This window comes from Nocardia sp. CWNU-33 (assembly GCF_046764895.1).
Taxonomy (GTDB): domain Bacteria; phylum Actinomycetota; class Actinomycetes; order Mycobacteriales; family Mycobacteriaceae; genus Nocardia.
This window is the reverse complement of the sequence record NZ_JBKOQN010000007.1, coordinates 57,705-288,390: the sequence shown is the minus strand read 5'-3', so window position 1 is coordinate 288,390 and position 230,686 is coordinate 57,705. Positions and strand designations below refer to the sequence as shown.

184 protein-coding genes and 6 pseudogenes (1 of these 190 running past the window's edge) are annotated in these 230,686 nt (G+C 65.7%); 100 read left to right on the top strand and 90 right to left on the bottom strand.

From position 1 onward, the window contains the following. The 5 genes and pseudogenes from ACLMAL_RS12430 to ACLMAL_RS12410 form a co-directional block, all read left to right on the top strand. Positions 1-280, top strand: partial view of an MFS transporter gene (locus ACLMAL_RS12430; protein ID WP_411999200.1) — the final stretch only. 914 nt of this gene lie to the left of the window's left edge; 280 of the gene's 1,194 nt are visible here — the last part of the coding sequence; its start codon lies beyond the left edge, outside the window; the stop codon is at positions 278-280. Between the two features lie 41 nt (positions 281-321). Continuing rightward, positions 322-1,113, top strand: a complete 792-nt coding sequence (locus ACLMAL_RS12425; protein ID WP_411999199.1) for a hypothetical protein — start codon at positions 322-324, stop codon at positions 1,111-1,113. A 312-nt stretch (positions 1,114-1,425) separates the two neighbouring features. Continuing rightward, positions 1,426-4,269, top strand: coding sequence for an ATP-binding protein (locus ACLMAL_RS12420; RefSeq protein WP_411999198.1), 2,844 nt, complete (start codon positions 1,426-1,428; stop codon positions 4,267-4,269). Between the two features lie 44 nt (positions 4,270-4,313). Next, positions 4,314-4,651 (top strand): annotated as a pseudogene (locus ACLMAL_RS12415) (transposase); the annotation flags it as partial. A 170-nt stretch (positions 4,652-4,821) separates the two neighbouring features. After that, on the top strand, positions 4,822-4,983 hold the full coding sequence (locus ACLMAL_RS12410) for a hypothetical protein (protein WP_411999197.1): 162 nt from the start codon (positions 4,822-4,824) through the stop codon (positions 4,981-4,983). 44 nt (positions 4,984-5,027) lie between these two features. On the opposite strand, the gene ACLMAL_RS12405 is transcribed toward ACLMAL_RS12410, so the two are convergent. Beyond that, a complete protein-coding gene (locus tag ACLMAL_RS12405) occupies positions 5,028-6,863 on the bottom strand; it encodes an acyl-CoA dehydrogenase family protein (RefSeq protein ID WP_411999196.1) in 1,836 nt (611 codons plus the stop codon). A 505-nt stretch (positions 6,864-7,368) separates the two neighbouring features. Here ACLMAL_RS12405 and ACLMAL_RS12400 point away from each other — a divergent pair. Further along, positions 7,369-8,367: a 1-aminocyclopropane-1-carboxylate deaminase/D-cysteine desulfhydrase gene (locus ACLMAL_RS12400; protein WP_411999195.1), complete on the top strand. Its 999-nt coding sequence runs from the start codon at positions 7,369-7,371 to the stop codon at positions 8,365-8,367. A gap of 3 nt (positions 8,368-8,370) precedes the next feature. Here ACLMAL_RS12400 and ACLMAL_RS12395 read toward each other — a convergent pair whose 3' ends face one another. Beyond that, positions 8,371-8,973 carry a QsdR family transcriptional regulator gene (locus ACLMAL_RS12395; RefSeq protein ID WP_411999194.1) on the bottom strand — a complete coding sequence of 201 codons (603 nt, stop codon included), beginning with the start codon at positions 8,971-8,973 and terminating at the stop codon, positions 8,371-8,373. 163 nt (positions 8,974-9,136) lie between these two features. Between ACLMAL_RS12395 and ACLMAL_RS12390 the strand changes: the two genes are divergently transcribed. From ACLMAL_RS12390 to ACLMAL_RS12360, 7 genes are all read left to right on the top strand, one after another. Further along, on the top strand, positions 9,137-10,933 hold the full coding sequence (locus tag ACLMAL_RS12390) for an acyl-CoA dehydrogenase (protein ID WP_411999193.1): 1,797 nt from the start codon (positions 9,137-9,139) through the stop codon (positions 10,931-10,933). A 460-nt stretch (positions 10,934-11,393) separates the two neighbouring features. Beyond that, positions 11,394-12,179, top strand: coding sequence for a GntR family transcriptional regulator (locus tag ACLMAL_RS12385; protein ID WP_411999192.1), 786 nt, complete (start codon positions 11,394-11,396; stop codon positions 12,177-12,179). Next, positions 12,179-12,406 carry a ferredoxin family protein gene (locus ACLMAL_RS12380; RefSeq protein WP_411999191.1) on the top strand — a complete coding sequence of 76 codons (228 nt, stop codon included), beginning with the start codon at positions 12,179-12,181 and terminating at the stop codon, positions 12,404-12,406. The genes ACLMAL_RS12385 and ACLMAL_RS12380 overlap by 1 nt, the downstream gene beginning before the upstream one ends. Positions 12,407-12,432: 26 nt before the next feature. Then, positions 12,433-13,860, top strand: a complete 1,428-nt coding sequence (locus tag ACLMAL_RS12375; RefSeq protein ID WP_411999190.1) for an ABC transporter substrate-binding protein — start codon at positions 12,433-12,435, stop codon at positions 13,858-13,860. Between the two features lie 64 nt (positions 13,861-13,924). Continuing rightward, positions 13,925-14,767, top strand: a complete 843-nt coding sequence (locus ACLMAL_RS12370; RefSeq protein ID WP_411999189.1) for an ABC transporter permease — start codon at positions 13,925-13,927, stop codon at positions 14,765-14,767. A gap of 41 nt (positions 14,768-14,808) precedes the next feature. Beyond that, entirely contained in the window at positions 14,809-15,522 is a 714-nt protein-coding gene (locus ACLMAL_RS12365) for an ABC transporter ATP-binding protein (protein ID WP_411999248.1), read from the top strand. A 32-nt stretch (positions 15,523-15,554) separates the two neighbouring features. Next, on the top strand, positions 15,555-18,227 hold the full coding sequence (locus ACLMAL_RS12360) for a fumarate reductase/succinate dehydrogenase flavoprotein subunit (protein ID WP_411999247.1): 2,673 nt from the start codon (positions 15,555-15,557) through the stop codon (positions 18,225-18,227). A gap of 484 nt (positions 18,228-18,711) precedes the next feature. Here ACLMAL_RS12360 and ACLMAL_RS12355 read toward each other — a convergent pair whose 3' ends face one another. Continuing rightward, the gene (locus ACLMAL_RS12355) at positions 18,712-19,212 is read right to left on the bottom strand and encodes a helix-turn-helix domain-containing protein (protein ID WP_328399812.1); all 501 of its coding nucleotides are present in this window, start codon (positions 19,210-19,212) and stop codon (positions 18,712-18,714) included. Between the two features lie 96 nt (positions 19,213-19,308). Between ACLMAL_RS12355 and ACLMAL_RS12350 the strand changes: the two genes are divergently transcribed. Next, positions 19,309-19,782, top strand: a complete 474-nt coding sequence (locus ACLMAL_RS12350; RefSeq protein WP_328399810.1) for a tautomerase family protein — start codon at positions 19,309-19,311, stop codon at positions 19,780-19,782. Between the two features lie 10 nt (positions 19,783-19,792). On the opposite strand, the gene ACLMAL_RS12345 is transcribed toward ACLMAL_RS12350, so the two are convergent. After that, positions 19,793-20,434, bottom strand: a complete 642-nt coding sequence (locus tag ACLMAL_RS12345; RefSeq protein WP_328399808.1) for a TetR/AcrR family transcriptional regulator — start codon at positions 20,432-20,434, stop codon at positions 19,793-19,795. A gap of 92 nt (positions 20,435-20,526) precedes the next feature. Between ACLMAL_RS12345 and ACLMAL_RS12340 the strand changes: the two genes are divergently transcribed. Further along, entirely contained in the window at positions 20,527-21,882 is a 1,356-nt protein-coding gene (locus tag ACLMAL_RS12340; protein ID WP_411999188.1) for a cytochrome P450, read from the top strand. A gap of 6 nt (positions 21,883-21,888) precedes the next feature. Here ACLMAL_RS12340 and ACLMAL_RS12335 read toward each other — a convergent pair whose 3' ends face one another. Continuing rightward, entirely contained in the window at positions 21,889-22,257 is a 369-nt protein-coding gene (locus ACLMAL_RS12335) for a hypothetical protein (protein ID WP_411999187.1), read from the bottom strand. A 237-nt stretch (positions 22,258-22,494) separates the two neighbouring features. Between ACLMAL_RS12335 and ACLMAL_RS12330 the strand changes: the two genes are divergently transcribed. Beyond that, complete coding sequence (locus ACLMAL_RS12330) at positions 22,495-23,301, top strand: LLM class flavin-dependent oxidoreductase (RefSeq protein ID WP_411999186.1); 807 nt, start codon at positions 22,495-22,497, stop codon at positions 23,299-23,301. Positions 23,302-23,312: 11 nt separating this feature from the next. Here ACLMAL_RS12330 and ACLMAL_RS12325 read toward each other — a convergent pair whose 3' ends face one another. Next, on the bottom strand, positions 23,313-23,891 hold the full coding sequence (locus ACLMAL_RS12325) for an NAD-dependent epimerase/dehydratase family protein (protein WP_411999185.1): 579 nt from the start codon (positions 23,889-23,891) through the stop codon (positions 23,313-23,315). 122 nt (positions 23,892-24,013) lie between these two features. On the opposite strand from ACLMAL_RS12325, the gene ACLMAL_RS12320 reads away from it, so the two are divergent. Beyond that, positions 24,014-24,508 carry a phosphoribosyltransferase gene (locus ACLMAL_RS12320; RefSeq protein ID WP_328399798.1) on the top strand — a complete coding sequence of 165 codons (495 nt, stop codon included), beginning with the start codon at positions 24,014-24,016 and terminating at the stop codon, positions 24,506-24,508. Between the two features lie 16 nt (positions 24,509-24,524). On the opposite strand, the gene ACLMAL_RS12315 is transcribed toward ACLMAL_RS12320, so the two are convergent. Continuing rightward, entirely contained in the window at positions 24,525-25,028 is a 504-nt protein-coding gene (locus ACLMAL_RS12315) for a MarR family winged helix-turn-helix transcriptional regulator (RefSeq protein WP_411999184.1), read from the bottom strand. Positions 25,029-25,519: 491 nt separating this feature from the next. Here ACLMAL_RS12315 and ACLMAL_RS12310 point away from each other — a divergent pair. From ACLMAL_RS12310 to ACLMAL_RS12295, 4 genes and pseudogenes are all read left to right on the top strand, one after another. Further along, a pseudogene (locus tag ACLMAL_RS12310) lies at positions 25,520-26,116 on the top strand (hypothetical protein); the annotation flags it as partial. 359 nt (positions 26,117-26,475) lie between these two features. Continuing rightward, positions 26,476-27,045 (top strand): hypothetical protein, encoded by a 570-nt coding sequence (locus ACLMAL_RS12305; RefSeq protein ID WP_411999183.1) that lies wholly within the window; start codon positions 26,476-26,478, stop codon positions 27,043-27,045. A 410-nt stretch (positions 27,046-27,455) separates the two neighbouring features. Next, entirely contained in the window at positions 27,456-28,118 is a 663-nt protein-coding gene (locus ACLMAL_RS12300; protein WP_411999182.1) for an RDD family protein, read from the top strand. A gap of 1,332 nt (positions 28,119-29,450) precedes the next feature. After that, positions 29,451-30,941, top strand: coding sequence for a serine/threonine-protein kinase (locus tag ACLMAL_RS12295; protein ID WP_411999181.1), 1,491 nt, complete (start codon positions 29,451-29,453; stop codon positions 30,939-30,941). A gap of 38 nt (positions 30,942-30,979) precedes the next feature. On the opposite strand, the gene ACLMAL_RS12290 is transcribed toward ACLMAL_RS12295, so the two are convergent. Further along, positions 30,980-32,101, bottom strand: a complete 1,122-nt coding sequence (locus ACLMAL_RS12290; RefSeq protein ID WP_411999180.1) for a BTAD domain-containing putative transcriptional regulator — start codon at positions 32,099-32,101, stop codon at positions 30,980-30,982. Between the two features lie 283 nt (positions 32,102-32,384). On the opposite strand from ACLMAL_RS12290, the gene ACLMAL_RS12285 reads away from it, so the two are divergent. The 3 genes and pseudogenes from ACLMAL_RS12285 to ACLMAL_RS12275 all read left to right on the top strand — a co-directional run. Next, positions 32,385-33,881, top strand: coding sequence for a hypothetical protein (locus tag ACLMAL_RS12285; RefSeq protein ID WP_411999179.1), 1,497 nt, complete (start codon positions 32,385-32,387; stop codon positions 33,879-33,881). A 592-nt stretch (positions 33,882-34,473) separates the two neighbouring features. Then, positions 34,474-35,625, top strand: a complete 1,152-nt coding sequence (locus tag ACLMAL_RS12280) for a hypothetical protein (protein ID WP_411999178.1) — start codon at positions 34,474-34,476, stop codon at positions 35,623-35,625. Further along, positions 35,595-35,723: pseudogene (locus ACLMAL_RS12275) on the top strand (IS3 family transposase); the annotation flags it as partial. The gene ACLMAL_RS12280 and the pseudogene ACLMAL_RS12275, both read left to right, overlap by 31 nt. A 300-nt stretch (positions 35,724-36,023) precedes the next feature. Here the strand turns inward: ACLMAL_RS12275 and ACLMAL_RS12270 are convergent. From ACLMAL_RS12270 to ACLMAL_RS12255, 4 genes are all read right to left on the bottom strand, one after another. Continuing rightward, positions 36,024-36,758 carry a hypothetical protein gene (locus ACLMAL_RS12270; protein ID WP_411999177.1) on the bottom strand — a complete coding sequence of 245 codons (735 nt, stop codon included), beginning with the start codon at positions 36,756-36,758 and terminating at the stop codon, positions 36,024-36,026. Continuing rightward, positions 36,755-40,582 (bottom strand): hypothetical protein, encoded by a 3,828-nt coding sequence (locus ACLMAL_RS12265; RefSeq protein WP_411999176.1) that lies wholly within the window; start codon positions 40,580-40,582, stop codon positions 36,755-36,757. The genes ACLMAL_RS12270 and ACLMAL_RS12265 overlap by 4 nt, the downstream gene beginning before the upstream one ends. 501 nt (positions 40,583-41,083) lie before the next feature. Beyond that, the gene (locus ACLMAL_RS12260; protein WP_411999175.1) at positions 41,084-54,328 is read right to left on the bottom strand and encodes an amino acid adenylation domain-containing protein; all 13,245 of its coding nucleotides are present in this window, start codon (positions 54,326-54,328) and stop codon (positions 41,084-41,086) included. Between the two features lie 1,018 nt (positions 54,329-55,346). After that, on the bottom strand, positions 55,347-55,766 hold the full coding sequence (locus ACLMAL_RS12255; RefSeq protein WP_411999174.1) for a hypothetical protein: 420 nt from the start codon (positions 55,764-55,766) through the stop codon (positions 55,347-55,349). A 597-nt stretch (positions 55,767-56,363) separates the two neighbouring features. Here ACLMAL_RS12255 and ACLMAL_RS12250 point away from each other — a divergent pair. From ACLMAL_RS12250 to ACLMAL_RS12210, 9 genes are all read left to right on the top strand, one after another. Continuing rightward, entirely contained in the window at positions 56,364-57,278 is a 915-nt protein-coding gene (locus ACLMAL_RS12250) for a polysaccharide deacetylase family protein (protein WP_411999173.1), read from the top strand. Between the two features lie 15 nt (positions 57,279-57,293). Next, a complete protein-coding gene (locus ACLMAL_RS12245) occupies positions 57,294-58,214 on the top strand; it encodes an NAD-dependent epimerase/dehydratase family protein (protein ID WP_411999172.1) in 921 nt (306 codons plus the stop codon). 63 nt (positions 58,215-58,277) lie between these two features. After that, the gene (locus tag ACLMAL_RS12240; protein WP_411999171.1) at positions 58,278-59,075 is read left to right on the top strand and encodes an SDR family NAD(P)-dependent oxidoreductase; all 798 of its coding nucleotides are present in this window, start codon (positions 58,278-58,280) and stop codon (positions 59,073-59,075) included. 32 nt (positions 59,076-59,107) lie between these two features. Beyond that, positions 59,108-60,544, top strand: coding sequence for an APC family permease (locus ACLMAL_RS12235; protein WP_411999170.1), 1,437 nt, complete (start codon positions 59,108-59,110; stop codon positions 60,542-60,544). Positions 60,545-60,635: 91 nt separating this feature from the next. Further along, positions 60,636-61,490, top strand: coding sequence for a hydroxypyruvate isomerase family protein (locus ACLMAL_RS12230; protein WP_411999169.1), 855 nt, complete (start codon positions 60,636-60,638; stop codon positions 61,488-61,490). Then, complete coding sequence (locus ACLMAL_RS12225) at positions 61,487-62,368, top strand: 2-hydroxy-3-oxopropionate reductase (protein ID WP_411999168.1); 882 nt, start codon at positions 61,487-61,489, stop codon at positions 62,366-62,368. The genes ACLMAL_RS12230 and ACLMAL_RS12225 overlap by 4 nt, the downstream gene beginning before the upstream one ends. A 35-nt stretch (positions 62,369-62,403) precedes the next feature. Continuing rightward, positions 62,404-64,197, top strand: a complete 1,794-nt coding sequence (gene gcl / locus ACLMAL_RS12220) for a glyoxylate carboligase (RefSeq protein WP_411999167.1) — start codon at positions 62,404-62,406, stop codon at positions 64,195-64,197. A gap of 140 nt (positions 64,198-64,337) precedes the next feature. Further along, complete coding sequence (locus ACLMAL_RS12215; protein WP_411999166.1) at positions 64,338-65,120, top strand: creatininase; 783 nt, start codon at positions 64,338-64,340, stop codon at positions 65,118-65,120. 10 nt (positions 65,121-65,130) lie between these two features. Further along, positions 65,131-66,330 (top strand): glycerate kinase, encoded by a 1,200-nt coding sequence (locus tag ACLMAL_RS12210; protein ID WP_411999165.1) that lies wholly within the window; start codon positions 65,131-65,133, stop codon positions 66,328-66,330. Between the two features lie 444 nt (positions 66,331-66,774). On the opposite strand, the gene ACLMAL_RS12205 is transcribed toward ACLMAL_RS12210, so the two are convergent. Then, positions 66,775-68,280 (bottom strand): PucR family transcriptional regulator, encoded by a 1,506-nt coding sequence (locus ACLMAL_RS12205; protein ID WP_411999164.1) that lies wholly within the window; start codon positions 68,278-68,280, stop codon positions 66,775-66,777. 1,095 nt (positions 68,281-69,375) lie between these two features. Between ACLMAL_RS12205 and ACLMAL_RS12200 the strand changes: the two genes are divergently transcribed. Next, positions 69,376-69,570, top strand: a complete 195-nt coding sequence (locus ACLMAL_RS12200; RefSeq protein ID WP_411999163.1) for a hypothetical protein — start codon at positions 69,376-69,378, stop codon at positions 69,568-69,570. 410 nt (positions 69,571-69,980) lie between these two features. Here ACLMAL_RS12200 and ACLMAL_RS12195 read toward each other — a convergent pair whose 3' ends face one another. Continuing rightward, the gene (locus ACLMAL_RS12195; protein ID WP_411999162.1) at positions 69,981-70,961 is read right to left on the bottom strand and encodes an AraC family transcriptional regulator ligand-binding domain-containing protein; all 981 of its coding nucleotides are present in this window, start codon (positions 70,959-70,961) and stop codon (positions 69,981-69,983) included. A 94-nt stretch (positions 70,962-71,055) separates the two neighbouring features. Between ACLMAL_RS12195 and ACLMAL_RS12190 the strand changes: the two genes are divergently transcribed. Continuing rightward, positions 71,056-71,265 carry a hypothetical protein gene (locus tag ACLMAL_RS12190; RefSeq protein WP_411999161.1) on the top strand — a complete coding sequence of 70 codons (210 nt, stop codon included), beginning with the start codon at positions 71,056-71,058 and terminating at the stop codon, positions 71,263-71,265. Between the two features lie 46 nt (positions 71,266-71,311). On the opposite strand, the gene ACLMAL_RS12185 is transcribed toward ACLMAL_RS12190, so the two are convergent. Then, positions 71,312-71,755: a DoxX family membrane protein gene (locus ACLMAL_RS12185; protein ID WP_411999246.1), complete on the bottom strand. Its 444-nt coding sequence runs from the start codon at positions 71,753-71,755 to the stop codon at positions 71,312-71,314. 101 nt (positions 71,756-71,856) lie between these two features. Between ACLMAL_RS12185 and ACLMAL_RS12180 the strand changes: the two genes are divergently transcribed. Further along, complete coding sequence (locus ACLMAL_RS12180; RefSeq protein WP_411999160.1) at positions 71,857-72,417, top strand: TetR/AcrR family transcriptional regulator; 561 nt, start codon at positions 71,857-71,859, stop codon at positions 72,415-72,417. 252 nt (positions 72,418-72,669) lie between these two features. On the opposite strand, the gene ACLMAL_RS12175 is transcribed toward ACLMAL_RS12180, so the two are convergent. From ACLMAL_RS12175 to ACLMAL_RS12155, 5 genes are all read right to left on the bottom strand, one after another. Further along, on the bottom strand, positions 72,670-73,806 hold the full coding sequence (locus tag ACLMAL_RS12175; protein WP_411999159.1) for a 2Fe-2S iron-sulfur cluster-binding protein: 1,137 nt from the start codon (positions 73,804-73,806) through the stop codon (positions 72,670-72,672). A gap of 11 nt (positions 73,807-73,817) precedes the next feature. After that, on the bottom strand, positions 73,818-75,305 hold the full coding sequence (locus ACLMAL_RS12170) for a phytoene desaturase family protein (RefSeq protein WP_411999158.1): 1,488 nt from the start codon (positions 75,303-75,305) through the stop codon (positions 73,818-73,820). Beyond that, the gene (locus ACLMAL_RS12165) at positions 75,302-75,721 is read right to left on the bottom strand and encodes a nuclear transport factor 2 family protein (protein ID WP_411999245.1); all 420 of its coding nucleotides are present in this window, start codon (positions 75,719-75,721) and stop codon (positions 75,302-75,304) included. The genes ACLMAL_RS12170 and ACLMAL_RS12165 overlap by 4 nt, the downstream gene beginning before the upstream one ends. Positions 75,722-76,170: 449 nt before the next feature. Then, positions 76,171-77,775 carry an AMP-binding protein gene (locus ACLMAL_RS12160; protein ID WP_411999157.1) on the bottom strand — a complete coding sequence of 535 codons (1,605 nt, stop codon included), beginning with the start codon at positions 77,773-77,775 and terminating at the stop codon, positions 76,171-76,173. A gap of 346 nt (positions 77,776-78,121) precedes the next feature. Next, the gene (locus ACLMAL_RS12155) at positions 78,122-78,691 is read right to left on the bottom strand and encodes a TetR/AcrR family transcriptional regulator (protein WP_411999156.1); all 570 of its coding nucleotides are present in this window, start codon (positions 78,689-78,691) and stop codon (positions 78,122-78,124) included. Positions 78,692-79,011: 320 nt separating this feature from the next. Here ACLMAL_RS12155 and ACLMAL_RS12150 point away from each other — a divergent pair, with 320 nt between their 5' ends. Next, positions 79,012-79,575: a PadR family transcriptional regulator gene (locus tag ACLMAL_RS12150; protein WP_411999155.1), complete on the top strand. Its 564-nt coding sequence runs from the start codon at positions 79,012-79,014 to the stop codon at positions 79,573-79,575. A 270-nt stretch (positions 79,576-79,845) separates the two neighbouring features. On the opposite strand, the gene ACLMAL_RS12145 is transcribed toward ACLMAL_RS12150, so the two are convergent. Together ACLMAL_RS12145 and ACLMAL_RS12140 are read right to left on the bottom strand one after the other, a co-directional pair. Next, positions 79,846-80,253 carry a GMC oxidoreductase gene (locus tag ACLMAL_RS12145; protein ID WP_411999154.1) on the bottom strand — a complete coding sequence of 136 codons (408 nt, stop codon included), beginning with the start codon at positions 80,251-80,253 and terminating at the stop codon, positions 79,846-79,848. After that, positions 80,214-80,330 (bottom strand): annotated as a pseudogene (locus ACLMAL_RS12140) (hypothetical protein); the annotation flags it as partial. The pseudogene ACLMAL_RS12140 and the gene ACLMAL_RS12145, both read right to left, overlap by 40 nt. 167 nt (positions 80,331-80,497) lie before the next feature. On the opposite strand from ACLMAL_RS12140, the gene ACLMAL_RS12135 reads away from it, so the two are divergent. Continuing rightward, complete coding sequence (locus tag ACLMAL_RS12135) at positions 80,498-81,070, top strand: NADPH-dependent FMN reductase (RefSeq protein WP_411999153.1); 573 nt, start codon at positions 80,498-80,500, stop codon at positions 81,068-81,070. Between the two features lie 178 nt (positions 81,071-81,248). Here ACLMAL_RS12135 and ACLMAL_RS12130 read toward each other — a convergent pair whose 3' ends face one another. Next, a complete protein-coding gene (locus tag ACLMAL_RS12130) occupies positions 81,249-81,527 on the bottom strand; it encodes a hypothetical protein (protein ID WP_406239483.1) in 279 nt (92 codons plus the stop codon). Positions 81,528-81,949: 422 nt separating this feature from the next. Between ACLMAL_RS12130 and ACLMAL_RS12125 the strand changes: the two genes are divergently transcribed. After that, a complete protein-coding gene (locus ACLMAL_RS12125) occupies positions 81,950-82,801 on the top strand; it encodes an SAM-dependent methyltransferase (RefSeq protein ID WP_411999152.1) in 852 nt (283 codons plus the stop codon). Positions 82,802-82,803: 2 nt separating this feature from the next. Here the strand turns inward: ACLMAL_RS12125 and ACLMAL_RS12120 are convergent, their stop codons facing one another. Beyond that, positions 82,804-83,022 (bottom strand): helix-turn-helix domain-containing protein, encoded by a 219-nt coding sequence (locus ACLMAL_RS12120; RefSeq protein ID WP_411999151.1) that lies wholly within the window; start codon positions 83,020-83,022, stop codon positions 82,804-82,806. Positions 83,023-83,048: 26 nt separating this feature from the next. Between ACLMAL_RS12120 and ACLMAL_RS12115 the strand changes: the two genes are divergently transcribed. The 4 genes from ACLMAL_RS12115 to ACLMAL_RS12100 all read left to right on the top strand — a co-directional run bounded on the left by ACLMAL_RS12115 (position 83,049) and on the right by ACLMAL_RS12100 (position 85,221). After that, complete coding sequence (locus ACLMAL_RS12115; RefSeq protein WP_411999150.1) at positions 83,049-83,189, top strand: hypothetical protein; 141 nt, start codon at positions 83,049-83,051, stop codon at positions 83,187-83,189. Positions 83,190-83,343: 154 nt separating this feature from the next. Then, positions 83,344-83,778: a MarR family winged helix-turn-helix transcriptional regulator gene (locus ACLMAL_RS12110; RefSeq protein WP_411999149.1), complete on the top strand. Its 435-nt coding sequence runs from the start codon at positions 83,344-83,346 to the stop codon at positions 83,776-83,778. Positions 83,779-83,809: 31 nt separating this feature from the next. Further along, positions 83,810-84,232 (top strand): organic hydroperoxide resistance protein, encoded by a 423-nt coding sequence (locus tag ACLMAL_RS12105; protein ID WP_411999148.1) that lies wholly within the window; start codon positions 83,810-83,812, stop codon positions 84,230-84,232. A gap of 2 nt (positions 84,233-84,234) precedes the next feature. Next, positions 84,235-85,221, top strand: a complete 987-nt coding sequence (locus tag ACLMAL_RS12100; RefSeq protein ID WP_411999147.1) for a zinc-binding dehydrogenase — start codon at positions 84,235-84,237, stop codon at positions 85,219-85,221. A 3-nt stretch (positions 85,222-85,224) separates the two neighbouring features. On the opposite strand, the gene ACLMAL_RS12095 is transcribed toward ACLMAL_RS12100, so the two are convergent. Both ACLMAL_RS12095 and ACLMAL_RS12090 read right to left on the bottom strand, forming a co-directional pair. Beyond that, complete coding sequence (locus ACLMAL_RS12095) at positions 85,225-86,241, bottom strand: NADP-dependent oxidoreductase (RefSeq protein ID WP_411999146.1); 1,017 nt, start codon at positions 86,239-86,241, stop codon at positions 85,225-85,227. 239 nt (positions 86,242-86,480) lie between these two features. Next, positions 86,481-87,239 carry a DeoR/GlpR family DNA-binding transcription regulator gene (locus tag ACLMAL_RS12090; RefSeq protein WP_411999145.1) on the bottom strand — a complete coding sequence of 253 codons (759 nt, stop codon included), beginning with the start codon at positions 87,237-87,239 and terminating at the stop codon, positions 86,481-86,483. A 74-nt stretch (positions 87,240-87,313) separates the two neighbouring features. Between ACLMAL_RS12090 and ACLMAL_RS12085 the strand changes: the two genes are divergently transcribed. After that, positions 87,314-88,519 (top strand): MFS transporter, encoded by a 1,206-nt coding sequence (locus ACLMAL_RS12085; RefSeq protein WP_411999144.1) that lies wholly within the window; start codon positions 87,314-87,316, stop codon positions 88,517-88,519. On the opposite strand, the gene ACLMAL_RS12080 is transcribed toward ACLMAL_RS12085, so the two are convergent. Together ACLMAL_RS12080 and ACLMAL_RS12075 are read right to left on the bottom strand one after the other, a co-directional pair. Continuing rightward, positions 88,480-89,535, bottom strand: coding sequence for a phosphotransferase family protein (locus ACLMAL_RS12080; protein WP_411999143.1), 1,056 nt, complete (start codon positions 89,533-89,535; stop codon positions 88,480-88,482). The two genes, ACLMAL_RS12085 and ACLMAL_RS12080, sit on opposite strands and share 40 nt — an antisense overlap. Continuing rightward, positions 89,532-90,764, bottom strand: coding sequence for an acyl-CoA dehydrogenase family protein (locus ACLMAL_RS12075; protein ID WP_411999142.1), 1,233 nt, complete (start codon positions 90,762-90,764; stop codon positions 89,532-89,534). The genes ACLMAL_RS12080 and ACLMAL_RS12075 overlap by 4 nt, the downstream gene beginning before the upstream one ends. 123 nt (positions 90,765-90,887) lie before the next feature. On the opposite strand from ACLMAL_RS12075, the gene ACLMAL_RS12070 reads away from it, so the two are divergent. Both ACLMAL_RS12070 and ACLMAL_RS12065 read left to right on the top strand, forming a co-directional pair. Continuing rightward, a complete protein-coding gene (locus ACLMAL_RS12070; RefSeq protein ID WP_411999141.1) occupies positions 90,888-92,933 on the top strand; it encodes a M3 family metallopeptidase in 2,046 nt (681 codons plus the stop codon). A 395-nt stretch (positions 92,934-93,328) separates the two neighbouring features. After that, positions 93,329-94,138: a hypothetical protein gene (locus ACLMAL_RS12065; RefSeq protein WP_411999140.1), complete on the top strand. Its 810-nt coding sequence runs from the start codon at positions 93,329-93,331 to the stop codon at positions 94,136-94,138. A gap of 123 nt (positions 94,139-94,261) precedes the next feature. On the opposite strand, the gene ACLMAL_RS12060 is transcribed toward ACLMAL_RS12065, so the two are convergent. Together ACLMAL_RS12060 and ACLMAL_RS12055 are read right to left on the bottom strand one after the other, a co-directional pair. Then, entirely contained in the window at positions 94,262-94,645 is a 384-nt protein-coding gene (locus ACLMAL_RS12060) for a hypothetical protein (protein ID WP_411999139.1), read from the bottom strand. 227 nt (positions 94,646-94,872) lie between these two features. Next, positions 94,873-95,430, bottom strand: coding sequence for a TetR/AcrR family transcriptional regulator (locus ACLMAL_RS12055; protein ID WP_411999138.1), 558 nt, complete (start codon positions 95,428-95,430; stop codon positions 94,873-94,875). 125 nt (positions 95,431-95,555) lie between these two features. Here ACLMAL_RS12055 and ACLMAL_RS12050 point away from each other — a divergent pair, with 125 nt between their 5' ends. From ACLMAL_RS12050 to ACLMAL_RS12025, 6 genes are all read left to right on the top strand, one after another. Further along, positions 95,556-96,911: a carotenoid oxygenase family protein gene (locus ACLMAL_RS12050; RefSeq protein WP_411999137.1), complete on the top strand. Its 1,356-nt coding sequence runs from the start codon at positions 95,556-95,558 to the stop codon at positions 96,909-96,911. Positions 96,912-97,048: 137 nt separating this feature from the next. Further along, positions 97,049-97,639 carry a hypothetical protein gene (locus tag ACLMAL_RS12045; RefSeq protein WP_411999136.1) on the top strand — a complete coding sequence of 197 codons (591 nt, stop codon included), beginning with the start codon at positions 97,049-97,051 and terminating at the stop codon, positions 97,637-97,639. A gap of 361 nt (positions 97,640-98,000) precedes the next feature. After that, entirely contained in the window at positions 98,001-98,657 is a 657-nt protein-coding gene (locus ACLMAL_RS12040) for a sigma-70 family RNA polymerase sigma factor (RefSeq protein ID WP_411999135.1), read from the top strand. Then, positions 98,658-99,293 carry an ABC transporter ATP-binding protein gene (locus ACLMAL_RS12035; RefSeq protein ID WP_411999134.1) on the top strand — a complete coding sequence of 212 codons (636 nt, stop codon included), beginning with the start codon at positions 98,658-98,660 and terminating at the stop codon, positions 99,291-99,293. Further along, a complete protein-coding gene (locus tag ACLMAL_RS12030; protein ID WP_411999133.1) occupies positions 99,290-100,132 on the top strand; it encodes a metal ABC transporter permease in 843 nt (280 codons plus the stop codon). The genes ACLMAL_RS12035 and ACLMAL_RS12030 overlap by 4 nt, the downstream gene beginning before the upstream one ends. Then, entirely contained in the window at positions 100,111-100,908 is a 798-nt protein-coding gene (locus ACLMAL_RS12025; protein ID WP_411999132.1) for an ABC transporter substrate-binding protein, read from the top strand. The genes ACLMAL_RS12030 and ACLMAL_RS12025 overlap by 22 nt, the downstream gene beginning before the upstream one ends. 73 nt (positions 100,909-100,981) lie before the next feature. On the opposite strand, the gene ACLMAL_RS12020 is transcribed toward ACLMAL_RS12025, so the two are convergent. Continuing rightward, a complete protein-coding gene (locus ACLMAL_RS12020; RefSeq protein ID WP_411999131.1) occupies positions 100,982-102,619 on the bottom strand; it encodes a class I adenylate-forming enzyme family protein in 1,638 nt (545 codons plus the stop codon). Beyond that, a complete protein-coding gene (locus ACLMAL_RS12015) occupies positions 102,616-104,358 on the bottom strand; it encodes a CoA transferase (RefSeq protein ID WP_411999130.1) in 1,743 nt (580 codons plus the stop codon). Before ACLMAL_RS12015 ends, ACLMAL_RS12020 begins: the two co-directional genes overlap by 4 nt. 184 nt (positions 104,359-104,542) lie before the next feature. Here ACLMAL_RS12015 and ACLMAL_RS12010 point away from each other — a divergent pair, with 184 nt between their 5' ends. Then, the gene (locus ACLMAL_RS12010; protein WP_411999129.1) at positions 104,543-105,745 is read left to right on the top strand and encodes an acyl-CoA dehydrogenase family protein; all 1,203 of its coding nucleotides are present in this window, start codon (positions 104,543-104,545) and stop codon (positions 105,743-105,745) included. Positions 105,746-105,754: 9 nt separating this feature from the next. Here the strand turns inward: ACLMAL_RS12010 and ACLMAL_RS12005 are convergent, their stop codons facing one another. From ACLMAL_RS12005 to ACLMAL_RS11985, 5 genes are all read right to left on the bottom strand, one after another. Further along, positions 105,755-106,846 carry a hypothetical protein gene (locus tag ACLMAL_RS12005; RefSeq protein WP_411999128.1) on the bottom strand — a complete coding sequence of 364 codons (1,092 nt, stop codon included), beginning with the start codon at positions 106,844-106,846 and terminating at the stop codon, positions 105,755-105,757. Further along, entirely contained in the window at positions 106,843-108,126 is a 1,284-nt protein-coding gene (locus ACLMAL_RS12000; RefSeq protein ID WP_411999127.1) for an MFS transporter, read from the bottom strand. The genes ACLMAL_RS12005 and ACLMAL_RS12000 overlap by 4 nt, the downstream gene beginning before the upstream one ends. 115 nt (positions 108,127-108,241) lie before the next feature. After that, positions 108,242-109,231 (bottom strand): TauD/TfdA family dioxygenase, encoded by a 990-nt coding sequence (locus ACLMAL_RS11995; protein WP_411999126.1) that lies wholly within the window; start codon positions 109,229-109,231, stop codon positions 108,242-108,244. A gap of 78 nt (positions 109,232-109,309) precedes the next feature. Further along, positions 109,310-110,425, bottom strand: coding sequence for a hypothetical protein (locus ACLMAL_RS11990; protein ID WP_411999125.1), 1,116 nt, complete (start codon positions 110,423-110,425; stop codon positions 109,310-109,312). A gap of 224 nt (positions 110,426-110,649) precedes the next feature. Beyond that, positions 110,650-111,462, bottom strand: coding sequence for an alpha/beta fold hydrolase (locus tag ACLMAL_RS11985; protein ID WP_411999124.1), 813 nt, complete (start codon positions 111,460-111,462; stop codon positions 110,650-110,652). Positions 111,463-111,519: 57 nt separating this feature from the next. On the opposite strand from ACLMAL_RS11985, the gene ACLMAL_RS11980 reads away from it, so the two are divergent. Beyond that, a complete protein-coding gene (locus ACLMAL_RS11980) occupies positions 111,520-111,990 on the top strand; it encodes a MarR family winged helix-turn-helix transcriptional regulator (RefSeq protein ID WP_411999123.1) in 471 nt (156 codons plus the stop codon). A gap of 3 nt (positions 111,991-111,993) precedes the next feature. Here the strand turns inward: ACLMAL_RS11980 and ACLMAL_RS11975 are convergent, their stop codons facing one another. The 3 genes from ACLMAL_RS11975 to ACLMAL_RS11965 form a co-directional block, all read right to left on the bottom strand. Beyond that, positions 111,994-112,920 carry an NADP-dependent oxidoreductase gene (locus ACLMAL_RS11975; protein WP_411999122.1) on the bottom strand — a complete coding sequence of 309 codons (927 nt, stop codon included), beginning with the start codon at positions 112,918-112,920 and terminating at the stop codon, positions 111,994-111,996. Between the two features lie 109 nt (positions 112,921-113,029). Then, positions 113,030-113,332 (bottom strand): SAM-dependent methyltransferase, encoded by a 303-nt coding sequence (locus tag ACLMAL_RS11970; RefSeq protein WP_411999121.1) that lies wholly within the window; start codon positions 113,330-113,332, stop codon positions 113,030-113,032. Positions 113,333-113,345: 13 nt separating this feature from the next. After that, positions 113,346-114,644, bottom strand: a complete 1,299-nt coding sequence (locus tag ACLMAL_RS11965; protein ID WP_411999120.1) for an NmrA family NAD(P)-binding protein — start codon at positions 114,642-114,644, stop codon at positions 113,346-113,348. 50 nt (positions 114,645-114,694) lie between these two features. On the opposite strand from ACLMAL_RS11965, the gene ACLMAL_RS11960 reads away from it, so the two are divergent. After that, complete coding sequence (locus ACLMAL_RS11960; protein WP_411999119.1) at positions 114,695-115,375, top strand: TetR/AcrR family transcriptional regulator; 681 nt, start codon at positions 114,695-114,697, stop codon at positions 115,373-115,375. Between the two features lie 38 nt (positions 115,376-115,413). On the opposite strand, the pseudogene ACLMAL_RS11955 reads toward ACLMAL_RS11960, so the two are convergent. The 5 genes and pseudogenes from ACLMAL_RS11955 to ACLMAL_RS11935 all read right to left on the bottom strand — a co-directional run. Continuing rightward, positions 115,414-115,626, bottom strand: a pseudogene (locus ACLMAL_RS11955) (YdcF family protein); the annotation flags it as partial. Positions 115,627-115,653: 27 nt separating this feature from the next. Beyond that, a complete protein-coding gene (locus tag ACLMAL_RS11950) occupies positions 115,654-117,279 on the bottom strand; it encodes a hypothetical protein (protein WP_411999118.1) in 1,626 nt (541 codons plus the stop codon). 3 nt (positions 117,280-117,282) lie between these two features. Beyond that, positions 117,283-122,391: a LysM peptidoglycan-binding domain-containing protein gene (locus tag ACLMAL_RS11945; protein ID WP_411999117.1), complete on the bottom strand. Its 5,109-nt coding sequence runs from the start codon at positions 122,389-122,391 to the stop codon at positions 117,283-117,285. A gap of 16 nt (positions 122,392-122,407) precedes the next feature. Beyond that, positions 122,408-125,224 carry a hypothetical protein gene (locus ACLMAL_RS11940; RefSeq protein WP_411999116.1) on the bottom strand — a complete coding sequence of 939 codons (2,817 nt, stop codon included), beginning with the start codon at positions 125,222-125,224 and terminating at the stop codon, positions 122,408-122,410. Further along, on the bottom strand, positions 125,221-127,965 hold the full coding sequence (locus ACLMAL_RS11935; protein WP_411999115.1) for a DUF6603 domain-containing protein: 2,745 nt from the start codon (positions 127,963-127,965) through the stop codon (positions 125,221-125,223). The genes ACLMAL_RS11940 and ACLMAL_RS11935 overlap by 4 nt, the downstream gene beginning before the upstream one ends. Positions 127,966-128,339: 374 nt before the next feature. Here ACLMAL_RS11935 and ACLMAL_RS11930 point away from each other — a divergent pair, with 374 nt between their 5' ends. Continuing rightward, on the top strand, positions 128,340-129,752 hold the full coding sequence (locus ACLMAL_RS11930) for an MDR family MFS transporter (protein ID WP_411999114.1): 1,413 nt from the start codon (positions 128,340-128,342) through the stop codon (positions 129,750-129,752). Positions 129,753-129,764: 12 nt separating this feature from the next. On the opposite strand, the gene ACLMAL_RS11925 is transcribed toward ACLMAL_RS11930, so the two are convergent. The 4 genes from ACLMAL_RS11925 to ACLMAL_RS11910 all read right to left on the bottom strand — a co-directional run bounded on the left by ACLMAL_RS11925 (position 129,765) and on the right by ACLMAL_RS11910 (position 132,899). Further along, on the bottom strand, positions 129,765-130,187 hold the full coding sequence (locus tag ACLMAL_RS11925) for a hypothetical protein (RefSeq protein WP_411999113.1): 423 nt from the start codon (positions 130,185-130,187) through the stop codon (positions 129,765-129,767). Between the two features lie 26 nt (positions 130,188-130,213). Beyond that, entirely contained in the window at positions 130,214-130,927 is a 714-nt protein-coding gene (locus tag ACLMAL_RS11920; RefSeq protein WP_411999112.1) for an endonuclease/exonuclease/phosphatase family protein, read from the bottom strand. Between the two features lie 108 nt (positions 130,928-131,035). Beyond that, positions 131,036-131,422, bottom strand: coding sequence for an FAD-dependent oxidoreductase (locus ACLMAL_RS11915; protein WP_411999111.1), 387 nt, complete (start codon positions 131,420-131,422; stop codon positions 131,036-131,038). Positions 131,423-131,459: 37 nt separating this feature from the next. Continuing rightward, entirely contained in the window at positions 131,460-132,899 is a 1,440-nt protein-coding gene (locus ACLMAL_RS11910) for an amino acid permease (RefSeq protein WP_411999110.1), read from the bottom strand. A 167-nt stretch (positions 132,900-133,066) separates the two neighbouring features. Here ACLMAL_RS11910 and ACLMAL_RS11905 point away from each other — a divergent pair, with 167 nt between their 5' ends. Then, positions 133,067-133,837 (top strand): siderophore-interacting protein, encoded by a 771-nt coding sequence (locus ACLMAL_RS11905; RefSeq protein WP_411999109.1) that lies wholly within the window; start codon positions 133,067-133,069, stop codon positions 133,835-133,837. A gap of 167 nt (positions 133,838-134,004) precedes the next feature. On the opposite strand, the gene ACLMAL_RS11900 is transcribed toward ACLMAL_RS11905, so the two are convergent. The 3 genes from ACLMAL_RS11900 to ACLMAL_RS11890 are packed head-to-tail and all read right to left on the bottom strand — an operon-like array spanning position 134,005 to position 136,743. Beyond that, the gene (locus ACLMAL_RS11900; protein WP_328399658.1) at positions 134,005-135,057 is read right to left on the bottom strand and encodes an ABC transporter substrate-binding protein; all 1,053 of its coding nucleotides are present in this window, start codon (positions 135,055-135,057) and stop codon (positions 134,005-134,007) included. Positions 135,058-135,059: 2 nt separating this feature from the next. Further along, positions 135,060-135,947 (bottom strand): ABC transporter permease, encoded by an 888-nt coding sequence (locus tag ACLMAL_RS11895; RefSeq protein ID WP_328399656.1) that lies wholly within the window; start codon positions 135,945-135,947, stop codon positions 135,060-135,062. Continuing rightward, positions 135,937-136,743: an ABC transporter ATP-binding protein gene (locus ACLMAL_RS11890; protein ID WP_328399654.1), complete on the bottom strand. Its 807-nt coding sequence runs from the start codon at positions 136,741-136,743 to the stop codon at positions 135,937-135,939. The genes ACLMAL_RS11895 and ACLMAL_RS11890 overlap by 11 nt, the downstream gene beginning before the upstream one ends. Before the next feature lie 148 nt (positions 136,744-136,891). Here ACLMAL_RS11890 and ACLMAL_RS11885 point away from each other — a divergent pair, with 148 nt between their 5' ends. The 5 genes from ACLMAL_RS11885 to ACLMAL_RS11865 all read left to right on the top strand — a co-directional run bounded on the left by ACLMAL_RS11885 (position 136,892) and on the right by ACLMAL_RS11865 (position 142,688). Beyond that, the gene (locus ACLMAL_RS11885) at positions 136,892-138,580 is read left to right on the top strand and encodes an ATP-binding protein (RefSeq protein ID WP_411999108.1); all 1,689 of its coding nucleotides are present in this window, start codon (positions 136,892-136,894) and stop codon (positions 138,578-138,580) included. Beyond that, on the top strand, positions 138,562-139,233 hold the full coding sequence (locus ACLMAL_RS11880) for a response regulator (RefSeq protein ID WP_411999107.1): 672 nt from the start codon (positions 138,562-138,564) through the stop codon (positions 139,231-139,233). Before ACLMAL_RS11885 ends, ACLMAL_RS11880 begins: the two co-directional genes overlap by 19 nt. Before the next feature lie 442 nt (positions 139,234-139,675). Continuing rightward, a complete protein-coding gene (locus ACLMAL_RS11875) occupies positions 139,676-140,617 on the top strand; it encodes a tellurite resistance/C4-dicarboxylate transporter family protein (protein WP_411999106.1) in 942 nt (313 codons plus the stop codon). A 170-nt stretch (positions 140,618-140,787) separates the two neighbouring features. Continuing rightward, on the top strand, positions 140,788-141,849 hold the full coding sequence (locus tag ACLMAL_RS11870) for a Gfo/Idh/MocA family oxidoreductase (RefSeq protein ID WP_411999105.1): 1,062 nt from the start codon (positions 140,788-140,790) through the stop codon (positions 141,847-141,849). 44 nt (positions 141,850-141,893) lie between these two features. Further along, positions 141,894-142,688 (top strand): M50 family metallopeptidase, encoded by a 795-nt coding sequence (locus ACLMAL_RS11865; RefSeq protein WP_411999104.1) that lies wholly within the window; start codon positions 141,894-141,896, stop codon positions 142,686-142,688. Here ACLMAL_RS11865 and ACLMAL_RS11860 read toward each other — a convergent pair. Further along, positions 142,685-143,206: a gluconokinase gene (locus tag ACLMAL_RS11860; protein ID WP_411999103.1), complete on the bottom strand. Its 522-nt coding sequence runs from the start codon at positions 143,204-143,206 to the stop codon at positions 142,685-142,687. The genes ACLMAL_RS11865 and ACLMAL_RS11860 overlap by 4 nt on opposite strands. A 738-nt stretch (positions 143,207-143,944) precedes the next feature. Further along, the gene (locus tag ACLMAL_RS11855; protein WP_411999102.1) at positions 143,945-145,999 is read right to left on the bottom strand and encodes a CocE/NonD family hydrolase; all 2,055 of its coding nucleotides are present in this window, start codon (positions 145,997-145,999) and stop codon (positions 143,945-143,947) included. A 218-nt stretch (positions 146,000-146,217) separates the two neighbouring features. Between ACLMAL_RS11855 and ACLMAL_RS11850 the strand changes: the two genes are divergently transcribed. From ACLMAL_RS11850 to ACLMAL_RS11840, 3 genes are all read left to right on the top strand, one after another. After that, positions 146,218-147,102, top strand: coding sequence for a bile acid:sodium symporter family protein (locus ACLMAL_RS11850; protein WP_411999101.1), 885 nt, complete (start codon positions 146,218-146,220; stop codon positions 147,100-147,102). Between the two features lie 73 nt (positions 147,103-147,175). Next, a complete protein-coding gene (locus ACLMAL_RS11845) occupies positions 147,176-149,041 on the top strand; it encodes a protein kinase domain-containing protein (RefSeq protein WP_411999100.1) in 1,866 nt (621 codons plus the stop codon). A gap of 240 nt (positions 149,042-149,281) precedes the next feature. Continuing rightward, entirely contained in the window at positions 149,282-150,289 is a 1,008-nt protein-coding gene (locus ACLMAL_RS11840; protein WP_411999099.1) for a PQQ-dependent sugar dehydrogenase, read from the top strand. 130 nt (positions 150,290-150,419) lie between these two features. Here ACLMAL_RS11840 and ACLMAL_RS11835 read toward each other — a convergent pair whose 3' ends face one another. Then, a complete protein-coding gene (locus tag ACLMAL_RS11835; RefSeq protein ID WP_411999098.1) occupies positions 150,420-152,237 on the bottom strand; it encodes an ABC transporter ATP-binding protein in 1,818 nt (605 codons plus the stop codon). Between the two features lie 84 nt (positions 152,238-152,321). Here ACLMAL_RS11835 and ACLMAL_RS11830 point away from each other — a divergent pair, with 84 nt between their 5' ends. Both ACLMAL_RS11830 and ACLMAL_RS11825 read left to right on the top strand, forming a co-directional pair. Then, positions 152,322-152,780 (top strand): MarR family winged helix-turn-helix transcriptional regulator, encoded by a 459-nt coding sequence (locus tag ACLMAL_RS11830; RefSeq protein ID WP_411999097.1) that lies wholly within the window; start codon positions 152,322-152,324, stop codon positions 152,778-152,780. A 42-nt stretch (positions 152,781-152,822) separates the two neighbouring features. Next, complete coding sequence (locus ACLMAL_RS11825; RefSeq protein ID WP_411999096.1) at positions 152,823-153,725, top strand: dienelactone hydrolase family protein; 903 nt, start codon at positions 152,823-152,825, stop codon at positions 153,723-153,725. Positions 153,726-154,490: 765 nt separating this feature from the next. Here ACLMAL_RS11825 and ACLMAL_RS11820 read toward each other — a convergent pair. The 4 genes from ACLMAL_RS11820 to hutH all read right to left on the bottom strand — a co-directional run bounded on the left by ACLMAL_RS11820 (position 154,491) and on the right by hutH (position 160,543). Next, positions 154,491-155,795, bottom strand: coding sequence for a formimidoylglutamate deiminase (locus ACLMAL_RS11820; RefSeq protein ID WP_411999095.1), 1,305 nt, complete (start codon positions 155,793-155,795; stop codon positions 154,491-154,493). Positions 155,796-155,883: 88 nt separating this feature from the next. Continuing rightward, a complete protein-coding gene (locus ACLMAL_RS11815; RefSeq protein ID WP_411999094.1) occupies positions 155,884-157,083 on the bottom strand; it encodes an allantoate amidohydrolase in 1,200 nt (399 codons plus the stop codon). Between the two features lie 67 nt (positions 157,084-157,150). Continuing rightward, a complete protein-coding gene (hutU, locus tag ACLMAL_RS11810; protein ID WP_411999244.1) occupies positions 157,151-158,803 on the bottom strand; it encodes a urocanate hydratase in 1,653 nt (550 codons plus the stop codon). A 192-nt stretch (positions 158,804-158,995) separates the two neighbouring features. Further along, positions 158,996-160,543 carry a histidine ammonia-lyase gene (hutH, locus tag ACLMAL_RS11805; protein ID WP_411999093.1) on the bottom strand — a complete coding sequence of 516 codons (1,548 nt, stop codon included), beginning with the start codon at positions 160,541-160,543 and terminating at the stop codon, positions 158,996-158,998. An 87-nt stretch (positions 160,544-160,630) separates the two neighbouring features. On the opposite strand from hutH, the gene ACLMAL_RS11800 reads away from it, so the two are divergent. After that, positions 160,631-161,413: an IclR family transcriptional regulator gene (locus tag ACLMAL_RS11800; RefSeq protein WP_411999092.1), complete on the top strand. Its 783-nt coding sequence runs from the start codon at positions 160,631-160,633 to the stop codon at positions 161,411-161,413. A gap of 204 nt (positions 161,414-161,617) precedes the next feature. Here the strand turns inward: ACLMAL_RS11800 and ACLMAL_RS11795 are convergent, their stop codons facing one another. Continuing rightward, positions 161,618-161,824 carry a glutaredoxin family protein gene (locus ACLMAL_RS11795; RefSeq protein WP_411999091.1) on the bottom strand — a complete coding sequence of 69 codons (207 nt, stop codon included), beginning with the start codon at positions 161,822-161,824 and terminating at the stop codon, positions 161,618-161,620. A 97-nt stretch (positions 161,825-161,921) separates the two neighbouring features. Then, positions 161,922-162,554 carry an NAD(P)-dependent oxidoreductase gene (locus ACLMAL_RS11790; protein ID WP_411999090.1) on the bottom strand — a complete coding sequence of 211 codons (633 nt, stop codon included), beginning with the start codon at positions 162,552-162,554 and terminating at the stop codon, positions 161,922-161,924. A gap of 631 nt (positions 162,555-163,185) precedes the next feature. On the opposite strand from ACLMAL_RS11790, the pseudogene ACLMAL_RS11785 reads away from it, so the two are divergent. Continuing rightward, positions 163,186-163,614, top strand: a pseudogene (locus ACLMAL_RS11785) (glutamate-cysteine ligase family protein); the annotation flags it as partial. On the opposite strand, the gene ACLMAL_RS11780 reads toward ACLMAL_RS11785, so the two are convergent. From ACLMAL_RS11780 to ACLMAL_RS11770, 3 genes are read right to left on the bottom strand one after another with little or no spacing between them, the layout of a single operon-like run. Continuing rightward, on the bottom strand, positions 163,615-163,875 hold the full coding sequence (locus tag ACLMAL_RS11780) for a glutaredoxin family protein (protein ID WP_411999089.1): 261 nt from the start codon (positions 163,873-163,875) through the stop codon (positions 163,615-163,617). It abuts the pseudogene before it with no gap. Between the two features lie 47 nt (positions 163,876-163,922). Next, positions 163,923-164,333, bottom strand: coding sequence for a hypothetical protein (locus ACLMAL_RS11775; RefSeq protein WP_411999088.1), 411 nt, complete (start codon positions 164,331-164,333; stop codon positions 163,923-163,925). Positions 164,334-164,393: 60 nt separating this feature from the next. Further along, the gene (locus tag ACLMAL_RS11770) at positions 164,394-165,536 is read right to left on the bottom strand and encodes an FAD-dependent monooxygenase (RefSeq protein ID WP_411999087.1); all 1,143 of its coding nucleotides are present in this window, start codon (positions 165,534-165,536) and stop codon (positions 164,394-164,396) included. 117 nt (positions 165,537-165,653) lie between these two features. Here ACLMAL_RS11770 and ACLMAL_RS11765 point away from each other — a divergent pair, with 117 nt between their 5' ends. Further along, positions 165,654-166,583: a TetR/AcrR family transcriptional regulator C-terminal domain-containing protein gene (locus ACLMAL_RS11765; protein WP_411999086.1), complete on the top strand. Its 930-nt coding sequence runs from the start codon at positions 165,654-165,656 to the stop codon at positions 166,581-166,583. 398 nt (positions 166,584-166,981) lie between these two features. Further along, the gene (locus ACLMAL_RS11760) at positions 166,982-168,082 is read left to right on the top strand and encodes a glutamate--cysteine ligase (RefSeq protein ID WP_411999085.1); all 1,101 of its coding nucleotides are present in this window, start codon (positions 166,982-166,984) and stop codon (positions 168,080-168,082) included. Positions 168,083-168,100: 18 nt separating this feature from the next. Here the strand turns inward: ACLMAL_RS11760 and ACLMAL_RS11755 are convergent, their stop codons facing one another. From ACLMAL_RS11755 to ACLMAL_RS11745, 3 genes are all read right to left on the bottom strand, one after another. Then, entirely contained in the window at positions 168,101-168,772 is a 672-nt protein-coding gene (locus tag ACLMAL_RS11755) for a S1 family peptidase (protein ID WP_411999084.1), read from the bottom strand. A 29-nt stretch (positions 168,773-168,801) separates the two neighbouring features. After that, complete coding sequence (locus ACLMAL_RS11750; protein WP_411999243.1) at positions 168,802-169,635, bottom strand: RNA polymerase sigma factor SigF; 834 nt, start codon at positions 169,633-169,635, stop codon at positions 168,802-168,804. Between the two features lie 232 nt (positions 169,636-169,867). Next, entirely contained in the window at positions 169,868-171,535 is a 1,668-nt protein-coding gene (locus ACLMAL_RS11745; RefSeq protein ID WP_411999083.1) for a PucR family transcriptional regulator, read from the bottom strand. A gap of 161 nt (positions 171,536-171,696) precedes the next feature. Between ACLMAL_RS11745 and pruA the strand changes: the two genes are divergently transcribed. The 3 genes from pruA (at position 171,697) to ACLMAL_RS11730 (ending at position 175,926) form a co-directional block, all read left to right on the top strand. Continuing rightward, positions 171,697-173,349, top strand: coding sequence for an L-glutamate gamma-semialdehyde dehydrogenase (gene pruA, locus ACLMAL_RS11740; RefSeq protein ID WP_411999082.1), 1,653 nt, complete (start codon positions 171,697-171,699; stop codon positions 173,347-173,349). Further along, complete coding sequence (locus tag ACLMAL_RS11735) at positions 173,349-174,323, top strand: proline dehydrogenase family protein (protein WP_411999081.1); 975 nt, start codon at positions 173,349-173,351, stop codon at positions 174,321-174,323. Before pruA ends, ACLMAL_RS11735 begins: the two co-directional genes overlap by 1 nt. A 169-nt stretch (positions 174,324-174,492) precedes the next feature. Beyond that, complete coding sequence (locus ACLMAL_RS11730; RefSeq protein WP_411999242.1) at positions 174,493-175,926, top strand: amino acid permease; 1,434 nt, start codon at positions 174,493-174,495, stop codon at positions 175,924-175,926. A gap of 96 nt (positions 175,927-176,022) precedes the next feature. Here ACLMAL_RS11730 and ACLMAL_RS11725 read toward each other — a convergent pair whose 3' ends face one another. Further along, positions 176,023-176,922: an EamA family transporter gene (locus ACLMAL_RS11725; protein ID WP_411999080.1), complete on the bottom strand. Its 900-nt coding sequence runs from the start codon at positions 176,920-176,922 to the stop codon at positions 176,023-176,025. 338 nt (positions 176,923-177,260) lie between these two features. On the opposite strand from ACLMAL_RS11725, the gene ACLMAL_RS11720 reads away from it, so the two are divergent. Further along, entirely contained in the window at positions 177,261-177,776 is a 516-nt protein-coding gene (locus ACLMAL_RS11720; RefSeq protein WP_411999079.1) for an Lrp/AsnC family transcriptional regulator, read from the top strand. Here the strand turns inward: ACLMAL_RS11720 and ald are convergent. Beyond that, positions 177,773-178,879, bottom strand: a complete 1,107-nt coding sequence (gene ald, locus ACLMAL_RS11715; protein WP_411999078.1) for an alanine dehydrogenase — start codon at positions 178,877-178,879, stop codon at positions 177,773-177,775. The two genes, ACLMAL_RS11720 and ald, sit on opposite strands and share 4 nt — an antisense overlap. A 173-nt stretch (positions 178,880-179,052) precedes the next feature. After that, positions 179,053-179,595, bottom strand: coding sequence for a PadR family transcriptional regulator (locus tag ACLMAL_RS11710; RefSeq protein WP_411999077.1), 543 nt, complete (start codon positions 179,593-179,595; stop codon positions 179,053-179,055). 98 nt (positions 179,596-179,693) lie between these two features. On the opposite strand from ACLMAL_RS11710, the gene ACLMAL_RS11705 reads away from it, so the two are divergent. Both ACLMAL_RS11705 and ACLMAL_RS11700 read left to right on the top strand, forming a co-directional pair. Beyond that, positions 179,694-180,254 (top strand): hypothetical protein, encoded by a 561-nt coding sequence (locus ACLMAL_RS11705; protein ID WP_411999076.1) that lies wholly within the window; start codon positions 179,694-179,696, stop codon positions 180,252-180,254. Positions 180,255-180,280: 26 nt separating this feature from the next. Further along, on the top strand, positions 180,281-181,591 hold the full coding sequence (locus ACLMAL_RS11700) for a carotenoid oxygenase family protein (RefSeq protein WP_411999075.1): 1,311 nt from the start codon (positions 180,281-180,283) through the stop codon (positions 181,589-181,591). A gap of 134 nt (positions 181,592-181,725) precedes the next feature. On the opposite strand, the gene ACLMAL_RS11695 is transcribed toward ACLMAL_RS11700, so the two are convergent. Beyond that, positions 181,726-183,231: a bifunctional phosphatase PAP2/diacylglycerol kinase family protein gene (locus ACLMAL_RS11695; protein ID WP_411999074.1), complete on the bottom strand. Its 1,506-nt coding sequence runs from the start codon at positions 183,229-183,231 to the stop codon at positions 181,726-181,728. Positions 183,232-183,734: 503 nt separating this feature from the next. On the opposite strand from ACLMAL_RS11695, the gene ctaD reads away from it, so the two are divergent. Then, positions 183,735-185,486 carry a cytochrome c oxidase subunit I gene (gene ctaD, locus ACLMAL_RS11690; RefSeq protein ID WP_411999073.1) on the top strand — a complete coding sequence of 584 codons (1,752 nt, stop codon included), beginning with the start codon at positions 183,735-183,737 and terminating at the stop codon, positions 185,484-185,486. Between the two features lie 24 nt (positions 185,487-185,510). Here the strand turns inward: ctaD and ACLMAL_RS11685 are convergent, their stop codons facing one another. From ACLMAL_RS11685 to ACLMAL_RS11670, 4 genes are all read right to left on the bottom strand, one after another. Continuing rightward, on the bottom strand, positions 185,511-185,957 hold the full coding sequence (locus tag ACLMAL_RS11685) for a hypothetical protein (RefSeq protein ID WP_411999072.1): 447 nt from the start codon (positions 185,955-185,957) through the stop codon (positions 185,511-185,513). A 382-nt stretch (positions 185,958-186,339) separates the two neighbouring features. Continuing rightward, complete coding sequence (locus tag ACLMAL_RS11680) at positions 186,340-187,314, bottom strand: NAD(P)H-dependent flavin oxidoreductase (RefSeq protein WP_411999071.1); 975 nt, start codon at positions 187,312-187,314, stop codon at positions 186,340-186,342. Positions 187,315-187,489: 175 nt separating this feature from the next. Beyond that, positions 187,490-189,043, bottom strand: coding sequence for a phytoene desaturase family protein (locus ACLMAL_RS11675; protein WP_411999070.1), 1,554 nt, complete (start codon positions 189,041-189,043; stop codon positions 187,490-187,492). Positions 189,044-189,353: 310 nt separating this feature from the next. Then, positions 189,354-190,103, bottom strand: a complete 750-nt coding sequence (locus ACLMAL_RS11670) for a ferritin-like domain-containing protein (protein WP_411999069.1) — start codon at positions 190,101-190,103, stop codon at positions 189,354-189,356. A gap of 122 nt (positions 190,104-190,225) precedes the next feature. On the opposite strand from ACLMAL_RS11670, the gene ACLMAL_RS11665 reads away from it, so the two are divergent. The 4 genes from ACLMAL_RS11665 to ACLMAL_RS11650 all read left to right on the top strand — a co-directional run bounded on the left by ACLMAL_RS11665 (position 190,226) and on the right by ACLMAL_RS11650 (position 195,656). Beyond that, positions 190,226-190,459: a hypothetical protein gene (locus tag ACLMAL_RS11665; protein ID WP_411999068.1), complete on the top strand. Its 234-nt coding sequence runs from the start codon at positions 190,226-190,228 to the stop codon at positions 190,457-190,459. Then, entirely contained in the window at positions 190,456-192,039 is a 1,584-nt protein-coding gene (locus tag ACLMAL_RS11660; protein WP_411999067.1) for an amino acid permease, read from the top strand. Before ACLMAL_RS11665 ends, ACLMAL_RS11660 begins: the two co-directional genes overlap by 4 nt. Positions 192,040-192,483: 444 nt before the next feature. Next, the gene (locus ACLMAL_RS11655) at positions 192,484-194,325 is read left to right on the top strand and encodes an alkyl/aryl-sulfatase (RefSeq protein WP_411999241.1); all 1,842 of its coding nucleotides are present in this window, start codon (positions 192,484-192,486) and stop codon (positions 194,323-194,325) included. A gap of 203 nt (positions 194,326-194,528) precedes the next feature. Continuing rightward, entirely contained in the window at positions 194,529-195,656 is a 1,128-nt protein-coding gene (locus ACLMAL_RS11650; protein ID WP_411999240.1) for a BTAD domain-containing putative transcriptional regulator, read from the top strand. 60 nt (positions 195,657-195,716) lie between these two features. Here the strand turns inward: ACLMAL_RS11650 and ACLMAL_RS11645 are convergent, their stop codons facing one another. Further along, complete coding sequence (locus tag ACLMAL_RS11645; protein ID WP_411999066.1) at positions 195,717-196,412, bottom strand: TetR/AcrR family transcriptional regulator; 696 nt, start codon at positions 196,410-196,412, stop codon at positions 195,717-195,719. Between the two features lie 95 nt (positions 196,413-196,507). On the opposite strand from ACLMAL_RS11645, the gene ACLMAL_RS11640 reads away from it, so the two are divergent. The 3 genes from ACLMAL_RS11640 to ACLMAL_RS11630 all read left to right on the top strand — a co-directional run bounded on the left by ACLMAL_RS11640 (position 196,508) and on the right by ACLMAL_RS11630 (position 199,097). Beyond that, complete coding sequence (locus ACLMAL_RS11640) at positions 196,508-197,224, top strand: DUF4386 domain-containing protein (protein ID WP_411999065.1); 717 nt, start codon at positions 196,508-196,510, stop codon at positions 197,222-197,224. A 66-nt stretch (positions 197,225-197,290) separates the two neighbouring features. Continuing rightward, positions 197,291-197,506, top strand: coding sequence for a hypothetical protein (locus tag ACLMAL_RS11635; RefSeq protein WP_411999064.1), 216 nt, complete (start codon positions 197,291-197,293; stop codon positions 197,504-197,506). Between the two features lie 160 nt (positions 197,507-197,666). Then, positions 197,667-199,097, top strand: a complete 1,431-nt coding sequence (locus tag ACLMAL_RS11630) for an amidase (RefSeq protein ID WP_411999063.1) — start codon at positions 197,667-197,669, stop codon at positions 199,095-199,097. A 51-nt stretch (positions 199,098-199,148) separates the two neighbouring features. On the opposite strand, the gene ACLMAL_RS11625 is transcribed toward ACLMAL_RS11630, so the two are convergent. The 5 genes from ACLMAL_RS11625 to ACLMAL_RS11605 form a co-directional block, all read right to left on the bottom strand. After that, on the bottom strand, positions 199,149-200,012 hold the full coding sequence (locus ACLMAL_RS11625; protein ID WP_328399561.1) for an LLM class F420-dependent oxidoreductase: 864 nt from the start codon (positions 200,010-200,012) through the stop codon (positions 199,149-199,151). 158 nt (positions 200,013-200,170) lie between these two features. After that, a complete protein-coding gene (locus ACLMAL_RS11620; protein WP_406229348.1) occupies positions 200,171-200,776 on the bottom strand; it encodes a GTP-binding protein in 606 nt (201 codons plus the stop codon). Continuing rightward, complete coding sequence (locus ACLMAL_RS11615) at positions 200,751-201,101, bottom strand: DUF742 domain-containing protein (RefSeq protein WP_328399557.1); 351 nt, start codon at positions 201,099-201,101, stop codon at positions 200,751-200,753. Before ACLMAL_RS11615 ends, ACLMAL_RS11620 begins: the two co-directional genes overlap by 26 nt. A gap of 34 nt (positions 201,102-201,135) precedes the next feature. Further along, complete coding sequence (locus ACLMAL_RS11610; protein ID WP_328399555.1) at positions 201,136-201,570, bottom strand: roadblock/LC7 domain-containing protein; 435 nt, start codon at positions 201,568-201,570, stop codon at positions 201,136-201,138. Further along, positions 201,570-203,027, bottom strand: a complete 1,458-nt coding sequence (locus tag ACLMAL_RS11605) for an ATP-binding protein (RefSeq protein ID WP_328399552.1) — start codon at positions 203,025-203,027, stop codon at positions 201,570-201,572. Before ACLMAL_RS11605 ends, ACLMAL_RS11610 begins: the two co-directional genes overlap by 1 nt. 447 nt (positions 203,028-203,474) lie before the next feature. Between ACLMAL_RS11605 and ACLMAL_RS11600 the strand changes: the two genes are divergently transcribed. After that, on the top strand, positions 203,475-203,906 hold the full coding sequence (locus ACLMAL_RS11600) for an SRPBCC family protein (protein ID WP_328399550.1): 432 nt from the start codon (positions 203,475-203,477) through the stop codon (positions 203,904-203,906). A gap of 81 nt (positions 203,907-203,987) precedes the next feature. Here ACLMAL_RS11600 and ACLMAL_RS11595 read toward each other — a convergent pair whose 3' ends face one another. Beyond that, positions 203,988-205,523, bottom strand: a complete 1,536-nt coding sequence (locus ACLMAL_RS11595; RefSeq protein WP_411999062.1) for a DHA2 family efflux MFS transporter permease subunit — start codon at positions 205,521-205,523, stop codon at positions 203,988-203,990. Between the two features lie 103 nt (positions 205,524-205,626). Between ACLMAL_RS11595 and ACLMAL_RS11590 the strand changes: the two genes are divergently transcribed. Beyond that, positions 205,627-206,109, top strand: coding sequence for a MarR family winged helix-turn-helix transcriptional regulator (locus ACLMAL_RS11590; protein WP_411999061.1), 483 nt, complete (start codon positions 205,627-205,629; stop codon positions 206,107-206,109). A gap of 37 nt (positions 206,110-206,146) precedes the next feature. Further along, entirely contained in the window at positions 206,147-207,469 is a 1,323-nt protein-coding gene (locus tag ACLMAL_RS11585; protein WP_411999060.1) for an FAD-dependent oxidoreductase, read from the top strand. A 17-nt stretch (positions 207,470-207,486) separates the two neighbouring features. Here ACLMAL_RS11585 and ACLMAL_RS11580 read toward each other — a convergent pair whose 3' ends face one another. Together ACLMAL_RS11580 and ACLMAL_RS11575 are read right to left on the bottom strand one after the other, a co-directional pair. Further along, positions 207,487-208,839, bottom strand: coding sequence for an alpha/beta fold hydrolase (locus tag ACLMAL_RS11580; protein WP_411999059.1), 1,353 nt, complete (start codon positions 208,837-208,839; stop codon positions 207,487-207,489). A 16-nt stretch (positions 208,840-208,855) separates the two neighbouring features. Then, on the bottom strand, positions 208,856-210,679 hold the full coding sequence (locus tag ACLMAL_RS11575) for a S8 family serine peptidase (RefSeq protein ID WP_411999058.1): 1,824 nt from the start codon (positions 210,677-210,679) through the stop codon (positions 208,856-208,858). A 353-nt stretch (positions 210,680-211,032) separates the two neighbouring features. Between ACLMAL_RS11575 and ACLMAL_RS11570 the strand changes: the two genes are divergently transcribed. The 3 genes from ACLMAL_RS11570 (at position 211,033) to ACLMAL_RS11560 (ending at position 213,982) form a co-directional block, all read left to right on the top strand. Then, entirely contained in the window at positions 211,033-211,257 is a 225-nt protein-coding gene (locus ACLMAL_RS11570) for a hypothetical protein (RefSeq protein ID WP_411999057.1), read from the top strand. Between the two features lie 21 nt (positions 211,258-211,278). After that, on the top strand, positions 211,279-212,406 hold the full coding sequence (locus tag ACLMAL_RS11565; protein WP_411999056.1) for a hypothetical protein: 1,128 nt from the start codon (positions 211,279-211,281) through the stop codon (positions 212,404-212,406). Between the two features lie 349 nt (positions 212,407-212,755). After that, entirely contained in the window at positions 212,756-213,982 is a 1,227-nt protein-coding gene (locus ACLMAL_RS11560; RefSeq protein ID WP_411999055.1) for a cytochrome P450, read from the top strand. Positions 213,983-214,085: 103 nt separating this feature from the next. Here ACLMAL_RS11560 and ACLMAL_RS11555 read toward each other — a convergent pair whose 3' ends face one another. Together ACLMAL_RS11555 and ACLMAL_RS11550 are read right to left on the bottom strand one after the other, a co-directional pair. Next, on the bottom strand, positions 214,086-214,292 hold the full coding sequence (locus tag ACLMAL_RS11555) for a DUF397 domain-containing protein (RefSeq protein ID WP_411999054.1): 207 nt from the start codon (positions 214,290-214,292) through the stop codon (positions 214,086-214,088). Further along, positions 214,282-215,286 (bottom strand): helix-turn-helix domain-containing protein, encoded by a 1,005-nt coding sequence (locus ACLMAL_RS11550; protein ID WP_411999053.1) that lies wholly within the window; start codon positions 215,284-215,286, stop codon positions 214,282-214,284. The genes ACLMAL_RS11555 and ACLMAL_RS11550 overlap by 11 nt, the downstream gene beginning before the upstream one ends. A 111-nt stretch (positions 215,287-215,397) precedes the next feature. Between ACLMAL_RS11550 and ACLMAL_RS11545 the strand changes: the two genes are divergently transcribed. From ACLMAL_RS11545 to ACLMAL_RS11525, 5 genes are all read left to right on the top strand, one after another. Next, complete coding sequence (locus ACLMAL_RS11545; protein WP_406229333.1) at positions 215,398-215,847, top strand: hypothetical protein; 450 nt, start codon at positions 215,398-215,400, stop codon at positions 215,845-215,847. Then, positions 215,844-216,098 carry a hypothetical protein gene (locus tag ACLMAL_RS11540; RefSeq protein WP_411999052.1) on the top strand — a complete coding sequence of 85 codons (255 nt, stop codon included), beginning with the start codon at positions 215,844-215,846 and terminating at the stop codon, positions 216,096-216,098. The genes ACLMAL_RS11545 and ACLMAL_RS11540 overlap by 4 nt, the downstream gene beginning before the upstream one ends. Beyond that, positions 216,095-216,304 carry a hypothetical protein gene (locus tag ACLMAL_RS11535; protein WP_411999051.1) on the top strand — a complete coding sequence of 70 codons (210 nt, stop codon included), beginning with the start codon at positions 216,095-216,097 and terminating at the stop codon, positions 216,302-216,304. Before ACLMAL_RS11540 ends, ACLMAL_RS11535 begins: the two co-directional genes overlap by 4 nt. 517 nt (positions 216,305-216,821) lie before the next feature. Continuing rightward, positions 216,822-217,442, top strand: a complete 621-nt coding sequence (locus ACLMAL_RS11530) for a hypothetical protein (protein WP_411999050.1) — start codon at positions 216,822-216,824, stop codon at positions 217,440-217,442. 2 nt (positions 217,443-217,444) lie between these two features. Then, positions 217,445-217,936 carry an NUDIX hydrolase gene (locus ACLMAL_RS11525; protein ID WP_411999049.1) on the top strand — a complete coding sequence of 164 codons (492 nt, stop codon included), beginning with the start codon at positions 217,445-217,447 and terminating at the stop codon, positions 217,934-217,936. 374 nt (positions 217,937-218,310) lie between these two features. On the opposite strand, the gene ACLMAL_RS11520 is transcribed toward ACLMAL_RS11525, so the two are convergent. Continuing rightward, entirely contained in the window at positions 218,311-219,117 is an 807-nt protein-coding gene (locus tag ACLMAL_RS11520) for an SAM-dependent methyltransferase (protein ID WP_328399507.1), read from the bottom strand. Between the two features lie 139 nt (positions 219,118-219,256). On the opposite strand from ACLMAL_RS11520, the gene ACLMAL_RS11515 reads away from it, so the two are divergent. Continuing rightward, complete coding sequence (locus ACLMAL_RS11515) at positions 219,257-221,416, top strand: putative bifunctional diguanylate cyclase/phosphodiesterase (RefSeq protein ID WP_411999048.1); 2,160 nt, start codon at positions 219,257-219,259, stop codon at positions 221,414-221,416. Between the two features lie 12 nt (positions 221,417-221,428). Here the strand turns inward: ACLMAL_RS11515 and ACLMAL_RS11510 are convergent, their stop codons facing one another. Beyond that, entirely contained in the window at positions 221,429-221,608 is a 180-nt protein-coding gene (locus ACLMAL_RS11510) for a hypothetical protein (protein ID WP_411999047.1), read from the bottom strand. 413 nt (positions 221,609-222,021) lie between these two features. Here ACLMAL_RS11510 and ACLMAL_RS11505 point away from each other — a divergent pair, with 413 nt between their 5' ends. From ACLMAL_RS11505 to ACLMAL_RS11495, 3 genes are all read left to right on the top strand, one after another. Continuing rightward, positions 222,022-222,243 (top strand): hypothetical protein, encoded by a 222-nt coding sequence (locus tag ACLMAL_RS11505; protein ID WP_328399501.1) that lies wholly within the window; start codon positions 222,022-222,024, stop codon positions 222,241-222,243. Then, a complete protein-coding gene (locus ACLMAL_RS11500) occupies positions 222,243-223,538 on the top strand; it encodes a hypothetical protein (protein WP_328399499.1) in 1,296 nt (431 codons plus the stop codon). The genes ACLMAL_RS11505 and ACLMAL_RS11500 overlap by 1 nt, the downstream gene beginning before the upstream one ends. A gap of 166 nt (positions 223,539-223,704) precedes the next feature. Beyond that, positions 223,705-224,820: a class I SAM-dependent methyltransferase gene (locus tag ACLMAL_RS11495; protein WP_411999046.1), complete on the top strand. Its 1,116-nt coding sequence runs from the start codon at positions 223,705-223,707 to the stop codon at positions 224,818-224,820. A 52-nt stretch (positions 224,821-224,872) separates the two neighbouring features. Here ACLMAL_RS11495 and ACLMAL_RS11490 read toward each other — a convergent pair whose 3' ends face one another. After that, a complete protein-coding gene (locus tag ACLMAL_RS11490) occupies positions 224,873-228,349 on the bottom strand; it encodes a protein kinase domain-containing protein (protein WP_411999045.1) in 3,477 nt (1,158 codons plus the stop codon). 73 nt (positions 228,350-228,422) lie between these two features. Then, positions 228,423-228,938, bottom strand: a complete 516-nt coding sequence (locus tag ACLMAL_RS11485; RefSeq protein WP_411999044.1) for a YbaB/EbfC family nucleoid-associated protein — start codon at positions 228,936-228,938, stop codon at positions 228,423-228,425. Between the last annotated feature and the right edge of the window lie 1,748 nt (positions 228,939-230,686).

Here is a 230,686-nt window from a genome sequence, read left to right as displayed (position 1 = left end):
CACTCCGATCACCGGCGTCGCCCTTCTGCTCGCCTGGGGCGCGGCCTTCGGCGGCATTCCGGTCGGTGTGCAGACCTGGATCCTGCGCGCCGCACCGGATTCCACCGAAGCCGCCACCGCATTGAACACCGCCATGTTCAACCTGGCCATCGCGCTTGGCGCATTGTTCGGCGGCCTCATCGCCGACAACGTGGCGCTCACCGCGGTGCTGTGGTTCGGCGCAGCCCTCAGCACCCTTGCGGCCCTGGCAGTGTGGCGCACCCCCGCCACCCGCCCCTGATCTCCAGCAGAACGAAACACCAGATCGGACAGGACCGAACTATGAACACCCAGACACACGCTGCACATCACACCGGTCACGGCGATCACGCGGCGCATGCCGCGGGTGCGCCCGGCGGACTGCAGATCACCCAGGTCGGCTACACCCTCGATCTCGAGAACACCGTGGTCCGACCGGGCGACATCGACTTCCGTTTCCGGATCCTCGGCCCGGATGGGCGGGCCGTCACCGACTACACCGCTCTGCACGACCGTGAGCTGCACCTGATCGTCGTGCGACGGGAGCTGACCGGATTCCAGCACGTGCACCCGGTGCGTGCGGCCGACGGCACCTGGTCGGTACGCCTGAATCTGCAGCAGGCCGGCACCTACCGCGTGTTCACCGATATCGCTCCCCGCGCGCTCGGCCGGGCCATCACCCTCGGCGCCGATCTAGCCGTCGCAGGTGACTACGCCCCACAACCGATTCCGGCCTCGACACGCACATTCGACGTGGACGGCTACGAGGTGGCATTGGACGGTGACCTGGTCCCCGGCGAAGGCCGCGACCTCACGCTGACCGTGCGCCGGGACGGCGACCCGGTCACCGATCTGCAGCCCTACCTCGCCGCCTACGGGCACCTGGTGGTGCTGCGTGCAGGCGACCTGGCCTACGTCCACGTCCACCCCAATGGCGAACCCGGAGACGGTGTGACCGCCCCCGGCCCCGGTATCACCTTCCACACCGCGGTACCCGGCCCCGGTACCTACCGGCTCTTCCTGGATTTCAAGCACGGTGGCACCGTCCGCACCGCAGCCTTCACCCTGCCGACCGCCATTCACCACCACGACTGAACGCGATCACCGAAACGGGCGGACACCTTCGAGGTGCCCGCCCGTTTCTTTCCGGGACGACTCTCACATCGGTATGAGCGGACGTTCGAGGTGACGGCGGCAGCGGGCTTCGTCCCGTCTCGGTGACAGGAGCAACCTCACATCGGTGACAACTGCCGCGTGCGACACTGACCGAATGCCGTGATCGGCGGCCACAGCTGGTGACAACTAATACCTGCCGTCACACGTGCGTTCTTTACCTCGACGGCGAAACCGCCGCACATCCGTGGCTGCGAAGTTGCCACGGTTGCGCGGCCCGTGCATGATCGCGGAGTGGTGAGCGTTCCCGTCTACGGTGCCTTTGTCGGGCGGGCCGCCGAAGTATCAGCGTTGCAGAGCGCCTATGCGGACACCTGCATCCACACCGTGCTGATCGCCGGTGAGGCGGGGCTCGGAAAATCACGCCTGGTCAGCGAGTTCACCACTCGGCTCGGCGCGGATGCGGTCGTGCTGGTCGGCCGTTGCCCCGAGTTCTCCAGAGATGGGGTGCCGTACGCGCCGTTCCTCTCGGTGCTGCGTGGCCTCGTGCGCGAGCTCGGCGCGACCCGGTTGGCCGAGCTGTTGCCGGTGGCCAAGCCCGCGCTGTCACGCTGGCTGCCCGAACTGGCCGCACAGGCCGGATCCGCCGACGCCGAGCCGGATCGGATCCGGCTGTTCGGCGAGATCATGACAGTGCTCGAACAACTGGCGCTGACCAGGCCGGTGGTCGTGGTACTGGAAGATCTGCACTGGTCCGACGATTCGAGTCGGGAGCTGTTGTCGTTCCTGCTGGCCAATCTCGCGCAGCGTGACCTCCTGCTGGTCGGCACCTATCGGCCCGCCGATTCCGAACCGATGCGCAGGCTCGTCGGCGGGCTGCGCCGCAATCCTGGTGTCCGCCTGCTCGATCCGGCACCGCTGACCAGACACGAGGTGGGCAGACAGCTCGCCGCACTGCTCGGCCGCGAGCCGGAGCCCGGGGCCGTGACGCGAATCTTCGAGCGCAGCAAGGGCATTCCGATGTTCGTCGAGGCGCTCAGCCGCTCGAGCGGCGACACCCCCGCCGAGCTGTCCGATCTGCTGCTCGACTATCGGGCGAGTCTGCACCCGGATGCCGAGACGCTGTTGCGATTGGCTGCCGTAGCAGGTTCACCCGTCCTGCATGCGTTACTGGAATCGGCGACCGAACTCGACGAGGCGGCCCTCGAGCGCGCTGTACGCGAGTTGATCGACAGGCAACTGCTGCTGGCCACCGAGACCGGATACGAATTCCGTCACGTTCTGATTCGCGACGCCGTCTACGATCATCTGCTGCCGATCGAGCGAAAGCGGCTGCACACGCGACTGGCCCGGGCACTGCACGCTCGTCGCGATGCGCAGGACGAAGACTGTCCGATCGGGCAACTGGCCCACCACGCCTCCGCGGCAGGCGATCTGCCGAGGGCGATCGAAGCGTCGTGGGGCGCCGCAGCCACCGCGGCGAGCATGGGCGCGCACAGCGACCGGCTGCGCCACCTGGATCGGGTGCTCGAATTCTGGGATCGGGTGCCGGACGCGGCGGTCCTGGTCGCTGCCGATCGACTCACCGTGTTGGAACAGGTGGTCGAGGCCTGTTACGTCGGCGGCATCATCGACCGCGGCATCGAAGCCGCCGACGAGGCACTCGGCATTGTCGACCCCGATCATTCTCCGTTGCGCGCCGCCCAGCTCTACTACCACCGGGCCGGTTTGAAGAATCAGAGCAGCAGGGGCTGTGACGACGATCTGACCGAGGCCCTTGCCCTGTTACCCGCACACCCGCCAACGGTCCTGCGCGGCGAACTGCTCGCGGAGCTCGCCGCAACGCGCGTCTTCGGCGGCGACGCGAGCGGAGCCGAACGCGACGCGCGGGCAGCCATCGAGGTGGCCGAACAGCTCGGCGCGCAGGCGCTGGCTGCCCGCGGCTACGCCTACCTCGGACTGGCCACCGCCGCTCGATCCGACACGGCCGTCGCCCATTTCGAAAAGGCCCATGCCGCCGCCACCGCCGCGGCCGACCCCCAGACGCTGCTCACCGTGGTGTTATGGGAGGCGGCGACACTGGTCGCGGCGGGCGAGCACACCGCGGCGATCGAGGCGATCCAGCAAGGCATCCGTGCCGCGCACGCAACGTTCCGCTTCGTGGAGGCCGGGCCTATTCTGCTGGTCAAGTGGACTCAGGCGCTCACCGCGCTCGGCCGGTGGAGCGAGGCTCTCGATCTCATCGATGAATCACTCACCGAGCAACTGCCCCCGCTGAGCAAGGCCGCACTGCTCCTGTGTCACGCCGGAATCACACTGGCACAGGGCAATTCGGCTGCGGCCGCGAACTGCGCGGACACTGCGGCGAGCCTGCTGAGCGATGGACCATGGGCGCGCCAGTACCAGCTCCAATTGCGCACCATCCAGGCCGATATCGCACTCGCCACCGGTCAACCGCGCCGCGCGGCCGACATCGTTACCGACACGCTCCACGCCGACGACATCACTGCGCACCACCACCACGTGTGGCCATTGCTCGCACTCACGGCCCGAATCGACGACATCGCCATCGATGTCGATTCCTTTGCCGCCGCGCTCCCGATCACGACAGCGGTCGACGCCGCCCATCGCGCTGTCGTCACCGCCGTCATCAGCGAAAGCGGACCCGCCTGGGACGCGGCAGTCTCCTCCTGGCGGGCGCTTCGCCAGCCGTACGAACTCGCGCGCAGCCTGCTCGGATCCGCCGGAGCCGAGCTCGCCGCAGGCAATCGCGCCACCGCCCACACCGCATTGCGGGAGGCCGCGGACCTCGCGGTACAGCTCGAAGCACCGACACTGGCCGACGCCGCGCGCCAGTTGGCCGACCGCGCCGGGCTCGCCGTCGAGAGCCCGAGCCGAACGATCACGGCAGCTGCCGCCCGACCGAGCACCTTCGGCCTCACACCTCGCGAACTCGACGTCCTACGCCTCGTCGCCAAGGGACTGAGCAACAGACAGATCGCCGCAGAACTCTTCATCAGCGGTAACACGGCAGGCGTACACGTCTCCCGCATCCTGACCAAACTGAGCGCCGCCACCCGTACCGAAGCCGCAGCGACAGCCCTTCAGCACCGCCTCTTCCCCACCGACGAACACTGATCAACGCAAGCCAAGCGCAACATCCGCCTCGAGGACCCCCGGGCGAACGCGAGAACGGGCGGACACTCGCGGAACGTGCTGGTGAGGGCGGCCCGGACGAGATGCAACGGCTGCTGTGTGCCGCAGACTGGGACATCGATGGCGTCCGTGACGACGTGTGTGATTACGTTGTCGAACATCTCGGTGACCCCGATGCCGTGCCGGCCGGTGACAAGACCCGGGTTCATGAAGAAGGGCACCAAATCCGCTGGGGTGCAACGCCAGTACTACGGCACGGCCCGGCGTGCGGAGAACTGCCAGATCGGGTGTTTCTGGCGTACGCCTCGAAGCACGGGCATGCGCTGATCGACCGGAGCTCTACATTCCCGAGTCGTGGACATCCACATCGAGGAAGCGTTTCAGCAAGCCAAAGGCGAGGCCGGGCTCGATCATTACCAGGTCCGCAAATGGCACGCCTAGCACGCCCACATCACCCTGTCGATGCTCGCCCGGCCTGGCTCGAAGCAACGAAACTGTTGCCGTAAAAGGTGACTCGCCGATAGTGAGGACGGCATGATCGCTCTCACGCTACCGGAGATCCGCCGCCTGCTCATCGCGTTCGTCCTCACCCGACTCGAGCCCGCCGACCACACCTGGGCCTGGTCACGCTGGCGACGACGCCAACACCAAGCCCGGCTATCGCACTACCGACGCCGCGGCCACCCACTTACCTGAGTGCAGTTGCAGTATCAGCGCCGATTGCCGTACAAGCGCCGGATTTACCAGCGGTCCTGCCAACCGAGCCTCGACATCCAGCTGGACATGTAGTCGTGGTCGATGGGCGCAGGCAACTCGGGAACGTCGAAGGCGGCGGCAATCGTGCCCAAATGCGGTGCCAGCGCGGTATAGCGGGCAGTCAGCTCGTTGCGCATCTGCGCCGCACGCTCGACGGTGAGACCACCGTGGGTGAAGAACCATGCAGCGTCGGCATTGATTCGTTCGAGTGCGTAGACCGCGACCAGGTCTTCGGCGAGAGCGCAGGCATCAGGGTCGTCGAGGTCTGCGGCGGCCGCGGCGAGGGCATCGGCGGCGAGACGTTCGGCGATCACTGTGTAGACATCGACCGCGGCCGAGTCGGTGCCGATCGCTGTGCTGCCGAGCGCGGCGCCCGCTGTAGCAGCGGTGACAACGGTGTCCTGGCGACTGTGCAGCATCGTGTGCCACCACGGCAGGTGGTCCGGGAGGCCTGGGAGTTGTGCCTGCGACAGATCCATATGCGCGGGCGCCTGCCCGTCCGCGACCAGTTGCGGTAGCCGTCCGACGGCGACCCGCAATGAATCGTTGATGCCTTCGGCGATGCACACTCCGGTGATGCAGCCCAACCAGTCACCGAACATGTTATCGCTCAACACGCTTTGGGCTCCGCACAGGCGGCTGACGTCGGTGAGAGTCTGGTGGGCGGTGTCGGAGGCAATCGGTTTTGTCACCATCGCCAACACCGCTGCCAGTGGGTCGAGCGCGGCTCCGGCTAGCTGAGCGCGGGTGTAGTTGACCAGCGCCGACATCGCCACCAAGCGGGCGGCGGCGGAGACGAGTTTGCGTTGAGCTTCGTCACGGTCGGCGAGCTGGGTCCCGTCGATGACCCGCTGACAGGCGTATCGCACCGTGAGGGTCCAACCGGCTCGGGCGGCGGCAACCGCTGCACCGCTGTAGGAGATCCGGCCGGTCATCAGCGCGGCGGAGGAACGTTTGAAGCGGGCACTGCGCCGATCCAGATCACACACGAAATCCCCGGACTCGTCGAAATACGCCCAGGTCCCGCCCAACAGCGCATCCGCAGGCACACGCATATCCCGAAAGTAGAAGGCGGCGTGGTCCATCGGCGCGGACAGGCGGCCGGTCGGCAATGCGGCCACCTCGACGCCCTCGGCGAGCCCGTCCGGGCCGCGCAGCCGGGTCAGGATCGGGAAGACCCCCTCGTCGGCACCGTCGACGTACAGCCTGGCCAACACCACCACGATTTTCGGCACCGCCGGGTCCTGGCAATTCGGCATCCACTTCGCGCTGGCCGGGTCGGGGGTGTGCAGGGTCAGGTATCCGCCGTCACGGTGCCACACCGCCTGCGTGCCCAGATCCAGCACATTGGTGCCGCAACCCAGTTCGGTGGCGGCAAACACGCCGATCGCGTCGCCGGTGTCCAGGTCGCGCAGGCAATCCTGCTGGTATCGGCTACCGTTTCCCAATTTCAGGATCGACTCGATACCCAGACCAGAGTGACTCAAGTACTGAACCGCACGTGGGTACCGGACCATCGACCAGTCGTACAAGGCAGCCTGCACCGACGGGTCCTTTGCAATCGCAACCCAAGAGCCGCCCAGTGCTTCGCCGATTCGTTGCAGCTGCTGATAGCCGTAGTGCGCTTCCTGCGCCTCGGACCCACCGAGATTCGGAGGTTCGTCCATGGCGAAGAGCGTGTCCCGGACCTGACGCTGTGCTGCGTAGGTGGAACCGAAGACGAGGCCGCGTAGCGCAGGACCGAGCAGGTGCGGCGCTGAATCCGGGTCCGGCGGGTCGACATAGGACGATGCCATGGGCTGTGTATCAATAACGGTCACGCTGGCCTTCTTCAACTGAATCCGCGCACCGAATAATGCAATACGGTGGTGGCGATCGGTGGTTGCGGCGAATTTGCGTCGAACCGTAACGCCGCAATCCGCAGTCCGCAACCGGTAGCATCGAGCGGATCGGTGAGCTGCACTGACAGCCCTGCCTCGTTGACGTTCATTTCGGTGTTTGCACCATTAGCTTTAGTTATGCTGGCGATCGCCTCGGGGTGATAGGTGCATTCGGTAGGACCGTCGACTGGGTCGCGGAGGTCGTCGCCAGATACGAAACGCAGACCGGCTGGCGGATACGGAACTGAGGTTCAACGAAATGCCCTTCGCAGTACTGCTTTCCGTGCCGCTACTGCGTATGTCGAGTTGTCTCGGCATGGGCGATCTCTCGCAGGTCTGTGCGGCTCGCCTGGACCACCTGCTCAGCGAAGGCCCCTGACCTGGACTCGAGGCCGTACGCCTGCCGACCCGGTCCCGGGCCGACGGGCGGCGATAATGGGTCACTATGACGGATTCGTTGCTGCACGGACGGTTCCCCGAACTGGCGGACACACTGCCGTTTCTGCGACTCGGCGACCCGCCCACCCCGGTCAGGGAATTGGTACTCGGCACCCGAGTGCCGGTGTGGTGCAAGGACGAGAGCGGCTACGGTTCCGGCGGCTGGGGCGGGAACAAGATTCGCAAACTCGAGTGGTTGTTGCCGGAAGCGCGACGGCGTGGTGCTCGCACCATCCTCACCGTCGGCGGCACGGGCACCAACTGGGGTCTCGCCACGGCTCTGTACGCGCGCGAGCACGGCATCGAGACCGCGCTCGCATTGGTCGACCAGCCGGAGGACGATCATGTGCGCGAGCAGCTACAGCGCTTGAAATCCTCCGGCGCCACTTTGCATTTCACGCATAGCAAGCTGCGCACCGTGCTCTGCGCTCCGTGGTTGGTGGTGCGGCATACGCGCGGCCGCACCCTGCCCTATCTGCTGCCCGCCGGTGGGTCGTCGCCGATCGGAACGCTCGGCTACGTCGAGGGCGCGCTGGAGCTTGCCGCGCAGGTCAGGTCGGGTACGCTCCCCGAGCCGACGCATCTGGTGACCGCTGTCGGATCCGGGGGCACAGCAGCCGGTCTCGCCCTCGGCCTCCGCCTGGCCGGATTGCGGACCCGAGTCCTCGGCGTCGTCGTCAACGACACCCTTCCTTTGGACGCGGAACACCTCATCGGACTGGCGAAAAGGACCGAGGACGTACTTCGCACGCGCGGTGCGCAATTCGCGCCACTCGGACTGCGCCCCGACGATGTGACCATCGTCCGCGACTGGATCGGCCCCGGCTACGGCCACGAGACCCCGGCCGCGGTCGCGGCACAAAAGCTCGGTGCGACGGCCGGCCTCGAGCTGGAAACGGTCTACACCGCGAAGGCTCTGGCAGCACTCATCGATCTCGACGCCCGTGGCGAGCTGGGCGACGGCCCGGTAGTGTTCCTCGACACGTACGGACCACGACACCCGTGACGCTCAGCGCGGCTCCGGGTCCAGCCCCAGGATGACCATCAGCACGTCACGCAACCGGTCGACGTCACCTCGGATACCCGTCACCGCGTCCTGATACAGAAATGCCTCGATGAGACGCACCAGCGCATACGCGAATGTGGGTGTGTCCACCCGATTCTCGTAGCCTTCTGCGATGGCGGCATCGATCAGATCCTCGACGGTAGCGACGACCTTGGGTTGCACCGGCCCGTCGCTGGTGGTGATGATCCGGCCCGCGGTGGCCTGTTCGGTGGCGATGAAGTATCGATAGGGTTCGTTACGCGCGAGCCATCGCGCCACCCGGTCCAGCATCCACAGCACGCGGCGCGCACCGGTTCCCACGCTGCGGCCACGGGCCGCCTCGACCATGTGGTTGAACTCGGACACCATCACCGCGCCGAGCAGTCCGTCCCGCGATCCGAACCAGCGGTAGATGGTCGCCCGCGACAACCCGAGCTCAGCGGCGATCGCCTGCACATCGACGCGCTCGGAGGCAAGGAACTGGGCGCTGGCGGCGGCGAGCACCTGCTGTTGAGTCGCGGCCGCGGGCCGACCCACCGGTCGGGCGGCTCCGGATGTGGTGGTCATCGCAACCCCCACACAAATTCGCGACACATGCGTAGTAACGTACCAAATCGACCCGGGTGCGCTTCGTGTCCGCCCGGAACAGATGCTCACGGGTCGCCCGGAAGACCCGCCTGCGCTGTTCGTAGGTAGACGGTCGGCTGTGCCGAAGCGAGAGGATGTGGTCGTGCGCTCGACATTGATCTCCCGCAGGGACCTGGATTTCCTGCTCTACGAATGGCTGCGGGTCGAGGAGCTCACCGCGCTACCGCGATTCACCGAGCACTCCAAGGACACCTTCGACGGCTTCCTCGATCTCTGCGAGGACCTGGCCACCCGGCATTTCGCTCCGCACAACAAGCTGGGCGACGCCAACGAGCCGACGTTCGACGGCGAGCGGGTCACCATCATCCCCGAGGTGAAAGCCGCGGTCGAGGCCTTCACCAAGGCGAATCTGATCGGCGCCGCGATGGACGAGGAGATCGGGGGATTACAGCTGCCCGCCACCGTCGAGGCGGCCGGATTCAGCTGGTTCCAGGCGGCCAACGTGGGTACCACCGGCTACCTGTTCCTCACCATCGGCAATGCCAATCTCCTTGCCGCGCACGGCACCCCGGACCAGATCGACCGTTTCGTCAAGCCGATGGTCGAGGGCAGGTTCACCGGCACCATGTGCCTGTCCGAGCCGCAGGCCGGCTCCTCGCTTGCCGACATCGTGACGCGCGCCGAACCCCGATCCGACGGCACCTACCGACTTTTCGGCTCGAAGATGTGGATCTCCGGCGGCGATCACGAGCTGACCGACAATATCGTGCACCTCGTGTTGGCCAAGATCCCCGGCGGCCCTGCGGGAACCAAGGGCATTTCGCTGTTCATCGTGCCCAAATTCCTCGTCGAGGACGACGGATCACTCGGCCAACGCAATGACGTCGCGCTGGCAGGCCTCAACCACAAGATGGGCTACCGCGGGACCACCAATACGGTGCTGAACTTCGGTGAAGGCAAGCACACACCGGGTGGCGCGCCCGGTGCGGTGGGCTACCTCATCGGCGAGCCCCATCGCGGCCTGTCCTACATGTTCCACATGATGAACGAGGCCCGCCTCGGTGTCGGTCTCGGTGCGACGGCGCTCGGCTACACCGGATACCTGAAATCTCTCGACTACGCCCGCGAGCGCACACAGGGCCGCCCGGTGACCGCCAAGGACCCGGCCACGCCGCAGGTTCCGATCATCGAGCACGCCGACGTGCGGCGAATGCTGTTGGCACAGAAGTCTTACGTCGAGGGCGCCCTCGCCCTGCTGCTGTACTGCAACCGGCTCGTCGACCTACGACGCACCGCCACCGATCCACAGACGCAACGCGACAACACCCTCCTGCTAGAGATCCTGACCGGTGTCGCCAAGAGTTGGCCCTCGCAGTGGTGTCTGGAGGCGAACAATCTCGCCATCCAGGTACACGGCGGCTATGGCTACACCCGCGAGTACGACGTCGAACAGCACTACCGTGACAACCGGCTCAACCCCATCCACGAGGGCACTCACGGTATTCAGGGGCTCGACCTGTTGGGCCGCAAGGTAATCCAGCACGACGGCGCCGGACTGCGGCTCCTCGCGGGCCGGATCGAGCAGACCGTGATGGGGGCCGCCGAAGCCGGTGGTGAATGGACCGAGTTCGGCGGGCAGCTCGACGCCGCCTGGCAACGCCTGCTCACCGTCACCGGGTGGATGTTCGGCTCCGGAGACATCGCCGCAGCCATGGCCAATTCCAGCGTCTATCTCGAGGCCTTCGGCCACATCGTGGTCTCCTGGATATGGCTGGAGCAAGCACTCGCCGCGCACGGCCGTGCAGGCGACTTCTACGAGGGCAAACGCGCGGCGGCGCGGTACTTCTTCCGCTACGAACTCCCGAGAACCGGACCACAATTGGACCTGCTCGAACTGATGGACCGAACCACCCTCGACATGCAGGACACCTGGTTCTGACCCGCCGAACACGCATCAGCACCAGCTGATGCCGCGTCGGGCGTCGACGCTGGTCGCGCCGCGGTCGTGGCGGGCATCGAGCGAACCCCTTGCCGAAAGCCGCAGTCGAGCGGCGGTCGTTGTTCAATCTCCCTGTCGACAATGGCGACTATCTCGGCCCGCAAGTTCGCGAGGGGATCCTGACGATCGGTAACCTCCGCCGGAGTCTAGACTCCGGCGACTGAGGTCGTGAACCCATCCGGGACACTGTGGCTCCGAGCTGATGCCCGGCGGATCCGCTGCCTGCTATTCGAATCTGTGTGATCGGAATCCACATTCCGGCGGCGGACTGGCGCAATACCTGCTCTGCGACATGTTTCCCCAGGTCAGCGCGAGTGCCGGGCGGCGCAATAACATCCCCTGAATTGCGGCGGATTTGCGGTGGGATCCAGGCCCTTGCAGGCCAACTATCGTCCTATTCATGCAGGTCAGCGATAGGAAGGTAGCGGAGGTGGGAGCCGAACCCGTCTCGGTGCGACGGTTGCGGGCCGACCAGGCGCGCCGGGTGGCCGACGTGTTGCGTCATCAGATCCATGCTGGTGCGTTCGATGACGTGCTGCCCAGTGAGCAACAGCTGGTTTCGGAGTTCGATGCTTCGCGCAATACCGTGCGTGAGGCATTGGCGCTGCTCAAGGACGAGGGGCTGATCGATCGGGTGCCTAAGGTCGGGACCCGAGTGGCCAACCGCAAGTTCGATCACGGGCTCGATGCGCTGCTGGGGCTGCAGGAGACGCTGAAGGGGCACGGCACGGTGCGCAACGAGGTACGCGCGGCCATGCATATCACCGCGCCGGCCGCGGTCGCACGGAAGCTGCGCCTGGACCCAGGCGAGCGCGTCGTCTACATCGAGCGGCTGCGTTATTTGGCGGATCTGCCGCTGAGCCTGGACCTGACCTACCTCGCACCGGATATCGGGACCGAGATCCTGGGTCACGACCTGAAGACCAACGATATTTTCGTGCTCATCGAGCAGATCAGCGGGGGCCCGCTCGGTTCGGCCGATCTCGCTCTCGAGGCGATCACCGCCGATGCGCACACCGCAGCGACGCTCGACGCCCCTGCGGGCGCGGCACTGCTGATGCTCGAACGGTTGTCCCGCCTCGACGACGGGCGACCTGTCGATCTGGAGTACATCCGGATGCGCGGGGACCGAATCACCATGCGCGGCAGTCTGATCCGCAGCACACCCGAATGGAAGGTCATCTGATGGCACTGGCGAATCAGCGCGCCGATATCCCGGTCACCATCGACGAGTCGCTGTGCATCCAGGGCTGCACGCTGTGCGTGGAGATCTGCCCGCTCGATTCGCTGGCGATCAATCCGGAGACCGGCAAGGCCTTCATGCACGTCGACGAATGCTGGTATTGCGGCCCGTGCGCGGCGCGCTGCCCCACCGGTGCCGTCACCGTCAATATGCCCTATTTGCTCCGCTGAACCCTGCGCCGAATCCGGAAGTCACCATGAAGAAACGCCTCGCACCCCTTGTCCTCGCACTCACACTCGCCGCCGCGGGCTGCTCGCTGCAGAGCTCCGACAACACCCCGACCGGTACCGTCAAGGTCGTCGTCGGCTACCAGTCCAAGACCATCAATACCGTCACCGCTGGCACGCTGTTGAAGGCCAAGGGCTACTTGGAGCAGCGGCTACAACAGATCACCGACAATGGCGGCGCCAAGTACCAGGTGGAGTGGCAGGACTACGACACCGGCGCGCCGATCACCGCGCAGATGCTCGCCGAAAAGATCGATATCGGATCGATGGGCGACTATCCGTTGCTGATCAACGGATCTCGGACGCAGGCCAACGAGCTAGCCACAACGGCGTTGGTGTCGATCACCGGGTATCACCCGCGTGGCGCACTCAATATGGTTGTGGTGCCGCAGGATTCCACGGTCACGAGCGTCCGCGAGCTGGCTGGGCAGAAGATTTCGGCCAGCGTCGGTTCCGCCGGGCACGGCACCCTGGTGCAAGCTCTGTCGCGCGCGAGTATCGACCCGGCCAGGGGTGTGGAGGTACTGAACCAGCAGCCCCAGATCGGCGCAACCGCCCTGGAATCGCACCAGGTGGGGGCGCTCGCCCAGTTCGTGGCGTGGCCCGGGTTGCTGGTGTTCCAGAACAAGGCCAGATTGCTCTACGACGGTGCCGAACTCGGCGTGCCGACCTTCCACGGCGTGGTAGCCCGTCGCTCGTACACCGCCGACCATCCGGAGGTGCTGCACGCGTTCCTCGCGGCACAGCTCGACGCGACCACGTTCCTGCGGGAGCAGCCTTTCGAGGCCGCCGAGATCGTCGCCGACGGCTCCGGACTACCGCAGGAGGTCGTGTATCTCTACAACGGCCCCGGCGGCACGTCTTTCGATACCACGATCAAGCCGAGCCTGGTCGATGCACTGAAAGGCGATGTGCAGTACCTGAAATCGATCGGTGACTTCGCCGAACTCGACATCGACCGTTTCGTCGATCCCGCACCACTGCGCAAGGCATTCGCCGAGACCGGACACGGCGACTACGACAAGGCGGTGGCCGCTACCGCGAACCCGAGCCGGGTCACCGGCACGGATCCGATCTGCGCTCGCGCCGTGGAAAATTCGCCGCAGGCCGGTGAACTGTGGCTCGAAGGCGCCGACCGTCCCCAGCCCGCCGCCGACCCCACCTGCCTGCTGCGGGCGATCCAGGCGGCGAAGGCACAGGGCAAGGTGATCCGCGCGGCGTATGTCCCCGATGCCGAGCTGGGCACGAGATGGTTCGCCGACAAGTCGATCTGGTTGCGCGAGGGCGAGAGCTTCTTGCCGTTCACCACGCCGGCGGCCGCGCAGCGCTACCGTCAGACGCACGCCACCGCGGTGCCGGTCGCCTACGACCAGGCTGTCACGGAGGTCAGGGGATGAGCGAGCGTGTCATGCGCCGTCGCGCGTCGCATCCGATGTTGCCGAGCGTGCGCGAGGCGCGCAGATGAGCACCGCGGCCCTGGTCGGCCCTACCGTGGCCCCGGGCGGTTCAGCTGCCAAGACGCCGAGGACCTCCGTGTGGCGCATCCGCCTGATCCAGGTTGCGTCGGTGGCGGCCGTGATCGGCTTGTGGCAGCTGCTCACCGCCAACAACGTGCGATTCTGGCTGCGTTTCGACACACTGCCCACGGTCACCGACATCATCGCCGAGTTCGGTCAGCAGTTTCAGAAGAACCAGTACTACGTGGACATCGCGCAGTCGCTGATCAGAATTCTCACCGGGTTCGGTCTCGCGGCGGTGATCGGCGTCCTCGCAGGCATCGGGCTCGGCCGTTCCGGGCTGCTGGCCGCCGTCTTCGGCCCGCTCACCGAACTGGCGCGCCCGATCCCGGCGATCGCGCTGGTGCCGGTCGCGATCCTACTGTTCCCCAGCGACGAGTCGGGGATCGTCTTCATCACCTTCACCGCCTCACTGTTCCCCGTGCTGGTCAGCACGAGGCACGCGGTGCGCGCACTGCCGACCATCTGGGAGGACGCGCTGCGCACCCTGGGTGCCTCGCGTACCGATGTCCTTGTGCGCGTGGTCTTTCCCGGCATCCTGCCCGGTGTCTTCAGTGGTTTGTCGGTCGGCATGGGTGTGGCATGGATCTGCCTCATCTCGGCGGAGATGATTTCCGGCAGGCTCGGCATCGGCTACCGAACCTGGCAGGCCTACACCATCGTCGATTATCCGGCGGTGTTCGTCGGAATGATCACCATCGGCATCCTCGGCTTCGGCACCTCCGGGCTCGTCGAACTGGCCGGGCGCCGGATCACCCGCTGGCTGCCACGGGAGGCATCGCAATGACGACCACCACAACACCGTCCACCACGGCCTCGACACCCACGGTGGCAGGAATGCGGTTGGCATTGGATGGTATTCGGATCGCCTATGGCAGCAAAACCGTGATCGAGCACCTCGATCTCGCTATCGCGCCGGGCGAAATCCTCGTCGTTGTCGGTAAATCCGGGTGCGGAAAGTCGACTCTGCTGCGCGCCATCGCCGGACTGCGCACACCAGAAGCCGGGAGCATCCGGGCCGACGGCACAACAGTCACCGCCCCCTCCGCGGACCGCGCCCTGGTATTCCAGGACGACGCACTACTGCCATGGCGCACCGCGCGACAGAACATCGAACTGGCGCTGCAGCTGCGCCGGGTTCCCCGCGCCGAACGCAAAACTACGGCGCAACGCTGGGTCCAGGAGATCGGTCTCACCGGCTACGCCGACTACCTTCCCCGCGACCTCTCGGGCGGCATGCGGCAGCGCGTGCAACTGGCGCGCAGCCTCGCGGGCGAACCACGCTCGGTGCTGATGGATGAACCCTTCGGCGCACTGGATACCCAGACCCGAACCACCATGCAGCGCTTGCTGATCGACACCTGGCGTGCCCATCCGACCACGATTGTGTTCGTCACCCACGACCTCGACGAGGCGCTGCTGCTCGGCGACCGCATCGCGGTCCTGGGCGGCGGTGCGCTGCGCGCTGTCGTCGAGGTGCCGAATCCGCGCGAGGCCGCGGACCGCGCGTCCGTGAAGGCCGAAATCTTGGAGACATTGTGAGTTCAGGCGACACCACGAACCCCGCAGGGACACTGCAGATTCCGGACCTGCCCGATCGGGTCCGACTGGACTGCGACGTGCTGGTCATCGGTGGCGGCACCGCGGGCACCATGGCCGCGCTCACCGCGGCAGAGCAGGGTGCGAATGTGCTGTTGCTCGAGAAGGCGCATGTGCGGCATTCCGGCGCGCTCGCGATGGGCATGGACGGGGTCAACAACGCAGTCATCCCGGGCAAGGCCGAACCGGAGGACTACGTCGCCGAAATCACCAGAGCCAACGACGGAATCGTCAACCAGCGCACCATCTATCAGACTGCCACCCGCGGTTTCGCGATGGTGCAGCGGCTCGAGCGCTACGGGGTGAAGTTCGAGAAGGACGAATACGGCGAATACGCGGTGCGTCGCGTGCACCGGTCCGGCTCGTACGTGCTGCCGATGCCCGAGGGCAAGGACGTCAAGAAGGCGCTGTATCGCGTGCTGCGCCAGCGCAAGATGCGCGAAAGGATCCGGATCGAGAATCGGCTGATGCCGGTCCGGGTGCTCACCGCCGAGGGCCGTGCGGTCGGCGCGGCCGCATTGCACACGCGCACTGGCGAATTCGTCGCGGTGGGCGCCAAGGCGGTAATTCTTGCGACCGGTCCGTCGGGCCGGCTCGGTCTGCCTGCCTCCGGCTACCTCTACGGCACCTACGAGAATCCGACGAACGCGGGCGACGGCTATTCGATGGCCTACCACGCGGGCGCCGAGCTCAGCGGCATCGAATGCTTCCAGATCAACCCGCTGATCAAGGACTACAACGGTCCCGCCTGCGCCTACGTCGCCAACCCGTTCGGCGGCTATCAGGTCAACGCCGCAGGCGAGCGGTTCGTCGACTCCGACTATTGGTCGGGGCAGATGATGTCCGAGGTGAAGCGCGAGATCGAATCCGCGCGCGGGCCCATCTATCTCAAGGTCTCGCATCTGCCCGACGAGACGCTGTCCACGCTCGAAGGGATCCTGCACACCACCGAACGCCCCACCCGCGGTACTTTCCACGCCAACCGCGGCCACGACTATCGCACCCACGACATCGAGATGCACATCTCCGAAATCGGTTTGTGCGGTGGGCATTCCGCTTCAGGCGTCTGGGTCGACGAGCACGCGAGAACCACGGTCCCCGGCCTGTACGCGGCGGGCGATCTGGCCTGCGTGCCGCACAACTACATGATCGGTGCTTTCGTCTTCGGCGATCTGGCAGGCGCGCACGCCGCCGCCACCCTGCCCGAGCTCGAGGCGCCCGCAGCACTCCCCGAAGACCAGCTGGCCGAAGCCCACGAGCTTATCTACCGGCCGCTGCGCCAACCGGACGGCCCACCGCAGCCGCAGGTCGAGTACAAATTGCGCCGTTTCGTGAACGACTATGTGGCCCCACCGAAGACGGCCGCGAAGCTCTCCATCGCGGTCGAGACCTTCGAGCGCATGCGCGGCGAGATCGCCGAAATCGGAGCTCGCTCGCCGCACGAGCTCATGCGCGCGGTCGAGGTGTCGTTCATCCGCGACTGCGCCGAAATGGCGGCACGCAGTTCACTCACCCGGACCGAATCACGCTGGGGGCTCTACCACGAACGGGCCGACCTGCCCGACCGCGACGACACCGAGTGGCGCTACCACCTCAACCTGCGCAAGAACGCCGACGGCAGCATGGAGTTCCGCAAGCGCCCGGTCGCGCCGTATCTGGTTCCCGTGCCCGGTCTCGACGATCTCCCTTCGGCGGACTCCACCGTTGTCCCGGTCCAGCAGCCGAAGCTGGTCGGTGGTCGAGCGCCCGCAGCGGCCCGCCGCACCGTCCGTGATTCGGTCGAACCGCCCTCACCCCGGCTCGTGACCCTATTGGGCTTGGATTCGCCTACCGTGCAAGAACTCTCGACCTATCTCACCGACGAGGACGCGGGTGTGCGGGTGGCGGCGCTTGCAGTGCTGACCGAGAACACCCCGGACGGTTTCGCCGCGATCCTGATCGACGCGCTCGACGATTCCGCCGCCTCGGTGCGCCGTGCGGCCACCGCCAGCCTGCGTGAACTCGTCGAGGTGCTGCCCGCGGCTGCTGGTTTGTCGGATCGGCTCGATTCGCCCGACCCCGTCGTGCGCGCGACCGTCATCGACCTGCTGCGGGCGCTGCGCTCCGGCTCCGCACCACAATTCACTGCGGCACTGACGGATTCGGATCACCGCGTGCGCATCGAGGCGGTCCGGGGACTGGTGTCGCTCGACGACTGGCGCGGCGTCGCCGCGGCCGCCGGCGACGAGAATCGCGAAGTCCGCATCGCCGTCGCCCACGGTATCGCGGCCATCGCGCACGAAGGTGTCGACACCGTGCGCTCGCTCGCGGCGGACCCCGATCCCCTGGTGCGCGCCGCAGCACTGGCCGCGTTCGCGAGTCTCGGCGTCACCCCCGGCGACATCCCGATCCTCGCGAACGCACTCCAGCATTCCGCATGGCAGGTCCGAGTGGGGGCCGCCCGCGGACTGGCCGGAGCCGCCCCGGCCACCGCGGTGCCCACGCTCACCGAAGCCCTGCTCGACCCGCACCTCGACGTCCGCAAGGCCGCCGTGCTCGCACTGAGCACATGGTCCGACGACGGATCCGCGCACGATGCGCTGAAACAGGCCGTCGACGACACCGACGCCGATGTCCGCGCCTACGCCCGGCGCGCCATCACAGGGTAGGCGGCACGAAGGCGTGGTTTGTGCGTGAGAACGCGTCGGGTCGAGGCGGGTACCAGCCTCCGCCCGCACTCCATCCATTAGCGCGGCTAACGCTTCCTTGACGCGCCGAAGCGCTCGACAGCGGCGTCGCCGATGCTATCGCCACGGCAGAACCGTGGCTGGCCAATCCTGATCTGCCCGAACGCATTCGCGCTGGCGGCCCGTGAAACGTGGCCGACAAGGCCACCTTTTACAGCGGTTATCACCTCGGTTACACCGATTATCCGACGCTGAACGCCTGACCCTCTCCACTCCGGACCGGACCGCATTCGGCGGTCCGGGTCCCTGCCGCGCGAAAGCATGCACCCTCGCCCGGCAACTGTGAATTCCGCTTGGCCGCCCGCCCGAACGGGATGCCACTGCTGTCGGACTTCGAATTGGCGACCACCGAGATACCCACATCCACGGCATCGGCGTGCGCTCGGCCGCGGACCTCGACGCCCGATCAGCGCGTGCGCACCGTGCTCGCGGGATCTCGATGCACGCGGATCGCGCCGGGACCGGGGACCGGGTGGGTCTCACGGGCTGTCAGCGGGCCGTGCCCGTGTGCGCAGTGCAGCACGGCGCGCACCGGCTCATCGCAGGCGTCGTGCCGGATCTCCACGGCAGGCCCCTTCGGGTCGGCGAGATAGGTATCGCCCCACTGCATGAGAGCGACCAGGGCGGGGAACAGATCTCGGCCCTTCACGGTGAGCCGGTATTCTTGACGGGCCCGAGATCCTGGCTCCTGGTAGGTCTCTCGGGCCAGGATGCCCTGTTCGACCAGGGTGCCCAATCGGGTGGCGAGCAGGTTGCGCGCGATGCCCAGGTTGGCCTGGAAGTCGCTGAATCGCCGCACGCCGTAGTAGGCCTCGCGCAGCACCAGCAACGTCCACCGCTCGCCGACCACGGCAAGCGTCCTCGCGACAGAGCAGTTCTCCGCGCTGTATTCGGCTCGGTCGGTCATGGCACGAGTCTACCTCTGAGTTGACTATCCAATACTCAGGGTCGTACGGTGCATCTGAGTTGCAAAATTCAACCTAGCTGAACCGAGGTTATGGCCATGCCCATGCTCGACGCATTCATCCCCGAGGGCGCCCTTTCCGAGGACGCCGAGCGGCAATTGATCGCCAAGCTGACCGACATCCTGTTGCTGCACGAGGGCGCCGACCCACAGAATCCGGCAGCCCGTTCGATCGCGTGGGTGTTCCTGCACCGCCCCGCCGCCGTGTACGTCGCGGGCGAGCCCGCAGACGCTCCCCGATATCGCTTCATTCCCTCGGTGCCACAGGGACAGTTCGACGACGAGCGACGGCGTGCGATCGTCGCGGCCGTCACCGACGCGGTGCTCGATGCCGAGGACGGCGCCTATCCGCGCAACCCGCTGCGAGTCTGGGTGTTCCCCAATGAGATTCCCGATGGCACATGGGGCGGCGGCGGCCGGATATTCACACTGGCCGACATCGCCGGCTTCGTGACAGGCGATCCAGAGAAAGGCCGCGCCTACGCGGAGTGGCGACTGGCGTCGGCGCGATAGCGCGGCAGTTCTAGCCGCGGCCGGCGTCGTTGCGTGCGGCGTCGACCGCGGCCACGAACAGGTGCGCCAATTCCTCGATGTACTCCGCACGCGGTAGATCTATTGCGCCGCTGAGCCATTGCGCCGCCGCGTCCGCCTGACCGCCGATGATGATGTGGGCGGCAAGCAGCAACCGCGTGCGCCTGCGGCCGATGAAGGGGCCGTGCACAAGCTCCGCCTGTTCGGCGGTGTACTCGGCGAACCGGCGGACCGAGTCGGCCTTGCGCGGCGCGGCGACCTCGTTGCCGATCGCTTCGGTGAACAATCGCGCCCTGCGCGGGTCACCGGTGAAGTAGTCGATGAAAACCTCCATCGCGGCACGAGCACGCAGGAACAGGTCCTCCGGCTGCGCCTCGACCGCCGTGCGCGCCAGGGCGAAGAACTCCTCGAACATGGTGTCGAACAACGCGACGAGCAGATCTTCCCTACTACTGAACTGCTCGTAGAAATAGCGCTGGGTCAGCCCGGCCCGCTCACACACCGATGTCATCGTCAGCTTCACGACGCCGTTCGCGCCCACCTCATCGAAGCCGGCCTCGATCAAGTCGGCACGACGCTGCGCGAGCCGATCCTCAGCACTGACCCCACGGAAGGGACGGACCACCGAAGACATGACGCAATCTTGACACACGGCCGTGTCAAGTTCAGACTTTATGCACAGTTGACATAGATCACAGTCAGCTTCCCCCTCGCCGTGGAGGAACGATGTCGACCTTCCTGATCAGCCCGCCGACCGCGCCACCGAAAAGCAGCGGCCTGAAATCCATCGCCGGATCGCGCGGCATGCCGATCATCGGGGAAAGCTACGCGATGCTGCATCACCCGGAAGCATGGGCACGCGAACGCTACACCCGGTACGGGCCGGTGTCATGGACTACGGGCTTCGGCCGACAGGTCGTGGTCCTGCTCGGCCCTGATGCCTGGGATATTCCGATGGCCAACCGGGACAAGGCATTCGGCAGCGGTCCGGCCTGGGACTACCTGATCGGGCCATTCTTCCGGCGTGGCATCATGCTGCTCGATTTCGAAGAGCATCTGTATCACAAACGGATCATGATGCAGGCCTTCACCCGTTCCCGCTTGACAGGCTATCTCGACGCCATGAACCCGATCATCGAGCGTGGCTTGGCGGACTGGACGGCGGCGGACTCCTTCCGTGGCTACCCGGCGATCAAACAGGTCACCCTCGACATCGCGACAAGAACCTTCATGGGCGCCGCCCTCGGCGACGAATCCGACAGGGTGAACCAGGCTTTCATCGACTGTGTACGCGGCGGCACCGCCTATCTGCGCTTCCCGATACCCGGGCTGCGTTGGTCACGCGGCCTGCACGGCCGCAAGGTGCTCGAGCAGATGGTGCGAAAGCAGCTGCCCGCCAAGCGCACCGGCAGCGGCGACGATCTGTTCAGCGCACTGTGTCACGCGCGGTCCGACGATGGGCAGAGCTTCACCGACGACGATGTGGTCAACCACATGATCTTCCTGCTGATGGCCGCGCACGACACGACGACCATCACCATGTCCACGATGATGTATTACCTGGCCAAACATCCAGAGTGGCAGCAACGTTGCCGCGCCGAAAGTGCGGCGCTCGGCACTGATGTGCTCGACTACAACAGCCAGGAACAGCTGACCTCACTCGACCTCGTCATGAAGGAATCGCTACGCCTGCTCGCTCCCCTGCCGAGCATCCCGCGCGCCGCAGTGGCCGACACCGAGGTGCTCGGCCATTTCGTTCCGGCGGGCACCTTTGTCACGGTGATGCCTCAGTTCACCCATCATATGCACGAATACTGGCCCGAACCGGAACGTTTCGACCCCGGCCGATTCTCCGAGGAACGCCGCGAGGACAAGATCCACAAGCACGCCTGGGTGCCCTTCGGGGCGGGCGCGCACAAATGCATCGGCCAATATTTCGGTGGCATGCAGGTCAAGGCGTTCATGCATCAACTGCTGCGGAAGTTCGAGTGGTCTGTCGAGCCCGACTACGAATTACATTGGGACAGAACATCTCTCCCGCGCCCAAAAGATGGCCTGCGGGTCCGGCTGCAGCGACGTTGACCTCGGTCACGCACAGCGGAAACGGAATTCGGCGACCGGTGTGACACCGGGAACGACGGCCACCTGAACGTGGGTGGGGTCGGCCAGCTGGCAGCCGGAGGGCACCATCGTGACCTCTGCTCGGTAGCACCCTTCGGGAAGGTTCCGTGTCACAGTCCCGTCGCCGCCGGTCGTCACTGTCGCCGACAGCGCACCCGTAGCGCACGGCGTGAGCCCGACCTCCACTCCGGTCACCGGTAGCCGGTCCAATCCGGTGACCGCCTGCACCTTCACGGCACCTTCCGCGGGCACCCGCGCGCCCGACACCGCGCCACCCGCCATCGCTGCCAGTACCGCAACCCCGACTACAGACCCGACGAACACTGTCCTGCGCACCATGGACTCCTACCCTCGATGAGGACGCCTGTCGCCCCTGCGCCAATATAGGCGCTGGTCAACGCAATCCGGGTCAGCCGCGCCCTCGAATATCTCCCGATGTTCGGCCCGCCCGACTCGCACGAACAGGCGCCCCATGAGCGTCTCGGGCATAACGCTGAGCATTCCAGCCATTGGAACACTCACCCACAGTCCCTAGCGTTGGCAACAGACGAACGACAACGGACGGGACGAGTAATGACCATGCAGATCGGCGTAATCCTGCCTACATCCACACCGGATCCGCAGCAACCGATACTGGGCGATGTTCGGGCGAGTGCGCGGTTCGCCGAAGAGCTCGGTATCGAGTCGGTGTGGTCCACAGACCATCTCATCGCGAGCGCGCCGATGTTGGACAGCACTGTGACCCTGGCGACCGCGGCGGCAGTGACCGATCGTATTCGGATCGGCTACAACGTCTTGCTACTAGCGTTGCGGCCGACCGCCTGGGCGGCCAAGCAGATCAGCTCATTGCAGTATGTGTCGGGCAGTCGGCTCCTGCTCGGCGTCGGCACCGGCAATCCTGCGCACGGCGATGTCGGGTGGCGGGCCGCCGGTCTGTCGTTCGAGGATCGCGGGCGTCGGACCGATGCAGCATTGCGGGCACTGCCTGGACTCGTGACCGGACAGCCGACGATATTGCCCGACGGGCTGGAGGTGACGCTGTCGCCCGGTTCATCGATGCCGCCGGTCCTGGTGGCGGGCAATGGGAATCGGGCACGACGCCGCGCCGCCGCCTACGGCGACGGGTGGATCACGCTTCAGACCGAACCCGATCGGATAAGCGCGGAAATCGCCGAGCTACAGGAACTCGCCGCACAGCATGGGCGACCGACACCGGCGGTAACCGTTGTCGCACCAGCGTTGTCGGCCGATCCAGGGCACGCCGCCGAGCAGGTGGCCGCCTATGTCGCCGCGGGAGTGCGACGACTGACCCTCGCCCCGACCGGCCCGGACTGGCGACGCGACTATGAGTTCGCCGCAAAATTGGTTACCACGCAATAGATCTGTGGTGATCAGTCGGCGACGATCACCACTCCGCTGTCCGCTTCGAGCAGTTCCACCGTGCGCGCGGCCGCGGTATCGATGTGCACCCGAGGTTCGGCAGGCAGTTCGGTCTCGTAATACGTTCCGGGTCCATAGAATTGGCCGTATTCGACAACCACACCGTGCGCAGCGAGCACGGCCGCCTCGTGATCGCGGATCACCTCACCGCGCCCGGCGGGCGGCTCCCACGCAATGCTCTGCGCAAGGAACCGTTCAGCGCCGGCGGCGCGCGCCGCGGCGAGCAGGTTCCGCGTCCCCTCGGTCCGGATCCGCGCATTCGCGCCGGCCAGCTCCGGCAGCAGCGCGGCGTCGTCGGGCAGGTCGGTGAGCTGATGCATGACGAGGTCGGGCCGGAATTCGACAACCGCGGCGGTCAGCGCGGCCAGATCGTAGACATCGCAGACCACCGGCCGCGCACCCGCGGCGCACACCTGTTCGGCCTTGGACGGCGAACGAGTCATGCCTGCCACCTCGTGACCTGCCGCGATCAGCAAGGGCAGCAGCCGTACTCCGATGACACCGGTCGCGCCGGCCAGAAAGATCCGCACACGGTCACCCTATCCATCTCGGTCGAGGCTTCGACGACCTACGCCCGGGCGTGGGTGGCGCAGGCTCGATTAGCCGCTCGTATGCTCGTTGCACAGCGGAGTCGATCGAGATGGAGGATCCAATGGCGGATCGGGAAGTCCTGACCTGGGAATTGTTCGGGTCTGCGAGTCGGGAACTGGCGACCGAGATCGCCGAGGACGGATTCGAGCCCGACCTGATCCTCTCCATCGCCCGTGGCGGCCTGTTCGTCGCAGGCGCACTGGGCTACGCACTCGACGTGAAGAACCTGCACGTAATGAACGTCGAGTTCTATACCGGCATCGACCAACGTCTGGACCTGCCGGTCATGCTCCCGCCGGTCCCACAGGCCGTCGACCTCGCGGGTGCGACGGTCCTGGTCGCCGACGATGTCGCCGACACCGGCGCCACCCTGAAGCTGGTGCGTGACTTCTGTGTCGACCACGTGGCCGAGGTCCGCTGCGCGGTGATCTACCAGAAGCCGCACTCGGAGGTCGACTGCGAGTATGTCTGGCGGCGCACCGACCGTTGGATCAATTTCCCGTGGTCCACCGAACCTCCGGTGGTCCACCGTCGGGCACAGGTCCTCGACGCCTGAGGCGGACAGCGTTCGACTACGGCGCCGAACGCGCGGCCACGATGGAGTCGAGTCGCTCGCCGAGGGCGTTGACCTGGTCGCGCAATGCAATGACGGTGTCCAACGGATAGTCGACGGCGGCCAGCACCGACTCGATCATCTCGGTGGCCTGATGCCGTAGGGCCTGCCCCGCGTCGGTGGCGCGCAGTTCCACCGCTCGCCGATCGTGCGCGCTGCGGATGCTCTCGACCAGGCCATGCGCCTGTAGCCGTTGGATGAGCGGCGAGACGGTGCCGTAGTCCAGGCGTAGTTGCTCGCCCAATTCCTTCATCGTGATGGCAGGTCGCTCCCACAGCGCGAGCAGCGCGAGGTACTGCGGGTAGGTCACCCCCATCGCGTCGAGGAAAGGCCGATAGGCCGCCGTCATCGATCGGGACGTGGAGTACAGGGCAAAGCACAGCTGTGCAGCGAGCGAGAGCAGGTCGTGGTCTTCGGCCGCTTCGACACGCACCACGGGCGTGGGATGCGCTTCATCGGGCATTAGAGCACTCTATAGCAGCGAATTCGCCCCTGTAGACGTGCTGTTACGGCGTGACGGCACGGGAAGTGGACGGATGCGATGACACCTGTTTTTCCGACACCTGTTCTACCGGTCGCGGTCCCGACTCCGGGCCGTCCGTTGTCCGGTCTCGCAGACGAGCGTCCGATCACCGAACTGTTCCGGGCGGCCCCCCGCCGAGAGCCGAAGTGGCTGTGCGGCATCCGGCGCATGGATGTCAACTGCCGGGTGTTCGTCACGGACCTGTTGTCGCGTTTGGGGTGGGTGCCCGAAACCGACCTCACGTGGCGGATCCGTGCGGGCACCTGCGGTGTCTGTACCGACACGCGATCGACGACAACCTCATTCGTGCCGCCGACAATCCGCTCGCCGCGGTTCGCAAACCACGCCTGCGCGCCTCCCGCCGACGGGCCATCCCCACCCAACAACTGATCGAAATCAACTAGGTCCCTACCGAATACAGCACCGACCCCGAACTCGACACATTGATCCTACGGCTGTGCACCGAGACGGCCTGTCGCCGTGGCGGGCTTCTCGCCCTGCAGGTCACCGATCTCGATCCTGCCCAGTGCCTGATCCTGCTGCGGGAAAAGGGCTGCAGCACACGGTGGCAGCCGGTGTCACCGACCCTGATGCAGGCGCTGCAATCGCATGCAGCGTCGCGAATTCCCCTGCGCGACAAGACCAACCTGTACGCCAAGAACGGCAGGCCTATCAGCCCCGGCGCAGAGGAGCGGCTGCTGCGCTACGCGAATGGCAACCCGATCACCGTCCGGCGTCTGGATCTGATGTGGGCGCTCATCGGAAGGCACCTGCCGTGGGTACGACAGCATGGCATCACCTGCCATTGGCTGCGACACACCACACTGCGATGGGTCGAACGCAACTTCGGACACGCCGTCGCAAAGGCCTACGCCGGCCACACCGACTGCCATGCCGAAGGCGCCACCTCCATCTACACACGCGCGGGGCTGGAAGAGGTCGCGCACGCGGTCTCAGTCCTGACCGCCGAGCTGCACCCCCTCGCGCCGACCGCCCTCAACCCACACCAAAACAACTCGCAAACCTGAACATTCAGACAGCTCGAGTCCCCTCTGATCATGTCGGAAGGGACTCGAGCCCAAATGACGAGATTCGAACCTGCGGCCACTTGACCCATATTCACCTGGACACAGCCATTCAACACCCCGGCAAACAACCCGCCGTATGGCCGCAGCCGGTTTAGGCAGACCTTCCGTGAGCCCGGCGACGGTGACCGCCACGACCGGGTAGGCGTAGACGGTGATCGTGTCCTGTCGCGCACAGCTCGTTCTGGGTTGCAAGGTTTCTGCCAGCCGGTGATCAGCGGGCGAGCCCATCGTTGGTTCCAGAAAGTCCGATCCGGTGGAGCCGGAAACCCGCCTCCACCAAACCTGAAGGAGAAGTAGTCATGGCGAAAGTATTTGTCGATCAGATGAAGTGCGTGGACGAGACCGGTACCGGCATCGATGAATTGACGTCAGATGACGTCTACCTGCTGCTGTTCCGGGGCAGCATCCCGACCGGTATCAACCTTGCCTCGCAAACGGAGTTCACAGTGACCGGACCCGGTAGCTTCTGGGACGCGATGGACGACGGAGACCGTCGCACCCGCGACGTCGCGCTCGCCGCTTACGACCCCAAGTCCCTGTACGTCGTTCAGCTGATCGAACGGGACAACGGTCGCGACGTCGCGGACGATGCGACGGCCGCCTACCGGGGCACCCTGAATCTGGCATGGACCGGGGCTCTGGCGCGCACGGTCGGCCAGGCGCCGGCCCAGCGGATCGGTGCGCTCGCCGAGACCATCTCGGATGCCCTACGGGGCCTGAACACCATCTACATGGGTGTCCCGAAGCAGGGCAACGATGACCCCATCGGTCGCCCGCAGCGCCTGTCCCTGCCCACGCGGCAGTCGACCGCGGTGCTGGACTTCAGAGGCGATAGCGGCCATTACCAGGGCACGTTCAAGGTGGCCTGATGTCAATGCGGACGGCGCCGTATCGGGCCCCAGGCGATACGCGCCGTTACCAGGCACTCCGGTGACAGCCAGCCCGCTGCACCCGCAAATGACCATCGCACCCGAGGGTGCAGCGGGCCGATCCGATCCGTACATCGAACTTCGAGGAGAAATGCCATGCCGACCCTACGTCGTCGACCACGGCGCCTGAGCGGAATGCAGGCGCCCGGGAATGACCAAGTGGTGGAAACGAGTAGTCGACCACTCGTGTTCGCGGGAGCGCGTTGTCCCACGATGGTCGAGCAAGCGAACGTCGTGAACCGGCCCATTTTGTCGGCTCCCGTGTCCCTCATAGTAGCCGCCGGCGAGGCACCCACCCTGGTCGAAACACATGGCCGGCCGGACGCGAGCATCGAGGATCGGGAGATGTCATGTCGAATCTGAATTCGGATCCTGGGCGGCCCGGCTACTCCGGGTACCCGCAGTACGGGCAGCCGCAGTACGGGCAGCCGCCGATGTCGCCCTCTGTTTCGCCGCAGACCCTCCCGAGACCTTGGTACCCGTACGCGTCATGGTGGTGTCGAGTCAACGCCTACCTGACCGACGTCATCCTGGCCGTGGTGCCCGCCGTGATCGTCGCGAGTGTCGGACTCGTCATCGCCACCGAGCCGACGAGGGTCGCGCGGGAACAGTTCGGTCCGTCCGCGGAAGCCGAACCCAACTCGCTGGGATTGATGATCGCGGTGCTTGGATTCTTCGTCTACCTCGCAATCGCCGTATCGAACCAGGTGATTCTGCAGGGCAGGACCGGCCAGTCCCTCGGTAAGAAGTGGGTCGGCATCGCGGTGATCGAGGAGGCCACCGCGCGACCGTTGGGGCCATCTCTCGCCCTCGCCCGGTGGGGTGCCCAATTGGCGATCAATGTCGTCGGGAACTACTGCCTTTTGGGTATCCCTGGCCTGCTGAACAGCCTGTGGCCCCTCTGGGACGCCAAGCATCAGACCTGGCATGACAAGGTCGTTCATTCGGTTGTTGTGAGGATTCGTACTGGAGAAGGAGGAGCTTGTGTTCGGTTCGGTCATCTCAGCGGCTGACCCGGCTGCGTCTGGATCACATTCGCCGGAACGGCAAGGCTGGTTGCAGCGTCGACCAGTGTGGTGCCCGGCGCGGCGAGGCTGGGTGGAGGTGATCGTGCCGCGGATTGATGTTCGTGTCCTCGGGCCCGTGCACTCGCGCCAATTTGACCCAACCGAAATCGGCGAGTCCGACCGACTGGAACCGGTAGACCCACCTGCACGCAGCGTTCCTGTCGCCTGGGCACTGACACGGCGGCACCAGCCAGTCGGTGCGACAGTGCAAATCCCGGCTCCCAGGGCCAGGCGCACGAGGTGCTGATCGAGTAACGAGTGGACGCTATCGCCACCTTGACCTGGTTCGACATGGTCCGCGAACTGACACAACGCGGCTGGTCGCTGTGCGACCCAAAAATTCCTGTCGGGTACTCGCTGCGAGAGTCGGGTGCTGAGCGTCTGTGATCCGATGCGGTCATCGCGAGGGGGCCGCACCGTATGTGCCCGATCGGTACTGTCGCAGTTTCGGCAAACCTGACGGATAGGGGTGCTCGTGGTCACGACGGTGCGTCAAATCGTGTGGGATGTCGTGGGAAGCAGGGTTCCGGACGAGCGGTGGCTACTGGAAAATCTGGATTCCCTGGACGATGAGCAGGTGAGCCGTTCGCTGCGCCGGTGCGCGATGGCGGGGACCGGTACGTTTCGGGCCTCACGATGTCGCGCCGTTCGTGGTACCGCTGGTCTGGATGGTGGTCGAACAACGCCGCGCACTGGTCTGGCATCGAACTGGAATTGGACGAGGCTTAAGTCCCGCCACCTGAGGCCCATCCCCCGGGCCGACAGCCGCGTCGCGTCGTAGACGACGTCATCCGCGGGCTCGCGGCCAGGAACCGACATCCACGCCCTCCCTTGAAGATCCAGACCACCGGTGTAGTGGTCGCCCCCGACGATGGACCAAAAGTGGAGACTTCCAACCGTTTTCAAGGACGCTGACTGTCAGCTAAATCGCAGTATCGCCGTAATTTGTTGCAACCCCGTAGAATTGGCGTGTTGACCTCCGGCTGACACCGGAATTACATATCTACGGGAGTACAACGGAACATCGATACTGCTGTAGCGCGCGCCCACAGCACGGTCAGATAAACGCCACGCGAACGCATCAGGCCAGGTCGGCACGGCAAGATCGCGTTCGCCCCCGTTCTCGACGAGAACGGCAGGGTAGTCAACGGCAGCAGCCTTGCAATCCGGAGAGAGCGGCACGGCGCACAGAAATCAGTTGAGCGGAGCGCGAAATTTTCGGCGGATAGGCGCCTGTATCGAAGTTGCGGGCGGTGTGCTGGGGCGAGAATGGTGTGCATGCAGGAACTGACCTCGGGCCAGGTGTTCGCGGGTTACATAGTCCAGCGCCGACTCGGCGCGGGCGGCATGGGCTCGGTGTATCTGGCCCGTCACCCCCGCCTGCCGCGGCTTGACGCGCTCAAGCTGCTCGATCGGTCCTGGACCGGCGACGACGACATTCGTGCCAGGTTCCTGTGCGAGGCCGACCACGTCGCCCGGCTCCAACACCCCAATATCGTCACCGTCTACGACCGTGGCCGCGAAGACGACCAGCTGTGGATCTCGATGGAATACATCGACGGCGACGACGCCGCCACGGTGTTACGGGCGCACGGTGCGCTATCGGCCGGTCGGGCGGTTCGGATCCTTTCCGAGGTTGCCAAGGGGCTCGACTTCGCCCACGAAAGCGGTGTGCTGCACCGGGACGTCAAACCCGCAAATATCCTGCTCGGCCGACCCCCTCGCGATCAGGACGAATCGGTGGTACTCACCGATTTCGGCATCGCGAAAGTGCTCGAGGACACGCAGGGGCTCACCCGAACCGGCATCCTGTTGGTGAGCTTCCCCTACGCCGCGCCCGAACAGTTCGACCCGGAGGCCGACCTCGATGCTCGCGCGGACGTGTATTCACTCGGCTGTACCTTCTACCACCTGTTGACCGGATCGCCGCCGTATGCTGGGACCACACCGCAGCAATTCATGCATGGGCACCTCTATGTGCCGATACCCCGGCCCAGCCGGGTGCCCGCAGCGCGCGAAGCGGGACTGTCCCCGGCATTCGACGAGGTCATCGAATACGCGCTGGCGAAGGACCGTGGCGATCGTCCGCCGAGTTGCCGCGCGCTCGCGGCGGCTGCCCAGCGAGCCCTCGCGTCGGTATCACCCATACAACCCGTCCCCGCCATGCAGCCACCGACCCAGCGCAGCCGGTCCGGGCAGTCGTCGCGAGCATTCACCGCCGCTCCCCACGAGGTGATTTCTCAACGTGCCCAGGCCATTTCGACACCGGTGCATATACCTCGGCCACGCAGGAGCATGCTGGTCATCCTGAGCGCAATCATCGCTGCGTGCGCCGTCGTCGCCGGTGTGACGGTCGCCGGGATCAAGGTCTTCGATGTCGTCAACGGTGGCGAAACCACCGCAGCCGACCCCTCGGCCGACGTGTTACCGGGCGGATACGCCGGAACCTGGGCTGGATCCATCAGCGACCCAGTGGGCTTGTCGTTCGACGTCCTTCTCACGTTGCGCGCCGGTCGTGTCGGCGAGGAAGTCGGTACGTTGTCGCAAACCGCAAAGTTCGGGTCGAAGGACGGCTGTGAGAGTCGGGTGCTGCTCAAATCGGTGAGTTCCACCGGGGTGACTTTTCAGGAAAGGCTCTCCGGCAACGCCGGCAAATGCGTCGAAACCGGGGCCACGACGACGCTCGAGCTCGTTGCCGACGGCTCGCTTGGATTCCGCATGTCGGGGATCGGCCTCGGTGAGATCACGGGGACGCTGCACCGGCAATGATCCGCTGTCGGCGCGCACGAATTCTGCTCGCCCGCAGGCTAGATTTCCTCGAAGATCATTGTGCTAGTGCCGATCCGGATCACCGCGCCGGTCGACAGCATGACGTTGGCCCCGATCTGTATGCCGTCGACGAATACGCCGTTGATCGAGTCCAAGTCTTTGATCACCAGTCCTCCCCGGCTGGGCAGGATTCGCGCGTGATGGCGACTGACCTTCGGATCATCCAATGACAGATCGTTGTCGGGCATCCGCCCGATCCGCAACCCTTTCGGGGGAACAGCGACGATGCGGCCATCGTCGAACCGTAACCGTCCACTTCGAATGGTCCGGGCGATCTCGGCCACCGTCGACATCATCGTCGTGGCCTTCATCTTGGCGGTGCCATCCGTCCCGAGAACCATCGGTTCTTGTCGCAGCACCTGCTGCTCCAGCCGGACAAGCAGCGAGGACGGGTCGATTCCCAGCTCGTCGGTCAGGATCTCACGCACTCTGCGGCACGCCCGCAATGCCTCGGCCTGCTGCCCCGACAGGTATAGCGCAGTGATCAACTGGCCCCATAGCTGCTCCCGAAGGGGATGTTCCGCCGTCAGCGTACGCAGCTCGCCGACAACGTCGGAGGCTTTACCGCACCGCAGATCCGCGCTGATCCGATCCGACACCGTCGCGAGGCGCTCCTCCTTCATCGCGGTCGAAAAATCGTCCGCATACCGATTGGCGCGCAGATTGGCCAACGCCGCGCCGTTCCATTGGTCGAGTGCAAGCCGGAAGTGCGCGGCTGCGTTGGCCGGGGCACCGGATTCGGCGGCCTTCCTGCCCGCCTCGCGAGCGGATTCGAACCGCCCGACATCGCATTCGGCATCGGAAATATCCAGGCGGTAACCGGGAGTGACGGTTCGCAAGATCTTGCGGTCGACGCCCGCCGAACCCAGGGACCTGCGCAATCTCGCGACGAACACGTGCAGACCATTGGCGTACTCCTCGGGCGGGTTCCAATCCCACACCGCATTCGCCAAGACCTCCATCGGCACTACCCGCCGCCGATTGATGGTCAGCACAGCAAGTACGGCAGACGGCCTGGGGCCGCCCACCGCCAGCTCCTGCGCATCGACGAACAGATGCACGGGACCGAGGATACGAATGTCGACCCGCGGCCTGGTCACATCCACCCACCTATCTTCCCACCAGGCTCCATAGTTCGAGCGATACGAAGTCGAGCCATGCCCCGGCTCGCGATCTGTGGTGGACCGCCACCGCCCGTCTGGCTGACACCGCCCAGCCAAGTTGACCCGAACACTGCCCGCTCAGACCGTCGGCGTCGGCGCTTCGGGGTTGCCAGGATTCCGCCAGTCGGTTGCAAGCCAGGGACCCCAGCATTGGTGCCAGTCCGGTCGACCGGACAGATGGAGCCGGAGCCCCGATTCGGCCGACAAAGGAGATGAAACCATGACTCGCGCAACCCTGAATCTGAAGATCGCTGTGAAGAATCTCCACTGCCACGACGAGGGCGACGGCCCGGGCAATGCTGCACCGTATCTGTGGCCGGTCTTCTTCAAGATCGATGGCGATGGCTACGCGGTGCGGTCGGCAGCAGCCGGCCTCGCCGGGGCGCCGGTGATCGAATCACGCACCGGCGGTCACGGTAACCTAGGCAGGTCCGAGGACGGAAAGACCGTCAACGCCGGCCACAATGTGGGCGTCCCCGCTGAATTGGGCACGTGGGACACCATCCTGAGGCCGATCCCCATCGTCGATCAGACGTTGCGGGCCAGGTTCGGCGACGATCTGCCGGGCTTTGCCGGGGTCGTGGTCGTGCTCATGGAGGAGGACGGCTGGTCGGACAAAATCCGGCGGAAGGCCTATAGCGCACTCGTGTCAGCCGTGTCCAAGGGCGTGACCGAGGTGGCCGCCGAGTTCCGGCACGCGATGACCGCGCCGACGAAGGCCGAGATCGATGCCAAGATCAAGGCCATCAAGGACACTGCGGCCGACAAGGTCAAAGACGCGGTGATAGCTGGGATGTCGGGCGCCGAAAAACTCTGGTACGGCACCTTCGGTGACAACGACGATCAGATCGGTAGTCACGCGTGGGTGTTCAGCTATGACGAGCTCAGCGCCCCGGTCATCGACATCTCCAAGCGGTGGCGCAATGAAGGCGACTGGACGCTGACCGGCTCGGTCACGACCACACGGCAGGAATCGATCCGCTACACGGCGGCGTGGACGCAGAACACGAGCGGCGAGTACCAGATCTACGACGCCACATACGCGCAGTACCGGGCGCGCTACGACGAGCTGTGGCCGCAGAACTGGCGCCTGCACAGCCTGAACGTCGTCACGGTAAACGAGCAGCCCCTCTATGCCGCGGTGTGGCGCCCCGGCACCGGCGGCGAAATCCAGATCTACGGCGCAACGTACGCCCAGTACCGGGCCCGCTACGACGAGCTGTGGCCCCAGAACTGGCGGCTCAAGCTGCTGACCAGGTACGTAGTCGGCGGGCAGACCCGATACACCGCGGCGTGGGTTCCCGGCACTGGCTCCGAGACTCAGATCTATGACGCCACGTACGCGCAGTACCGGGCCCGCTACGACGAGCTGTGGCCGCAAGGCTGGCGGCTCGAGCTCATAGACGTCGTCACCGTGAACGGGCAACCGCGGTACACCGCAGCGTGGGCACCGTCCACCGTCGGCGAGTACCAGATCTACGACGCAACGTACGCACAATTCACACAGCGCTACGACGAGCTCTGGCCCGGCGGTTGGCGGCTGAAGTTCATCTCCACCTTCAACCTGAACGGCCCGCGCATCACAGCGGTGTGGCGCAAGACCCAGGAACCTGAGGTGTGGGTGCACGGCTGGGAGTACGACGACCTACGGGCGCGCTACGACGAGCTGTGGCCGAAAGGTTGGCGACTGAAGGTCCTCGATCGATACACCGTCTGATCGCGCTCCGGCCCTTGGGCTCCGGTGGTCAGCCCGTCACCGCGACACAGTGTTCGGGCTGACCCGGATAAGCAGCCGGTGTTCCGCTACACCGGCTGCGGGACTCCCTGGGCGAAGACCAGCGGCCCCGCCGACTCGATCATCACGGTCGACCAACAGGCCACAGCCCCGCTGCACCCTTGGTGACCACCGCATCCCAGGGTGCAACGGCCCCTACCATCCGCAAACTCGGCTTCGAGGAGAAATGTCATGACGACGTGGAAGCAACAGTGCCCCGCGGTCGCCAACCGTACGCACGACAACGACATTCGATGCCGACTCTCCGAAGGACATGGCGGACAACATCTTTCACGACAGTTCGACGAATTCATCCGATGGTACGAGATCGGGAACCGCACCGGATCGACCAACGTGTTCGAGTCCGCAGGTGGTGATCCCGCTGCAGCCTCAGTGACCACCACATCCCGGGGGTGCGACGGCCAAACCGACCGAACATCGAGCTCGCGAGAAAGTCCATGACAAACGACAGTGTTCAACCACAGTGCAGCCCCCCTCAACCGACCCGCACATCGAACCTTCGAGGAGAATCGCCATGGCGGATGGACACATCGACAAATCGGACCTGATCCGAGGGGCTGCCGGAAGCAATCGCATGCTGACCGACTGGCAGGAGCTGTGGTGGCTGGGGCTGAGCGACGCGGAACAACGCGCGGCGATAGCCGCGTTACCGGCGTTGGAGCTCCGGCATCACGCGGTGATCACTCCTGCCCAACCTGGCGATATCCGCAGGTCTGTATCGGTCGGGCCAGCAGGCGAGGTCATCGCATCGTGGTTGTCGCCTGCGGATCTGGCTGCGCTCTCACCCACCACCATGGAGCGGCGCCCAGCAAACGCCCGACTCGCGTACATGGCGACGCGCCCGGTCACCCTCCGAGTCGCCCGATACACCCCACAGCCGACCATCACGCGTATCACAGGACAGCGAATGGAGTATTACGCCAAGGCGCTGCCGCTGCCTCAGGGCCGGACTCTGGTGATCGGCGCCAAGTCGAACTGGTGGAAGGACACTCCCAGCGAGACCGCTGTCTACGACGACGATGGATCAGTCCTCGCAGAGGGGTCGTTAGGCGACGGCTGGAACCATGTCCTTACGACCGCCGATGGACACATCTGGGTGGGGTACCACGACGAAGGAATCGTCGCGGGTCGCTTGGATGATTCACGTCTCGGCGGGTCAGGACTGGTCCGGTTCACCCAGGATCTGCGGCCCGACTGGCAGCACTGGGACCGGGCCTCGGAGCCGAGCACACCGCCGATCTATGACTGCTACGCACTCAACGTTGACGGTGACACCGTCTGGACCTGCTACTACAGCGATTTCCCGATCGCCCGAATCCAGGCCGGGGTGTGCACCAGTTGGCGCAACGACGTCTTCGGGGCCCACGCCCTCGCGGTCGGCGGCGATCGCGTCGCCCTGTGCGGCGGCTACGGCCCTGCCGACGACCGCCTGGTGGTCGGCACTCTCGGTGACAGGCGCATGCACGTCAACAACGAATACCGGCTTGTGCTGCCGACCGGGCAGCCGATGCCTTCCAATGCCCAAGTATTCGGCCGCGGACCCGACCTGCACGTCGTCACCGACACAGACTGGTACCGCCTCGGCCTCGACGACATCCGTAGCGGGTGGCGCTCGGCGAAGCTGGGTGCCAAAAGATCCGTACCTGGGAAGGATGGCTGTACCTGACCGTGCTCGACTGTTTCTCCAAGAAGGTCATCGGGTACGCGATGGCCGACCACATGCGCACCGAACTCGTAACCGACGCACTGAGAATGCCCGCCGCAACCTGGCGTTCACTCCCGGAGTGACGTAGTCCATGCCACGGTTCGACGGCACGGCACGGCCGCTGGTTCCATGCGGCGCCGGGGTTGTCCTGTTGGTCGGACTTCGCCGGAAATTATCCGGCACCACACCGAGTGCGGCATCAGGACGCTCTCCACCGATCTGGCTGCGCCGGTGATCGCCGGGCCGCAATGAGTTCGGCTGCCAAGGAAGCGACGGCTTCGGACGAGCGCATTTTTGCCTGCCGACTGTCTCAGTCGTGTCGCGGCACGGAAGGCCACCGCATCGCTCCGTGACACCGACTACGGCGAGACCGGGCGGAAGCCGGCGCCGATTCCGCCGCGGCGGTCCAGGTCGGCGAGGATGTCGGTGATAGCGGTGCCGGCGCCCCACATCCACTGGTTGCCGACCAGGGTGTCGCCGGCCACCATGGGCGCTCCGGAATCACCGGGTATCTCCGAAATCGTGTTCACCAGGTAAGGGCCGGTGGTGGTCAGGGTGGTGCCACAGGACCGGTCGCTCGCCGCACCCTGCTTGCACACCGATGTCCCCGCGGGGGGCGGTGATCCGACTCCTCGGATGGTGGTCTTCCCGACGGTCGCCACCGGTTCGACGATCGACTTGTCGAAGACGATGACCGCGTAGTCGAGTCCTGGTCCGTTGGGGCCGGGCACGATCGGATTGCCGCCGCTGATGTACTCGACCATCCCGAGCACGTCGATCGCCGCTGCGGGCGTGAACACCGCCGACTCGAGCAGCACCCGGTCGCCGGGCCACTGCTTGTCGCCGTCGTACACGCAATGTGCGTTGGTCAGGCCAACCAGATTGCCCGCCGCGTCGTAGCCGATCGTTGTGAGCGTGCAGATATAGACCAACGCGTGGTCGGTCAGCGGCCCGCCGCGCAGGAAGGCCAAGCCAGTGCCGCCGCCTACCGGCATCCGGCCTCGCGGCATGTCACTGTCCGCTGCCGCGACTGTCGTATCGATGAGGGTGAGCAGGAGGGCGACAAGTACGGCCACCAGACTGTTTCGGCTCATCTCGCCTCCGGACAGGGTGGATGGTAGGGCAGCCGGGGCAGATGCGCCGACCACACCTCGCGGGTGAGCACATCGCGGGTGATATCGCAGATCCGTTGCCGCGTTTCGTTTTCGTCCAGGTCCCAGATACTCATGACACCGCTGCCGACGCCGATCAGCCGATCGGCCGCCACATCGAGGTTGAGATTCCAGGTGGTGCGGCTCGGCATGGTGATGCTCCGCCCGATGGGCTGCGGGTGGGCGCGGTCACGGAAATCCCACAGCCGCACCGTGGAATCCGCGCTGGATGTCGCCATCAGCGTGGCGTCTGCGTTGAAATCGACGGATTGAATATTGAAGGCGTGCGCGATGATCGGATCGCCGAGCGGCCGTGCCAGTCCCGGGGAGCTGATATCCCAGACGCGCAGCGTATTCGCGGCCAGCGTGACCATGGTGCGCCCATCGGGTGTGAGGACCGACGCGTAGAACGGCCGGGCGGGATCGCTCGGAATCCGCTGGATCTCACGAGCTTCGCCGTTGCGGGTCAGATCCCAGAACTTGATCATGTACTCCAGTTCCCCCTTCGCGTTCTCGTCGGGCGCGAGCGTCACCAGTAGGTGCCCGGCAATATTCACATAGCACGGCGACCCACTGATTGGGTCTGTACCGAACTTGGTGGGCGGGATGGTCACGACCGGATGAGCCGGATCCGACAGATCCCACAGCCGCAGGTGTAACGCCGGCAGGACTTCCACCAGGATCCGGCCATTGAACCCGACGCCGATGGCGTCGGGGAACTGGTACAGCGGCCGGATGTGCACGGGGTCGCTGATATCCAACAGTTGTAGCCCGGCGTTCGGGCCCGCGGTAGCGACCGTCAGACGGCCGTCGAGGCTGAGTGCGGGAGTCGGGATGAAGCCATCAGTGCTCGGCCCGGGGCCGAGATCGGCGAGCGGGCGGACCGATCTCCGGTCGCGGATGTCCCACAGTTCGAGCCGGCCGTTCACCACGCTCGTCACCATGGTGCCGACCGCACTGATCGCCGCCCTATTGGCGAACCAGCCGATCCGGCCCCCGATCACCGCGGGCGGCAGCGACCACAGCCGCAGGCTGCCCTGCGCGCCGACGGCGACGGTGTGCCCGTCAGCGGCGAAAGCCAACGTGTTCGGGCTGTCGCGACAGGGCTGAAACACGTTGGCCTCCTGGCACGGCGGCGACGGTGCGGCCAGAGGTTCCCCCAATCGGGTCGGGTGGGCCCGGTCGACCACAGTCCAGAGGGTGACATTGTCGCGCCCCCCCACGGCGAGGATGTTTCCCTCCGGATCGAACGCGAGCGAGCGCAACTCGGATTTGGTGTCCACCACGAGCGGGCTGCCGAACTGCGCAGGCCTGTCCGGAACTGCTATGTCCCACATCGTCACAGTGGCATCGGCGGTACCGGTGGCCATCAACGCGTTGTCACCGCCGCCGACCGCGAGCGTCGTGCCGTCCCGACTGAGCGCCATGGCCTGAATCCCCGGGCCCGGCACCGTGATCGGCGCCCCCAGCGGCCCGGGAGCTGGCCCCAGTGTCCAGATCTGGACGGTGTGGGAGCCTGCGACAGCCAGCCGGCCCGACGGCGCGAACGCCATCGAGGCGACCGGATCGGTGGTCGTCAACGGACGGCCGGATCGTACCGGCGCTGCGGGATTGCCGAGGTTCCACAACGTCACGCTCGTGCCGTCGGTCGCAGCCAGGGTCCGCCCGTCTGGGCCGAACACGAAGTCGGTGACCTTTCCGGCGGCCTGCGACGGCCGCGGATCCGGATGCGCTGGATCCGATACGTTCCACAGCCGGATCCCGGTACCGCAGGCCGCCCCGAGTAGCGTGCCGTCCGGACTGAAAGCCGTTGCAGTCGCTGGCTTTCCACAGTCCAGCGGCGCTCCTGAGGACACCGGGTGGGCGATATCGGCGACATTCCACAGCCGCACCGCGCCATCTTCACCCGCCGAGGCCAGCATGTGTCCGTCCGGCCGGTACGCCACCTGGTGCACCGCTCCGGTATGCCCGCGCAGGGGTGCGGCCAGCGGCAGGTTCTGTATGCGCAGTAGGCGGGACCGAATATCCGGATCACCCGGACGCATCCGGTCGGCGACCAGTTCCAGCTGGGCGGACAGAGACGGATCCGTGCTCCGCACACTGTCTGCCTCCGCCAATATCGCAACCAGGTCGGCGTTCTCGTGCTCCTGTTCCGAAAGTCTGGTCTGGGTATAGGCGGCGATGCCGAGCACCAGCACGACAACGCCCACCAGGGCCAGCCCGACGCGCGTCGCGACGGCCAGCCGCCGACCGCGCCTGCGAGCCGCCTGCGCGGCCGTCAGGAACTCACCGACAACGCCCGTAGGCGTTCCGGCCGCCTTCTCCGCGGCGGCAAGCCGCGCCGGCTGATACAGCAGTACGGGATCTCGCTGGGCCGCAACCCATTCAGCGGTGTCCAGCTCGACCCGCTGCCGCACCAGGAGGTCGACGCGGCCCTCGTCTATCCAGGCGCGCAGGCGAGGCCAGGCGTCCAGCACGATCTCGTGCGTGAAGCAGACGATCTCTTGGGCTGCTCCACTCTCGCCATCTGCGGCGCCGACAGAATCCGCAGTGATGAGTCGCGCGTCGATCAGGCGGGTCAGGGCGGTCTGCGCGGCGTCGGGATCGACCGTCCGCGTGAGCAATTCCGTGCGCGGGACGCGCCGCCTGGTGTCGCGGCCGTCCGAGCCGACAGTGACCAACCCCATGAGCAGTTCCTTGGCCGCGGTCTGCTCGGCGGCGGTCAGGCCACGCCACGCCTCCTCGGCGGTGGCCGTTACCGATCCGGCCACGCCGCCTGCCTTCCGGTAACCGGCCACGGTGAGCCGGGCACCCGCCCGGTGCCTCCAGGTGGCGGCCATGACATGGGAGAACAGCGGAAGACCGCCCGGATCGTAGCTGCGCCGGTGGTGGCCGCCGGCCAGCCCACACAACTCGGTCACGACCAGTTCGGCCAGGCCGGGCTCGAGATTCAGGCTGGTCGCGCGTGCCGGTCCCGTGATGGCCTCGGTGAGTTCCTCCACCCGCATGGGCCCGAGTGCGTAGCAGCGGGTGTTGAGCGCGTCCGCCAGCACCGGATAGGTGAGGCAGTGCGGGACGAAGTCGGCCCGCACCGCGAGAATGACCACGGTGCGGGTGGTTTCGTGTGTCGCGGCAAGTTTCGCGAGGCGGCTCGAGAAGTCCTCACGCTCAGATTCATCGAGGCAGACGGTGAAGGTCTCCTCGAATTGATCGACCACCACGAGATCCGGGCGCGCCGCCGCGTTCGCGTCGGATGGGCTGAGCAGTTCGGCAAGCGTCTTCGCTGGTCTCGTACCGGGAGTCATGGTGACAACCGTCCATTCCCGGTCCGCGCAGAGTGTGGGGATGACACCGGCGTGCAGCAGAGAGGATTTTCCGGACCCGGAGGCGCCCAGCACGACAATCATGCCTGCGGCCGGGCCGACCACCCGATCCACCAATTCCGCGGTAGCCTCGGCCCTTCCGAAGAATCGTTCACGATCCTCGGGTCCGTAGGCGGCCAGACCCGGAAAGGGGCAGATGGCCTCGGACTGGGGGTCCCAGGCCTGCGCGGCCCGCCAGATCGCGCGCCATGCGGTCAGTTTGACCAGCTCGGGCGCTGGCGTGTGCCCAGTCCGGGCAGCCTTCTCGATCAGCGTCAGCAGCACAGGCACCAGCGAATCGAACTCGGCCGGAATCGCTTTTCCGCTGCGCCAGTCGCTGATTCGCTGTATCGTGACCGGGTTCCCGCCGGCCGCCGCCACCCGCGCGGACGCTGCGTTCGCCACCGAACGCAAGGTCGGTTTTCCTGCGGCATCGAACAGTGCTGTCAATCTCTCGGCGAACCCCCGCCGCGGCGAAGGACTCCCACGGCGCCCGGAGGTCGCGCCCACAGCACTCGACACAACCCCATGATCTCGCGAAACCGGCATTCCGCCAAACGGTTTCGTGACCGACGGTGGTGGAAGAACCCACGAGCGATCCAGCACACCGACAACTTGCGAGGAGCCGGACTATGAGGCACCACACCTTTCGGCGAATCATCTCGTGGCCAGCGCCGACAAAGACGAGCATTCGGCAATGACGACCCATCACGTGAAACGCCTTGTGGCATAGCAGGTCTGCGACTGCCCTGCCACAAGACGTTATACCAGGTACGAGCGCCCGCAACTCCGCCAGCTCAGGCTCTCGACAGGATGTTCACCATGGTGGTCTTGCCCGCCCCGTTCGGGGCGAGGATGCCGAACACCTCGCCCGGTGCTGCCGCTAATCGACGCCGCGCAAGGCCTTTACGGCGCCGAACGACTTCTCGATTCCTTCGACGAGGACTCCTTCTTCGGAGCCCATCGTTTTCCTCCCAGATATTCCGCGTCGAGCACGCGCGCGATGATGGGCAGCGCATGTGGTCCGGTCAGCTCGAGGTGCGTGACCTCGATGTCGTGGTTGGTGATATCGCCGGTCACATAGGGCCGCCAGCCGCCGGGGCCGAAGATGTCGGAGGCGTCGACGGTTGCGCTGAAATACACGATGTCGCCGTCGAATACCGGGCGCTGGTAGCCGGTTCTGGTCTGCGCCGAAGCGTTGAACGATCCGGCCATCCGCTCGATGGTGTCTGCGTCGATGAGCGAAACGCCGCCCAGCCGTTCGCGAATCAGCTCGGCTGCGGCTTCAGCGGTGGCGTCGGCCGGCACGTCGTCGATACCGAAGACCGAGCCGAAGGCGTTGACGAAGCCGCCCGCGGTGAGTCGCTCGATGCTGTCGCCATCGATATCGGTGGTATCGGCGTCGAGTAGTGCGACGACACCGACGGTGTCACCGGCCTGCTGAAGTTTGGTCGCGATCGCGTGTGCGATGAGCCCACCGAACGACCAACCGAGTAGGTGGTACGGCCCGGTCGGCTGTACCGCGCGCATCTCGCGGATGTACCGGTCGGCGAACTCCTCGATCGAACGTACCGGTGGTTCGTGGCCACCGAGATCCGGTGCTTGCAGTCCGTAGATCGGTCGTCCCGGCTGCAGCGCGTCCGCGAGTCCCAGGTAGGTCCAGGAGATTCCGGACGACGGGTGGATGCAGAACAACGCGGGTTCGGTGCCGCCGAGCCGGATCGGCAATAGCACGTCCAGTCCGAGTCCTGTTGGAGCGGTGGCGATCTCGGCCGCAGTTGTTTGCGCGGCGATGGTCGCGGCCTCCTCGTCGGCGGCGGCCTGCGCGGCCGGCGTGCGGGCGAATTCCGCGGCCGCACCGAGCGCCTCGACCCAGAGGTCGGCCAGCTCGGCCACATCGTCGTGGTGCAGTAGTGTTTCGGGGAAGCCGAAACTTGCTTCCAGCCGGTCACCGACGACCACCGCGTTCACATCGATCGCAGACTGCAGTGGCACGTCCGGGCTTTCGGCCGCGTTGAGTTCGCCGAACTCGTCGGTCGGCAGCCAGCCGAGGCCCTCCAGCCCAGCCGGGCCGGCGCCGGCCGAGTACCGGCCGAGGTAATTGAAGCTGATTCGACCGGGCAGCCGCCGCGGAAGTTGCGCTGCCGTATCGGGATTGAGATAGCGCAGCAGACCGAACCCGATGCCCTTATCCGGCACCGCGAGCAGTTGATGTTTCACCGCACGGATCGCCATGCCCATGGCCGGGCCGCCGGCAAGCGCATCGTCGACATCGATTCCATCGAGGTTCAATCGCACCGGATAGATGCTGGTGAACCAGCCCAGCGTCCTGGAAAGGTCGGCGCCGGGGACCACTTCCTCTTGTCTGCCATGGCCTTCCAGCCGCACCAGCGCGATCGCCTCGGCGATACTCCGGCGTGCCCGCCAGCGCACCAGCGCGAGCGCCAGCGTGGTGAGCAAGGCGTCGTTGACGCCGCCCTGGAAGAGGCCAGGGAGCGTGGTGAGCAGTGTGTTGGTGACTTCCGCGGATACCTGGCGGTCGATCATGCGCAACGTGTGTGCCTGATCGATCGCCGAGTCCAGCTCACGGGCACCGATCAGCGGATCCGGGCCCTCGAGCACGCCCTGCCAGTATCCGAGTTCGGAAACCCGTCGATCCGTGCGGGATTCCTCGGCGAGCGCGTACGCCCACCGTCGCATCGAGGTGCCCGTCTCGGCGAGCACCGGGCTGTTGCCGACGGACACCTGTGCCCAGGCGGCGACCAGATCCGGTACCAGGACGCGCCACGAGACGCCGTCGATCACCAGGTGGTGCGCGAGTACGATCAGCCGACCCGGCCGCGCTCTGGCTCCGGCATCGCCGATCGGGTCGAGCCAGATGAACTGCAGCACAACTCCGTTCGCCGGGTCCAGCCGGTTCGCCGCGGAATCCAAGACGGTCACCGCGAACTCACGCAGGTCGACGGAGTCGGCGGCCGAGTCGAATTCGATGCGATGCAGCAGCGTGTCTACCTCCACGGAGCCCGGTTCGCTTACCAGCAGCCGCCATTCGCCATCCTCGGCCTGCGTCAGCCCGGCACGCAGAATGTCGTGTCGGTCGAGGACGGCCGCCAGGGTCGCCACGATTCGGCCCCGGTCGATGCCCAGCGGAAGTTCCAACACCGCGGTCTGGGCGAATCGGTTGTAGTTGCCGCCACGCTCGAGCATGTAGTGCACGACCGGCGGTAACGGCATGTCGCCGGTGCCACCGCCGGGCAGTTCGTCGAGCGTCACCACGGTGCCCGCGGCATCGGTCGCCGCGGCCAACGCGGCAACGGTGCGGTGCTCGAAAACCTGCAGCGGCGTGCAATTGAGGCCCTGCTGTTTGGCCCGCGACACCAGCTGGATCGCCAGGATGCTGTCACCACCGAGCGCGAAGAACGAATCATCGGCGCCGACCTTGTCGATACCGAGCAGCTCGGCGAAGATCTGCGCGAACGCCTCCTCGGTCGGGGTCGACGGCGCCCGGTACTCGGTGCGATCGGTGGTGAATTCCGGCGCGGGCAGGGCCTTGCGGTCGAGTTTGCCGACGGCGTTGAGCGGGATCGAGTCCAGGACGACGAAGGCGGCCGGAACCATATACGCGGGCAAGGTGTCTGCCGCGACGGCACGCACTTGCGCGAGGTCGAGTTCGACGCCGGAGGCGCGCACCAGATATGCCGCCAGCGCGGTCGATCCGGCGGGGCCGGGTACGCCCAGCGTCACCGCGAATTCGACGCCCTCGGCGCGACCGAGCACGGCGTCGATCTCGCCGAGCTCGATGCGCTGTCCGCGCACCTTGACCTGAAAATCGGTGCGGCCGAGGTACTCCAGCTCCAATCCCGACGCCGTGCGGGTCCAGCGGACCAGATCGCCGGTGCGGTACATGGAATCGCCCGGTCCGCTGAAGGGATTCGCAATGAAGCGGGCGGCGGTCAAGCTCGGCCGGGCGTGATAACCGCGGGCCAGCGCGGTCCCCGCGAGGTAGAGTTCGCCCGCGACGCCGACGGGCACCGGACGCAACCGATCGTCGAGCACCAGGACGGATGCGCCGCGGACGGGCTTGCCGATAGCGACCGGCTCGCCGACGACAAGTGGCGTGGAACCCGTCGCCCAGATGGTGAATTCGGTCGGACCGTACAGGTTGATCATCGTCCGATCCGCGGCCCACCGGTCGACGAGTTCGGCGCCGACGGCCTCGCCCGCCACCGCCAGCACCCGCACGCTCGACACCTCGGCGGGATCGATGGTGGCCAGCGCCGACGGGGTGATCACCATGTGGGTGACTTGTTCGGCGTCGATCAACTCGGCCAGCGCGCTGCCGCCGAACACCTCGGGCGGTGCGACCACCGAGGCGCCGCCGGACCCGAACGCCATCAGCGCCTCGAATACCGACGCGTCGAAACTCGGCGAGGCCACCTGCAATACCCGCGACGTCGCGTCTATCCCGAGCAACTCGCGTTGTGCCGCTACGAGATCGGCGATGCCGCGGTGGGAAACGGTGACGCCCTTGGGCGTTCCGGTCGACCCGGAGGTGTAGATCATCCATGCCGGACTGTCCGGCCGGATCGGGCTCGGCAGTTCCTGGTCAAGCAGTCCTCGACCGCCCGCGTGACACCAGCGTTCGACGAAGGTGAGGTCGTCGAGGACCAGCCAGTGCGTGCTGTCCGGCAGTGCCGGGCGATTAGCGCCGATGGTGAGGCCAACGCGGGCACCGGAATCGGTGAGCATGTGATCGATGCGGTCCACCGGATGCTTTGGGTCGACGGGCAGGAAGGCCGCCCCGATCTTCGCGGCAGCCCACATCCCGGTGAGCAGTTCGGCGGACCGGGGCAGGCCGAGCGCAACCACCGTTTCCGCGCCGGCGCCCGCCTTGAGCAGCAGCCGTGCCAGTCGGTTGGCGTGCATATCGAGTTCTCGGTAGGTCGTAGTCTTTCCATCGACGACCAGCGCGGGATGCTCCGGATACCGCGCGACAGAGTCGGCGAGGAGTTGCGGAAGCGTTGTCGTGCCGATGGTTTCGGGACCGCGCACCGGAACCAGCGCCGCGCGCTCGGCATCGTCGAGGATGTCGATATCAGCCAGGCACACATCCGACTGCGCCAGGACCGTCGTGAGCACCCGCCGCCACCGGGCCGTGAACGAAGCGGCCGTCGCCACGTCGAAGAGGTCCGTCGCGTAGGTCAGCACACCATCCAGCCCGGCCGGTCCGGTGTCGGTGAAACGTTCACGCAGGTCCAGCATCAGATCGAATTGCGATGCATCACGGTCGAAGTCCTCTATTTCGAAGCGCAATCCGGGCAGCTCCAAGACCGGCTCGGCGAAGTTCTGCAGCGTCAGCGACACCTGGAACAGCGGGTGATGCGCGGTGGACCGGCTGGGGTTCAGCACCTGGACCAGCCGCTCGAAGGGGACATCGGAGTTGGCGAACGCGTCCAGATCTGCCGACCGCACCGCGGTGAGAAACTCGGCGAATGCAGCGCCAGGGTCGACCGGGGTGCGCAGCGCGAGCGTATTGACAAACATGCCGACGAGTTCGTCGAGCGCCTCCTCGCCGCGGCCCGCGATCGGGGTGCCGATGACGACATCGTCGGTGCCTGCGAGCCGGGCCAGCAGCACCGCGAGCGCGGCGTGCACCACCATGAACAGGCTGACATTGTGTGCGGCAGCGAATTCGATCAGGGCCCGGTGCATTTCGGCTTCGAAATGGAATTCGAACTCGGTGCTGCGCATTGTCTGCACAGCCGGGCGTGGCCGGTCGGCCGGCAAATCCAGCACGTCCGGCGCACCGTTGAGTGAGTCTGTCCAGAAGCGAATCTGCTGTGCGGCAATCGATTCCGGATCGGATTCACTACCGAGCAGTTCCCGGTGCCAGAGCGCGAAGTCGGCGTACTGGACGGCGAGCGGGACACGGGTGGTGTCGGCGCCGGTGGCGCGCTCGGAGTACGCGGCAACCAGATCGGCAGCGAGCGGCGCCATCGACGCGCCGTCGGCGCTGATGTGATGCACCACCAGAACCACGATATGAACCGGAGCGGAACCGTCGAGCCGCAACAGCCCGACGCGCAGCGGCGGTTCCGTCGCGAGGTCGAATCCCGTGCCGGCCAGATCATTGATCCGATCCCGCAGCGGCGCACCATCTTCGGTGTCGATCAGGGGCATCGGCGGCGCGGCCGTCGCGGTGCCGATCACCACCTGGCGTGGTCCCTCCGCATCCACCGGATAGAGGGTGCGCAGACTTTCGTGTCGATCGATGACATCGGCCAATGCCAGCCGCATGGCGTCGACATCGAGGTCGCCGGTGAGCCGCAGCGCGACGGCGATGTTGTACGCCGGCGAGGTCGGATCCATCCGGTTGAGCACCCACATCCGTTGTTGCGCGGGAGACAACGGAACTCGGTCCGGCCGGATCCGCCGGGCGAGCGCGAAGCGTCCCGGCTTGTCGTCGGTGGCCGGGACGACGCGCGCGGACAGCTGTGCGACGGTAGGCGCGTCGAACAGGTCGCGCAGCGCGATGGTCGAACCCAGGGCCGAATTGACCCGGGCGACAACCTTTGTGGCGCTGAGCGAATTGCCCCCGAGTTCGAAGAACGATTGATCGACACTTACCCGCGCAGTGCCGAGCACCTCGGCGAATACCGCGGCGACGGCTTGCTCGACGGCCGTGCGCGGGGCGAGATACGGCCGTCCGGTATCCGAGAAGTCCGGGATCGGAAGGGCTTTGCGGTCCAGCTTGCCGACCGGGGTGAGCGGGATGGAGTCCAATACGATGAGGTAGCCGGGCACCATGTACCCGGGTAGCTCCGCGGCCACCTGCGCACGCAGCCGTTCGGTATCGAGCCGCACGCCCTCGGGGGGCAGGACATAGGACACCAGCACCGTCGCGCCCGCCGGTCCGGCGCGGCCGATCGTGACCGCGTATTCGACCTCCACGTCCCGGGACAACACCGCGTCGATCTCGCCGAGTTCGATCCGCAGTCCGCGAATCTTGACCTGGAAGTCGCTGCGGCCCAGGTACTCCAGCTCATATCCGGAGTCGTGCCCGAGGACCCAGCGCACCATGTCCCCGGTCCGGTACATCCGCTCACCCGGTTCGCCGTGCGGGTTGGCGACGAAACGCCCCGCGGTCATCTCGAACCGGTTGAAGTAGCCACGTGCGAGCGCGGGACCCGCCAGGTACAGCTCACCCGGCACGCCCACCGGTACCGCGCGCAGCCAGCTGTCGAGCACCATATTCGCGGCGCCGCGAATCGGCCCGCCCATCGTGATCGGTTCGCCCGCGACGAGTTCGCCGGGCCCGGTCGCCCAGATGCTGAATTCCGTCGGACCGTAGAGATTCACCATCCGGCGCCCCGCCGACCAGCGCTCGATCAACTCCGGTGTCGCGGCCTCACCCGCGACCGAGAGCACGCGCAGGTGCTCGAGGTCCGTCGAATCCATGGTGGCCAGCGCGGACGGTGTGATCACGGCGTGCGTGACCCGTTCCGTGCGCAGCAGCCGCTCCAATTCGGTGCCGCCGTAGACGTCGGGCGGTGAGACGATAAGCCTGCCGCCCATCCCATGAGCCGTCAGTAGTTCGAACACCGAGGCGTCGAAGCTCGGCGAGGCCACCTGCAAGGTCCGTGCGGTGTGGTCGAGCGCGAGGGTCTCCTGCTGGGAGGTGACCAGATTCGCCACACCACGATGGCTGAGCAGTACGGCCTTCGGCTTACCGGTGGAGCCCGAGGTGTAGATCAAATAGGCGGTCTGGTCGATATCTATCGGTCCGCCGCGCTCCTCATCGGTGATGGGGGCATCGGAGACCATCATGACCCGGCGAATGGTGTTGAGGTCGTCGAGCAGCAGCCAGTCGATACTGCCGGGCAGCGTCTCACCGGTCGCGGTGACCGTCACCCCGATCGGCGCCTTCGAATCGCTGAGCATGTGCTCGATCCGTTCCACCGGATAGTTGGGATCCAGCGGCGCGAAGGCCGCACCCGTCTTGGCCAGCGCCCACAGCGCCACCACGGACTCGAGCGACCGGGTGAGGGCCAGGATGACGAAGATCTCACGGCCGACACCGCGGCCGAGCAGTACCCGGGCGAAGCGGTTGGACCAGGCGTCGAGTTCGCCGTAGGGCATGGTGAGTTCGCCTGCGCTGACTGCGATGGCGTCCCTGTCGATAGCCGCACCGGCGGCGAGGATTTCGGGTAGGGTGCGCAGTGGCACCGACTCCGGTCCGCGGACCGGAAGTAGCGCGGCGCGTTCGGTGTCGTCGCAGTACTGCAGCTGCGAAACCCGGGCGTTCGGGTTCTCGGCGAGCTGCGTGAGCATTCTGACGAAGCGATTCAGGAAGAGTTGTGCCGCAGCAGTTTCCAGCTGGTCTGCCATGAACTTCAGGGTGATTCGCAGCGTGTCCTGTCCGTCACTGCCGCGCAGCGGAATGACGATGAGGCTCAACGGATATGGCGTGGTGTCGGTGGTGTCGACGTCGAGTACTCGCATGCCCGCGATGTCGAGTGCTTGCGACAACGCTTCGCGGTCGATCGGGAACGACTCGAATACGGTGAGCGTGTCGAATAATTCGGCGAGGCCGATTGCCTGATGTATGGCGGCCAGCCCGACGTGCTGATGGTCCATCAGCCGTGCCTGCTCGGACTGTACGCGGGCGAGCAGGTCGGTCACCTTCTCGGTGGGATCGAGTTGTACGCGCACCGGCAGCGTATTGATGAACAGCCCGATCATCGATTCGACACCGGCCAGCTCCGGCGGCCGACCCGAGACCGTGCCGCCGAAGACCACATCGGTGCGGCCGGTGAGCATGGCCAGCAGCATCGCCCAGCCCGCCTGCACCATGGTGTTCACCGTCGCGCCGGATTCGCGTGCGGCCGTCTCCAATCGGGCGACCGTATCGCGGGACAGGTCGACGGAGATCGTGCCGGTCTCGGTCGATTCGATATCGGCCAGGGTCGGTATCGCCCGGGTCGCGGTATCGATGCCGGCCAGGGATTGCCGCCACGCCGCTATCGACGCGGCGTCATCCTGTTCACCCAGCCAGCCCAGGAATCGGCGATAGGAGTGCACCGGTGGGAGCGCGCTGTCGTCGCCCGAAGTGACGTACAGGGCCAGCAATTCGCGCACCAGCAGCGGCCCGGACCAGCCGTCCAGCACGATGTGGTGGTTGGTGAGCACGAAACGGTATTCGTCGGGCGTAATCCGGATGAGTGTGCAGCGCAGCAGCGGGGGGCGGGCGAGTTCGAAGCGGGTACGCGCGTCGAGCGCGAGCATGCGGTCGAGTTCGCGCCCGCGTGCCTGCGCATCGGTGATGCCGGTCAGATCGACTTCCTGCCAAGGGATTTCGATGTCGCCGAGAATGAGCTGGCGGGGACCGTCGTCGGTCTCCACGAACGCGACCCGCAGGTTCTCCTGCCGTGCCACCAATGTCTGTGCCGCGGTGCGCAATCGGGCGGCATCGACGGTACCTGCCAGCGTGAGCAGTGACTGCACCGTATAACCGTCCGCGGTGTCGGAGTCGTACAGCGCGTGGAAGAACATGCCGTATTGCAGCGGCGAGAGCGGCCAGACGTCGGTGAGGTTCGGATAGGTCCGCTCCCAGTTGTCGATCTGGGGCTGGGTCACCGGGACGAGGTCGAAGTCGGACGGCGTGTGGCCGCCCGCCTCCGCCGACCGGATATGGTCGGCGATTGCGCCCAATGCGTCCGCCCAGAGTGCGGCGAGCTCGCCGATGTCGGCGGCGCCGAGCAGCCGGGAAGCATAGCCCCAGCTCACCTCCAGGCCGGTGTCGGTCCGGGTGGCGTCGATGTCGACGACAGCGGCCAGCGGCGCGAGATCATCAATGAGTACCGAGAAGCTCTGTGTCGGGAAGGTTTCGCCGTGCACCGACGCCGTCCGGTCGTGATAGGTGAAGGTGATCTGCGGGGTGGGCGCGTCGGCGAGCGTGACGATGCCGTCGGCGTTCAGATAACGCAGGATGCCGAAGCCGACCCCCTGGTCCGGCAACGCCCGCAACTGCTCTTTCGTGGTCTTGATCGCGGTGCCTGCCGCGGTGCCCCCGGCGAACGCGTCGTCGAGGTCGATGCCGTCGAGGTCGAGGGCCGCCGGATACGTGCTCGCGAACCGGCCTACGGTGCGTGCGATATCAGCGCCGGGCAGGGTCGCAACCGCGCGGCCGTTGCCGGTCAATGTCAGCACAGTGGATTTCCGGTCGCGCCAACGGCTTACCGCCATGGCGAGCCCGGCGATCAGCACATCGTGGCCGCTGCAGTGGAATCGATCCGGTGTCGTGGTGAGTACGGCCGCCACCACGTCGGGCGGGATGACGGTCCGCAAGCTCGCGGCCCTCGACACGATGTCCTCGGCTGGATCGAGCGTGCCGGAGCCGATCGGCGCGTCCGGTGTGGACAGGATCTGTTGCCAGACAGGCAGTTCAGGACCACGTTCGGCCGCGTGTTCGAGCTGGCCATGCGCCCAGCGCCGGAACGAGGTTCCGACCGGTTCGAGCGGATCGCCCGCGGCCGAGGTGGCCAGATCCGTGAGCAGGATGTGGCAGGAGGCGTCATCGATCACCAACTGGTGCAGCACAAGCCAGCACAGTGGATCGGCGTCCACCTGTTCGATCAATACGAAACGCGCGACGACACCGTTCTCCGGGTCGAGCAGGTCGCGGGCGCGCCGCAGTTCCTGTGCACAGATCGCGTCCACGTCTTCGGAACCTGCCGACACCGCGTGCAGCAGGGCATCGGCCTTGACCGAACCATGTTCGGCGACAACCCATTCCCAGCCGGACTCCGCGCGTCGCAGCGCGGAGCGCAGCAGATCGTGGTGATCGATCAATGCCTGCACCGCAGCGCCGAGCCGAGCCCGCTCGAAGCCCGTGGGCAGCGCGATCAATGCCGCACGGCCGAGCCGACGCCAGGTATCGCCCTGGTCCAATATCGCGTGCGCCGCGGGCGTCAACTCTACGGAACCGATACCGCCACCGGGCAGTTCGTGCACCACGTGGGTGTCCACCTCGGTGGCGACCGCCGCCAGAGCGGCAACGGTCTTGCGCTCGAACACATCCCGCGCGCTGATGCGAATCCCCGCGGCCTTCGCCCTGGCCACCAACTGGATGGAGACGATGCTGTCGCCGCCGAGCGCGAAGAAGCTCTCGTCGACGCCGACCGCATCCAGTCCGAGCACCTCGGCGAACAATGCGGCAAGCGCCGCTTCGCGCGGCGTAGACGGCGGCCTGCTCAGAATGGTTCTGGCGCTGAAATCCGGTGCAGGCAATGCCTTTCGATCCACCTTGCCGAGGGGCGTCAGCGGGATGCTGTCCAGCATCATGACGACGGCGGGCACCATATAGGCCGGAAGTGTTTCCCCGGCAGCCGCTTTGAGTGCCTCCGGGTGCACCTCGGCCCCAGGCTCGGGCAGTACGTACGACACCAGCGCAGTGACGCCGGTACCGGTTTCGGCGCCGATAGTGAGTGCGAAGTCGACGTCCGGGTGTCGTTGCAGGGCGGCGTCGATTTCGCCGAGCTCGATGCGGAAGCCGCGCACCTTCACCTGGAAGTCGCTGCGGCCCTGGTACTCCAGCTCATTGCTCGCGGTCCAGCGCACGAGATCCCCGGTGCGGTACATCCGCGCACCAGGCGCATAGGGGTTCGCGACGAATCGACTTGCGGTCAGCCCGTTGCGCTGGTGATACCCGCGCGCTACCCCGGTGCCCGCGAGGTACAGCTCACCGACGGCGCCCGTGGCGACCGGGCGCAGCCAGGGGTCGAGCACGACGGCGCTGACGCCGCTGACGAGGCTGCCGATCGTGACCGGACCACCAGGGGTCATGGGACCGCTCAAGGTCACGGTGACGGTGGTTTCGGTGGGCCCGTAGCCGTTCAGCAGGGTCCGATCGGACCATTTCGCCACCAGCTCGGGCGGGCACGCGTCACCGCCGACGACGATCGTGCGCAGGTCCGGCAGTGTTGCCGGGTCGAGCGAGCCGACGACTATCGGCGTCACATTGAGATGGGTGACCTGCTGTGCGCGCAGGACCGCTGCCAGCTCCTCGCCCGCATACGCCGCCGGTGGCACCACTGCGAGCGTCGCACCCGCCGCGAGCGTGACGAGAATTTCCTCGACGGAGATGTCAAAGCTCGGCGAGACAGCGTGTGCCACAACTGAATTGGCATCGACACCGAACCCGTCGCCGGAACTCGCGACCAGGTTCGCCAGTCCTCGATGCGACACCAGCACGCCCTTGGGCAGACCCGTCGACCCAGAGGTGTAGATGATGTACGCGATTTGGTCCAGGTATATGGGTGAGCGCCGGTCGGCATCGGTGACCGGCGCCGCCTCCTGCGCGACTATCGTCGCGCCGATCGTCTCGTCGTCGATGAGCAGCCAGTTCACCCACTCCGGCAACGACTTTCGGGCCTCGGACACGGTCACGCCGATGACGACACCGCTGTCGCCCACCATGTGCTCGATCCGGTCCGCGGGATAGGTCGGGTCGATCGGCACGAATGCCGCACCTGTTTTCGCCACCGCGAGCATTGCCAGCACGGACTCGGCCGAGCGCGGGATCGAAATCGCCACGGTCCGTTCCGGTCCGGCGCCCGCGGCGATCAGTACCCTGGCGAGCCGATTCGAATATTCGTCGAGCTCGCGGTATGTGCGGCTGGTATCGCCCCACTGCAGTGCCATGGCGCCAGGGTTGATTGCCGCACCGGCGCTGAGTATTTCGGGAAGTGTGCGTGGGATTACGCCCGCCGGTCCGTGCGCCGGTACCAGCTGGATGCGTTCGTCCTCGGATACGACCTGCACGGTGCAGAGCGGCGCATCCGGCCCGGCAGCGAGGAAACGGTGCAGGAACAACAGGAATCGGGTATGGTGCGCTGCCAATTCGGCGTTGCTGTAGAGGTTTCCGTTGCCCTGCAGATCGATATGGGTGCTCTCACCGCCCACGCCGGGATACAGGTTGACGAACAGATCATCGATCAGCCCGGAGGTCAGCACGTGCAGTCGTCCGGTGACCGAGCCGAGCTGAATCCTGGTGTCCACCATCATCAAATTCACGGCCGGACCGAACGATGCGGCCTCATCCATCGCCCAGCCGAGATCGCGGACGATATCCTCCTGCCGGTAGCGCTGCCGCCGCAGCGCACCGGTCAGTTCACTCTGTGCGGCCCGGATCGTGTCACCGACTGTGGTGGTCGGATCCAGGATAAGGCGGAGCGGGACGACATTGGCGACCATGCCGCCGGAGCGGCGCAGCGACGCCGTCGTGCGCGCCGAGACAGGCAGGCTCAGGATCACCTCGGGGGCACCGGTCATCGCGGCGAGATAGGCGCCGAACGCGGCGACGACCGTCGGTGCGGCGCCCGAAGAGGCCGCCTTCGCGACGGTGTCGAGCAACTCTGTCGTGGTCGCGGGCAGCGCGCCCGAAACACGGTTCGGATGCGCGTCGACCTCGGCATCGCGGCCCGCGAGATTCACCGGGTCGGCCATCCCGGCGAGATGGCCGCGCCAATATTCGCGGTCGGCTTCGAAGCGGTCCGAGCTGCGGTAGGCCAGATCGGCGTCGACAATCTTCTGCAATGGTTCGGCCTTGCCGGCGGGCGCCTCCCGACCCTCGACGGCCGCGTTGTAGAGCTCGCCGGTGCGTTGCACCAGGGCTAGCGCGCCCATGCCGTCCAGCACGATGTGGTGCATGCGCGAGTACCAGAACCAGCGATCATCGGCGAGTTGCAGCATGGTCACCGCGACCAGCCGGTCTCGCAACAGATCCAGCGGCGCCGAATACTCCGCGCGCATCCAGTCGTGCGCGGCGGCCTCTGGGTCGGATTTGCCGCGGAAATCGATGGTGACCAGGTCATCGTCGAGCGTCGTGTCGACGAACTGGAACGGCTGACCGTCGACGTCGAGCAGACGGAGGTAGCCGGTGCCGAATTCGCGCCCGGTCCGGCGGGCGGCGTCGGCCAATGTATCGAGATCGAGCGGGCCGATCAGTTCGACATATTGCGCGATCGAGATGGGAGTGTCGCCCGCGATGTGCTGGGCGAACCAGATACCGCGCTGGGCGGCCGAGAGCGGGAACGCGCCATCAGGCGCGGTGCTACCGGTGACAGCGTATGGCGCGGATTGCTCATGCATAAGCAGACCTGCGTTCTGACGAATCGGCGCTGGGTTCGGCGTGCATCCGACCGTCGGTGTAGCTACCGGTGGGGTAGTACTCGCCGCTGCACACACGCGACGGCAAGTTCAGTCTGAACCGTTGCCGAGCGCGCCGAAAGGGGTATGGACAAACACTGGCGATGGCGACTGCTTGCCGTCGCTCGAAATGAGGCGCTGACGGGCGCTTGCCGGTCGCTCGAAATGGGGCGTAGCGACTGCTGAGCCGTTGCGGCAGCTGGGTCACCAGCCGATAGAACTCGTTGGAGACGCCGGTGTAGATCGCGGTCGACGCCGCATGCGCGTGCCCGACCTGCTCCTGCATTATCTTGAACTTCTGGCTGTTCGAGCCTCTGAACAGCTGGTTTGCGTCGGCGACAATGTCGTCGTCGTAGTCGGTGGAGGCATGATGCTGGGCCACTCAACAGGGGCCGATCGTTATCGAGCCGGAATGATTCGGGCGGGACGAGCGGAGGTGGTTCGGTGAGTCGCTGAGGCCCGGAGTTGGCCGCGTGCTTGGCCGAGTTTGTTGGCGTAGCGCGTCATTTTCGGCGGCGAGTCAGCGGTTGCGCTGGCTGGATACTTCCAGTCGGCGTAGTAGAGATGTGTGAGCTGCGCTATCGAGCAGGAACGGGCGTAGAGGGTGCTCGCCGGAAGCCGTCACGGAGATCTTCGATCTCGGCGCGGATGTCGGGTTGTGCGTAAAGCCAGGATCCCCTGGTGATCCCAGGAGAACTTCGGAAAGGGGCGCAGCTGGCCAGACCGCACAGCACCGACCGTGGACATAAGGAAACATGCAGTTCAGGAGGCAATTCTTAGCGCGCCTACGGCCGGTCCCAAGAACCGGCGCATCGCGCCACATCCCGACGTCGGCAAGACCCGTGTGGCCCCGACAACGCCGAGGCCTCACGGTTGAATCTCGAGCTCAGATGCGCTCTGACATCGTGCCGGACGCGTGGTGCGAGGTACTGTCTCGCACAATCCTGGTCCGGAGCCGACATCAGTGTCCCGAATGCTCCGGGGTGCCCGAGTCGACCACCTTGTAGAACTTGCAGTCGCCGTGAGCCCAGTCGAACACCAAACCGGTAGGGTCGGTGAACTCGGCCAGCTCTCGGTCCGCGGTCAGGTACATTTCGATGCCCTCGAACTCGGCATCCACTGTCGTGTAGATCTGGTCGGCCTCGAGTTTCTCGTCGTTCGGAAGCGTGAGAAAGAACTCCTCACCCTCGGCCAGGTCGACGACAAACCGTGCCATAGTGCCGACCTGATGAAGGACCTGGATGCGCGCGTACTCGAAAAAGCTGTGGGCACCGTCGTACACCGATGCATCGATCGGCTCCCCGGATTCGGTGGATTCGACCTCTATGCCTTCGATTTCGCGCCAAGAAGGCACATCCGCGGGGATCCCTTCGATCGTCACGTCCACCGAACCGCGCCACGGGAATCTCAGTGCCAAGGTGAGTACCGGATCAAGGCCGGAAGACGGGTTGCCGAACAGTTGGCCGCGCCAGGACCCCTTGCGGTCCCTGGGCGACCCGGGACATCGGCGACCCCGATAAATCGCCGGTGATCTGTAACTTCCGAGTCGGCGTGCCGAAGCCACGCGCCTCGGTGACCTTGTTTGCACCAGCACTGAGACAATGGTTCTGCCAACCTCGAACAGCAACGTAGCACTCTACTTTCGCCTAGTGGTCGAGCATGAAGTCAGCGCCCTCTAGGTCCACCGCCGTCAATCAGCCGCCATTGGTCGGCAAGATCTCGTCGCCACGCCCAAGCTGGCCAACGCCATATCGGTCGGCGATTACGAACTCGTCGAACACGTGATCCAGGCGGTCGGTCCGGCTCAGCACCGGGGCTTCCGCAATCGCTGGTCCAATGGTCCAACCGTGCTCCGAACAGCCAACATCATGAGACATTGTGCCCCCCATACGTCATGAAACACATGACAGGGCGACCGTTGCAGCGTTTACCTGGCAGACGCATTCTGATTCGAGCCTATGAATCATAAGGAGCGAACATGACTGTGGATCGCCTGTCTCCGAGCAGTTGCCGCCCAGAGGCGAATGCGCCATCGTGGCGGGCCGGCGCCGCATCAATCGCAATGCTGACCTTCGCTGTCGATATGGAGACACCGGTTCTCGCTGCCGGACGCCGTCACGCCGAGAATGCGATGGCCATGTCGCACCAAGCATTCGACGCACGCCGCGGCCTGCCCCGGCTCCTCGGCATCCTCGACGAGTTCGACCTGAAGGCGACGTTCTTCGTGCCCGGCATCTCCGCGGAACGCTGGCCTGATGCGATCAGTGATATTGCCGCGCGTGGTCATGACATCGCACATCACAGCTATACCCATCGCCCGTCGACGGAACTCACACCCGCCGAGGAGCGCTGGGAATTCGAGCGAGGACTCGAGTCGCTCGCGGCTCTCGGGATCACGCCCAACGGTTATCGCTCCCCGATGTGGGCGGCGACGTGGAATACCGCGGAGATTGCGGTCGAGCATGGGATCAGCTATGACACGAGCCTGATGGATGACGACCGTCCCTACATCATCGAAACATCGCGCGGCCCGTTGGTCGAGCTTCCGCCGCACTGGTCGCTCGACGATTGGGAACAGTACGCCTACCTTCCCGACCCTCATCTCGGATATGTCATCGAGCCGCCAGAGAAGGCGCTCGCGCTCTGGACCGCTGAACTCGATGGGCTCCGTGAATTCGGCGGCCTGTTTCAGCTCACCGCACACTCATTTCTGTCCGGTAGAGCCGGGCGTGCACAGAACCTTCGCAAGATGATCGAAGTCATCCTCGACCGCGGCGACGTCAAATTCAGAACAGGCACACAACTTCGCGACGCTGTCCTCGCCGACCCCTCCGTCGAGCGGCGCAAACTCGATCCAGTCATTGTCGACCCGGCTTCTTACCCCAACTGGTGAATGGAAAGAATCGACATGACCACTCTCGTGACAGGCGGACGCGGCTTCGTAGGCCGACACCTCGTCGACCAGCTATTAGCCGATGGTTCCCCGGTCGTCAGCTACAACCGCGACTTCGCCGTCGACAGCCGTGATGGGTTGACCACAATTCAGGGCGAGTTGTTCGACATTCCACGCCTGACCGAAACTCTCCGCAAATACAACGTTGAGCGCATCATCCACACCGCGGGTCAGAGCCACCCCGGAGTATCGATCGAGCTGCCGTGGACCACGTTCGCCGCAAACGCCGAAGGAACCCTGGCAGTCTATGAGTCCGCACGCGCCACCGGTGTCCGCCGTATCGTGAACTTCTCCTCGGAATGCGCTCTCGGCAACCTGGACCTCAACGCTCGTGTGCGAGAGGACGTCAAACCCGAACCGACCACACCCTACGGAGTGACCAAAGTAGCCGGGGAGTTGTTCGGCGCGGTCTACAACTCGTTATACGGGATGGAGATCGCCTCACTGCGTGTCACCGAGGTCTACGGTCCCGGACTGTGGATGCCCAGCCTGCTCGGCGACATGATTCGCGCCGGTATCCGCCGCAGTACCTTCCGCCTCGAAACCGGTGGCGAGCATCCATTTCAGTTCGTCTTCGTTGATGACGTCGCAACCGCAGCCAGGCTCGCCGCCACGACCGCCACATTGGCACAGCCTGTATACAACGTTTCAGGCGGACGACGTATCACCATCGCAGAAACCGTACAGATCCTCGAAAAGCTTTTGCCGGGTAGCAGTTACGAGATCGGCCCCGGCCTACTCCCGCACTGGGACAGCCAAGGCGAATACGACTTGTCCGCGTCATCACGCGACCTCGGCTATACCCCGGCCTGGTCCCTCGAACGGGGACTGCAGGTGCAGATCGACTGGATCCGATCACTGGGCGAGTCGCCATGAGGGATCAACGTGTCCACCCCGTTCGAGTCCACCCCACAGCAACCGTACCGAAGGACCAAGAGCATGCCCGAAATGACTAATCGCGTCGCCGTCGTGACAGGGGCCGCGTCCGGAATCGGGCTGGCCACCGCGCTCGCGCTCGCCCGCGAAGGCGCGGCCGTAGCCCTGCTGTCGCGTCCCGACGACGATCTGGCCGGAGCGCAGGAACTCGTGCAAAGGCACGGCGGCCCAGTGCTGACCGTCGGTGCCGACGTCGGGAACTCCGCAGCCGTACGCGCCGCCTTCGACCGCGTCGAATCCGAGCTCGGGCCCATTGACGCCGTCCACAACAACGCGGGTATTTCGATCGTCTCGCCGCTCACTGAAACAACCGACGAGCTGTTCGACACCCTGGTTCGCACCAACCTCGCCGGATCGTTCTATGTCTTGCGAGAAGCCGCGCGGGTGATGCAGCCGCGGCGCAGCGGCGCGATCGTGAACACGGCCTCGGAACTGGCCATCATGGGCCAAGCCGGATACGTCGCATACACCGCAACCAAGGGTGCCATCCTCGCAATGACGCGCAGTGCCGCGGCGGAGCTCGCGTCGTGGGGCATTCGGGTGAACTCAGTGTGCCCCGGAACAACCAAGACCCCGATGTTCCTAGCCGAGTTCGACGGCGTCGCAGATCCCGAAGCTGAGCTCGCAGACAACGCAGCCAGCGTCGCGATGCACAGGATCGCCGAACCCTCCGAGATCGGCGAGGCCGTGGTGTTCCTGCTGTCGCATCGCGCCAGCTACATCACCGGGACCCATCTGACAGCCGACGGCGGACGCACCACCTGTGTGCCCGCCGGATCCATCGGCGTGTCCGCCCAATAGACCATCCACATCTCATCTCTACGGAGACCACAATGACCAAGCCCAACCCCCAACCGAAATCGCGATTAGAACAACTCGGCTACTCTCAGCAGCTCGAGCGGCGCCTCAGTATTCCCGAGGTCGTCGGGCTTGCCATGGCTGACGTCTCACCCACTATGGCAGTGCTGTTTCTGTCCGCAGGCGTCTTCGTCGTCGGTGGGACATTCTCCATCGGTGCCGGACTGATCTTGTCCGTCGTTGTCGTACTGATCTCGCTGTGCCTGGCCGAGCTTGCTGGGATGTTTCCGATCGCCGGCGGAATGTATTCGCTGGTCCGTCGGGTCCTCCCAGGACCGTTCGCGTGGATCACAACTTTCAACTACCTCATTCAAGGGATCGTGATTCCGGCCAGTGTCGCCTTGGGTATGGTGGCGTTCCTCGAGGACTTGATCCCCGCCCTCGGTCTTCCCGATACCGTCATGGCGATTATCCTGTTGGCACTGGCCACTGGTCTGGCGTTGACCAAAGTCGAGGTCGGCGCCTGGGCGACAGCAGCGATGGTAATCGTCGAATGCGTCGTGCTCGGCATCATCACCGTGGCGGCGTTGCTGCACCCGCAACAGCAGCTGGCAGAGGTCACCTTCCATCCGGTTGTGCTGACCGGAGGCGAGTTGACCGCGGTTGGTTTCGCGGTGATGCTCGCAACATTGGCGCCTGCCTTCAACGTCATCAACGGATACGACGCGGCGCTCGGGTTTTCCGAAGAGCTCAAAGGCGGCGAGAAGAACATCGCCAAGACGGTGATCATCTCGGCGATTCTGGCCTGCATCCTGATCATGGTGCCGCTGATCTCAGCGGTCATCGCAGCGCCCGACCTCAGGGACTTCTTCAGCGCTCCGGCCCCCGTTATCTACTCTGTGCAGGCCTCCCTGGGGGCGAAAGCACGCGTCATCATCGACATCGGTGTCATTATCGCCCTGTTCAATGCGCTCCTTTCCCTGCTCATGTATTTCGGACGCGGCGTCTACACCACCGGGCGTGACGGTGTCTGGCCTGCTTCAATGAACCGAATTCTGGGCCGACTCAATAGATTCCGTGCTCCCGGTGCGGGAATCATGGTCCTGGCGATTCCCGCAGGCGTCCTGGTTTTCACCTCCGCACTGAATTTTCTGATCATCTTCGCCGGAACGGTGATCGCCGCGGTCTACTTCTGTATCGGCCTGGCCGCTTTCTGGAGCCGCCGCAGCATGCCCAACGAGCCGCGCCCCTTCAAAATGCCGCTCTGGCCGCTGCCGCCCCTCGTCGTCATCGGCTTCACCGGAATCGCACTGGCAACCCAGGACACTCAGTACCTCATCGCGGAGGTCGTGCTCGTCGCCATTGCCGTCGCCTGCTGGGCAGGATCGAAGAAATGGTCACCGAGCTCGCGCGGACTGCACGCTGCCGTTCCAGGTGCCACCAACCTCGACCTGACCCCGGATATCCCCTGAACGCGCCATCCCTGGCTGCCAGGTCGACGCGGCGCCTGGCAGCCACAGGTGGATCTACCTATGCGCCGCCCCGTACAGATAGGACAACACAATGCACCGCCGCCCGCTCGCCGCGAATTGTTCAATGCTGTTCACCGAGTTGGCGCTGCTCGACAGGCCCGCTGCTGCCAAGGCAGCGGGATTCGAGGCCATCGAATTCTGGTGGCCGTGGCAGCAGGCCAGCCCCAGTAACCGTGATATAGACGCGTTCGTGACGGCCGTCCGCGACGCAGGCGTCCAGCTCGTCGGACTCAACTTCTTTGCCGGAGAGCTCGCCGGCCCGGATTGCGGGGCACTCTCGGTCCCTGCCCTGTCCACTCGGTTCCGGGAGAACATCGCCGTAACCGTCGGCATCGGCGATCAACTCGGCGTACCCGCGTTCAACGCGCTGTACGGAAATCGTATCGTCGGCGTCGATGCGAAGCAGCAAGACGTTCTCGCCTTCGAGAATCTTTCGCTGGCGGCCAAGGCGGCCGACGACATCGGCGCCACAGTCCTCATCGAGGCGGTCAGCGGTAGGAAACCCTATCCCCTCCGCACCGCGGACGACGCTGTCGCCGTCGTCGACCGTATGCGCGCCGCCGGACATGCCAATACCGCGTTCCTACTGGACATGTTTCACCTGGCCAGCAACGGCGACGACATCGATCGGGCGATCACCGCCCACCACGACAAGATCGGTCACGTCCAGATCGCCGACGCTCCGGGACGCGGCGAGCCCGGCACCGGAAATATCGACTTCGAACGCCACTTCACCGCCTTGGAGCACTACAACTACCGCGGTTACGTCGCGCTGGAGTACAAGCCCTCCACTGCGGACACGGCCAACAGCCTCCAATGGCTCGTCCCCAACATCGTCGGCACCCAAGGTTTTAGTATCCACAGCTTGGTCGGAGACCCACAATGAGCAGAATCGCATTCATCGGACTCGGCGTCATGGGTAACCCCATGGCCGCCCGTCTCGCCAAAGCTGGCCACGAAGTCGCCGGCTACAACAACGTACCCGTCCGGGAGGCCATACTCGAGATGTCGGGTGGCCGTGCCGCGACATCGATCGCTGACGCTGTCGATGGTGCCGAAATCGTCGCGATCATGGTCCCTGACAGTCCCGACGTTCAGCAGGTCCTGACCCGCGACGGCGTCTTCGACCACGCGGCACCAGGCACACTGATCATCGACTTCTCGAGCATTCGGCCAGATGTCACCGTCGATCTCGCCCGACAAGCGAAAGCCCGTGGCTTCCGGCTGCTCGATGCGCCGGTCTCCGGCGGCCAGAAGGGCGCGATCGACGCCACTTTGTCGATCATGGTCGGAGGCGACGACCAAGACTTCGCTGAGGCACTGCCCATCTTCGAAACCGTCGGCAAGACAATCGTTCACGTCGGTGGCAACGGTGCCGGCCAAACCGTCAAAGCGGCAAATCAATTGATCGTCGCCGTGAACATCCAGGCACTGGCCGAGGCGGTCGTGTTCCTTCAGGCCCACCATGTGGATCTCACTGCAGCCCTCGATGTGCTCGCAGGCGGTTTGGCCGGCTCGAAGGTGCTGGACCAGAAGCGCGAGAACATGGTGCGCCACCAGTTCACACCCGGCTTCCGGATCGATCTGCATCACAAAGATATGGGGATAGTTACCTCCGCAGCCCGTGAAGCGGGAGTCGTCGTGCCGGTGGGAGCCTTCGTCGCCCAACTCATGGCCGCCGCGCGCGCCAATGGTGAAGGCAGTCTCGACCATTCGGCCCTCCTCTTGGGCGTCGAGCGGCTGTCCGGGCTCGCGACGTCCTGACCGCTCCCCCCGTAACGCTGACGAAAGAGACAGCCATGTCACGCATGACCGCGGCCCGGGCCGCTGTTGAGATCCTCAAGAAAGAGGGGGCCACTCATCTCTTCGGGCTGCCTGGAGCTGCCATCAACCCGTTCTACGCCGCCATGCGTGCCGAAGGAGTCGACAACGGCACTCCCGGTCTGACCCACGTACTCGCCCGCCACGTGGAGGGTGCGTCCCACATGGCGGAGGGCTACACGCGGTCAGCTCCTGGCAACATCGGTGTCTGCATCGGCACCAGCGGACCAGCCGGCACCGACATGATCACCGGACTCTATTCGGCGAGTGCTGACTCGATCCCCATTCTCTGCATTACCGGACAAGCCCCGGTCAGCAAACTACACAAGGAGGACTTCCAAGCCGTCGATATCGCCTCCGTGGCCCGCACACTTACCAAGATGGCGGTCACGGTGTTGGAACCCGCCCAGGTCCCCGGTACCTTCCAACAGGCATTTCACCTGATGCGCTCTGGCCGTCCGGGCCCAGTTCTCATCGACCTACCGATCGACGTGCAGATGGCCGAGATCGAATTCGACATCGACACCTACGAGCCCTTGCCCGTGTACAAACCTACCGCCACCATGCCTCAGGTCGACAAGGCTATGGCGATGTTGCGCGCGAGCCAACGTCCGCTCATCGTCGCAGGTGGCGGCGTAATCAACGCCGATGCCAGCGGCCTGCTCGTCGAGTTTGCCGAACTCACCGGGATCCCGGTGGTACCGACTTTGATGGGATGGGGCGCAATCCCTGACAACCATCCACTGAACGCTGGAATGGTCGGTCTGCAAACCTCCCACCGGTACGGCAACGCCTCGATGCTGGCCTCGGACTTCGTGCTGGGCATCGGCAACAGATGGGCGAATCGCCACACCGGTGACACCGAAACATACACTGCTGGAAGGACGTTCATTCATGTCGACATAGAGCCGACCCAGATCGGTCGCGTATTTGCCCCGGACTACGGCATCGTGTCGGACGCTAAGGCCGCACTCGAGCTGTTCGTCGCTCTCGCGGGCGAGCAGTCCCGCAACAACACCCTCACCGACTATCGCGAATGGGCGCGTGCGTGTGCCGACCGAAAATCGACAATGCGTCGCCGTTCGGACTTCGACAACATCCCCATCAAACCGCAGCGCGTCTACCAGGAAATGAACGCCGTCTTCGACAGCGACGTCCGCTACGTCTCGACGATCGGGCTTTCTCAGATTCAGGCCGCCCAGTTCCTGCGGGTCCATCGGCCGCGGCACTGGATCAACGCCGGGCAGGCCGGGCCGCTCGGCTGGACGGTGCCTGCCGCGCTAGGCGTGGCGTCGGCCGACCCCTCAGCCACAGTGGTGGCGTTGTCGGGAGATTACGACTTCCAATTCATGATCGAAGAGCTGGCGGTCGGGGCACAGTTCAACATTCCGTATATCCACGTGGTCGTGAACAACGCCTATCTGGGGCTGATCCGGCAAGCTCAACGTGCGTTCGACATGGACTACCACGTACAACTGTCCTTCGACAACATCAATGCCCCCCAGATGAACGGCTACGGCGTCGACCACGTCCGCGTTGCCGAAGGACTGGGCTGCAAAGCCATCCGCGTGTTCGATCCCGCTGGTATCCGCCCAGCACTCGAAGACGCCAAAGCGATGCTTGCCCGATATCGCGTTCCGGTCGTCGTCGAAGTGATCCTCGAACGCGTGACCAACGTAGCTATGGGCACCTCGATCGACAACGTGATCGAATTCGATGAAGTCACCGAGACACACACTGCAACAACAGCTTTGGCCAATATCCCCGAATAGCCCGGAATCTCGAAGGAGTGCGAGCACTGCAGTTGCGAAGGGTGACCACGCTTTCCGGTGCGCAGCGCGCAGTATCCAGACATCAGGTCGCACGGCATGACGACCTTCAGGCACAGCTGTTGACAGAAGAGGAGTTCGACATGTTCAACGATCCCGATCCGACTGTGTTCCAAGAGATGACATGGGAGGAGATCGCCGCGGCTGCCCGCGCCAACACGCCCATCGTGATTCCCCTCGGCGCGACAGAACAGCATGGTTACCACTTGCCGGTCTGCACGGACTGGGTGATACCGGAGCGCATCGTCCGCGAGGCCAGCCGCCGACGCAGCCTTATCGTGGGTCCGTTCCTACCGTTCGGTTACCGCAGCAGGCCGGGAAGTGGTGGCGGACAACACTTCTCAGGGACGGTGTCCCTGCGGGCAACCACGTTCATGAGCATCATCGAGGATGTGCTGAGCGAACTGAAGCGGTGCGGTTTCCGCAACATCGTTTTATATAACTGGCACTTGGAGAACAGCGGTTTCGTCTACGAGCCCGCTTACCTCGCCTCCGAGCGCAACCCCGAACTCAAGATCGTCGTGATCGAGGACGTCAACCCCGAGTTCACCCCGCAGCGACTGAATGCCATTTGGCCCCAGAGCTTTCCCGGCCTGGCGCTCGAGCACGCCGCCGTGATCGAGACATCGCTGTGGATGTACCACGAACCTTCAGCGGTACGCACCGACCGCATCACGTCCGATGCGCCACAACGCGTGGTCAACCATGACGTCGTGCCGATCGATAGACGCATGTCGACGACGAGCGGCTCGCTGTCGTCGCCGGTGCCCGCCAGCGCCGAAAAGGGCCGACTGCTCACCGAGTGGTTGGTCGAGCGGCTGATCGCAATCGTCGACGACGAATTTCCCGACGGCACCCCGATCTGATTGGACTTTCATGCCCTCCTCCCATCTCCGTCACCCCCACCCACTACCGAGCATTGCGCACACGAAACCCCCCGCGGCGAACGACGATCGCCACGCGATGGCTCTCGTGTGCCCGGATAAATTTCGTGGCAGTGCTACCGCGACACAGGTCAGCCGCCGTCTCGCTGACGGACTACGGTCCGGCGGCTATACCGGCGACATTATGTGTATGCCCGTTGCCGATGGCGGAGAGGGAACCATCGACTGCTTCGTGGCCGCCGGATTTGCCACCGCTGAGGCCACCGTGACCGGGCCATTGGGAGCGCAAGTCACCGCGCGAATCGCTACCCGAGACCGCATCGCGGTCATCGAGTCAGCCCAAGCCAGCGGACTCGACCTCGTCACAGCGACACCCGACAACGCCCGACGCGCAACGAGTCGTGGCGTGGGCGAACTGATCAAGTACGCATTGGATCTAGGATTCCGCGACATCACCGTCGGTGTCGGAGGTACAGCCTCAACCGACGGCGGGGTGGGACTGCTCCAAGCCTTGGGCGCACATTTCCTCGACCGGACCGGCCACCCGATACCCGGCGGCGGCGCAGGACTCCTCCAACTTCATCACGTCGATATGACGGGTTTGGATGCAAGGCTGCCCGACGCTCGCATTACGGTGGCCACCGACGTCACGAATCCGCTAACCGGACATGATGGTGCGGCGCGGATATTCGCTCCGCAGAAGGGCGCCGAGAACTCCGACGTCACATTGCTCGACGCAGGGATCGAGCACTTCGCTAGAACAATGGTCCCTCGCGTCCTTACCGCCGCCGCCGAGCGGCCCGGCGCCGGCGCCGGCGGCGGCATCGGGTACGCCCTCATCGGCGCCTGCGGGGCAACGCGCGTGTCAGGCGCCGACGCGATCCTCGACTTGCTCCACCTCGACGAACATATGTCACGTGCGCACCTGGTCATTACCGGCGAAGGCGCGCTCGACGAGAGCAGCCTCGCGGGCAAGGCTCCGACTGCGGTCGCCCATCGCGCAAAGTCCCACGGCACCACGACAGTCGCGGTCGTCGGCCGCTGCAGTTTGGTCGAGAAAGATTGGCGAACAGCGGGTTTCGCTGATGTCTACGAGCTCGCTGCACTGGCCGGATCGCTCGAAGCCAGCATGCGACGGACCTCTGAACTTCTCATCGAAGCAGGTCGGAGTATCGCATTAAATCACCGCTGAAGGGGGAAGCGATGGTTGTCGGACAACGGCACTGCCGCAGGGGCTTCAGCTTCCAGGGACCAATTGTCGGCTGATCGAGAAATTGAACACCGTTGAGCTGATCGCGGATGGTTTCCGATCAAGACATTCGACTCCCACCCCCCGAAGCCGTTGCCGCACAGAAGCACTCGTGAACGCCCACATGATCGACAGTCGACGAGTCGACCGCTGTTCGACCAGCCCGACACCCGTCGAGTCGCGCGGGTGGGAGTTGCGGGCAGACCTCGAGTACCCGTTTAAGGATTCGCCCGGTACCACCCATCATTGCGGCCGCAGGTACAAATCCGGGCGAAACTGGGCCCGTCAGCGACCGGTTCTGCGTGTCCATGCGTATGCGTCCGTCACCGCAGACGCGGAGGGGACTGCGTGCACCCCTACAACAGGTAACCAGCTGCGGGTCTATGGCTACTGTCCGATTAGACCCAGTGCCCTGTGCGCGGCAAACGCGACGGTCAATACTCCGAACTCGGCAGGATCGCTCAGCTCGAGATCTATCAGCTCCTCGATGCGCTGCAACCGGTAATACAGCGATTGTCGTCTGAGATGTAAGAGTCGCGCGGTTACTGCCTTCGATCCTGCTGTCTCGACATACACCCGCAAGGTGGAAAGTAAGCCCTCCCGGTCACGAGAAATCAGCGGCCCCAGCACCTCATCGACCAACCTGCGGAGAGCGTCCGGGTTGCAGTCCTGGACCAAAGTTCGCTCGACTGCAGTCGAGTGGTTGCCGACCACCGGCACAGCAAGCCCCAAGGCTGTCGCAATCGATAGGTTCATGCGCGTGTCGGACATAGCTCGAATCAACTGGTCCATGGTTCGAATAGTGCCGCTGACCGCCGCAGAAGGACGAGAGATTCCGTGGAGCTCCGCTCGAAGCTGCTCACTGATAACCCGCGCGAGGGTTTTTCCGTGCTTGCCTGTCCGACTGGCCACCAGCACACATAGCATGCGGTCGACTATCCCGAAGATTACGTCGCCATAGCGTCGCCCGATGCTGTTCGCGACGTGGTTGGCGTTGTCAATATTCGCGGGATCGAGTACCACACAACAATATTCACGCGCGGACGTCGGTATACCTGCTCCGCGAAGGCCGTCTTCCAACCGAGCACTTGATGGCAAGGTCCCTTTCGCCAATTGCTCGAGAAGTAGCTGCCTCCCGCGGAATGCCGCAGCCACACCTGGCTGCTCCCGGATGAGTCCTAGCTCGAGTACCCGCGGCGCTCGGTCCAACACCGCCTCGACGACGACGCCCGAGACAGCCACCGAACCGACTCGCAAGCGTCCCCAAGCTGTGCCCTCGATCATGATGGGGACTTCGGCACTCGGCTTCTGATGATCCAGCTGGCCGTCACCGGCGTTTGTGGATGCGATCACTTGATCCGACGAGTCGGACAGCATCGCCCAACCCTTTACCGCATCAGCAATGTGCTGCACGAGCTCGCTGACGCGCGCGCCCCGCACCAGTTCTTCGGACAACATCCGTGATATCTCGTCAGAATGCCGAAGCCGGACCACCGAGCGATCGATCACTTCGCTGTTTATCGCTTCGGCCACCTCGGTGAAGCGAAGCACAGGTTGCAGAACGACAAGTGGAAGTCCGCGCTTGCGCGCCTCGTCCACCATCGCTTCAGGAACATCGACGAAAGTCCGCCCCACCTCGAAGAACAAGGCCGCAATCGAGCACTCGGCCAACCGGCGAACATAGGTGCGCTGCGCAGACTCATCCAGGTTGAGCAGGCCGACGCCGTTGGTGAGCAGAACCTCGTCGCCGCGCAGGAGTGGAGCGATGTCGTACAAGTCGGCAGAGTGAATCCATCGCACAATGTGGTCAAGTTGGTCGTGCCCGCTGACAAGGCGAGGCGAAGCATCCTCGAATGCGGGATGCGCAAGAACCTCGCGAAGGACGAGCGACATGGCCACATGGTAATACTGCACACACTAACTTTGGACATTTCGTCCGATTTTTCTCGATCAGTTCGCACCGGGATTTGACCAATCGTCAACATCGCGAGGCTCAAGGGGCAGCGCAGGATCGACCGGACCTTGATAGACCGGTACGAGTCGCCACAGTCGCCACCTTGCAGTTTGGTTGAGATCGACTTGTTGACCTCCGACCTCAACCGCTGATCGTCGCAGCCGCCGACGTCGATGAACACGGCAGAATGCCTCACATAAATCTGCGCCAATCGTGGCACAAGATCAACGCGCCTCACGCCTCGGGTAAATCCCAATCCGATCTTGGTGTGAAGATTCACCCGAATATTGGCGCGAAAATGCACGTCGGTGGCACACCAGGACCTCGCATCGATCGCCCCTTCTGACGATTATTGACACAAGGACTTGGCGAGTGAAAGGTACGCCGATGACAGCCGAAGAAGCCGCGGTGAGGTGGTGAGCGATGTATCTACACAGGGCCACACCAATACCGGGTGGCGAAAACTTGTCGCCCAGAACTATCCCGCTGCCGGAGCCCGCACAGCTGTTCCGGGCGATCGCCGGCCCCGATACCAGCGCCTCACCACTCGCCCGGTGGGCGCGAGAACTGGGTGACCTGTATGCGGAACTGAGACCGTTCCATCGCAACAGACCACTGCACCTACAGGGCGGCGAGTGCGAGCGGATTCATGCAGAGATCGATCGAGTTGCGGGAGAGATCGATACATGGGCAGCGCGCAATATACAGCAGACGAAAGCCGCACGTAAACACACACACTCACTGGGTGAGGTGATCGCACACATCGCCAAATCCTACGCCGAGGCGTGGTGGGCGGTGCTGCATTCGGGGGACGAAGAAATTCGGCACCAGGCCTGGTTCCACATGGGGGAGGCACTCGAGGGATACGCGGGAATGGTGAACGAAATACGCGCACGACATCTTCAACTCCCGTTGGGTTCGAGCGGATTTTGGAGAAGCAGAATCCGACACAATGCGCAACGAACCGACCCACATACCTGAACACCACATGTTTTCGAGGCCTAAGAACGGTAGCCAGTTACAAGGAGATAGAAATGAACCGCAAAGCCGCACACCGACTACGTCAGGATTTCAACCACTGGACCGAACTCGTGGACCGCGCTGCACACGCAGAGAACGAGGTAGAAAGGGAGCAGCCCGCGTTGCGCGCGGCAGAGCTCGAACAGAAGTGGATCTCTACCTACCTCGAAGACTGGAACACGATGCGCGACATATATCTGGCGAGCTAGCGCCGACGAACCAACGAAGCCGTCCCGGTTCCATCAGCACATTTACCGGAATAGGCGGCAGAAATTACATCTGTTACCCAGTTCGACCGTCCCGAGGTGCGGATGCTCGACATCCTCGCAGCCCGGCAACGATGCCGATGCGGTTCACAATGGCGTGAACCTCGCTACGGCGGAATAGCGGCCCTCCAAGCCCTCGATCTTGCACGAGAGATCGCCATCGCGCGCAGCGGCCATCCGTCGATGCTCGATCCATCAAGTTTGATTGGCTTGGCGACTCGATGCCACTTGCCATCGATCGTCGGGCAACATGTGATATCGGATGCGAGTTGAGGTGGATGCCAGCTGAGGATGCGATAGCACCCCGACCTGGACAATCCGAACAACACAGATCCACAGGACATTGGACTCGGTCAACCCGATTCAAGACTGGGCCACCGTCGACTGGCACGGTCGAATGAACGCGCATCGGAGTAGCCCAGGCGGCGTGCGATATCGCTCTTAGTGGCCATCGGCTCGTCCATAGTCTGTAGGTAGGCTCTCCGCGCGCGGTCGAGCTCGCCCTTCCACGACGTCCCCTCCTCGGCCAGTCTCCGCTGCAGGCTGCGGCGACTTGTGACCAAGCGCCGAGCCAGATCGTCTACTATCACCGGGCCCTCCCCTATCATCCCGAGAAGCTCGGCATGGAGGCGATCACGCCACGTGACGACGCGGGGAAGCCACCTCTTGTCCGCGTTTTGCAGCAGGACCGCCGCCAACATCGGGTCCGCCGTACGCGACGGCAAGCCGAGATCAGCGGCGCGGAAGGTAACCCGGTTGGTCGCAGCACCGAACTCGAGTTGATCGGTCCCGAACAACTCACCGAATCGAGATTTCCTGTGCGGGGGATCCTGACGGAAACGAACCCTCAGAGCATTGACCTCCCGCCCGGTGACATGACGAATCTTTGTCATGTTTCCGCCGATCGCCGCCTGCAGGGCAAGATCGCGGGCTCGACCCTCACCGTGGATCAAAGAGATGTCTATGCTCACCTCTTCCTCAGGGCCATCCACAACAGTAACCACGTGGTTGGTGGTAAAAGCGTTGGTGAATTGCTCGGTGAGTGCGAACCCTTGGGCAGGAGTGGGTGCCGTCAGGAACAGGTAGTCGATCATTCCGAACTGACCCGGAATATAGGAATCGGCCGCGTCCAGCGCAATATCCGCATTCTCTGTCGCATGCTCGAGCAGTTCCCACAGCCGCAGGTACCGGTCGGCCGGTATCGCTGAATTGATGGAGCCGAGCATCCACCCCGGCAGCTCGGCTTGCTCGGCCAAAGAACGCCTGCGGGACTCGTCCAACAGGACGGTTCCGAGCGCGAACCTCGACATGAGGACGCTATCAAACGTCTCCACAACCGGATTGTGGTTCGAACTACTGCTCAGCGCAAGCCCCGGGTCGAAAACCGACAATCACAACACGTCAACCCGTCGTTGTGATCTTGCTGGGGTGACGAGCTACACCGAACACCACAGCCGGATGCGCGTGGTCGCCATGTCGGAGCAGCTCACCGGTGCGGGAACGATCACCGCGCACAGCTGTCTCGAGTACCGCCTGATCGTCACGGAAGTCGCGGAGGGGCCCGCACGCAGCAGGCGTTCCACGGTGCAGGGGGCGCCGTCACGACACAGCGCCGGCCACACCTTGCGGGCCGGGTAGACCGAAAGAATTGACAGCGCGCTCGCAAAGTCGAGCAACGGGCCGATCACCACACTGCAACCGCGGCGGCAGCCGCGACGAACACGATTTGCTCGATTGTGCGCGGCACAAGCGGTGTCACGGGCTTGCCGCCGAGTTGTAGGTTGCGGCGGGCCGCCGACACGTTCGCCGGGAACATCGCCAGCACCAGCAAGGCCAGGCAAGCAGCGGCCAGCCGCGCCGTCATCGGCAACAGCAGGCCCACAGCACCGGCTAACTCCAGTACGCCGGTCACGATCACCAACAATTCGGGGTTCGGCATGGCGGGCGGCACCATCTCGACCATGTCACGATGCATCTTTGCAGAGAAGTGCGCGCTACCGGTCAGCGCGAACATCAGCGCAAGGCCAATGCGCAGGGCGGGCTGCCAGCCGTCGAGCATGTGTACACCGGCCAGGCCGACCAGACGGGCGACGGCGGTGCCGATGAGCAGCGCGACAAAGGGGACCACGGCAAACCCTCCTCTCCAACTTGTCATTGACAAGGTAGATCTTGTCAATGACAAGGTAGGTGCCGAACAGAATTTAGTCAATGTCAAGTTAGAGTAGAGGTATGAACAGCCGCAAGACGTATCACCACGGGGATCTTCGGGCTGTGTGCCTGGATGCAGCGGTCGAGGCGCTGGCCGAGGGCGGTCCGGCGGCCCTGAGCCTGCGCGAGCTGGCTCGGCGGGCCGGTGTCTCCCACGCCGCACCCGCACATCATTTCGGCGACAAGACCGGCCTGCTTACCGCAGTGGCGGCACAGGGATACGAACTCTTGGCGAACGAACTGGACACAGCATGGAAGCAGGCCGACACCCTGATCGAAGCTGGAGTCGCCTATGTCCGGTTCGCGGTACAACATCCAGCGCACTTCGAGGTCATGTTCCGCCCTACTCTCTACCGCAGCAACGACCCTCAGCTGGCCGCTGCCCGCACACGTGCCGGTGAGTTGCTGGAGCGTGCGTTGTCAACCGAGCCCGGAGCCGTCGGCGATAAGGCCGGTGTCGCGGCGTGGTCGATCGTGCACGGCTTCGCGGCGCTCTGGCTGGGGGGCACCCTCTCTCCAGAGCTGGGCGAGGATCCCGAAGACGCCGCCCGCTCCGTCATTCACCTACTCTTCGAAGGGTAACCGGTGATGTTCGCGCCCGCGTTGCCGGACATGACCACCGGCAGGCCTTTGACTATCTCGAGGAGACGTTCATGATGTCTCCCGACCTCATCACCGGCCGACAGCCATGCTCCACATAGGCGGGTGCGGGATCCGCCCCTCTACTCGGCAGACCGAATCACCATCCGATGAACCACGATCGCTCACACAAAGATTCGTGCACGCCGCGAAAACGGCCTTGTCGGTCAGCACCACGAATGCCCTGCCTGCGTGTCATAAATCGATCTCCACGTCGGTCAGGGGGTAGGCGACACAGGAGTGGGTGTATCCGGACTTTTCGTCGGATAGCCGGAGTTTGGCTTCTTCGGCATGGTGGACGTCGCCCTTGATGATGCGCACCCGGCAGAGACTGCATTCGCCGGATCGACAGCCGACTTCGGGACGGATGCCGTTGTCTTCCAAGGCGTCCAGCAGCGGCCGCTTGCGGGGCGTACGGAAGCTGGTGGCACCGGCCGTGACGGTTATCTGTTCGTTGGGGTCTACGCCTGACGGCCAGTGCGGCTGCGCGACGGGGTTTGCCGGTGCGCCGTTGGCCTCGAAGCGAATTCGCCGCCTGGGTTGGCCGAGCACAGTGAGTTGGGAAAGTGCGTACGGGTAGAGCGCTTGCGGGCCACAGACGTAGGTCATGCGTGAGTTCAGCGATCCGGCAAGAGCTGTGATCGTCTCGGCGGTCAGCATGCCTGTCGGGCCGGACCATCCCTTCGTGGGCCAGCCGATAACGTGATCGACGCGAATACCTGGATGCTCGGTGGAGAGACTATCGAGTTCGTCGCGGAAGACAATGTCGTCATCGGACCGCGATCCATAGATGAGGTGGAAGCGGCGACCCGAGCGGCGATCCGCGATTTCGCGGATCATGCTCATTGCCGGGGTGACGCCGGAGCCGCCGGCCAGGAACAACACCTCGTCGCCGTGGAAGAGTGGATTGTGGTGAAAGGTGCCCATCGGCCCTGTGGTGGTGAGGATTTCACCAACGCGTACGGTGTCGATGAGTAAATTGCTGATCCGTCCATTCGGCACCCTGCGAACGGTGAGGTCATAGTGGTCGAGCCGGGCCGGGCTGGAGGATAGAGCGAACGGCCTGCTGGTGTCGTCGATAAATACGTTGACGTATTGACCGGCCAGAAAGGGCGGCAATGACGTGCCGTCCGGGTTGGCTAGCCGGAACGTCTTGCTGGTGGCGGTCTCGTCGATGATTTCGGTGACCGCCAGATGCAGGCGCTTGGGATGGTAGGTATCGACGACTTTCCGTGTGTCGGCTGCGTGCTGACGATCGTCCGGAACCCGCGCGTCGATCTCTGCGAGAATTGTCGCGGCACCGTCGAAGCGGTCGGCAAGTGGGTGTTTCATGCTGTTTCCTTTCAGGCGGCTCTGGTGCGTAGCAGGCGGCGGGCGATCCGGGCTCCTGCTTCCAGGGTGGGTTGGAATCCGCCGATGCCTGCCCACGATCCGGCCAGATGCAAGCCGGGTATATGGGTTTGGCGTTCACTGTTGCGGAACAGCCAACCCTCGGTGGCGTCCTGGTCGTAGCCGTAGATGGCGCCACCGGGGTGACCGAGGTAACGCATGATCGTCAAAGGCGTTGCCACATCGACTTCTTCGATGACGTCGCGGAGACCCGGCGCGATGTGCTCGACCATGTCGATGAGTGTCTGCGCGTAGGCGAACTTGGTAGCCGCATAGTCCGAGGGCAACACCTTGTCCCATACATCGGCGTACTGCAGCGTCATCAGGCTGATGTGGCTGGCGCCCGACGGTGCGAAGCCGATCGGGGCGACGTCATAGGCCGATACACAGATGCCACGGGCTGGTTCGAACGAGTGCCAGGACGCGAAAGTGCGCTCGTCGTCCGAGTCCAGATTGACAAAACTCGTACTAGTGGTGAACCCGAGCTCGGACGGGCTGGCATCGAGCCCCATGTGCAGTACGAATCCGGAGACGCCGATCTTGCGGCTGCCCAGATCGCTGCGCACAGCCGACGGTACGTCGATGTTGTCGAGCATGGCGTAGGTCACCGGGAGCGAGGCGTTGGACACCACATCGGTAGCGGTGACGACTTGGTTGTCGTCGAGCCGGACTCCGAAGACGCGGCCTCGATCCGTGAGGATGGCTCGCACCTCGGTGTTGAAGCGGACCTCGCCGCCGGCCTGAAGGAACGAATCGAGGATCGCACTCGACATCGCTTGCGAGCCGCCGCGCACGTGCCATGGCTTGAACTCGAAGTATGCGAACAGGGTCAGCGCGAGATCTTGAAACGGCAGTTTCGACGGCGGCTGACCGAGATAGGTCCAGTAGATACTGAGTGCGAACTTGATCCGGTCGTCGTCGAAGTGCTCGTCGAGCACGTCTTTCGTCGGCCGCAGGCCCTGCCGGAACAGCACCGGGTCGATCTGCTCGGCCGGCAAGCCACGCATTGCGGCGATCTGCCAGAAGGCGACGGTTTTAACCAGATCGAAGAATGTGCGCGCACGAGGGCCGTTGCCCGGGAACGCCTCTTCGATCGCGCTGACAGCGCCATCCCAGTCCGCGGGCAGTACCACATCGACTTGTCCGGGGATCACCGCCCGGTACAGATCGTGCTCCTGGACGAATTCCAACTTGTCGGCGATTCCCAATTGCTGGAACAGCCCTTCCCGGAGCGAGGCCGGCTGTCCGTCAACGCCGACACCGGACAACTGGTGCAGCGCCACCTCGAATTCGAAGCGGCCACGGCGAAACGACGTACCGCAGCCGCCTGCCACGTTGTGCTGCTCCACGAGCAGGGTGTGCGCTCCGGCTCGTTGTAGGGTTGCCGCAGCGGTGAGGCCGGCGTTGCCCGCCCCGATGACGATGGCGTCGTAATCGCTCATGCGCCGGCTCCTTCGTGTTGCGTGCGCTCGATGTAGGCCAATGCTTCGCCTTGAATAAGTTCGAACTCGGCATTCATCGCTTCGGCCAATGCGGTCGCTGCGCTGAGCGGCCGCACCATCACCATGAAATCGTCGATCCTGCCTTCGCCGTCGAAGTGAAGGAAGTCGCAGCCGGTGATTTGCTTGCCGGACACCTTCGCCTTGAACACGAACGCGTGGTTGCGGCCGTCAGCGATCTCGCGGATGTAATGGAAGTCCTCGAAGACCCGCGCCACGCCACGCAGAATGGCGCGAGTGATCGCTTTGCCCGGGTAGGGCTTGAAAGCGACGGGGCTGGTGAACACCACGTTGTCGGCCAGCAACGCCTCGACCGCCGCTTCGTCCCCTGCCTCGACCGCCTTGCGGAACGGATGCATCAATTCCTCCAATAGTCAACTTCTTTAGTAGGTGTTTCACACGGTACTCGCAGAGGCGGATTGTTGTCCATGGGTGATTATTGAATTTTTTTAATAATTGTCAGTGTGGACACACTGGTCGGCGCACCAGTGCCGCAGGCCCCTCCCGGGTCGCAGTGGTTGAGGGAGGCATGGTTCGTGCATCAGGATCGTTGGCGCAACAACGGCAGTTCTCGCTCGCCAACGCAAGACGAAAGCCCCGTACCCTCACCCCGATCCCTCGAGGCCCGCTGGCCGCGACGAACTCCTGACCAAGTGCTGGCGATGGAGCAACACGCTGCCCGACACTTCTCTCGAGCGAGAGAACAAACCGCTGCACGCAGCGGGCGCGAGCGGTCGTTGATCGGCTACCCGCCCTGACCCGATGACCAGCGTTGCCGCACAATCCAACCCGTGGCCGCCTCGCCGAGTCACTTCACTTTCGCGCGCCGATCGGCTTCGCGAACGCGAAGATCCTTGCGGAGGATCTTGCCCGTCACCGACTTCGGTACGGCACTGAGGAATTCGACCAGCCGGATCTTCTTATGCGGTGCAACGCGGCCGGCGACGAAGGCGATCACGTGCTCTTCGTCGATGTCGGAGCCCGGCCTGCGCACCACGAATGCCTTGGGCATCTCGTCGCCGTTTTCATCGGTCACCCCGATCACCGCGGCGTCGGCGATCTCCGGGTGTGTCAGCAGTAGCGCCTCGAGTTCGGCCGGTGCCACCTGGTAGCCCTTGTACTTGATCAGTTCCTTGAGCCGGTCGACGATGTACACCACTCCGGCGCTGTCTACAACGGCGATGTCGCCGGTGTGCAGGAATCCCTCTTCGTCGAAGACCTCGGCGGTGGCCGCCTCATTGCCGAGGTAGCCAACCATGACATTCGGCCCTTTACAGCACAGTTCGCCCGGTTTGCTCAAACCCTCTGTCGGATAGTCGATTTCACTGCCGGTGACAATATCGACCAACTTGCATTCCAGATTCGGAAGCGTTATGCCTGCCGCGCCCAACGAGATGTCGTCGCGGTCGTAGGGGATGCCGTGGCTGACCGGGCTCATTTCGGTCATTCCATAGCCCTGGAGGACGCGACAGTCGAGCCGGTCCGCCACGGCCAGGCCGAGCTCGGCGTCCAGCGCCGCCGCGCCGGACATCACGACACGAACACTGGAGAGGTCGTACTCGTCGACCACAGGGCTCTTTGCCAATGCCAAGGCGATCGGCGGGGCAATGAACAGATAGGTGCAGCGTTGAGCAGCGGTGACGCGAAGGAATTCGGCAAAGTCGAACCTGGACATCGTCACCACACTGGCTCGATGCCACAAGGTGTAATTGAGTAGCATCGTCAGGCCATAGATATGGAAGAACGGCAGCACCGCCAGAACGCGCTCTTCGGCACCGAGACCTATCCACGACCCGAGCTGGCAGAGATTGGCCACCAGATTGCGATGGGTGAGCATGACGCCCTTCGGGTTTCCTGTCGTGCCCGACGAATACGGCAGGACGGCGAGGTGGGTTGCAGGGTCGAGACTCAGCTGAGGCGGTGCGGTTCCGTCGGCAAGCAGATCCGACAGGGACGGGCGGTCGGCGGCGCCGTCCAACACGATCACCCGTTCGGTCGGGATGCCGACCGAACGGGCTGCCGTGTCGGCCTGCGTCAGCAACGGTGAGACGGTGAACAGGAACCGCGCATTGGAGTCGGCGAGCTGTTTGGTGATCTCCTCTGCGGTGTAGAGGGCGTGCACCGTCGTCGCTGTGCCGCCTGCCCGAAGGATTCCGTACAGTACCGGCGCGAAGAACGGCGTATTCGGCACGTGCACCGCCACCACATCACCCGGTCGCAATCCCCGCGCGGCCAAGGCTCCCGCCACCGCATCGATCTGTGCGATCAACGTCCGGAACGAGATCGCGATCCCGGATTCGCCGTCGATCACCGCCGGCCGGTCCAGATCGGCTTCCGCGATCGCACTGAACAGGAACTCATTAAGGCTTACATCCGGGATCTCGACGTCAGGTTCGGGGCATCTAAAGCTCATGGCTTTTCCTCTTGGATCTGATATGCAACCGATTGGGCTGTGGTGTCACTCACATCACGGCTGAACATATCAGTGCAATCATCAATATTCAACTAGTTGATTAGGAACTGCAGCACCCATGGGTAGGCCGACATCGCATCGAAGCGGCCGGGTGATGCAGGGAAATCTCACGTAGGCGGACACAGCCCCGCTGACGTCGCACCCGCGCGTTGCCGCTGGTCGGCCGGAAGCTCAAATCCTCGGTCTCGGCCGATACTGCGGGAGCTTGGGGGAAGGCCACTCGAGGCTGACGATTCGATGACGAATCCTCTCGAGAATCGTGGGTCGATACTGCCCGATCCGGCGGTTAGTCCGCGTAGTCACCGGGGCAATCGAGGATTTCCGTAGCCCAGAGTTGGGGTATGGCGTTGGGGCCGGCGACCTGCATGGCGGCCATGACGGCGAACAGCATGCCGGTGGCGAGGAAACGGCGGGTGTCCTCAACGGATGCACCGGACAGCTCCCGGATGAGCTGATAGATGCGGCCGAACCGGTTTCGCACGTCGTCGCCGATCGCCGGATCCGAGCTGGCAGAGAAGCCGTGCAATTGAACGAGCAATAGTTCGCGATCGGCAAGGAACGCCGCATAGCCGGCGCCGAGGATGCGCAGGGCTTCTTGCGGGGTGATGTGGGGTCCGATCTGTCGCGCTTCGGCCCGGAAGATTTCCTCGATCCGGTCGCACACCCGGTCGGTGGCGGCGAGGAACAAATCGCGTTTCGTCCCGAACAGTCGGATCACATAGGGCTGGGAGACGCCGGCGAGCCTGGCTATCTCATCGGTCTTCGTTGCCGCGTAACCGGATTCGGCGAATGCGGCGACGGCGGCCTGTAGCACCTGCTCGCCGCGTTCGCTTGCGGACATCCGAACCCTGGTCATGCTCGCCATGGTTCGCCTTCCTATCTCACCCCCTTTTGTCTCGCTCGACCCCCATGGTGGTGATTCAGTTCGACGGGACACATCCCCACCTATCTGCAGACGTGAACCCGATACGCGCCTACTCCCACACATGCGCATGGTTGGCCGCCTGCGTCCGCCGACTCTCGCACGTGGCCGACGTGGTCCACACTTCACCGAAGGGCGCATCTCGATGAGTCAACTTGTTGATTAAGTGCTAACGACAGTAGATGAAGCGGTGGGGGTTGTCCAGAGTCTCATAATCAAAGCGTTGAATAGTCACCAGTGGATATAATGGCGACATGTCGTTGCGCAACGCAGTGTTAGCCGCACTCCTCGAGGGCGAATCATCCGGGTACGACCTGTCCAAAGGCTTCGACGCCTCGGTGGCCAATTTCTGGATGGCCACCCCGCAGCAGCTCTATCGCGAACTCGACCGCATGGCAGCCGACGGGCTGATCCAATACCGCACGGTCGAGCAGGAACGCCGCCCCAACAAGCGCCTCTACTCACTCACCGACGCGGGCTACCAAGCTCTGCACGACTTCACCGCGAAGCGACCCAAACCACCAGCGATCCGCGAAGAACTACTGGTCAAGGTCCAGGCTCTCGACAGCGGCGACATTCAAGCCGTCCGCAACTCCGTCGCCGAACGACTCGAATGGGCAAGAGCGAAAGTTGCCCGCTACGAACGACTGCGCGACTGCCTTCTCGACGGACACACGGAAGAAGATCATCTCGCGCACGCCGAACGCATCGGCCCCTTCCTCACGCTGATGCGAGGAATCATGTTCGAGGAAGAAAATATCCGCTGGGCCGAACGAACCCTGTCCATCATCGACCAGCGGACCCACATCCGCGCCTGAAATCGGTGGCGATCCCCCACCCGCCCATCGATGTCGAGCCACCGATTCCGCGCCGTTCGGCTCGCCGGTTGCGCGGCCCGCTCGAACAAAGGGCCAGGTCCGGAAGATGTCCGGACCTGGCCGTTTGCATTGAGAAACTTCTTCGATGCCCAAGAGCGAAGCTACTGCCGCAAAACGCCTGCGGATCGGTGAGCGTCTCGACCGGGAACACCCTGCGGGCCTCCCGGCTCGACGGTCCGCGGGGCCGCGGTTCGGGCAGGCCGCGGGATGTCAGTGCAGATCATTGGCGACGATTGTGGCCATGTTCCGCTCGGCGAGCGCGGTGATCGTGACGAATGGGTTGACGCCGATGCTGCCGGGAACGAGTGATCCGTCGATGACATACAGGCCGGGGTAGCCGGGAAGTCTGCCGTAGTTGTCGGTGGCCTGGTTGAGCAGGCAGCCACCGAGCGGGTGGTAGACGAAGTCGTCGCCCCAGGTCTTGTAGACCGCCGAACAGGTCGGTTCGATAGATCGTTCCCTGTTTGGTATTGATCGTGTCGAACACCCGCTTCGCAGCGTCGATCGACGGCTGGGTATGTGGCCTGCCAGGAGAGGTCGACCTTCCCGGTCGAAGAGTTGTACGTGAACCGAGCGCGGTTGGGGTTCTTGGTGATCGCGAGGTAGAGACTGATCCACAACTCGGTGCCAGCAGGAAACGGGGAAATCTCAGCGAACACAGGCCCGTTCGAGTCCGCCCAGTTGTCGATGCCCATCACCGGGATGCATGACTCCAGGGAACCGGTGGCATCCCATGCCTGGTTGGCTCGGCCGCCGCTGTGAAGTGCTACGTTGTCCGTGCACTCTCGTCGAAACCGCCGCGCGTCGACGACGCCTGGCGCTCCGTACAGCACCGGACATCCCGCTGGTCAGGAGGCAACACGTGAGTACCTACACGGTCGGCTACATTATCGGCAGTCTGTCCAAGGAATCCATCAACCAGATCCTGTCCAAGGCCCTGATCCGGCTGGCGCCACCACAGCTGACGTTCACCGAGATTCCTATCAAGGATCTGCCGCTGTACAACCACGACTACGACGTCGACTACCCGCCGGAGGGCCGCGCACTCAAGGCGGCCATCACCGCCGTCGACGCCGTGCTGTTCGTGACACCGGAATACAACCGCTCGATCCCGGGCGCACTGAAGAACGCCATCGACTGGGCCAGCCGCCCGTGGGGCGACAACTCGTTCACACTTAAGCCGTCCGCCGTCATCGGCGCCTCGCCGGGCAAGCTCGGCACCGCGATTGCCCAGCTGAGTCTGCGCAGCGTCCTGGGTTACTGCAATTCCCCGCAGATGAATTCCCCGGAGGCCTACATCCAGTTCCACCCGGACGTCTTCACCCCTGACGGCGATGTCCTCGACAACTCGACGAAGCAGTTCCTCACCGGGTTCATGGCGGATTTCGGCACCTTTATCGCCCGCGTCCACAGCGTGGTCCCCCAGCTCGGCTGACCGATCCGCCCGGCGGTGGTGCTACAAGTCCAGGGCGATCACCGACTAGGAAAATTCTTGTGCCGCAAGCAATTTGAACAAGCGTCCACTCTTGCCGTTGCCGTCCTGTCGCACCACGTAAAAGGTTCGACCACGCGCCGGCAATGCCGCGGCGCGTGGTCGACAGCGTCCCGCTCGGCTAGCCGATCACCGAATTCATGATCGTGCCCGCACTCGTCGCGACGGCACCGCCCGCCATGGCGCTGGCGATCATCTTCGGCGACTGCAGGTTACCGCCGTTCCACTTTTCCCAAGCGAAGCGGCCGCCGCCGTAGGTGATCGCGGTGATCCCGGACAACTGGATCATCCAGGTGAAGTAGCGACCCATTTGCAACAGCTTCTCCGCCATCGGCGGCGCCTCCGGTGTCGGATTGCTGACCTCTGCGAGAACGGTGTCGTGCAGCGCAGCGAGAATCATGCTCACTTTTCAGGCTCCTATCGCATGCCGGGGTGATGCTGCAGAAGGAAGAGTCGGAGGTACTCCGAAACGAGATGCGCCGCCGAGAAATGCCTCGGATCACCGGCGCGGCGGCACTATCTGTGGCCGTCGACGCGGCAGTCGGATGCCATGTCGTGTCCCACTTTCCGCTCGTTTGCTGAAAGAAAACTCCGTGACCTGATCAATTCAACCTCATCAAGATCACCTAGCTGGGGCGACACACCGAGTGTACTGTGACTCGCCGCACAGCGTGCCCCCTTTACCGCCCTTGCGGCGACACCCTGGATCCGGAGTCCGTCCAGCGCAATTGCCCATGCCAGGCGTTCGCCAGGCATATCCTGAGCGGAAAATTCGCGGTAGGGAGTCGCTGCACGATGGCGGCTCCGTGGAGGGAAATCGTTATGCCGGACAGCCAGGATCAGACCATTACCGGATTGCCGACCAAGATCGACACGAGCGTCGCACACGAGGCGCGCGTCTACGATTACTGGCTCGGCGGCAAGGACAACTATCCGGCCGACCGAGCCCTCGGGGACGCGATCGCCTCCCATATCCCCGCCATCTGCAGCATGGCCCGTGCCAATCGGGCTTTTCTCGGCCGAGCCGTGCGCTATCTCGTCGGCGAGGCGGGCATCAACCAGTTCCTCGATATCGGCACCGGCATCCCGACCGCGGGCAATACGCACGAAGTCGCGCAGCGTCTCGATCCCGCGGCACGCGTGGTCTATGTCGACAACGACCCCATCGTCCTCGCACACGCCAGGGCACTGATGTCGAGCACACAGGAGGGTAAGACCGCGTTCATCCACGCGGACCTGCACGACCCGACATCCATCCTCGCCGATCCCGCCCGCACCGCGACCCTCGACTTCGACCGCCCGGTCGCAATCATGCTGGTCGCGATCATGATGTATTTCCGCGACACCGACGACCCGCACGGAGTGATCGGCACCCTGCTCGACGCCGCCCCCTCCGGCAGCTACCTCGTCATCACCCACCCCACCGCCGATTTCGATGCCCGCGCCATGGCCCGCGTAGTGCACTCCGCGCAACAAGCGGGCATCACCTTCCACCCCCGCAGCGGCGCGGAAACCGAGGGACTATTCGCCGGAACAGAGCTCATCGAACCGGGCGTGGTTCCCGTCGTCACCTGGCGACCGGAACTGACCGGCCACCTACCCACGGGGCCGGCGCAGACACCTGTCGACCCCGAATCCGCCTGGTACTGGGCCGGTATCGGCCGCAAGCCCTGACATCACGTGCCGTACACAGCTGCGGAACCGACCGGCGGCGGCGCGGCGGAACCGCTGAGCACAGGGAGCGCCTGTACCGCGGCCCCGAGATCGAGCACGGCCTGCGGGTCGCCGAGCAATCGCACGGTCAGCTCCTCGACACGGCGGATCCGATATCGAACGGTATTGGCGTGCACATACAGTCGGCGGCCGGCTTCGCCGGCCGAACCGGATGCACTCATGCCGGCCTGAAGCTGAGCGACCTGCGGTGCAACGCTATCGGGACGCAGGGCTGACCGGCCTCACCTACCGCATTTATCCCGACGCCCGGCACGAGATCCTCAACGAGCTCAACCGCGACGAGGTCGAAGCAGATCTCGTCGAATGGATCGCACAGGTCACCGGCTGACACCCTCGATTCGGGTCGAGGGCCGACGAGTTCGGCAGGGGTAGCGGCGCAATGACCGCCTCCCCCGGCAGTTGCCGACCACGAGTAGTGGCTGTGACACGAAGCACCACCTAATAGGTTGTGCACAACCTAATTGCCCACTACCGTTATGGGCATGACCGAGCACCTCACCCTCGACGAGCAGATCTGCTTTCCGCTGTACGCGGCGTCACGGGCGATGACCGCGGTCTACCGCCCACGGCTCGAACGCCTGGGCCTGACCTACCCGCAGTACCTGGTGATGCTGGCACTGTGGGAGCGCGACGACCGCAGCGTCGGCGATCTCTGCGATGCACTCGCCCTCGACTCCGGAACCCTGTCACCGCTGCTCAAGCGGCTGGAGGCGGCAGGGTTGGTGGCACGGCGGCGGTCTGCCGTCGACGAACGTCGCGTCGATGTCCAGCTGACCGCGCGTGGCCGCGCGTTGCGGGCCGAGGCCGTCGCGATCCCGGCCGGCATGGCCGAGGCCGCGGGCCTGACCATGGACGAACTCGCGACACTGCGCGAAATCCTGCGGCGCATGACCGATTCGCTGCTTTCGCATCTCTGAGCTGTCCCATTCCGATCGAAGGAGAACAGGCATGAAGATCCTCTACACCGCTGAGGCACTCGCCACCGGCGACGGGCGCGACGGGCACGCCCGCAGCACCGACGGCAAGATCGATGTGAACCTGTCGATCCCCAAGGAAATGGGCGGCAACGGCGAGGGCACCAATCCCGAACAGCTGTTCGCGGCGGGCTATGCGGCCTGCTTCCACTCGGCACTGCGCCTTGTTGCCAAGCAGACCAACGCGAATGTCGACGACTCCGCGGTCGGCGCGAAGGTAAGCATCGGCCCGAACGAGGCGGGCGGCTTCGAGCTCGCGGTCACCCTCGAGATCTCGCTGCCACACCTGACCACCGACGCGGCGCAGGCGCTGGCCGACAAGGCCCACCAGGTGTGCCCGTACTCCAACGCGACCCGGGGCAATATCGCCGTTGCCGTCGTCGTCGCGGAGGACTGATCATGCGCGCCGTAGTCATCGAGCAGTTCGGCGAACCGAAAGATGTACTGACCGCCGCACAACGGCCGACGCCGGAACCCGGCGCCGGTGAAGTGCGGCTCGAGCTGATCCTCGCGCCGATTCATAATCACGATCTGGCTATCGTGCGCGGGGTGTACGGCTACAAGCCGACGCTGCCCGCGATACCGGGCACCGAAGCCGTTGGCCGGATCGACGCGCTCGGACCAGGCGTGACCGGTCTCGAAATCGGTCAGCGCGTCAGCGTTTCCGGCATTCACGCAGCATGGGCCGAGTTCTTCGTCGCCAGGGCCACACAGGTGGTCCCGCTGCCCGATACCGTCTCCGACGAAACCGCCGCACAGCTGCTGGCGATGCCGCTCAGCGCGTTGATGCTGCTGGAAGATCTGCAGGTATCGCCCGGCGATTGGATTGCTGTCAATGCCGCCAACGGCGCGGTCGGCCGTCTGGTGAATGTGCTTGCGCGGCAACGGGGCATCCACGTGCTGAATCTGGTGCGCGGGCCCGCGTCGGTGCAGGCGTTGCAGGGGTTGGGTTTCGATCCGATAGTCGACACCGAAACCGATGATTGGGCCGAGCGTGCCGCCGAATCCACGTCGGGCGCACCGATTGTCCGCGCGGTGGACCAGGTCGGCGGCCGCGCAGCCGATGCACTGTTGTCGCTGCTCGCGCCGAACGGTGAGCTGATCTCCTTCGGTGCGCTGTCCGGACAGCCGCTGATCATCAATCCGGGCGCGATGATCTTCAAACAGGCTGTGGTCAAAGGCTTTTGGGGTTCCAAGCGGGCCGAGAACACCAGCGCGGACGATATGCGCCGACTGATCGGCGAATTGGTCGGGATGGCGGCAGGCGGGGCTTTGCGCCTGGACGTCGAGGCCGTGTATCCGTTGGAAGCCGCGGCGGATGCGGCGGCGGCCAGCGAAACCCCTGGACGGAGCGCGAAGATCGCACTGTCGCCCGCGCCGGTGTAGCCGCTACCCGACTCGCACCACGACCTTGCCGAAGTTGCGGCCCTCGAGCATGCCGATGAACGCTTCAGGAGCATGCTCGAGGCCTTCGACCTGGTCCTCGCGATAGCGGACCCGACCGTCGGCGATCCAGCCGGACATGTCGCGAAGAAAGTCTGTGAACATCTCCTTCACGAACTCGCTCTGGATGAATCCGCGAACGGTGAGGCTCTTGGTCAGAATTCGGCCGTAGAAGCCGGGCAGTCGATCCGGCCCTTCCGGCACGCCGGACGCGTTGTAGTTGGCGATGAGACCGCAGACCGGTACGCGCGCATAGGTATTCAGCAGGGGAAAGACCGCATCGGCCACTGCACCCCCGACATTTTCGAAGTAGACATCGATGCCGTCCGGCACGGCCGCCTGTAGTTGCTCCACGAAGTCCGGCGCTCGGTGGTCGATGGCGGCGTCGAAGCCGAGCTCGTCGCGCACGTACGCACACTTCTGCGGCCCACCGGCTATCCCCACCACCCGAGCGCCCTTGATCCGGGCGATCTGACCGACCGCCGACCCGACCGGCCCGCTCGCGGCGGCGACCACCACGGTCTCCCCCGGCCTCGGCTGACCGATCTTCAACAACCCCGAATACGCCGTGAATCCCGGCATCCCCAGCACACCGAGCGCCGTCGAGACCGGCACTGCGTCCGGATCCAGCTTGCGTACGCTGCCCGCCGGCGCGATATCATGGGACTGCCAGCCCGAATAGGCCAGCACCACATCACCTTTCGCGAGCGCGGGATCGCGCGACTCGATGACCTCGGCGACCGTGCCGCCAACCATCACCCCGCCCACCTCGACCGGCGGCGCATAGGACTTCGCCGCACTCATCCGCCCACGCATGTACGGATCAAGCGACAAGTACAGCGTCCGCAACAGCACCTCGCCCTCGCGCGGGGCGGGCAGTTCCACCGTCTCGGTACGAAAGTTCGCCGGGGTCGGTGCACCCACCGGACGGGACGCAAGCACGATTCTCGTCGATTCGACCATGCCGTTCACCCTAGTGGGACGCAGCCTCGACAGGGTCTGTTCAACGCCCACATCAGACCGTATGGAGGCGAGACAGCCGCCTGATCGCAACCGCCCGAGCAGCGTCCACCCGCGGTTCGGGCAGGCCGAGCGAAGGCCGACACAACACCATGCCGGGAGTCGCTCCGTCCAGGCACACCCGGTTTCAGTTCGGGCGGGTGGACAACCAGCGAGTAGTACCGCATTACACGGTGCGACGCTCACACCTTTCGGACAATGACGCCCGCGTCGGTCAGCGCTGCGGTCTCGTCGGCGTCTGCCGACTCATCGGTGACCACGGCGTGCAGGGCGGAGGCCGGGGCGACGAAAGCGAGGGCGGTTCGGGAGAGTTTGGTGGATTCGGCAACGGCAATGACGCGCCGCGACGAAGCGATGGCGGCGCGCTTGACGGCCGCATCGTCGAGGTCGTAGGCGGTCAGGCCGTCGGCGGCGGTCAGGCCGCAGCAGCCGAGAACGGCGGTGTCGAAACGCAACGCCGCCAACGACGCTAGAGCCAGCGGGCCGGTCATCGCCAGTTCTCCCGGCCGCGGCTTGCCTCCGGGCACCAGCAGGGTCAACATCGGTGCCGCAGTCAGTGCATTCACCGCATGCAGAGACAGCGGCAGTACCGTCAGCCGCCGGTGGTCGAGCACCCGGGCCACCTCGGGACATGTGGTGCCGCTGTCGATCACGACGGATTCACCGTCGGCGATCAGCTCGGCGACTTCGGCGGCAATGCGCTGCTTTATCGCCAGGCCCTCGTATGCGCGCAACGCGAAAGGCGGCTCGTCGCCGCGCAGCAATAGACTTCGAGCCCCGCCGCGATATCGCTCCAGGACACCTTGGCCTGCCAAAGTCTCCAGGTCACGCCGGATGGTCATTTCGGAGGCGCCGGTGAGTTCGGCCAACTCCACCACCCCGAGCCGGCCCGCTCGGCGCACGGCGTCGGTGATCCGTTGCAGTCGATCAGTGCTGGACACACTCACGATTGAACAGAATTCATGTTCGAAAGTCAACATTACGAACACAGATGATGTGCGATATGTTCGAATGCATGCACAGATCGCTACCGGCCGGGCGGATGGCCACCTTCGCGTACTTCGCGTTGAACGGGTTCATCATCGGCATGTGGGTCGTCCACATCCCCGCCATCGAGCACCGAGTCAGCATCACGCATGCCGTCCTCGGCTGGCTGCTACTGCTGCTCGGCGCGGGCGCCTTCGCCGGCATGCAGGTCGCGGGCCCACTCGCCGACCGCTTCGGCGCCCGCGTCGTTGTTCCGGTCAGCGCGGCACTGTGCAGTGCAACCCTGGTCCTGCCGGGGTCGGCCACGAACGTCTGGATCTTGGGAGCGGCGCTGCTGGCACTCGGGTTCGGCAACGGCTGTCTCGATGTCGCCATGAACGCCCACGCTGTCCAGGTCGAGCACGGCTATCAACGTCCGGTCATGTCCGCATTCCATGCCACCTACTCACTCGGTGGCGTCGTCGCCGCGCTGATCGGCGCGCGCGCACTCAGCTGGGATCGGCACCCGGCGGCAACCCTCGCGACGGCGGCACTGGTCGGCGTCATAGTCGCCGCACTAGCCGCTCCCGCGCTATTGCGACCCGAAATCCGGCACACCCCTGAGGCTTTCGCATCGGACATGCCGCGCAGCACGCCTCGGCGCATCTGGCTGCTCGCTGCACTCGCCCTCATGCTCATGCTTTGCGAAGGCGTGGCCAACGACTGGAGCGCGCTGCATGCCCGAGATGCCCTGGCGGCACCCACCGCCACCGCCGCCCTCGCCTACGGCGCGTTCGCGACCGCCATGACCGTCGGCAGGATGCTCGCCGACCGAGTCGCCGCGCGCTTCGGGCCGACGGCCGTCCTGCGGGCCGGCGCATCCGTGGCCGCGCTCGGCCTCGCCGCAGTGGCACTGTCGCCGTGGATTGCGCTGACCCTGACTGGATGGACAGTGTTCGGCGCCGGACTGTCCGGCTGCATTCCCCAACTCTTCAGCGCGGCAGGCCATGCCGACCGAAATGCTGCCGGCGCCAATGTCGCCCGGGTAGCCGGCCTCGGCTACCTCGGTGTGCTGGCAGGGCCCGCCGTCATCGGCCCTCTGACGCACTTCGTGCCGCTCGGACTTGCTTTCTTCCTACCGGTGGCGTTCTGTCTGATTGCCGCCGCCTCGGCCGGAATCCTGCAGGCCGAGCCCGTGGTGGGTGCGCCTCGAACTCATGCACCCATGGCCTCTTTGCAGCGCCACTCCAAGTAACCGACGAACATCCAGTAGTCCTTGAACACCGGGTTGTGGGTGCCGCCGTCGTGGAAGCGCCGGTGTAGCTGTTGGATGATGCCCGCAAGCCGGAAGATGCCGTACACCTCGTAGAAGGTCCACTTGTCCACCGGCAGACCGGTTGTGCGCGAGTAGTAGTCGATGATCTCGGCTCGGGTCAGCATGCCGGGCACATGGGTCGGCTGGCGTCGGAGTTGCTGGATGAAGTCGTCGTCATCGGCTTGCACCCAGTAGGTCAGCGTGGCGCCCAGCTCCATCAGCGGGTCGCCGAGGGTGGCCATTTCCCAATCCAGGATGCCGAGCACATCCAGATCGTCATCGAAGACGATGTTGTCGAACCGATAGTCGTTATGGATCAGGCAGGTTCCTACATCGTCGGGCTGATTGGCCGACAACCAAGCCATGACCTCTTCGAAGTCGGGCACGTTCTCGGTGCGCGCCTTGCGGTAACGATCCGACCAGCCCTCGATCTGCCTGCGCACATACCCGGAGCCCTTACCGAGGTCGGTCAGCCCGACCGCCTCGATGTCCACCTGGTGCAGCTCGATCAGTTTGTCGATCATGTCGATACACAAGCCGCGCAACGCAGCGGGCCCGAGTTCGAGTTCGGCGGGGATGTCGCGGCGCAGGATGAGGCCCTCGAACTTTTCCATCACATAGAAGTCCGAGCCGATCACCGACTCGTCGGCACAGAACGCCACCATCGTCGGTACATACGGGAATGCCGGCTTCAGACCGCTCTGCACGCGGAACTCGCGGTGCATATCGTGCGCCGATGCCGCGCGATGCCCACCCGGCGGCCTGCGCAGGATCAGCTCCCGGTCCGGGTAGGACAGTTGGTAGGTCAAATTCGATGCGCCACCGGGGAATTGGCGCACGATCGGAGTTCCGACCAACCCATTCACTTGCGTCGAGAGCCAGTCGTGCACGGCCGCGACATCGAAGGCGTCCTCGTCGCGGACCGCGCCCGCGGTGTCGATGAGCTCCTCTTTCATCGGTCGAGCGTCTTGTACTTCGCGAGCTCGATCCGCGAGACGACGCCGAGGTGCACCTCGTCAGGCCCATCCGCCAGCCGCAGCGACCGTGCGCCCGCGAGTGCTCCGGCCAGTGGGAAGTCGTTGGTCAGGCCGCCGGCACCGTGCAATTGGATCGCCATGTCGATCACCTCGTAGGCCATGCTCGGCACCGACGCCTTGATCTGCGAAAGCTCCGAAAGTGCACCGAAAGCGCCCTCGGTGTCCAGCAGCCAGGCGGTGTGCAGGACCTGCAGTCGCGCCTGATTGATCGCGATCCGCGCGCGGGCGATCCGTTCCCGATTTCCGCCGAGGTTGACCAGGGGCTTGCCGAACGCAGTGCGCTCCATAGCGCGCCGGATGCCGATCTCCAGTGCGCGTTCGGCGAGCCCGATGGTACGCATGCAGTGGTGGATGCGCCCGGGGCCGAGGCGGCCCTGCGCGATCTCGAAACCCTTTCCGAGACCGGCGATCACGTTCTCACGCGGCACGCGCACATTATCGAAATTGACCTCGCCGTGCCCGTAGGGCTCGTCGTGGTAGCCGAACACCTCGAGCATCCGCTCGATTTTCATGCCCGGTGTGCCGACCGGCACGATCACCATGGAGTGCCTGGCATGCCGGTGCGCCTCGGGGTCGGTCAGGCCCATGAAGATCACGAACTTGCAGTTCGGATGGCCGATGCCGGTGGAGAACCATTTATGGCCGTTGATGATGATGTCGCCGCCGTCCGGGACCGCGGTGGCAGCCATGTTGGTGGCGTCGGAGGAGGCTACCTCCGGCTCGGTCATACAGAACGCGGACCGGATCTCCCCCGCCAGCAGCGGATCCAGCCACTCACGCTGCTGAGCCTCGCTGCCGTAGTGCACCAGCACCTCGGCGTTGCCGGTGTCGGGCGCATTGCAGTTGAAGACTTCCGGGGCGATGAGATGGCGTCCCATCAACTCGGCCAGCGGCGCATACTCCACATTGCTGAGCCCCGCGCCCTGTCCGGTCGCCTCGGAGTACGCCTTGGGCAGGAAAAAGTTCCAGAGACCCTGTTCACGCGCCTTGGTCTTCAGCTCCTCGATAACAGGAAGGACCACCCACGGGTTGTCCAACTCCCGCAACGTCCGCAGATACTGCTCCTCGACCGGCTCGATCTCCTCGGCGATGAAGTCGGCCACCTTGCCGTGATACTCGGCCGCGCGCGGCGATGCTGCGAAGTCCATGATCCGACACTATGCACTTACTGACCGCTGTTCAATAGCCCGCACGCGGCCCGGCCGGCCGCGGGCGGTGCGGGGAGGTGAACCCCTGACGAGCCCACGCTGTCCCGGCATAAGGTTTCCACTATGACGAGCAATCCGTTCTTCGAGCGCAGCACGCTTCCCTACCAGTTGCCTCCGTTCGCCGAGATCGGCGAGGAGCACTACCTGCCTGCGTTCGAGTGCGGCATGGTGGAGCAGCTGGCCGAGATCGCCGCCATCACGTCCCTCGATGCGGAACCCACGTTCGCCGATACCGTGGTCGCGCTGGAGCGTTCGGGGGAATTGCTCACCAGGGTGACCAACGTCTTCTTCAATATCGCAAGCTCGGACTCCAGTGCGGGCACCGACGCGATCGAGGCCGAGATCTCTCCGAAGCTGGCCGCGCACCGCGACGCCATCTATCTCGACCCCGCGCTCTTCGCCCGGATCGAATCGCTGTATCGACGGCGCGACGAGCTCGGCCTTGACGCCGAGGAACTGCGGCTGCTCGAGCAGTACCACATCCGGTTCGTCCGGGCGGGCGCCCGACTGGATGCCGCGGGACAGGTCCGTTTGCGTGAGCTCAACGCCGAACTTGCCGCGGCGGCAACCGAATTCGGGCAGAACAACTTGGCCGCCACCAATGCAGCTGCGCTGGTCGTCGAGACCGCGGAAGAATTGACTGGGCTCGGGCCCGTGGCGGTGGCCGCCGCGGCCGAGAACGCTCGTTCACTCGGACGCGAGGGGGCGTGGGCGTTGAGCCTGCAGAACTTCTCCAACCAATCCGTGCTCGCCGAACTGGCCGACCGAAACGTGCGGCAGCGGGTGATGGCGGCCTCGCTGGGTCGCGGTGTAGGCGAGGACGGCCGCAACGGACGCGTCGCCGTCCGGATCGCCGCCCTGCGGGCCGAGCGCGCGGCACTGCTCGGCTACTCCGACCACGCGGCGTACGCGGTCGAGGACCAGACCGCGAAGACCCCCGAGGCGGTCGAGGAGATGTTGGGCCGGTTGGTTCCGCCCGCAGTGGTCAACGCGGAGCGGGAGGCGGGCGAGTTAGTGACCGCGATGCTGGCCCGGGGTGCCGAACCCGAGCTGCGCTCGTGGGACTGGCAGTTCTGGTCGGAAAAGGTTCGGGCCGAACGGTTCTCGGTGGACGCCGAGGCGCTGCGCCCCTATTTCGAGCTCGATCGGGTGTTGCGCGACGGTGTGTTCTTCGCCGCCGAGCAGGTCTACGGGATCACCCTGCGCGAACGCACGGATTTGATCGGCTACCACCCGGAGGTCCGGGTCTTCGAGGTATTCGACGCGGACGGCAGCGCGCTCGGCCTGTTCCTCGGCGACTTCTTCGCCCGGCCGTCCAAGCGCGGCGGAGCCTGGATGAACGCACTCGTCAGCCAATCTCGGCTCCTGGGAACACAGCCGGTGGTGGTCAACAACCTCAACATCGTGAAACCACCCGCGGGCGAGCCCGCGCTGCTCACCTGGGACAACGTCAGGACCCTCTTCCACGAGTTCGGCCACGCACTGCACGGACTGTTCTCCGACGTGCACTACCCGTTCTTCTCCGGCACCGAAGTACCGCGCGACTTCGTGGAGTTCCCGTCACAAGTGAACGAAATGTGGATGGCTCGCCCGGAAATACTGGCCAACTACGCCAAGCACATCGACACCGGCGAACCGATGCCCACCGAACTCGTCGAACGCATGGCGGCGGCAGAACGATTCGGCGAAGGCTTCCGCACCGTCGAGTATCTCGGCGCGGCACTGCTGGACTGGACATGGCACCGCGCGCCCGGACCCGATGCGCTGGCGGGCGTGGAGGCCGAAACCTTCGAGGAGGAGGCGCTCCGCAAAGCGGGCCTCGCAATGGAGACGATCCCACCGCGATACCGGACAGGCTACTTCGCACATATCTTCTCGGGCGGTTATGCGGCAGGCTACTACTCCTACATCTGGAGCGAAGTGCTCGACGCGGACACCGTCGAGTGGTTCAACGACGGTGCCGCCTCGACCCGCGACAAAGGCGAGGCGTTCCGTCGCGAACTGCTCTCCCGCGGTGGGTCGGTCGACCCGCTCGAGGCATTCGCGTCCTTCCGGGGCCGCGCACCGGAGATCGAGCCACTCCTGGTTCGACGGGGACTGGTCGATTGAGAGGGCCTCGTGCCACCGCACCCGCTACGCGCTCGACATAGCAAACCAATTGGACGTCACTACCCGTGGGTGCGGGACCGATTCGGGCTTCTGGCAAGCGGATTCGCCGAGATGGTTTCCGCCACCGAGCCCGCGACGCCGACGAACCAACTCATGCTCGTGATGGAGGGCGTTCAAGCCACCGTGCAGCATTCGGTGCGACCGGACCGGACACCCGCGCCCGCGGACTGGTCGAGCCATGCTCCCCCGCTGGGGCACGGGTGGATCGGCGGCCTCGGTCGCCGATCGGGGCAGGTCGACCGGCGCAAATATCTTCGGGTCCTTCGATACAGATCCGGACGACCCCTGGCTACGAATGCGATAGAAACCAATCGCTAGCCAGAATGAGGAGATTCATGGGCTTACATCATCACCGGACTCCGGTCCGTCCGTTCGCTGCCCGCGCGGCTTCGTTCTTTGTCGTCGGCGCACTTCCCCTGTCCCTCGCCGTGATCGGCGCCGCTCCCGCCGGCGCCGATCGGCAATCGCCTGCCGATGCGGCGATCGTGCAGACGCCGTACGGACAGGTGACCATCGGTGATCCCCTCGCGTTCGCCGCAGGATCGTTCGCTGCCCGCAGCACGAACGCACTCGTCGCGACACCCGTTGCCGATACCGTCGATCCGGCGGTGCCCCCTGCGTCGGATGGCACCGCTCCTGCTCAGCCGGTGGCACCGGCCGAGGCATTGAACAACCGCATCCGCATCGGCGACGTCGAGATCGACCGACCCGAGTGGCTGAATTCCGAGCAAGGTCAGCAGATCAACGATGCGGCCAAGGGCACGCAAGCCGCCTTGGCGCAGGGCCTCACTTCGGCGGGAATCGAGCCTGCGCGTTCTGATCGAATCGCGGAGCACGTTATCGGCAGCACCGCGGTCGGCACTGCGGTCGGAGCCAGCGCCGGCTCCATGATCGCCAGTCCGATCGCCTTCAGCGGTGCGATCATCGGTGCACTCGCGGGCGCCGTCGCCGGGCTGCCGTTCGCGCCGGCAGGCCTCCTGGTCGTACCAGTAATAGGTGCTGCGATGGGCTACGCAATGGTAGCGGCGCCCTTCATCGCAATCGGCGCGGCCGTCGGCGCAGTGGCCGGCGCGGGCGTCGGCGCAGTCATCGGCGCCGTAGACCCGCAACCAGCCCCCGGCCCACAGCAGGCAGACCTGGCCTGATGCATTGCCGCCACTCGACTCTACGAGTGGCGGACCAGATCGTGACCGGCACGCACACCGCAGTCCTGCAATGGTGTTCGTGCCGGTTGCGGTCAGATCAGGTTCCGGGTAAGTACCAAGCGGTCAGCACCAGCTCGCCATGGGCGGGCACACGGTCCAGCCGCTGCCGTCAGGCCGCGCCATCGGCGTCCAACTCTGGGATCCCGCGTTGGAACCGGTGACGTTCTCGGTCGGCTGTTGCCGATTCTGCCGTTGGTGGTACTCGCGGAGATTCTGCTGATGCTCGTTCTGCCGCAGGGGGTTGGCGTCGACGTGGTTGTAACCGTAGGGGTCGATCTTGTGCCTGCCGACCGAGTCGCCGCCGCCATCGGCATTGCGACCGCTGCTCGAGTGGTCCGCGCGCGCCCCGGGGTCCGCTGCCGCACCACCGGACGCAACCACCGTTCCCGCAGCGAAAGCTCCGACGATCAAGGCGACCGTCTTCTCCCTCGACCCACCTCGCTTCATGGCCTCTTTGCCTTTCTGCTCCGATGTGCGCTGGTCGCCGTCCAACAGCAATCTATCTACTGAGATAGATAGTAGATGACAATCCCGAGAAGTTTCAGCACCGCAGGAGTACATGGCAACAACGGTGAATAATCACGTAGTCAGATACGTAGATTCACTGCCGTCGAGCAGACCGAACGAGAGCTTGCATCCATTCGTTTCCAAACTCGGGCGCTACCTCCCGGCGTTCACGCTTTCTCGTCACCGGCGGCCGCAATGGCGCGTAATCCGCGTAGCACTTGTTCCGCGTCGGGCGCACGCGACGGATCGACGAGATGCTGGACCATCACCCCGGTGATCAAGGCAAGTTCCACCGAACCCGCTTCGCGAGCGTCAGCACCGGCATGTGACACAAAGCCGCCGAGCATCTCGCGGGCAGCCTCCTGGCCATCGGACAACTGAGCACGCAGGTCGTCGGAACGGATGGCCTGCACAGCCAGCTCCAGGTTCGCGGTCCACATTGCGCGATTGTCGGCGAAGGATTCGATCAGCGCGTCCCAGATGAGACGAATCCGTTGAGCGGGTAGGGCATCGGCCGGTACGAGCTGCCGAATCTCCTCCATCGCATCGCCGGACATCGCCAGCATCGCAATGTTGAGCAGGGCTTCCTTCGAACCGAAGTGGTAGCCGATCGAGGCAAGGTTGGCACCGGAGGCCGCCACGATATCGCGGGCCGTTGTGCGAGCGTAGCCACGCTCGATGAGGCAGCGCTTGGCGCCGTCCAGCAGATCCTCGCGGTGTCCCATCCCGCAATCCTAGCCGCCCCTATGACGAGCGTTTCATACAAACGTCACAAACATCTGTTCTATACAAATGTATAGAACAGATGTACTATCGAGGCCGTACCGATCCGACCGACCGAAGGGGTCCCATGACCGACAACCGTTATGTCCGAGGCAATTTCGCGCCCGTGACCGAAGAGATCACGGTCCACGATCTGCCGGTGACCGGTCGAATACCACCGGAACTGAACGGCCGGTACCTCCGTATCGGCCCGAATCCACTCGGCCTCGAAGATGCTTCGGCCCACATTTGGACGCTGGGCGAAGGCATGGTCCACGGGGTGCGGCTGCGTGATGGCCGCGCCGAGTGGTATCGAAACCGTTGGGTGCGTTCGACTTCGGTAGCCGATCGGCTCGGCGAGCCGCGCCGCGGCGTACCCGTGGACGATCAGCTGGATTTCGCACCCAACGTCCAGGTCGCCGGCCACGGCGGTCGCACCTATGCCCTCCTCGAGGGCGGCATCCGCCCGTATGAACTCACCTACGAGCTCGACACCGTCGGCCCCTCCGACCTGGGCGCCACTCCGGAAGGCTTCGCCGCCAACGCCCACAGCAAATACGAGCCGAGCACCGGGCTACTGCACACACTGACGTTCCGTTACGGCGCGGACTTCGTGCAGCACATCGAGATCGGCCGAACCGGCGAGGTCCAGCAGGTGACCAACATTTCGACCCCGTCCATGCCGTATATGCACGACTTCGCGCTCACCGAAAACTACGTGCTGATCTACGAGTCACCCTTGATCTTCACGATGGACAGAATCGCCACCGGCGTGCCCTTCGCCTGGAACCCGGCACTCGGGTCCCGGATCGGCGTGCTGCGCCGCTCCGACGGTGCTGTTCGCTGGCTCGAACTGGCACCTGGCAGTGTCGGTCACACCCTCAACGCCTTCGAAGACGACGGGTCGATCGTCGTCGACGTGATCGTGCATCCGAACGAGTACGAGCTGACCGATATCGGTGGGAGCCGTCCGGTGCTGGAACGCTGGACCGTCGACCTGTCGATCGGGAAAGTGCGCCAAGACCTTCTGCACGACCGCCCACAAGACTTCCCGCGCATGAACGGCCGCTTCGCCGGACGCCCGTATCGGTACGGGTATTCCGCGGTCACCGAGCTCTACGCCACTCCGAGCACGATCGATGCCGACCGTCCGGACGCGGGATTCAGCAACGCGCTGCTCAAACATGATCTACGCGACGGCACCACCGAAGCACACGAATTCGGTCGCGACAGCGCCGTCGGCGAGACCGTCTTCGTTCCCGCCGCCGACTCGAGTGCAGAAGACGACGGCTACACCATGGCCTACGTCCACGACCCCGATCGCGGTGCTTGCGACCTCGTCATCCTTGCCGCGCAAGACTTCACCGGTGATCCGGTCGCCCGCATCCACCTGCCCACCCGAGTCCCGCTGGGACTCCACGGCAACTGGATTCCCGACTTGTGACATGCCACCCGACGACGCCGAACGCACCGCCGATCGACCGTTCATCCAGGTGATGGGCTCGGGCCCACCGCCGTCACACGCCATCTGGTGAGCCGATCGCGGCCCTCCCGACGCTGAGCCGCCGGGAGGATGGGAATATGGGCGGTGCTATGAATCATTCGCCCGCATCCCCGATTACGCGGGCGACGCGTGCCGCGATGTTCGCGGCGATCGGAGTGCTGCTGTCGGCGGTCGGGCACGCCGAGGTGTCGGGGCATGGTGTGTCGGCTTCCGCGCTGATTCTCGCGTTCGCTGCTACCGGTTCGGTCGCGTGGGCGGCGGCCGATCGGCAGCGCGGGATTGTCGCCATCGGCGGTGGGCTGCTGGTGATGCAGGTGGCACTACATCTGTGGTTCGGGGTTCCCGCGGTATCGGGCGGTCACGGCGCATCGCATGCCGTCACATCCGAACTTGCCGGTGCACAGACTGATTCGCTGATCATGATGGCCGCGCACGGCGTCGCCGCGCTGGTCTGTGCGGTGTGGTTGTGGTTGGGCGAGAGAGCATTGTTCGCGCTGTTGGCCGCGCTGTACGCGCGGATGCTTGCGCCGCTGCTGCTGCTCGTCCATACGGCCGTGGCGGAGGCGGGGTCCGGGGTTCCGATCGCCGTCGACCGGGGTGCGCCGCCGCGCAGTGTCCTGTTGCGTTATGTGATGGCCCGGCGCGGGCCGCCCGTCGGGATGGTCTAGGTCTGAGAGTTCGTCCCGAGCAGCCGGAATGGTTCCGGCGCAGTGACGTGGGGTCCAGCGGCCGACAATCCGGTCGGCGCACTATCGGTCCCGCGGACACGAGTGGCGGACGCAGCCGCCGTATCCTCCTCGCCCGACCCGGGCGGTGGCTATGGCGCGCCTCCCGGTCAGCGGCCGTCCTTCGCCCGTGCACCCGTTGGTGCGCCGAGGCATAGTGTGCGGCCGGTCTTTTCGACGCCGCCTCGTGTGGCGTCGCCGAACCGAGATTCTGTGAAATGCATTCGATGCCCTCACCGCTGCGACGTAGCGGTAGTTCCTTGTTCCTCGCCGCCGGTCGGAGATACCGAAATGGGAGCCGGTCATGTCCGACGAACAGCTGACGGCGCTGGCGCTGGCGGCCGGCAACGGTGACCGTCGCGCCTTGGAGGAATTCATCCGCTCGACCCAACGTGACGTGTGGCGATTCGTCGCGCACCTCACCGATATCCAGTCCGCAGACGACCTCACTCAGGAAACCTTTCTGCGCGCCATCGGCAGTCTGCCCAGGTTCGCAGGCCGATCCACCGCGAGAACCTGGCTGTTGTCCATCGCAAGGCGGGTGGTCGTCGACCGATTCCGCAGCGCGGCGGCCCGGCCGAAGAACGCGCAACTCGACGACTGGCAATTGGCCCTCGATCAGCGCCGCGATCACGAAATACCCGATTTTCCAGAGGAAATGGTGATCGCCGATCTGCTGCGCGGCCTGCCCGAGCAGCGCCGCGAGGCTTTCGTCCTCACCCAGGTGCTCGGCCTGTCCTACGCAGAGGCGGCACAGACGGTGGGGTGCCCGGTGGGCACGATCCGGTCCAGAGTCGCGCGGGCTCGGGAAACCCTGATCACCCTGTGGCTGGCGGTGGACGAGCCCGCTGCATGCCCCGAAGGCGATGTCGCGGAACCGATCGGCGCGCAGTTCCGACTACTGCCGCGGGCCCAATCGCGGCGCGCGCCGGGCGCGGAGATACTGACGGAGGTGGTGTGAATGGGCGGGTTGGACCTGCGATTGAAGGGTGTGTCCTGCCGCCACGGCCGTGTCGAAGTCGTCAGCGATATCGATCTCGATGTCCCTGCCGGGCAGCGGGTTGCCTTGACGGGCACCAACGGTTCGGGCAAGACGACGTTGTTGCGCGGGGTGCTCGGACTGCACGCGGTGGTTCGGGGCGAGGTCATGGTCGGTGGGCGCGGCGGGCACAGCGCCGCCGAGCAGACGTGGCGGCGGCGGGCCTGCGCGTGGATCCCACAACGGCCTGCCGCGGGCCGTTTCCCTTTGCTGGCAGGTGAATTGCTGGCCAGCTCGGGCAGCCGCGGTGCGGCCGAAGCCATGGCGGACCGTCTCGGGGTCGGTGCCCTCATAGACCGTCCCCTCGACACGCTCTCGGGCGGACAATTGCAACGCATGCACCTGTCTCGCGCGGTCGGTTGTGTGGCGACGGGCGCAGGTGTCGTGCTCGCCGACGAACCAACGGCCGCACTGGATTTCGCCGGGCAAGAGGAAGCCGCGGACGTCCTTGCCGAACTTCCGGTGACACTCGTGGTCGTCACCCACGACAGGGCACTGGCGCGGCGGTGCGACCGAGTGCTCGAAATGGCCGCGGGCCGGTTGCGGGAGGTGTCGTGAACGGACCCGCTCAGCTGGCCGACCTCCTCGGGATGGCGTCGGTACAGCGCGCTGGGGTTGCATTGTTGGTCGGGTCGGTCGGATTACCGGTGATCGGAGTGGTGATCGTCGGGCTCGACATCATTCCGGTGCGGTTCGCGATGATGCATGTCGCGCTGCTCGGCGCCGCGATCGGCATGCTGACCGGCCTGGATCCGGCGCTGTGCGGGCTTGTCGCCTGTGCGGTGGCAGGGGCGGGGATCAGCCCGTTGGCCCGCACGCCGGAAAGCCTGTCCGGGGCAATGGGTTTGCTGATGAGTCTGGCAATCGCGGCGGCGCTGCTGGTGCTCTCCATTGCCGGGGTGAATGCGTCGGCGGCGTTCTCGCTGCTGTGGGGTTCCATTCTCGCAGTGCGGGTGCAGGACGTGCTGGTGCTCGCGGCGCTGGCCGTGGTTGTGCCAGCGCTGTTCTGGTGGCGGCGTCGCGATCTGGCACTGCTGCTGCACGATCGGGAGCTCGCGCTGGTCTCTGGTGTGCCGGTGCGGCGGCTCACCCTCGTGTTACTGGTGCTGGTTGCGGTCGCGGTGGCCGGCGGAATTCGGCTCACCGGAGCGCTGCTGGTCGATGCGCTCACCCTGCTCCCGGCACTGGCCGCGCGCCGACTGGGGCATTCGCTCACCGCGATCATCTGCTGGGCCATCGGCATCGGCATCACTGTCAACCTGATCGGTTTCCTGGTGGCGCTGGCTCTCGACCTGCCGCCCGGACCGGTTCTGGTCCTCGCCGCGGGGGCAGCCGCTCTTGCGGCTCATCTCATTCCCGAACGGAGAAACACCTCATGGCACGCTTCCGTGCACTGACCAATGGCCGCGTATCGGCCGCCGCCCTCGCGCTCAGCGTAGGTGTGCTGTTGAGCGGCTGTTCCGGTACCGACGACAAACACGACGCCGAACACCATCCGACCGTGGTGGCGACCACCGCGTGGGAGGCCGGATTCGCCAAGGCCGCAGGTATCGACGACGTGCAGGTCATCGTGCCCACCTCCGTACACCACGCACCCGACTACGACCCCAAGCCGTCCGACCTGAACGCCGTGGCCGAGGCCGACTTCGTGCTGTACGCGCCGTTCGAGCCGTTCGCAGCGAAGATCAAGGAGGCTGCGGGCTCGCGTGCGAAGCTGATCGAGGTGAATCTCGACAACTCCGCGGACAAGGTAACCGCTCAGGTGCAGGCGCTCGGCAAGGAGTTCGGCACCGCATCGGCGGCCGAATCCTGGACCTCGGCCTTCATCGCCGAATACGACAGGCTCGGCAAGGAGGTTCGGGCGACGTGGCCGGGTGGCAAGCAGCCGACCGTTGTCGCGCAGGTCTTTTCGACCTGGGCGGCTCAGTTGGCCGGGGCACAAGTGGTGGGCACCTACGGGCCGGAGGCAGTGACTCCCGGTCAACTCGCCGGGCTCGCCGCGAAGAAGCCGGACTTCGTGCTCGACAACGCGCACATGTCCAGCGGGACTGCGCTGCCGGATTCCGGAGCAAAGCAGGTCTCGATCGTCAACTTCCCCGGCCAGGACTACGACCTGCTGGGCGTGTACCGCAATGCGGAAGTCGCGCTGAAGAAGGCGATGTCCGGCTCCTGAACTACCGTTGACAAGACCGATGCGGGGCAGGCACCGAAGTGCCTGCCCCGCTCCAGGTTTCGAATGCTGCGCGTCAGCCCATCGGTGCGGCGACTCGTGAACGCAGTGCGGTCCGGTCCGGCTTTCCTGCCGGAGTCAACGGCAGGGTGTCGAGCAACAGCAGCGCTTCCGGATGTTTTCCGCGCTCCATACCCTGCGCACGCAGGTGGGCGCAGAGGGCGTCGAGGTCGGGCGCGCACCCCGGCCGTGGCACCACGCAGGCGGCCAACCGCTCCCCCAATACCTGGTGCGGCACACCGACACACACCACGTCGCGCACGTCGGGGTGGGTAGCGAGCAGCTGTTCCACTTCGGCGGGACTGATGTTGGCGCCGCCTCGGATGACGACCTCCTTGAGTCGGCCGACAACATGCAGCCGGCCTTCGGGGTCGAGGACGCCGAGATCACCGGTGCGGACCCAGCCGTCGGCAGTGCGGTAGCGCGCGTCCAGTTCGGGGCTGCCGACGTAGCACAGCGGCGTCATCGGGCCGCGGGCCACGATCTCGCCGGTCTCGCCGAGTGGAGCGATCTCGCCGGTGTCGACGCGTGCGATCCGAATCTCGGCGACGCGAGGGTCGGGCCGACCGACCAGGACACCGGGACCCGTAGTAGCCGTGTCGGTTTCGCCGAGGTCGGTGTGGCAGTTCACGCCGTCGGCCGAACCGTAGAGGTTGACCACCGAGCATCCGAAGCCGCGCTTGGCTTCCTCGGCGGTGGCCCTGTCCAGCTGTGAACCGCCGAGCACCAATGCCGTCATCGAGGACGTGTCCGCCGTGGCCGCGCCCTGGTCGAGCATCATGCGGACCATCGTCGGGACACCCAGGACATGGGTCGGATGGTGTCGAGCGATCGCGTCGAGCGCACCTTGCGGTGTGAAATGGTCCAGCAGAATCAGTGTGCCGCCGTGCCGTGCCAGCGTAACCGCGGTGCCGTTGCTGCCGAACGCCGTTGCCAACGGGACGAGAAACAGGCTGCGGGGCGGCTCGCCGTCGGCCAGCAGCGAACTCATGAAGTTCCCGCGCCCGCCGGCTAGCGCGTTGTGTGAGTAGGCAACCATTTTCGGTTCGGCTTCCGAGCCGGAGGAGACCAGGATGCGCGCGGCGGTGTCGGGATCCGGGCGCGCAGGGACGAACGTCTCACCATCTGCTTTCATCAGTTCGACGAAGGAGAGACATCGGTCCGGGATCTCCGTTTTTCCTACCGCGGCGACGAACCGCAGCATGGGCAGCCGATCGAGCAGTTCGGACAGCTCGGCGGCGTGGGTGTGATCGCGGAATTCCGTCGCCGCGATGACCGCGACGGCGTCGGCGCGGCGCAGCAGCGATTCGGCCTCGCGAAGCCCACGGCCGGCGGGGAAAGGCAGCGCAACCGCACCGAGCGCGGCGAGGGCCAGGTCGGCGATGACGGCTTCGCGGCAGTTCGGGAGTTGAACTCCGACAACATCTCCGGGTTGGACACCTTCGGCGGCGAGCCCGGCCGCGAGCCGTCGGACGAGTGTGTCGAGCCGGGTATAGCAGACCTTGCCTGCGGCGTCGAGGAGCGCGGTGCGGTGCGGGTCCAGACAGCGGTGCGCCCGAAATAGTGAGTACAGGTCGAGGTCGGGGCACGCGCCGTCGGCGGCCCAGGAACGGCGTAGCCGGGTCGGGACCAGATCGTGTAGTAGCACAGTCATCGGAAACTCCAGGGTGACGAAACAGCCACGGCCCCATGCATGTCCGTGGTGAGGGCGGCAGCGAATCGAGGATCACCCGGCAGCGCGGCGAGATCGGTGGTGACGGCGGTGGCGTGGATGTCGTTGTCGCGCAACCAGGCAACGGCCGCATCGGTGCGCAACCCGGACAGGCGGTCGGCGTGGACGGCGGCCGTGACGGCATGCTCGTCGGACGGTGCGAGCCAGCCGTCCGCGGTCGCCAGTGGGCGACGGAACCCGGCTGGGCGGCGCGGCGGCAGCCCGGCCTCGGCGCGGGCCACCGCGGGCGCTGTGAGCAAGTCGGCGGCGGCCAGCAGCGACGATTCGACGCGGACACCGCGACCGGTCTGTTCCCTGGTCAGTAGGCCCGCGAGAATCGCTTCGGTGCCCAACATGCCGCCGAGCACGTCCAGCAGCGTCATCAGCGACGGCATCGGCGGCTCATCAGCCGGTCGTGCCGCTGCACCGACTCCGGTGCGGGCCTGAACCATGAAATCGGTGCCCATCGGCGCGTGCTCCAGTCGCCCGGCCCAACCGCTGGTGTAGGCGTAGACCAGGCCGGGGTTGGCGGCCGACAAGTCGTCGGCGCCGAGCTCGAGTTGTTCGGCCTTGCCCGGCGCCCAGTTGTGCAGGAACACGTCGGCGCCGGTGGCCAACTCGCGCAGGCGCTTTCGATCGGCGGGCGATTTGATGTCGATCTCCACGGCATCCTTGCCACGGTTCAACGCCAGCCACCGGGCCGAGACATCCGAGCACGTAGGGGGCATCCCACGCAGTGGATCGCCGCCCGGCGGCTCGATCCGCACCACATCGGCGCCCAGCAGTCCGAGCAGATGCGCTGCCAGCGGCGCCTGCACGCGCCGCCCCGCTTCGAGCACGGTTAGGCCCGCGAGCGGGCGGGCGACGGTGGCGGCAGAATCGCGCACCGCCCTGCGACTTTCAGCGGGCTCCGACAGCGCGAACTGCCACGGAAGAGCATTCCCGCCGTCGGCTCGCATCTCTTCGCCGCGCTCGGTCAGCGTGTGCAGACGGCATACGTCGGCACCCGATTCGTCGGCCGCCGCGCGCACCTGCGCCCAGGTCCGTGTCGAGGTGGTGCGATGGAGTTCCTCGGGAATCGGGGCGCAGGCGGTCGCATAGCGAAATTGGAAGGGCCGCCATCCTTTTCGCAAAGCATCCGGCGGCGCGTCCATCGCGCGCCAGAAATCGGCCCACACTGCGACATCCAGTGCCTCGACCTCGAAGTACACGCCGTCGGCGGTGGTGAACGGCGGGCCGCCCGGTGCGAGCGGAGTTGCCTCGTCGTCGTCGGCGCACGCGGCCGCCAAGTATTGCGAGATGGTCAGCAGGGCTGTTCGGTCGGCGGCGACGCCCACCGTAGTCGCCGCGGTGCCGCGGGACTGGCCGACCAGTGCGGCGAGCAGCCCCTGAACAGCGAGGATTCCGGTGGCGGTGGTGGCATAGTCGACAGCGAGGCCGCGCGGTGACCCGTCCCGGCGGCCGTGCACGTGCATCAACCCGGCGGCGGCCTGCGCGGTCGCCTCGTCCCACACCTGACTGTGTGCGCCACCCCAGCTCACCTCGGCCGCAGCGGTGGCACCGTCGGGGCTGGTGAGAGTCAGTGCGGCACTCTCCCCCACAACCGGTTCGGCGCCGAGCAACCGCAGATGTTCGGAGGCCGTCGCGACCGAATCGGGCAGACTCCCGGTCGATAATCGCATACCCCGCAGCGGAAGTGGGGCCCGGTGGGAACTGGCTGTCCGCATGGTGCCTGCTGTCATGGCTCTCCTTTTGAACGGTCATGCTGTCGCGGGAACTCGGCGGCGGTCGCCACCGACCAATCCCACGGACAACAGCAGTCGGACCGCCGAGCCCTCGGGTTCCGGCCAGCGCGGAGGAGAAACCATGAAGCCGTTCACATCCCAGGGCGCGGCGCCGACCGTCGAGGGACCCGCCGCTGCCACCCGCACCGAGCTCGATCCCGCGGAATTGCGCGAACGCGTCACGGCCTTCGTCACCGAACAGGTGATGCCTCAGGAAGGCAGGCTCGACGCGGGCGGCACGACAGCGGACGCGGCGCTGACCGAACTGAGGGCAGCGGCCAAAACAGCGGGACTGTGGGCGTTGCCGTTGCCGATCGAATTGGGCGGGCAGGGCCTGCCTTTCGCCGACTATGTGCAACTGGCGGAAGCCGAAGGCGCGAGTGATCACGGGCCGACGGCCCTCGGGTCGGTATCGCTGCTGGATGTGCGGATGCTGCAACAACATGCCCGCGACCGAATCCGCGACAGCTATCTGAAGCGATTGGTCTCCGGTGAGCTGCGCGCCGCCTATGCGATGACCGAGCCGGAAACCCCCGGCACCGATCCGGCGCTGACGGCCACCCGCGCGATCGCCCAACCGGATGACTCGTGGAGATTGACCGGGCGCAAGTGGTTCGTCAGCGGCGCCGCCGACGCCGACCTGATCGCGGTGCTCGCCCGCACCGACGGCGCCGCGCCGAGCCGTGACGGGTTGTCGCTGCTGCTGGTCCCCACCGACAGCCCGGGGTTCCGAATCGTGCGCGAAGTTCCGGTTTTCGGTATCGGCGGCCAGTGGGAGATCACCTTCGACGATGTTCGGGTGCCGGGCGACCACCTGATCGGCGAACCCGGTGCGGCATTGCGTATCGCGGGGCAGCGCCTGCAGCTCGGGCGCACGCTGCGCTGTCTGCGCTGGCTGGGGCAGGCAGAGCGCGCATTCGGGTTGATGTGCGATCGGGCGCGCAGCCGCACCCAGTCGCGCGGGCCGCTGGCCGACCGACAACTGGTGCAGCAGCATGTTTTCGAGTCATTGCTTGCCATTCGCAGTACCCGCCCGCTGGTGCACAAGGCGGCTGCACTCATCGAGGCCGGTCACGACGCCCGCACGGAAGCCGCATTGGCCAAGGTCGCTGCGGCACGGACGCTGCAGCAGGTCGCCGACGCGGCAATCCAGGTCTACGGCGCGGCCGGGCTCGGTCCCGACACCGCACTCCCGTCGCTGCTGCGCATGGGGCGGATGGCACGCCTGCTCGACGGTCCCGACGAATTGCACATCGAGGCTGTGGCGAGAAGAGTGCTGCGCTGAGATACGTACTCAGGTATCGAAGGGTGCCACCATACCGGTGCAGATAGCCAGGGCGAGCGCCAGAAAGTAGTCGCCCCAGATGAGTTCGTGCGTGGTGGCAAGTCCGCGCTCGAGGTCATAGCAGCCGTCGAGCAGCATGCCTGACGGGCGCGGACCATCCGGGCCGCTCACATGCGCCGTCACGAGATGTCGAACGATCTCCACCGCCCTGGCGCGTAGGCGCTCCCGGTGCCGGCTCTCCGCCGCGGCAGCGAGTTTGAGCAAAGCCACCGCCTCGATGGCAGCTGCCGAGGTGTCGGGCGGGGCGTCCTCGATCGATTCGGCTGACGGCACTGGGGCCGCCCCGTAGTCCACCAGCCGCTCGGCGACTGCCCCATAGTCGGGATCGATGGACCACGCCGCATCGGCAAGTGCCAACAGCAGCCAGGCCCGGCCCCTGCTCCAGCCGGACCGTGGCTGCGCGCAGGCGGTCCATTCGCCTGCGGCCCATCCCCACGCCGGTGTGCCGACCGGCTCGGCTCGCCATCGAGCCACGTGCGTATCCAGATGCGTGCGGGCCGCTGCCATACCCGCTCGCGCATTGGCCGTGGCGAGCAATGGGACGGTGCCCGCAACGCCGTCGACCCGTGCCAGCCACCTCGAACCGCCGAATGCCGAACCCCACGGCAATATGCCGAGATCCTGATCGAAAGCGGTCAGGCAGGACCGCGCGGCCTCGTCGCGCAGGCTCGCAGCGGCACTGTCACGACCGGGCCCTGCGGCCAATGCCGTTCCGTACCACAGGATCAATCCACGAGTAGCGGTGTCTGCGGTGACCCAATGCTCCAGCTGCGCGGTGACAGTCCTCGCCGCCGACCGGTCCGTGTGCGAGCCCGTGCGCAGTGCCCGCAACCACAGCAGCCCTGCCCAGAAACCACCGGTCCAGGAACCCCGGGTTGTAGTGACCCATGCGCCGGAGCCACCATCGGCATACAGCGGGAAACGTTGACCGGTAACGGAATACGTTGATGCGACACGATCCAGCAGTACGTCGAGGGCCGCCTCGGCGGTGCTCGGCTCGGTGTGCCATACGCCTTCGCGTCCCACTTCGCACGCGCTCATGCCTGCGCCCGTTCCTGCCGCGCTGGATCCTGCGGCGTCCGGTCTTGCGTCGTCCGATCCTGCAGTGCTCGATCCTGCAACGCCCGACTCCGCTGTCCTCTATCACGCAGCGCCCACGCCGCCGCGACGCCGGCCGCCGTCGCGAATTCCGCAGCCACCGTCAGCCATCCGTCGCGATATCCGATCATCGGCAGCAGTAGCCCGAAAAGCGGCGGCCCCACGGCGAATCCGGTAAAGAAGCCCGCCGACACCAACGCCGAATCCCGTCCGGCGTGACCGGGTGCGGCGCGTTGGATGACGAGCACCATCGACACCGCATTGCCCGCCATCCCGAACACACCGACCCCTATCACTGCGACCCACACCAGGCCGTTCACCTGCGGCGCGGCCGCCAGCAGCACGGCGGCGGCCGCCGATCCGGCTGCCAACCCCGCAGGCAGCACCACCGCTACGCCCGGCTTGGCCGCCAGCCGCGCCCATCCGATGCGGCCTGCGATACCGGCCACACCGAGCACCGCTACCAGCATTCCGGCGGCAGCGGCACCGAGTCCGAGCCGTCGCTCCCCGAACAGGGCGAGATAGGTGTTGATCGAGGCCATGCCCGCGCCGAGGAACACCGAGAACACGGCCAGCCACCGCACCACACCTGCCGCACGGTGACCCGCGTCGGCAGTGGCGCCCTGTTGATTCCGTGGCGCATCGGCCGGCAAGATCCGCCACACCCACACAGCGGTCAGCACAGCGATACCAGCGGCCACCCACACAGCGGGTCGCCAACCCGCAACGGCGGCAAGCGCGGTCAGCGGCAGCCCCGCCGCGATCGCGCCGAGCTGGACACCCGATTGCTTGGTACCCGTCACCCCCGCGCGCCGCGGTGCCGGTATCGCCGCCAATATCGCCTTGTTCGTCGCAGGGTTCGCCAATGCCTGTGGTGCACCACCGAGACCAACCGCCAGCAACAGCACCACGTATCCCGGTGCGGACGCGATCAACGCGAGCGCGCACGCGACCATGCCGAGCAGGGCACCGAGGCACCGTCGTGGGCCGAGTAGATCCACCCCCCGACCGGCGATCGGCGAGAGCAGTGCAGCGGTGCCGAACCCGACCGTCGTGGTGAATCCCAGCATCGCCGAGGACATCCCGAGGTCCGGCACAATCCGCGGACCGAGCGCACCCAGCACGAACAACTGCAACATCGAGAAACCCATAGCCGCGGTCAGCACCCCGGTCACCGATGCCACCGCCACCCGGTCCGTACGGACGTGCGGGTGTGTCTGCACTACCGCTCTCCTCCCAGCCGCGCCGCCCCATCGGCGGCCCCGAACTCGAGTAGTCGGCTGGGAGAGCGTCTCGGTTCCGGATCGAGCCGATCCGTTGCGCGGTGGGACAGAGTGACTATCGTGCGATGACGTACCCGTCGTCCGGACGGTGGTCGCGCGAGCGGCGAAGGTCGGCGATGGCGAAGGTTCGCTGCACCCAGCGGTCTGCTCCGTCGTAGTGGGGTCGAAAGGCGGTGCGGCCGTGGACGGTCACCCGGTTGTCGACAATGACCAGGTCGCCGGGTATGAGCTTGGTGGTACGTGCGACGGTGTCGCAGGCTCGGCCGAATTCGGCCAACGCCCTTTCCGCCCGCGGCGTCAGCGCCGTGGTCGCGATGGTGGCCATCCGGATGTCCGGGTCGTCGGCGGCGCCGAACAGCAACGGCTGCGGCGGACGCGCTCGGTTGTCCGAACCGAAGGAAGGTGGTGGTGCGGTGACGAATTCGGGTGCGAACAAGGTTTCCCGGCTCGCCGCCGTCAGCAGCGGCAGCACTTCGCGCAGGCAGGCGGTGCGCAGACCGGCGACCCGGTCATGGTCGGCACGCAGGCACAGCAGTAGCACGTAGTCGGGCTCGTGCTGGTGAAAGGCGTTCTCGTTGTGGAAGGTCAGCAACACCGAACCGGCATTGCCCGAGAAGGTTTCCCGCCCGGGCACGGGCACGACATCCTGCACAAGGGCGCCGGACTTCTCGGCCAGGTATGCGACGGGGTCGCCGAGCCCGCACGCAACCATGGTGAGCACCGCGGCCGCGACGGTGGCCGCACGCTGCACCGAATCCGCCACCGAGGGCGTGGCGGGCAGCATTGCCTCGTCGACCGGCAGACCGTGGACCACCAGCACCCCGGATGATCCGGAGTATCGCCGGAACCGGCGCACGCTACGGCGCAGCGATACCGGCAGCTCATCCGAGGCGTGCCGGGCACGCGCCACCCATTCCGGGTCGTCCACCAGGTTGCGAGGATCGCCGCACAGCGTTCGAGCCAGCTGGTCGACCTCGATCGAGTCGGCGGGATCCAATGTCACGTCGGTGCCGTCGACGACTGCGGTATCGGCGATTTCGTGCATCAATGTCTCCTGATCCAACACACAGGCTTTCTCGGCACCTGTTCGGAAATATCGAGGCGGCGAATCGAACTCGACTGCTCAGCCGTGCCGCAGACCCGACACCGTGTCAGCAATGTAGTGGTCGCCGAATCGGAGCAGCGGAGCATAGTGGGCGGCCCGCCGGTGCCGCATCAGCCGGAGCTCACCGACGGCGTTGTCCGGGCCGGTCGGCAATTGCGCGATGGACCTGCGCAGCCGCACCATCGAATAGGCAAGCGTGACATGGCGTTCGCTGTCCACGAGGTCGGCCTCCAGCAGTGCGTCCCTGGCGCCGGCGAGTTCGGGATCGCGGGCCACCAGCTGCTCGTAGGAGTCGGGCACTACCTTCAGCAGGTCTTTCATCGCGCTACGGAATGTCTTGTAGCCGCGGTGTTGCCGTCCGCTCAACGGCGTCGCCACCTCGGGAGGCTGCATGGTCGGGCGCACCGTCGCCAGGTAATAATCCACCGGGATGGTGCTGGCATGGATCATCGCCGCGGGAAAGCCGCGCACGTAGGTGGTGGCATGGTCGAGTCGTTCCAGCGCGGCGGCGGTCGCGCCGTGGCGTAGGTGGTGCGCGGCATCGGTCACGGCGACCGCAGCGCAGATGTTGAACAGGACGTGGACCTGATGCCCAACAAGCCATCGCGCCGTCCACTCGCTCTCCAACGAGACGCCGTCGGATGCCTCCGGAATGGAGAGCGGGCCAACCGGCTCCCCGTCGGACGCTGCGGCACCGGTGAGGTCGAGCACGGCCTGCCCCATACCGGCGACCTCCACCGCCAGGTCCGCGCCCGAGAGCGGCGCACTACACAGATCCCGCAGGCCCCGGTGGATGACCAGCACACCATGTAGGGCCGCCTGCTGATCGGACAGATCCACCTCGCGGACCCGAAAAAACGACTGGCTCACCGACTCGGCGGGCAAGTCCGCACCGACAACGGGCCCGGCCTCCTCCGACAGCGCACCGACGAGCTCGCCGGCGGCGACCGCGGCGCGCCGGATAGCTGTGGTGCGCTCGACCGGACCCGCATGAGTCGGCACCTCGGCCAAAGTCATCGCGGTCCGTTGCGCCTCGCCCCGAACGCGAGCGTTCAGGTTCGGGACAGCTGCCCCGTCCTGCACTCCCCGGAACACAGCCACTGGCGGATGCGGGTCTGTCTCCGAGGTACCCATGTTGTCCACAGTATCCCGCGACAAGCCCGTTTCGCAGGCGCTTGCCCTGGAGTGGGAGGATGAATTCCCTTGCCTCGTTGCATATCTCATCGTGGGAACCGATGCCTGCGAACCGGACACGTTGCCGATTTCCCAACCGCGCACCGTATGTCCCAATTCCGGCAACCCGGACATAGGCAGTCGGCCGACGTCCGTCGAACAGAGTGGACTCGCAACCACCGGAACTACCGCAGACCACCGACAAAATCCTCGATGATCCGGTTGTAGGCAGCGGGTTGCTCCATGTTGGGGAAATGACCTGCGCCGGCGATGATTTCCCGTCGGCTGCCGGGGACGGCGGCGAGAAGGCGGTCCACTGTCGCAATCAGGTCGGGGGAATCGAACGCGCCGTCGGCGGCGAGGACAGGTACCGCGATCGTCGACGCGCGAGCCGCGACAGCGGCGACCGGGATGTGGTGATCCGTTTCGGACGCAGCGTGTTTGGCGAGTGTCCGAGCCGCCATCTGCCGAATCCGCGACACCATCGTGGCGTCGATCTCGTCGAGCGAGCGGTACGGGCCCGCCGCCCACTGTACGAACGCCGTCAGCCACGTGTCGATGTCGCCGTGCGCTATGGCACGGGCCTGGGTGGCGTCGAGTTCTTTCGACCACGGTTCGCGATACTCCGGTTCACCGATGGCACGACCGCTCACGACCAGGGCGCGCACCAGATCGGGGTGTTCCAGTGCGGTGTCGACCGCGATCATGGCTCCCATTGATACGCCGATCAGGACCGCGGGCCCGAGATCGAGATGCCGCAGCAACGCGGCCAGATCGTCGGTCTGCCGGAAAGGTCGTGTCGCGTTGGCGGATTCACCGTGCCCACGAGTGTCCGGGGCGATCACGCGGTAGCGCCGAGCGAGGACGGGCAGTTGAGCGTCGAACATCGTGGAGTCGACGAAACCCGCGTGCAACAGCACCAGCGGTCGGCCCGCACCGGCGTCACGATAGGCGAGGAGTCCGTCGCCGCTGTCGAACGTGCGTGAGAGTTCATCCATGACAACCAAGGTGTCATATTGATCGCACTTTGACAACTAAGGTGTCATAATGACCGGGTGACCGAGCCGCCGTTGCCACCCGACGAACTAGCCTCCCGACTGATGGAGGTCTTCACCCGCGTCGGCACGTTGCACCGCAGGGTCTACCGGAAGATCGAGCAAGACGCTGCGCCCCAGGGACTTTCGGTCGGCATCCGCGCCATCCTCGACCTGCTGCGCGAGCACGGCCCGATGACCGTCCCGGATATGGGCCGCGCCCAGTCCCTGAGCCGCCAGTTCGTCCAGCGCATGGTCAACGACGCGGCGGCCGCCGACCTGGTCGAGTTCCAGCCGAACCCCCTGCATCAGCGCTCCTCATTGATAGCGCTGACCCCAGCGGGCACCTCGGCCATCACTGCCGCAACCATGCGCGAACACGCCCTCCTACGCCGGACCGGCGGCGGCCTCACCGACGCCGACATCTCCTCCTGCCTCGAGGTTCTCGACCACATGCTCAACCTCTTCGACGACGTCGACATGAACGGCTGACCCTCACGGGATAAGAACAGTTTTGCCCTTCGCACTTCCGGTCGACGCGTGCGCCTCGGCGGCGTCGGCGAGGTCGAACTCCCGCTCGATGTGGACGCGCAGCGCACCGGTTTCGGCGAGACCGGCGAGGTCGGTCAGATCCGCCGCCGACGGATGGACGAACACGGTCTCGAAGCGGACACCGTGCCGCTCGGCTTCGGTCGAGGTCAACCCAGGATTGTGACCGACCGTGGTGACCAGCAGACCCCCCGGCTTCAACGCACCGAGGGAGCGCGGTGCGTACTCGCCGCCGACCAGGTCGAATACCACATCCACCGGATCGATCGCGGCGGCGAAATCGGTTGCGGTGTAATCGATCAGCTCGTCGGCACCCAACCCGGTCAGGAAGGCGTGATTCTCGGCCCGCGCGGTGCCGACAACGTGCGCGCCGCGAGCCTTGGCAACCTGCACCGCCAGATGCCCGACCCCGCCGGCCGCGGCATGGATCAATACGCGCTGCCCGGCCTCGATCCCGGCAAGCCCGACCAAGCCCTGCCACGCAGTCAGCCCGGCCAGCGGCAACGCGCCCGCCTCCGACATCGACAGGGCCGCAGGCTTGAGCGCCAGCTCAGCAGCGGGCGCCACCAGATACTCCGCGTACGCACCCGCTGCCTTCGGGAACAGCGGCATCCCGAAAACCTCCGCACCGACCTCGAACTGCGTCACCCCCGGACCCACCGCCTCCACAACACCCGCAACATCCCAGCCCAGCGCGAACGGCGGCGCGGGAAACAGCGGGAAATACCCGGCCCGAACCGCCGAGTCCACCGGGTTCACCCCCGCCGCCCGCACCCGAACCAGCACCTCGCCGGAACCGGGCTGCGGCCGCTCGACCTCGGTCCGATACAGCAGCTCGGGCCCACCGAACCGGTCTTGAGTGATCGCGTACATCTGATCTCCATTTAGTTGACATGAGGACTATTGCTGGCACAAATATTTACCCCACATTATTCCTCGCGTCAACTATCCGCGCATCAAACATGCACGCGTGGACCGCCTCCTACGCCGAAGACTTCTCCCCGCATTCCTCGGCCAGATCGACCGCAGTGACCTTGCACCGCAGGCGGTCGGCGAGATACCGCGCGGTGCCTCCTATACCGGTGCCGGCGTCGAGTACCTCGGTGCCGGCAGCAATATCGAGCAGGTCGACCAGTTGGCTGGTGGCTATCCGACCGATGGTGTGGAAATCCTCCAGCATCCCGAGATCTGCCGGCACGAGGTGCTCGAGATCCTTTCCTGCGGCGATGAGCGCCCGTTCAATGGAGGCACGGGCGACACCGGTCTCGTACGGAGACGCCGTCATGAAAGAACCACCGCTACACCCGCGCTGAATCTGTATCGGTCGCCGCGAGCGGATCGTCGCGTCGGTCGTCGGCGGCGGGGTGTTCGTGCTGCCAGAAGGCGGACTCGCCGGAGAACCGCGGATGGGCGGGCTGCGGGTGCTGCTGCATATGGTCGAACTTGCCGAGGCGATGCATCGGCACCATCGCGATCCGGATGGCACCCGCTAGTGAGCGGACGAAATTGCCGGCGGTACGCCGACATTCGGGCGCGGCGGCATAGCGGCGGGCGATCGTGAGGAAGTCTTCGGGTTCCACTCCGGCCACATCGCGAACGTGCGTGGTAGGACCGCCGACCTCCCATGTTCCCAGGGGTGTTTCGGGAAGATAGTTGCGTAGGCAGGACTCGAAGAACATGTCTGTTCGAAGCCGCCTCGCGTTTGCGCGGACAGCTTTCATGAACACCTTCGCAGGAACATCGACATGACGTACGGGGCGGCCCAGCGCCTCTCCCATCGCATCGGCGATATCTGCCCCGGACAGCAGCCTCGGCCCCGTCGGACGATAAGCCTTGCCGTCGTGACGATGCGGGTCGAGCAGGGCGCCCACCACCACTCGAGCGATGTCCTCGTTGGACGGAGGCGCATTGCGCCCCGCGCCGGTCGGCATTGGCAGGATTCCGAACTGAGCCGCGACCGGCATCATCCCAAGGAGATAGTTGTCGGCGAAAAAGCCGGGATCAATGGCAATGTGGGCGGTATCCGGCAACAACTCGAACAGTTTGTCGTTGAACCACATCTGCCGGGTCATCAGGGACGGATGCTCAGGGCTTGCCAGCCACTGCCCCATCGCCACGATCGCTTGCACCCCCGCCCGACGTGCCGCCACCGCGAACGCAACGGCGCTGTCGAGCACATGGGGGTGGTACGGGGCGTTGAAATACAACCGGTCGACACCATCCATCGCGGCCCGGATCTGCATGAAGTCGAACATGTCGGCGATGACAATCTCCGCGCCCATGGCCGCGAGACGCGCACTGCGTGCGTCGCTGCGGTGCACCATCACCCTGGTCGCGACACCCCGTTCCAATAGCTGGGTGGCCACCGCACTGCCAACCCTGCCTGTGGCCCCAGTGACAAGCACACGTTGGTTAGTCATTGAAAGTCCTTTCAGTTCCCAGTCGCTGCGACGAATGGACGGAATGTTTCCGTCGGTCACATTTGCAGTATGCGACTCTATGTGACCGCTGTCAACATGGATGTTGTCGCCCCACCTGGCCTGATCGCTACACCGCGACCAGCCTTGTAGCCACTGGTCACGCTTCGCCGAGCCCATGGATGTGACCGTCGTCAACACTGGGGGGTGGATATGCGATCCTTGACGTTATGACCCCAGCCGCCGCGTCTGCGGATCGCCACCGGCCCTATCACCATGGCTCGTTGCGGGCCGCGCTGGTCGACGCCGGAATTGTGCTGGCGCGGGAGGGGGGACCCGATCGAGTGATTCTCCGGGAGGCAGCCCGCGCGGCCGGGGTCTCACATTCGGCCGCCTATCGCCACTTCGCCGACCGCGAAGCACTGCTCGCAGAGGTGTCCCGCCAAGCCCGAAGCGAACTGGCCTCACGAATGCGCCACCACATAGACGACGCCGCCGACCCTGTCAGCCGACTTGGAGCGGTCGGCACCGCGTACGTCGACTTCGCGCTGACCGAGCCCGGGTTGTTTCGCACCGCCTTCGATTCGCACCCCACGCCCGGCAGCGACTACCAGCACGACCCGTCGACCACCGATGAGGTGGAACCGCAGACCCGCGGCGCCGAACCATTCGACGTCCTCAATCAGGTTCTCGATGAGGTGCAGTCAGCCGGTCTGCTGGACCCGCGCCGCAGGCCGGGGGCCGCCATCGCCGCCTGGTCGGCCATTCACGGCCTCGCCAGTCTGCTGATTGACGGCCCTCTGCCCACCACGAAGGCAGACATCGACTTCGCGCTCGGGCAAGTGCTCGAACTCGTGGCACGCGGCCTGCTTCAGCTGCCCCGGGTATCGGACGGAGCCCCTTCCGGCTAGTGTTCCGCGGGTGGTCCCGGCCGGCCAGGCCCGAGTTATCAGATGCCGAGCACATGCACACCCGCCTCGGCAAAATCGCGGACCGCGCGGGCGACATGGTTGGCCGAGGTCACCACTACCGCGTCGACAGCACCGATGTCGCGAATGATCCTCGCCGAGTTGTCGGCGTTGTCGATGGTCGATTCCGCGTCGTGGTCCATATACCCACGGGAGGCGGGGACGCCGTGGCCGATCTGGATATCGGCAGCGGCTCGGCAACTGTGGCACCCGCCGCCGGCTCACGGCCACGGCTCCGACGGCCGGACGATATCGAAGTGCAGCCCGCTGGAGCCTTCACCGCTACCGGGGTTCTTCTGTCTGCGGACCCACGAGTGCCAGGAACCGTCGAACCAGCGAGCCAGTACCGGGCGGCGAGTCACCAGTGCGCCGTCGCGCGGGACCTCCTCTTCGTGCACCCAGTCATCGGTGTGCAGCAGCCTGCCGTGCGGCTCGGAAGTGAACCCCGGCTGCTGTAGTGGCACCAGCGCGAAACGGATCTGGTCGAGGGTCACGGCATGCGGGACCAGCGGCAGCCAATAGTCCGGGACGATGGTTTGCACCGCGTAAGAACCGATGTCACGCGGCGGCGGGCTCTCCGGCGCGATCCGCAGCCACCGTTCACGGCGGTCGACACGGTCGCCCTGCAGATCGGTGAAGGACTTCTCGACCGCCCATGCGAGGTTGGCGAGTTCGTCGCGCAACAGTGCGACGGTCTCCAACGGTTCGCCGACAGCGCCGCGTTCGGACGGCATGACAAGCAAACCGTCGTCGGTGCCGGTGACCGTGAACATATTCCAGCCCTCGTTTTCGCGTCCGGCACGGGTGATTTCGTGTTTGCCGCCGAACGAATCCGAGACGACGAGTGTGTCCAGCACAGTGAGCGAGCCTGCGGGGACCTCCAGCGGAAGCAGGAACCGGTCGTTGCCGTACACCTCCGCGAACGCGATCAACAGCAGCCTGCCGGTGTCGAGCTTCTCGACGTCGGTCGAGCCGAGATCGATCTGCGCGTCTTCCATCTCCCAGAACCGGTCCGCGGGAATGCCGCCGTATCGGACGGTCGAGGGGATCGCCTCCCTCGTGAACATGTGCACCGCGGCCGGTGTCATCGGCGCGGGTGTCGCGGTCGGATCGAGGTCGACGGTGAACCAGTCCAGACCGTCGCCGAGGTACTCTTCGGAATGGAAGACCTTGTCGCCGAAGGACATATCGACGCGATGTTCGAAGCGGTGCGGGTCGAAGGTGTCCGGCGCTGCGGCGGGGAACAGGCCGCGCCACCAGAGCAGCCAGTCGGCAGGGACGGAACCGAGCCCCGCGACGACGGGCGCACCGTCGGTGAAATCGGCCACCAGCCGTTCGGCGTCGGGCACTTTCGGCGCGAGTAGTGTCACCAGGTTCGACGGTCCGGTCGGGGGATGTTCGAAACCGTAAGCGGCGAGCACATCCGGCGTGCGTGCCCGTAGCCCCTTTTCATCGAGCATCCGCAGGAAATGGGCGCCGCCTTCGATTCTGGTCAACTCGTCCGGGGCCGCGATGTCCTCGGATTCGACCATCCCGTCCAGGGGTCCCGATTTCGGGTCATAGGGCACCCAGGAGCGGTCGACCGCAAGTTCCCCCGTACGGCCCGCCGGCCGCCACGCGGAGATGACAGTGCTGTGCCCGGACAGTTCCACCAGCACCGGGGATCCGGCGTCCTGTCCGGCGAATTCGCCGAACTGCCATTGCCTCGTCAACGCCCAGGCGGGGTCGTGCACGCGGGCGGTGAGGCCGGAGGCGACCTCATTGCTGCGCGGCAACGGCTCCAGCCGGTAGCGATCGTCGAGACGGAACTTCGGGTTCCCGAGGATGTCGACCATTTTTCGCGGCATCGTTCACTCCTCTGCCAGGGTGCGCCAGAAATCGCTGATCATCGATCCGTGCAGTTGCCCGAGTCCGTCGACACGCACGGCGGGCAGAATGTCGTCGAGCAACGGCAGATCGCCGATGTCGACGGCGCGCAGCTTGGCCAGCTCGAGCGTGTCACGAACGACGAGGGCCAGACCGTCGGCGGTCCAGCCGCGTTTCGGGTTGGGTGGTACCGCGAGCAGGATCGCCTGTGGTGCTTTGGCATCCGGCCGGTCGAAGTGGAACGACACTCCGGTCAACTCCGATTCCACTGGCACCGCGTCGGGGCCGACCTTGGTGGCCGCCAGCGCGTCCGAGCCGGGCAGCACCTCCACCCATTCGTCGAACACCATGCCGGTCAACGGCTGCCCGGCCGGCAGGTCGAAGGGGGTGTGCCGAACCAGGTGCTGCCGGGCCGGCGGGCGCTGCAACGGGTCGAACCTGCCGCCGATCCAAGCGCCGTCGCCGGGCAGCTGAGACGCGGCAAGCGGGCATGGTCGCCCGGCCCGCACACCGGCCAGCAGCAGGGTCTCGTGCCAGGTGCGGGTGGTCGGGCGAAGCGCGGCGAAGCGCAGAACCCAGTCCGCCACAGTGGATCCCGTTGCCGCAGGCTGCGGCAGTGCCAGCCCGGAAAGCTCGGCGGTGAGCGGAATGTTGGTGCCGAGGAAGTCGGCCAGCGCGAGCGTCACCGCTGTGAGCCAGCCAGGAGTGGTTGCGTCCCTGGACAATGCGACGAGTCGTTGCGGCAGTTGCGCCTCGATGCCGAGTGAACTGCGCTGCTCGACGGTGTCGACGGCGGTGAGGAAGCTGGCGACCCGATCGCGTACCTCGGCCAGATCCGGTTCCCGGACCTTCGCCTGCTCACCGACGATATGCCTCGGCAGCAGGGCGGACGCACCGCCGAGCAACCGGTTGATCCGCTCGGTGATGGCACGCACCTCGGCGAAAACGCCGTCGAATTCGGCTACCGCGCCGGAGATTCCGTGCTGCTGCGCAAGCCGTGCGGTGATCCGGCGCTGCCCGCTGACAGCGACATCGAGCACGAATCCGAGTGCGCTGAGCCCGAGTGCGTCGGCGGTGGTCGTGAACGGCTGCGACTGCTCTCCCAGCGTCAGCTTTCCGGACAGCTTCCACCCTGCGGCCGGCCCGAGCAGGCCCCCCACCCACGCCTCGACCCGTGGCTCCAGCTCGGCGAAAGCGTCCGTGCCCCAGCCGGGCTCGCGCGGCGGATCAGGCGGCAGCACCGCCGCGAGCCGATGGGTCACCGCGCGTCCACGATGTGGGGTGCGCAGCACGTCGAACCGGTCGGGCACGTCCTCGCCGCGCCCGAGGGTGTCGGCGGCGAGCCCGGCGCGCATGGGGTTGCCGCCGACGAGCTGATGCACGCTCTCGGCGAGCACCAGGTCACCGACAGCGTCGAGAGCGTCGACCATATCGTCGAGGATGGGTTCGACCTTCTCCCTCTGCTCGAACAGCAAACCGTGCTCGACCAGTAGAGCGGGCACCGCACCTTTGGCATGCGCACGGGCCAACTGCATACCGTCTACGACATTCGCCGCGGCGATGGCCTCGGAACTGCGCTTCCAGAGATCGGACGGCGGATTGCCATCCGCGGGTTCCGGTACCACCGGCAACGGAAACAGCTTGCGGTAACGCGCTTTCTGGGAATCGAGGTTCGCATCGTGCAGCGCCCGCTCGAATCGGTACCCGAGCAGGGCGCCGAGGGTCTGGCCGCGCCGCACACCGCCGAGCAGCCACCGGGCAACGCGCGCCCGTCGTGACGTCAGGTCGACGGCGAGCGTGGAATCGCCCTTGTGAGAAGTGAATCCCGAACGCAGCACCGCAGCAGTCGCCGCGTGATGCAGCGACGGCGCATGGATATAGCCGTCGGACTCCTGCACCGTGCCCGGACGTAGATTCTCCACCCAGCCGTATCCACCGAGACGTATCCCGGACACACCCTCGGCACGTGTTCGGCTCAGCCGCTGCGTAGCCAACGAAGTTACCCAGGCATCGAGACGGTGTGCGGTGACGTCGAACAATTCGAACAACAGCGGCAGAAAGTCCTGCGGCGCGACCCGGGACAGCGCCGCCAAACCCGCGAGCAGTTTGCCTGCGGCGGGCAGGCCCTGGCGGCCGAAGTCGCGGATCGCATCGAGTTCGGTCTTCGGCGTGAGGGGGGCCATGATCAGCTGCGACAACAGCCGGTCCACCGTCGCCGGTATCGACAATGCCGACTTCGCCAGATCGGGTCCCTCCTGACCGAAGGGCGCGTCGCTGCCGCTGCTCACCAGCCAGGGAAGGAAGTCGGTCGGCGATCCGGACTCATCGGCGAAACCGACCGTGCCGAAGATCGTCGCACGCCGATCGGGTGAGACGCCGTCGATGGTCAGCGGCCACCGCTCGAGATACTGCTCGTGGGTGATTCGGCCGGTCAGCACGTCGATGGCATCCTGCAGCTGGTCGCGGCTGTTCGCGAACAGCTCAGGGTATTTCGCCGCGTTGGGCGCGAGGCGCTCGGCGACCTTGGCGTAGTCCGGCGGCTCGGCATCGGACACCCACGCGAGATTGCTGACATCCTCGGTAGGCTGCGCCCAGCGCAGTCCGGAAAGAATGCCACCGACAGCCACGGCAGGCCCGGGGGAACGCAAACTCAGCTTGTCGAACTTCTCCCGGCCACCGTTCGGGGACAGTACGCGGCGGATCACGAGATCGTTCGACACCGGGAGACGGCACAGGATGTCCGCCGCGACCTGGTCGGCAGGCAGACCATCGGTCACTCGCGGAATCCAGCCGGAGACCAGTGCGGCGCGCCAGTGATGCCGTAGCCGCAACAGCCAGGGCAGCATCAGCGAGGCCGCGTCGTCGGGACGGTCGCTCGTCCACTCGTCGACCGTCGACACCGGAAGCACACCGTAGGGCTGCCGTCCGACGCGGATGGTCGGCAAAGGTCCACGGCTGCGGACGAATTCGGCCATGTGATCTCTGATGGTCAGCCAGAGTCCGAGTCGCGAGACTTCTTCCGGCGTGCCGAACAGCCCTTGGTCTTCGACCATCTTGAAGGCCAGACCCCACCAGGCCAGGATCGCCAAAGTCTCTGCCGCGGCATCACCGGTGTGCTCCGCGCCCCGGCATTCGGTGAGGAATCCGGCGTCGGCCAGTCCGAGTGCACGAGCCATCCGGTCGGCATCGGTCGGACTCGGTTCGGGTTCACCGGGTTTGGCGGGAATCACCAGCAGCTGGCCCTTTTCGATCAGATGCGGATTGGAGATCCGGTTGGCGGCGGCGATGAGGGGGAACAGTTCGCCGTCGCCGTAGAAGCGTTTCGCCAGTCCGAACAGCGTGTCGTTCGCCACCACGCGGTGGGTGCGCGGGGCGATGTCGGGTTCGCGCGGGGGGGTCGGTCCCGGCGGTGTGCCATCGGGACGCGACGACCACGAGGTTCGGCTCTGCGGCGTGTTGTTGGTCGGTGTGCCCGGCGGGAGGAAGGCGAGGCCATCGGTGTACGCGTGACCATGCAATGTCGTGCGCAACCGGTCAGCGGCCGCGGCGGGCGCGCGTTGGCTCACGCCGATGACGAAGAGTTCGTCGAGATGGTCCACCTCGGCGGGCAGCCTCAGCACGATGGCCATGCCCTCGTGCACTGCGTCGTCGAAATCGATGGCCCAGGTGGCATGCCGACGATCGGGTGCGGCTTCGTCGGCGGCGAGCAAACCCAGTGGCAAGGGGTCGGGGATGTCGGCGCCGACTTCGTCGACCACCACCAGGCCGCCGACCAGGCCCAGGAAGCGCCAATGCGCGGGCATGGTGGTCACTTCGGGGGCACGTCGCTTACGTGGATCGCGCAGTGCGGGGTCGGGCACACCGGGACGCGACACCCTGGTCGCCCAGGCTGCGCGATTCGGGCTGAGGGTCTCGAGCAGGGTATGCCAGGCTTCGTCCCCTGGGTTCTGCCAGTACTTGCGCGCCGCGGCGAATTCGCCAGGGGTAAGTGCGGGGTCGAAGCCATCGATGTGGATGTCGTCGGGGTAGACGCGCACTTTGATGCTGCGTTTGTCGGCGGTCCATTTCGTCTCGATGCGCACGGGCAGCAATGCGATCGGCTCTGCGCTGTGCTCGCCGAACAGCGGTGCACCCGAATCAAGCTCTGCGGCAAGGTTTTCGGTGGTCTCGTCCAGCCTGGCGCGCAACTGGTCCAATTCGGCGCGCCTGGCCGCCTGCGCCTGCTCCACCGGCCTCAGTACCGTCTGTGGCGTATTGCCGTGTGGTACCTCGGTGGGGGGCGGATTGCTGGCCACCCATGCCCGTACCCGGCCGAGCTCGAATTCCTTGTCGTCGGCCAGCGCCAATTTGTTGTCGTGCTCGAGCCGGACCATATCCAGGGTGCGCCGCAGCATGAACGGGCTGACGTCGGGAGTGACCGGACCGGTGGCGATGTCGGGAATGATCAGCAGTTGGCCGGGGAAGATCAGAGCAGGGTTCGGGATGGCGTTGGCGACCGCGATGATCGGAAACAGCTCACCCTTGCCGTAGAAGCGTTGCGCCAGCCCGAACAGCGTGTCGTCCTTGACGACACGGTAGGTCCTGGTGACGGGTGGAATGACCAGCCGTCGCCCGATGGCGAGCTTCTTGGGGTCGGCGATTGCGTTGGCGGCGGCGATGACCGGGAACAGCTCACCCTTGCCGTAGAAGCGTTGCGCCAGCCCGAACAGGGTGTCGCCGGCAACGACGACGTGGGTCCTCGCAGTCCCGGGGATCATCGGTGGGCGGCGTTGTCCGGTGAGTTCGGGGATGACCAGCACTTGACCGACCGCAATGTGGTCGGGGTCCTCGACCCGGTTGGCCGCGGCGATGATCGGGAAGAGCTCACCGTTGCCGTAGAAGTGTTGCGCCAGCCCGAACAAGGTGTCACCGGCCACGGCGGTGTGCGTCTTGATGATATCGGGAATGATCAGCGTCTGGCCGACGGCGATGAGGTTCGGGTTGATGATTTCATTCGCCGCCGCGATCACCGGGAACAGCTCACCGTTGCCGTAGAACTGCTGGGCCAACCGGAACAGTGTGTCGTGTGCGACCACCGTGTGAGTCCTGGCCATGGCTACTCCTGTCGTGTCACACCGTGCCGAGCATCGTGTTCGGCGAGAAGGCCAGCTGGAATGGCCGTTGGAAGATGATCCGGGCGAAGTCGGCGGGGTCCGCACTCTGCCAGGTCGCGGGATCCGGCTGCTGCGGCGTGGGTGGCGCCCCGCCGCCGAGCCGCCGCACAAAGCCGTTGGTGAGCGGCACCTCTGGCCAGCCGAGGTCATACCAGTGCTGGTACGGGTTGGTCGAGGACTGATCGAATCCGAACTGCGCGCCGCGCATCGGTTCGCGCACCACGAACATCCATTTCTGGGCGCGGACGGTCGGCTCGTCGAGGTCGAAGCAGTACAGGTTCGTCCGCTCGTCCACCGGCAGCACGAACTTCGGCTCCTGCCATTGCACCTGGTCGCTTTCGACCTTCTTTTCCACCGACTTCGCGGCAAGCACCACTGTGCCGGGGTAGCGCCGCAGCACTTCGCCGCGCACCAGGAGTACCAGCAAATCCTTCGCACCTTCGGCACTGTGTTCACCGAGCGGGACGTTGGGGTCCCACAGCGCGATTTCGCCGTACTGGGGTTGCACACCGCCGGGGGGCCAGAAGCGGGAAAACGGTGTTCCCGCTTCGTCGGTCGGGAATTCGCGCCAGCGCAGCTCTCGATTGAACTCCTGGTTGAGGCCGACGAGTAGTGATTCGACGAACCCCGAGTTGATTTCCAGCAGGGTCGCGCTGTTGTCGGGGAAGGTGGTGATTCCCGGGACGGCCCACTCGGGCCAGCGAGCGAGAATCTCCGCGGCAATGGGGAATCCGAATTCGGGGTGCGCCATGATCTGGCGCAGCGGTCTCCGATCGGTGTCCGCGCGGGCCGTGACCGACGCCGTCGGGATGATCTCTTTCATCCGCTCGAGCTGCAGCGGCAGCGGCCGGATGACCGTCCGCACACTGCTCGCGATCGCCTCGATACCCATGCTCACCCGGAATTCGGTGGGCGTCTGGGTCGCCAGGCTCTCGGCGAGCACCGATCGGCGCAGGCCGCGCAACTGCATCGGACGCGGCACCGGGAGTGCGCCGCCCGCCATCGTCTCCGACATCGAGGTGCCGACGTCAGCGAGTTGCCGCGCGGCGTCCGCACCGCCGAATGCCGCACGGGCGGTGAACGATTCCTGTTGGGCGCCGACCAGGCCGACCAAGGTCTGTGCGGCGAACAACGAGGACGGGTCGCGCGCGACGCTTGTCGCCGCCATCGGCCCGACCGCGTCGGAGATGGCGGCGAACCACAGCGCCGGTTTGGCGGGCACCACCTCGGTGCCGCCTGCCGCGGTGGTGAGGACCGAGCCTGTCGGCATTTCCGCTGCTGAGGACCCCGCGGCACGTGCGCAGCGTCGTGCCAACGCGCCGTGTGGGCGGGTGAGTCGGACGAACGCGGTGGATCCGGAGCCGTTGGGGACCGCCGAATCGGCGAGCACCTGCTCGAGCGAACCCTGTTCGGCCACTCGGACTTTTGTGCGCAGCATGTCGGCAAGGCCGGTGAATGGCGCGGGCGCCATCGTCGCGAGGTGTTTGTCTTGCGCGCCCGTGCCGGTCTGCTCGGCCAATTCGGTGGCCGCGAGCAGCCGATTCGCCTCGTTGACGGCGCCGACCTGTTCCCAGGCCCGTGCCATCAGGAATTCCTGTTCCAGCTGGACGTAGCGTGCACCGAGCGCAGCCGCGACGCGGAACTGCACCTGAGTGTTCAGCGTGCGCACCCAACCGGTGGCAGGCAATGTCTGATCCCCGGTGTGGTGGCTGCCGTACAGCGGTGGCGCGACGGCCTTTTCGTCACGGTCGGGGGGCACTCCGACCCGGCCTTTGCGGCCTGCGGGCGCGTCGACCCGCTCCTTGATGAGGTCTCGGTAGCGCTGCATGCTCGCTGGATCGGACCACTGTTCGTCGTGTGTCTCCGATCCCGGAAGACGCAGCGCGCCTTGCACCTTCACGGTGACCTCGGCGGGTGCGCCCGCCGGGGGCTGCTCGTGCGGCCACGGCTGGTGCACGTCGATCGGGCGGGACCCGAAGCCGGGCAATGTCGACGCGACGACCGGATCGATCTTTCTGGCCAGGTCCTCGAATGTGCCCTCCTCCCCCGTACTGAATTCCCACCAGTCATAGACCGGTAGCTTGACCCCGCCTTGCTGCCCTGGCGACCAGGCCTGTGCCGCGCCGTCGGCGGGGACCTCCATGCCCAACCCCGCGGCGCGACCGGCTTTCGTGGTCGGCACCACGCACGCGATCCAATTCTTGCCTGCCGCGAGCCGTCGCGGGCAGATCAGCCGGGAGATGACGGTGTCGAGCCCGGTTCGATAGTCCCGGTCGACGGCGTCGTTGGGCGGTCCGTCGCCTTCCACGCGCGCCTCGACATGCACCCAAGATGCGGCATCGGCGAGGTCGGGCAGTGCGGAGGCGGGCACGTTGACCGACCACAGCGGACTGCTCTGCGCGGGCCGTCCTTCCTCGGCGGCCAGCACGAGCAGCGCCAGCCAGGGCCTTTTCACCGGTCCCGGAATACTGAACAGCCAGGGCAGTGTCGCGTCGGCGAATTCGATCAGCGCGAGATAGTCGGCGGCGCCGTCGAGTGCGCCGGGCGGCGGCTCACGTCGGACCACCATCGACGGCTCGAATCCCACTGTGTCCCCGGGGCCGAGTAACTGCAGGGCGGGGCCCGGGAACGTGCGTGGCTGCTCCGGCGGCTGGTCCTTGACCGACCGGCCCACCTCGACCGTTGGAGTGAAGCTCGGCCGCGCATTCTTCGTCGTCCGCGCGACAGCGGCCGCGCCGATCTCGACTGTCGATACGAACCAACGACGACTCATCGGTTGATCACCACCTTGGGAACCAGATTCTCGAACGGGCGCTGCGCGAGCCGCCACCGGTCTACTCGTTCGGCGGCGGTGATCGTGCGCGCGAAAGTCTCCGCGAGGAAGTTGCCGCGCAGGCGCAGGATGATTCGTGGTGCGGGCGGGGCTGGGAACCAACCGGGTTCCACCTTGTAGCCGGTCTCGTATCTGTCGTCCATCACATGCGCAGGCCCGGGCTTGACAGCAGCGGTGTTCGACAGCGCGAAACCGCCGGTGTGCTGCTCGAACGCGCCACGGCCGAGTTGTTCGTCATCGCTCATCGCGAAGTACTCGCCGGGCACGAACTGCTCGGGAACGGGAATGGTCCGCGGCAGCTCTATCTCGGGATCGAGATGGGCCGAGGTGATCTGCCAGGTCTGCGCGGGCACGCCGCGTCGGTGGAATCGATTGATCGCGATGCCGAGCGGCACGACCGACTGACTGACCTGCAATGACGAATCAGCTTGCGCGACGATCCCTTTCGCGAGGTCCTGCTTCGCTGTCTCGGTGAACTTGATGCCGGCGCGTTGCGCGGCCCGCCGCTCCACCGCCCACGCGTCCCGTTGGCCGACCGCCTTGGCGACATGGTCGAAGATGTCCTCGGTCGATTGCGCGAGCGGCGCCGGATCGCCCCACCGGACATCGAAATCGAGCGACACCTCCCAGAACAACACCTCGATGCTGCCCTTGCCGTAGGCATGCCACGGCGCCGGGCCCTCCAGTGTGAAGTCCAACCCGATGCCGGCCAGTCGCTCACCGAACGCGAGGACCGCGACACCCGCGTAAACATGCGCTTGGAATGCCAGGGTCGGCTCCCACACGAACAGCGCGTCGAGGCCGAGCCAGCCCTCCAGCCCACACTCGGCGACCGTCGCGTCGAGGTGGAGTTGCGCGCCGAACTGCAGTGAGTTGGACGTCAGGGCCAGGTAGGACTCCGCGCGGAGCCCCAGCACGCCGCCGCCGAGGTCCATCGACAGCCGAGCCAGCTGCGGGACACCGGGTGGGCGGGTGTATTTGGGGTGGAAACCGCCCGCGGACAACACGAATACCGCGTTGTCGCCGCCGCGGAACAGCAGATAGATGTCACCGGTCACCGGAATCCCGACGATCCAGGACCCGGCGAGCGAGACCTGGATCTCGACCTCCGGAACCGCGGGGACGATCTTGCCGTACACGCCGGCCTGCAAACGGATCAGCGGCACCGCCGGATCCGGCAGCGCGATCAGCGCTCGCCCGAGCAGCAGCGCCCGACCCGGGTCCGGCAGTTCGAGAATCACCGCGACGGCGACGCTGACCATCCGGCCGCCCCAATTGATCCGGACCATCGGGCCGACAATGAATCGCCCGGGAGCGACCGGGAAGCAGGATTCCAACGAGCCGACGATCTCGTCTGCTCGGGCAATCGCATCGCCGGGGAAGAGGATTCGATCGGCGTTGCCCTCGCTGACCAGTCCGCGCAGATGATCGGTGTCGGCGCGCCGGTTGATGCCGACCAGTCCGCCGACCGCGTCGATCGCGAAACCGAAACCCAACTGGATACCGGGGTAAGGGAATTCGGCGCCCAGCAGGACGAGCAACGACAGCGGCGGATTGTTGTTGTTTCCCGGTAGTTGCAGCAGTCCGAAGGCCGTCACATGCAGTACGCCGAGAGTGACGTCGAGTCCGCCCGCATAGGCGTCCGGGCCGCGCCTCTTGAAGAAGCCGCCGCCGGATACCGGTCCGAGCAACATGTCGACGCCCATGCCGGCCGGGAGGTCAGCCAGGATGTCGGTACCGATGCCGATCCGGTCGGGCAGGAGGATCGGAATGCCGATACCCACCTCGTCCAGGCTCGCGCTCATCGGCAGCGCGGGCGGCTTCGCCAACACCGACACGCTCGGCCGCAGCACGAACTTGCCGTCCACCATCCCGATTTCGACCGCGAAATTGCGCACCGAGATGCCCGGCAGCTGGAGGTTGATCCTGCGCTCGACGCGCACGCGACCTTCCGCGAAGCGCAGACCTTCGGTCCGGCTCATTGCCAGGGTGAGATCGGTCGGTGAGGTCTCCGCGCCGCTGCCGCCCAGCAACCCGGCCAGGATGGCGGGCAGCAGTCTGGCCGTGAACTTTTCGACATTGATGTCGACGCGTGCCGGGGTGGCCGGGGACGCGGCCAGGGTTGCCGAGATGCGCTGCGTCGAGATCCCGAGTCCGCCCGGTCCAACAACAGCAAGTGCTTTCTTGCCGACGGTGATGGCGACGGTGCCCGCGGGCGCCGCCGCCGCGCCGCCCGGGGTGAACGTCGCGGTCCACGCGTTCTCGGTCCGGACCGACACGGTCAGATCCCACTCCGCGCCGATCACCGAATGGTCGAGTACCGCGTTGGGGGTGACGACCAGATCGATGACCGGGCCTGGGGACACCGCGAGCACCCCACGAGAGCCGTTCTTGGTGAGCACGAAGGCGAGCCCGCGAGTCCCGTCGGACCGCTTCCAGCCATGAGCACGCAGCGGTGATCCGGCGTCGCTGATATTGCCGACCAAGTCGTGCACCAGCTTCAGCAGACTGTGCTGATCGGGCAGGTTCGCCAGCGGCTCGAGTAACTTGCCGCTCAGCGCGGGGTCGGTCTCCCCGGCGAGCACCGGCAAGTCGAGAGCGTTGGCGAGTGGGGTCACCGCCCCCTGCGCCAGCCCCCACAGCAGCTCCGCGACTTTCGCCAACAGTTCCTCGGGGTCCATAGCAGCCTCCTCACCACATCTACCGATCCGAGCTACCGATCAGCGATCCCCAAGCTATTGGGCGCACGCGAACCGAACACGAGTAGCGACTACTCGAAATCTCGCTGACTTCGCCCCGGGACACGCGGGGTCGTCGCGTCGCAGTGGCGCCCCGCACTTGGATAAGCGGTTGCGATCACCACTGGGACTATGCGCCTGACTTCCCGTCGCAGATGACCGAGTGCAAGCAACAATCTGCCGGTCGCCAGGAAGTCGACCGCGCGGGAGACTGCTGCCGAGTTCGCCACAGCAGGAAATATTTCCGTGCGGGAATAGCTGAGCCCGCGATACGTTCGACCGAGATGGTTAGTCGAACGAACGAGAGGGGCCGCCCGGTGGCGACCGAGACAGTGGAGTCATCTGTCGGCTTCCGATCCGAGCGTGGCCCGATTCTCGGTGCGCTGATGCTGGCGACGGCGCTGGTCGCGCTGGATTCGACGATCATCGCCACCGCGGTGCTCACCATCACCAGCAACCTCGGTGGCTTCAACCAGTTCCCTTGGCTGTTCTCGATTTATCTACTCGCGCAAGCGGTTACGGTCCCCGTATACGGAAAACTAGCTGACACGGTCGGGCGGAAACCGGTGATCCTGTTCGGGATCGCGGTGTTCGCACTAGGTTCGCTGCTGTGCGGACTCGCGACGAGCATGCTCGGTCTGATCGTCTTCCGCGCCGTGCAGGGCATCGGTGCGGGCGCCATCCAGCCCATGACCATGACGATCGCCGGCGACCTGTACACGCTCTCCGAGCGGGCCAAGGTGCAGGGTTATCTGGCCAGCGTGTGGGCGATGTCGTCGGTCCTGGGCCCGCTGCTGGGCGGGGTGTTCGCCGAGTACGTCAACTGGCGCTGGATCTTCCTGGTCAACCTGCCGCTGTCGGCGCTGGCCGCGTGGATGCTGCTGCGCAGCTTCGCCGAGAGCACGCCGCGCCGCAAACAGCGCGTCGACTATCTCGGAGCCGCTCTGCTCACTGTCGGCGCGGGGGCACTCATCCTCGGACTTCTCGAGGGCGGTCAGGCCTGGGCCTGGTCCGCACCGACCAGCATCGCCATCTTCGCAGGCGGCGCGTTGGTGCTGGCGCTGTTCGCCCTTGTCGAGCGGCGTGCCGAGAACCCGATCCTGCCGCTGTGGATATTCACCCGACGGGTGATCGTTGCGAGCAGCCTGGTGTCCCTGCTGGTCGGCGCCATCCTGCTCGGAATGACCTCCTACGTGCCGACTTTCACCCAGGGCGTGCTCGGCACCGGCGCCCTCGTCGCCGGTCTGACGGTCGGCGCGCTGACCCTCGGCTGGCCGCTGGCAGCATCGCAGGCCGGAAAGGTGTACCTGCGCATCGGCTTCCGCTTCACCGCATTGATCGGCAGCACCCTGGCCACCCTCGGCGCCGCGTCGACGCTGCTGATCGACGAGAACTCCACACTGATACAGGTCGCGGCGTCGTGTTTCGTCATCGGCATCGGAATGGGCCTGGTCGCCACCCCCACCCTGATCGCGGCGCAGACCAGCGCAGAGTGGACCGAACGCGGCGTTGTCACCTCGACGAATATGTTCGCGCGGTCCATCGGCAGTGCGGTGGGCGTCGCGGTGTTCGGCGCGATCGTGAACGCTCGCATCGGCGACACCGACCACCCCGCCCCCGGGACGCTGTCCTCCGCGGTGCACCTGGTGTTCGTGACGGTTGCAGTGATGGCTCTGGTCATGGTGGTCGCGTCCGCGATGATGCCGAGCCGGGGCACGAACCCCGCGTAACCGTGGTCTCGATCAGGCGTGGCGTACCCGGATGCGGTTGCCCAGCGCCGAAACCGCTGGTGGAAGCTTCGCGGCGGAGGCCAGGTTGACGAAGCGTTCCAGGTGCCGAGCGTCGTCGACCCAGTAGGCCGCACGGACCAGTGCGACACCGTCGAGTGCCGCTTCGGTTGCCCGCGCGGCGTCGTCGGAGATGGTGGCAACCAGATCGCCGAGAGTGATCCAATCCTGTCGGGCGGCAAGCACTTCGGCGACGGCGACCACGGTCGCCGCAGGCAACCCGGCAATCATGGGTGCTGATCGGCGTGCATCGAGGTGCGCCGCGACGTCGGCCAGGAAGTCGGCGGGCAGGCGTTTGGCGGCGTCCACGGCGTTCGACACCACGAGCACTTCCGATGTCTTCGCGGCGAACAGCGCGTTGTGGTTGCGGGTCACCAATTTTGCAATGATCGAAAAAGCAGCCTTCAGACAGTGACTGCGGCGTGCACGAGGTTGTGGTCCGACAGACCGTCGACATCGTCGACCGCTGCGTCGCCTACGACGGCGTCGTGCACCACGATGTGGTCGATGAACTGCGATTTCGGGCCCGAGGTTCGCGGACGGGTCGGTAGGGAGTCCGGCGGGAGGTCCGCGATGACGAAGCCGGGGCCGAGCCCCGACTGCACAGCGGCTCGGTCGATATTGAAGTCTCCGAGCAGCACGACTGCCGACCCCGATACGGCGGCGACCAATTCGGCCAAGCGCGCCAGTTGCCAGGTGCTGCGCCGATCCCCGCTGACGTGGGTGGCGATGACCAGCAATCCGGCTGTGCGGACGGCCAGCGTGCCATTGCCGGGATCGTTCTCGAACGGCTCTGCGGTGACCTCCTGGCCCGCGCCGTCGACCAGCAGCACCAGATACTCGCCACGGTCGTGCAATGAACTCGCGCCGTGCCGCGGCACCGGAACCCGCGGATACCGCAAAGCATGAATTGCCCTGTCCGGCAACGCATCCCGCAAGCTCGCCAGTTGATCCCCACTGACCTCTTGTAAGGCGATGACGTGCTCGTCCCGTGCCGCCACCAGCGCCGTGACCGCGGTGATCCTTGCGGTCTCATCCGGCCAGCGGTCGATGACCTCCGCTCCCCAGTTCTCCGCATGCACGCGATGCAGAACATTCCAGGTGGCCACGGTGATCATAAGTCGCGATGGTAACGACTCGGCCGCCCCCGCACGACGCAACACGGTGCACGGACCATCGAGTCGATTCCGTCCGCGGCGATCAACGGACCATCGATCGGTAGCGACTCACCCCGTATTCGCACCGTGCCCGCGTCGAAATCGGTGACCGGACAGTCGTCTCGAATGTCCGCGGGGGTCGCGCGGGCGAAATCGGTGAGCACTTGCATCAGGTCCGGGCGGAAGTACATGCGGCGACCGTCGCCGGGGATGGTCCCGGTCCCGGCCGCCCGCCTCGTGCACCGCGAGTCCATCCACCGCGTGCGACACGGCATGCAGGTTCGCGACCGATACCCCGAGCTCGCCGAGCGTGTCGTGCGCGCGGCCGTCGAGGACGAGGAACGCACCCTCCTCGACGGCTGCCCGCCGCTCGTACACCGTCACCGAAACCCCGTCCCGCGCAAGGGCTCCGGCGAGCACTGTCCCGGCGATGCCGCCGCCGATGATCGTGACCATGAGCGCTCCTCGATCGTTGTCTACCGGGGCGCGCGTGTTACTCGACGGGTTCGGGTACGACGGCGCGCTTTCCGAGCCTGTCCAGCACCACGTATCCCGCGCACACCAGCACCGCCCAGACTGCACCTACGACGACCGCGGTGCGACCGCTTTCGGTGCAGAACAGCAGCACGACCACCAGTCCGAGGAACGCGAGCGCGAGCACCGTCGTGTAGGGCGCGGCGGGTAGCCGGTAGTCACTGGCAGGCAGCTCGCCGCGCGCCACCTTGGCGCGGTAGATCAGGTGGCAGACCAAGATCATGCTCCAGACGAAGATTATGCCGATGGTGCTGACCGAGGTGATATAGGCGAAGGCTTTGTCCGGCGAGACGATGTTGACGATCACGCCGATGACCATCGCCGCGGCCGAGGCGGCGATGCCCGCGAACGGCACCGAGCGCGAACTGAGCTTGCCGAGCGCGGCCGGTGCTTCTCCGTGCAGTGACAGGGTGCGCAGCATGCGGCCAGTCGAATAGATGCCCGAGTTACACGAGGACAGTGCCGCGGTCAGCAGCACGAAGTTGATGATGCCCGCCGCGCCGGGGATGCCGATCTGCTCGAACACCTCGACGAACGGGCTGCGCCCCGCGTGGAAGTTGCGCCAGCTCGACACCGACATGATCACCAGCAGCGCGCCGACGTAGAACAGACCGATACGGAACGGCAGCGTGTTGATCGCTTTGCGCAGGGTCTTGCGCGGCTCGCGCGCCTCACCGGCGGTGACGCCGACCAATTCCACACCCACATACGCGAACAGCACGATCTGTAGGACCAGCAACGATTGCCCCAGACCGTTCGGGAACACCCCGCCGTCGGCCCACAGGTTGGTGACCGTCGGGTTGGCCGCGTGCCCGAAGCCGAAAATCAGCACTCCGATGCCGATCAAGATCATGCCGATGATCGCGGTGACCTTGATGGTGGAGAACCAGAACTCGCCCTCACCGAACAGCCGCACCGAGATGAGGTTCGCGGCGAACATGACCGCGAGCACCACCAGTGCGGTGATCCACGGTTCGATATCGAACCAGTACTGGACGTATTTGCCTGCGACGGTGATCTCGGCCATGCAGGTGGCAACCCACACCGCCCAGTAGGTCCACCCGGTGACGAACCCGGCGAAACGTCCGAGGAATTCGTGCGCGTACTCCGCGAAGCTGCCCGAGACGGGCCGATAGGTGAGCAGCTCACCGAGCGCCCGCATGATGACGAAGATGGCGACGCCGGCGGCGAGATAGGCCAGGATCAGGGCGGGACCGGCTTGTTCGATCGCGCCCCCGGCGCCGTAGAACAGGCCGGTGCCGATTGCACCGCCGATGGCGATCATCTGAATCGTGCGTGGATTCAGGCCCCGCGAGTAGCCTTCCTCGCTCGATGCTGTCGATCCGGCCGGATCGATGGGCGCCGTGTCCGCTTGTAGCTGACGGTCAGAGGCTGTCATGAGGGGTCACGCTACCGTCAGTGGATCACCTGCGCGCCACCACCGGGAACGGCCGCTGCTCGCCTCGACCGAGGACCTATCAGGGATGCCTCGCGCGGCACGCCGGTTCGATGATCTACCAGGTACCGTAGTAAGGCAACCCTAATTGTTGATTATCGGAGGTTACCTTGGCCCGACCCCGCACCACACTGACCGTACAACGCACCGAACAACTGACGCCTCACCTCATCCGAGTTCATTTCGGCGGACCGGGCTTCGCCGCGTTCCGGCCGAGCGAATTCAGCGACTCCTACGTGAAGTTCATTTTCCCGCGCGACGGCATCGATGTACTGCGGACCTACACCGTCCGATCCGTCGACGCCGCCGCCGGCGAGCTCGCGGTGGACTTCGTCTATCACGGCGACGAGGGCATCGCAGGCCCGTGGGCGGCGACGGTCCAGCCCGGCGAGACCATCGACGCCTTCGGCCCTGGCGGCGCGTATTCGCCACGTGCGGATGCCGACTGGCATCTGCTTGCGGGCGATGAGGCGGCACTGCCCGCCATCGCCACCGCGCTGGAAGCCATGGACCCCGCCGCGCGCGGCCGCGCGTTCCTCGAGGTGTCCGGACCAGCAGACGAGCTGCCGCTCACCGCGCCCGACGGCATCGAGGTCACCTGGCTGCATCGCGGCGAAAGGGCGACGGGCGAACTGCTCGCCGAGTCGGTCCGCAACGCGCCGTGGGACGAAGGACAGGTCCAGGTCTTCATCCACGGCGAGGCCCAATCCGTCATGCACGATCTGCGCCGCTACATCCGTCGCGAACGTGATGTGCCCGCCGAATGGGCGGCCTCGATCTCGGGCTACTGGCGGCGCGGGCGCACCGAGGAAGGCTTCCGCGCGTGGAAGGCCGACCTCGCCGCGCAGGAGCAGGCCGAACCGGCGCGCGCGATCAGCTGACACAGCTGTGCCCCGTCACCTGATCGGCCTCGGTGCCGGGGCCATCGCGCGATCGGCGAAGGTCACAAGCTTGCCGGACCGACGACCAAAGCGTCGCAGGACCTGTGCCCGAGACACCGGCGGCCGGGTCCACTGGATCGCAGTAGACCCGGCCACCGGCTCGCCCGTTATTGCTGCGGTGTTCGCAGCGCCTCCTCCACGAACCGTGTCGTGTAGGTGTCCGACAGCTTGATCCGGTCGCGCATCGGTCGCACGTTCGTCGAGTACTTGCCGAGGATGTTCAGGACATTCTGGGCGCCTTCGGGTTTCATCAACCCGTTGCCGTTGAACATGCCGATCGAGTCAGCGATCGACTGGACGTAGAGATCCTTGCCCGCCGACGCGTATTGCGGCGGCATCTTGTCGGCGATCTCCAGCGGAGTGTGCGTCTCGATCCACTGCAGCGTCTGCACGAACGCAGCCGCGAGCTTGCGCACGATGTCCGGGTGCGCGTCGACGGTGTCGCACCGCATGTACAGCGACGACGCTGGGTACAGGCCGCCGAGCGCGGCACGGGTGCCCGCCTCGGTCCGCATGTCCACCAGAATCTTCGCCTCGCCCGAATTCACCATCTGCGCGACGGTCGGATCGGTGGTCATGCCCGCGTCGATGCCGTTATGGTTCATGCCCGCGATGAACGTCTGCCCCGCACCGGCTCGCACCCGGGTGTAATCGGCGGTGGTCATGCCCTCCTTCCCGGTGAGCGCCTGGGTCAGGAAGTCCGTCGACGAGCCGAGCGATGTCACGCCCAGGTTCTTGCCGCGCAGATCGGCCGCGGAGGTGATAGTCGCGGCATCCTGCGCGGACACCAGCTCTACTTCACCCGGCACATCGGCGAACTGCACAACCGAGGTAAGGCACTGTTCCTTGGCCTGCAGGTCGATGGTGTGGTCGTAGAACCCGACAACAGCCTGCACATCGCCGGTGAGCAGCGCGGTTTCCGCAGACGCACCGGACTGTTCGCCGAGCAGCTTCACGTCGATGTCGTTCTTCTCGAAGAAGCCGAGGCGCTGGGTCAGCATGGCGGGCAGATAGATCACCTTCTCCAGCCCGCCGACCATGATGGTGATCTGCGGGCGGCCGTCGACCATCGGAATGGTGCGGGAGTCCCGACAGCCGGTCGCCAGCAGCAGCGCCGCGATCACCCCGACGACGACCGTCAGATGCTTGTAATACCTCATCCTCAGATCCCGTGGTTCGAGGTCGCCTGCGAGGGACGCCATTTCAGCAATCGGTTCTCCGCGAGACCGATCCCCCATTCCGCGATCAGCGCGATCACGGTGATGATGATCATGCCCGCATAGATGCCCGCGGAATCGAAGGTGCCCTGCGCATTGCTGATCAGCAGACCCAAACCCTTACTGGATCCGGCATATTCACCGACCACCGCACCGATCAGCGCAAAGCCGAAGGCCGTGTGCAGGCTCGACAGGATCCACGTCGTCGCACTGGGCAGCACGATCGAGCTCAGCACCTGACGACGGCTCGCGCCCAGAATGCGGGCATTGTTGATGACATTGCCGTCGACTTCCCGCGCGCCGGTGAAGGCGTTGAAGAAGACCGCGAAGAACACCAGCACCACCACGGTCGCGACCTTCGAGCTGAGCCCGAGACCGAACCAGATGATGAACAACGACGCCAGCACGATACGCGGAACGGCGTTGAGCGCTTTGATGAACGGGGCGAGCACCTCCGCCCAGTACTTGCTGCGGCCGAGCAGCACGCCGAGCACGACGCCCGCGACGGTGCCGATCACGAAGCCGAGCACCGCCTCCTGCACGGTGGTGTAGATCTGCAGCCAGATAGATCCGAATTGCGTTCCCTCGGTGAACCATTCGACAAGGCGTTCCCAGATCGCCGAGGGCTTCGAATAGAAGAACGGGTCGATCCACAGCGTGGCGGTGAGCTCCCACGCGCCGAGCCAGATCACGACGAGCGCGGCGCGCAGACCCCAGGTGCGCAGCCGCGCGCGGCGGGCGTTGCCGCGCACCCGGTCGAGAATCTGCTGCTCGGTTTCGATCTCGACCTCGGGCGCCGATGCGGCCACCTCGGTCAGGACGTTATGCGACACGGGAGGCTCCCTTACCTCGGGCTGCCTCGACCTGATCGCGCAGCGTTTCCCAGATTTCCTTGTAGATGTCGCGGAACTCCGTGGTGAGCCGCACCTCCTCGACGCTGCGCGGGCGCTCCAGGCCCACGGTGAAGTCGCCGCAGACCGTCGCCGGGCTCGCGGTCATCACGACCACCCGGTCGGCAAGCACGATCGCTTCCTCCAGATCGTGGGTGACGAAGATGACCGCAGCGCCGGTGCCCGCCCAGACCCGCAGCAGTTCGTCCTGCATCAGCTGCCGCGTCTGCACGTCCAACGCGCTGAACGGCTCGTCCATCAGCAGGATCTCGGGATCGGTGACCAGCGTCTGCGCCAGCGCGACGCGCTTGCGCATGCCACCGGAAAGCTGGTGGGGGTAGTAGCCCTCGAAGCCGGCCAGGCCGACCGTGCGCACCCAGGTCGCGGCCTTCTCGCGGGCCTCGGACTTCGAGGCACCGCGCAGCCGGGGGCCGAACGCGACGTTGTCCAGGACGCTCTTCCACGGCAGCACTGCGTCCTGCTGGAACATGTAGCCGACGCCGCTGGGGATGCCGTCGACATCCTTGCCGCGCACCAGGGTCCGCCCCGCCGAGGCGGGTTCCAACCCCGACACCAGCGACAGCGTGGTGGATTTTCCGCACCCCGTCGGCCCGACGACAGCGACGAATTCGCCGGGTCGCACCGTGAGATTCAGATTCCGGACGGCGGTGTGGATGCCGCCGCCGGTGCCGGGGAAACGCTTCGTCGCGCTCCGCAGCTCGATCAGTGGTTCGGTCATTCTCTTTGCTCCTACTGAATCAGGTAGAGCGAAAGTTACGTGGTCCGGGTCACACATCGGAGCTTGTGCGCACAACCGGTGCAAACTCCCCGATTCGCAGGTTGTGCGCATTCTGCTCACGCGCATCGAGGTGCATTATGCTGCGGAAATGGCCAATGAAGGCACACCGGCCGTCCGGTTGCGCACCCAGGTTCTGCTGCTGCAGATCGTGGTCGTCACCCTGACCCTCGGTGTCGCCTTCGCGGTGTTCGGCTACGTCAGCGATCAACGACTGCGCGATGCGTACGGCCAGCGCGCGCTCGCCATCGCACGCACCGTGGCCGCCGACCCCGCGGTCCGAGGCGAGGTCGCGCAGTACACGGCAGGCACCGTCGCCCCCGACCTCGAACAGCGGCAGCAACTCGCCGCGGGACCGTTGGAGCGGGTCGCGGTCGACACGACCCAGCGCACCGGCGCGCTGTTCGTGGTGATCACCGACGAGGCGGGCATCCGACTGGCACACCCGGACCAAGCACGGCTGGCCGAACATGTCAGCACCGACCCGTCGGAAGCCTTGTCCGGCCGCGAAATCATCGTCGAGGAGCGCGGCACGCTCGGCGACTCGATGCGCGCGAAAGTGCCTGTGGTAGCGCCGGATTCCGACCGGGTGGTCGGCCAGGTCAGTGTCGGTATCTCGACCGCAGCGATCCGTGGGCAGCTACTCGACGATCTGCGCACCGCCGCGCTGCTCATCGGCGCGGCGCTGATAGTCGGCATCCTCGGCTCGGCCATGCTGGCCCGCAGGTGGCGCGGGCTCACGCTCGGACTCGAACCGGCCGAACTCGCCGAACTGGTGCGCAGCCAGGCGGCGGTGTTGCACGGCATCGGCGCAGGCGTGCTCGCGGTGGACTCGTCGTGGCGTACGACGTTCGTCAACGACGAGGCACGCAGGCTGCTCGACATCGATACCGGCATCGGTCGGCCGGTCGACGAGATCGGTTTGACCCCAAGGGTTCTCGAAGTGTTTCGGTCGCTCGACGAGCAGCCGACCCCGGCCACCGTCGGCTCGCACATCGTGGTCGTCTCGGCGCGGCCGGTCAGCCGCGACGGCCGCGATCTCGGTGCGGTGCTCACCGTGCGCGACCGCACCGATGTGGAATCGCTGACCCGCCAACTCGATGCGGTGCAGTCGATGAGCACCGTGCTACGCGCCCAACGCCACGAGTTCTCCAACAAGATGCACCTGCTCAGCGGCCTATTGCACGGCAGGCGCACCGAGGAGGCCTCGCATGTCATCGACGAGCTGATCGGCGCGGGCCCGCTCGGTGCGGCCACGCCGGGTATCGACGCTATTCACGATGCATACCTGCAGGCGTTCCTGGCAGCGAAGGCCGCACACTCGCGCGAAAGCGGCGTCGAACTGGTCCTCGGCCCGAACACCTGGGTGGCGGGCAATCTCGCCGATCCCGTCGACGTAACGACCGTGCTCGGCAATCTGCTCGACAATGCGATCGAGGCGGCTCGCATATCGGACAACCCGATGAAACAGGTGGAAGTCGAACTGGTGCAGGAGGATTCGACGCTGCACATCGTCGTCGCCGACAGTGGGGACGGCATTGCCACCGGCGTGATCAACAGCCTGTTCACCGAGGGCGCCTCCACCCGCGACGATCGCGGCGTACCCGGCGGGCGCGGCGTCGGCCTCGCCTTGATCCGCCAGATCGCGCGCGCCCACGGCGGCGACGTTCGCCTGGCCAGCGCGCACGGTGACAACGCGCCGCTGCTCGGCGCCGAGTTCATCGCCCGAATTCCCGGAGTACTCGTAGACAGCGAGATGCCATGGCCGCAACAAATCTGACCGTCCTGGTGGTCGACGACGATTTCCGCGTGGCGAACCTGCACGCCGGAATCGTCGAATCCATCGCGGGTTTCACGGTCGCGGGCACCGCCAACACACTGGCGACCGCGCGGGAACTGCTCGCCGCACACACTGTCGACCTCGCGTTGGTCGATGTGTACCTGCCCGACGGTTCCGGCATCGACTTGGTCCGTGAACTGCACTGCGACAGCATGGTGCTAACAGCGGCCACCGAAAGCGTCAGTGTCCGAGCCGCATTGGCCGCAGGCGCACTCGCCTATCTCATCAAACCTTTCCCGCACACCGTTCTCGCGGCCCGGCTGGCAGGCTACGCCCGCTACCGCCGCACCCTGGCCACACCCCAGGTCGACAACGCGAGTATCGAGGAAGCTGTCCAGGCACTGCGCCCTGCCCCGGCACCCGCGTTGCCAACCACCGTCGCCTCCCCCACCAAAGACCTTGTCCTGCACACGATCCTCGAAGCGACAGCCCCGTTGTCCGCAGGCGAGGTCGCCACCGCCATCGGCATCTCCCGCGCCACCGCGCAACGCTATCTCGCCAACCTGGTCGGCACCGGCACAGTCCAGATGCGTCTGCGGTACGGCACCACCGGGCGCCCTGAGCAGGAGTATTCGGCCACGCCTCGTGGGTGACCACGAGCTGGCGAGTCGGTTGATCTACGCAGCATGGGGCACATCACCGTCCACCCCACCACTCCCAGCGACCTCGCCACCCGCTTCGCCGCCTGGATCGACGACGCCCTCCAACGCCTCAACGACGAAGCAAACGCCACCTGGTGACCACCAGACCGTAAACCTGCCCGCGCCGAATTGCTCCTCTGAACCGGATAATTCCTAGCCGCACCCCGTCGTGATACCGAGGGTTTGCCCAGCGCTGGTTTACCGTGCAGTACCGGGCGCTATGGGAGCCGCACCGGGCTTTCCCTTTCGGAGCTCGGGTGCGAGGTGTTGGCTTTCAGCGTGCCGACTCTCCCTATCGAAAACCCACCGGCACGGCATTTCGCAGCCGCCACGCCGAAAGTCGATTGCTGGCGGGTTGCTTGACCGAGGTGCCGTCTCGAGCTGTGATAGCCAGGTGGCGCAACGATGGTGGCAGGACCTACCGCCTGCGGCGGGCTCGTTTGTCATGGCCACCGGAATCGTGTCGGTCGGGCTGTCTCTTACCAGTTTCGAAGTCGCCTCTTGGATCGTGCTCGCCCTCGCGGCGGCGGTCTGGGTCCTGCTCGCGATCGACTTCGCGACCCGACTGCTATGGCACCGAGCCAGTTGGGAAGCCGAGGCCGATACCCCGCTCGCGTTGACCGCCGTCGCAGCCACCACCGTGCTCGGCGCCCGTGTTTCAATGCTCGGCTGGCACGCCACTGCGGCGGTCATGCTTGTGCTTGCGGCGGCGGTCTGGCCGGTGCTGATGGTGGTGGTGCTGCGGCATTGGAAGCGGCGGATGCCGGGTGCTGCGTTCCTGGTCTCCGTGGCAACCCAGGGATTGGCGGTCCTGACGAGCACGCTGGCACTGGTGGGCGAGGTCGATCGGCTGGCGATGGTGGCGCTCGTACTGTTCTGTCTCGGTCTTGTGCTCTACATCGCGGCGTTCCTCCGGTTCGATCTGGAGCAGGTCTCGACCGGCCCCGGTGATCAGTGGGTGGCCACCGGAGCATTGGCGATCTCGGCGCTGGCCGCATCGAAACTCGTTGCCTCCCATCACTGGACCGGCGCCGCACATAGTGCACTGCGGGTGACCGCACTGCTCGTGCTCGGCCTCAACCTGCTCTTCTACACAGTTCTCATGGTCACCGAGGTTATCCGTCCACGCCCCGGATACGACATCCGTCGCTGGGCGACGGTATTCCCACTCGGAATGACAGCGGTCGCCGGCTATTCCACCGGCACCGCCATCGATATGTCCGGCCTGCAGACCCTCGGTAAGTTGCTGCTGGTGGTAGCTGTCGGCGCGTGGCTGTTCACCTTCGCCGTGTTGCTTACGGACCGAACAACATTCGATGTCGACCCCGTCCGCTGACCCTCGACCACGGCAACCAACGGGATGGGCGGGCACTTGCCGGTGTCGTCATCCTCGCAATCGGCGACGTGTCGTATTGCGGAACGACGGGCTGCTGCTTTGCGCTGCCCGGGTGGCCGGGCGCGTGCTGTTACACGGCCGCGACCGGGCCGGGCGGTAGCGTCTGAGGGGTGAGCAGTCTCGAGGTCGCGATCATCGGGTACGGGCTGGCGGGATCGGTGTTCCACGCACCACTCATCGCCGCCGAGCCACGCATGCGGGTAGCGGTGGTGGTCACCGGGTCCGCCGAACGCGCAGCGCAGGCGCGGCGGGAGCATCCCGGTGTGCGGGTCGTCGCCGACGCCGACGAACTGTTCGGCGACACCACCGGACTCGACCTTGTCGTCGTCGCGACGCCCAATCGGACCCATGCGCCGCTGGCACGACGCGCACTGGACGCGGGCCTGCCGGTGGTCGTCGACAAGCCTTTCGCGGTGACCGTTGCCGAGGCCGAGGGCCTCGTGGCGGCCGCGGAACGAGCCGGCCTGGCATTGTCGGTGTTCCAGAACCGTCGCTGGGACGGCGACTTCCTGACCGTGCGCGAACTCGACACCAACGGCAGGCTCGGCGACGTACGGCGCTTCGAGTCCCGGTTCGAGCGATGGCGGCCGGTACCCAAGGGCGGCTGGCGTGAGGTCGGTAGCGCCGACGAGGGCGCGGGGCTGCTGTTCGATCTCGGCAGCCACCTCGTCGACCAGGCATTGACGCTGTTCGGACCGGTGCGCACGGTGTACTGCGAGCTGGATCGCCGGCGGGCCGGGATCAAGACCGACGACGATGCATTCCTCGCCCTCACCCACGAGTCGGGTGTTCGGTCCCAGCTGTGGATGAGCGCGGTGGCCCCGCAGCTCGGTCCGCGGTTCCGGGTGCTCGGTTCGGCTGCGGGTTATGTCACCTATGGCTTGGATCCACAGGAGGAAGCGCTGCGCGCGGGCCGTCGCCCCGATGCCGGCGACCGACGGTGGGGCGCAGTCGAACCCGAGCGATACGGACAGCTCGGCGCGGACCCCGACACCGTGCCCTACCCGACCGTCGCGGGCGACTACCCCGCCTTCTACTCCGCGATGGCCGCCGCACTGCTCGATGGAGCGCCTATCCCGGTCGACCCACGTGACGCAGTCGCCACGCTGCGCATCCTGGAAGCGGCGCGGCGATCGGCCGAGCACGGCGAGACGGTGACCGCGTTCGACTGAAACTGCGACGGGCGCGACCAGGTTTCGACGGATACAGTGCGGCGGTGAGCAGAGCGGAATTCGTCGAACGCGGCACGTCGATCGTGGATCGGCTGACCACAACGCAGGTGGCGCCGCCATGGTGGTTGGTTGTCGGGACCGGGGTAGCAGCGCTTTTTCTGGTCGGATATGGACCGGTCTGGCGGCTGACCCGCAACGTCGTCACCATCGCGCACGAGGGCGGCCACGCGTTGTTCGCACTATTGACCGGCCGCAGGCTCAACAGCATCACACTGCATTCGGACACTTCGGGTTTGACGGTGTCGAGTGGAAAGCCCTACGGCCTCGGCATGATTCTCACCGCCATGGCGGGATATCCGGCGCCGCCGCTGCTCGGCCTCGGTTTCGCGGCGCTACTGGGGGCCGAACGGATCACGCTGATGCTGTGGACCGCCATCGCCCTGCTCGTCGCAGTGCTGATCAAGGTCCGCAATATCTATGGCCTGCTGACGGTGTTCGGCTTGGGCGCCATCGTTTTTGCCGTGTCCTGGTTCGGAACCGACACACTCCAAGCGGGTTTCGCGTATCTCGGCGCGTGGTTCCTGCTGCTTGCGGGGACCAGACCGGTGATCGAGTTGCAGCGCGGCCGACGGCGGCGCTGGAACAATCCGGGCGGCACCGACTCCGACGCCGATCAGCTGGCCCGGCTCACCCACCTGCCCGGCCTGCTGTGGGTGCTGGTGTTCGGTGCGATCGCGGTCGCGGCGCTGGTCGTCGGCGGCGGACTGTTGCTCGCCGATGCGACCGGGATCTGCATTCCCAACCTGTCCGACGGCATCTGCCCCGCGCCGACCGGCTAGGTGTTCGGCCGGGTTTCCCACGCCGCGATGGCCTCCCGCACCAACTCCGCCGGTGCGCGGGTCGCATCCACTGTGATGCCCCGCTCGTCGGCGGATAACTGTTCCAATGCCGCCAACTGTGAATCGAGCAGACTCGACGGCATGAAATGACCACGCCGCGCCGCCATCCGCTGCGCGAGTTCGTCGCGCGACGCGGCGAGATGCACGAAGAACGTCTCGGGTGCGACCACCCGCAATCGGCCCCGATAACTGCGCTTCAGCGCCGAACAGCTGACCACCCCGCCGTGTCCCTGCCGCTGCCCCAACCACCCGGCGACGATATCGAGCCACGGCGCCCTATCCGCGTCCGTCAGCGGCACCCCCGCCGCCATCTTCGCGATGTTCTCGACCGGATGAAAGTCGTCCCCTTCGGCATATTCGACATGCAACGCCTCGGCGAGCAACCTGCCGACCGTCGACTTCCCGCACCCGGAAACACCCATCACCACAACGACCGGCACCGTGACCTCCTCGGTCATACCGCCTCCTCAGCTGCCATCGGCCCGGTCCGTTCTCGGTCTCGGCTGTCGCCGAGTCACACACTAACCGGGTATGCACGCCGAACTGGGCCTCCAGCGGCTCGGGCCGGCCCAATGCAGTGGGATCAGCGCCCGATCGGTCGGTGCCCGGTGGGAGTCATCGGTGACGCGACGATCGGACACGGTCGGCATGGCGGCTGGTCGCGCCGCGGCTCACCGATCAATTCCCAGCGGCCTGCCCTACGGTGCACACGAGAATTACGCCGGCTGGACTCCCCTCCACATGGCCCAGCCGACGAAATGCTCGTTCCCGCTCGTGGTCTCGGATCCGGTGCCGAGTGGATTCGGCGGTGCGAACCCATGACCGAACAGTAGGAACCGGACACCGCCGTTGCTAACGCGACATCGCACGCTGAGCCCATAAAGGCAGGTAGACCACTCGGAGCGGATATTCCGGACCGGAACGTCCAGGGTCGCTGTTCGCAATGTGACACAGCTCGACGAGCCGTCGCGCGAACAGCGTCCTCGGTGACACAACGATTCGCAATTGCTCTGCCGACTCGACCGCACGCGCCGCCCGGCCATCATGCCCGGGCGCGTCGGATCCGGCCAAGCAGTCGGTAGTCGCCCTGTCGAGTCCATCGCTTTCACCCGCAGCCGGCTCCAGATCTTCGATCCGGACGGTCTCGGCTACCTCGAACTGATTGCTGCGCAGTGATATCGCTGCAAAAAAAGGATTCAGCCGATGGGCCGGCTGGACGGCAGGTTCACGAAGCTCGGCGCGGCCGGGTCGAGTCGCAGGTGCTGTGGCTTGAGTTCGGTGTTGTTGAGCAGGGGCCGGAAAGCCAGTGCCTTGGGCGAGTTTCCGGCGAAAACGTCAACGCGCAGGCGGTGACCGGGCTGCAGTACGGCCTGCGTGGGGATGACGGCGATATCCAGTGGCGTCACCTTGCCTGCCACCACCGGGTGCAAGCTATCGAGGGTGATCGGGTTGTACGGAGCGGTGTAGTCGCCGTTGGCCGAGCGTGCGCTCTTCGCCTCGTCGACGGTGCGCATCGAGGCGGTGAGCTGGCCGGTGCTCAGGACGATGGAGGCGCCCTCGGGCGTGACGTCGTTGATGGTGACGTTCCAATAGCCGTCGGTCGCGTCGTGAATCGTGTTGAGGTGCACATTGATCGGGCCGGAGATCACCGTCGGCTCGGTGACCGGGGCGCTGGTGAAGGTGAGGCCGTTTGTTTCGGCGATGTGGGAGTCCTTGGCGCAGGCGTCGAGTATCGCGCTCATGCCTGCCGAGCCCTGGGCGGTGTCGCGCGAACAGGCCGTGGTCAGTCCCGGCGCCACCGTCAGCGTGGCCTGGTCTTTCGGCTTCACGCTCGTCAGCGATCCGTCGTGCAGGCTGTCGTCGGTGCTGCCGCTCGCTGCGGCGGAGAGGTAGACGCGGCGGTGATTGACGTCATGCTGCGGGAACTGCGCCAGGGTGATCCACCCGCCGCCCTGCTGCCAGATGTTGATCGGGCCGAAATCGCTGATCCCGTGGTCGATTCCCTTGAGCCACTTGTCGAACCACACCCGCTGCATCACATCCAGTCGCGGCGGGGCGACACCGTAGCCGGTGCCCGCCCCCGGATTCGCGTGATAGGTGTCGCCGACGACGAGCTGTTTCTTGCCAGCGGGCAACGGGATGGCGTTGTAGAGCTTGGTCGCGCTGTTGGCGAAGATGTCGTGCCAGCCGCCGTAAACAAAGGTGGGCACCGTGATGCGCTCAGGATGCCCCAGGATGCCTTGCCGGAAGGGACTGTCGGCGTCCAGCGCGGCTTCCAGAGCGGGTGGGACGTCGTCGAGCGATGGCGTGAGCAGCGCCTGGACCAGTAGATCCACGTTCGTGTTCGGATCAGCGATGCGTTCGTGGAACCACTCCCAGTCGAAAGTGCCGTTGAGCATCGACTGGATGTCGGGCACCAGCTTCGTCTGGTTCACATTGTTCAGCCACAGTGGCAGGAAGGTGGTGCCGACACCGCCGCCCGGCGCGACGACATCGCGCATGAGGTCGCTGCCCGGCTCGACCGGGAATATGGCTTTCAGCTCGAGCGGGGCGTTTTCGGCCGCTCGCAACTGGTTGATGCCCGCATAGGAACCGCCGCTCATCGCGGCGTCACCGTTCGACCATGGCTGGGTCGTCGCCCAGTGGATCACCTCACGGGTGTCGAGCTGCTCACGTTCGCCCAGCGTTTCCCAGCTGCCCTGCGAGAAGCCGGTACCGCGCACGTCGGCGACCACGAGGGTGTATCCGCTGCGGATCAGGTCGTGGTCGACGCCGAGGACGGTCCTGACCGTGCCGCCATCGAGTGCATGCAGCAGGTCGCCGAATCCGCTGATCGGTGTGTCGGACAGATTGATGCGCCTGGCGAGCTCCATAGTCAGCGGCTGCAGACCGGGGAGGGCCAGCGCGGAATCGACCAAGGTGGTCAGGAGCTTGCTGTACGGGGTGAGGTTCACGATCGTCGGCAACGGCTGCTCGACGATCGAGCCGGAGGTGTCCACCGGCCGGTACACATTGGCTTTGAGCACCACTCCGTCGCTCATCCGGATCGGGACATCCCAGTCGATGTGGATCTCCGGATATTGCTGCGGACCGTCGTGCAGTGCGGTCCACTCCTCGGTATGGGTGCTGCCGGTCGCTTCCTGCGCCGCCGCGGTCCCAGCGGCACCGACGACCATCGTCGCGCCCGCGGCGACCGCGATCGCTATTCGAAACGTGTGGACGAACCGTGTCACTGCACGCCCCGACAACATGACCCTCCTCGAGCGATATGCGGTACGCCGACAAAATCAACCCAGAGTGCGAGTCAACCCTAGCAACCGGACGGCGAATAATCGGGCAGGCGCGGCCTGGTCGATTCGTCGCATTTCGCACGATTCGTCCCTATTGCCGCGTCCGCTGCCAACTCGCTTCCCGCTGCCGGAGTCGATAACGTCGACATCCGATCTAGTCCGGCAACGAGGAGATCCGAATGGGTTCAACGATTTTCGCGGTGTTCTTGCCACTTGCCCTGGCGCTGGTGATGTTCGGCCTCGGGCTGACCCTGACCATCGACGACTTCGCCCGCATCCTGCGCTATCCCAAGGCCGCCGTCGTCGCGCTGGTGTGTCAGATGGTGCTGCTCCCCGCAATCTGCCTGGGCCTGATCTACCTGTTCCGGCTCGAAGGCGCGCTGGCCGCCGGCATGATGTTGCTCGTTGCCGCGCCCGGCGGCCCGTCGGCCAATCTGTTCAGTCATATCGCGGGCGGCAATGTGGCCTTGAACATCACACTCACGGCGATCAACTCGGTCCTCGCGGTGTTCACCCTGCCGCTGGTCGTCACGCTGGCGTTCACACTGTTCATGGCCGAAGACGCGTCCATCGGGCTGCGGCCGGACAAGTTCCTCCAGGTATTCGCGATCGTGCTGGTCCCGGCCGCGATCGGCATGTGGGTACATCGCCGCTTCACCGCATGGGCCGACCGGATGCGCAAGAACGTCAAGATCGTGTCGGCCGTGGTATTGCTGCTGGTGGTCGTCGCGGCGGTAGGCCGCGAATTCGACACGCTGACCGAGAACATCGGCAAGCTCGCCGCCATCAGCCTCGTACTGTCGACGCTGAGCTTCGCCATCGGCTACACGGTGCCTCGGTTCTTCGCGATCGACGCCGACCAGGCGATCGCCTCGGCCATGGAAATCGGCATCCACAACGGTGCGCTCGCCATCGCCGTCGCGTCGACGGTCCTGCACAACAGCGCGATGGCGGTTCCGCCCGCCGTCTACGGAGTGCTGATGAACATCCCCGCCGTGATCGCGGCGTATCTGCTGGCCCGACGTGTTCGCAACACCCGTCCGGCAGAGCTCGCGTCCATGTGAGCGGACACCCCGGTCGGCAGGTGGGTAGCCTTTCGGGAGTTCGAATTCGATCCGAAGGGAAACCGAAGTCGCGATGCGACCGCTTGACATGGACGATCCGACGCGGATCGGCGACTACCGGCTGCTCGGCCTGCTCGGCTCGGGCGGGATGGGCCGGGTGTACCTCGGGCGCAGTTCGGGTGGCCGCACCGTCGCGGTGAAGGTCATCCGGCCGGATCTCATCGGCGATACGCAGTTCCGTGAGCGCTTCCGCCGCGAGGTCACCGCGGCACGGCGCGTCGGCGGGCAGTTCACCGCCGCGGTGCTCGACGCGGATGTCGACGCCGATCCGCCGTGGCTGGCAACGGGCTACGTGGCCGGATTCTCGCTGACCGAGGCGGTCGAGCAATTCGGCACGTTCACCGAGAACCCGCTGCTGGTGCTCGCGCACGGCTTGACCGAGGCGTTGATCGCGGTGCATGAGGCCGGGGTGGTGCATCGCGATCTCAAGCCGTCCAATGTGCTGCTCGCCATCGACGGCCCCAAGGTGATCGACTTCGGCATCGCCCGTGCGGTCGAGGACAGTGCGCTCACCACCACCGGAAGCGTCATCGGCTCACCGAGCTTCATGTGCCCGGAACAGGTGCTCGGCAAGCCGGTCGGTCCCGCGGGCGATGTCTTCGCACTCGGCGGTGTGCTGGTGTTCGCGGCGACCGGGCACGGGCCGTTCGGTGTCGGCGAGACGGTCCAGATGCTGTTTCGCGTGGTGTACGAGGAGCCACAGCTCGACGGCGTGCCACCGCGGCTACGCCCGTTGGTCGCGGCCTGCCTGGCCAAGGACGAGACCGCACGCCCGACGCCACAGCAGCTGCATGCCGCGCTGCTCGATCTCGGCGTCCCCCAACGCGCGGGCTGGCTGCCCGCACCGGTGCTCGAGGAAGTCAGCAGGCGCGCGGTGCAGTTGCTCGACCTGGATTCCGGCCCGGTTCGGGTACCGGAGGAGCTGCGCGGACAGGTCCCCGATCCGTCACGCTCTGCTCCGACGATCTCCCGGCAGGCGCTGAACTACTCGTCTCCGGCACAGTCCGATCCGCACGCGGCACCACCCTACGGAGCCCGTCGGCGCGGCACACCCCCATACGGTCAGCAAGGCACTCCGCCCTACGGGAGCCGGCCGCAGCCGACGGATCAGATACGGCAGCAGGGTGCGCCGTCCTACGGGGCGCAATCGCCGGATCAGACCTGGCAGGGCACCCGGTCCTACACAGCCGGGACGGACCGGCCCGTGGTCTCCGGGCAGTGGAACGAGCCGCACGCGGACCGAGCCGAACCACAGCCCATGCCGGTCCACGGCGCGCAGCGACCGACTCGTTCCGACATTGCACAGCCGCCCCGCAAGTCCGCAGGCCGTCGCGTCGGCCTGATCGCCGGTGTTCTGGTGGCCGCCGTGGCCATTGCCGTCGGCGCGTTCGTCATCGGCGGCCAGCTGAAGGACGAATCACCCGGCACGTCCGCCGCTACCGGCACCTCGGTCGCGGTCAGCACCTCCGCGCCCTCGTCCGCGCCGGAAACCACAACCTCCGCGACGTCCAGCACCACTGCCGCCGATACCCCGGGCAGCGTGCCCGCGGCGTTCGTCGGCCATTGGACCGGGTCCGCCAGGGACGTCCTCGCTTCGTTCAATATCGACTTGACCATCCAGGAAGGAAAGATCGGCGAGGAAGTAGCCAAGTCGTCGAACACCGGGTCGCTGGCCGGCCAGAAGTGCTCGCGCGCGGAACGGTTGAAAACGGCGACAGCCACCGAAATCACCTTGGTGGCGAGGCTGGTCGACAGCCCGGCCGGATGTTTGGACAACGGCTCGATCTCGACAGTGACACTCCAACCGGACGGATCACTGTCCTACAGCATGCCCGGAGTACTCGGCCCGATCACCGGGGTGCTGCGCAAGAACGGCTGACGGCGCGTCGGCCGTTGTCTGCACGGAGTCGGGCCGAACCACAGATTTCGCAAGTTCGGTCCACATAATGTTCGTGCAGGCCGGAACGGAGCCATGCAACCCTGGTTCATGGCCATCCGTAGAACTCACATCCCGGCCCGAGCACCCGGCCACGGAGCGCGCGGGCGGCTCGGCGTCGCGGCCATCACGGTTCTGGTCGCGAGTGTGATATCGGCCTGCGGTAACGGTTCCGAGCCGAATGTGTCTGCCAGCACCGCGACCGCGGTGACCGCCGGCAACCCGGCCGGTGTTCCCGACCTGACCACGGGGGAAGAAGTCGCTCGCGACATCGAAGTCCCCTGGGGGCTGGCCTTTCTGCCCGGCGGCGACGCACTGGTCACGCAGCGCAACAGCGGACAGATCCTGCGGGTGTCCCCGGGCCGGGCACTCGAGCAGGTGTACGAGGTCCCTGGTGTCGCCGCGCGGGGCGAAGGCGGCCTGCTCGGCTTGGCGGTGTCGCCGCAGTATGCCGAAAACGGTTACGTGTACGCGTATTTCACCGCCGATGCCGACAACCGGATCATCCGGTTCCGGCTCGACGGGACGCCCGAGGTGATCTTCGACGGGATCGCGAAGGCCGCTAACCACGATGGTGGCCGGATCGCGTTCGGCCCGGACGACATGTTGTACGTCGGCACCGGTGACGCTGGACAGGGCGCGCGGGCGCAGGATCCCGCGAGCCCCAATGGCAAGATTCTGCGGCTCACGCCCGATGGCGACCCCGCGCCAGGGAATCCGATCCCCGGCTCGCCGGTGTACAGCCTCGGCCATCGCAATGTGCAGGGCCTGGCCTGGGATCGCGCGGGCAGACTATTCGCCGCCGAGTTCGGGCAGCGTGCCTTCGACGAGATCAATCGGATCGAGCCGGGCCGCAATTACGGCTGGCCGCTGGTCGAGGGCATGGGCGGCGCCGACCGTGGATTCACCGACCCACAGCTCGTCTGGGTCCCATCGGAGGCGTCGCCGTCGGGCATCGCCATTGCCGCCGACACCCTCTACGTCGCAGCGCTGCGCGGTGAAAGACTGTGGACCGCAATCCTTCACGACGGCGTGGCGAGCGAGCCCGCGGCACAGCTCGAAGACTACGGCCGCTTGCGCACGGTCGATATCGCACCGGACGGCGCGCTGTGGCTCACCACGTCCAATACCGACGGACGTGGTGATATTCGCGCCGGTGACGACCGGATCATCCGCTTCCCTGCACGCTGAGCGAAGCCGCCCGCGCTGTGGAACTCGCCGAGTCCGGGACCGTCACGGGAAAGTCGTCATCGTTCCCGACCTCGACCTCGACCTCGACCTCGACCTCGACAGCATTGCGCGAGGGATCGTTCTCCTTTTCTTACGCCTTGTCGAAAACTACTGGTGTACCGAGCAATTCGAGTTCCACCTCGGACAGCTCCCGTTCGGCGTCGGACGTCGTGTCGCGGGCGAGAAGTTCGGCGTAGCGGCCGTTCGATTCCACTAGCTGCCGATGTGTTCCGCGTTCGGCGATCCGGCCGCGGTCGAGGACCACGATCTGGTCCGCGTCTCGAATGGTGGACAAGCGGTGGGCGATGGTGATGGTGGTGCGGCCTTCCGACAGGGCATCGATCGCGGTCTGGACTTCGCGTTCGGTTCGCGTGTCCAGTGCGCTGGTCGCCTCGTCCAGCACCAGAATCGGCGGATTGCGCAGGACGACCCTGGCGACCGCGAGACGCTGCTTCTCGCCGCCGGAGAACCGGTAGCCGCGCTCGCCGACCATCGTGTCGTATCCGTCGGGCAGGCTCGCGATGTGATCGTGGATCTGCGCGGCCCGCGCGGCGGCGTGCAATTCCTCGTCCGTCGCATCGGGTTTGGCGAAGCGCAGGTTGTCGGCGACCGAGGCATGGAACAGATAGGTCTCCTGGGACACCACGCCGACGGCGCCGGCTAGATCGGCGAAAGACAGGTCGCGCACATCTGTTCCGTCGATCATGACCCGGCCCGCGGTGGCATCGTACAACCGTGCGACGAGATATCCGAGGGTCGTCTTGCCGGAACCCGTCTCGCCGACCACGCCCAGGCTGGTGCCGGCAGGCACCGTGATGTCGATGTCGCTCAACACATCCCGGGTGCCGGACCCGTAAGAGAAGCCGACGTCCTCGAATCGAACCTCGCCCTCGGCTTCGGGTAGCGGCAGCGGCCGTTGCGGCTCCTCGATGTCGGGCTTCAGATCCAGATACTCGAAGATACGACCGAACAATGCCAGCGAGCTCTGCACCTCGACACCGGTGTACAGCAGCTGCACCATCGGCCGCAGCAAGCTGCTCTGCAGGGTGGTGAAGGCGACCAGCGTGCCGATCGACACCAGCGGATGCCCGGTCGCGACGGTCAGTCCGGCAGCCCAGTACACGACGGCGGGCATCGCCGACATGACGATCTGGATCGTCGACTGTCGCCAGCGACCGGCCATACCCGAGCGGATCTCCAGGTCGACGAGTCCGCGTGACTCCTTCGCGAAGTTGTCGATCAGCGCGGGCGAACGTCCCATGGTGCGTCCGAGCAGAATGCCGCTCACCGAGAGCGATTCCTCCACGATCGCCGACATGCCCGCGAGCTTCTGCTGTCGCTGCGCGGTGATCTTCCTGCGCTCGTTGCCGACACGGCGACTCACCCAGACAAAGAACGGCAGCATGATCAGCGACACCGCGGTCAGCCGCCAGTCGAGCGCGATCATGGCGATGATCGCGGCGACGACAGTGGTGAAGTTGGAGACCAGCGAGGTTGCGGTCGAGGTGACCGTCGACTGCATGCCGCCGATGTCGTTGGCGATCCTGGATTGCACCTCGCCGGTACGGGTCGCGGTAAAGAAGGACAGCGGCATGCGCTGCAGCCGGGCATACACCGCGGACCGCAGATCGTGCATAACGTGCTGTCCGACGGCGGTGGAGATATAGGTCTGGAGCACGCCGAAAACGCTGGTCGTCGCCGCCACCGCGACCATGCCTGCGGCCAGCAGGGTCAGCAGGCCGGTGCGGCCGTTGGGCAGCGCCTCATCGAGAACTCCACGCAGCATGAACGGCGAGGCGAGCGAGACGATGGACGACAGGCCGACCAGCGCGGCGACCAACGCTAAACGGGTCCGATAGGGCCGGAACAGTCGGACGATCCGACCGAGCTGAGAGGGTGGGGGCTGCATACGCGCCTCCTTTCGTGGAAACTACCCATAGAACTGAGCATGGCTCACAATTATTCCATTGAACAATGAGCTATGCTCAGCTTCGTGGATACCGCTCCCGAGAGTGACCTGCCCGAGCTCTTCCTGCGTGCCGCCAAGCGCATCCGCCGCAACCAGTCGGCCCGCCTCGCACCGCTCGGTCTGACCCCAGCCCAAGCCCGGGCGCTGCGCATCATCGCCCGCCACAGCGAGCCGCTACGGATGGCCGGGCTCGCCGAACGGCTCGATATCGTCCCTCGCTCGGCCACCACGGTCGTCGACGCCCTCGAATCCGCCGGCCTTGTCGCCCGCGCCCCCGACCCGTCCAACCGACGGTCCACCCTGGTCACCCTCACCGACGCCGGCCGCGCCGCCCTGTCCCGGATGTCCGCGGCCCGCCGCGCGGCCGCCGAAGAACTGTTCTCCGCGCTCTCCCCCGACGAACGCGAAACCCTCCGCCACCTGCTGGCCGCCCTCGACGCGGGCGATCACTGCCAGCCGGCCGGTGCTGCCGAACGATCGTAGAAAGACCCCCGGGCATGCGGACTTCGGTCCTAGGCTTTGTCCATGACGCCGCTGCAGCGCTATATCGTCGAAGAAATCGCTGCCGACCATGCCGACGGGTTGCTGACCCGCCGCGAGGCGCTGCGCAGGCTCGGACTACTCGGGGTGGGCACGACCACCGCGGCCACGTTGCTTGCCGGGTGTTCGAACGATGGCCGGCCTGCCGATCGGGTGCCATCGACGAGCGGTTCGGCCGCACCGACGCCGCCGGGGATGAGCACCGCGGTACCCACCACAACTGTGACATTTTCCGGCCCCGACGGTCGCGAGTTACAGGGCGCTTGGGCGGCGGCGGCACGGCCACGCGGCACGGTACTCGTCATCCATGAGAACAAGGGCCTCACCGACCACATACGTTCGGTGGCAGGACGATTCGCAGGCGTCGGATATTCCGCGCTCGCCGTCGACCTGCTCTCCGAGGCGGGCGGCACCGCCACCTTCACCGACCCGGCCGCCGCCACCGCCGCACTCAGCGAGATCCCGCAGGACCAGTTGGTCGCCGACCTGCGTGTCGGGATCGACGAACTCGAACGGCGAGCGCCGGGTAAGAAAATCGGCGCCACCGGCTTCTGCTTCGGCGGCGGCCTGGTGTGGTTGCTACTGACGTCCGGCACCCCGAAGCTGGCCGCGGCCACCCCGTTCTACGGACCCTTCCCGGACGACGGGGACCTCTCCGGGTCGAAGGCTGCGGTGCTGGCCGTCTACGCCGCGCTCGACGCCCGCATCGACGCGTCACGGCCCGGCGCAGAAGCGGCGCTACACCGCGCTGACCTGCCTTTCGAGGTGTTCGTGGCACCGGATGCCGATCACGCATTCTTCAACGACACCGGCCCGAGGTACAACCCGACTGCGGCGAACGAGGCTTGGCGGCGGGTGGTGGATTGGTACGCAGCGTGGCTCGGATGAGACGGCTAAGTGGTCGGCGCCTGGGTGGTAGACGTCTGCGGAGCAGGTGACTCCGTCGTCGTCTGCGGAGCCGGCGACTCTGTCGACGTCGTTTGGGGGGCCGGGGACTCTGTCGACGTCGTTTGCGGAGCCGGCGACTCCGTCGACGTCGTCTGCGGAGCCGGCGACTCCGTGGTCAGCACCTGCGGCGCAGGGCACTGCCCCGTCTGCTCACCGAGCACATTGATCTCGGCGTTCGAACGCGGATCACCCGCGTAATTGATCTGATCGGTGCACTTCACATACGTGTCCGCAGGCGGCGGCCCCTCGCCGGTGTTCGGTTGTTGCGCAGGGGCGGGATGCACCTCCGGTCCGGCAGAACCCGGGTTTTCCCGACTCGTTGTCACCGTCGCCGACGCGGACGAACTGGTCGTCGGCGCCACCGTACTGGTGGATGTCGACACGGTGGCTACTTCACCGTCCGAATCACCCGAACACCCGGTAGCCGCCACGAGAATCGGCGCCATTACCACCATGATTGCCGCCGCGCTGGCACGCAGCCGTGACCCGCTGAGGTATCGCATCGTTCGGTTCATTTCCCCTCTGGGCTCCCGCCCCTGTGGACATCGTGACCATCGAGAACGCCGGTGCCATTACACTTGCGGGTACAGACACCGCCACCGGGATACAAAGAGCCGCAGCTCGGTTCGTATCCTAGACCCACACCTCAGGCCGGCGCGTTCACCCCCTTGGTATGTCGACGACCAGCAGTGACACCACCGCTGATCACGCCCGCAACAAGGCCGCTATCTCGTCTCGCAGTACCGTTTCCGGAGACTCCAGCCGCATATGCCGATACTCGGAGACAACGGCCTTGCCCGCCACCAGAACCTCGCGCACATCGCTGGCGGTGGCTGCGTACAGCGCGGCCGCAGGGTCGGCACCCGCGGTGCGGACCGAGTCGAGGTCGACGGTCACCAGGTCTGCTGCCGCGCCCGCTTCGATCCGCCCGACCTCCGGCCAGCCGATCGAGCCGTGATCTGTTGCTGCGCTGTACAACTGCGCCGGTTCGAAACGCCCGCGCGATCGGCTGGCCAAGCGTTCGTTCAGCTCGAGCGCCCGCCATTCCTCGAAGGCGTCCACCACCGCGTGACTGTCGCTGCCGAGGCACAGCCGCACTCCGGCATCGGCAAGCGCCCGCCCAGGACCGATGCCGTCGCCGAGATCGCGTTCGGTGGTCGGGCAGAAGCACACGCCCGCACGCATTCCGGCGAGCAGCCGGATATCCGCGTCCGTCACATGTGTCGCGTGCACGGCGGTCGTCCGAGGTCCGAGCATCCCGGTCTCCGCGAGCAGCGCGCTCGGGGTGCGGCCGTGTGCGGCAAGGCAATCGCGATTCTCCGCGGGCTGTTCGGAGAGGTGGACGTGCACCGGCCGGCCCGCCGCCTGTTGCGCAACCACCCGCAGTGCCGCCGGCGGCACTGCCCGCACCGAATGCGCGGCCACCCCGGTGCGCACGAGATCCGCCTTCGGGGCGAAGGCGGCGGCGCGTTCGGCCCACGTGCCGACATCGCCGTCGCTGAACCGCCGCTGATGTTCGTCGAGCTTCCAGCCGAACCCGCCGGACAGATAACAGGTGTCGAGCAGGGTGAGTCGGATACCGGCGTCCGCGGCGGCGGCGGCCAAGGCCGCGCTCATCGCGTTCGGATCGTCGTAGCGCGCACCGTTCGGCCCGTGATGCAGGTAGTGGAACTCGCCGACACTGGTGTACCCCGCGAGCACCATCTCGGCGTACACCCCGCGCGCCAGCCGGTAATACGAATCGGGATCCAGCCGCGCGGCAACGGCATACATCCGTTCCCGCCACGTCCAGAAGGTGCCGCGATCATGGTGGGTGCGTCCGCGCAACACTCGGTGGAAGGCGTGCGAATGCGCGTTGGCGAATCCGGGAATTGTCAACCCCGCCAGTATTTTCCCCGACCGCTCGGTGCCGACTGCCACCGAGCGGATCAGCGCACCGTCGACCTCGATGGACACCGACTCCGCAAGACCGTGCGGCAACCACGCGTACTCGGCCCAATACACACTCATCCGATCGGCTCCTGTCGCGAGGCGTGCACCGGAGACTCCATTGCGGCGAAATCGCCTGCCCAATAGCAATATTCGGCACCGCACCTGCTCATCCGGTCAATTCCTCCAGCACGTGCGCGAGGCTCACCGCACCGAAATCCACGTCGATCGGTTCCGCGTGTTCTTCTGGGGCATGGCTGATGCCGGTCGGGTTGCGCACATAGAGCATTCCGGCGGGGACGTGCGCCGCGAGGATCCCCGCATCATGTCCCGCTCCGGTGGGCAACGCGGGGACGCCGCCGAGGACCTCGTCCATCCTGCGGCGCAGTGGTTCGTCGAAAACCACATCGTCCGAATAGGACTCCTCGGTGACGGTCACCGTACAACCCTCCTCGGCGGCCGCGATGCGCGCCACTTCGGCGATATCGTCGACGAGGGCGGCGGTGCGGCCTGCACCCGGCACTCGGGCGTCGAGCCAGAGATCGACGGTGGAGGCGATCACATTGGTGCCGCCGGGAACCGGAACGAGTCGCCCCACGGTCGCTCTGGCGTCGCGGACTGCGGCGGCGGCACGGCGGGCGGCGCCGATCACCGCGGCGGCGGGCAGCATAGGGTCGTGGCGGTCCGCGATCAGGGTCGCGCCCGCGTGATTGCCCTGTCCGGCGAAGGAGAATCGGTAGCGGCCGTGCGCGATGATGGTGCTGCCGGTGGCGACCGGGCTGTCCATATCGATGAGACCGCGGCCCTGCTCCACGTGAAGCTCGATGAAACAGCCGATCATGGCAAGTGATTCGGGATCGGCACCGAAACGCTCCGGGTCGTGGCCGGCCTTGGCGGCGGCTTCGGCGAGGGTGATTCCCTCGATGTCACGCAACCCTCTGGCACGGTCGGCGTCGAGCGCTCCGGTCAGCAGCCGGGATCCGAGGCACGGCACGCCGAACCGGCCGCCCTCCTCCTCCGCGAACACCAGCAGCGCGAAGGGCTTGGTCGGCGTGAAACCCTTGGCGCGCAGAATATCTACCGCGGCGATGGCACTCGCGACGCCGAGCGGACCGTCGAACCCACCACCTCCCGGAACCGAATCGAGGTGGCTGCCCGTGACAACAGCACCCCGCTGCGGCCGTCCCCACCACGCCCAGATATTGCCGTTGCGATCGGTGCGCACCGCGAGCCCGCGCATACCTGCCTGCTCGATGAACCACTGGCGCAGTGTCAATTCCGCATCGTCGAACACATGCCGCGAATAGCCGCCGCGGCCGGCATCACGGCCGACATCGGCGATCTCGCGCAACAGTCGATCGGCGCTCATGCCCGTGCCCCTACCAACCGACGCGGCACATCGCTGCTTCGGCCACACGAGATCACCTGTTCTGCAATCACTGACCCTCCTGCATCGGAATCCGGACCCCGCGTTCGGCGGCAACCGCACCGGCACGTTCGTATCCGGCGTCCACATGCCGGATGACCCCCATGCCCGGGTCGTTGGTCAATACGCGCTCGATCTTCTGCCCGGCCAGCGGGGTCCCGTCGGCCACGCAGACCTGTCCGGCGTGAATGGAACGGCCCATCCCGACGCCGCCGCCGTGGTGGATGGATACCCAGCTCGCACCGGAGGCGGTGTTGACAAGGGCGTTGAGCAGTGGCCAGTCGGCGATGGCGTCGGATCCGTCGGCCATCGACTCGGTCTCGCGGTAGGGGGATGCGACGCTGCCGGAGTCCAAGTGGTCACGCCCGATCACGACGGGGGCGCGCAATTCGCCGCTGGCCACCATCTCGTTGAAGCGCAGCCCGGCCAGGTGCCGCTCGCCGTAGCCGAGCCAGCAGATACGTGCCGGAAGTCCTTGGAAGGCAATTCGTTCCCCGGCCAGCGTGATCCACCGGCGCAGTGATTCGTTGTCGGGGAACAGATCCAGGATTGCGCGGTCGGTCGCGGCGATGTCCTCCGGGTCCCCCGACAGCGCGGCCCACCGGAACGGCCCCTTGCCCTCGCAGAACAGGGGACGGATGTAGGCGGGCACGAACCCGGGAAAGTCGAAGGCCCGATCGCACCCGCCGAGCTTCGCCTCGCCGCGCAGCGAGTTGCCGTAGTCGAAGACTTCCGCGCCACGATCGAGGAAACCGAGCATGGCATCGACGTGATCGGCCATGGATTCCCGAGCCCGATCGGTGAATTCGTCCGGCTTCTTCGCCGCGTAGTCCGACCAGTCGTCGAGGTCGACGCCACGTGGCAGATAGGCAAGCGGGTCGTGAGCGGAGGTCTGATCGGTGACGATGTCGACCTCGAGACCGGCCTCCAGCAGCTTCGGCAACACCTCGGCGGCATTGCCGATCAGTCCGACCGACAACGCCTTTCGCTGTTTACGCGCCGCCGAGACTCTGGCCACCGCATCGTCGAAATCGTCGGCGATCTCGTCGAGGTAGCGGTCGTGCACCCGCCGCTGTGCGCGGGCCGGATCACATTCGACCACCAGTGCCACACCACCGTTCATGGTGATCGCCAGCGGCTGCGCGCCGCCCATGCCGCCGAGCCCGGCCGTCACGGTGAGGGTGCCGGCGAGGCTGCCGCCGAATCGCTTGTCCGCCACGGCGGCGAAGGTCTCGTAGGTGCCCTGCAGGATGCCCTGCGTGCCGATGTAGATCCACGAACCTGCGGTCATCTGCCCGTACATGGTCAGACCCAGCGCCTCCAGCCTGCGGAACTCGGGCCAATTCGCCCACTCGCCCACCAGATTCGAGTTGGCGATCAGCACCCGCGGCGCCCACTCGTTGGTCCGGAACACCCCCACCGGCTTCCCCGACTGCACCAGCAGCGTCTCGTCGGCGTCCAGCGTCGTCAGGCATCGGCTGATCGCATCGAAACTGGCCCAGTCCCGAGCCGCCTTTCCGGTTCCGCCGTACACAACCAGATCCTGCGGCCGCTCGGCCACCTCCGGATCCAAGTTGTTGTGCAGCATCCGCAACGCCGCCTCGGCCTGCCAATTCCGCGCGCTCAACCTTGTCCCCCGAGCCGCCCGCACTACCCGTCCCATCACAACCCGTTCCTTCCATGGTCGAGTGGCACATTGCTGCGGCAAACGTCGAGAAGGCCCTTCGAAGGTGTGCCGCTCGCCTCGCGAAAACCGATCGAGCACAGCGAGCGGGTGGACGGGTGGCGCGGGCTGGTCGAGCTCTTGGTGCGGAGGGGTTGTGCCATCAGATATCTCCCGTGGCGAGGGAATCGGTTATGGACCCAGGTGGGGGGCTATTTCACGCAGTAGTTCGCCGGAGGCGATGAGGTCAGTTGCTGCGGCGATCTCGGGGGCCAGGTGGCGGTCGGGACCAGGGCCGCCGACCTTGGTGCGCAGCAAGGCGAGGGCCGCGGCGGTAGCCGGGGCGGGACGCAAAGGGGCGCGGAGGTCGAGTGCGCGTGCGGCGGTCAGGTATTCCACCGCGAGGACCGAGGTCAGTCCCGCCACCGCCCTGCGCAGCTTGCGTGCCGCCGACCAGCCCATCGAGACATGGTCTTCCTGCATGGCGCTGCTGGGGATCGAGTCGACCGATGCGGGTGCGGCGAGCCGCTTGAGTTCGCTGACGATGCCCGCCTGGGTGTACTGGGCGATCATGTGACCGGAGTCGACGCCGGGGTCCGCGGCCAGGAAGGCCGGAAGGCCGTGGGAGCGGGCGACATCCAGCATCCGATCGGTGCGGCGCTCGGACATGCTCGCCACGTCGGCGACCGGGATGGCGAGGAAGTCGAGGACGTAGGCGATCGGGGCGCCGTGGAAGTTTCCGTTGGATTCCAGCCGACCGTCGGCGAGCACGACCGGATTGTCGATGGCGGCGGCCAACTCTCGCTCGGCGACCGCCGCCGCGTGGCTGACGGTGTCGCGTGCGGCGCCGTGCACTTGCGGCGCGCAGCGCAGCGAATAGGCGTCTTGCACGCGGTTGCAGTCGGGGCCGCGATGGCTGGCGACGATCTCGGAACCGGCAAGAGCGGCCAGGATGCGCCGCGCCGAGCACGCCTGACCAGGGTGCGGGCGCAGTGCCTGCAGATCGTCGGCGAACACTCGGTCGGTGCCGAGCAATGCCTCCACGCTCATCGCGGCCGTCAAGTCGGCGATGTCGAGCAGGCAGTGCAGGTCGGCGAGTGCGAGGACCAGCATGCCGAGCATGCCGTCGGTGCCGTTGGTGAGCGCGAGGCCCTCTTTCTCGGCGAGGACGACTGGCTCGATACCGTTGGCACGCAAGGCCGTTGCCGCCGGGACCACGACGCCGGCGGAATCGATGACTTCGCCCTCCCCCATCAAGGCCAGTGCCACCGCGGCCAGCGGCGCGAGGTCACCGGAGCAGCCGAGCGAGCCGAATTCGTGCACGATCGGGGTGATGCCCGCGTTGATCATCGCGGCCAGGGTGACCGCGGTTTCCGGCCGCACACCGGTATGCCCGGTGGCCAGGGTGCGCAGTCGCAGCAGCATCATGGCGCGCACCACCTCCGGCTCGACCGCGGGGCCTGCGCCCGCGGCATGCGAGCGGATCAGCGATCGCTGCAGTGCGGCACGGCTCTCCGGCGGAATGTGGCGGGTCGCGAGCGCGCCGAAGCCGGTGGACACACCGTAGGTCGGGACGCTCCCCGCCGCCAGCGCATCGACGTGCTGGCGCGCCGAGGTCAGGCGCTTCTCGGCCGCCTCGCTGAATCGGACCTTCGCACCGAGGCGTGCGACCGCGACGACCCGCTCCATGGTCAATGGCCCGTCCAACTCGACCGTCGGCAACTGCGTGGTATCCGGCATATGCCCATTCCACAGGGCGCGGCACCGGTGGAGAATGAGGCGCGGCCAGGTTTTGTCTGAAATCCGAGACAATCCGAGGAAGTGGGCATGGGTCCGAGTAGTGACATCCCGGCATTGCGGCGCGGACTGGCGATCCTGCAGCTGATGGCCCGGCGGGCCGGGCCGGTATCCGCCTCGACCATCGCCCGCGAGCTCGACCTGCCCCGCTCCACCACCTACCACCTGCTCGCGGAACTCGAGCAGACGCGATTCGTCACCCGTCTGCCCGCCGAACGACGCTACGGCCTCGGCATCGCGGCATTCGAGCTCGGGTCGGCGTATCTACGCCACGACCCCCTCGAACGACTGGCACGACCGTTGCTGGGCGAACTGGTCGAACGCGTCGGGCACAACGCGCACCTCGGCGTGCTGCACGGCAACGAACTGCTGTATCTGATCAAGGAGCGACCCGCCCGCCCGGAAACTTTGGTGACCGATGTCGGTGTCCGGCTGCCCGCCCACCTGACCGCCTCCGGGCGAGCAATCCTGGCGCACCTGCCTGCCACACACGTCCGAGCCCTGTTCCCTGACGCCGCGACATTCGTGCGCCGCACCGGCCGCGGTCCGGCCTCTCTCGCGCAGCTGCGCACCACCCTCGCCGCGGAACGCCGCCGCGGCTGGGCCAGCGAGGACGGGCATGTGACCGCCGGTTTCGCCTCCGTCGCCTATGCCGTCTTCGACCACGACCACCGCCCGATCGCCGCGATCAGCGTGACCCTGCGTCATCACTGCACGCGGCAGCCTTGCGACGCCGACTGGTCCGTACTCGCCACCCGAGTCCGCCACACCGCGGACGATCTCACTCGCCGCATCGGCGGACGTGTCGAGTAGGCGGCGGCCTCCCTCCACCCGGGCTGAGCACCGATCATCGGCGGACCGCGCCCGGACAGCACATCAGACGACGGTCTCACCCGAGCGCAGATCCCCGACTCCGTCGCTGCCCTCGGGTTCTCGAGCAGGCAACACCGAAACATCCCGATCCACTTGGACCACATGCCGGCTCGCGACCGACGCATCGAGCCGCACGCTCGACGCTCAGACCTGCGCCAAGGCTGAACGAATCGCGGCGACATCGGGGTTGATCAGGACATTGCCGTTGATGATCATCGTCGGAGTGACTTCGTCGCCACCGATGAGGGTGCGCAGGTGGGCGGCGGCTTTCGGGTCGCGGTTGATGTCGATCTTGCGAAAGGGATGCCCGCCAGCCGCAGGCCGACGCCGAGGCGCTGACAGTAAGGGCACCACCATCGCCAATAGATGTCGATGGGGTGGCCCGGCCCCGCGACAGTCCGGCCATGGTGGCCGGCGGAGCACCGCAAATTACAGGACACCACCTAATCTAGTAGCCGACGGTGATGTGTTTGTCTTCGCAGGGGTTCTCGAGTTCGTCGAGGACGGCCACGGCGAGGTCCTCGGCCGAGATTCGGGATGCGCCGTCGGCAGTGGTGATGAGCGTAGTGGTGCCGCGCCGGTATATTCCAGTGCGACCACCGGGTTCGACGACGGCGGGTGGGCTGAGATAGACCCAGTTGGCCGGATGCGCTCGGCAGACGTCTAGTTGTGCGGCGCAGGCAGCGGCGATCGCTCGTGATTGCCGCGGGACGAACTCCGGACTGTCGACAACGAGCCGGTCAGGGTATCCCGGAATCTGCAAGGGGGCGGCGCCGCCGACAACGAGTATGCGCGTCCGAGCTGATGCGGCCGCGTCGAGCAGCGCCAACGTGGTGATCACAGCGGTGTACTCGTGCCCGGGTGCCGGACGGGTCGCGACCACGGTCGCGTCGGTGCCGTTGAACAGGATGCTCATATGGTCGGGGTCGCACGCGTCGCCTTCGACGGCGACCGCACCGGTAGGCAGGGTGGCCGGCCGCTGCTTCCGGAATACCGCGATGAGGTCATGGCCCCGGCTTGCGGCTTCGTTGACAACGCGCGAGCCGACCATGCCTGCGGCGCCGACGACGGTGATTTTCATCGAGGTGTCCCTTCCCGTATCGGTGTTGAAGCACAGTCGTGTGAGTGGGTGCGCGAACGAAGCTGTCCCGCGACGATCGCGGCGAGTGAGAGCTCGAACACCACGAGTTGGATCGGGCTGAGTGTCTGGCTGACCAGGATGACGAATCTCCCGAGGTGGTTCGGATGCGGACGACGGCTGCGGTGAATTCGGTGCCGACCAGCTGATTCTCTGTCACCCAAAATGCCCGGGGCAGTGGCCGGCGGCTTACTTAACAGCCCTTTAGTACTGCTGTCGCCCTCGTGCGCGGGACGGTCGGCGTAGCGAACAACCCGAGAACGCCATCGGTCGCGGTTAATAGGCGATTGTGCGCGGCAACCGCGTCCATCGAGCGGTGCTGCCCTGACACCTCGAATGGGGTTTGCTCTCCGCCGCCGCTCCAGTTCGCCCGGCCCTCGACGCGCGGCCCGCTGCGGTCTCAGCGACCTCCGCGCCGACTCCTTCCCCATACCCAGTGCGCTGGGCACCCCAAACCAACCGACGATGAACCGCGATCACCCCTGCACCACTCGCTCGATGGCGGATGAGTAGCCCGCTACCGGGCCACGTCTACGTTTGCCCGGCTGACAGCGAGTAATCTGCGGTTTGGGACGCAGACTCGGCAACCTTCGGTGTCGAGGAGGAGTTTCTCCTTGCGGATCCGCGCACCGGTGCGCCCGTTCCGAAGAACGTAGAGGTAGCGCAGACGGCGGCAGAGCTCGGTTTCGGCCTGCAGCTCGAACTCACCCGCTGTCAGGTGGAGACGAGCACCGCTGTGCACACCAGTGCGACCGAGCTGCGCGATGAGCTGCGTGACCTGCGCAGAGGCACTGCGTCGTGCGCCGAGAAGAACGATGCCCGACTGCTCGCGGTGGCGATTCCGCCAACCGTGCCACAGCAGTTTCCGATCACCGACACGCCGCGCTATCGGCGCATGTCGGCGGACTTCGGCATGCTCGCCCATGAGCAGGGGTTGTGCGGGTGTCATGTGCATGTCGGGGTTCCGGACCGCGAGGTCGCCCTGCAGGTCAGCAATTTCCTGTCAGTCCTGCGCCAATGCCGCGCGAATCGCGGCGACATCGGGGTTGATCAGAACATTGCCGTTGATGACCGTCGTCGGAGTGATTTCGTCGCCACCGGTGAGGGTGCGCAGGTGGGCAGCGGCTTCCGGGTCGTGGTTGACGTCGATCTTGCGCAACGGTATGCCTGCCAGCCGCAGGCCGACACCGAGGCGCTGACAGTAAGGGCACCACCGTCGCCAATAGATGTCGATGGGGTGGCCCGGAGCGGGGTGTGGGGACATAGCACCATCCCTTTCGGATTCGGAAGTCCTATTGCGCAACCACGCCGCTAGTCTCGTCGCCGTAGGTCACGCAACGCGCCCCGCGACAGGTCCGGCCACGGTGGACGGCGGAGCACTGCGAGAGTGGCGATCACCGCCGACAGCAGGCCGATCAACTCGCCGAGCATGGCTATCCGGGTGCCGTCGACGGCCGGCGTCCATGAGGTCTTTCCGTCGTGAATGGCGAACACTCCGACCGGTCTTGCGGTCGTCCGCAGAATGCCGCCGACGCGGGTGACGGTGATGACCGTCGCCCCTTCCGCCGTCTCGTAGGGCGCGCCGTACACGAGCGAGCCCGCAATTTCCGCTGGAAGTTGCTTGCTGCGTACCCAAGGCTTCATTCCGCCCCTGCCCTCGTCAAGCTGCACGTCACCCAACTGTCCCCACAGGGAGACGGCGACTCGAAAAGCGTAGTACACGAAGAGCACCAACGGCCGCGTCTCGCCCGACCTGCAAGGCCGGGCGGGTTCGCGCCATAGTCACCGATACGTCTTCAGGGTGAGGGCATCCGGTTCTTCCTCCGGCGGGTTTGCCGCCATGGCGTCGAACACCTCCTGCGGCGGCGGCTCGGCGAAGAGCATGCCGACCACCTCGTGCGCACCGTCCTGATTGATCTTCACGTAATCGCGCAGCTCCCGCTCGTATGCCGCAAAGGCATGGGTGTAATCACCTGCGGCCGAGGCGAGTTCGCCTGCGAGCACATACGCACCGATCAAGGCCTGCGAGGTGCCGCGACCCGACATCGGCGAGGCGCACGCGCAGGCGTCGCCGAGCAGCACCACCCGGCCGGTCGACCAGCTGTCCATCTGTACCTGACTGATGGGGGTGAAATAGAGGTCGGTGGCGGCGGCCAGTTCCCCGAGCAGCCGGGGCACCTCCCAACCATCACCCGCGAACCGCTCGGTAATGATCCGCTTCTGTTCGTCGAGGTCCTGCCGGTTGTAGTCCAAAGGCTCCGAACCGAAGTAGAACGAGGCCCGCGCCTCGGCATTGTTCCTGACGCTGAAGACATTCACCGACTTCCCATTGCCGAGTTGGCAGGCCCGGCCCTCGTGGTCGAGGCCGAGGAAGTTCTCGGTGGAGATGATGGCGTTGTAGACCCCGAGGTGGCGGATGAACTGCGAATGTTCGCCGAACACGAGGGCCCTGACCTTGGAGTACAGCCCGTCCGCACCGACAACCAGGTCGAACCGTTGCGCCGGGCCGCTTTCGAAGCTCACCAGCACCCCACTCTCGTCCTCGGTAAGCGCGGTGATCGAGTTGTCGAAGATGTATTCGGTTTCATGCTTGGTGAGCTCGTAGAGGATGTCGGTCAGATCGCTCTTGAGCACTTCGAGATCGCCCGCGAAAATTGCCGACGGCATAGTCACCAGATACTTGCCCGCACCGTCGACCACTTCGCTGTCGCGAATGCCGGTGCTGTACTTGCGTACCTCGTCGAGGATGCCCATGCGCTCCAGGACGGTCATGGCCTCGCCGCGGAAGTCCACAGCGTACCCACCGGCGCGTGGTTCCGGCGCCCGCTCGACCACGGTCGGCGCAAAACCGTAGCGGCGCAACCAGTACGCCAGCGCCGGACCGGCTACTCCCGCTCCGGAGATGAGGATGTTCGGGTTCGTCATGACCTTCTCGTTTCTCTGCGTATTCCGTGTTGTTGAATACAACGTACATGACACCTCGTACGTTGTACATACCGTACTACCCATAAAATTCCAGGAAGATTCGCTACTATGACAATCATGCGTACTAGTACACCAGGTGGCACCGACGCCACCCCGCCCTACCTGCGCATCGCCGCAGAGATCCAGGACCGGATCGCCTCGGGCGAGCTGCGGACGGGCGACCGGGTGCCCTCGGCTCGGCAGATCACCAAGGAGTGGGGCGTCGCCATCGCCACTGCCACCAAGGTTCTCGCCACGCTGCGCCAGGAGGGCACGGTCCGAGTGGTGCCCGGCGTCGGTACCGTGGTGGACGCACCACACGCCGCACCGCAGCGAGAGAAAACACCGGACACCGAGCTCACCGAGCAACTCGTGGTGCGGGCCGGAATGGCTATTGCCGACACCGAAGGGCTTGCCGGACTGTCGATGCGCCGCATCGCGACCGATCTCGGCGTGCCGACCATGTCGCTGTACCGCTATGTGGGCAGCAAGGATCGCTTGGTGCTGTTGATGGCCGACGAGGCATTCGGCGAAGCCGAGTTCCCCGACCCACCGCCCACAGGTTGGCGCGCGCGACTCGAAGTGCTGGCCCATCTGCAGTGGGCGATGTACCACCGCCATCCTTGGGTCGTCACCGCATCGTGGGTGAGCAACCCGGTGCCGACCCGAAAGCTCTTGCGGCACACCGAGTGGGCTGTCCGGTCATTGGACGACCTCGGTCTCGATCCGGACGCGGTGCTCTACGCTCACGTCTCGCTGTACAGCTATGTGCGCGGCATTGCGGTCAATCTCGAGGTGGAGTCGGCCGCACGACGGGAAGGTGCGCCCATCGAGCCATGGGACGCCAAAGAATCGGAATTCGAACACCTACTGCAGAGCGGGCAATTCCCCACCCTGGCAAGTCTCAACGAGCGCAACGATTTCCAATTCGACATCGACACGCTCTTCGAATTCGGCCTGCAGCGCCTGCTGGACGGGTTCGCTGCGTTCATGGAGCCACACCACTGACGCCAGGAGGGTGGAAGAGCCGAAATCTATAGGGCGGACGCCCAGCCGAGGCAATACTGTGGCGTCCACCCGATCGGCTTACTGTCGCACAGACAACATCCGACGCAAGCCGTGCACCGCAAGCGCCACATCGCACAAGCCGGACGCGCTACCAGTGCGGAGAACCCTCCGCATGGCCGCCGCCTCCGCTCGGGACGCGTAGTCGGTCTTCCACGGGCCTTGTCCTCGACGGCAGCGCGACCGGCTTGTAGGGCACCTACGCCATATCGAGCTGGGCGCGGGCAACCAACCCACGATGAACCCCGGCCGCCCTCAGACCGCCCGCTCAATGGCGGCTGAATCAATTCGCTACCCGACAACGCCGACGTTTGCCCTGCTGGCAGGGGTAACCTGCGGTTATGGACGCAGACTCGGCAACCTTCGGTGTCGAGGAGGAGTTTCTCCTTGCGGATCCGCGCACCGGTGCGCCCGTTCCGAAGAACGTAGAGGTAGCGCAGACGGCGGCAGAGCTCGGTTTCGGCCTGCAGCTCGAACTCACCCGCTGTCAGGTGGAGACGAGCACCGCTGTGCACACCAGTGCGACCGAGCTGCGCGATGAGCTGCGTGACCTGCGCAGAGGCACTGCGTCGTGCGCCGAGAAGAACGATGCCCGACTGCTCGCGGTGGCGATTCCGCCAACCGTGCCACAGCAGTTTCCGATCACCGACACGCCGCGCTATCGGCGCATGTCGGCGGACTTCGGCATGCTCGCCCATGAGCAGGGGTTGTGCGGGTGTCATGTGCATGTCGGGGTTCCGGACCGCGAGGTCGCCCTGCAGGTCAGCAATTTCCTGCGGCCGTGGTTGCCGCTGTTCCTCGCACTCACCGCGAACTCCGCGATCTACCGCGGGACCGAGACCGGTTATGCCAGCTGGCGCAGCATCCTGTGGCGACGCTGGCCGAGCGCGGGGCCACCGCCCTATTTCGGATCGGTGCGCGACTACGACGCCATGGTGGCGATGATGCTCTCCAGCGGCAGCATCTTCGACGAGAAGATGGTCTATTGGGATGTCCGCCCGTCGATGTCGTTTCCCACTGTCGAGATCCGCGTCAGCGACGTGCCCGCCACGGTCGAGGAGACCGCCCTGCTCGCGACCTTGGTCCGAGCCACCGTGCTCATGGCGCGAAAGTCCTTGGCGCAGGGGCGGAATGCACCACCGGTAACAGCCGAAGTGCTGCGCGCGGCGTACTGGAAGGCCGCGCGCAGCGGCATCGACGGTGACAGCGTCGACCCGGTGGACGGTCGCGTCCGGCCGGCGGTCGAGCAGCTCGCCAAGCTCGTCGAGCACGTCGAACCCGCGCTGGAGGAGCTGGGTGAACGCACGCTCGTCGCCGACTCGATCACCGCCGTTCTCGCCCGCGGCAACGGTGCAGTGCGCCAGCTCAACGCTTTTCGCGAACGTGACGACGTCGACGATGTCGTCGCCGAGTTGACCGAGGCGACCCTGGAGGGCTGTTAGGAGCGCATTCCGCGCGGATCAGATGGGCAGGAACCCGGCGCCGACGTCCCCGCGCCGATTGATGTCGTTCATGATCACGCTCATGGTGGTGCCGACCTCCGGACCGAAGCAGCCGACAGCCAGGTAGGCGTTGACCATGCCGACCAGTGTCGAGCCGACGAGGACCGGTGCGCCGGAATCACCCTCCAGCACACACATCTGGGTCCAGGTCTCGCTGTTGGTCCCGAAGACATCGCCCCAGGCGACGCCGCAGGTGTTGCCGGTGGTGCGGCCCTTTTTGCACACCACCATCGGGAACTGGGCCGGAGCGCCGATATCGGTGATGGTGACGGACCCGACCCGATCGACTGGGGTGATCCGGCCCGGGTCGAACTGGATGATGCCGTAGTCCAGGTCATGATCGGAATGAACGAACCGGCCGACCACGCCGTAGTTGGGGTTCGCCTCGGCGATCACCTGGGAACCGGGTTCTCCGCAATGCCCGGCCGTGAGCCCGACCAGCCTGCCCGCGTCGTCGTAACCGACGGTGGTCACGGTGCATTGAAACCGACTATCGATGATGATGCCGGAACCACCGCCGACCGCGGGCGCGACGGGTGCGGCGATCGCCACACCACTACCGGTCCCGACCAGGGCCGCGACCGAAACGAAGGCGAAGCCCGCGTTGGCCGCCTTGATCAATGTGAACATGTCCCTCCAGGGTGGGAAGTTCGTTCGCCTCACGCTGCACATGAAAAGTGTTCATCATACGAGGCCTGCTCACGAAGCTTGGTCAATGTCCTGGCCAGGATGCGCGACACCTGCATCTGCGAGACTCCGAGGGAATCGGCGATCTGTTGCTGAGTCTTCGACTCGAAGTACCGCATGATCAGTATCAACTGTTCCCGCTCCGGAAGCGCGGCTATCAGCGGACGCACGGCCATCGCGTCCTCCATCAGGCCGTAACAGGGCTCTTCGGCGCCCAGGGTGTCCGCAAGGGGCAGCGGCGAGCTCTCGCCGTCGGTGACGGTCGTCGCATCGAGCGAGTTCGCCCGGTAGCCGTTGCGCGCGACCAGCGCCTGGGTGACCTCCACCAGCTCGAGGTCGAGTTCCCGGGCGATCTCGCGGGCGCTCGGCATCCGGCCGAGGCGGTGCGACAGCGTCTCGGTCACCGGACCGATCTTCAGCTGGATCTCCTTCAGCCGGCGCGGCACCCGCACCGCCCAGGTGCGGTCCCGGAAGTGCCTGCGGATCTCGCCCATGATGGTCGGCACCGCAAACCCGAGAAACGAGCTGCCGCGAGACACATCGAAACGGTCCACCGATTGCACCAACCCGAGTCGTGCGATCTGCTGCAGGTCGTCGAAGGATTCTCCGCGGCCGGAGAATTTGCGGGCGATGTGCTCGGCCAGCGGCAGGGCGAGGTCGATGATGTGGTTACGCAGTGCGGTGCGGTGCGGGTCGGTAGCGTCGAGCGCCGCCAACTTCTCGAACCAGGGCTCGATATCGTCGTAACTGTCGCCGCGGCGGGTGCATCGCGGCGATTCGGTCCGTTCGGTGGTCGACTCGTCCATCATCGGTCTACCTCGTTCCCATCGGAATTCGATTCTTGTTGGGTACCCGATCACCCTCGGATCAAAAGAGGCGAGCACCACCTCCGGTCGCCGAACGGTCCGGAATCGACGTTGGACCTGCGCCGATACCGCAGCAATTCGGACCGAATCCGGCCGGAAATCACCGGCGGTCACTCGAAGATAGCCGATGGCTATCAAATCCCGGACGGACCGAGCGCGCTGATGTTTCCGGTCAGGCGCCGGTGCGGCGCGGCAGCGCGAGCTGCAGTTCGAGCAGCAGGCGATCGGCCGGGTCGGAGAGGTCGACGCCGACGATGTCTTCGACTCGGCGGATGCGATAGCGCAGCGTATTCGGGTGCACCTGAAGCGCCGTTGCCGCGTTGCGGACGTCCCCGTGCTCACGTAGATAGGTTTCGACGCTTTCCTGCAGGTTCGCAGTGTGCTTGCGGTCGTAGTCGAACAGCGCTTGCAGGCGGGGGTCGTGCAGGTCGGGTCGCGCGCCGACCAGGTCGAGGATCTCGGCGAGCAGGACCGCGGTGCGGGACTCGGCCAATGTCGTCACCCGGCCCTTGGGGAAGGTGGTTGCCGTGCTGTCGAGGACCCGATCGACCTCGATTCGTGCGCTCGCCACATGGGTGAGATCGGCGACGGGGATCGCGATGGCCGCGCGCAGCACCAGCGACCGCTTCGTTTCGAACTGCGCGACCAGCTGGCGCGTCCAGGCGTTCACCGCACGCACCGACTGATAATGCGGCAGCAGAACATAGACCCGTTCGCCGAGTACCGCGGTAAGCGAGTCGCGGCGAAATGAGCTGGCGTGCAAGCGCAGTGCGTTGGCCACGGATGCTGATTCGGTCGATGCCTGCGCGGTGTCGTTGAGCGCGAATCCGACCACCGCGGCGGGACCGGTCACCGGGATGTTCAGCGCGCTCGCCACCGAGGGGACATCGACTCCGCTGCCGCGGGCACCGAAAAGCCTTTGTATCAGCAAGGTTTCGGTGGAAGGCGCGTCGAGACTGCGGGAGATGATGCGAGCCGCGATCGCCGATGCGCCGCGCAGCACCTCCGCGGCGTCCGGCTTGAACGGCTTGTCACCCTGTTGGAGCCAGATCGTGCCGAGAACCCTTGGTGTACCGACGGTTCCGTCCGAGGGACGCCGAATGCTGACCACCAGTCGGTGTTTGATGTCCAGTTCGTCGTGCGCGGGCAGATCGATGACCTCGTCGGTCTGGCGCAACTGGTCGAACACCCCCCACTTCTGCAGGATGCGCAGGTAGTCGCGCGGTCCTTCACGGCCGAGAATGGACAGGATTCGCAACTGGTCGGCGGCCTCATTGGAGGCGGAATAGGCGAGCACATTCGAGTGCGGGTCCTCGATGGACACCATGCCGCCCGCGTTCTGTGCGACGATCTGAGCAAGGCCGAACAGATCGGTGTCGGTGGCGAGGCGATCGTGCGCCTCGGTGGTAGAGCGCTGCCCGCGCGCGCGTTCGAGCATCCGGCGAACCAGCGGAAAGACCTGATCCCAGCGCGCCTGCTGGTGCACGGCCACCAGCGCCACACCGGCGCGGTGGGCCGCCGCGCGGACGGCGTCGGACTCGTGCGCGATCTTCGACAGCACCGCTCGCGGCCGATGCGCGACGGGGCGTTTGCCCACGGCGCGCAACCACTGCAGGGCCTCGGCTTCGACGATGCCGACATGCAGGTACATATCCTGCATAGGTGAGCCCGAGTCGGTCTCCACCGTCAGGTCGGAACTGTCGACCAGCGCCACCGACCGAATCGCGACCGTATCGCCGGCGGGCGCGTCCAAGAGCTCGACCACCGCGGTGTCCAGGGCGTCGAGCAGCTCACGCAGCGTGCTTCCCTCGGTCTGCGTATTCGTTGCCACTGTCGCCACCTCACTTCCCCAAACCAGTACATCACTTTAGCCAGCCGGACAAGGCTGCACCTCTATCTTTGTTCGACTGGCTCATCCTTCCTGCCGTTTTCCGGTGTTGACTACCGCTCAATCGTCGTCGTCCACGACTTTTCGAAACTCCATACCCCCCAGGAGGATTCATGGACACCATTGCGACCACCCCGCAGCCGGTCAACGAACCGGTAGGGACCTTCGCCCCCGGCAGCGCGGAACGTGCGCGGTTGCAGGCGAAACTGGCCGACCTGCAGGCAACGCCGACCGAGATCCACCATGTCATCGGCGGGGTGCACCGGCGCACGCTCGGTCCGACCATCGACGTGGTGCAGCCACATCGGCACGCCGCCGTACTCGGCACGCTCACCATGGCGGGACCGGACGACGCCAGAGACGCGGTCGAAGCGGCCACCGCCGCAGCGCCGGGCTGGCGTGCGTTGTCGTTCGAGGACCGCGCCTCGGTCTTCCTGCGCGCGGCCGACCTGTTGTCGGGCCCGTGGCGCGAAACAATCGCCGCCGCGACAATGCTCGGGCAGTCGAAAACCGCCTATCAGGCCGAGATCGACGCGCCCTGCGAGCTGGTCGACTTCTGGCGCTTCAATGTGCACTTCGCGCGACAGATCCTGGCCGAGCAGCCGATATCGACCGCCGGGGTGTGGAATCGGCTCGAATATCGCTCACTGGAGGGGTTCGTCTACGCGATCACCCCGTTCAACTTCACCGCGATCGCCGCAAACCTGCCGACCGCGCCCGCGCTGATGGGCAATACCGTGGTGTGGAAGCCCGCGCCGACGCAGGCGGTCGCCGCCTACTGGACGATGAAGCTGCTGGAGGCCGCGGGCCTGCCGCCAGGAGTGATCAACCTGGTGCACGGTGCCGGCCCCGAGGTGTCGGACGTGGTGCTGCCCGACCGCAGACTCGCAGGCATCCATTTCACCGGCTCCACCAAGACCTTCCAGCACCTGTGGCGTGCCGTTGCGAACAACATCGCCGACTACCGCACCTACCCGCGCCTGGTGGGGGAAACCGGCGGCAAGGATTTCGTGCTCGCGCACAGCTCCGCCGACCCCGCGGTGCTGACCACGGCGCTGATCCGCGGCGCCTTCGACTACCAGGGTCAGAAGTGCTCGGCTGCCTCGCGTGCGTTCGTCCCGAAATCGGTGTGGACGAAGATGGCGGGCGATCTCATCGACAAGGTCTCCGCACTGACCTACGGCGACGTCACCGACTTCGGCAATTTCGGTGGCGCGGTGATCGATAAGCGCGCCTTCGACCGCAATGCCGACGCGATCGCCCGTGCCAAGGCGACGCCGAGCCTGACGATCGCCGCGGGCGGCCACACCGACGACAGCGTCGGCTACTTCGTCGACCCCACCGTATTGCTCGGCGACGACCCCACCGACGAGGCGTTCAGCACCGAATACTTCGGTCCGATCCTCGCCGTCCACGTCTACGACGATGCCGTCGCCGGATCCTTCGACGCCGCCCTCGATCTGGTCGATCAAGGCTCGGCCTACGGTCTGACCGGCTCGATCATCGCCGAGGACCGCAATGCCGTCGCGAAGGCGACCGACAGCCTGCGTTTCGCGGCGGGCAACTTCTACATCAACGACAAGCCCACCGGCGCGGTCGTCGGTCAGCAGCCCTTCGGCGGTGGTCGCGCGTCCGGAACCAACGACAAGGCGGGCTCGCCTCAGAACCTGCTGCGCTGGACCTCCGCACGCACCCTCAAGGAAACCTTCGTCCCGCCGACCGACCACCGTTACCCGCACCAGGCAACCGAATCGGAGACCCTGTGATGGCAAAGTCCGGACTGCTGCGGCCCGCCATGCTGGCCGCCTCGCGCTCACCGCGCATCGAGCGCACCGTCTCGCGGATGCCCGCGACCAGGAAACTCGTCGACCGGTTCGTCGCCGGCCGATCCGAGGACGAGGCGATCGCCAGCGCCGCCGCCCTGCTCAGCTCCGGCAGGTACATCACCATCGACTACCTCGGCGAAGACACCACCGAGCTCGATCAGGCAATCGACACGGTGTCGCATTACTTGGAGCTGTTGTTGCAGCTGGCCAGGTTGCGCGAGCTGATCGACAACACCGGATCCATCGTCGGGCCGCTGGAAGTGTCACTCAAGCTCTCGGCACTCGGGCAGTCCCTGCCCGGTGACGGGCACACGATTGCGCGAGATCACGCCTACCAGATCTGCGCTGCCGCAGCCGCAGCCGGCGTGTGGGTCACCATCGACGCCGAGGATCACACCACCACCGATTCCACGTTGTCCATCGTGCGGGAGCTGCGCGCGGACTTCCCCACACTCGGCACCGTGCTGCAGGCCTACCTGCACCGTACCGAATCCGACTGCCAGGAACTGGCGGGTCACGGTTCGCGTATTCGCCTGTGCAAGGGCGCCTATCGGGAGCCCGCCTCGGTCGCCTACCAGCGCAAGACCGACGTCGACGAGTCCTACCTGCGCTGCCTGCGCGTGCTCATGAACGGCGACGGCTACCCGATGGTCGCCACCCACGACCCGGCGATCATCGACGCCGCGCAGCGCTTCGCGACGGAGGTGGATCGCAAGGCCGACGAGTTCGAGTTCCAGATGCTCTACGGCATCCGGGACGCCGAGCAACGACGGTTGGTCGAGGAGAAACATCACCTGCGGGTCTACCTGCCCTATGGCGACCAGTGGTACGGCTATTTCATGCGCCGCTTGGCCGAACGTCCGGCCAACCTGGCGTTCTTCCTGCGCTCGCTCGTTCCGGGCAGCCAGCGCTGAGCGCCGCACCGGGGGCACGGGCTGTCGTCCGATCGGACAAACGCACCTGAACGTTATTTATCCAACTCGCCGATCACACCGCAGCTGTGGTCGTATTAGCTAGCTCCAGCTGAATGTGTGATCTGGGTTACTGCATGGTGGCAGTGACGCAGAGGACGAAAGGATGTCTATGTCCATCGCGGAGTTGCGCAGCCAGATGTTGCGCCGCAAACCCCTACGGGAACTCGACGACGATGTGCCCGCCGATGAGCAGCTCTCGCGATCGCTCGGCCTGTGGCAGCTCACGGCAATCGGCGTCGGCGGCATCATCGGCGCAGGCATTTTCACTCTCGCCGGCGCGGTCGCGCACTCCGTCACCGGTCCCTCGGTGCTCATCTCCTTCCTGATCGCCGGCGTCGCCAGCGCCGCCGCCGCACTCTGCTACGCCGAGTTCGCGGGCATGGTGCCCAAGGCCGGATCCGCGTACACCTACGGCTATGTCTCCCTCGGTGAGATCGCGGGCTGGTTCATCGGCTGGGACCTGCTGCTCGAATACATCGCGGTGGCCGCGGTCGTCGCCATCGGTGTCTCCGGCTACTTCCGATTCCTGCTCGAACAGGTCGACGTCTCGCTGCCCGACTGGATGATGGGCGCACACGGCACCGGCGAAGGCCATGTGATCGACGTTTTCGCGATGCTGTTCTGTCTGGGCACCGCATGGCTGCTTTCGCGCGGCATCAAGAGTGTCGGCCGGTTCGAGACCGTCGCGGTCGGCATCAAGGTCGCCCTCGTGGTGCTCATCGTCGTGCTCGGTGTCTTCCACATCGACAGCTCCAATTACACCCCGTACTTCCCGTTCGGCACCGGTGCGGTGTGGACCGGCGCGGCCACGGTGTTCTTCGCGGTGTTCGGCTACGACGCGATGAGCACGGCGGCGGAGGAATCCACCGACGGCAAGAAGCACCTTCCGAAGGCCATCATCTACTCGCTTGCCATCGCGATGGTGCTCTACGTCCTTGCCACCCTGGTGCTGACCGGTATGCAGAAATACTCCGAGATCAGCCCGACGAGTGGCTTCTCCACCGCCTTCGAATCGGTCGGTATGCCGGGCATCGCGAACATCATCGCGATCGGCGCCATCGTCGGCATCGTCACCGTGGTGCTCACCTTCATGCTCGGCGTCACCCGCGTGTGGTTCGCGATGAGCCGCGACGGGCTGCTGCCCGAGTGGTTCGCCAAGACCCATCCCGTGCGCAAGGTGCCGACCAGGGTGACCTGGATCGTCGGTATCGGCGCCGCGGTAATGGCGGGTCTGCTCGACATCACCGTGGTCGCAGAACTCACCAATATCGGCATTCTGATGGCCTTCATCGTCGTATCGGTGGCCGTGATCGTGCTGCGCCGCACCCGGCCCGACGAGCCGCGCGAGTTCAAGCTGCCATTCATGCCGGTGATCCCGCTGATCGGCATCGGCTTCTCGATCTATCTGATCTGGTCGCTGCCGTATCAGACCTGGGTGCGCTTCGTGGTCTGGCTGGTTGTCGGGCTCGCCGTCTACTTCACCTACTCCCGCACCCACTCCAAACTCAACGCGGACGCCGCAAAACCGGCTACCGCAGGCTGATGAGGGGCGATAGGGGTGGCGCGTACTCGCGCCACCCCTATCGTGTTTCCGGGCCCATGACGTGAGCCCTTACGGCATGACCGGCACCGAACCGGCTCAGCTCACCGGGCTGCCCGATTCGGCACCCGTGCGCAGCCGATCTCGGCGTGAGCGCGTGGGCACAGCGAGCATCACGAGCGCGAGAGCCAGCACCGCCAACCCACCCCAGGACACCATCGGCAGGCGTTCACGGAGGACGACAACCCCAAGTAAAGCCGCGACGGCAGGCTCGGCGAAGGTCAAGGTGACGACCACCTGCGCCGTGGTGTGCCGCAGGGCGTAGCCGAACAGGCGGTAGGCGACGAACGTCGGGAACACCGCAAGATGCAGCGCCACCGCCGCCCCACGCAGGGTCAACAGCCAGGACATGTCGGTGCCGAGCACGACCGGCAGCACCAGCAGGCCACCGATGCCGAACATCGTCCCCATCACCGAGTTGGACGCGTGGCCTCGCGCGATGAGTTGCGCGCTGATCAGCGAGTAGACGGCATAGCACAACCCCCCGACAGCGGCGAGCACGATGCCCACGAGATCCACCGGGGCGCTCCCACCGCTGAGTTCGGGGCCGAGCACCAGAACTGCGCAGCCGAGCACCGCCGCGGCCGTGGCGCAGAGCCACCGCCTACTCGGGCGGGCTCGCCCGATGATCCAGGCGAGCAGACCGGCAAAGACCGGGGCGCTGCCGAGAGTGATCACGGTGGTGACGGCAACGCCCGTGCGCGCGACGGCCGGATAGAAGGTGATCGGATAGCCCGCGATCGCCACCGCTGCGAGCAACAGCAATCCCCACTCGGCGCGGGTACATCGCAGGCGGGCGCCGCGGTGGGAAAGAAATAGCAGCAGACCGCCGAGGGCGAGACCCGCCGAGCCGATGGCAGCGGCCGGTGCGCCCACCGGGGCCAAGGAGCCCGCGGTTCCCGTCGTACCCCAGAACACCGAGGCGGCGAGGATAGGCATCGGCCCACTGAAGAGGCTGGACCGCGGGCGGTGAACGGACTGGGAAACAGGCAGAGACGTGGTGCGATTCGGCACAGTCGTGAACTTCCGTCGTCGAATTCCGGTGGGATGTGGATTCGAAACGGGCGCACGACACAGCCCGGACTACCCTCACGGGTCAGCCGGGAATGTTTATCGAGAAGTCAGCAGGTGCGCCCGGTCAGGCGCACGGCGGCGGAGTGACGACATGCCAGTACGTGTTCACCGGTCGATCGTATACCGAGGCCGCCGGAAATAGCCTCCGAATATTGTTTGTCGAGCGGCAGATCCGGCGAACGATGTTCTGTACCGTCGAGGTTGTGCGGAAGAACGAGACGCCTGCGGTACCGGCCGTCACCAGCAAGCCGAGTCAGGTCGTCCCGATCGATGACATCGACCGGGTCCTGCTCGATCAGCTCGCGCGCGATGGACGCATCACCAACAATGCCCTCGCCGCGATCGCGGGGATCGCGCCATCGACCTGTCTCGGTCGAGTCAGATCGCTGGTCGAACGCGGCGTGATCCGGGGGTTCCACGCCGATATCGATCCGGCCGCGCTCGGCCGGAACCTACAGGCCATGATCGCGGTTCGCGTGCACGGCAACGCGCGCCAGCACCTCGCCCAGTTCGGAGAGCAATTGTCCGAACTCGACGAGGTGCTGAATGTGTATTTCATCGCGGGCGCCGATGACTACCTGATCCATGTCGCCACGGCGAACACCGACGGGCTGCGGGTCTTCGTGCTCAACCATCTGAGCGCGCATCCCGCGGTCGCCTCGACCGAAACGATCCTCATTTTCGAGCACGTACGGCCACGAAACCGCATATTCCCCTAGGCGGCCAGCTGCTGTGCCACGTAACGGTGTGCGGCAGCGACTGATTCGGACAGCAGCACACCCTTGTGGGTGCTGAGCCCGTTCGCCAGGCCGGCATCCGCGGCCGTCGCGTCGCGCCATCCGCGATCGGCGATCGAAATCGCGTACGGCAGTGTGGCATTGGTGAGCGCGACGGTCGAGGTGTAGGGCACCGCGCCGGGCATATTGGCCACACAATAGAAGACCGACTCGTGCACCCGGTAGGTCGGGTCCGCATGGGTGGTCGGCCGGGAATCCGCGAAGCAGCCACCCTGATCGATCGCGATGTCGACCAGCACCGAGCCCGGCTTCATCTGCGCGACAAGCTCATTGGACACCAGCGTGGGCGCCTTCGCACCCGGCACCAGCACCGCACCGATCACCAGATCGGCTTCCCGGACCAGGTTCTCCACCTCGAAGCTGTTGGAGATGATGGTGCGCACCTGTCCCCGGTACTGGGCGTCCACCTCACGCAGCCTCGCGATATTCAGGTCGAGGACCGTCACATCCGCGTGCATACCCACGGCGACGGCGATCGCATTGCTACCGGCGACGCCCGCACCGAGCACGACCACCTTGGCGGGCCGCGCACCCGGCACACCACCCATCAGCACGCCGCGTCCACCGCCGCTGCGCATGAGGTGGTAGGCGCCCGCCTGCGGAGCAAGCCGTCCCGCGACCTCGCTCATCGGAGCCAGCAGTGGCAGCGCCCCGTCCCGGCCGGTGACCGTCTCGTAGGCGATCGAGGTGATGCCGGACTTCAGCAGCGCGTCGGTGCAGTCCTTGGACGCCGCCAGGTGCAGATAGGTGAACAGCACCTGGTCCTCGCGCATCCGCGAATACTCCTCGGCCACCGGCTCTTTCACCTTGAGCACCAGGTCGGCGACGCTCCATACCTCGTCGGCGGATTCCAGCACGCGCGCGCCGAGGACCCCGTATGCCTCGTCCTCGAACGCCGAGCCGCGACCGGCCCCTGCCTCGATGTATACCTCGTGTCCACGGGAAACCAACTCGTGCACCCCGGCGGGTGTGCACGCGACCCGGTACTCGTGATTCTTGACCTCGCGAGGAATTCCGATCTTCACCAAGACTCCTGAACGTCGATTCGTCGGATTGCGATCGGTGTCCCCGATGAGGCGGGGATCACCACACGAGAGAGTATGAAGATTATGCAAGATCAGATCTAGATGGATGAATATAGTTCTCAGATTTAGCTAGATTGACATTATCGATTCAGAATTCAGAGCTTTCCGAGGCCTCAGCTTGAAACATCTTCGGAGTTGCCACCCGGCGGCAGCTGATCGAGCGCCCACTGCGCCCACTGCTGATTCATCGCATAGAACCGCTGACCCCACACCATCGCCATCCGGCCATAGTTGGACAGGTCGTTGTCATCCCAGTCGGTGGTCGCCTCCAGCTCCGCAAGGGCCGCGACCCCTTTGGCGGATCCGGCCTCGATGTCGGAGAGGTATTCGCGCGCCTGCTCCTGCGGAATGACACCGAGGAAGAACACGCGCAGCAGCATCTCGTTGCGCACCACACGTTTCGGCTTGGTGTCGGTCAGCCAATCTCGGAGATCGGCCCGACCGGCATCGGTGAGCGTGTACTCCTTGCGGCCACGGGGCCCTTCGTCCGACACGGCAATGAAATCCGCGTCGGCCAGCTTGGCGAGCTCGGTATAGATCTGGCTCTGCGTTGCAGGCCAGACGTTGGCCAGCGAACCCTTGAATCGCTGCAGCAAGTCATAGCCACTGGCCGGGCGGTCGGCCAGCAGACCGAGCAGGGCGTATCGAAGGCTCATGCCCTCACCCTACATTCCACTATTGACATGTGGAGAGGCCACTCTCTAATTTAGACATGTCAGAACTGGAATGTCACGGCACTAGGAGCTCCACGAACATGTCGTACCTGCGCACCTTCGCACCTTGGATCGCCTACGCCGTGATCCCGTCCGCGCACTGGCAGTGGGCGGCACTGATCGCCTTCGGCATCTCCGCCGTCACCATCGCCCAGCAGACCAGGGCGGGCCTGCGCGTGGAGGCAATGATCATCGATATCGGTTCGGCCCTGTTCTTCGCCGCACTGACGGTGCTCGCCTTCGCCGACCCGAACACCGCCCTGCACCCCTATACCCCAGCGATCTCCTCCGGTGTGCTCGCGATTATCGCGGGTGTTTCCTTGGCCGTGCGGATGCCGTTCACGCTGGGTATCGCCAAACAGACCACGCCGCGCGACCTCTGGGAACACCCGGTCTTCATCCGCACCGGCTACATCATCACCTCCGTGTGGACTGCGAGCTTCGCCGTCGGCGGCATCGCCCTGGCCGTTCTGGCCCACTCCTCCTCGACGCTGCGCACCGGCGCCCAGGTGGCCGCCTTCGTGATCCCGATGGTGTTCACCATCCGCTATGTCGCCTATATCCAGGGCCGGGCGCAAGCGCTCGGCCAGCCCTTTTCCTGACTCCCCGCGATAGATCGGTGTCGCCCATGACTACTCCGCTCCCCCACCTGATCGGCAACTACGCGCCCGTCACCGAGGAACTCACCGCCTACGAGCTATCGGTCACCGGCCGGATTCCGGCCGAGCTGAGCGGCTGGTACCTGCGCAACGGCCCGAATCCGCACGCCGCCGCCTCGTCACACTGGTTCCTCGGGAACGGGATGGTGCACGGTGTCCGGTTACACAATGGGCGCGCGATCTCCTATCGCAACCGGTGGGTCCGCACCTCCACCTTCACCGACGGAGCCCGTAGCTACGACAGCGAAGGCAACAGGGATCTCGCGGCCGGCGTCGCCAACACCCACATCATCCGACATGCGGGACACACGCTGGCACTGGTCGAATCGTCCTACCCGTACGAATTGACCTGTGAGCTGGACACCGTGGGCCCCTACGACTTTCAGGGCAAGCTGCGCACCGCGATGACCGCGCACCCGAAGACCTGCCCGGCCACCGGTGAGCTGCATTTCTTCGGCTACGACGTCACCGGACCGACCTACCTGACCTATCACCGCGCCGATGCCGCGGGCAATCTGCTGCTCAGCCGCCCCGTCGACGTACCCGCCGCCACCATGCACCACGACTTCAACCTCACCGCGGAGCACGTCGTATTCATGGATTTGCCGGTGGTTTTCGACATCGAGACCGCGATAGCCGGGGCGGGAATGCCATTCCGGTGGCGCGACGACTACCAGGCCCGCCTCGGTGTGCTGCGTCGGGACGATCCGCACGGCGAGATCCGCTGGTTCCCCATCGATCCCTGCTACGTCTTCCACTCACTCAACGCCCACGACGAACCGGGGCGCATCGTGCTGCATGTGATGCGCTACCCGCAGCTGTGGCGCACCGAATCGCACACCTACGACGAGGCCAGCCTCTGGCGCTGGACCATCGACCTGACCACCGGCACTGTCACCGAAGAGCAACTCGACGACCGCGCCGCGGAGTTCCCACGAATCGACGACCGACTGGCCGGACTGGACGCCCGCTTCGGACACGTCACGGTGTCCGGTGAATCCGGGACCGGCGCATTGATCCGCTATGACCTGCATACCGGCAGCCGAACCGCACACGAGTTCCGCACGGGACAGCTCCCCGGCGAAGCCGCCTTCGCCCCTGCCGACGATCGACCCGGCGGCGCCGGCTATCTGATGACCTACGTATACAACGCCGATACCGATCGCAGCGACCTGGCTGTGCTCGATGCGACAGACCTGGCCGCGCCACCAGTTGCCACCATCCACCTGCCCGCCCGCGTCCCGCACGGCTTCCACGGCAACTGGCTGCCCGATCTCTGACCGGCGTCATGCCGCGGCGGGTCGGCCACCTGCGAACCAGGTGCCGATGGTCCACGCTTCGATGGCCGGGTCGGGTCGGCGCCCACCGCGTCAGCGGGCCACCATCGAGCTCCTCGATCGGAACAACCAGCGGGTCAGGAGTTCTCATCCGGTGGCCGGAACAGAGTGAGCGCGGCAGGTTGACTGGTGAAGGTGAAGTCCTTGCCGCGATGGTCGACCTCGCCGTCGGTGGCCAACGAGACGGGAGCATGGGCGACGCCGACATCGAGCCGATCGGCCTGACGGTGAACGTAGGTCGCCGAGCGTTCCAGCGTTCCGGTGAGGGTCGCCCAGATCAGCCGGGTACGCGAGAAAGCGAGGTCAGCGCGCAGATAGCGGATGTCGAGGGTGCCGCGGTGGATTTCGGGGCGCGACATCGGGATCTGGTGCGACGGGTGGTAGCGGCCGTTGCCGACGAACAGCATCCAGATGGCCGTGTGCGCGCCATCGATAGTGGTGTGCAATGGCTGCGCGCGAAAAAGTAGTCGCACCATGGCAATTCCCGCGGCGGGCCATTTGCCGATGCGGGTCTCCCACCGCTCACGCAGTCGGACGAAGTCCGGGTAACCGCCGAGACTGGCTGTGTTGATGAAGGTTTGGGGTTCGGATCGGTCGAATTGCACGCGGGCGGTGTCGATCCGGACCACCTCCCCCGCGTCGAGGGCCCGGAGCGTCCGTGCCATGTCCTCGACGCCCGCGTCGCGCGCGAAATGGTTGAGTGTGCCGCCCGCGAACACCGCGAGGGGCAGTCGGTGGTGCACGGCTGCGGCCGCCACGCTCGACACGGTCCCGTCGCCGCCGAGGACACCGAGCGCGACGATGTGCTCGCGGCCGAGCAGATCGTCGAGTTGCGCCTCGAGGTCGGCCTCGGCGTCGAGCTCGAGGACCTGCGCCGCGGGCAGGCGCGTCCGCAGCTGTTGCAGGGCGTCGTCGGCGGCACCACTGCCGGAGAACGGGTTGCCGACCAGGAGCAGCCCGTTCCCGCCTTGCACCGGCTCGATCCGTGCGCTCGGCCCGAGCGTCGCCGGATCGTCGGGACGCGCCGCCCACCAGCGGCGAGTTGCCAGGGCAATCGCACTCCCGAGCGCCGCACCTGCGACGACGTCCGATGGCCAATGCACCCCTATGTGCACCCGCGAATATCCGACCGCTAGTGCAATCGGCGCGACCAGAACCCCCGCCGTCGGCGATTCGAGCGCGACACCCGTCGCGAAAGCCGCAGCCGAGGCGGCGTGTCCCGAAGGAAACGACGACGACACCGGCGGTGAAACCAGTCTGCGCACGAAGGGCACCGACTCGTCCGGCGGTCGCCGCCGCGGAAGCAATGGTTTGGCAATGCCATTGGCCACCGCACTCGCGACACTCACCGCGAGCAGCCCACGTACCGCACCGCGCCGCGGGGCACGACCACCGACCACGACGAGGGCGGCGGCCACTCCCATCCACAATCGGCTGTAGTTGGCGCTCATGCTCAGGCTCCGCAGTAAACGGTCGGCTGCGGTGGGTGGCACCCGCGCGCTGCGGTCTACGAGCAGCCGATCCAGGCCGTTCGTCCGCCCGTGCAGCTGCGCGCTCGAAGTCTTGCGCTTTCGGCGTCGCATTGCCAAAGCCTATCGACTGTCACTGAGCCGCGTCGTCGCCATCGGCTCGCCGACTGTCTTCGGCGGTGTGCCGATCATCAAGACTTCGGTTCCACCACAAGAGAATTGGACATGGGTACCGTCCTGGTAGGCGTTGCAGCTGCCGGGTCTTATAGGTCAGGCCGCCGGCGGGATCCAGTGCAGTGCAGCCGTGACCTTCCGGAGTAGCGGTGCCGACGTGGCGGCACTCGTGACAACTGTCGCCGTGCGCTCGCCGCAGAGCGCCGGCCGTTCGGCGAGGACGCACGATCCACTCCATCAATCGACGTATTCGGCCATAGTCGTGGCGCTGTGGGACCGAGAGGGTGTTCGCCCGCGTCGAGCCATGGCCATGAGGGGTAACTCCTCGCTAGAATTTGTCTGCGAGTAGGGCGTGTCCGCAGGTTGTTCGCCCGAATGCGGGTTTGCCGCGCATACGCTATCGCTGGTTTGTTGTCAGGTTCGTCCCGCAGCCAGGAGGATCAGTGACCGCCGTTGAGCCACAGCCAGTGCCGCAGTTGGTAGCGACGCGGCCGTTTCCTGCGCGGTTCGGGCCGAAGGGCTCGGCCATCTACCGGGTGGTCACCACGACCGACCCGAAGGTGCTCGGCCAGATGTACCTGTTCACGTCGATGTCGTTCTTCATGGTCGGTGGTCTGCTTGCCCTGCTGATGCGCGGTGAGCTGGCCAGGCCGGGTCTGCAATTTCTTTCGCCGGAACAGTTCAATCAGCTGTTCACCATGCACGGCACGATCATGTTGCTGTTCTACGCGACAGCCGTGGTGTTCGCGTTCGCGAATATCGTCCTTCCCCTGCAAATCGGCTCGCCTGATGTCGCGTTCCCTCGTCTGAACGCCATCAGCTACTGGCTGTACCTGTTCGGTGCCACCATGGCTACCGCGGGCTTCGTCACCCCGGGTGGCGCCGCCGACTTCGGCTGGACCGCCTACAACCCACTCGCCGGCATCGTGCACTCACCAGGCGTCGGTGCCGATCTGTGGATCTTCGGCCTTGCGGTATCAGGCCTCGGCACCATCCTCGGCGCGGTCAACATGATCACGACGGTGGTGTGCCTGCGCTGCCCCGGCATGACACTGTTCCGGTTGCCCGTGTTCGTCTGGACGATTCTGGTGACCAGCATCTTGATCCTGCTCGCGTTCCCGATTCTGACCGCGGCGCTGCTGGCGCTGTACTTCGACCGGCACCTCGGTGGTCACATCTACGATCCGGCCACCGGCGGCACACTTCTCTACCAGCACCTGTTCTGGTATTTCGGCCATCCCGAGGTGTACATCATCGCGCTGCCGTTCTTCGGCATCGTGTCGGAGATCTTCCCGGTGTTCAGTCGCAAACCGATCTTCGGTTACACCGCGCTGGTTTATGCGACGTTCGCCATCGGAGCCCTGTCGATCGCAGTGTGGGCGCACCACATGTACGCCACCGGAGCCGTCCTACTGCCGTACTTCTCGTTCATGACGTTCCTCATCGCAGTTCCGACCGGGGTGAAGTTCTTCAACTGGATCGGCACCATGTGGCGCGGTCAGCTGACCTTCGAGACGCCGATGCTGTTCTCGGTCGGGTTCATCGTCACCTTCTTGTTCGGTGGTCTGTCCGGTGTCCTACTGGCCAGCCCGCCCATGGACTTCCACGTGTCCGACACGTATTTCGTTGTCGCCCATTTCCATTACGTGCTCTTCGGCACCATTGCGTTCGCCACCTACGCCGGAATCTACTTCTGGTTCCCCAAGATGACCGGTCGCATGATGGACGAGCGGCTCGGCAAGTGGCACTTCTGGACCACCTTCCTCGGCTTCCACGTCACCTTCCTCGTCCAACACTGGCTCGGCGCCACCGGTATGCCACGCCGCTACGCCGACTACCTGCCCGGTGACGGCTTCACCACGCTGAACACCATTTCCACCATCGGCTCGTTCATCCTGGGCGCCTCGGTGCTGCCGTTCGTCTGGAACGTCTTCAAGACCTACCGCTACGGCGAGGTCGTCACGGTCGACGATCCATGGGGCTACGGCAACTCCCTGGAATGGGCGACCAGTTGTCCGCCGCCGCGGCACAACTTCTACGAGCTCCCCAGGATCCGTTCGGAGCGACCGGCTTTCGAGTTGCACTACCCGCACATGGTCGACCGGATGCGCACCGAAGCACACGTCGGGTGGGGCGCGCCCCAGCACACCACCCACGAGGTGCACGAAGCGCACGAGGCGCACGAGGCGAAGTAGCCGGGCCGGGTGCCGGCGCTGCGTTCAGCCGCCGAAGACGACGCAGGACCAGCCGACATGGGTGCCGGTGCCGACGCGGATGTCCACGGTCGCGACGATGTTGTTGTCCGGCAGTTGGCGGGCGGCAAGCGTGTGCCTACCCACGGTGGTCGGGACCCAAGTGAAGAGGGCGACGCCTCCCGTCGGGGCGATGCCGCCGAGCGGGACGCCGTTGTCGTAGAAGAACACCGGGTCGACGGCCTCGGTGAGGATGGCCTCCAGCGTGTACGCGCAGCCGGTGCCGTAGTTCGTGGCGAGCCCGTAAGCGTTGTCGGGAAAGACACCGAGCTGTCGCACTGCTGCGCCCGCGGTCGGGGTCGCGAAGGTAATGGCGGCCATCGCCGCCACGAGCGTCGCCGCACCGGCCACCACACGCAAACGACGGCGTGCTGTGGTGGCTGTCCTGGTTCGGATGGTCCGGTAGGTCGTCATTCAAGTCCTCGCCGCTCGACGCTGGAGCCCGAGCATCGGCGCGATACTTCGAATCGTCGATCTACCAGGGCATATGGTGTGCGCAAATCACCAAGTAGAACCTGTCTGGGCAGTTGCGCCGTGCGAACGATGATATCGGCTCGACCGCGTCCCAGCGGCCCGATCGCCCAGGCGATTCGTCGAGATTGCCGCAGGTCAGCCGCGCGGACTCAGACCGACGCGGCGAGCGGGACCGCGCAGCGCCCGGCTCGTCAGCCGATGGTTCTGCGGTCGGAGAGATGGTCGCGGGTCACGTCGAGGGCGCGCGAGTCCGCGATCAGCCCTCCCGCGGCGGGGATGCGCCTGAACGACTATCGACGAGCCCGGCAGCTCACCGTATTGGTCATTCCGAAGTGGCAATGCACCGCTGCGCGGCGTGCAGAATCGCCTGCTCGGCACCCCGGCTGATGCGACTGACCAGGTCTGCGGCGGACTCGAGCCCGGTGATGAGATCGACAGCCTCGCCTGCCCACACCGGTACGTAGCCCGGGTCCTCTCTTTCGGCCGCGTCTCGATATTCCTGTAGCGCAACGGAATCACCAGCCAGTTCCGCCTCGCGGCCGTGCCAGCGGTCCAGGAATGCGTTGCGTAGGGTGCGGGCCGGATACTCGGCGGGCCACGGAGACCCCCGCGCGATATCGAGGGCCCGGTTGCGCTCGGTGTCGCTCGCCCGTGCGGCGACAATCGCTTTGGCTTCTGCCGCCGAGATCAGTGCCTCATGAGTCGCCTCGAAACGGGTTCCGATGAGTGCGCCCGCGGCGCCCAGGGTGAGCGCGGCGGCGAGACCGCGGCCGTCGGCTATGCCGCCTGCGGCGAGCACCGGCGTGCCCGCGGCCAGGTCGACAACGCTCGGCACGAACGGCAGCGTCGCCCGAGCACCGCAGTGCCCGCCCGCCTCGCCGCCCTGTGCGATGACCACGTCCGCTCCCGCATCGAGCGCGCGGCTGGCCTCGTCCATGGTGGTCACCTGCACCAGCAGACGGATTCCGGCGTCGCGGATCATCGCGGCGTACGGTGCCGGGTCACCAAAAGACAACATGATCGCGTGTGGACGGCGCTCGACTACCGACAACAGGATGTCGCTGTCGACCGCCCAGATCAACAGGCCGATGCCCCACGGCTTGTCAGTACGGGCGGCAGCAAGCCCGCATTCGCGATCGAGCCACTCGCGATCACCCCCGCCGGAGCCGATCAACCCGAGCCCGCCCGCCTCGGACACCGCCGCCGCCAACATCCCGCCGGCCACACCACCCATCGGCGCGAGCACGATCGGATGCTCGATCCCGAACATCTCGGTCAGATCCGTCCGCAACCCCATCACCACCCCTTTCCGTCACCATCCCAACCTACTATCCCCGGCGAACGGGACATGGTTTCGGCGAACGTCGAGAAGGCCCCGCCACCATGTCCCATTCGTCCGGTCCGGTCAGTGGATCCGGGGTGTGCTGGCCGATCATCACTGGTGCACGAATCGCTCGGGCTGGAGTCGTCGTTCAGTTGACTCCCGGCGACTCGAGTACGGCCATCGCGGCGTTGTGGCCGGGGATTCCGCTGACACCGCCGCCTCGCACCGCGCCTGCGCCGCAAAGGAATACGGTCCGGTGTCCGGTCGACACGCCCCAACGGGTGGCGGGATCGTCGTCCGCGTCGTCGGCTCGGTACGGGAAGGCCAGGTCTCGGTGGAAGATGTGGCCGCCGGGTAGGCCGATCTCGTGTTCCAGGTCGAGTGGGGATTTCGCCTCGATGCACGGGGAACCGTGCTCGTCGAGGGCGAGACAATCGGTGATCGGCTCGGCGAGTACCGCATCCAGTTGTGCGAGCGTGGCCCGCACCGCTGCGGCCTTCGCCGCCTCGGGGTCGGTGTCGAAAAGCCTGGCAGGCGTGTGCAACCCGAACAGGGTCAGCGTGTGCAGACCGGCGGCATCCGGCGCGAGGATCGAGGGGTCGGTCAAGGTGTGGCAGTAGATCTCCGACGGTGGCGCGGAGGGGATGTGCCCACCGGCCGCTTCCCGATAGGCGTGGTCCAGTTGGGTATACGATTCGGCGATATGGAAGGTCCCGGCGAATGCCTCGCCCGGGTCGGTGGCCACGTCACGCAACCGCGGTAGCCGGCGTAGGACCATGTTCACTTTGAGTTGGGAGCCTTCGGGTTTCGGCTGATCGGGCTCGCCGAGCAGGCGTCGCAGCTCGTGCGGCGCCGCGTTCACCAGCACGTGGCCCGCTGCTACTGCACCGTCGCCGAAGCGCACTTCGGTCGTGACGTCATCGGTTTCGACGGCCGTCACCTCGCAGTCGGTGACCAGTTCGGCGCCTGCGGCACGAGCGGCGACGGCGAGTGCGTCGGTGAGCGCGCCCATACCGCCGATCGGCACATCCCAGTCGCCAGTGCCGCCACCGATCACGTGATAGAGGAAGCAGCGGTTCTGGCGCAGCTCCGGATCGTGTGCGTGCGTGAAGGTTCCGATGAGCCCATCGGTGAGCACGACACCCCGCACCGTGTCGTCGGCGAACTCCGCCTCGATCGTCTCCCCCAGCGGACGCTCGAACAACGCCGACCAGGTGGCGGAGTCGCCGACGATGTCTTGCAGTTGCGCACGGGTGGGCAACGGCTCGGTCATCGTCGGGAACACGCGTTGTGCGAACGCATCCGTCCGTCCGTAGAACCGCTGCCATGCCTCGAAATCGTGATCGGACCCGGTGAGCCGCTGGAAGCTCTCCCGTGTCCGAGCCGCCGACCCGGTGTCGATCAACAACCCGCCTGTACCCACCGGCGTGAACGAAGAGATCCGCCTGCGCTGCGTCGCAAACCGCAATCCCAACTCCCGCACAATCTGCTGCGGCAGCAAACTCACCAGATACGAATACCGCGACACCCGCGCACCGACCCCCGCGAACACCCGCGCCGACACCGCTGCACCACCGGTGTAAGCCTGCCGCTCGAGCACGAGCACCGACCGCCCCGCCCGCGCCAGGTAGGCAGCGGCCACCAACCCGTTGTGACCACCACCGACGACAACCACGTCGTAAAAGGAACCGGTCGGCTTCATCCGTCCTCGATACCACGAATCGCGGACCACGGTCGCGGTATGCACGAGTACGGCGGTGAGTCGCACCGGACAAGAACCCCGACGTCAGGGAGCCGCAGCCACAGCCAGCTGCCGTCGCCGTCCAGTAGCGGTCGCCGTCGGGGTCCCGGTCGCAGCAGCAGTCGCAGTCGCGATCCCGGTCGCACACGAAGTCCCGGTCGCCGTCGCCGTCGCGATCCCGGTCGCTATCGCACGCGGCCGCTGCACGCCGACACGCCGGGTGGGCTCTCCAGCGCGTACCACTCGGAGCGCCACATGACTCCCGCGTCCGCTAGGAGGGGCTGGGCTGGAGAGTTTTCGTGGCCCGTCGGGGCCGAGATGGAATGGCGGTTGGTGCGATGGTTTTGAACAGAGTCAGTACGTCGAGGACGAAACCGGTTCTGGTGACTCCTAATCGGCGTAGGGCTGGGCCGTGGTCGTAGGCGACGACGATTGTCGAGCCGGTGAGCATCACCCACCACATCAGGAGCAGGACCTGGCGGGCCGGGCGGGAGAGAGGGGCGAACGCGGTGCGTAGACGCTGGCAGTGGAAGGGGACGTGGCGCTGCTCGTCGGCCAGGATCAAGCCACCGACCTGGGTGGTCAGCGGATTGTCTGTGCCGTCGCGAAGGGCACGGTAGAAACGCAGCGCGACGACCTCGGCGACCATAAGCACCAGCAGTTCCAGCCGCAGGCCGAGGGCACGGCGCAGACGCACGAACACCGCGTCGCTCCAATGGCCGGAAATCGTCGGCTCACCGGCGGCGCTCAGCAGCAGTTGCAGCATGCGGGCATGATTCGATTCCTCGGCGACGAACAGCCGCACCGCAACCGCATACTCCGGATCGCCCGCCTGTTCTGCTTTGCCGATGAGGTTCGCACCGTCCCCGCTCTCACCGACCTGGAACCGCTGAATACTGCCAACCACCTCCCGGTCCAGCCGCGCTCCCCGCCCCCACTCCGGATCGCCGGCGGCCGCCCGCGCAGCCGCCTTCGCCTCGAATTCCCTTGTCCACCCGAAGAACTCATTCGAATTGTCCATCAGATCTCCTGCACCCGTCCGGATCCCCCGCCTCGCAAGACGCTCGGCCGGTTCCGGCTCCTCCTGCCCACAAACCCTAGAAACCGGTTGTGCAGATCACCGGCCCAAAGTGTGGAGATCCTGTGGAGACCCCGACCACCGGCCAGTCGCCCGCAGGCAAGCGCGGCACGCACAACCGCCGACGCTGTGCAGGCGGTGCGCGCTCCTGGGTAGACAAGGCGACAGGTAACAGGCGCGGGTCGATCGCGAATCCGCCGGGTTTCGATGTTTTCCTGCGATTGACCAGCGTTCGCTTCACACTTATCTTCTGGCAAACGCCGTATGAGGGCAGCGTTTTCACCCGGGAGCAAAAATGACCGAAGCCCAATCCCCGCAATCCCCAACACCGTCGGACGACGAACGCAGGCTCGCCGAACTCGGTTACAAACAAGAACTATCCCGATCCTGGTCCGGATTCTCGAACTTCGCCATCAGCTTCACCATTGTCTCGATCTTGACGGGCGGATTGGCCAGTTACGGAATCGGTCTGGCCAACGGTGGACCGATCACCATGGCCTGGGGTTGGCCGCTGGTCTCGGTGATGGTGTTGTTCGTCGGACTCGCCATGGCCGAGTTGGCCTCCGCCTATCCAACTTCCGGCGGCCTGTACTGGTGGGCTTCGGAGCTCGGCGGTCCGGTGTGGGGATGGTTCACCGGCTGGTTCAACCTGATCGGCCAGATCGCGGTGACCGCGGCCATCGATTACGGCGCGGCCATTTTCACCACCGCGGTGCTGAATGTCATCGGCATCGACATCGGAACCGATCGCACCGCGATTTTTCTCGTCTACATCGTCATTCTGGTGCTGCACGCGGTGCTGAACGCGATCGGGCCGCATCTGTCGGCGGTGATCAACAACATCTCGGCGTGGTGGCATGTCGGCGGGGTGGCGATCTTCGTCATCGTGCTCGGGTTCGGCGCGAGCCACCATCAGAGCGTCGGGTTCGTGTTCACCGAAACCGTCGACAACAGTGCGGTCGGCTTCGGCGGGGTGGCGTTCAGCTTCCTGCTCGGTTTGCTGCACGCCCAATACACGTTCACCGGTTACGACGCCTCGGCGCACATGTCGGAGGAAACGCACGACGCGGCGCGCACGGCAGCGAAGGGCATCATCAACACGATCCTCGTCTCGGCCGTCGCCGGGTATCTGCTGATCATGGCGGTAACCTTCGCGATACCGAATCTCGACGACGCGCTGAATCCGGAAAAGAACAGTGGCTACCCGGTGATCTACATTCTGGAGAATTCGCTGAATTCGTTCTGGTCGGGGCTGCTGCTGATCATCGCGGCTATCGCCCAATTGTTCTGCGGATACGCCTCGGTGACCTCCGCGTCGCGCATGCTTTTCGCGTTCTCTCGCGACGGCGCGGTGCCGGGATCGGCGCTCTGGAGCAAACTTTCGGCCCGGAAGGTGCCGGTGAACGCGGTGCTGTTCATCTCCTTCTTTGCGTTCGTGCTGCTGATTCCCTCGATGCTGGTGCCTGCGGCGAATGCGCCGACCGCGTACGCGGCCGCCACCTCCGTCGCGACCATCGGCCTCTATATCGCCTATGGCATCCCGATCCTGTTGCGACAGTTGCACGGCAGCAGATTCCGCACCGGCCCTTGGCAACTCGGCGCCTGGTATCGGCCGGTCGGCGTCGTCGCACTGGTATGGATCGTGTTCATCAGCCTGCTCTTCATCCTGCCGACCGATGACCGTGGCTACCCGTGGAACGGCGAATTCGCCTGGAACACCGTGAATTACGCACCGATCACGCTCGTCGGCGTGGTCGGCGCGATCGGGATCTGGTGGTTTGTGTCGGCCAGGCGTTGGTTCACCGGACCGAAGCGGACAGTGGAAGACACACCGCCGCCTGCCGGAGTCTCCGAAGACGAAGCACCTGTCACCGCCTGACCCAACTCGGGCCGCCGACCCGGGTAGAGACTGCGGCGCCGCTTCGGCGGCGCGGTGGACACCAGGGACGGCGGGCCTTGTGCACCCCCCTTACCGTTGCCCCGACTACTCCGTACTCGACACCTTCCACTATATTGCAGTTCAAGTGCAATAGCGCCTAAGGTGGGCTACTAGGCAGCAATCTCGCATGCGGTTGCTCGCAGCCAATCGGATCGAGACAGGAGATCGGCAATGGTCGACGATGATCGCGGGAACGCGGGCGGCAAGCCAGGAGCGCGCGTATCCCGACGTGGAGTGTTCGGCGTCGGCGCGGCGGCACTCGCGGCAGCGGGAGTCGGCGCCGGGCTGACCGCGTGCGGCGACTCGGACGAGGTGCACCCGTCCGCGTCGCCCACCGACCCGTCCGGACACATCGCCGACGCGAACCGGCAGGTCTCGGCCACCATGCCGTTCTCCGACACCGCCGACTTCGCCGATGCCGATCGCGGCTTCGTCGCCGCGCTCGAGCCCGGTGTCGTCAAGGACGCCGCCGGAAAAGTGGTGTGGGACAACGATTCCTACAGCTTCCTGCGTGATCCCTGTCCACTGTCGGTGAATCCGAGCCTGTGGCGACAGTCCCAACTGACCGTCAAGCAAGGGCTCTACGAGATCGCACCCGGCTTCTATCAGGTCCGCGGCCTCGATCTGTCCAATATGACGCTGATCGAAGGCGACACCGGGGTGGTCGTCATCGACCCGCTGATCTCCACCGAGACCGCGGCGGCCGGTCTCGCCCTCTATCGCGCCCATCGCGGAAATCGCCCGGTCACCGGCCTGATCTATTCGCACGCACACGTCGACCACTTCGGCGGCGCCATGGGCGTCACCACCAAGGAAGACGTCGCCGCGGGACGCTGCCCGGTGCTCGCGCCGTCGGGCTTTCTCGAACACGCGGTGGCGGAGAACATCTACGCAGGCACCGCGATGGCGCGGCGGGCCGCCTACATGTACGGCGCCGCCCTGCCGCGCGGACCCAAGGGGCAGGTCGGAACGGGTCTCGGCCAGACAACCTCGATCGGAACCACCACTCTCATCGACCCGACCGTCGACGTCACCCACACCGGTCAGGAAGAGACCATCGACGGGGTGCGCATGGTGTTCCAGTTGACACCGGGCACCGAGGCGCCCTCGGAGATGAACTTCTACTTCCCCGACCGCCACATCCTCTGCATGGCCGAAAACGCCACGCACACCATGCACAACATCCTGACACTGCGCGGCGCGCTGGTTCGTGACCCGCACGTCTGGTCGAGGTACCTGACCGAGTCGATCAACCTGTACGCGCGCAACTCGGATGTGGTGTTCTCCTCGCATCACTGGCCGATGTGGGGCACCGACAAGATCGTGGAATTCCTGTCGCTGCAACGGGATCTCTACGGCTATCTCAACGATCAGACGCTGCGACTGCTCAACCAGGGTTACGTCGGCAGCGAGATCGCGGAGATGATCCAGCTGCCGCCCGGGATTGCCGAGAACTGGTCGACCCATGGCTATTACGGCTCGGTGAGTCACAACGTCAAGGCGATCTATCAGCGGTACATGGGCTGGTTCGACGGCAATCCCGCACACCTGTGGGAACATCCGCCGGTTGAATCGGCAAAACGGCATGTCGAGGCCATGGGCGGCGCGAACGCAGTGTTGAAGAAGGCGCAAAAGGCTTACGACGCAGGCGACTACCGATGGGTTGCCCAGATGGTGAACTACGTGATCTTCGCCGAGCCCGACAACACCAAGGCAAAGCACCTGCAAGCCAGCGCCTTCGAGCAACTCGCGTACGGCGCCGAGAACGGCACCTGGCGCAACTTCTACCTCAGCGGCGCCTACGAGCTACGCAACGGCCCCTTCGGCACCCCGACCAAGGCCAATGCGCAAGGGATGCTGTCGGCGCTCACTGTGGACCAGGCCTTCGACGCCATCTCACTGTTCCTCGACGGGCCGAAGGCCTGGGACATCGCCCTCGTCGCCGACTGGCGCTTCCGCGACGCCGACAACCGCGTGCAACGCACCGAATTGCGCAACGGTGTCCTCATCCACTACCCCCGCACCGCCGGGGACAATCTGCCCGCACCGGACGCGACCGTCACTCTGACCAGGGGCGCGTTCGCCAAGACCATGCTCGCGGGCGCGAGCATGCAAGAGGCAGTGATGAAGGGCGACATCACCATCGAAGGCAATATCGCCGCGCTGAAGCAGTTGTCCGGATTGTTCGACAAGCCCAACCCGAACTTCGCGATCGTCACCCCGTAGATCCGTGCCGCCGCCCGAGCCGTTGCGGTCGAGACGACGGCGCGCCTACCGATGCGCGAACGCTCCATTTCGATCGACAACATGCGAAATACCTTCGGATCAAGGAAGACTGAGGGCGTCGGCGACAGCGCCGCGCCGGGTCGCCATGAGTCGGCCGCCGCCTGCGTCGGCGACAGGTCAGGAGGTATTCGGCGGTGGAAGAAATGCGGGCGCAATTCGGCGTGCTCGGCCCGGTGGAGCTGCGGATCGATGGCGTGGCCCAGAATTTGGGCGGGCCGAAGCAGCGGGCGGTATTGGCGTATCTGGTGCTCAACGCCAACCGGCATGTGTCGGTGGAGGCGCTGGCCAAGGCGGTGTGGGAGGACAATCCACCGCCGGATGTGCGGGTGAGCCTGCATGCCATCGTGTCGAATCTGCGCAAGCCGATACGAGATGCCGGCCTCGATGCACGGCCGTTGCTCGCGCATGTCGGGGCGGGCTATCGGGTCACGGTGAGCGAGGATGCCGTTGACGTGTACCGATTTCATGCGCTGCGCGAGTCGGGGCGACGGGCGCTGGCCGCCGGGAGTTTCGCTGCGGCAAGCGAATTCATGACCGACGCACTCGGACAATGGCGTGGGCCCGTCCTTGCGGACCTGCGTGGGCTCGGATTCGCCGACACCTATGCCGCCGCCCTCGACGACGAGCGGATCGGCGTCATCGAGGCGCGCGCCGAGGCCGATATCGCACAGGGCGATGTGGACACGGTCGTCTCCGGGCTGACGCTGCTCGTGGACTCCTACCCGTTGCGAGAACCGTTGTGGGAGAAGCTGATTACGGCGCTATATCTGAGCGGCAGGCAGTCGGACGCCCTCGAGGCGGTGCGGCGACTACGGGCGCGACTGGCCGAGGAACTCGGCATCGATCCCGGCCGGACCCTCCGTGAGTTGGAGGCGCGCATAGTGCGGCAGGAGCCGCTCGACGCCCGCCCGGTCGCGGCCGCCGGCGTCTTCCGCGCGACCACGATCATCGACCGGGACCCGCACGAACACCAGGCGTTTCTTCGCGATCAGAGCGGGCGTCGATACCAGGTCAACGGCCCGTTCACCCGGATCGGACGGTTGCGGCACAACGACATCGTGCTCGAGAGCGCGAAGGTCAGTCGCCACCATGCGGTGATCGTCAGCAACGGTCCGGCGCACGTCATCAGGGACCAGATGTCCTCCAACGGTGTCTATGTCGACGGAGTCCAAGTGATGGACAGCGCCCCGCTCGCCGACGGCTCCATCGTCCGTATCGGCGACACCGACCTGCTCTTCATGCTGGTCCCCCTCGACCCGCCACTGCCGTAAGTGCAGCCGAGCCATTGGTGTTTCTCGAGAACCTGATCGGCCGCGTCCATCCAGGATTCGTCAAAGGCGATCCGCTCGATGGCCGGTGGAACTCCAGCCCAGCCGCCACAGTCGCTCGAATCCGTCCAGCAGCAGATCGAGCGCGAATTCGAACTCGAACTGGTCGTCGCAACCGGAGCCTACGACGGAATGCCGGTCGTGATTCGCGCTCGCGATCTGCATGATGTGGGGGTAGCGGGTCGTCATTTCACCGAGCGCGGGCCGCTGCGGATCGAGGTCCCGGGGAGCGTCGAACAGTTCCTGGCTGAAACCGAATATGCGGCTTCCCAGCGCGTGCATCACGTGGTGGGTGAGGTCGACCGAAAGACCGCCCGCCAGGAACATCCCGATCATCGAATCCATGTACGCCATCACCGTCGGCGTCGGCGTCGCGCGCGACTCGATCACGCGCGACGCCCACGAGTGCCGCAGCAGCGCGCGCCGCGCCGCGAGAATTCGCTGCCGGACCGCGGACTTCCAATCGACGGCCGGTTCCGGCGAACCGATCTCCCCGACAATCACGTCGACCATGCCGCCTAGCAGTTCCTCTTTGTTGCTGACGTGCTTGTACAGCGCCATCGGCACCACGCCGAGTTCTTGCGCGAGCGTGCGCATGCTGAGGGAGTCGATGCCGACGTCGTCGGCGAGCGCGACCGCGGCGCGCAGCACCCGGTCTCTGCTCAATGGGGTGCGGCGCGCTTGCGTCTTGTCGGCCAACCGATCCTCCTCTTGACGAGGTGTACATCGTACACCTAGCATTCTCGAACATCCCGGTGTACGTCGTACACCTCGGTCGCGATGGAGGAGTGCAGATGAGCTCGACGAGGACGGCGGCAGTGACCGCAGGCGTGTTATTCCTGATCACAGAGGTCACCGCGATGGCAGGACTTGCGCTGTACCAACCGGTCCTGCACGACACGGACTACATCGTCGGCGCGGGTGCCGACGGTCGCGTTTTGATGGGCGGGCTCGCCGAGCTCATCCTTGTTGTCGCCGTCATCGGCACCGCGGTCACGCTGTATCCCGTCCTGGCACGGCACAACCACAGCGTGGCCCTCGGCTACGTGTGCGGCCGTCTGCTGGAAGCCGCTGTCATCACCGTCGGCATCATCAGTGTGCTCTCTGTGGTGACCTTGCGACAGGACCTCACGGGAACCGGCCGCCCCGACCGCACCGCACTGGCGACCGTCGGCAAAACCCTTGTCGCCATCCATGATTGGACTTTCCTGCTCGGCCCCAACGTCATCCTGGGAGTCAACAGCCTGCTGCTCGCCACTCTCGTGTACCGATCCCGGCTCGTGCCGCGCTTGCTTGCCATGCTCGGTCTCGCTGGAGGCGCGCTCATCTGCGCATCGGCGACAGCCGTCATGTTCGGCCGCTACGAACAGATCTCCGCCTGGGGCACGGCCGCGGCGCTCCCGGTGTTCGCATGGGAAGTCGGACTCGCCGGGTATCTGATCGTCAAGGGATTCGAGCCGTCGCACGGTTCCTCGTCAGCGCAACCGCAGACCGCACCATCGGCCGCCTGAGCCGTACCGGCCGACACGGTGCGCCGTAGCCTGATGCCGAGAGAACTCTCCGAAGGAACAGCGCCCATGCCCGACCGAACAGGTGACAGCACGCCGGATGTGGTGGCGATCCTGCGCCGCTGGCAGGAGTCCGGCGCGGTGTGGCGGGTGATCGGCCGACGATCCGGCAGGGTGACGGTCGGCCTTTACGATTGCACCGGCGGCACGGAGGCCGATCGCCTCACCACCGCCGACGCGGCCGTGCTTCGTTTCATCGGTGATCGCCACAGCAGCGAGGGTTGAGCTGCTCAACGGCCGAACCGGGGACATACTGCCGCCGTACTGCCGCCATGGTTGACACCTTCGGCGAGTCGGCGTGTACTCAGGCACCTGAGCATTCGTCCAGCCAGTCGCGCCGGTGCGACGTCCGTCGCGCTCGGTGTCCGGGACCGAGAGGAACGTGATGAGCGAGGATACGAGCGCCCGCACCGAAGGACTCGCCTTCACCGGGGTCGCCGAGCAGGCCGAGGCGATCCGCTCGGGTCGGGTGTCGGCGGTCGAGCTGACGCGACAGACCCTCGCCAGGATCGAGCGGCTCGAGCCGCGGCTCAATGCGTTCACCAGAGTTCTCGGCGATCAGTCGCTGGCACAGGCCGAGGCCCTCGACGCACAGCAGGCGCGCGGTGATCAGCTCGGGCCGCTGCACGGCGTGCCGATGGCGATCAAGGACGAAGTCGATGTCGCAGGCGTCCCAACGACTTTCGGCGGCGCATCCATGACGACACCCGCCGCGGCCGACTCCGAGATCGTGCGCCGGCTGCGGGCCGCCGGTGCAATCATCGTCGGCAAGACCGCGTTGACGGAGTTCGGCACCTGGCCGTTCACCGAGTCGGCGGCGCACGGCTACACCCGCAACCCGTGGGATCCGACGCGCACGCCCGGTGGCTCCAGCGGCGGCTCCGCGGCTGCCGTCGCCGCGGGCATTGTCGCGGCTGCCACCGGCGGTGACGGCGGCGGCTCGATCCGGATACCTGCGGCGTACTGCGGCCTGTTCGGGCTGAAACCGCAGCGGGGACGGGTCAGTACGGCGCCGCACCGCGACCTGTGGCGGGCCCTGGGCACCCTGGGAGTTCTCACCAGAACGGTCGCCGACAGCGCACTGCTCTACGACATCATCAGCGGCAGCGGCGCGGCCGACCGCTGGCAGGCTCCCGACCTCAGCTTCGCCGCGATCGAGCCTGCGACCCCGCTGCGAATCGCGGTGACGCTGCGCTCCGCCGTGCCGGGTATCCGGCCTGACCCGGAATGCGTTGCGGCAGTGCGCTCGACCGCGGAGGTGCTGGCCGAGCTCGGCCATCACGTCGAGGAGTTCGACCCGCATTACCCCGATGTGGCATCGGCATTCTTCCCCCAGTTCCTCGGTGGGGTCCGTGAGGAGGCCGTCCGGGTCGATCGCCCGGACCTGCTCGAACGACGCACCCGCACGGTCTCGGCCATCGCGCGCGTCCTCGCACCGCAACCGGTCCTGCGCTGGGCCGAACACCGCGGTGAACAGCTCGCCACAACCATCAATCAGATCTTCGACACCTACGACCTGTTGCTGACCCTGACCATGCCGCACCTTCCCGCGCCCATCGGCAGGCTCGACGGCGCCGGCGTCCTGCGCGCGCTACAACGCAGCGTCCCGATGACCAGCTACACCGCCATCTGGAACGTCTGTGGCAACCCGGCCGCCTCCATCCCCGCGGGCTGGTCGAGCACCGGACTACCTCTCAGCGCCCAAATCATTGCCCGCCCCTACGACGAACTCGGCATCCTGCGCGTAGCCACTCAACTCGAACAAGCCCGCCCGTGGGCCGACCGACGACCCGACGTCGATCCGATTGTGCCGTGACGCCGGGCGACGGGCGGTCGAACAGGAGCTTCGTTCCACCGGATCACTAGATCAGATCGAAGCAACCCTTGGCACCAGTCCGGCAACCTGCTCGGTGAATTCGATCGGGTTCCGATCGGGCATGATGTCGAGTTGCTCGATGCCCAACGCCGCGAACTGCTCGGCCGCTTCCAGGAAGGCGTCGGGGCTGTCGAGAACCGGCTCGACGTACACCGCGGTCTTGCGAATACTCTCGTAGTCGCGACCCTCCGCCTCGCAATGCGCCCGCAGGATATCGAGCTTGCGTGTTACCTCCTCGAGGTCGGAGGCGAAAAGGTTGCAGGCATCCGCGTAGCGCGCCACCAGCAGCAGGGTCTTCCGCTCGCCGCCGCCACCGATGAGGATCGGCGGCCTGGGGCTACTCAACGGCGCAGGGACACAGAGGGTTTCGGCGAGTTGATAGTGCTCGCCGTCGAACGGCCCGTTGTTGTCGCTCCACATCTGCAGACAGATCTGCAACGTCTCCTCGAGCCGTTCGAACCGCTCCGCCATCGGGACCACCGGCACTCCGAGCGCGAGCTGTTCGCGCTCGTACCAGGACGCACCGATTCCCAGCTGTGCGCGACCACCCGACAATACGTCCAGCGTGGTCACGATCTTTGCCAGCAATCCGGGGTAGCGGTACATCACGCCGGTCACCAAAAGCCCCAACCGCATGCGCTCGGTGACCGCTGCGACATACCCCAGGGTCGTGTACCCCTCCAGCATCGGCTCGTCCGCGGTCGCCCGGTGCTCCATCTGAAGGTAGTGGTCCATCACCGTGAATTGCGAGAAGCCGCCCTGCTCGGCAATCCGCGCGGTCTCGGCGAGCGTGTTGGCGATCAGCCTCGGCTCCGCCGGATGCGAATAGTTCCAGTAATGCAGTCCGAGTTCCATTCGTCTCCTCTGTGTGCAGACGCGTCAACAATTCGGTCTTGAAGACCTTGTCACATGACGAAGCCCCTCTGACCAAGAAGTCAGAGGGGCCGCAATTCAGGCGTGCGCGAACTCTGGCGAACCGTGCGGTACCGGACAGGATCCGAACACGGACGTGTTTACCTCCGTGACTCCTGACGGTGGAACAGGAATTCGACGAGCGTGATCATGGACCGCAGACATGTGCTCCGGTTTCGCGCGTCGAGCGACGTCAAGGGGGTGCCTGTCGCAAGATCGAGCGCGTCCCGGATCTCCTCGAGGGGGTAGCGTTTAGCGCCCTCGAACTGGTTGACCGCTACCGAATACGGCACACCGCGTTCCTCGAGCACCGAAAGCACCTCGTCGGCCTTCTCGATGCGCCGGGTGTCGACCAGCACCAGCGCACCGAGCGCACCGCGCGCCAGCTCTTCCCACAGTGGGACGAAGCGTTTCTGGCCCGGTGTCCCGAAAAGGTACAGCGCAAGTTCGGGATTCAGCGTGATGCGGCCGAAGTCCATGGCGACGGTGGTCTGCGTTTTTCCCGGCAGCCCCGCCATATCGTCGACGCCGACACTTGCCTCGGTGATCGTCTCTTCGGTGCGCAGCGGCTTGATCTCGGAGAGGCTGTTCACGAAGGTGGTTTTGCCGACACCGAAATTTCCTGCGACCAGTAGCTTTACCGACCTGGTTACGGTGTCGGGAACATAATCGACATCGCCCTCAGGCCGGGAGAGCACGGAGTCCATTGAGTACCTCCTCGAGCAAAGAGATTTCCGGCACGACAGCGGCCGGTCGGGGCATGACGAGGTATTCGCTGTCGAGCAGATCGGCCACGACGATCTTCACTACAGACGGCGGCAGATCGAGATAGGCCGCGATCTCGGCCACCGAAAGCGCACTGCGACGGCTACACAGGTTCAGCACTTGCCGGGCGTCAGGACTGACGCCCGGTGTCGGGTCCTTGGCAACCAACACCAAAGTCACCAAGTCCAATTCACGACTCGGCCGCGTTCGTCCCCCGGTCCGCACATACGCACGGACCAGATCAGGATCCCGCCGCGACCCACTCATGACTGCGCCATATCAGCGCTCGACTGCGTGACACTCACGGCAAGCCGCCGCTATCAGCCCTCCCACGTGGCTGGCTGCCGAGCTCGCGCCCGACCCGCCCGGCAAGCTCGTTCATGCGGTGCACGACTAAGCCGACATCGGCGTCGGTGTTGGTGGCAACGCCGAGCAGCGCGCCCTCACCGGCCGCGGTGATGAGGATCATCCCCTGGTCGTACTCGGTCATGTTCTGCCGCACGCCGTTGTCGATGCCGCCGCAGAACTCGCCGAGCGCCTTGCCGAGCGATCGCAGACCCGATGCCGCGGCCGCGAAACGTTCCGCATCGTCTTTGGACACTCCACCGGAGTGTGCGATCCGCAGGCCGTCATCGGACAGCAGTACGGCGAATCGGACACCCGGGGCATTCAGATCCTCGAGTAGCCAGCCCAGTTTGTTCGCGCTGTCGGCCCCCGCTGTAATCGGTGTGCCCATCAGGATGTCATCCCTTCGGTGTGGTCGGATGGGGTGTTGTTGGCGATCGGCAGGCTGTCGGTTGCGGCAGCGCGGCCAGTCTTGGAACCGCTTTGCCAGGCTGCCGCGACATCGGGACGAGCAAGTCCGGGTTCGGTGTCGGAGCGCGCCGCGCCTGCGGGAGCCGCAGCCGGTGCCGTGGTTCGGCGACGCCGCTTGGGTAGGCCGCCACTGGTGATGTCATGCACAGAAAACGCCTGCTCCTCGTCCGACCGTTCGTGCGCGCCGACCGCAACCGGTACCGGTAATGGCTCCGCTGGAGCAGCAGCAGGAGCGACAGCGGCAACACCGCCATTGCCGGGTTGTGGTGCGACCAGCAGCGCTTCGGGGATGTACACCATCGCGCGCATACCGCCGTACACGTTGGGGCCATCGATGTAGACGGTGAATCCGTAACGGCGGGCCAACGCCGCGATGCCGGGGAAACCGACCTTCGGCGACGGGCCGAGCTGGTGGATGTCGACCGGGCGCTCATGTGCGAGCACCTGCCGCGCTTCTTCCATTTGCTCGGGGTTCATCCGCACGCCCGCATCATCGACGATGACGGTGACGCCGTGATGACCTTCCTGGAAGCTGACGTCGACGTACGACGTCGGCGGCGAATAACGCAGCGCGTTGTCCAGCAGCGTGGCGAGCGTGTGCACGAGCGGTTCCACCGCGCGGCTGATGACGATGCGATCGAGCTGGGTGGGTCGCACACGCAGGTAGTCGCGCACACGACCGGTCGCGCCGCCAACGACGTCGGTGAGCGCCTGCGCAGGCCAGCGGCGGCCCGGCAGGCCACCACACACGATCACATACGACTGCGCCTGGCGCAGCATCTGCTGAACGGTGTGGTCGATGCGGGTGAGGGTCGCGTAGACCTCGTCGTCACGGTGTTCGCGCAGCGCGGCGCTGACCACCTGGCTGACGTCCGCACCGAGGCTGACCACCGAGGTGCCGAAGGACCGCACCGCCGCGCTGGTCGCCGCCCGCGAGGACGACTCGACTTCGGCTCGCGCCGACTCCTGCGCGGTCTTGACCGCCGTCTTCGCCTGCTCCTCGGCCTCGCGGTTGACGGACTCCCTTGTCTCGATCTGCAGGAGTCTCAGCTCGTCGGCGTAGCGCTCGGCAATCCACCGCAGCAGCTGCGCGAACCGCGAATTCTCCATGCCCGCAGGCACTTCGATCGAGGGTGTGGCGACCTCACCGCGGCGGACCGCGTCGGATACCGAGGGCAGTGTGGTGACGGCAAGGTGCTCGACTGCTTCTTCGAGCACTCGGTTCTGTTGTGTCAGTGCCTCATGTTCCCGGGCCAGCGCGGCGGCGCGAGTCCGCTGCTGCCTGGCGGATTGCGCCAAGTACAACGCCGCCGCCACGGCAAGCACCAGCGCGGGGGCAAGGATCCATGAAAGCACCACGGCGATATCTTGATTCATCAGTTCTCTCGTCGTTTTCGGGCTCTAGGCTCACCGGACAAGCCGGGCCACGTCACGGTCTGTGTCGAGACTTCTGTGCGGTTCCATTGGGTGCCACAGGCTTCTGCCACAGCGCTTCGTCTCGCCTTCCTCGCGACGCCGACCATGAGCAACCCTGGTCGGATCAGGTCCGCGTCGGAGGCCAGCGCCTGGTACGGCAAGCGGAGGCGCACAAGCATTTACCCCGACGACTCGGTCACATTAGCAGCATTGCCAGGAAGTCTCTCCTGATACGAGTTCATGTGTGGGAACGAGCTTCGGTGCAGCGGAGTGCATCTCACACGATGCAGTGTCGGATCGGGCTGTCGCCAGGCCCTTTCCCTCTTCGCCACACGGTCGCGGCACGCCCTCGACAACCCCGGTCGAGCAGGTTGCTACAGAACCGCGGGTACCGGATACCATGCCCGAATGGCAAAGCTGAAGGTCTCCGTCGACGTGCCGATCTCCCCGGAACAGGCGTGGTCACACACCTCCAACCTCACCGAGCTGGACAAGTGGCTCACCATGCACGAAGCGTGGCGCAGCGAGGTTCCCAGCGAGCTCACGGTGGGCACGAAGCTCGTCGGTGTCGCCTCGGCGAAAGGGTTGCGCAACCGGGTGACCTGGACAGTGCAGGCCGCCGAGCCCCCGCGCCGGCTGGCGCTGACCGGAGCCGGCAAGGGCGGCACCAAGTTCGGCCTCGAAATGCTCGTGGCCGCTAAGGGTGCGGGTTCCGCGGTCACCGTCTCCATCGATCTCGGCGGGCCGCCCCTGTTCGGCCCCATCGGCTCCGGCGTCGCCCGCGCGCTGAAGGGTGACATCGAACGCTCCCTCGAACGCTTCGTCGCGCTGTACGCGTAGGCAACTGCCGAACAGTCGAACGGCCGGGCATCGGTGTGGGAACACCGATGCCCGGCCGCATCGCAGTCGGGTAGGGCGTGGTCAGTGCACCAGGGCCGCTGGTGCGTCGACGACCTCCGGATTCTTCGGCTTCATGCGCGGCAGGAAGAATGCCGGGACCAGGGTCAGCACGATGAGGACCAGCGCAACGATGTAGGTGTGGCTGAATGCCTCGGCAGCCTGCTTCAGCCCCGCTTCGATCGCACCCGGCGGAAGCTGACCTGCGATAGCGGGATTGGAGTTGGAAGCGATCGCGGGCCCGGCGAACTGCTGGTCCTTCAACAGGTTCGTCAGCACCACCGACATGGTCGCGGTGCCGATCGAGCCCGCGGTCTGGTTGATGATGTTCATCAGGGTCGAGCCGCGGGCGACCTGCTGGTGGGTCAGCGTCTGGATCGCCGCGGTCATGATCGGCATCATCGTGCAGCCCATGCCGAGGCCCATCACGAACAGCGCGCCGCACATCGCGATGTAGGAGGTGTCCGCCTGCAGCTGGGTGAAGAACGAGGTGCCGATCGTGATCAACGTGATACCGACGAGCACGATCTTGCCCGGACCGATCTTGTCGACGAAACGGCCCGCGATCGGCATCGTCAGCATGGCGCCGAGGCCTTGTGGCGCAATCAGCAATCCGGCGGCCAGCGCGGATTCACCGCGGACCTGCTGCAGGTAACTCGGCAGCAGCAGTCCGGCACCGAAGAAGGCGATCGCGAACAGCACCATCGTGAGGACCGCGAAGGTCAGCGACCGGTTGCGGAACAGGTGGAGATCGATCAATGGGTGCTCGGTGCGCAGGGCGTGGAAGACGAACGCGACCATGAGGACCAGACCGACGGCCGCGGGCGCGAGCACTCTCGCCGAGGCGATCGTGCCCTGCTCCGGAATCGATGACACACCGAACAGGAACAGCGCAAGACCAGGCGAGGCCAGCAGCATGCCGAGGAAGTCGAACGACTCCGAGGGTTCCGGCTTGTCCGACGGGAACACGATGAATGCCAGGGCGAGCGCAACGATGCCGATCGGCAGGTTGATCAAGAAGATCCAGTGCCAGCTGAATGCGTCGATCAGCCAGCCGCCGAGAATCGGGCCGCCGATCGGGCCGAGCAGCATCGGCACGCCGAGTACGGCCATCACGCGACCGACCCGCTGTGGGCCCGCGGCGTGGGTCATGATCGTCATGCCCAGCGGCATCAGCATGCCGCCGCCGATGCCCTGGATCACACGGAAGGCGATGAGCGACTCGATGTTCCAGGCGAAGCTGCACAGCACCGATCCGAGCACGAAGAAGGTCAGCGCCATCATGTACAGACGTTTGGTGCCGAACCGGTCCGCGGCCCACCCGGTGAGCGGAATGACGGTCGCCAGCGCGAGGGTGTAGCCCGTCATCGTCCACGCCGCGATCGCGTAGCTCGTCTCGAACTCGAGCTGGAACGTGGGGATCGCGACGGTCACGACGGTGATGTCGAGGATCGACATGATCGCGCCGAGCACGACCACACCCGCCACCTTGAACACCGCTGCGTCCAGCTTGTCGGTCGACGGGTCCGACCCCGCCTGAGTATCCGGAGGATGGTTCACCGGTTAAGCCTGTCATCTCTCCGCCAGAAGAACCAGCACATTCTGGTTATTCCGTTGGCTAACGATAGTTGCTTCACGCAATCAAACAATTTACTATTGTTTCATGCAAGCAAATAAAGACCAGATCGCCGAACTGGCCAGGACGACCGCGCGCTTCTCCGACGCGATGCGCACCGGCATGGCCAAGGCATTCGATCCAGTCCGAGTCGGCGTGCTGCAGCTGGCCGTCGAGCACGGTCCGCTGCGGGCAGGCGAGGTGGCCGAACGGCTCAGCGCCCTGCCCTCGTCCATCACCAGACACGTCAAGGCGTTGACCGACGCGGGCCTGATACAGACCCGCGTGGACGCGGAGGACCGACGCGCGGTGCTGCTCGAGGCGACCGACGCGGGCCGCGTGCAGCTGCGGCAGTTTCTCGACGTCGGCACCCAGGTCTTCGGCGCGGTTGTCGCCGACTGGCCGGCCGGCGATGTGGTTGCCCTGACCGCATTGCTCGACCGGTTGATCGAGTCCTGGGCGGCGCACGGCGCGCAGCAGCAGCAACGCGCCGGGCGGCGCACCAGGGCCTTCGGCTGGAGCCAGGAATAACAGTGTTCGCGCATTGCACAGATTGGAAGGAAAATTCATGTCTGCCAACAAGTCCCTGCGGGTAATCGTCGCCGGTGGCGGCATCGGCGGTCTCGCGCTGGCCAATGGCCTGCGCAAGGCGGGAATCGACGTCGCGGTGTACGAACGCGACCGCCACCGCACCGACCGCGTGCAAGGGTTCCGCATCCACATCAACCCGAGCGGCAGCCGGGCGCTGCACGACCTGCTGCCCGAGACCGCCTACCGGGCGTTCAGCGCCAGCTCCGGCAAGGGGGCCACCCGCTTCGGCTTCGTCACCGAGCAGATGAAGGACCTGCTGGATCTCGATTCCGAGCTGATCGGGGGTGAGCGCGACGAGGTCGATTGCAACTACGGCATCAGCCGGATCACCCTGCGCCAGATCCTGCTTGCCGATCTCGGCGCGGTGGTGCACTACGACAAGGCCGTCACGGGCTACACCGAATTGCCCGACGGCCGGATCGAGGCCCATTTCGCCGACGGCGGTTCGACCGTCGGCGATGTCCTGGTCGGCGCGGACGGCGGGACGTCGCGCGTTCGCGCGCAACGCCTTCCGCAGGCGCAGCGCGTGGAGACCGGCATCGTCACCGTCGCAGGCAAATTTACGCTGACCGACGACAGCAGGCGACGGCTCACACCGAAGTTCCTGGCCTCTCCCCTTGCGGTCATGCCGCCCAAGGGATGTGGGATGTTCATCGCGCCGCACGAGTTCGATCGGCCGGACCCGCAGTACTCCGGTATCGGTGGTAACGACGGCGCGGCCGCGCTCGTCCCCGGCGCGCTGTTCGACAACACCCAGCCGTACGTCTTCTGGGCCTACGCCGCCAAACGCGGCGACTATCCCGGCGACGTCGAGCTGGAATCGCTGGACGCCGCGCAACTGCACGACATGGTCAACCGGCTCACCGCCCGGTGGGCGCCCGAATTGCGCGAACTCATCGGTGGATCCGATACCGACACGGTCACTCTCATCCCGATCCACACGTCGGTTCCGGTGCCGCCGTGGGAGACAACGCATGTCACCCTGCTCGGCGACGCGATCCACAGCATGACGCCCTTCCGCGGCATCGGCGCCAATGTCGCGCTACGCGACGCCCAACTGCTGTGCGCCGAGTTGGTCGCCGCGGCCGGTGGCGAGCAACCGCTGCGCGCCGCCATCCACGACTACGAGGCGCAGATGATCGAGTACGGTTTCGCCGCCGTGCGCGACTCGCTGACCGCCGCCGAGCAGACGGTGTCCGACAACTCCGTCGGGCGGGCCATCGGCAGGACGGTGTTCCGGGTGGCACAGGCCGTGCCACCGCTCAAGCGAAAGATGTTCGCGGGCTTCGGCTCCGAGTGACCCGGTCGGCGGCCGGTTCAGCCGACGAGGCCCCCTGCGGACGCTACGACCCAGGCGAGCTCGGGATGGATGATGTCGGAATGGGCTCCCGACGGTGGCGAGCCCTTCTTCACAACGCGGGCCGCGTCGATATTCACCAGCCTGGTGCCGTCGAAGTCGTACCGGGTTCCCACGTCGAGCAACGCGGTGACCGCGACGTCGGGCTGGTGCCCGTCGTGACCGATGCCGCCCCAGCGGTAGGTCGCATCGTCGAAGCCTGCGGCGTCCTCCCGGCCGAGCAGCGACGCCAGCGGATACAGCGTGCCGACGGCGGAGTCGTGCTCGGAGTAGCAGGCGGTGACCGGGCGCTCGACCCGCGCATCCTTCCCGTTCAACGCCCCGCTGCGCCGCGCGTCGAACGGCAACGACGCGGCAAAGGCGAAGTGGGAGAACGCCCCTTGCAGCAGCGTGACCGAGCGGACTGTGCTGTTCGCGGGCAGCCCGGCGAGCGCGTAGGACACTACGCGCGCGCCGAAGCTGTGGCCGATCAGATCGATACGCAGCGCGGGCCGTCGCGCGAGCAGCCGTCCGAGCAGCGGTCCGAGGCCGCGTTCGCCGATGGTGCCCGCTCGATGCTTCATCTGGAAGTAGGTGAGTTGCCGGGCGGCCTCCTGCGCACCGTGCCAGAGTCGGCCGAACGTATCACCGAATCCCGCCGCCCCACCGGCGCCACCGGTGACGATGCCGAGGTCTTCGAGTTGGGTCGCGAAGCGGGAGAACAGCTCTGCGCCCGGATCGGGCTGCGCGATGAAGGGCGGTTCGTCGGTCTGTTCGCCGTCACCGTCGCCGGTGGTCGCCGCGGCGATCGTCTGGATGAGGTCGCGTGCGCGCTGTAGCGCCGCACCGTCGTCGGGACGTTCGACGAGCAGTCCGAGCAGTTCGTCGACGGCGGCGCGCTGCTGATCGGGAAACGCCGCACGGATCATCGCCTGCATGTCCGCGTTCGGTGGTGCGGGCGGCGGGAATTCGAGTCCGCCGCCGAGGCCCGCGGCGCCTGCGCCGCCCCCGAGATCGACGGCCGCGGCCGGTTCGAAGTCGGGAATCGGTTCGTCGGACCAGCGGCTGGAGGGCCAGAAAACACCGAGCAGCAAGATCTTCCGATTTGGTAACCCATGCGCGGCCAGCAGTGGCGGCAGCTGTGCATAGAAGGCTTCGTACAAGCGGCTCGCCACGCTCGGCGTGTTGTTCCAGCCGTGGGTGAAGACAAGCAGATCCGTTGGTTCGATCGTGTCGAGTTCAGCGGCCAGCGCGCGCTCGCCATCGGGGTCGACATCACCGTTCTCGTCGATCCTGAGCTCGAGCAGTGGCAGCCCACCGATGTCCTTGGTCATTGTGTTCTCCGATGTTCTAGACGGATTGGAGTGCGCGCATCAGGTCGACGAGACCGGCGCCCTCGAAATAGCGCTCCCGGCCGAGTGGGACCGCCGATTTCACGAAGATCTCCTTGATCTCCTCGGCCTGGGTGATGAACTCAGGTCGCACCGAGAGGAATGCGGCGATCGCTCCGGAGACATGCGGCGCGGCGAAGCTGGTGCCGGTGTCCGCGCCGTAGCAGGCAACGCCGGGCGGGATGTCGGTGATGCCCCATTTGGCCGCCGCTTTCCCGGTGGCGCAGGAGGTGATCCGCTCGCCGGGCGCGACCAGGTCCGGTTTGAGTCTGCCGTCGCCGGTCGGCCCCTTGGACGAGAAGTACGAAACACCATAGGTGTGCGGCGATTCGCGGTGCGTCGACCCGACGGTAATAGCACGCTTGGCATTGCCGGGATCGTTGATGGTCATGGTGAGACCGACGTTGGTCTGCCGCTCCCGCGCACTGAACCGGCCGTATCCGGTGTTGCCCGCCGCGACCACGACGACCACCCCCGACCGCACCAGGCGGTCGACCTCTTTGCACAGCGGGCTCTGCCCGCAGGCGAACCATTCGGCATCGAACTCGTAGCCCAAGCTGATGTTGACGCCGTGGATCTTCGTAATCCTGTCGTTGTCGCCGTTGACTTCCCGGACATACCGCAGCGCGGCCATCACCGAGATCATGTCGGAGGCGCCCTCCGAGCGCAGCACCTTCAGGCTCACCAGGTGCGCCTGCGGCGCCATACCGGAAACCACCCCGGGTTCGACCTGTCGGACACCGCGCAGCGGCCGCGCATCGAGTTCGGTGTACTGCTCGGTGACCACCCGCAGGTTCTCGCCGGGGAAGGAATCCGGGAGGTAGCCCGCGATTATGCCTGCGACGTGGGTGCCGTGGCCCAACCCGTCCTGCAGTGCCGCGTCGGCGGTCTCCGGGCCCGGATTCACCGACTGGGTGAAGTCACGATGCAATGGGAAGACGTCGTCGGCGAGCACGGTTTTCCCGGCATCGAAATGCGGATGCGTCCGATCGATCCCGGAATCCACTACCGCCCAGCGAATTCCGCGCCCACACGCGTCGAACGAGCGCCGCGCCGCGTCGGCCTTGACCGTGCGTCCCGACACATCGATCAGCGGTTTGACCGGGAAGTTGGGCCAGATGCGATGAATCACGTTCTGCCCGTGGTTATTCTGTCGCTGCTCATGGTCGATCTCGACCAGCCGCTTGACCTGCTCCATCGTCATCTTGGCCCGCACATACTCGTCGAACAGCTCGACCGCCGCAGGCCTGCGTTCCCCATGGTTGAGCTGGTCGAGCAGCCGCGTCAACGCGGCGGTCGCCGCCTTCACGCCACCCAGGTAGCCGACATTCAATTCGATGACAACCGACAGCGGTTCGCTGTCGTCGCTCGGCTGATCGAGCACGCGCGCTCGCACATCCGGATCGAGCAGTGGCCTGGTGATCACGCTGGGCTGGATGGGGTTGCGCTGGTCCGGACTCTGCGTCACGGAGGGCAGGTCAGGGTTCGTCAAGCGGCGCCGCGCCTCTTGGGCGGCATTCTTCCCGGATTCGGTGATACGCCATTGATGGCGGTTCGACAGCACGAAGCCCTCGTCACCGAGATACCGCCGGGCCGAGTAGACGCGCGACTGCCATCGCAGGAGATTCGCCCGCGCCGGGTCCGGTTGAAGGTCTTCTGCGCTGGGATGGAACTCGGGCATCGCCTCGATGAGGTCGATCGCGTGTTCCGGGGTTGCTTGTTGCGCATCCTGCAGCGCAACGAGAAGCAGGTCTCCGAGGTCGGGGATCGGAGTGAGTGCCATGCGCGTCTCCTTATCTCAGCGCGCGCCGGCTACAGCGTGTATGTATGGGTGGATCAGGCGATCAAGTCCTTGATCGCCTTCTCGTGCAATGGAACGCGCGTGCGTCCCTGCGACGATCGCGCTGCCCATCGCGCACTGCCGCCGGGATGTCACCCGCTACCCCACCGACGGTAGGACCGCGCACCCGCAATAACACGGGTAGTGCCCTACCTGTCCTCACCTGCGCAGACACGACTTCCTTGGAGTACCGGACAGCACCCCTGACACCACACGGATTCCGTGGCCAGGTTGCGCCAGCCGTGGCAATGGTCCGTTATATAACGGGCCATCAAATGGCGGTATAGGGTGCATCAATGACCTTGGGAGCGAGCGGTTTCCGGCGAAACGTGCGTTGGCTTTCTGTCGTGCTGTGTATGGGTGTGGCCGCGTGCGCGAGCCCAGAACCCAAGCCGAAGAGTGTCGACTACAACAACATGCCCGGCTACAACTACGACGAGGCGAAGCTCCCGCGGTACGAGCTGCTCGATCCGCAGCGGATGGCCGACGGCGCACCCGTGACGACGCCGCAGCAATGGTGAACCCAACGTCGGCCGGAGATCGTGAAGCTCTTCGAGGACAACATCTATGGACGTACCCCGGTCGCCGCAGAACAGGCTCCAATGCGCGTCGAGTCTGTCGAAGGGCGAACCCCGGCGCTGGACGGGCTCGCCTACCGCGAGCAAGTGGACCTGATCTTCGGGCCGACACCGAAGCCGGGCAGCCACGCCGCCTGGCGCATACGCGTGCTGCTGTACCTGCCCGCCCGTGCCAACGGACCGGTGCCGGTGGTCTTCGGTCTGAACGGCGGCGGCAACCAATCGATCGTCGACGATCCGGGCATCGCACCGACCAACATCTGGGTCACCGAAGACGATCAGGCACCGCATCCCGAAACCCCAGGAGCCGATACTCGCGGATCGCAGAGCGCGCAGTGGCAGGTCAAGTCGGTGCTGTCGCGAGGTTACGGGCTGGCGACGGCCTACTACCAAGACCTCGAGCCCGACGCGAAAGATCAACGTGCCAACAGTGTCCGTGCCCTGTTCGATACCCCCGGCACCGCCCCGGCAGCGAATGAGTGGGGCGCGATCGCTGCGTGGGCATGGGGTTACCGCAAGGCGGTCTCCTATCTGCGGACCAACCCCGGCGTCGAGGCGACCCACGTCGCGGTCACCGGTCACAGTCGCTTGGGCAAGGCCGCTGACTGGGCAGCGGCGACCACCCCAGAGATCAGCGCACTACTGTCTACCGAATCCGGAAAAGGCGGGCAGTCAGTCCAGCGGCGCGAGCTCGGCGAAACCGTCAAACACCTCGCCCAACAATTCCCCCACTGGATGTGCCCGGCCTACGCCACTTGGGTCGGCCGCGACCAGCAGATCCCAGCAGACGGAAATCTGCTGCTGTCACTGGTGGCGCCACGCCCGCTGTACGCCGCGAGCGCCCAGGATGACCGATGGGCCGATCCTAAAGGTGAATTCCTCTCCCTGCGCAGCGCCGCAAGCGTCTACGCGCTACTGGGCACCAGCGCCCTGGCACCTGATACACCTATGTCGGCAGTAGATCAACCGATCGGAGTCGACACGAACACGGCTTACCACATCCGCTCCGGAAAACACGACGTCACCGCCTACGACTGGCAGCACTATCTCGACTTCCTCGATACGCGTTGGGGCGTGCCAGCAAAGCGGTAGACGTCCGTCCCGGGGTCCTTCCAGCATGGTGCAACACTGCTTTTCGGCCGCCGCGGTGATCGGCCGAGCCGCAAGTTCGTGCCCGTCATGGCCACAATCACCATGACGGCACGGCCAGCATCTGAATCGATCTACTGCCCTACCAAGGCCACGGAAACGACTGGTGCTCCGGGGAGTCGGTGTGGTCAACCCGCCCCGAGACCGGCCGACCGCGTGATCGGCCGGCTCATAGTTCACCGTCCGGACCGAGGGACGTGTCGCCCGATCGGGCCATCCCGAACGGCCCCGCCGAGGCACCCTCCCGTGCTTGAATTGATGTCTAGAACGTGTTCCAGTGTGGGAGGTGGCCATGGCCACACCGTCGATACCCGCCGGGTTCGATTTCACCGACCCTGACCTGTGGGCAAAAGGCCGACCGGTCGAGGAGTTCGCGGAACTGCGGCGCACCGCGCCCGTCTGGTGGAACGCGCAGCCCCACGGTGTGAGCGGGTTCGATGACGGCGGCTACTGGGTGGTCACCAAGCTCGAAGACATCAAGGAAATTTCGCGACACCCGGAAATCTTCTCCTCCACCGAGAACACCGCGATCATCCGGTATCAGCCGCAGATCACCCGCGAACAGATCGAGGTGCAGCGGGTGATCATGCTCAACATGGACCCGCCCGCACACACCAAGAGCCGCCGCATCGTCTCGAAGGGATTCACGCCGCGTGCGGTGGAGAGCCTGCGGCGCGCACTCACCGAGCGGGCAGCCGCCATCGTCGCCGATGCCAAACACATCGGAAGCGGAGATTTCGTCGAACTGGTCGCCTCCGAGCTGCCACTGCAAGCCATCGCCGAACTACTCGGAGTCCCCCAGCAGGACCGCAAGAAACTGTTCCACTGGTCGAATCAGATGATCGGAGCCGATGATCCGGAATTCGCGGGCGACGCGGCCACCGCACAGCTCGAATTGACCGGCTACGCCTGGAATTTGGCCGAGGAGCGGCGCAAATGCCCGGCCGAGGACATCGTCACCACACTGGTGCACGCCGACATCGACGGCGAGCATCTCAACTCGGAAGAATTCGCCTTCTTCGTCATCCTGCTCTCGGTGGCAGGCAACGAAACCACCCGCAATTCCATCACCCACGGCATGAAAGGCTTCGTCGACCACCCCGACCAATGGCAGCTCTACCGCGAACGCCGCCCGCGCACCGCACCCGACGAGATCGTGCGCTGGGCCACCCCCGTCGCCGCCTTCCAGCGCACCGCGACCCGCGACGTCGAACTCGGCGGCCAAGCGATCAAAAAGGGCCAGCGAGTCGGAATGTTCTACAGCTCAGCCAATTTCGACGAAACAGCCTTCGACGACCCCTTCACCTTCGACATACTGCGCGACCCCAACCCACACGTCGGTTTCGGCGGCGCGGGAACCCACTACTGCCTCGGCGCGAACCTGGCGCGCCTCGAGATCGACCTGATGTTCAACGCCATCGCCGACGCCATGCCCGACATCACCCAGGTCTCCGAGCCCGAGCTCCTGCGCTCGGGCTGGCTCAATGGGATCAAACGCTGGGAAGTCAGATTCGAGTAACCCTCGAGCTCAGCGCCTCATGCATCCATCTGCCACCAGCCACCCTGACGGCGAAAAGCCCGTATCTCGTTCGAATGTCCAAAGATACGGGCTTCCGATGTGACTAAGGGTGGTCGAACTCCCCGTCATGCACCCCAGCCATGAAAGCGGCCCACTCCCCAGGAGTGAACACCAGCGCCGGACCGGTCGGATTCTTGGAGTCACGAACACCCACCATGCCACCGTTGAGGTGCGCGATCTCCACGCATTCCTTACTGCCGCCGCTGCGGCTGCTCTTGAACCAGCGGGCTCCGGACAGGTCAGCGTTCACGCTCATGCTCCCTTGCTGCATCCCTTAGCAGGATCCTGGTACTGCTCTCATCCAACGATGTGCGTTGGAAGATGTCGTACGCCTGTACGTACCGCTGAACGGTACCTACCTTCTCCGAATACATGTCTCCGGTGTAATTCTCGGCGTACACGATCGTCGGCTCAACTGATTTGCCCTGGCTGTCGACACCGAAGTCGAGGACTACGAACGGGCCGATCTGGTCGCCCGTCGGCATACCGGCAGCGAAGGGCAGAACTCGCACGCATACGTTCGGGCGAGTGCCCGCGTCTGCGAGGTGTCGAAGTTGCTTCGCCATGATCTTCGGACTACCGATTACTCGACGCAAGACACTCTCGTGAAGGATCACTTCCAACCGAACCGGCTTGGTGCCCCGTGTGATGAGCGCTTGGCGCTGAAGTTTGAGCCGAACACGGCTGTCCAGCTCCGAATCCGTGTCGTCTGGATTCGCGGCCCGCGCGAGCACCTCTGTGTAGTCCGCAGTTTGGAGTAGACCGGGTACGAGGTCGGGCTGGTACGTGGTCAATCTATGCGCGGACGCTTCCAGGCCAACGTAGATGCTGAAATTCGCCGGGATGACATCACCGAACTCATGCCACCACGACTTCACGGCGGCCTGCCGCGCGAGTCCCACGAGAGCGGCAGTGCGGTCGTCGTCCAAACCGTAAATGCGGCACAATTCGCGGACATCAACGTCTCGTACGCGGTCCGATTGTCCACGCTCTAGACGCTGTAGTGTGCTCTTTCCCCACTGCATGAGCTGGGCAGCGTCTTCCAAGGTCATCCCCATCGCATCGCGGCCTTCCTTGAGATAGCGGCCGAGTTGGCGTCGTGGGAGTGTGCTGCTTGCGTTGTCCGGCATTGACGTTCCGTCCTGAGATGTCCGCGCGTCCCATGTTGGGAAGATTCTGGCATCCGCATCGGGATCACCGCTGGGCTTTTCGCCTAGTTCGTTTGGGATCCCAAAATGACCCATCGGAACACCGCCGGTAGGTGTGTGCTGATCACGCGCCCGGACCTTCGGATTACTCCTCCTCACGTCCCCCGGACGCACCTACTTTGCTACCCAAGCTGACCAGGAGTCAGGGTGCCCGCGCCCACAATTGCCGAGGAAGTCCTCGGCCGATGCCACTACTACCGCACTGCGTGCGCACTCCCCTGCCACGTCGATGAACGAGGCAGACTCGCTGTGACCATCGGCGGCACACTTCGCGCGCTGATGCTCGCTGAATATTGGGGTTACCGAGTCCAGGAAGAGCTGGCCGCGTGGCGGATGAGTGGGCCGACGATCTGGCATCCGGTGCAGCGGCTGACGATTTTGACGGGCGCGTATCCCATCGATGAACACGACCCTGCAATGCGAGACCTGTTGCGGCGCACCGATTCGGTGCTGGTCGAACCGGGCAGGCCGATCATCCTGCCGTCGCCTGGAGACGGTGTCCGTGGTTGGGCAACGCCGATCAGGGATCTGTTCCGGCCGACCATGGCAACCGTTCTCACCATGCTGGCCGAATGCGCGGCACGGGAGATGCGATGAGTGCAACCCTGTTCCTTGTTCTCCCCCACGACAGCGGGGACCATCCCGAGTTCGACAGCAGAGCCCGGCCGTCTGCGCTGAAAGACAAACTGCGCCACGACAACCCCCATTGGCCGGTGTCGAGCCGTGCCGCTGCCGAGAAGGCGCTGAGCGTCCACCGGTACTGCGATCCACTGGAGTGTTCCACCCGCGTTGCCGCAATCATCGTGACGCGCAACAACTTCGAGTACTTTCGAAACCGGATGCGATGACCGTGTCGTGGCCCGCTGAACCGGATGTGCATCTGCGGATAGACCTACAAGGAGTGATCCTGCACTACGCCGCACATCCTGTGGCTGCGTATCGACTGATCGAAGACCAGCGGATCCGCCACTACATAGACAACGTTTCCGTGGTCCCCGGTGACGGCAGCGGCCTACCCCGCCTCCCCTGCGAACAGCTCTACCTAGCGCCATGAGCAGGCGAACCCGAGGCTCGAGAGAGTTCCTATCCGTATCACTGGATCCTGCGACATGTGCATGATGTCGGCAGCTTTGTCTACGCGCTCGATGGATTGTTGTGTGCCATGATCGGACAATGGACTGGCACGATCCGCATCACCGAGATACGGCAGCGCCCACTGATGTTCGAGGAGCTCACAGTCATTCCAGTCTGCATCGCGTCGAGCTCGACGAGAGCACCGTCTGCGGTTGTTTCCACTGTTGCGCGATCTTCCCGCCCACAGAGATTCGGGAATGGACCGACGAGGATGCAGGGCAAGGGCAGACTGCGCTGTGCCCCCGGTGCGGCATCGACAGCGTCATCGGTGATCGCTCGAGGTACCCGATCACGACCGAATTCCTGGAGACGATGAGGGCGTACTGGTTCTGAGTCGTTTGGCGGAGACATGGTGCTCCGTCGCTGGAGGACGTCAGGCTGCCCGGTTCACCGATGATTCGTCGGCCGTTCGTCCGATGTGAAGGAGGCCACCTGAGATGGCCGGACGCCCGCTGTCCGTCGAGGAATGCGACCAGCTCTGGCAAGCATGGACTCCCGCCGAAGCCGCCGAACGGCTGTCTAGCACCCCGCCATGCTGGTATGTCGCAGCCGGGTGGGCGCTGGATCTGTTTGTCGGCGGCCTCGGACGTGAGCACTCCGATCTCGAAATCGGAGTGCCACGTGCACGATTCGCCGAGATCGTGGACGCGTTCCCCGGCTACGAATGGGACGTCGGCGGCGACGGGCACGGCTGGCCGTTTCCCGAGGAAGCGGACAACCAGCATCAGACATGGCTGCGCGAACCGGCGACCGGGCCATATCGCCTCGACGTGTTCCGCGAGCCACACCGCGGCGATCGATGGGTGTGCCGCCGCGACACCTCGATCACCCTGCCCTGCGACGAGCTGATTCTCCGCACCGCCGACGGCATCCCCTACGTGATCCCCGAGGTCGTACTCCTGTTCAAGGCGAAAGCCCGGCAAGCCAAAGACGAGACAGACTTCCTACACACGCTCCCCGCGATGGACCGACCACGGCGATCCCGACTGTCCGGGTGGCTATCGCGAGTGCACCCCGGCCATCCCTGGCTGGAAACACTCTCGAACCACAGGTATTGACAATGACTCGTGGGCAGGACGAACCTGTCCTTCGCACCTCCGTCCGGCTTCTGTTGCTGGACGAAGCGGACCGCCTGCTGATGTTCTCCAGCATCGACGACTCCGACGGCCACACATTCTGGTTTCCGGCCGGCGGTGGGCGCGAGGAGGGTGAGACGCTGGCGCAGACAGCGGCCCGTGAGGCGCACGAAGAGACCGGGCTCACCGAACTTGCGCTGGGGCCCGAGGTCTGGCGGCGTCGCGCGATCGGATCCTGGGGCGGCACGACCTACGACTGCCAGGAGCACTATTTCCTCGCCCGGGTCGGCAGTTTCGACATCGACACCGCTGGTTTCACCGAGGACGAGCGCACCTCGATCACCGGCCACCGCTGGTGGACACAGGACGAGTTGAACGCGACCGGCGACCGACTGGTGCCCGGCAATCTGCGCTCTCTCCTGGCCGCCCTGCTGGTCTCAGGGCCACCCGAAGCGCCCATCATCCTCACGGCCTGACACACACCCAACTACGGACGGCCGCCGGGCGAGATACACGCCCAGCGGCAACACGAGACGTGCGGCGTGTACGGGCCTGAAATACAACCCGGCACCGCCACGACAACCTCAGGCTCAGCGTCCCCTACACCGCGACAACCGGAGTTCGTCGCCGACCGTCACCACCTGTAACTGCTCAGTGGCGGAACGCCTTCGGCTTCAGCTTCGATGACCGGTGAGCAAGTTATGCCGGGTAGATGCGGGACGCGCAGTCTGCGGGCCAACCGGTGCCCGGCGCGCAGTTGATCACAGTCCACTCCTAACGCCGACGGGTAGCGCCGTGCCCGAGCGGATCAATCGCATCCGAGGATTGGGCCCGAACCCAAGGCTGGAGTTCAGTGCTTACGTGCCACGCCCCCATAGGCACCGGACTGTTCGGGATGCGCACCGATGTCGTCGGGGTTGTCGGGCCGCCACAGCGGCAAGTGGACGAGTCCGGGTTCGACCAGCGACCAGCCGTCGAAGTACTCGGTGATCTCGGCCTTCGAGCGGAGCACGATTTCGGTCGAGGTGCGGCCGGAGAGTTTCTGCGCCTCGAGGACCTCGGTGGGTTGGCCATCAGAGGTGGCGTGGGTGATGGCGAGGAAGCTGCCGGGGGCGACCGCGTCGCGCAGACCGGCCACGCAGCCGAGCGGGTCGGCCGCATCCGAGACGAAATGCAGCACACCGAGCAGCAGGACCGCCACCGGCTGGTCGAAGTCGATCAGCTTGGCTACCTGGGGGTCTGACAGGATGGCGTCGGGGTCGCTGATGTCGGCCTGGATGATTGCGGTGTTCGGGTCATCGCCGAGGATCGCGCGGCTGTGCGCGACCGCGACGGGATCGATATCGACGTAGACCACGCGGGCCGACGGGTCACGCCCCTGGGCGACTTCGTGCACATTGCCGACCGTGGGAATTCCGGACCCGATGTCGAGGAACTGGCTGATCCCGGCATCGATGAGGAAGCGCACGCAGCGGCGCAAGAGGTCTCGGTTCGCGCGCATGGTCTCGGCGACGTCGGGCGTGAACGCCTCGATCTGCTGTGCGAGCTGCCGGTCGATCTCGAAGTTGTGCATGCCGCCGACGAAATAGTCGTACACCCGCGACGCGCTCGGGCGATCCAGATCAATGTCATCGGGAGCCCAACTCGGTCTGGTCATGGATTATGAAATCCTTTCGTGCCGCGCATATTTCGGCCACGCCCGCACCCAGAGGGCGGAGGCGCCGCCATAGTATCCCAGCAGCGCTCAGCCTGCTGTAGTTCACGCGCGGCGGCCAACGCGGTTAGGATCATGACCCATGGGTTGGGATGCCGGGCCCGGGCCGGATTCGGACGACCCGCACGCCCTGGCCGGCCGCTGGACGGCTGCACTCACAGGTGGGGTCCGAGACCATGTGGTGCCGATGAGTGCCGAGGAAACATGCGCGCTGCTAGCCAGGCTGGCAGGTGAATTCGAGGCGATCGCCGGGGTGCCGGAACCGGCCGCCAGGGTCGCCGAGCTCGGGGCCGAGCTCGCCCGATCGCATTTCGTCGGGGATGAGGTGCTGGGTCGCAGTATTGCCGTGCTCGGCGCGCATTTCGGCGCGGCGGCCCTCATACCGCCCGATCGTCTCGCCGACATGCTCGCAGCCTTCGCCAATGGCTACGTCAGGGCCTTCCGCGCCTGGTTGCTCGCCGAGCAGGAAAGCGTCAGAGCCGCCGAGATCGTCGCGAGACGCAGCGTCGAGCAACAACTGCGAGCCAGCGAAGCCCGGTTTCGCGCGGTGTTCACTCAGGCCGGGATCGGCACCGGGCTTTCGGATCTGAGCGGCCGGATCATCGAGGTCAACACCGCGTTCGCCACTATGCTCGGCTATCTGCCCGAGGAAATGTGCGAGCTCTCGGGCACCGATCTGGTGCACCCCAGCGACGATCACGGCATGTGGGACCTCTACTTGGCGCTGCTGCGGGGCGACCACGACAACGTGCAACTGGAGAAGGCGTACCTCCATCGCGACGGCCACACGGTGTGGACCAACCTCAACGTCTCACTCATCCGGGACGAGCACGGTGACCCGCAGTACACGCTGGTGCTGGTGGAGGACATCTCCGAATGGCGTGCACTGCGAGAACATCTGAACTATCGGGCCCACCACGATCAACTGACCGGCCTGCCGAACCGGTCCCGTTTCATCGACGCCCTCACCGCCGCGTTCGCCGACCCCGCCCGCAGCTTCGGTCTCTGCTACATCGACCTCGACCATTTCAAGATCGTCAACGACACCTTCGGACACGCGATCGGCGACGCGCTGCTCGTGCAGGCCGCCGCCCGCCTGAGCGCTTGCGCCACCGGGCCGGGCCAGCTCGTCGCTCGCATGGGCGGCGACGAATTCGTCATCCTGGTCCCACAATCCGTGGGTGCGAGCGAAGTCGCCGAGACTGTGCTCGACGCCTTCACTCAACCGTTCGACATCCACGGCCACCACCTGACGGTCACCGCGAGCATCGGCGTGATGGCAGCCCGCACCGAGCACACCAGCGCCGACGAACTCCTGCAGGCCGCCGACACGACGATGTACTGGGCCAAGGCCGCAGGCCGCGGACGCTACGTGATCTTCGACGCCGACCGGGGCAGGCGCGAGCACACCCGCACCGAACTCTCGGCTGCCATGCCCGCGGCGCTGACCCGCGACGAACTCTTCCTCGATTATCAGCCGATCGTCGACCTAGCCGACGCGCAGATGGTGGCGGTGGAAGCCCTGGTGCGCTGGCGACATCCCGTGCTAGGGGTGCTCACCCCGGCTCAGTTCGTCGACCTCGCCGAAGACAACGGCCATATCGGCGCGCTGGGCGCGCTGGTCCTCGAACGGGCCTGCCGCGACAGCCGCGACTGGCACGACCGCTACCCCGGCAGCACGCCGACCGTCAGCGTCAATGTCTCGGCCGCCGAGGTCTCCGACCCCACGTGGCTGGACCGTGTGCAACATGTCTTGTCCGACACCGGCATCCCACCCGAGAGCCTGCAACTCGAGCTGACCGAACGGGCCTTCATGCAGACCAGCGGACGCCCACTGCAAGCCCTGCGGACGCTGGCCGCGCTGGGTGTCCACATCGCGATCGATGATTTCGGCACCGGCTACTCCAATTTGGTCTACCTCAGCCAACTTCCGCTCGATGTGATCAAACTGGCGGGCCCCTTCGTCCACCGCATCCGAACCCCCGACGCGGCCAGCCCCTCCGACGTGCTCGTGCTGGAATCGATCATCGAACTCAGTCACGCCCTCGGATTCACCGTCACCGCCGAATGTGTCGAGACCAGCTATCAAGCCAGCCGACTTCACGACCTGGGCTGCGACACCGCCCAAGGCTGGCTGTTCCATCGACCCATGCCTGTCGACGAGGTGACCGATCTGCTCGAAGACCGGTCACCCGCGCCGCACCGCGCGGCCCGCTCCGCAGCCGCACCACCTGGCCGGTAGCGCACCAGCCGATCAGTAGTTCAGAACAATGTCCCCGGCAGGCGAGCCCACACCCGGCGTGGTGTTGGCCACCGTGACGGCCGAACCGTTGACGGCGATCGTCACGCCGCCTGCGACACCGGGCGCGTGCGCGACCGGAGCCGCACCCCCCAGCGTGACGGCAAAGGTCCCCGCTGTCGGTGTGGTGACCACTAAGTTTCCTGCGAGCACGCCCGCTCCGAAATTCGCGTTCTGACCTGGTACAAGAACTGTTCTGGGCATCACCGGACTCCAAAATCATTTACCGTAAAATAGAGACGATTCGCCAAACCTATTGGGGCAGCGATGATTTGACTATCACCGCATGACAGCAACCCGGTCGCGCGCACAGAGTCGTACGCCCAATGATGTTCCGCCACACTCACTTTTGGCTGAACAAGCGCCAAGGCGATCGGTCGGTTCGCTATCCTGAAGGACAGGCATCGATCGAGAGCTCGTCCCGCGGAAACCATTCCGATGCCTCGATGTGAAAACCTCGCGATGGACTCCGCGGCCACGCCTATGATTCAACAACGGTCTCCGCGGGTAATCCGGGCTGCCGGAGGCTATGCACAACGAGGAGCAGCATGAACGTCAGAACCGACCTCGAACACGAACTACGCGGGCCGTTGGCGACGCTCGACCTACTCTCCGATCAGGAGGCCGCCGACCTGCTCATGTTGTTCCGCGCGGCCAGGCAACACGAGGCAGACGCACTGTCGCAGTCCATCGATAAAGTCGTGGGCTCGCTGCCCCGGCCACTGCGCGGACCAGCGCGCCGGATCATGTTCGGAGACCGCCGCCACTGATGAGCGACCTGGTAATTCGCGCCCAGATCATGCTGCTGGCGCGCACACTGCACGTCCCAGCGGAGCGACTGGCACACTTGGAACGCCTCGGCGCCGAGCATCTGCACGAATTGCAGCAACGCATGGCAGGCATCGTCTTCGATCAGCACGCCGAGACATTTCACCGAATCAGCAAGTTGGTACCGATCATTCCGCTCGGCATCTCGATGCCGCTGGTGCAGCGGATCGTGCCGCCGATGATGACAGGCAGGGCCGCGGGCGCTATCGGCGTCGTGTATCCGAAGAAAGCCGCCGAAACGGTCTCCTTGCTCGGCACGTCCTACGCGGCGGACTGCGCACCGTACATGGATCCGCGTACCGTCGGCCAGATCGCCGATGTCGCACCGCCCGAACCGATCGTGAATGTACTCAACGAGGTACTGCGGCGCAGGGATTACATCACGGCCGGACCCTTTCTTGCCTATGCGACACCAGCATTGATCGATGCCATCGAACAGGGCGCGCACGACGACGAGGGCCTGATCTTCTCCGCCGCGTACGCGTTCTCGGCGGAGAGCATCAGCGCCATTCTGCGCAGGCTGCTCATTGGTCAGTGGCAGCGGATTCCGCGGATCGTGCACACCGTCCTCGTTGGGTCGTCGAGTCTCCAACTCGCGGCGCTTTCGGCCTTCGCGCGCTGCGACGACGACGTGATCACCGCGATCGGCGACATCATGGTCACCATCGGATCCACCGAATCGATCAGCAACCTCATCGTCACCGCCATCCACGTGGGTGCGATACCGGAGCTGCTCACGTTCATCAGCCACTCGAGCCCGACCGCGCTGGACCGGATTGCCGCGAATCCTGTCGTCGGCAACGAGGCGGCGCTCGCCGCGATCATCAAAGAGCTCGACGGCCGCAGCGAACCCGCCATCTGGGGCGGGCTGTTCCAACTGGTCGGGCGCGTCGACGCCGACGCCCAGCGACGGACCGCGCGAATGCTCGCGGACATGTCCGACCAGGCCGTGGCAGCGCTGCCCTCTATCGCCACCGAAGCCAATCTGTGGCCGATGCTGCTGCCGGTACTCGCGGCCGCCGATGCCGAGGTGCACGCCAAGATCGGCGCGGTCTGGGCGACGTTGCCACCGGAACGTCGCGCAGGCCTGGAATTGCGCATCCACGAACTACACCTCGACACCCGACTGGCTGCAATGACGAACGAGATTCCCTCGGTATCGGTAGAAGAGGTGTTCTTTCGACGGCGCCAGATGGGACGACGACGCGGTCCTGCCGACAGTTGGGAACTGCACTGATCCGGTTCGCGTGTGGGCATCTGCCACGACCCGCCGCCTTCGGCCGACCCCTCAGCTATCTTGCAGCTGACACACGCCACAGGTAGCCTGTGATGCGCGTCATATTCAACTACGTCGAGTGGTCGACTGGCTGGGCGTCGCCGACCACGCCAAGCGGTGAGTAGCCATGTCGGACAGCACACATATCCGCACCCCGGCCAGTCCCACGCCAGATGCCGATCCGGAATTCGCCGCGCGCACAGAGGCGTTCGGTGGGCGGATGCTGGAGATCCTCAATGACGGCTTTCTGACCCTCTTGATCAGCATCGGCCACCAGACCGGCCTCTTCGACACGATGAGCGGACTACCGCCCGCGACGAGTGCCGACATTGCCCGAGCCGCGAATTTGAACGAGCGATATGTGCGCGAATGGTTGGCCGGTCTCACCGTCGGCAAGATCGTCGACTACCACCCTGGCGATCGCACGTTCGCATTACCACCCGCACACGCCGCCGCACTGACCAGAGCGGCGGGTCCGGACAATATCGCGGCCTTCACGCAGTACATTCCGCTGGCCGCGAGCGTCGAGCCCGAAATCGTCGACTGTTTCCGGCACGGCGGCGGCGTCCCTTATTCGAAGTACGGCCGATTTCAGCAGGTCATGGCGGAGGAAAGCGCGGCGATTCACGACGTCGCGCTGATCGACGTCACCATGGCCCTGGCCCCCGGACTTCCCGAGCGGCTCCGCGAGGGCATCGACGTGGCCGACGTGGGCTGCGGCAGCGGACACGCCGTCAACCTGCTCGCCCGGCACTTTCCCGCCAGCCGGTTCGTCGGCTACGACTTTTCCGAGGAGGGTGTTTCGGCCGGCCGCACGGAGGCTCAGGCCTTGGGGCTCACCAACGCGAGTTTCGAGGTTCGCGACGTCACAAATCTAGCCGCCTCCAACAGATTCGACCTGATCACCGCGTTCGACACGATCCATGATCAGGCCCACCCGACCGAGGTGCTGCGCGGCATCGCTACCGCGCTGAAAGACGACGGCACCTTCCTGATGGTGGACATTCGAGCCTCCAGCAACCTCGAGGAGAATATGGAACACCCGCTCGGACCGGGTATGTACGCCATCTCGACAATGCACTGCATGACCGTGTCGCTGGCGCTCGGCGGAGACGGGCTCGGGACGATGTGGGGTGAGCAAGTCGCCACCCGGATGCTGCGGGGAGCGGGGTTCGGTTCGGTGGACATCGAACATATCGACGCCGATATCTTCAACAGCTATTACATCGCGAGAAAGAGTTGACGGCACAGCGCACAGCGCGACCCGACCCGCAATAATCTCGGAAGTCGTGGCATCAGATCGTTTGTGCCGCATCGGCATTGACCAACCTGAGCAAGAACGGCTCGGGCACGTCCGGCCAGCCGGGCTGCCAGCGGCCCGCGGTCTGGTCCTCCCGCAGCGCCGCCAGCATCGACAGCACATAGGGTCCCCCGTCGAGCAGGTAGCGGACCGAGCCGAGCTCGGCGCATTGGGCGGTGACGGTGGCCAGCAACGCCTTCGCCGCATCGGTCCGGCCGGCCCCGGCCAGGCAGGCGACAAGTAATCGGCGCGCCTTCAACAGTTCTCGGGGACGATCGACCGCTTCGAGCCGGTCTACCCATTCCTGCGCCCACGCGCAGGCGAGCTCGGTCCGCTCCGGCGAATCTTTGGTCAGCAGTAGCCGGATCGCGGTGAATTCCTCGTACAGCACGGTGAATTCGTCGATCGGGTCGGCGGGGGTACGACGGTCGGCGTAGTCGACCACCGGCAGCGGACCGGTGTCGGGGTTCGGCGGCAACCCGAGCCGCAACCGCTCGTTCTCGACCTCGGCGCGCAACCGCGGCAACGACATCGACCGTGCGACACGGGCGCCCTCGTTCAACCTGCGGATCGCGGCGGCCCGGTCGCCGAGCAGCGCCTTGATGCGGGCGCCGACCACGTAGCGGGCCAGCTTGAAATCGACGACACCCGCCTCCGGCCCCAACTTGTAGCCTTCGTCGAGCAGCCGTTCCGCCTCCACGATCTCGCCGCGCTCGTAGAGCAGCTCGCCCAGCAGCGATCCGGCCAGGCGCGCGCCGTAGGAGTGGCTGCCGCCGGACTGTTTGGCCACCTTCATCGCCCGCCGGAAATACTGTTCCGCATGGGCGATGTCGAGCCGCAGGCTGGCGGCGAGTCCGAGAAAACACAACCCGTTCACAGTGTTGTAGTAGCCCTTGTTCTGCCGCATGTACGGTGCGGACCACTCCTGAATACGCACCGCCTCATCGAAGTCGAAGCGATAGCCTGCCGCGAAGGACGCGACGTTCGCGGCGATGGCCACGACGTACGGTGACATCTCGTCGGCACGGGCCAGGCACGGCCGCAGCATGTCGTCAACACCGGCCAGCACATCCGCGCGCACCGTCACCACCGCGTGCACAACACCCGCTTCGGCGCGCAGATTCGCGGTCACGGTCTCGTCGAGGCCCGCGCTGTCCAACCTCGACTCCGCAAGCCGCAGTGCCCGTTCCGCGGCTGCGGCGCGGTGCAACAGGATGTTCGCCCATGCCAGATCCAGCTGCAGTCGAGGATGAGTCTCGATGGTTATCGCGGGTAGTTTGCCGACCAGCCCGATGAGGCTGGCGAACTGCCCGTACTCGAGCAGTGACATCCCGTCCGTTTCGACGATCTCCACAGCACGCAGCTCATCACCGGCCAGCAGCGCGTGGTCGACCGCTTCGCTCACCTGCCGGTGCTCGGCGAACCATTGCGACGCCGCGCGGTGCAGCTGCGTGATCCGTTCCGGCCGATCGCGTTCCAGCCGATGCCGCAAGAATTCCTGGAACAGGTGGTGGTATCGGAACCACTGCTCGTCGTCGAGCCTGCGCAGGAACAGGTCCTGCTGCTCGATCCGCTCCAGCAACGCCTGCCCGTCGGCGACGCCGGTGAGCGCCGCGGCCAGCTCGCCACAGATGCGTTCGGTGATCGAGGTCGCCACCATGAAATCGAGCGTCCCTGGTTCGAGGGTGTCCAGGACGTTCTCGGCAAGGAATTCGCTGATGGCATGGTGTCGTCCGGTCAGGTGAGCGATCAGTGCGCCGGGATCGTCACTGCCGCGCAATGACAGCGCGGCGAGCTGCAGCGCTGCGACCCAGCCCTCGGTCGATTCGGTGAGGTCCTCGACATCGCCGCGGTCCAGCTCGAGCCCACCGAGATCGACCAGGAAGGCATAGGCCTCTTCGACATCGAAACGCAGGGCCGCGGTGCCTATCTCGACCAGCTCGTCGCGCGCCCGCATCGAGCTCATGGGCAGCCGGGTTTGATTGCGGCTGGTCACTACGGTGCGCAAGGCCGGACTGCAACTTTCGATCAGAAAGCGCAACGCCCCCGTGGTGGTCGGATCGAGTACCCGGTGCCAGTCATCGATCACGACGGTCAACTGCTCACCGCGCCGGTCGATATCGTTGATCAGCGAGGTCAGCACGTAACGCTCGGCCTCGTCGCCGTGCTCCTCCAGCAGTTCGCCGAGCTCCTGTGCGAGTGCGGGACGCACGGCGCGGATTGCCTCGATGAGGTGCGACAGGAACCAGACGACGTTGTTGTCGTCGTCATCGACGGTCAGCCACGCCACCGCGACCCCGTCGGCGGTCAAGTCCTCGCACCATTGCGCCGCGAGTGTGGTCTTGCCGAAACCGGTGGGGCCGTGGATGACCGCCAGCCGACGGCCACGCCCGGCCCGCAGCAGCTCTATCAGTCGCGCTCGCTCGACCAGCGGGCGCGTCGGCACCGGCGGCCGCAATCGCGTCGCCGGCACGGGTGGGGTCGCCCGCGCGGAAGACCGCCCCGAAGTGCGACGACGACCCGTTCCGGTCGGCGTGGCGGCCCGGCGATGTCCGACCGGTTCCGCGGCGGCCAACGGAATCGGCATCTCGTCCGGCGCAAGCCCGTACCTGGCTTGGATCTCGCGAAGCCTCTCACCGAATTCCGCTGCGGTAGAAGGCCGTTCGCCGATGTCACGGGACATGGCGCGTTCGATCGCGCGCGTCACGTCGGCGGGCAGACCCGCATCGCTCAGGTCCGGTATCGGCTGCTTGGTGATGCGGAGAAACTGGGCGACCAGCTGTTCGCCGCTGCGCCGCTCGAACACGGCATGACCGGTGCCCGCACAGAACAGCGTGGAGGCGAGACTGTAGATATCGGCCGTCGCATCCGGGGTGCGGCCCTGCAGCACCTCCGGTGCGGTGAAGGCGGGCGAACCGGTGACAGTCCCTGCAGTCGTCTCGAAACCGCCGACCAAGCGGGTAATTCCGAAATCGGCGAGCTGCGGCTCGCCGTACTCGTTCAACAGGATGTTCCCGGGTTTGACATCGCGATGCAGCATTCCGCGCCGGTGCGCGGTCTCCAGCGCCCCCGCGATCTTCACTCCGACGTGCAGCACGTCCTGCCATCCGAGTGGCCCATGGTCCTGGATTCGAGCATCCAACGAACCGTGCGGGTGATACGGCATCACGATGTAGGGCCGCCCGGCCGCCGTCGACCCCACCTCGAACACGCTCACAATGTTCGGATGGCCCGAAAGTTTGCCCATGGCCAGCTGTTCACGGACGAACCGTTCCAGATTCTCCGATTCCAGATCGGCGGTGAGCACCTTGATCGCCACCTCCCGATCCAGCTCCGCCTGAAAACAGCGATACACCACCCCGAACCCGCCACGACCGATCTCGACAGCCTCGGCGAACCCGGCAGCATCGAGATCCGACGCGAACCCTGAGATCAGGTCGCGTTGCGTGGAGAACCGATCGTTATGCGCCACAGCGACCTCGATACAACTACCAGCCGGCTACCACGAGCATATTCCCGCGACCATATTTGCGCGCGGGCTCGGGTCAACCGAACCGGCTCGAATTGTGGGGGTTTCGCCAATCGAGGTCGTAGTCATCGTCGTCGTAGTAGTCATCGTCTGCGGCTGCGATAGGGGTGGATGCGGTCGCTTCCTCGATGGACGTGGTCGACTCGCGCAAGCTGGGAGCGCCGGGCAGCATGTCCGGAAGGTCGGGCATCGCTCCGACGATGTCGGTGACCGGGGTGGCCATCTCGGCGGCTCGCTGCTGTGCGAGACGCGCCGCTTGCTTCGCCGTTTCAGCGATGGACTTGCCCAACTTCTCCGAGGTGGTGTGCAACGCTTGCGGCTCCAGTTGCACGTCGGTGACGACGCCCACGATATCGACGGTCACCGCAATCAGTCCGTCGGAGGAGGTGGCAGTGCATCGCACTGCGGTCATCTGCTGCTGGACTTCGGCGAGCTCGACCCGCTGTCGCTCATACGCGTCCATGATGTCCGCGATTTGATAACGAAGCTCCTTGTTCGCCGAACGAAATCCTTCCCGCTCCCACTCGTCCATCAGTAAATCTCCTCATCGAACATGTCCTGGCCCTCGGCACCGTGCTTTCGCAAGAAACTGATCACCACGGTTCGGGCCGCAGTGATTTCGTTCTGATTACCATCTCTCCATAGGCCGGTTCCTCCGTTCACTCATCATGTAGGAAAGACTGCTGAGTGCATCCAATTCCTTCGTCGTTGTTGTCGATGGCAGTCTCTCCCAGAGTTCGAAAGTGCTCCGATACGCGTCGAACATCTCGGGCCAATGCTGAAGCGCACGTTCGACGACCACCGGCGGTAAGGAAAAGTCCTTAAGCGCTACCATTTCCGACTGCGAAAACTCGTCCCTCATCCGGCCGAGCTCAATGACGTTCCGAGGCTCGTCGAATATCTCCGGCCAATGCTGAAGCGCACGTTCGACGACCACCGGTCGTAAGGAATGGTTGCTGAGCGCCGCCAACTCGCTCCACGTAGTGTCCCGCGGCAGCGCGATAGCGAGTTCATAGATGCCCCGAGGCTCGTCGAATATCTCCGGCCAATGCTGAAGCGCACGTTCGACGAGTTGCGGATCCGGTCGGAGACCAACCGGCGGCGCAGACCCCTCCGCAGCAGCGGGCGTAAGAGCCCCCTCCTGCGCAGGCGTGCTCGCCTCATGAGCAGGTGGCTGACCCGCCTGCCCTGGCTCAGTGCCTCGTTCGTTTGCAGTCCACGGCGTGCGCGTGCGTGGCGGCGGATCATCCGGATGAGAAATGTCCGACCACCCGTCGTCCCAATCAGGATGCGGACGCCCCGAACCCGCCGACTCACCCGGCTGTGCTTCTTCCTTCGTCCAACCTTCCGGCCAGTCCGTCATCCGCGGCGGGGCCTCCAAATTCGGACGGGAGCCGCTGCTGGGCGGCGGCACCTCACCCGGCTGGCGAACAGGCTCACCCATCGGGCGAGCAGAGGGACCCGCGGGAGCTGGCTGGCCCGGCGGGCGAGCAGAGGGACCCGCGGGAGCTGGCTGGCCCGGCGGGCGAACAGGCGGCGTAGTCCCCTCACCGCGAACAATCGGCACCGCGCCATCACCACCCGGCCCAACCGGTCGCGAAGTCGATGCAGGATCGATATTCGGTGGCGTACCACTCGGCTCACCCAGCGGATGCGCAGGCGGCGGTGTCCCATCACCCGACTCACCCCGCGGCGGGAACGCCGGGGGCTCCGCATCCGGACCCGAACGCCCCTGCGCGGTATCAGACCCCCACGGCGAAGGCTCCGCTTCACCCCACGGCGAAGGCTCCGCTTCACCCCACGGCGAAGGCTGCCTTTCACCCCACGGCGAAGGCCCCCTTTCACCCCACGGCGAAGGCCCCCTTTCACCCCACGGCGAAGGCCCCCTTTCACCCCACGGCGAAGGCCCGCTTTCACCCCGCTCAGATCCCGCCGAGGGGCGCGCCGACGACGACCCCTCGCCAGCAGGCACCTCCGGCCCATTCTCGGCCCGAGGCGTCGCTACAGCTGGATCAGGCGCTTTCGGGAACGCCGGACCACCCGACTCACCCTCCGGCCGCCCAGACGACGTCCCCTCACCCGACTCACCCCGCGGCGGGAACGCCGGAGGCTCCCCAGCAGGATCCGAACGCCCAGCACCCGCCGGCCTAGCCGGACCACCCGACTCACCCTCCGGCCGCCCAGACGACGTCCCCTCACCCGACTCACCCCGCGGCGGGAACGCCGGAGGCTCCCCAGCAGGATCCGAACGCCCAGCACCCGCCGGCCTAGCCGGACCAC

Excerpts from the sequence above, each read along its gene's own strand:
- ACLMAL_RS12005 (WP_411999128.1), bottom strand. The coding sequence starts at position 106,846 with ATGAGCGCGTGCGAAGTGGGACGCGAAGGCGTATGGCACACCGAGCCG.
- ACLMAL_RS11660 (WP_411999067.1), top strand. The coding sequence starts at position 190,456 with ATGACCGAAGCCCAATCCCCGCAATCCCCAACACCGTCGGACGACGAA.
- ACLMAL_RS11520 (WP_328399507.1), bottom strand. The coding sequence starts at position 219,117 with ATGACCAGACCGAGTTGGGCTCCCGATGACATTGATCTGGATCGCCCG.
- hutH (WP_411999093.1), bottom strand. The coding sequence starts at position 160,543 with ATGCCGGATACCACGCAGTTGCCGACGGTCGAGTTGGACGGGCCATTG.
- ACLMAL_RS11535 (WP_411999051.1), top strand. The coding sequence starts at position 216,095 with ATGACCGTGTCGTGGCCCGCTGAACCGGATGTGCATCTGCGGATAGAC.
- ACLMAL_RS12170 (WP_411999158.1), bottom strand. The coding sequence starts at position 75,305 with ATGAGCGATTACGACGCCATCGTCATCGGGGCGGGCAACGCCGGCCTC.
- ACLMAL_RS11725 (WP_411999080.1), bottom strand. The coding sequence starts at position 176,922 with ATGCCTATCCTCGCCGCCTCGGTGTTCTGGGGTACGACGGGAACCGCG.
- ACLMAL_RS11560 (WP_411999055.1), top strand. The coding sequence starts at position 212,756 with ATGGCCACACCGTCGATACCCGCCGGGTTCGATTTCACCGACCCTGAC.
- ACLMAL_RS12010 (WP_411999129.1), top strand. The coding sequence starts at position 104,543 with ATGAAGCCGTTCACATCCCAGGGCGCGGCGCCGACCGTCGAGGGACCC.
- ACLMAL_RS11780 (WP_411999089.1), bottom strand. The coding sequence starts at position 163,875 with ATGTCCCCACACCCCGCTCCGGGCCACCCCATCGACATCTATTGGCGA.
- ACLMAL_RS11700 (WP_411999075.1), top strand. The coding sequence starts at position 180,281 with ATGACTACTCCGCTCCCCCACCTGATCGGCAACTACGCGCCCGTCACC.
- ACLMAL_RS11860 (WP_411999103.1), bottom strand. The coding sequence starts at position 143,206 with ATGACCGAGGAGGTCACGGTGCCGGTCGTTGTGGTGATGGGTGTTTCC.
- ACLMAL_RS11880 (WP_411999107.1), top strand. The coding sequence starts at position 138,562 with ATGGCCGCAACAAATCTGACCGTCCTGGTGGTCGACGACGATTTCCGC.
- ACLMAL_RS11495 (WP_411999046.1), top strand. The coding sequence starts at position 223,705 with ATGTCGGACAGCACACATATCCGCACCCCGGCCAGTCCCACGCCAGAT.
- ACLMAL_RS12075 (WP_411999142.1), bottom strand. The coding sequence starts at position 90,764 with ATGGACTTCGCAGCATCGCCGCGCGCGGCCGAGTATCACGGCAAGGTG.
- ACLMAL_RS12400 (WP_411999195.1), top strand. The coding sequence starts at position 7,369 with ATGACGGATTCGTTGCTGCACGGACGGTTCCCCGAACTGGCGGACACA.
- gcl (WP_411999167.1), top strand. The coding sequence starts at position 62,404 with ATGTCACGCATGACCGCGGCCCGGGCCGCTGTTGAGATCCTCAAGAAA.
- ACLMAL_RS12395 (WP_411999194.1), bottom strand. The coding sequence starts at position 8,973 with ATGACCACCACATCCGGAGCCGCCCGACCGGTGGGTCGGCCCGCGGCC.
- ACLMAL_RS11695 (WP_411999074.1), bottom strand. The coding sequence starts at position 183,231 with ATGCGACGCCGAAAGCGCAAGACTTCGAGCGCGCAGCTGCACGGGCGG.
- ACLMAL_RS11990 (WP_411999125.1), bottom strand. The coding sequence starts at position 110,425 with ATGGGTACCTCGGAGACAGACCCGCATCCGCCAGTGGCTGTGTTCCGG.
- ACLMAL_RS12110 (WP_411999149.1), top strand. The coding sequence starts at position 83,344 with ATGACCGAGCACCTCACCCTCGACGAGCAGATCTGCTTTCCGCTGTAC.
- ACLMAL_RS12180 (WP_411999160.1), top strand. The coding sequence starts at position 71,857 with ATGAACAGCCGCAAGACGTATCACCACGGGGATCTTCGGGCTGTGTGC.
- ACLMAL_RS12330 (WP_411999186.1), top strand. The coding sequence starts at position 22,495 with ATGACCATGCAGATCGGCGTAATCCTGCCTACATCCACACCGGATCCG.
- ACLMAL_RS12300 (WP_411999182.1), top strand. The coding sequence starts at position 27,456 with ATGTCGAATCTGAATTCGGATCCTGGGCGGCCCGGCTACTCCGGGTAC.
- ACLMAL_RS11635 (WP_411999064.1), top strand. The coding sequence starts at position 197,291 with ATGCCCGACCGAACAGGTGACAGCACGCCGGATGTGGTGGCGATCCTG.
- ACLMAL_RS12125 (WP_411999152.1), top strand. The coding sequence starts at position 81,950 with ATGCCGGACAGCCAGGATCAGACCATTACCGGATTGCCGACCAAGATC.
- ACLMAL_RS12045 (WP_411999136.1), top strand. The coding sequence starts at position 97,049 with ATGGGCGGTGCTATGAATCATTCGCCCGCATCCCCGATTACGCGGGCG.
- ACLMAL_RS11965 (WP_411999120.1), bottom strand. The coding sequence starts at position 114,644 with ATGGGCTCGGCGAAGCGTGACCAGTGGCTACAAGGCTGGTCGCGGTGT.
- ACLMAL_RS11890 (WP_328399654.1), bottom strand. The coding sequence starts at position 136,743 with ATGACCGAACCACTGATCGAGCTGCGGAGCGCGACGAAGCGTTTCCCC.
- ACLMAL_RS11750 (WP_411999243.1), bottom strand. The coding sequence starts at position 169,635 with ATGGACGAGTCGACCACCGAACGGACCGAATCGCCGCGATGCACCCGC.
- ACLMAL_RS11770 (WP_411999087.1), bottom strand. The coding sequence starts at position 165,536 with ATGACGAACCCGAACATCCTCATCTCCGGAGCGGGAGTAGCCGGTCCG.
- pruA (WP_411999082.1), top strand. The coding sequence starts at position 171,697 with ATGGACACCATTGCGACCACCCCGCAGCCGGTCAACGAACCGGTAGGG.
- ACLMAL_RS12200 (WP_411999163.1), top strand. The coding sequence starts at position 69,376 with ATGAACCGCAAAGCCGCACACCGACTACGTCAGGATTTCAACCACTGG.
- ACLMAL_RS12380 (WP_411999191.1), top strand. The coding sequence starts at position 12,179 with ATGGCACTGGCGAATCAGCGCGCCGATATCCCGGTCACCATCGACGAG.
- ACLMAL_RS12065 (WP_411999140.1), top strand. The coding sequence starts at position 93,329 with ATGGGCTTACATCATCACCGGACTCCGGTCCGTCCGTTCGCTGCCCGC.
- ACLMAL_RS12225 (WP_411999168.1), top strand. The coding sequence starts at position 61,487 with ATGAGCAGAATCGCATTCATCGGACTCGGCGTCATGGGTAACCCCATG.
- ACLMAL_RS11885 (WP_411999108.1), top strand. The coding sequence starts at position 136,892 with ATGGCCAATGAAGGCACACCGGCCGTCCGGTTGCGCACCCAGGTTCTG.
- ACLMAL_RS12105 (WP_411999148.1), top strand. The coding sequence starts at position 83,810 with ATGAAGATCCTCTACACCGCTGAGGCACTCGCCACCGGCGACGGGCGC.
- ACLMAL_RS12385 (WP_411999192.1), top strand. The coding sequence starts at position 11,394 with ATGCAGGTCAGCGATAGGAAGGTAGCGGAGGTGGGAGCCGAACCCGTC.
- ACLMAL_RS12120 (WP_411999151.1), bottom strand. The coding sequence starts at position 83,022 with ATGAGTGCATCCGGTTCGGCCGGCGAAGCCGGCCGCCGACTGTATGTG.
- ACLMAL_RS11580 (WP_411999059.1), bottom strand. The coding sequence starts at position 208,839 with ATGACCAAGGACATCGGTGGGCTGCCACTGCTCGAGCTCAGGATCGAC.
- ACLMAL_RS11615 (WP_328399557.1), bottom strand. The coding sequence starts at position 201,101 with ATGAGTGGGTCGCGGCGGGATCCTGATCTGGTCCGTGCGTATGTGCGG.
- ACLMAL_RS12370 (WP_411999189.1), top strand. The coding sequence starts at position 13,925 with ATGAGCACCGCGGCCCTGGTCGGCCCTACCGTGGCCCCGGGCGGTTCA.
- ACLMAL_RS11835 (WP_411999098.1), bottom strand. The coding sequence starts at position 152,237 with ATGCAGCCCCCACCCTCTCAGCTCGGTCGGATCGTCCGACTGTTCCGG.
- ACLMAL_RS11500 (WP_328399499.1), top strand. The coding sequence starts at position 222,243 with ATGAGCGACCTGGTAATTCGCGCCCAGATCATGCTGCTGGCGCGCACA.
- ACLMAL_RS11950 (WP_411999118.1), bottom strand. The coding sequence starts at position 117,279 with ATGCCGCGAAAAATGGTCGACATCCTCGGGAACCCGAAGTTCCGTCTC.
- ACLMAL_RS11815 (WP_411999094.1), bottom strand. The coding sequence starts at position 157,083 with ATGAGCGCCGATCGACTGTTGCGCGAGATCGCCGATGTCGGCCGTGAT.
- ACLMAL_RS12040 (WP_411999135.1), top strand. The coding sequence starts at position 98,001 with ATGTCCGACGAACAGCTGACGGCGCTGGCGCTGGCGGCCGGCAACGGT.
- ACLMAL_RS11530 (WP_411999050.1), top strand. The coding sequence starts at position 216,822 with ATGGCCGGACGCCCGCTGTCCGTCGAGGAATGCGACCAGCTCTGGCAA.
- ACLMAL_RS12095 (WP_411999146.1), bottom strand. The coding sequence starts at position 86,241 with ATGGTCGAATCGACGAGAATCGTGCTTGCGTCCCGTCCGGTGGGTGCA.
- ACLMAL_RS12315 (WP_411999184.1), bottom strand. The coding sequence starts at position 25,028 with ATGCCCGATGAAGCGCATCCCACGCCCGTGGTGCGTGTCGAAGCGGCC.
- ACLMAL_RS12015 (WP_411999130.1), bottom strand. The coding sequence starts at position 104,358 with ATGCGATTATCGACCGGGAGTCTGCCCGATTCGGTCGCGACGGCCTCC.
- ACLMAL_RS12155 (WP_411999156.1), bottom strand. The coding sequence starts at position 78,691 with ATGACCAGGGTTCGGATGTCCGCAAGCGAACGCGGCGAGCAGGTGCTA.
- ACLMAL_RS11515 (WP_411999048.1), top strand. The coding sequence starts at position 219,257 with ATGGGTTGGGATGCCGGGCCCGGGCCGGATTCGGACGACCCGCACGCC.
- ACLMAL_RS11575 (WP_411999058.1), bottom strand. The coding sequence starts at position 210,679 with ATGGCACTCACTCCGATCCCCGACCTCGGAGACCTGCTTCTCGTTGCG.
- ACLMAL_RS11590 (WP_411999061.1), top strand. The coding sequence starts at position 205,627 with ATGCAAGCAAATAAAGACCAGATCGCCGAACTGGCCAGGACGACCGCG.
- ACLMAL_RS11570 (WP_411999057.1), top strand. The coding sequence starts at position 211,033 with ATGACCTTGGGAGCGAGCGGTTTCCGGCGAAACGTGCGTTGGCTTTCT.
- ACLMAL_RS11485 (WP_411999044.1), bottom strand. The coding sequence starts at position 228,938 with ATGGACGAGTGGGAGCGGGAAGGATTTCGTTCGGCGAACAAGGAGCTT.
- ACLMAL_RS12305 (WP_411999183.1), top strand. The coding sequence starts at position 26,476 with ATGGCGAAAGTATTTGTCGATCAGATGAAGTGCGTGGACGAGACCGGT.
- ACLMAL_RS11600 (WP_328399550.1), top strand. The coding sequence starts at position 203,475 with ATGGCAAAGCTGAAGGTCTCCGTCGACGTGCCGATCTCCCCGGAACAG.
- ACLMAL_RS11800 (WP_411999092.1), top strand. The coding sequence starts at position 160,631 with ATGGGTCCGAGTAGTGACATCCCGGCATTGCGGCGCGGACTGGCGATC.
- ACLMAL_RS12260 (WP_411999175.1), bottom strand. The coding sequence starts at position 54,328 with ATGCATGAGCAATCCGCGCCATACGCTGTCACCGGTAGCACCGCGCCT.
- ACLMAL_RS11650 (WP_411999240.1), top strand. The coding sequence starts at position 194,529 with ATGCGGGCGCAATTCGGCGTGCTCGGCCCGGTGGAGCTGCGGATCGAT.
- ACLMAL_RS12070 (WP_411999141.1), top strand. The coding sequence starts at position 90,888 with ATGACGAGCAATCCGTTCTTCGAGCGCAGCACGCTTCCCTACCAGTTG.
- ACLMAL_RS12410 (WP_411999197.1), top strand. The coding sequence starts at position 4,822 with ATGATCGCTCTCACGCTACCGGAGATCCGCCGCCTGCTCATCGCGTTC.
- ACLMAL_RS11540 (WP_411999052.1), top strand. The coding sequence starts at position 215,844 with ATGAGTGCAACCCTGTTCCTTGTTCTCCCCCACGACAGCGGGGACCAT.
- ACLMAL_RS11910 (WP_411999110.1), bottom strand. The coding sequence starts at position 132,899 with ATGACAGCCTCTGACCGTCAGCTACAAGCGGACACGGCGCCCATCGAT.
- ACLMAL_RS12165 (WP_411999245.1), bottom strand. The coding sequence starts at position 75,721 with ATGCATCCGTTCCGCAAGGCGGTCGAGGCAGGGGACGAAGCGGCGGTC.
- ACLMAL_RS12235 (WP_411999170.1), top strand. The coding sequence starts at position 59,108 with ATGACCAAGCCCAACCCCCAACCGAAATCGCGATTAGAACAACTCGGC.
- ACLMAL_RS11610 (WP_328399555.1), bottom strand. The coding sequence starts at position 201,570 with ATGGGCACACCGATTACAGCGGGGGCCGACAGCGCGAACAAACTGGGC.
- ACLMAL_RS11735 (WP_411999081.1), top strand. The coding sequence starts at position 173,349 with ATGGCAAAGTCCGGACTGCTGCGGCCCGCCATGCTGGCCGCCTCGCGC.
- ACLMAL_RS12280 (WP_411999178.1), top strand. The coding sequence starts at position 34,474 with ATGGCGGATGGACACATCGACAAATCGGACCTGATCCGAGGGGCTGCC.
- ACLMAL_RS11760 (WP_411999085.1), top strand. The coding sequence starts at position 166,982 with ATGGACGCAGACTCGGCAACCTTCGGTGTCGAGGAGGAGTTTCTCCTT.
- ACLMAL_RS12035 (WP_411999134.1), top strand. The coding sequence starts at position 98,658 with ATGGGCGGGTTGGACCTGCGATTGAAGGGTGTGTCCTGCCGCCACGGC.
- ACLMAL_RS11620 (WP_406229348.1), bottom strand. The coding sequence starts at position 200,776 with ATGGACTCCGTGCTCTCCCGGCCTGAGGGCGATGTCGATTATGTTCCC.
- ACLMAL_RS12050 (WP_411999137.1), top strand. The coding sequence starts at position 95,556 with ATGACCGACAACCGTTATGTCCGAGGCAATTTCGCGCCCGTGACCGAA.
- ACLMAL_RS12215 (WP_411999166.1), top strand. The coding sequence starts at position 64,338 with ATGTTCAACGATCCCGATCCGACTGTGTTCCAAGAGATGACATGGGAG.
- ACLMAL_RS11790 (WP_411999090.1), bottom strand. The coding sequence starts at position 162,554 with ATGAAAATCACCGTCGTCGGCGCCGCAGGCATGGTCGGCTCGCGCGTT.
- ACLMAL_RS11685 (WP_411999072.1), bottom strand. The coding sequence starts at position 185,957 with ATGACGACCTACCGGACCATCCGAACCAGGACAGCCACCACAGCACGC.
- ACLMAL_RS11765 (WP_411999086.1), top strand. The coding sequence starts at position 165,654 with ATGCGTACTAGTACACCAGGTGGCACCGACGCCACCCCGCCCTACCTG.
- ACLMAL_RS11820 (WP_411999095.1), bottom strand. The coding sequence starts at position 155,795 with ATGAGTGTGTATTGGGCCGAGTACGCGTGGTTGCCGCACGGTCTTGCG.
- ACLMAL_RS12085 (WP_411999144.1), top strand. The coding sequence starts at position 87,314 with ATGCACAGATCGCTACCGGCCGGGCGGATGGCCACCTTCGCGTACTTC.
- ACLMAL_RS11705 (WP_411999076.1), top strand. The coding sequence starts at position 179,694 with ATGTCGTACCTGCGCACCTTCGCACCTTGGATCGCCTACGCCGTGATC.
- ACLMAL_RS12240 (WP_411999171.1), top strand. The coding sequence starts at position 58,278 with ATGCCCGAAATGACTAATCGCGTCGCCGTCGTGACAGGGGCCGCGTCC.
- ACLMAL_RS11525 (WP_411999049.1), top strand. The coding sequence starts at position 217,445 with ATGACTCGTGGGCAGGACGAACCTGTCCTTCGCACCTCCGTCCGGCTT.
- ACLMAL_RS12020 (WP_411999131.1), bottom strand. The coding sequence starts at position 102,619 with ATGACTGTGCTACTACACGATCTGGTCCCGACCCGGCTACGCCGTTCC.
- ACLMAL_RS11755 (WP_411999084.1), bottom strand. The coding sequence starts at position 168,772 with ATGTTCACATTGATCAAGGCGGCCAACGCGGGCTTCGCCTTCGTTTCG.
- ACLMAL_RS12210 (WP_411999165.1), top strand. The coding sequence starts at position 65,131 with ATGCCCTCCTCCCATCTCCGTCACCCCCACCCACTACCGAGCATTGCG.
- ACLMAL_RS11945 (WP_411999117.1), bottom strand. The coding sequence starts at position 122,391 with ATGGCCAGGACTCACACGGTGGTCGCACACGACACACTGTTCCGGTTG.
- ACLMAL_RS12375 (WP_411999190.1), top strand. The coding sequence starts at position 12,433 with ATGAAGAAACGCCTCGCACCCCTTGTCCTCGCACTCACACTCGCCGCC.
- ACLMAL_RS11940 (WP_411999116.1), bottom strand. The coding sequence starts at position 125,224 with ATGAGTCGTCGTTGGTTCGTATCGACAGTCGAGATCGGCGCGGCCGCT.
- ACLMAL_RS11825 (WP_411999096.1), top strand. The coding sequence starts at position 152,823 with ATGACGCCGCTGCAGCGCTATATCGTCGAAGAAATCGCTGCCGACCAT.
- ACLMAL_RS11710 (WP_411999077.1), bottom strand. The coding sequence starts at position 179,595 with ATGAGCCTTCGATACGCCCTGCTCGGTCTGCTGGCCGACCGCCCGGCC.
- ACLMAL_RS11680 (WP_411999071.1), bottom strand. The coding sequence starts at position 187,314 with ATGGGGTTGCGGACGGATCTGACCGAGATGTTCGGGATCGAGCATCCG.
- ACLMAL_RS12270 (WP_411999177.1), bottom strand. The coding sequence starts at position 36,758 with ATGAGCCGAAACAGTCTGGTGGCCGTACTTGTCGCCCTCCTGCTCACC.
- ACLMAL_RS11985 (WP_411999124.1), bottom strand. The coding sequence starts at position 111,462 with ATGGATGAACTCTCACGCACGTTCGACAGCGGCGACGGACTCCTCGCC.
- ACLMAL_RS12160 (WP_411999157.1), bottom strand. The coding sequence starts at position 77,775 with ATGAGCTTTAGATGCCCCGAACCTGACGTCGAGATCCCGGATGTAAGC.
- ACLMAL_RS11915 (WP_411999111.1), bottom strand. The coding sequence starts at position 131,422 with ATGGTCACGATCATCGGCGGCGGCATCGCCGGGACAGTGCTCGCCGGA.
- ACLMAL_RS11935 (WP_411999115.1), bottom strand. The coding sequence starts at position 127,965 with ATGGACCCCGAGGAACTGTTGGCGAAAGTCGCGGAGCTGCTGTGGGGG.
- ACLMAL_RS11655 (WP_411999241.1), top strand. The coding sequence starts at position 192,484 with ATGCCGTTCTCCGACACCGCCGACTTCGCCGATGCCGATCGCGGCTTC.
- ACLMAL_RS11605 (WP_328399552.1), bottom strand. The coding sequence starts at position 203,027 with ATGAATCAAGATATCGCCGTGGTGCTTTCATGGATCCTTGCCCCCGCG.
- ACLMAL_RS11970 (WP_411999121.1), bottom strand. The coding sequence starts at position 113,332 with ATGACGGCGTCTCCGTACGAGACCGGTGTCGCCCGTGCCTCCATTGAA.
- ACLMAL_RS11730 (WP_411999242.1), top strand. The coding sequence starts at position 174,493 with ATGTCCATCGCGGAGTTGCGCAGCCAGATGTTGCGCCGCAAACCCCTA.
- ACLMAL_RS12340 (WP_411999188.1), top strand. The coding sequence starts at position 20,527 with ATGTCGACCTTCCTGATCAGCCCGCCGACCGCGCCACCGAAAAGCAGC.
- ACLMAL_RS12230 (WP_411999169.1), top strand. The coding sequence starts at position 60,636 with ATGCACCGCCGCCCGCTCGCCGCGAATTGTTCAATGCTGTTCACCGAG.
- ACLMAL_RS12025 (WP_411999132.1), top strand. The coding sequence starts at position 100,111 with ATGGCACGCTTCCGTGCACTGACCAATGGCCGCGTATCGGCCGCCGCC.
- ACLMAL_RS11625 (WP_328399561.1), bottom strand. The coding sequence starts at position 200,012 with ATGGAACTCGGACTGCATTACTGGAACTATTCGCATCCGGCGGAGCCG.
- ACLMAL_RS12245 (WP_411999172.1), top strand. The coding sequence starts at position 57,294 with ATGACCACTCTCGTGACAGGCGGACGCGGCTTCGTAGGCCGACACCTC.
- ACLMAL_RS11960 (WP_411999119.1), top strand. The coding sequence starts at position 114,695 with ATGACCCCAGCCGCCGCGTCTGCGGATCGCCACCGGCCCTATCACCAT.
- ACLMAL_RS11550 (WP_411999053.1), bottom strand. The coding sequence starts at position 215,286 with ATGGGTCATTTTGGGATCCCAAACGAACTAGGCGAAAAGCCCAGCGGT.
- ACLMAL_RS12175 (WP_411999159.1), bottom strand. The coding sequence starts at position 73,806 with ATGAAACACCCACTTGCCGACCGCTTCGACGGTGCCGCGACAATTCTC.
- ACLMAL_RS11995 (WP_411999126.1), bottom strand. The coding sequence starts at position 109,231 with ATGCACGAAATCGCCGATACCGCAGTCGTCGACGGCACCGACGTGACA.
- ACLMAL_RS12250 (WP_411999173.1), top strand. The coding sequence starts at position 56,364 with ATGACTGTGGATCGCCTGTCTCCGAGCAGTTGCCGCCCAGAGGCGAAT.
- hutU (WP_411999244.1), bottom strand. The coding sequence starts at position 158,803 with ATGGGACGGGTAGTGCGGGCGGCTCGGGGGACAAGGTTGAGCGCGCGG.
- ACLMAL_RS11585 (WP_411999060.1), top strand. The coding sequence starts at position 206,147 with ATGTCTGCCAACAAGTCCCTGCGGGTAATCGTCGCCGGTGGCGGCATC.
- ACLMAL_RS12350 (WP_328399810.1), top strand. The coding sequence starts at position 19,309 with ATGCCCATGCTCGACGCATTCATCCCCGAGGGCGCCCTTTCCGAGGAC.
- ACLMAL_RS11920 (WP_411999112.1), bottom strand. The coding sequence starts at position 130,927 with ATGATCACCGTGGCCACCTGGAATGTTCTGCATCGCGTGCATGCGGAG.
- ACLMAL_RS12080 (WP_411999143.1), bottom strand. The coding sequence starts at position 89,535 with ATGAAAGAGGAGCTCATCGACACCGCGGGCGCGGTCCGCGACGAGGAC.
- ACLMAL_RS11630 (WP_411999063.1), top strand. The coding sequence starts at position 197,667 with ATGAGCGAGGATACGAGCGCCCGCACCGAAGGACTCGCCTTCACCGGG.
- ACLMAL_RS11675 (WP_411999070.1), bottom strand. The coding sequence starts at position 189,043 with ATGAAGCCGACCGGTTCCTTTTACGACGTGGTTGTCGTCGGTGGTGGT.
- ACLMAL_RS12100 (WP_411999147.1), top strand. The coding sequence starts at position 84,235 with ATGCGCGCCGTAGTCATCGAGCAGTTCGGCGAACCGAAAGATGTACTG.
- ACLMAL_RS11670 (WP_411999069.1), bottom strand. The coding sequence starts at position 190,103 with ATGGACAATTCGAATGAGTTCTTCGGGTGGACAAGGGAATTCGAGGCG.
- ACLMAL_RS11845 (WP_411999100.1), top strand. The coding sequence starts at position 147,176 with ATGCGACCGCTTGACATGGACGATCCGACGCGGATCGGCGACTACCGG.
- ACLMAL_RS12130 (WP_406239483.1), bottom strand. The coding sequence starts at position 81,527 with ATGATTCTCGCTGCGCTGCACGACACCGTTCTCGCAGAGGTCAGCAAT.
- ACLMAL_RS12055 (WP_411999138.1), bottom strand. The coding sequence starts at position 95,430 with ATGGGACACCGCGAGGATCTGCTGGACGGCGCCAAGCGCTGCCTCATC.
- ACLMAL_RS12285 (WP_411999179.1), top strand. The coding sequence starts at position 32,385 with ATGACTCGCGCAACCCTGAATCTGAAGATCGCTGTGAAGAATCTCCAC.
- ACLMAL_RS11975 (WP_411999122.1), bottom strand. The coding sequence starts at position 112,920 with ATGTACGCGATCACTCAAGACCGGTTCGGTGGGCCCGAGCTGCTGTAT.
- ACLMAL_RS12060 (WP_411999139.1), bottom strand. The coding sequence starts at position 94,645 with ATGAAGCGAGGTGGGTCGAGGGAGAAGACGGTCGCCTTGATCGTCGGA.
- ACLMAL_RS12150 (WP_411999155.1), top strand. The coding sequence starts at position 79,012 with ATGTCGTTGCGCAACGCAGTGTTAGCCGCACTCCTCGAGGGCGAATCA.
- ACLMAL_RS11640 (WP_411999065.1), top strand. The coding sequence starts at position 196,508 with ATGAGCTCGACGAGGACGGCGGCAGTGACCGCAGGCGTGTTATTCCTG.
- ACLMAL_RS12355 (WP_328399812.1), bottom strand. The coding sequence starts at position 19,212 with ATGACCGACCGAGCCGAATACAGCGCGGAGAACTGCTCTGTCGCGAGG.
- ACLMAL_RS11505 (WP_328399501.1), top strand. The coding sequence starts at position 222,022 with ATGAACGTCAGAACCGACCTCGAACACGAACTACGCGGGCCGTTGGCG.
- ACLMAL_RS12295 (WP_411999181.1), top strand. The coding sequence starts at position 29,451 with ATGCAGGAACTGACCTCGGGCCAGGTGTTCGCGGGTTACATAGTCCAG.
- ACLMAL_RS12345 (WP_328399808.1), bottom strand. The coding sequence starts at position 20,434 with ATGTCTTCGGTGGTCCGTCCCTTCCGTGGGGTCAGTGCTGAGGATCGG.
- ACLMAL_RS12205 (WP_411999164.1), bottom strand. The coding sequence starts at position 68,280 with ATGTCGCTCGTCCTTCGCGAGGTTCTTGCGCATCCCGCATTCGAGGAT.
- ACLMAL_RS12425 (WP_411999199.1), top strand. The coding sequence starts at position 322 with ATGAACACCCAGACACACGCTGCACATCACACCGGTCACGGCGATCAC.
- ACLMAL_RS11900 (WP_328399658.1), bottom strand. The coding sequence starts at position 135,057 with ATGAGGTATTACAAGCATCTGACGGTCGTCGTCGGGGTGATCGCGGCG.
- ACLMAL_RS11855 (WP_411999102.1), bottom strand. The coding sequence starts at position 145,999 with ATGTTGTCGGGGCGTGCAGTGACACGGTTCGTCCACACGTTTCGAATA.
- ACLMAL_RS12320 (WP_328399798.1), top strand. The coding sequence starts at position 24,014 with ATGGCGGATCGGGAAGTCCTGACCTGGGAATTGTTCGGGTCTGCGAGT.
- ACLMAL_RS11850 (WP_411999101.1), top strand. The coding sequence starts at position 146,218 with ATGGGTTCAACGATTTTCGCGGTGTTCTTGCCACTTGCCCTGGCGCTG.